Genomic DNA, 225857 nt, shown 5'->3' with positions numbered 1-225857 from the left:
ATCGCCTGGGTGGGCCGCACCGAGCAGCAGCTCAAGCAGGACGGCGTGAAGTACAAGGCCGGCACCTTCCCGTTCCTGGCCAATGGCCGCGCGCGCGCGTTGGGCGACACCACGGGCATGGTGAAGATGCTGGCCGACGCGGCCACGGACGAGATCCTGGGCGTGCACATCGTCGGCCCGATGGCCAGCGAGCTGATCGCCGAGGCCGTCGTGGCTATGGAGTTCAAGGCGTCGAGCGAGGACATCGCCCGCATCTGCCACGCACACCCGTCGCTGTCGGAAGCCACCAAGGAAGCGGCCCTGGCCGTGGACAAGCGCACGCTGAACTTCTAAATTTCAGCAGCCAAAATGGCTGCCAGCGCTTGAGGGGCAAGCGCTGGCAGCTATTGTTTTTGAAGCACAAGGAGTAAGCCGGTGGACGTCAGGCAGGCATACGAGGCCGAACTGGCCGCCAAGGGATTCAAGAGCGATCCGGCGCAGCTGCGCGCCGTCGATGCCCTAGAGCGCTGCGCGCAGGAGTGGGGCGAGTACAAGCAGCGCCGCTCCAACGCCTTGAAAAAGCTCATCAACCGTCCGCAGGTGCCGCGCGGCGTCTACATGTACGGCGGCGTGGGGCGCGGCAAGAGCTTCCTGATGGACTGCTTCTTCAACGCCGTGCCGCTCAAGCGCAAGGTGCGCCTGCATTTCCACGAATTCATGCGCGAGGTGCACCGGGAACTGGCGGCCCTGCAGGGCACGCAGAACCCGCTGGACGTGCTGGGCGCGCGCATTGCCAAGCGCTACAAGCTGATCTGCTTCGACGAATTCCACGTCGCGGACATCACAGACGCGATGATCCTGCACCGGCTGCTGGCGGCGCTGTTCGACAACGGCGTGGGCTTCGTCACCACTTCCAACTTCAAGCCAGACGAACTCTACCCCGGCGGCCTGCACCGCGACCGCATCCTGCCTGCGATCGATCTGCTCAACGCGCGCATGGACGTGGTGAATGTGGACAACGGCACAGACTACCGCCGCCGCGCGCTGGAGAACGCCAAGCTCTACCACTCGCCGCTCAGCCCGCAGGCCGAGGAGGCCATGCGGGAGACCTTCGAGCAGCTGGCGGAAGTCAGGGACGAAGACCCCGTGCTGCACATCGAGGCGCGCGAGATCCGCGCCCTGCGCCGCGCGGGCGGGGTGGTGTGGTTCGATTTCCGCGAGCTGTGCATGGGGCCGCGCTCGCAGAACGACTACCTGGAGATCGCCTCGCAGTTCCACACCGTGCTGCTGTCGAACGTGCCCTACATGCCCGTGAACATGGCCTCTCCCGCCCGCCGCTTCACTTGGCTGGTGGACGTGCTCTACGATAGGCGCGTGAAGCTCATCATCTCCGCCGCCGTGCCGCCCGAACAGCTCTACACGGAAGGCCCGCTCGCGCACGAATTCCCGCGCACGGTGTCCCGCCTCAACGAGATGCAGTCCAAGGAATTCCTGGCATTGGAACGCCGTGTCGTCGACACGGGTCTGACCTGAGAAGGTGTGAACGAAACCGCCATGACCGCCTTGCCGCTCCGCTCTCTCTCCGCCGCGCTGCTCGGCTGCGCCGTGGCGGCCCTCGCCCATGCGCAGCCCGCCCCGGGGACCGAGGCCCAAGCCCAGGCCCGGCGGGACGCCCTGCGCGCCCAGATCCAGAGCGAGCGCCGCGCCATCGATGCGCGGCGCCTGCAGGAGGAGGGCGCCTGCTACCGCCAGTTCGCCGTGGAGGACTGCCTGCGCGGCGCCCGCGCCCGCGCCCGCACGGCCGACGACGCGCTGCGCCAGCGCGAACTGCAGATCAATGACGAGGAGCGCCGCGAGAAGGCCGGGCAGCGCCTGAAGGACATCGAGGACAAGCAGCGGGAGCAGCAGGAACGGCTGCAGGCCGGCGAGCGACCGGCGCCCATGCAGGGCGCGCCCCGCACGGACGCACAGGCCCGCGAGCGCGCGCAGCGCGAGCAGGACGCGCGCGAACGCGCACGGCAGCAGCAGCAGCGCGAAGCCGGGCATGCGGCGCAGCAGGAGCGGCGCGACGCGGCGCAGCAGCAGCGCATCGACGAATCGCGCAGCCGCTACGAAACCAAACAGCAGAAGGCCCTGGAGCGGCGCGAGAAGCACGAGCGCCAGCGCGCCGAAGCCGCTGCTGCGGGCAAGGCGCCTGCGGCGCCCCTGCCGCCTGCGTCCGCGCCCTAGGCGGGCTGCGCGAGGCGCGGCTTCTTTTCTTCCACCAGCGTCTCGATCTTCACGATCACCAGCGACAGGTTGTCGCCGCCGCCGCGCGCGCGCGAGCGCGCCTTGTCGATGAGGAACTCGGTGGCTTCGCGTGGCGTGAGGGTGTCCAGGACGGACGCCAGCTCGGAAGGGGAGAAGTAGTGCCACACCCCGTCGCTGCAGGCCAGCAGCACGTCGCCGGGCTGCAGTTGGGGGATCAGGTGGGCGGTCGCGGGCGGGTCGCTTTCCGTGCCCAGACAGCCCACGAGGATGTTGGAGTGCGGGTGGGTATTGGCCTCGGCTTCGGTGATCTCGCCGCGCTCCACCAGCGCCTGCACGTAGGAATGGTCGCTGGTGCGGGTCATCAGCCGGGCGCCCTGGAAGTGATAGATGCGCGAATCGCCGGCATGCACCCAGTGGCAGTCGCCCCGTGGGTTGATCACGAAGGCGGCGATGGTGCTGTGCGGCTCCTGCTCGGCCGAGATCGCGGTGAGCCGGATCACGATGTGGGCCTCTTCCACGATGTGCTTGAGCAGCGCCGCCGCGTCGTCGGTCTCGGGTGAGTAGCGCTCGAACAGCTGCCGCGCCGTCAACATGACCTGGTCGGAGGCCTTGCGCCCGCCGCTGCGCCCGCCCATGCCGTCGGCCACGACGCCCAGCACGCAGCCGTTGAAGCGCGGGTGGGACAGCAGGGCCACTTGATCTTGCTGGTACTCGCGGTCACCCTTGTGGATGCCGGTGGAGGCAATGAGGCGGAACGCTTTGGTCATGGGCTGGGATTGTGCCGGTCGGCCGCCGCCGCGGGGCGCGGAAGAAGGCGAGGCAAGGGAGCTTATTATCGAGCGAGCCGCGCCGTTCTCCCGTTTTCGCCTCCCATCGTTCCTATCGCACCACGCCGTGCCGCCGACCCCGCCCGTTTCCCACGCCGGCGCCTTCCCGTCTGTCGACCACGCCTTCGCGGCAGAAGGCCCGCTGGCGCGCGCCTTGCCCCGCTTCCGCCCGCGCGAGGGGCAGGAGGCGATGGCGCGCGCCGTGGCCCAGGCCATCGCCCGGCGCGAACGGCTGGTGGTCGAGGCCGGCACCGGCGTGGGCAAGACCTTCGCCTACCTGGTGCCGGCGTTGCTGAGCGGGGAGAAGGTGCTGGTGTCGACGGCCACCAAGGCCCTGCAGGACCAGCTCTATACCCACGACCTGCCGCTGCTGCTGCAGGCGCTGGCACTGCCGCTGCGGGCCGCGCTGCTCAAGGGACGGTCGAGCTACCTGTGCCGCCACCGCCTGGAGCATGCGCGGCAGGACGGCGGCGTGCTGGCGCCCGCCGCGCTGCGCGAGCTGGCACGCATCGAAGCATGGGCGCAGGCCACGCGCACCGGCGACCTGGCGGAGCTGCCGGAACTGGACGAGCACTCCCGCGTGGTGACGCTCGTGACATCCACGCGGGACAACTGCCTGGGCCAGGGTTGCCCCCGCTTCCCGCAGTGCCATGTCGTCAAGGCGCGCCAGGAGGCCCTGGCGGCCGATGTCGTGGTGCTCAACCACCATCTTTTCTTCGCCGACCTGGCCGTGCGCGAATCGGGCATGGCCGAACTGCTGCCCGATGCCGGCGTGGTCGTCTTCGACGAGGCGCACCGGCTGGCGGATACGGCCCTGCAGTTCCTTGGCATGCAACTGAGGACCTGCCAGTTGCTGGACTTCAGCCATGACCTGGCCGCGGCGGGGCAGCGCTGGGCGGGTGGAATGGCGCCTTGGCCCTGGCTGGGCGAAACGCTGCGCCTGGCCGTGCGCCGGTGGTGCCACACGGCTGCAGGGCAGGCCGGTGCATGGGGAGGCGCGGACGTGCCGCCCCGCCGCGTGGGGTGGGCCCGCCTGGCCCCCGAAGGCGTGTCCCCGCAGGCCTGGAGCGCGGCGCTGCAGGACATGGTGGCTGTCCTGCGGCAGGCATTGGCGGCGCTGGATGCGGCGGCCTCCCTGTCTCCCGACCTGGCCCGCCTGCACGGGCGGGCCGTGCTGCTGCTGGAGGCGCTCGCGGTGTTCGACGGCGAAGGCACGCGCGATGCCGTGCGCTGGATGGAGGCGGGCACTCAATTGCTGCTGGGCGCGTTCCCGCTCGGCGTGGCGCCCGCGCTACAGGCGCTGTGGCAGGGGCCTGCGGCCGACGCGGGCGCCTGGGACGAGGACGAGCCGGAGCGCGCGCAGGGCGGGCGTGCCTGGATATTCACCTCGGCCACGCTCGGGGACGACCCCGAGCTGCGCTGGTTCACCCAGGCCTGCGGGCTGGAGGGCGCGCGCACGCTGCGCATCGACGGGCCATTCGACTATGCGCGCCAGGCGGCGCTGTATGTGCCCATGCATCTGCCGCTGCCCGCCGATCCCGCGCACAGCGAACGCCTTGCGCAGTGGGTGGCGCAGGCGGTGCGGCGCCTGGGCGGCCGCACCCTGGTGCTCACGACCAGCCTGCGCGCGCTGGAGGCGGTGGCGGGCGTCCTGCGCGAGGAGTTTCCGCCGGAAAGCGGCGTGGAAGTGCTGGCCCAGGGGCAGGCGCCGAAGCGCCAGCTCCTGGCACGCTTTCGCCGCGCGCAACAGGGCGCGGGGCCCGGCTGCGTGCTGGTCGGGGCCGCCTCGTTCTGGGAAGGGGTCGATATTCCGGGCGAGGCGCTGCAGCTCGTGGTGATCGACAAGCTGCCGTTTCCCGCACCGGGCGACCCTTGGGTGGAGGCGCGCATAGAGCAACTGGAGCAGGGCGGGCGCAACGCCTTCCGCGACCATGCCTTGCCCGCTGCGGCCGTGGCGCTCAAGCAGGGCGCGGGCCGCCTGGTGCGGCACGAGACGGATGCGGGCGTGCTGGTGGTGGCCGACCGGCGGCTGATGACCCAGGGCTACGGCAAGCGGCTGATGCGGGCGCTGCCCCCCATGGCCGTGCTGGCGGAGGAGGAGGCCTTCGAGACGACCCTGGATGCGTTACGGGAGGATAAAGGCTTTCCAAGCCTTTTAGGCCCCTAGCGCTTGCCAGTCAAGCGCAGGCAGCTATCATTTTTGCAATTACCAGAACTTCCACCACGGGTCGCTCTTGGAGCGGAAGCCGCTTTGCAGCATGGTGCCTTGCGGGTAGGACGCTTCCAGCACGCGGCGTGCATCGTCGCGCAGCTGCGGCAGGCCCAGCGCATCGTAGGAGCGCACGAGGATGTACAGCGCCTCTTCGGTGGCCGGCACGTCCTTGTAGTCGGCGATGGCGCTCTGCGCGCGGCTGACGGCGGCCACGTAGGCGCCGCGCTCGTAGTAGTAGCGGGCCACGTGCACCTCGTACTGCGCGAGCGAGTTCACGATGTAGGTCATGCGCTGGCGCGCGTCCTGCGCGTAGCGCGAATCGGGGAAGCGCGTCACCAACTCGCGGAAGGATTCGAACGAATCCTTGGCGGCCTTCTGGTCGCGCTCGGACAGGTCCTGGCGCGACAGCCATGAGAACAGGCCCAGGTTGTCGTTGAAGTTCACTAGCCCCTTGAGGTACAGCGCGTAGTCGTAGGCCGGGCTGGACGGGTGCAGCTTCATGAAGCGGTCCAGCGTGGCGACGGCCTGGGCCTTTTCCCCGCCCTTGTATTGGGCATAGGCTTTCTCGAGCTGCGCCTGCTGGGCCAGCGGGGTGCCGGCGGCGCGTCCCTCGAGCTTTTCCAGCAGCGGCACGGCCTTGTCGTAGGCGCCGCCGCTCAGCTCGTCGCGCGCCTCGGAATAGATCTTCGCGGGGCTCCAGCCCGCGGTCTTGTCCTCGGGCGTGCTGGAGCAGGCGGCCAAGAGGCTGGCGGCCAGCAGGGCGGAGATCAACGGCAGGGGTGTACGCGGCATGGCAGCGGGTCTCGGTCAAAAAAGGGCTGAACGCCGCATTGTATGTAAGCCATCCGCCCCGCCGCCGGTTCCTACAATGCCGGCATGTTTGTCCATTTGCGCCTGCACACCGAATTCTCCGTGGTCGACGGAACCACCCGCATCGACGAAGTCGTCAAGGCAGCGGCCCGCGACGGCCAGCCCGCCCTGGCCATCACCGACCTGAACAACCTGTTCGGCGCCATCAAGTTCTACAAGGAAGGCCGGGGCAAGGGCGTCAAGCCCATCCTGGGGGCGGAGGTGTACGTGGATGCGGAGGCGGGCGCACCGCCCGCGCGCATGCTGCTGCTGGTGCAGAGCCGCCAGGGCTACCTCCACCTGTGCGAGCTGCTGGCGCGCGCCTGGACGCGCAACGTGGTCAAGAACCTGCCCGTGTGCACCGCCGAATGGCTGCGCGAGCTGGGCGAAGGGTTGATCGCCCTTTCCGGCGCGCAGGCCGGGCCCGTGGGCCAGGCGCTTGTCAAGGGGAACGACGCAGCGGCCGCCGAACAGGCGCTGGCGTTCGCCGGCATGTTTCCGCACCGCTTTTACATCGAGATTCAACGCGCGGGCCGGGCCGACGACGAGGCGCACGTCGCCGCGGCGGTGCAGCTCGCGGCGCGGCTACAGCTGCCCGTGGTGGCCACGCACCCCGTGCAATTCGCCACGGAGGACGACTACGAAGCCCACGAGGCGCGCGTCTGCATCGCCGAAGGCGAGATCCTGGGCAACGCGCGCCGCGTTCGCCGCTTCACGCGCGAGCAGTATTTCAAGAGCAGCGCCGAGATGGAGGCGCTGTTCGCCGACGTGCCCTCGGCCGTCGCCAATACCCTGGAGATCGCCAAGCGCTGCAACCTGACGCTGGTGCTGGGCAAGCCGCGCCTGCCGGATTTCCCCACGCCCAACGGCATGCCCATCGAGGAGTATTTCCGCTTCGCCTCCCAGGAAGGCCTGGAGGAGCGGCTGGTGCACCTGTTCCCCAACGAGGCGGAGCGTGAAAAGCAGCGCCCGCGCTACCAGGAGCGGCTGGAGTTCGAGCTGGGCACCATCCTCAAGATGGGCTTTCCGGGCTACTTCCTCATCGTGGGCGACTTCATCCAGTGGGCCAAGAACAACGGCTGCCCCGTGGGGCCGGGCCGGGGGTCGGGCGCGGGCTCGCTCGTGGCCTATGCGCTCAAGATCACCGACCTGGATCCGCTGCAGTACAACCTGCTGTTCGAGCGCTTCCTGAACCCGGAGCGGGTGTCGATGCCCGACTTCGACATCGACTTCTGCCAGGGCAACCGCGACCGGGTGATCGACTACGTGAAGGACAAGTACGGCAAGGACGCCGTGAGCCAGATCGCCACCTTCGGCACCATGGCCGCCAAGGCCGCCATCCGCGACGTGGGCCGCGTGATGGACATGAGCTACACCTTCTGCGACGGCATCTCCAAGCTCGTGCCCGGCAAGCCCGGCCAGACCTACACGCTGGCCTACCCGCCCGAGCCCAAGAAGGAGGGCGACAAGAACAACTACGCGCTGGAGCTGGAGCCCATGCTCTACGAGCGCGTGCGCAAGGAAGAGGACGTCAAGACCATCATCGAGATGGCGCAGAAGCTCGAAGGCATGACGCGCAACATCGGCATGCACGCCGGCGGCGTGCTGATCGCGCCGGGCAAGCTCACCGACTTCTGCCCGCTCTACCAGCAGCCCGGCAGCGAATCGGCCGTGAGCCAGTACGACAAGGACGACGTGGAGGCCATCGGCCTCGTGAAGTTCGACTTTCTGGGCCTGGCCACGCTCACCATCCTGGAGATCGCGCGCGACTTCATCCGCGCCCGGCACAAGGGGCAGGAGAATTTCGCGTTCGAGAACGTGCCGCTGGACGACGCGCCCACCTACCGCCTGTTCTCCGACGGCAAGACCGAGGCCGTGTTCCAGTTCGAATCGCGCGGCATGCAGGGCATGCTCAAGGAAGCGCGGCCGAGCCGGCTGGAAGACCTGATCGCCCTGAACGCGCTCTACCGCCCGGGGCCGATGGACCTGATCCCCACCTTCGTGAACCGCAAGCACGGCAAGGAGCCGGTGGAATACCCGCACCCGCTGGTGGAGCCCGTGCTGGCCGAGACCTACGGCATCATGGTCTACCAGGAGCAGGTGATGCAGACGGCCCAGGTGCTGGGCGGCTACTCGCTCGGCGGCGCCGACATGCTGCGCCGTGCGATGGGCAAGAAAAAGGCCGAGGAGATGGCCGAGCACCGTGCCATCTTCCGCAAGGGCGCGGCGGAGAAGGGCATCGACCAGGACAAGGCCGACGAGGTCTTCGACCTGATGGAGAAGTTCGCGGGCTACGGCTTCAACAAGTCGCACGCCGCCGCTTATTCGCTGCTGGCCTACCACACGGGCTGGCTCAAGGTGCACTACACGGCCGAGTTCTACTGCGCGAACATGACCGTGGAAATGGACGACACCGACAAGCTCAAGGTGCTCTACGAGGATGCGGTCAAGCACTTCGGCATCACCTTCGAGCCGCCGGACGTCAACCGCGGCAACTACCGCTTCGAGCCGGTGACCGACAAGGTCATCCGCTACGGCCTGGGCGCCGTCAAGGGCACGGGCCAGCAGGCCATCGAGGCCATCATCGCCGCGCGCGAAGGCAGGGGCGTGGGCCCGCGCGGCGACACGAAGGGGCCGTTCACCAGCCTGTTCGACTTCTGCGTGCGCGTGGACCGCGCGCGCATCAACAAGCGCACGGTGGAAGCGCTGATCAAGGCAGGCGCGTTCGACGCGCTGCACCTGAACCGCGCAGCGCTCGTCGCCTCGATCGACCTGGCGTTCGACTTTGCGGCAGCGCAGCTCGCCAACGCCAACCAGGGCGGCCTGTTCGACATGATGGGCGACGACGCCGTGGGCTCCAGCACCCAGGAGCCCCCGCTGGCCGATGCCACGCCCTGGGGCATCAAGGAGCGGCTGACGCAGGAAAAGACCGCCGTGGGCTTCTACCTTTCGGGCCACCTGTTCGACGAGGTGGCGCAGGAGGTGCGCCGCTTCGTGCGCACGCCCATCGATGAGCTGGCGGACAGCCGCGAGACGCAGGTGATTGCCGGCATCGTGAGCGACTGCCGCGTCATCAGCGGCCAGCGCGGCAAGCTGGCGCTGTTCAAGCTGGACGACAAGTCGGCCGTGATCGAGGCGTCGGCGGAGGAGGGCGTCTTGCAGGCCAGCGGCGGCGCGCTCAAGGACGACGAATTCGTGGTCGTCAGCGGGCGGCTGCAGCTCGACCACTTCAGCGGCGGCCTGCGCGTGAAGGTGCAGCAGGTATGGGACCTGGCCGCCGCGCGGGCGCGCTTCGGGCGCTACCTGCTGGTGGGCATGGGCGGGGCCGCCAAGCCCGACGCGACCCGGCCCGATGTGGAAGGCATCGTGCGGGAGTTTCCCCCCGCCGGGAGGAAACCGAGCACGGCGAGGTGCTGGCCCACGGGCTGCGCGTGCGCATGGGCGTGCTGTGCAAGGCGCCCGCAGGGCAGGACGGCGCGGCGACGGTGGAACTGCAGCTGGGCGAGGCGAGCCGCTTCTTCCCCAGCGACGCGGCCCTGGCCGCCTGGGGTGCCCAGGTGGGCAGCGGCAACGTGAGCGTGGTGTACGAGACTGCTTGAAACGCTGGATGGCCCAGCGCTTGAAAAGAGCCGCCTCGGCACCAACTGCGCAAGGATCGCACCGAGGCGCGGCTCGCTAGAATGAAATTCATGGCAACCAAACCCCCTTCGCTCCCGCCCGCGCCCCGCACTCCCTCCAGGGACGAGGGCGGCTCGGTCGTACTCGAGCGGCGTACGCAGAAGACGCAGCCGCCTCAGATGTACCAGGTGGTCATGCTCAACGACGACTACACGCCCATGGAGTTCGTGGTCGTCGTGCTGCAGGAGTTCTTCAACAAGGACCGCGAGGCCGCCACGCAGATCATGCTGAGGATCCACCTGGACGGCAAAGGCGTCTGCGGCGTCTATACGCGCGACGTGGCGGCCACCAAGGTGGAACAGGTGCTGGACGCTGCGCACAAGGCGGGCCACCCGCTGCAATGCATCAGTGAGCCTGTTGAATAAAAGGCTTTTGCACCCGATCTACAGTCATCCCTTATACGCAAGCAACAAAGGAGTTCTCACATGATTGCCCAGGAACTGGAAGTCAGCTTGCACATGGCCTTCGTCGAGGCCCGTCAGCAGCGCCACGAATTCATCACCGTGGAACACCTGCTGCTTGCATTGCTCGATAACCCCAGCGCAGCCGAGGTGCTGCGCGCATGCGCGGCCAACATCGATGATCTGCGCGCATCGCTGACCAATTTCATCAAGGACAACACGCCGCAGGTTGCGGGTTCGGACGAAGTGGACACCCAGCCCACGCTGGGTTTCCAGCGCGTGATCCAGCGCGCCATCATGCACGTGCAGTCCACCGGCAACGGCAAGAAGGAAGTCACGGGCGCCAACGTGCTCGTGGCCATCTTCGGCGAGAAGGATTCGCACGCCGTCTACTACCTGCACCAGCAGGGCGTGACGCGCCTGGACGTGGTGAACTACATCGCCCACGGCATCAAGAAGGGCGAGCCGCCCGAGCCCGCCAAGGCCGAGGGCCAGGCAGAGACTGAGGAAGGCGCGCAGGGCGAGCGCAGCGAGAAGGCTTCGCCGCTGGAGCAGTACACGCTGAACCTCAACCAGGCAGCCAAGGACGGCAAGATCGACCCGCTGATCGGCCGCAACTACGAGGTCGAGCGCACCATCCAGATCCTGTGCCGCCGCCGCAAGAACAATCCGCTGCTCGTGGGCGAGGCCGGCGTGGGCAAGACCGCCATCGCCGAGGGCCTGGCCTGGCGCATCACGCAGGGCGACGTGCCCGAGATCCTTTCCGAGGCCACCGTGTACTCGCTGGACATGGGCGCGCTGCTCGCGGGCACCAAGTACCGGGGCGACTTCGAGCAGCGCCTCAAGGGCGTGCTCAAGAACCTCAAGGACAAGCCCAACGCCATCCTGTTCATCGACGAGATCCACACGCTGATCGGAGCGGGCGCTGCTTCGGGCGGCACGCTGGACGCATCCAACCTGCTCAAGCCGGCGCTCTCCAGCGGCCAGCTCAAGTGCATCGGCGCGACCACGTTCACCGAGTACCGCGGCATCTTCGAGAAGGACGCGGCGCTGTCGCGGCGCTTCCAGAAGGTGGATGTGGTCGAGCCCACGGTGCAGGAGACCGTGGACATCCTCAAGGGCCTCAAGAGCCGCTTCGAGGAGCACCACAGCGTCAAGTACGCGGCTGCCGCGCTGCAGGCCGCCGCCGAGCTGTCGGCCAAGTACATCAACGACCGCCACCTGCCCGACAAGGCCATCGACGTGATCGACGAGGCCGGCGCGGCGCAGCGCATCCTCACGCCCAGCAAGCGCAAGAAGACCATCGGCAAGACCGAGATCGAGGAAATCGTGGCCAAGATCGCGCGCATCCCGCCGGCGAACGTGAGCAACGACGACCGCGGCAAGCTGCAGACGCTGGAGCGCGACCTCAAGAGCGTGGTGTTCGGCCAGGACAAGGCGCTGGAGGTGCTCGCCTCCGCCGTGAAGATGGCTCGCTCGGGCCTGGGCAAGGCGGACAAGCCGATCGGCTCGTTCCTCTTCTCCGGCCCCACCGGCGTCGGCAAGACCGAGGCCGCCAAGCAGCTCGCCTACATCATGGGCGTGGACCTGATCCGCTTCGACATGTCGGAGTACATGGAGCGCCATGCCGTGAGCCGCCTGATCGGCGCGCCCCCGGGCTACGTGGGCTTCGACCAAGGCGGCCTCCTGACCGAGGCCATCACGAAGAAGCCGCACGCCGTGCTGCTGCTCGACGAGATCGAGAAGGCGCACCCGGATATCTTCAACGTGCTGCTGCAAGTCATGGACCACGGCACGCTGACGGACAATAACGGGCGCAAGGCCGACTTCCGCAACGTCATCCTCATCATGACGACGAACGCGGGCGCCGAGACCATGAACAAGGCGGCCATCGGGTTCACGAACCCGCGGCAGGCGGGCGACGAGATGGGCGACATCAAGCGCCTGTTCACGCCGGAGTTCCGCAACCGCCTGGACGCCATCGTGAGCTTCAAGCCGCTGGACGAGCAGATCATCCTGCGCGTGGTGGACAAGTTCCTGCTGCAGCTGGAGACCCAGCTCGCCGAGAAGAAGGTCGAGGTCACGTTCACCGACCAGCTGCGCAAGCACCTGGCCAAGAAGGGCTTCGATCCGCTCATGGGCGCACGCCCGATGCAGCGCCTGATCCAGGACATGATCCGCAAGGCGCTGGCCGACGAGCTGCTGTTCGGCCGCCTGACCGAAGGCGGGCGCCTGTCGGTGGACATCGAGCACAAGGCGGACGACAAGGGCGCCGAGACTTCCGAGGTGCTGCTGGACATCCAGCCGCTGCCCAAGAAGGAGCGCGGCGCCAAGTCGGAGCCGGCCGAGCCCGAGGAAGCCACGGCGGACTGACGCACGGCGGCCTTCCCTACCAGAAAACCCGCAGCAGGCGCTGCGGGTTTTTTGCTTTCAGGTGCTTTGGCGCACGATCAGCTCGTAGTCCAGCTCCACGCACGCCGGGCCGGGCAGGGTGCCGCGCATCAGGCCCAGGAGCATGTCGGCGCCGGCGCGGCCGACCTCGCTGCGCGGGGTGCGGATGGTGGTCAGCGGCGGCACCATCTGGTCGCTGCCGGCCAGGTCGTTGAATCCGGCGATGGCGATGCGCCCCGGCACCGCCAGGCCCAGGCGGTTGGCCGCTAGCAGGCCGCCCTGGGCAATGTCGTCGTTGCAGAAGAAGACGGCATCCATGTCCGGCATGCGCTGCAGCATCTCCTCGAACAGGCGCGCGCCCAGCGCGATGGACGAACGCTCGGGGCTCAGCATTTCCAGGCGCGGGTCGTACAGGCCCGCCGCGCGCAGCGCCTGGCGGTAGCCCTCGGCGCGTTGCATCACGCGCGGGTCGAGCTGCGCGGCGCAGAAGGCGACGCGCCGGCGGCCGCGCTCCAGCAGATGGCGCGTGATGGTGGCACCTGCCTCCACCTGCGAAAAGCCCACGCAGGCCACGCCGGGCGCGTGGCTGGTTTCCATCAGGTGCACGCAAGGCACGCCGCTGCGCACGATGAGCTGGCGCGCGGCCTCGCTGCGGTCGAAACCCGTCACCAGCAGGCCAGCAGGGCGGTGGGGCAGGTAGGTGCGCAGCAGCAGTTCTTCCTCCGCGCCGTCGTAGTGCGTCACGCCGATCAGCGGCTGGTAACCCTCGGGGAACAGCGTGCGGTGCACGGCCTCCAGCAGGTCCACGAACAGCGCATTGGACAGCAGCGGCACCAGCACCAGCACCTGGGTGCTGCGCTGCGAGGCCAGCGCCCGGGCGGCCGGATCGGGCACGTAGCCCAGGCGCTCGGCGGCTTCGTGCACGCGCCGGGCCAGCTCGGGATCGACGCTGCGCTCGCCGCGCAGCGCGCGCGAGGCGGTGATGGGGCTGACGCCCGCGGCGCCGGCCACGTCGTTCAGGGTGGTGCGGCCGCTGGAGCGGCGGGAGCGGCGGGTCACGGTCACAGGGTAAATCCGGAGTGTATGCCTGTGATTGTCACTTAAGATAGCGCTACCTTTCACCGGGTTTTTGCGGATCACAGTCTTTTCATCAGCTGTGGACCTTCAGAACACTGCTCTGCGAGGCCTTTCGAGGGGTGCAAGTACATGGCTGCGGCGTTGCCCCCTGGGGAGACGCCGCTTTTTTGAACCTTTATGGATAGCGCTATCTTGAAAACACCGCTTTCCGCCATCGTGGTCATGGGCGTCTCCGGCTGCGGTAAATCCAGCGTCGGTGCAGCGTGCGCCGACGCCCTGGGCTGGACGCTGCACGAGGGCGATGCCTACCACGCGCCCGAGAGCATCGGCAAGATGCGCGCCGGCACGCCGCTCACCGACGCCGACCGCGCCGGCTGGCTGGACCGCCTGGCCGCGCTGCTGGCGCCCGCGCATGCGGGGCAGGGCGTGGTGCTGACCTGCTCGGCCCTGCGCCGCAGCTACCGCGACCGCCTGCGCGCGGCCCAGCCGGGCCTGGGCTTTGTCTTCCTGGAGCTGGACTACGCACAGGCGCTGGCGCGCGTGCAGGCCCGCGCCGGGCATTTCTTTTCCCCGGCCCTGGTGGCCGACCAGTTCGCCACGCTGGAATCCCCGGCGGGCGAGCCCCAGGTGCTGGCGCTGGACGCCACGCGCCCCGTGCAGCAACTGGTGCAGGAGACGGTCCGCTGGCTGCGGGCCCCGCACGACACCCTTTCCCCGACAGGAGCCAGCGCATGAGCGATCCTTCCCACGCACCGGCCGGCACGCGGCGCAAGCCGCTCGTGCAGCGGCTGGCCGAGCATTTCATGGTGCTGGCGCTCACCGGCATGGTGGCGGCGGTGTTCGTCAACGTGGTGCTGCGCTACGTGTTCAACACCAGCATCGTTTCCTACGAGGAAATCTCGCGCCTGCTCTTCGTGTGGCTGGTGGCCGTAGGCTCCATCGTCGCGGCCTGGGAGGGCAGCCACCTGGGCTTCGACATGCTGACCTCGCGCGTCGGCTCCAAGGCGCGCGCGGTGCTGTTCTGGGCCACGCAGGCGCTGGTGCTGCTATGCATGGGCCTGCTGCTCTGGGGCTCGTGGGACCAGGTGGTCGCCGGGCTGGACAGCCGCAGCACGGTGCTGGGCTACCCGCTGGCCCTGGGCGCGGCCGCGACGCTGGTGCTGGCCGTGGGGCTGCTGGCGGTGCTGGTGCGCGACGCGCGGCGCGGCCCGCAGGCACCGGTGCATGGCGATGCGCTCGACATCGAATAAGGAGCGCATCCCATGCTCGTGACCTTCATCTTCCTCTTCGTGCTGATCGGCGGCATGGTGATCGGCATGCCGATCGCCCACGCCCTGGTGCTCACCGGCGTGGCGCTGATGTGGCACCTGGATTTCTTCGATGCGCAACTGCTCGCGCAGAACCTGCAGGCGGGCTTCGACAACTTCCCGCTGCTGGCCGTGCCGTTCTTCATCCTGGCCGGCGAGCTGATGAACGCAGGCGGCCTCTCGCGCCGCATCATCGACCTGGCGGGCGCCTTCGTGGGCCACATCCGCGGCGGCCTGGGCTACGTGGCCATCGGCGCGGCCGTGCTGCTGGCGTCGATGAGCGGCTCGGCCATCGCCGACACCGCCGCGCTCGCCACCATCCTGCTGCCGATGATGCGCGACCAGAAGTACCCCGACAGCTACGGCGCGGGCCTGCTGGCCTCGGGCGGCATCATCGCGCCCATCATCCCGCCGTCGATGCCGTTCGTGATCTACGGCGTGACGACCAACACCTCGATCAGCAAGCTGTTCCTCTCGGGCGTGGTGCCGGGGCTGATCATGGGCGTGTTCCTGATCTTCGCGTGGTGGTGGATCGCGCGCAAATACCAGCTCGCCAGCGGCAAGCGCGTGGGCTGGGGCGAGCGCATGAAGGCGCTGGTCTACAGCTTCTGGGCCATGATGATGCCGGTCATCATCCTGGGGGGCCTCAAGGGCGGCATCTTCACGCCGACCGAGGCGGCCGTGGTGGCGGCGGTCTATGCGCTGTTCGTCTCGATGGTGGTGTACCGCGAGATGAGCTGGGCCCGGCTCTACGCGGTGTTCCTGAACGCCGCCAAGACCACCGCGGTGGTCATGTTCCTTTGCGGCGCCGCAACGGTGACGGCCTACATGATCACGCTGGCCGACCTGCCCAACATGCTGGCCGAGAGCTTTGCCGGCGTGCTCGGCAACCCCATGCTGTTCATGGCGCTGATGATGCTGTTCCTGCTCGTCGTGGGCACGGCCATGGACCTGACGCCCACCATCCTGATCTTCGGCCCGGTGTGCGCGCCGCTGGCGGTCAAGGCGGGGATCGATCCGGTGTACTTCGGCTTCATGTTCATCTACGTGGGCTGCATCGGCCTCATCACGCCGCCCGTGGGCACGGTGCAGAACGTGGTGGCCGGCGTGGGCCGGCTGCGCATGGAAACCGTCATCAAGGGCACTACGCCGTTCCTCATCGCCTACGTGCTGCTCGCGGTGCTGCTGGTCATCTTCCCGCAGATCGTGACCGCGCCGCTGAAGTGGATGCACTAGCAAAAAGATAGCTTCCAGCGCTTGCCAGTCAAGCTCTGGAGGCCAAAAACACTCTCTATTTCTTTCCCCTCACCACACAACCCAAGGAGATACCCATGCGATTCCAATTCGTTCTGGCCGGTGCGCTGGCCGCACTGGTGGCCGCAGGCGCCGTGCAAGCCCAGGACTTCAAGCCGCGCATCGTGCGCTTCGGCCACGGCCTGGTCGACGACTCCAACCAGGGCCGCGCCGTGCGCTTCTTCGCCAAGGAGGTCGAGAAGGCCACGGGCGGCAAGATGAAGGTGCGCGCCATCGGCAACGCCTCGCTGGGCTCCGACATGCAGATGCAGCAGGCGCTGATCGGCGGCGCGCAGGAGATGATGGTCGGCTCCACCGCCACGCTGGTCGGCATCGCGCCGCAGATGGCGCTGTGGGACACGCCCTTCCTCATCAACAACACCAAGGAGGCCGACGCGCTGCTCGACGGCCCCGTGGGCGAGAAGGTCAAGGCTACGCTGGACGCCAAGGGCATCGTGGGCCTGGTGTATTGGGAGAACGGCTTTCGCAACCTCACCAACAACAAGCACCCGGTCGCCAAGCTGGAAGACATGAACGGCATCAAGCTGCGCGTTATGCAGAACAACGTCTTCCTCGACAGCTTCAAGGCCTTGGGCGCCAACGCCGTGCCGCTGCCGTATTCCGAACTGTTCACCGCCATGGAAACCCGCGCCGTGGACGGGCAGGAGAACCCGTACAACACGGTGCTCTCCGGCAAGTTCTACGAGGTGCAGAAGTACCTCACGGTGACCAACCACGTCTACAGCCCCTGGATGGTCTCGGTCAGCAAGAAGTGGTGGGACACGCTCACCCCCGCCGAGAAGAAGGTGCTGCAGGACGCCGCCATCAAGAGCCGCGACTTCGAGCGCAAGGACACGCGCGACGAGGCCGCCAAGGCGCTGGCAGAGCTCAAGCAGAAGGGCATGCAGGTCAACGAGCTCTCGCCCGCCGAGGCCAACCGCATGCGCGAGAAGCTCACCAGCGTGCACGCCTCCGTGGCCAACGCCGTGGGTCAGGACCTGTGGAAGCAGACCCAGGACGAGCTGGCCAAGATCCGCGCCGCCAAATGAGCGCCGCCCGCATCGCCTGGGTGACCGGCGCGGGCACCGGCATCGGCCTGGCCGGCGCCGAGGCGCTGGCTGCCGACGGCTGGACGGTGGTGCTCTCCGGCCGGCGCGAGGACGTGCTGCAAGAGGCCTGCGCCGCCATCACCGCGCGCGGTGGCCGGGCCGAGCCCCAGGCGCTCGACGTGGCCAGCAGCACGGCGGCCGAGGAGGGCGCGCGCGCCATCCTCGCGCGCCACGGCCGCATCGACCTGCTGGTCAACGCCGCCGGCATCAACGTGCAGGCCCGCAGCTGGGCCGACTGCAGCGCCGCCGACTGGGACCGCGTGCTGGACATCAACCTCAAGGGCACCGTGCACACCATGCGCGCCGTGCTGCCCGCCATGCGCGCGGCGGGCGCGGGCACGGTGATCAACGTGGCCTCCTGGGCGGGGCGCTTCGTCTCGGCCATGCCCGGCGCGGCCTACACCACCAGCAAGACGGCCGTGGCCGCGCTCACGCACGAATTCAACGTGGAGCAGTTCCGCCACGGCCTGCGCGCGTGCTGCCTGCTGCCCGCCGAGGTGGCCACGCCCATCCTGCTGCAGCGGCCCGTGCCGCCGTCGCCCGAGGACATGGCCCGCATGCTGCGGCCCGAGGATCTGGGGCGTACCATCGCCTTCGTGGCCGGCATGCCGGCGCACGTGTGCGTCAACGAGGTGCTGATCAGCCCCACCTGGAACCGCATGTTTCTCTGACAAAAAGCAGGAAGGAACGCCCCACGCATGACCCTCCACCCCACCGTCGAAACCGTCACGCGCCGCATCCGCGAGCGCAGCGCCGCCACGCGCGGCGCCTACCTGGAGCGCCTGGACGCCATGGCCCGCCGCCCGCGCGCCAGCCAGAGCATGGGCTGTGCCAACGTGGCCCACGCCTTCGCGGGCCTGCCCGCCAACGACAAGCTGCGCGTGGTGGCCGAGCGCGCGCCCAACGTCGGCATCGTCACCGCCTACAACGACGTGCTCTCGGCCCACGCGCCGTTGGCGCGCTACCCCGACGTGCTCAAGGACGAGGCCCGCCGCCACGGCGCCACCGCGCAGGTGGCCGGCGGCGTGCCCGCGATGTGCGACGGCGTGACGCAGGGCGCGCCGGGCATGGAGCTGTCGCTCTTCAGCCGCGACGTGATCGCGCAGTCCACGGCCATCGCGCTGACGCACGACGTGTTCGACGCGGCCCTGATGCTCGGCGTGTGCGACAAGATCGTGCCTGGCCTGCTCATCGGCGCGCTGCATTTCGGCCACCTGCCCACGGTGTTCGTGCCCGCGGGGCCGATGACCTCGGGCCTGTCCAACAGCGCCAAGGCCAAGGTGCGCGAGCAGGCCGCGCAGGGCCTCGTCGGCCGCGCCGAGCTCCTCGACGCCGAGATGGCCGCCTACCACGGCCAGGGCACCTGCACCTTCTACGGCACGGCCAACAGCAACCAGATGCTGCTGGAGGCCATGGGCCTGCACGTGCCCGGCACGGCCTTCGTCAACCCCGGCGAGGCCGAGCGCGAGCTGCTCACGCGCGAGGCGCTGCGCACCGTGCTCGGCAGCGCGCAAGGCCAGCGCTTCGCACCCATCGGCCGTGTGGTGGACGAGCGCTGCATCGTCAACGCCATGGCCGCGCTGCTGGCGACGGGCGGCTCCACCAACCACCTGATCCACTGGGTGGCCGTGGCGCGCGCGGCGGGCATCGTGATCGACTGGGACGACTTCTCCGCGCTCTCGGCCGTCGTGCCGCTGCTGGCGCGCGTCTACCCCAACGGCAATGCCGACGTGAACCAGTTCCAGGCCGCGGGCGGCCCCGGCTACGTGATCCGCGAGCTGCTGGACGCGGGCCTGATGCACGCGGACGTACTCACCGTGCGCCCCGGCGGCCTGCGCGAATACACGCGCATCCCGCGCGTGGAGCAGGGTACCCTGGCCTGGCATGACGCCGGCGCCAGCGGCGACGATGCCGTGCTGCGCCCCGCCGCCGCGCCGTTCAGCGCCACGGGCGGACTCAAGCTGCTCGCGGGCAACCTGGGCCGTGCCGTCATCAAGGTGAGCGCCGTGCCCGAAGACCGCCACGTGGTCGAGGCGCCCGCGCGCGTGTTCGCTTCGCAGGCCGAATTGCAGACCGCTTTCCACGCCGGTGAACTCGACCGCGACGTGGTCTGCGTGGTGCGCTGGCAGGGCCCGCAGGCCAACGGCATGCCCGAGCTGCACAAGCTCACCCCGCCGCTGGCCGTGCTGCAGGGCAAGGGATTCAAGGTGGCGCTGGTGACCGACGGGCGCATGAGCGGCGCATCGGGCAAGGTGCCCGCCGCCATCCACGTCTCGCCCGAGGCGCACACGGGCGGGCCTCTGGCGCGCGTGCGCGACGGCGACGTGATCCGCCTCGACGCCGTGGCCGGCACGCTGGAAGTGCTGGTGGATGCCGCCGAATGGCAGGCGCGCGTGCCCGACACGATGTCCGCTGCTCAAGACCAGGACAACGCCCACGGCCTGGGCCGTGAACTGTTTGCCGGATTCCGGCGCAACGCGCTCAGCGCGGAAGAGGGGGCCTGCACATGGCTGTGACTGCATTGACCGCGCTCCAGGTGATGCGCGACGCGCCGGTGATCCCGGTCATCGTCCTCCACGACGTGCGCCACGCCGTGCCCATGGCCCGCGCGCTCGTCGCGGGCGGCATCCGCATGCTGGAAGTCACGCTGCGCACCCCGCAGGCGCTGGACTGCATGCGCGCCATCGCATCGGAAGTGCCCGAGGCCGTGGTCGGCGCAGGCACCGTGCGCAGCCCCGCCGACGCCGAAGCCGCCGCCCGCGCGGGCGCGCGCTTCGCCGTCAGCCCCGGCTTCACGTCCGCCGTGGGCCGCGCCTGCCGCGACCAGGGCCTGCCGCTGCTGCCGGGCGTGGCCACGGGCAGCGAGATCATGGCGGCGCAGGAGGAAGGCTACGCCGCGCTCAAATTCTTCCCCGCGCTGCAGGCGGGCGGCGCGGCCATGCTCAAGGCATGGAACGGCCCGTTCGGCGACGTGGTGTTCTGCCCCACGGGCGGCATCGCGCCGGGCAATGCGGCCGACTTCCTCGCGCTGCCCAACGTGGCCTGCGTGGGCGGCTCGTGGCTGGTGCCGGGCGACGCGCTGGCGCAGGGCGACTGGGCGCGCATCACGCAACTGGCGCGCGAGGCGGCCGCGCTGCGGGTTTAGGTGAAATAGGGCTCTAGCGCTTGTCTGGCAAGCGCCGGGAGCTATGAAAAGAGAAGCAATCCACTCAGCCTTCCGGCGACCCCAGATGTGAGATGAAGGGCGGGTTCTGCGCATACATCTCGGCGATCAACTGCTTGACGGCCGCGATGTACCAGGAATCGTCGTTGAGCCGGTGGCTCAGGATGATGGGCGACGTGGCCCGCTCGTCGTCGATGAGCCGGTAGACCAGATCCGTGCGCAGCCGCGCGGCTGCGGGCACGATGCACACGCCCATCTCGGCGGCGACCAGGCCGAGCGCGGCCTGCAGCTCGCGCACCTCGTGGATGTCGGTGGGCTGGATGCCCTGGTCGTGCAGCAGGCCGAGGACGTGATCCGCATAGCTCGGGCGCGGCTCCTTGGGGTAGACGATCAGGCGCTGATCCGCCACCGCCCGCAGGTCGATGCGGCGGTGCTCGGCCGCCAGCGGCGAGGTGGGCGCCATCGCCAGCACCAGCCGCTCCTCGCTCAGCACCGTGCGCGACACGGAGCTGTCGTTGGTGCGCAGGCGCCCGAAGCCCAGGTCGATGCGGCCGGACTTGAGCTCCTGGATCTGCTGGATCGAACCGAGCTCGACCAGGTGGACGTCGGTGTGCGGGTAGCGCTGGCGCAGCATGCGCACCATCACCGGCAGCCCCCCGTAGAGCGTGGAGGCGACGTATCCGACCGAGATCGACTGCCGCTGGTTGCTCCCCACCTGCCGCGCGGCGTTCTTCATCTGCTCCACCCGGTGCAGCACCTGCAGCGCCTGCTCGTACACCACCCGCCCCGCCTCCGTCAGGCGCACTGGGCGGCTGTTGCGCTGGATGAGCTGCACGCCCAGTTCATCCTCCAGTTGCTGGATCTGGCGGCTCAGCGGTGGCTGCGCGATGTGCATCTGCTCGGCGGCGCGGGTGAAGTTGCGGGTCGTGGCGACGGCCACGAAGTAACGCATCTGGCGCAGATCCATCAGGGAAAACCATATGACTTGGGAATCTATGGATTCTAAGTCTTTGTTTTTACATGCCTAATCCTTGCTCGATACCTATTAGGTATAGATGTAGATCAATTTGGTGTTGGCCCGCACCGGGGGCTGCGTCGTCCAATGCGGGCCATGCAAAACCCCCATCGCCCACAGCACCCTACCGGCTCCGTCGTCGTCGACCAGGTGGAGACCCTGCTGCTCGACCTGCCGACGATCCGCCCGCACAAGCTGTCCATGGCGACCATGAACGGCCAGACGCTGATGCTGGTGCGCGTGCGCTGCTCGGACGGCACGGTGGGCATCGGCGAGGGCACGACCATCGGCGGCCTGGCCTACGGCGCCGAGTCGCCCGAGGGCATGAAGCTGGCCATCGACACCTACTTCGCGCCGCAGATGGTGGGCGCGGACGCCAACCGCGTGCCCGCGCTGATGGCGCGCCTGAACCAGACCATCCGCGACAACCGTTTCGCCAAGTGCGCCGTCGAGACCGCGCTGTACGACGCGCTCGGCCACCGCACGGGCCTGCCTGTCTCCGAACTGCTGGGCGGCCGGCTGCGCGACCGCCTGCCCGTGGCGTGGACGCTGGCCTCCGGCGACACGGGGCGCGACATCGAGGAGGCGCAGCGCATGCTGGAGACGCGCCGCCACCAGATCTTCAAGCTCAAGATCGGCCGCAAGCCGGTGCGCGACGACGTGGCGCACGTGGCCGCCATCAAGAAGGCGCTGGGCGACCTGGCCTCGGTGCGCGTGGACGTGAACATGGCCTGGAGCGAGCTGCAGGCGCACCACGGCCTGGCCGGGCTGGTGGATGCGGGCTGCGAGCTGGCCGAGCAGCCGGTGGCGAGCAGCGACGCGCTGGCGCGCCTCAAGGGCCGCTATCCGATCGCGGTCATGGCCGACGAATCGCTGACTGGCCCTGCCAGCGCCTTCGGGCTGGCGCAGGTGGCGGGCGCGGACGTGTTCGCCATCAAGACCGAGCAGTCCGGCGGCCTGCGCGCGGCGCAGCAGGTGGCTGCCATTGCCGATGCGGCGCACATCGAGCTGTATGGCGGCACCATGCTGGAGGGCGCGGTCGGCACCATCGCCTCGGCGCACGTGTTCTCCACCTTCCGCGAGCTGCAGTGGGGCACCGAGCTGTTCGGCCCGCTGCTGCTGACCGAGGAGATCCTGGCCACGCCGCTCGAATACAAGGATTTCCACCTGACGGTGCCGGCGGCGCCGGGGCTCGGGATCGCGCTGGACGAAGACCGCGTGCGGCATTTCCGCCGCGACGGCCGGCGCGTCACCGTCGGGCCTGCGGCCTGATGCCGATTGCCAAGACTTTCCACGAACCACACCACGACAAGGAGACCGCGATGAGCGTCCATATCTTCAACACCCAGGAAGTCCAGGACTTCCTGCGCCTGGCCAGCGGCCTGAACCAGGAAGGCGGCAACCCGCGCGCCAAGCAGATCATCCACCGCATCCTGTCGGATCTGTACAAGGCCATCGAGGATCTGGACATCACGTCCGACGAATACTGGGCCGGCGTCGCCTACCTGAACCAGCTCGGCGCGCGCGGCGAGGCAGGGCTGCTGTCGCCCGGGCTGGGCCTGGATCGGTATTTCGACATGCGCATGGATGCCGCGGACACCGAACTGGGCGTCGCCAATGGCACGCCGCGCACCATCGAAGGGCCGCTGTACGTATCCGGCGCGCCCGTGGCGCAGAGCTTTGCGCGGCTGGACGACGGCAGCGACACGGCGGGCCACACGCTCATCATGCACGGCACCATCTATGGCGCGGATGGCCAGCCCTTGCCCGGCGCACAAGTGGAAGTCTGGCACGCCAACACCAAGGGCTTCTATTCCCACTTCGACCCGACCGGCGAGCAGAAGCCATTCAACATGCGCCGCACCATCATCACGGATGCGCAGGGCCGCTACCGCTTCCAGAGCATCGTGCCCATGGGCTACGGCTGCCCGCCGGACGGCCCCACACAACTGCTGCTGAACCAGCTCGGCCGCCACGGCAACCGCCCGGCGCACATCCACTTCTTCGTCACGGCCGACGGCCACCGCAAGCTGACCACGCAGATCAACATCGACGGCGATCCGCTGGTGTACGACGACTTCGCCTACGCCACCCGCGAGGGCCTGGTCCCGCCGCTGGCCGAGCGCACCGATGCGGCCAGCATCCAGGCCAACGGCCTCGAAGGCCCGTTCGCGGAGATCGTGTTCGACATGAAGCTCAGCGCGCTGGTGAACGGCGTCGACAACCAGATCGTCGACCGCCCGCGCCTGGCGGCCTGATCCCTTGCCCGTAGAGGAAACCCGCATGAACCAGCGATTCGAAGGCAAGACGATGGTCGTCACCGGCGCCGCCCAGGGCATCGGCCGAGGCGTCGCGCTGCGCGCCGTGGCCGAAGGAGGCAGGGTGCTGTTCGTCGACCGTGCCGACTTCGTCGCCGAAGTGGCCGCCGAGGCAGACTGCGAGCGCGCGGTCGGCTTCATCGCCGACCTCGAGACCTACGAAGGCGCCCGCTCGGCGATGGCGTTCGCCGCCGAGGCTTTCGGCGGCATCGACATCCTGATCAACGGCGTGGGCGGCGCCATCCGCATGCGCCCGTTCGCCGAATTCGAGCCGCAGCAGATCGATGCGGAAATCCGCCGCTCGCTGATGCCCACCCTGTACGCCTGCCACGCGGTGCTGCCGCATCTGCTGCGGCGCGGCGGCGGAACCATCGTCAACGTCTCGTCGAACGCCACGCGCGGCATCCGCCGCGGGCCGTATTCGGCGGCCAAGGGCGGCGTCAACGCGCTCACGCAGTCGCTGGCGATGGAGTACGCCGAGCACAACATCCGCGTCGTCGCGACCGCGCCGGGTGGCACCAACGCGCCGCCGCGCCGGATCCCGCGCAATGCCGCCGGCGACAGCGCGCAGGAACAGGCGTGGATGGGCGAAGCGGTGCGGCAGGTGACCGAATCGACCTTCTTCAAGCGCTACGGCAGCATCGACGAGCAGGTCGGGCCGATCCTGTTCCTGGCCTCGGATGAGGCGGCCTACATCACCGGCTCCGTGCTGCCGGTCGCGGGCGGGGACCTGGGGTGACCGGGGGACACATGGAACAGAACACCATCCGATTGAAAACCCGGCGCGGCGAATTCAGGGTCGCGGTGGACGGCGACGCCGCCGCGCCGGCGCTGGTCCTGGGCAACTCGCTGGGTACCACGCTGGAGATGTGGGAGCCGCAGGTGGCCGCGTTCGCCGGGCGTTTCCGGCTGATCCGCTACGACACGCGTGGCCATGGCGGCAGCCCGGCCACGCCGGGGCCCTACAGCTTCGATGACCTGGGCCAGGACGTGTTGGCGGTGCTGGATGCGCTGGAGGTCGAGCGCGCCGCGTTCTGCGGCATCTCGATGGGCGGCCACACCGGCCTGTGGCTGGGCATCCATGCAGGGCCGCGCTTCAACGCCATCGCGGTCTGCAACAGCGCCGCCAAGATCGGCACGGAACAGGCGTGGAACGAGCGCGCCGCCATGGTGCGCGCGGACGGCGCCGCCGCCATGCGGGCGCTGGCCGATTCCGCCCCCGGCCGCTGGTTTACCGAGGGCTTCGCGCAGACGCATCCGACCGTGGTGCAGCGCGCGCAGGGCTGGATCGCCGGCATCGCCCCAGAAGGCTATGCCGCGTGCTGCGATGCGCTGGCCGCCTCGGATCTGCGCGGCTGCCTCGGCCGGATCGCCACGCCCACGCTGCTGCTGGCCGGCGCGTCCGACCCGGTCACCACGGTGGCCGATGCCCAGGCCATGCAGGCGGGCATCAAGGGAGCACAACTGGCCGTGGTGCCCGCATCCCATCTCTCGAACCTCGAAGCTCCGCAGGCCTTCGATGAGGCCGTGCTGGATTTCCTGGCCGGCGCCTGAACACCTGAAAGGACAACCGAATGCTGTATCTGGTCCACATGATCGTCGACATCCCCTCCACCGTGCCACCCGAAGAGGCCGCACGCATCAAGGCCGAGGAAAAGGCCTATTCGCAGGCGCTGCAGCGCGCGGGCAAGTGGCCTCACTTGTGGCGCGTGGTGGGCGAATACGCCAACTACAGCGTGTTCGACGTGGAGAGCAACGACGAGTTGCACGACACCCTGAGCAAGCTGCCGCTGTTCCCGTTCATGAAGATCACGGTGACGCCGCTGGCCAAGCACCCGTCTTCCATCGTGTAAGCCAAGGAGAGACAAGACATGCCCATCCACCGCAGGGCCTGCGCCATCCTGGCCGCCGCTCTCGTATTGCCCATCGCATCCATCGCGCAGACGGACACCGCCTGGCCCAACAAACCCATCAAATGGGTCGTTCCCTTCCCGCCGGGCGGCGCCATGGACGTGATCGCGCGCACCCTGGGCGACCAGGCCGCGCGCGAGCTGGGCCAGCCTTTCGTGATCGAGAACCGCCCCGGCGCGGGCGGCAACATCGGTGCGGACTTCGTGGCCAAGCAGCCCGCCGACGGCTACACGATCATGATCACGTCCATCGGCATGGCCACCAACAAGGCGCTCTATGCCAAGCTGAGCTACGACCCGGTGAAGGACTTCACCCCCATCAGCCTGCTGGCCGTGGTGCCCAACGTGCTGGTGGTGAACGCCGCGAAAAGCCCCGATCGCTCGGTCAAGGACGTCGTGGAGCGCGCCAGGCGCGAGCCGGGCAAGCTCACCTACGCGTCGGCGGGCAACGGCACGTCGATCCATCTGGCGGGCGAAGTGTTCGCGTCCATGGCCGGCGTGAACCTCATGCACGTGCCCTACAAGGGCAGCAGCCCGGCGGTGACCGACATGCTCGGCGGCCAGGTCGACCTGATGTTCGACAGCATCACCTCGGCGCGGCCCCACATCCAGTCAGGCAAGCTGCGCGCGCTGGGCGTGACCACGGCGAAACGCTCGTCCGCGCTGCCCGACGTGCCCACCATCGCCGAAGCCGGCGTGCCCGGCTACGAGGTCTCGCCCTGGTTCGCCGTGTTTGCGCCCGCCGGCACGCCCGCCGGTGTGGTGGACAAGCTCAACCGGGTGCTCAACGCGGCCATGCAGCAGCCCGACATCCGCCGCAAGCTCGAAAGCGTGGGCGCGGAGCCGATCGGCACCACGCCGAAGGAACTGGCGGCGCACCTGAACAAGGAACTGGATCGCTGGGGCGCCCTCATCAAGGCGCGCAGCATCCGCATGGATTGACGGCAACGAAAAAATACCTGGAGACGATTCGATGAATTCCGCTTCCCAACTGGCCATTCCGGCGCTGATCGACAACGAGCGGCTGGGTGCCTTCCAATGGCGCGTGCTGGCGCTGTGCTTCGTCATCGCGCTGTTCGACGGCTTCGACACGCAGGCCATCGCATTCACGGGGCCGGCCATCCTGGCCGCGTTCAATCTGCCCGCGGGTTCGCTGGCGCCCATCCTGACCGCCGGCATCGTCGGCATGACCATCGGCGCCATGACGCTGGGCATGGTCGGGGACCGGATAGGGCGCCGCCCGACGATCATGCTGAGCCTGGCGATCTTCGGCGCTGCCACGCTGGCCACGGCATGGTCCACCGACACGAACCACATCCTGGTGCTGCGCTTCATCGCGGGGATCGGGATGGGCGGCTGCACGCCGGTGCTGCTGGCCCTGGCCGCCGAGTACGGCCCGGCCCGCTACCGCGGAGCCATCATGACGGGCGTGCTGCTGGGCTTGCCTGCGGGTGCCATGCTGGGCGGCCTGCTGGCCGCGCGCATGCTGCCGGTGATCGGATGGGAAGGCATCTTCGTGGTCGGCGGCGTGGCGCCCCTGGTGATGCTGGCGGTCCTTGCGCTGCTGCTGCCTGAGTCGCTGTACTACCGCGCCACCCGCGGCGATGCCGATGGGCAGCGCTACATCGCCGGCGTGCTCTCGAAGATCGTCAACCGCCCGCTGCCGGCCGACGCGCGCTTCACGGTGCCGGAATCCGCGGCCGCACGCGCCAGCGTCCGTGCACTTTTCGCCGACGGCAACGCGGGCAAGACGGTAGCCATCTGGGCCATCTATCTGCTGAACTGGGTGGCGTGGTTCATGCTGCTGTCCTGGCTGCCGACGGTGCTCAAGGCGGGAGGGCTGCCCGCGGCCCAGGCGCCGATGGGCACGGTGATCGTCAACGCGGTGTTCATCGTCTGCGCCATACCGCTGTCGTTCGTGCTGCCGCGCATCAACACGCGCCGCCTGCTGCTCGTGATGTTCGCGGTGGGCATCGCGGTCGCGCTGGGGCTGAGCCTTGCCGGGCAGAACTGGACGCTGGTATTCGCGCTGGCGGGCCTGGCGGGCTTTGGCGTCGGCGGCCAGCAGATCGCATTGAACTACCTGATCGCCGGCGCCTACCCGACCGCGCTGCGCGCGACGGCGACCGGCTGGTCCATCGGCATGGGCCGCACGGGCGCCATCCTGGGCTCCGCGATCGGCGGCAGCTTCCTCGCATGGGGCGGGCCGCAGGGCTTCTTCCTGGCGCTGGCCGTTCCGCTGGCCGGCGCAGCGATCGCCGTCCTGAGCCTGCGGCTCAGCCCATCGCCGGCCAATGGGGCATTGGCGGCTGCCCACTGAACATGGGCATGGACGAAGTGCGCAGCCGCAGCGAGGGCGCGATCCTGTCCGTGCTGCCCGAGCGGGCGCATGACCTGGCGCGCCTGCGCGTGCTGGCGGGGCAGGGGGACTGGCCCGTCGTCACCGTCGTCGGCAAATACAACCACGGCAAAAGCCGCCTGCTCAACGAACTGATCGGCGCGAACGCCTTCGCCGTGGCCGACCGGCGCGAGACCGTGGCGCTTTGCGCCCGCGTGCACGAGCAGGTGCGTTGGCTGGATGCGCCCGGCCTGGACGCCGACGTGGCCAGCGGAGACGACGAGCATGCGCACCGGGCCGTGTGGCTGGAGTCCGACATCCGTCTGTTCGTGCATGCCGCCAAGGAGGGAGAACTGGACGCGCGCGAACGCGCGCTGCTGCAGGCTCTGCGTGCCGACGGCGAGCGCACTCGGCGGCAGACGCTGTTCGTGCTGTCGCAGGTGGACCAACTGGCGGACGAGGCAGAGCAACGCAAGGTGACCGCTGCCATCGAGGCCCAGGCGCCGGGCCTCGCATGGCTGGCCGTTTCGTCCACACGCCACCGCCAGGGCGTGAACGGAGCGAAGAAGCTGCTGCTGGAGAAAAGCGGCATCCCCGCGCTCAAGGCCGCGCTGGTCCAGGCGCTGGCCCGCGTGCCCGCGGCCCGCGCCCATGAGGCCGCCTTGCTGCTGGGCGAAATGCGCGGGCAACTGCAGCGGCTTTGCGCTGAACGCCAGGACGCGCTGGCGGGCCTGCGCCGGCAGCAGGCGCAGCAGCGTACACGCTTCGACCAGGATCTGGCTGCCGTGCTCGGCCAGGTCGGCGGTGACATCCAGACGGTGCTGGACGTGCCGGGGCCGGACCATTCGCTGACGCCCGACTCCTTTGCGGACCAGTTCAAGATGACCCCCGGCAAGCTGGAGCGCAACCGCCTGCAGGTGGCCTATTCCAAGGCCTGCATCAAGATCGGCGCCATCCTGACCAGGCATGGCGCGATGGACCTGCCGCCCGCGCAGCAGACCCAGGTCAGGAGCCTGGACAGCGCCATGGTGGCCGTCCTGGGCGTGTCGGTGAAATACCGCAAGGATTTGCAGCGCCTGTTCTGCGAGGCCGCCGGCCGCGACGGGCTGGCGCAGGACTTCACCCGTTACTTCGAGCTGTCCGCCGATCGCAAAGCACTGGCCGCGTGCATGGAGCACGCCCATGCCGATATGCAGGCGGCCGACAAGGCGCTTGCCGCGCTGGCCGGACTGGAGACGGGCACGTGAACCCCACCGCCGATCGTATCGATGGCGTCGATGAGCTGCGCCTGCTGGAATGCACCGATGCGGCCGAATGGGGCGCAGCGGATCTGTCGGACGTTTTGCGCCAGCTCGATGAATGGCTGGCTCGGCTTGAGCAGAACATGGAGGCAGGGATGCCGCCGCCCCAGGGCCTGCATGCCGACGGCGCGCTGGCGCGGCAGGCCGATGCCATCGACCGCCTGCTGCAGGACTGCTGCGCGCGCTGGGCGCGGCAATGGGCCGCACTGCAGCCCGCGCAGGCGCTGGCGGGCAATTTCGACAGCCGGCTGATGCTGCTGGTGTTCGGCAAGTTCAATGCGGGCAAAAGCGCGCTGTGCAACTTCCTGGCCGACCGCTTTGCCGCGCACGGCCGGCCGGTGCGCTATTTCCACCTCGAAGCGGGCCGCATCGTGGAGTCGGGTGAGCGGCTGCGCGAAGGCGCGACCGAGACCACCGTCCGCCTGCAGGGCGTGTGCCTGGGCGAGCGGCTGGTGCTGCTGGACACGCCCGGCCTGCATTCCGCGACGCCGGAGAACGCGGCGCTCACGCAGCGCTTCACCGACAGCGCCGACGGCGTGCTGTGGCTGACCAGCTCCAGCTCGCCCGGGCAGGTGCAGGAGCTTCATGAACTGGCGCGCGAGCTGCGCCGCAGCAAGCCGCTGCTGCCGGTGATCACGCGCAGCGACGTCATCGAAGAGGACGAAATCGACGGCGAGATCCGCAAATGCCTGCGCAACAAGACACCGGCCGACCGCGCGCTGCAGGAGGCCGACGTGCGGCAGCGCGCGCTGGACAAGCTGCGGCAGATGGGCGTCGATCCGCGGCTGCTCAAGGCGCCTGTCTCGGTCTCGGCGCATGCCGCGCGCGCGCAAGGCCAGACGGCAGCCGCGCTGGAGGCGGCGGGCTTGCCGCGCCTGTACGCGGCGCTCCTGGACATGCTGGCGCCGGCACTGGACTACAAGCGGCGCAAGCCGGCCGAGGTGCTGCTGCACCATGTGCAGGAAAACGTGCTGGCTGCGGTCGGGTCGGAGATCCTGCCCTCCATCGCCAGCTTCCAGGCGGCTCTGGGGCGGGAGCGGGAGCGCTTGCAGCAACACAAGACAGGCATGCTGCGCACCGCATGGCGCACGATCATTCCGGAGCTGCCCGCGCTGATGGAGCAGCACGACGGCAACCTGCCCACGCTGTGCGCTGCCGTGTCGCGCCTGGTGCAGCAGACCATCCATGACCTGTGGGCGATCCTGGCGGACTACCCGATATCGGGGGGCATCACCGTGGCGATCCAACTGCCGCCGATGGTTCCAGACCATGAGCGCCTTCATGCGGCCTTGCAGGACGCAATACGCCAGCAACTGGACGGCGCCTTCGGCGAGAGGCTGGAGCATTGCAATGCCGTCCTTTCACGGCTTGCCGATGGTGTCGAGGGCCTGAAAGGACGGCTGCAGCAATGCGGACAGCCCCTGCAGGAAATCGCGCGGGAGCTGCGCACGCAAGCTGGATAGAGCATGAAAACAGCCTCTAGCGCTTATCCATCAAGCGCAGGAAGCTATTAAAACAGGAGCGACTCAGCGCAACCCGGTGCCCGCCACCAGATCGTGCTTGCGCTCGATCAGCTCGATCTTGTAGCCGTCCGGATCCGTCACGAACGCGATCACCGTCGTGCCGCCCTTGACCGGCCCGGCCTCGCGCGTCACGTTGCCGCCGGCGGCCTTGATCTTCTCGCAGGCCGCGTAGGCGTCGGGAACGCCCAGGGCGATGTGGCCGTAGGCCGTGCCCATGTCGTAGCTCTCGGTGCCCCAGTTGTAGGTCAGCTCGATCTCGGCCTGGCCGGGGTTGCCGCCCTCGAAGCCGAGGAAGGCCAGCGAGTATCGGTATTCGGGGTTCTCGGACGTGCGCAGCAGTTGCATGCCGAGCACCTGGGTGTAGAAGTCAATCGAGCGCTGGAGGTTGCCAACGCGCAGCATCGTGTGGAGGAATCTCATGCCCGCGATTGTGCCGGCAAGTCGAAGACCAGGCAGGTCGTCGTGGCGTGCGCGTACAGCGTGCCGTCGGGGCCGGTGAGGCGCGCCTCGGCCGTGGCGAGCTGGCGGCCGCAGTGGACCACGCGGCCCTCGGCGCGCACGCGCTGCACCTGGGGCGTGAGCGCCTTGACCAGGTTCACGCCCAGTTCCGCCGTGGTGTAGCCGCGCCCCGGCGGCATGCGCGTGTGCACGGCGCAGCCCAGGGCCGAGTCGAGCAGCGTGGCGAACCAGCCGCCGTGCACCGTGCCCATGGGGTTCAGGTGGGCCGCGCCGGGCGTCCCCTGGAACACCGCGCGTCCCTCGTCCACCTCGACGAGCAGGAAGTCCAGCGTGCGCGCGATGGTCGCGTAGGGCAGCTCGCCGCGCAGCATGGCCTGCATCATCTGCAGGCCCGTGAGGTGGGCGATCTGCTCGCGCCGGGCGACTCCGGGGCCTGCGCCGGCATTGAGCCGCGCGGTGGTTTCGCGCTCCTGCGCGAGCCATTGTTCGAGGGGGTGGTTGTGGGTCATGCAGCGCCTTTCCGCTGGTTGATTTGCATATGCAATCATTGCAGATACAATGAAACCATGCAAGTCGCCGACCCTGCACCCACGCAGCCCCAGGGCTGCACCAACTTCAAGCTGCGCCAGCTCATGCGCCGCGTGTCGCAACACTACGACGCGGAGATGGCACGCTGCGGGCTCAAGACCACGCAGTACTCGCTGCTCTCGCACGTGCTCAAGCTCGGACCGATCCGCCCCGGCGACCTCGCGGCGGCGATGACCATGGACGCCTCCACGCTCACGCGCAACCTGCGCCCGCTGGTGGACGCGGGCTGGGTCGCGCTGGAGGCAGGGCCCGACGCGCGCAGCCGCCTCGTGCACATCACCGATGCGGGCCGCGCCAAGCGCGCCGAGGCCCAGCGCCGCTGGAAGGTGGCGCAGCTGGCCCTGAACGACACGCTGGGCGTGGAGCGCGTGGCGGCGCTGCACGCGCTGCTGGACGATGCGCTGGCGCTGCTCGACCCCGCACCGGAGCCCGGCGATGACGGCGCGCAGTGACTCCCGCACCCTCGCGTGGGTGCTGCTGGCGGCGGCGGGCGCCTTCGCGCTCACGATGGGCACGCGGCAGACCATGGGCCTGTTCCTCTCGCCGCTCAACACCTCCACCGGCCTGGGGCTGGCCAGCATCAGCCTGGCCTTCGCGTTCGGCCAGCTCTGGTGGGGCCTCACGCAGCCCTTCGCGGGCGCGGTGGCCGACCGCATCGGCACGGGGCGCGTGCTGGCCGCCGGGGTGGTGCTGGTGGTCGTCGGCACCTGCATCACGCCGCTGATGCAAAGCACGGCGGGGCTGGTCTTCGCCATCGGCGTGCTGGCGGCGGGCGGCGCGGGCATGGCGGGGCCGTCGGTGCTGATGGCCGCCACCACGCGCCTCGTGCCGCCGCAGCGGCGCGGGCTGGCCAGCGGCATCGTCAACGCGGGTGGCTCGTTCGGCCAGTTCGCCATGGCGCCCATCGCCGTGGGCCTCACCGCCAGCGTGGGCTGGGCGGGCGCGATGCAGTGGCTGGGCGTGCTGGTGCTGCTGGCGCTGCCCGCGGCCTGGGTGCTGCGCGGCAACTCCAACGCGCTGGCCGCGCAGGCGGCGGCCGCGTCGGGCATGCGGGCCTTGAGCGCGCGCGAGGCCATCGCGCAGGCCCTGGTCACGCCCGGCTACCGCTATCTGGCGGCCGGCTTCCTGGTCTGCGGCTTCCACGTGGCGTTTCTCGCCACGCACCTGCCGGGCGTGATTGCCGCGTGCGGGCTGCCGCCCGAGGTGGGCGGCTGGGCGCTGGCGGTGATCGGCCTCTTCAACATCGCGGGCAGCCTGCTCATGGGCTGGGCCGTGGGGCGCTGGCGCATGAAGTCGCTGCTGGTGCTGCTCTACGCCACGCGCGGCGTGGCGGTGCTGGTGTTCCTGCTGGCGCCCAAGACGCCCGCCGTGGTGCTGGTCTTCTCGGCGGTGATGGGCGTGACGTTCCTCTCCACCGTGCCGCCCACGGCAGGGCTGGTGGCCAAGATGTTCGGCACGGCCAACATGGCGATGCTGTTCGGGCTGGTGATGCTGGCGCACCAGATCGGCGGCTTCCTGGGCGCCTACCTCGGCGGCACGGTGTTCCAGGCCACGGGCAGCTACGACTGGGTCTGGTACATGGACATCGCCCTGGCTGCGGGCGCCGCGCTGGCGAGCCTGCCGATCCGGGAATCGCCCGCGCTGGCACCTGCCAGGGCATGAGCCAAATCAGCCTCCAGCGCTTGTGCAGCAAGCGCTGGCAGCTATATTTCTGGTAGCTGGTCTACCGAGAGCCGCGCCTTTTTCCTCGGGCGCCAATCTCCGGCGTCCTACGCGGGCGGGCAGGGCGGGGCAGCTACCGTCGGGACACCTTCCACTCCCGCCGCGCCGCCATGATCGCCATCGTCGTTCCCGCGCATGATGAAGAACGCCACCTCGGCGCCTGCCTGCGCTCATTGCGCCGTGCGGCGCGCTGCCCCCGCCTGGAGGGCGAGGACGTGCTCGTCGTCGTCGCGCTCGACTGCTGCACCGACGGCTCGCACGCCGTCGCCGTGCGCTGGGGCGCGCTCACGGTGCACGTGCAGGCGCGCAACGTGGGCCTGGCGCGCGCGGCCGGGGCGCAGGCGGCGCTGGCGGCCGGCGCGCGCTGGCTGGCCTTCACCGATGCAGACAGCCGCGTCGCGCCCGACTGGCTGTCGCAGCAGCTCGCGCAGCGCAGCGACGCGGTGTGCGGCACGGTGCAGGTGCAGGACTGGCGCGAGCACACGCCCGCCGTGCGCGCGGCGTTCGAGGCCGGCTACCGCGACGCGGACGGCCACGGCCACATCCACGGCGCCAACCTGGGCGTGAGCGCCCATGCCTACAGCGGCGCGGGCGGCTTCGCGCCGCTGGTCTGCCATGAAGACGTGGCGCTGGTGCGCGCGCTGCAGGCCTGGGGCGCGCGCATCGCCTGGAGCGCGGCGCCGCGCGTCACCACCAGCGCACGCCGCAGCTATCGCGCGTGCGAGGGCTTCGGCGCCACGCTGGAGCGGCTGGCGCTGCCGTCCTTGCACCCCATGGGGGCCGCGGCATGAGCGCGTCGGCCATCGCATCCCTGCCCCAGCCGCCCGCACAGCGCGTGCGCGCCTGCCTGGCGGGCGAGGGCGGCAGCGGCGGCGCGGCGCAGCAGTTGCGGCGCCTGGTGGACGCAGGCTGCGACCGCCTGCCGCTGCCCGGCCAGGGCGCCACGCTCGCGCGCTGGCAGGCGCTGGCTGCCGTGGCGGCGCACGACCTGTCGCTGGCCAAGCTCTACGAAGGCCACACCGATGCGCTGGCCATCATGGCCGAACTGGGCGGCGCACCCGGCCCGGCGGGCGCTCTCTGGGGCACCTGGGCGGCCGAGGCGCCCACGGCCCGCGCCACGCTCACGCCCGACGGGCGGCTGCGCGGCGCGAAGGCGTGGTGCTCCGGCGCCGCATCGCTCACGCATGCGCTGCTGACCGCGTGGCGGCCGGGCCGCGAACACCCCCAGCTCGTGGCCGTGGCGCTGCGCCAGCCCGGCGTGCGCGTGGACGGCCGGGGCTGGCAGGCCGTCGGCATGGCGGGCAGCGCCACGGCGGTCGTGCATTTCGACGACGCGCCCGCCATCGCCGTGGGCGCGGAAGGCGCCTACCTCGACCGCCTCGGCTTCTGGCAGGGCGGCGCGGGCATCGCCGCGTGCTGGTGGGGCAGCGCCTGCGCCATCGGCCAGGCGCTGCACCGCGCGGCGCGCCAGCCCTCCGCACCGCCGTGGCGGCAGGCCGCGCTGGGCCGCACGGACGTGGCATTGCAGTCCACGGCGGCGCTGCTGCGCGCCGCCGCGGCATGGATCGACGCGCACCCGCGCGCCCTGGCGCAGGCCGTGGCGCTGCGCACGCGCCAGTCGGCCGAGCGCACCGCGCGCACCGTGCTCGACGAAGCCGGCCAGGCGCTGGGCGCCGCCCCTTTCTGCCAGGACGCGGCCTTCGCCCGCCACGCCGCCGACCTGCCCGTGTTCATCCGCCAGAGCCATGGCCCCAAGGACGACGCCGCCCTGGGCCAGCTCGCCGCACAAGAGGAGGCCCCATGGACTTTGTGACCATCGCCGAGCGCGCCGCCCCCGTGGCCGCGCCCCCCACAACACCCCCGCCACGCGCCACATCGCCGGCGCGGGCACGTCCGCCGACGTCTGGCAGTCCTGGCTGGCGCGCATGGGCGTGACCCGCCACACCAGCCCGCCCTGGCTCACGCCCGCGCAGCGCTTGGTGGTGGTGGCGCCGCACCCCGACGACGAAGTGCTGGCCTGCGGCGGCCTGCTGCACGGCCACCTCGCGCGCGGCGGCGAGGCGCTGGTCGTGGCCGTGACCGACGGCGAGGCCAGCCACCCGGGCGACCCCGAATGGCCCGCGCCGCGCCTGGCCGAGCAGCGCCGCGCGGAAAGCGCGGCCGGCCTGCTGCGCCTCTCGGCCGGGCGGGCGTTGCCCGTGCTGCGCCTGGGCGTGCCCGACGGGCGCGTGATGCGCTACGCGCCGCGCCTGCAGGCCATGCTGGAAGCGCTGCTGCAGCCGGGCGACGTGGCGCTCACCACCTGGCGGTGGGACGGCCACCCCGACCACGAAGCCTGCGGCGCCGCCACCGTGGCCGCCGCGGCGCGCCAGGGCTGCACCGTGGCCGAGGCGCCGGTGTGGATGTGGCACTGGGCCGACACCCGTGACCCGCTGATCCCCTGGGCGCGCCTGTGCGCCGTGCCGGTGGCGCCCGACTCCGCCGCCTGCAAGCGCCACGCGCTGGCCCTGCACGCCACGCAGAGAACGCCGCGCGCGGGCGGGCTGCCGCCCATCCTCGAAGAGGCCATCCTGCAGCGCGCCGAGTGGGGCGCGGAATATTTCTTCGTCGAGCCATGAGCGCTGGCGCCGCGATGGATGCGCCGTACTTCGAGCGCCTCTACGCGCACAGCCCCGATCCCTGGCGCTTCGAGGGCAGCTGGTACGAGGCCCGCAAGCGCGCCCTGGTGCTCGCCAGCCTGCCGCGCCAGCGCTACGGCGCCGCTTTCGAGCCTGCCTGCGCCAACGGCGGCCTGACTGCGCCGCTGGCCGCGCGCTGCGACCGCCTGCTGGCCTGCGACACCGCCGCCCCGGCCGTGCACACCACGCGCGAGCGCCTTGCGGGGCAGGCGCACGTGGAATGCATGCAGGCCTGGCTTCCAGAGCAGTGGCCGCACGGCCGCCGGTTCGACCTGGTCGTGCTCAGCGAATTCCTCTACTACCTGGCGCCGCCCGCGCTGGACGGCCTGCTGCATGCCCTGCGCGCGAGCCTGCTGCCGCATGGCACCGTGCTCGCCTGCCACTGGCGGCACCCGATACCGGACTGCGCGCTGGACGGAGACGCCGTGCACACCCGCCTGCACGCGGGCCTGGCGCTGCCGCGCGTGCTGGAGGTGCGGGATGTGGATTTCCGCCTGGACGTGTGGTGCGCGGAGCCCAGCGCGGCCGGGCTGGAGCACCGGCTGGAATAAGAGAAAAAACGACCTCCAGCGCTTGTCTGGCAACCGCCGGCAGCTATCGTTTCGATAGTTTCAGACAGGCACCGTGTAGTTCAGCGTCATGCGCCCGCCGTCCACGGTGACGATCTCGCCGGTCACGTAGCTGGCGGCATCGCTGGCGAGCCAGGCCACCACGTCGGCCACCTCGGCGGGCTCACCCAGGCGCTTCATGGGCGTGCGGCCCAGGATCTTGCGCTGGGCGTCCTCGCTGGTCAGCACAGCCTTGGCGGCCAGCTCGGTGGCGATGGTGCCGGGGGCCACGGCGTTCACGCGGATGTTCCTGTCGGCCAGCGCCAGCGCCATCACGCGCGTGAGCTGGTTGATGCCGCCCTTGCTGACGTTGTAGCTGGCGATGTTGGGAATCGCCAGCACGCCGTTGACCGAACTCATGTTGACGATGCTGCCGCCGCCCGCATCCGCCATGGCGCGCGCCGCCGCCTGGCCCATGAGGAAGGCGCCCTTGAGGTTGACGCGCAGCACGGCGTCGAAGTCCTCCTCGGTCACCTCCAGGAAATCGGCCGCGCGGAAGATGCCGGCGTTGTTCACCAGCACGTCGATGCGCCCGTGCAGCGCCAGCGTCTCGCGCACCAGTGCGTCCACCTGGGCCTTGTCGCCCACGTCGCAGCGCACGAAGGTGGCGCCGATTTCCTGGGCCAGCGCACGGCCGCGCGCTTCATCCACGTCGGCGACGACGGGCAGGGCGCCCTCGCGCGCGAAGCGGCGCACGCAGGCCTCGCCGATGCCCTGGGCGCCGCCCGTGACAATGCACACGCGGCCCCGCAGGCCGAACTGGATGGGGTCTTGGGTCATGGTTAGCGTTTCTGGTACATGGCCTCGATGGCCTGCGCGTAGTGGGCGGAGAGGTTGTTGCGCTTGAGCTTGAGCGTGGGCGTCATGAAGGTGTTCTCGATGGTCCACGGCTCGCGCACCAGGTGCACGGCGCGCGGCACAGCATAGCGCGGAAAGCTGGCCGCCTGCCGCTCGATGCGTGCCAGCGCCGCGCGCTGGACGCTGGGGTGCGCCAGGCTGGCGTCGTCGCCGGGGTTCAGGCCGAGCTGGCGCGCGAGCTGGCGCCATTCCTCGGGCTGCACCACGGCCACGCAGGCGATGAAGGGGCGCTGCTCGCCCACCACGAAGGCCTGGCCGAACAGCGCGTCGCCCGTGATGGCCAGCTCCAGGTCGCCGGGCGGCACCTTCTCGCCGGTGGAGGTGACGATGATCTCCTTGATGCGGCCCAGGATGCGGATGCGGCCATCAACGATCTCGGCCTGGTCGCCCGTGCCCAGCCAGCCGTCCCCGGAGAGGATGCGGGCGGTGTCCTCGGGGCGCTTCCAGTAGCCCTTCATGACGATGGGGCCGCGCACCTGCAGCTCGCGGTTCTCGCCGATGCGCACCTCCACGCCGGGCAGCGCGCGGCCCACGGTGGCGGGGTCGTTGTCCTCCAGCGTGTTGACGCTGACCACGGGCGTGGTCTCGGTCATGCCGTAGCCCTGGACCAGCGGCAGGCCCAGGCCCAGGAAACACTGGGCGATGGTGGGCGACAGCGGCGCGCCGCCGCTCACCGCCACGCGCACGCGCCCGCCGAACTGCGCCAGCAGCGGCCGGGCCACCAGCGCGCGCAGCAGCGGCCAGGGCAGGGCGCGCAGCCAGCCGCCCGCGCCGTCCTGCGGCGCGGCGGGCAGGCGCTGCGCGGCGCGGAAGCGCTGCCAGCCCACGGACTGCGCGGCCTGGAACAGGCGCATCTTGAAGGGCGAGGGCGAGAGCTTCTCGATGAGCTTGGCGTGCACGCGCTCGTAGATGCGCGGCACCGACACCAGCACGGTGGGACGCACGGTGCGCAGGTCCTCGGCCAGCTGCGCCACCGAGCGCGCATAGGCCACGCAGCTGCCCGCGGCCATGGGCAGGTAGTAGCCGCCGGTGCGCTCGAAGGTGTGCGACAGCGGCAGGAAGGAGAGGAACACGTCGTCCGGCGTGGGCACGATGCGCGCCAGCACGGCCTTCACGTCGGCGATCACGTTGGCGTGCGTGAGCATCACCCCCTTGGGCTTGCCGGTGGTGCCGCTGGTGTAGACGATGGCCGCCAGGTCGCCGGGGCCGGGCGGGGGAGGCAGCGGCGTGTCCGGCGTGGCATGGGCCAGCCAGGCGGACAGCGGGGCCACGGGAACATCGCCGGGGGTTGCCTCCGCCACCGGACCGGCGACCACCACGCCCAGCAGGTGCGGCAGGGGCGTGCCCACGGCTCGGATGCGCTCCCACTGCGCCGTGTCGGCCACGACGAGCAGGGACACCTCGGCGTCCGCCAGGATGTAGGCGATGCTGCCCGGGTTGTCGATGGCGTGCAGCGGCACGGGCACGCAGCCGGTGGCGAGCACGGCCTGGTCGATGCTCATCGCATCCAGCCCGTTGGGCAGCAGGATGGCCACGCGCGCGCCGGCGGGCAGGCCGCTGGCGGCCATGGCGCGGCTCCACTGCTGCACGCGCTCGTTCGTCTGGGCCCAGGTGAGGCCAGCCCACTGGCCGGTGGCGGAATCGCACTGGCGGTAGGCCTCGGCGGCGGGCGTGAGGCGCGCGCGCAGGGCCAGCAGCTCGGGCAGCGTCTGCACGGCGTGCAGGTCGGGAAGGGTGGAGGTCATGCGCACCATCGGCCGGCTGTCCCGGCCTTGAAAATTTCAAAAACAGGAGCTGCAAGCGCTTGTCTGGCAAGGCTTGGAAGCGGATTTCGTGCATATTTCCGCACGACCGTGCCACGGATTATCGCAGCCAGCGCGTCAGCCGGCGGCTTCCAGCCCGTGGGCGAAATGCGCGCGCATGGTCTGCGCGGCGCCTTGCGCGTCGCGCGCGCAGCAGCGCAGACATGACGGCCTCGTGCTCGGCCAGTGAATCCTCGATGCGCCCCTGCTTGAACAGGGAGTGGTGGCGGCTGAGCTTCATCACCTTGCGCAGATCGGCCACCATCTGGCCGCGCCAGCGGTTGTCGGCCAGCTCCAGCAGGCGCAGGTGGAAGCGCTCGTTGAGGGTGAAGAAGCGCTCGCGGTCGCCTGCGGCGGCGGCCAGCTCGGCGTGCAGCGCCTCCAGTTCGCCCAACTGCTGGGGCGTGGCGGTGGCCGCCACCACGCCGGCTGCGTCGCTCTCCAGCAGCGCGAGCAGGTGGTAGACGTCGCGCAGGTCTTTCTCCGACATCTCCGTCACGTAGGCGCCGCGGCGCACCTTCATCGTGACCAGGCCTTCGGCCGCGAGCACCTTCAGCGCCTCGCGCAGCGGCGTGCGGCTGATGCCGATTTCCTCGGCGATCTTCATCTCGTCGATCCAGCTGCCGGGCTCCAGCTCCTGGCGGAAGATGCGCTGGCGCAGCAGTTCAGCCACTTCTTCGTACAGGGCTTGGCGGGGCAGCGGGACGGTCTTCATGCGCCCGAGAATATCAGTGCATGGAAGCGCTGGCGGGCTGGTAGGTGGGTGGGACGCCCGCCACGGGAACGCCGCCGCGCAGCGCCCCCGCGGGCAGGTGCGGCGCGATGGCGGCGCGGGCCGCCAGGAGCGCGGGGAGGTCGACGTGCGTGGCGTAGCCCATGCTCTCCAGCATGAAGACCAGGTCCTCGGTGACGATGTTGCCCGACGCACCGGGCGCGAAGGGGCAGCCGCCCAGCCCGCCCATGCATGCGTCGAATTCGCGGATGCCTTCCTGCAGGCCCGCCAGCGCGTTGGCGAGCCCCAGGCCCATGGTGTCGTGCAGGTGGAGCTTGTGCAGCAGCGGGCCCACCGCGTCCTGGACGGCGCGCACGGTGCCCTGCACCAGGGCCGGATGGGCATAGCCCACCGTGTCGGCCAGGGTGATGCGGTCGGCGCCGGCCAGGGCCAGCGCCTTGGCGGCGGCCACCACGTCTTTCAGCGGCACGGTGCCGGCCACCGAGCAGCCGAAGGCCGAGGCGGTCACGCAATCGACGCGCACGGGCCGCGGCTGCGCACGCAGCCATTCGATGATGTCGCCGATGGCGGCGATGTGCTCCAGCGTGCCCTTGTTCACGTTGGCGCGGCTGTGCCGGTCGCTGGCCGAGAGCGGGATCACGATGACGTGCGCGCCCGCCGCGTAGGCGGCCATGGCGCCCTTGAGGTTGGCGGCGAGGGCGTAGACCTTCAGCCCGTCGATCCGCAGCGCCTGCACCACCACCGCCGCGGAGTCGGCCATCTGCGGCACGAGGCGCGGCGAAACGAAGCTGCCGACCTCGATGTCCCGCAGGCCGGCCGCGTACAGCGCCTGGATCCAGGCGATCTTCGCCTCGGTGGAGACGGGCTGGGCGATCAATTGCAGCCCGTCGCGGGGGCCGACTTCGGTGACGGTGACGCGCTCGGACATAGCGGGCCTATGGCTGCACCTGGATGTGCGCCGCCTGGATCGTCGCCTTCGCCTTGGCGATGTCGTTCTCGATGAGGCGGGAGAAGTCCTGCGGCGTGGTGGAGCTGGCTTCCAGCCCCTGCTTGGCGTAGGCGGCGCGCACGTCGGGGCGCGCCATGACCTGCACCACGGCGTCATTCAAGGTCTTGACCACGTCGGCCGGCGTGCCGGCGGGCGCGAAGACGCCGTAGTAGGTGACGAAGCTGTAGTCCTTGTAGCCCGCCTCGGCCACGGTCGGCACGTCGGGCAGCGAGGCGTTGCGCGCGGCGGAGGTGACGGCCAGCGCGCGCACCTTGCCGCTCTGGATGAGGTTGGTGGCCGACGAGATCGAGGCGCCGGCGACCTGCAGGTGGCCGCCCATCAGGTCCGCCAATGCCGGGCTCGACCCCTTGTAGGGCACGTGCTGCATCTTGAAGCCGGCCGCCGCCTGCAGCATTTCCACCGAAATGTGCACCGAGCCGCCCGTGCCGGAGGTGCCGTAGCTGATCTTGCCGGGCTCCTTGCGCGCGGCGTCGATGAGCTGCGCCAGGGTCTTGTAGGGCGAATCGGCGGTGACCAGCAGCACCATCGGCGTGGTGGCGAGCAGCGAGATCGGCTGCAGGTCCTTGATGGGGTCGTAGGACGTCTTCATCAAGAGCGGGATCAGCGACACGTTGTCCGACTGGCCGATCACGATGTCGTACCCCGTGGGCGCCGCGCGCGCCAGCTCGGCCAGGCCCAGCGCCGTGCCGGCGCCGGGGCGGTTGTCGGGCACCATCACCCAGCCCTTGGCCTCGGCCAGGTGGGTGGCCAGGTTGCGGCCGATGAAGTCGGTGCCGCCGCCGGGCGTGGAGGGGATGATCACGCGGATCGGCTTGGCGGGGTAGTGCGCGGGAGTCTGGGCGTGTGCCAGCGCTGCGGTGGCCATCAGCGCCGCGATGAGGATTCGTCGTTGCATGGTGAGTGTGTCTCCGGGGAATGGGGGGTGGACGTCAGCCGCCGATCTTTCCGTGCTGACGCAGCAGCGCGATGGCCTCGTCGTCCAGGCCGAGGTCTTTCAGGATCGCCACGGTGTGCTCGCCCACCTGGGGCGGGTCGGCGCGCTTGCCCACCTTGCGGCCATCGAATTCGAGGGGCAGGGCTGGCGTGGAAACATGCTCCCCGGTCGGGAGCACCATCGGCATCAAGGCGCCGCCCTGCGTGAGGTGCGGGTCTTTCAGCAGATCATGGGGCTGGTTCACGGGCGCGTACGACAGCCTGGCCTTTTCGAGGGCTTCGCAGAGGTCGGCGCTGTTCCAGTTCTTGAGCACTTCGGCCACGGCGGGCACGACCCACGGGCGCGCGGCCTCGCGGTCGATGGCGGAGAACAGGCGCGCATCCTCGGCCCAGCCCGCGGGCATGAAGGTGGCGGCGAAGGTGCGCCACTGGGCGTCGCTGACCACGGCGACGAAGACGCGCGCGCCGTCCTTGGTGGTGAACAGGTCGTAGACGCCCCAGGGCGGCTCGCGCTTGCTGCCGAAGGGCAGGGCGGGGGTGCCGGTCAGCTCGAACTGCGTGATGAACTGCGCCACCAGCAGCAGGTTGGTCTCGAACAGGCCCGCGCGGATGTACTTGCCCTTGCCCGTGCGTGTGCGCTCATGCAGCGCGCTGAGGGCGCCGATCACGCCGAACTGGCCGCCCAGGATGTCGTTGACCGAAGGCGCGGCGCGCTGCGGGCGGTCGTCGCTGCCATTGATGTAGGCCATGCCGCCCATCATCTGGACGACCTCGTCCAGGGCCGTGCGCTCCTGGTAGGGGCCGCTCAGGAAGCCCTTGAGCGATACGTAGATGGCGCGCGGGTTGCGCGCGCGCACGGATTCGTGGTCCAGGCCGTATTGCAACAGGCTGTCGTCGCGGAAGTTCTCCAGCACGATGTCGGCCTTGTCGGCCAGGTCCTGGACGAGCTGGCGGCCCTCGGCCGACTTCAGATCAACCGCGAAGCTCTGCTTGTTGCGGTTGAACACGGGGAAGTAGCCGATGCCGGCGCTCTTGAGGCGGCGCGTGCGGTCGCCCTCCACGGGCTCCACCTTGATCACCTCGGCGCCCAGGTCGGCCAGCGTCATGCCGGTGGCGGGACCCATGATCATGTGCGAGATCTCCAGCACGCGCACGCCCTTGAGCGGCAGGTCGTCAGGGGCGAGGTAGGGGGAAGGCGCGGAGGGAGATGGACTGTTCATACTGGATGGAATTAATTATTCAGAATTAATAATTACAAACACCTTGGGCGCGATCTTGGCGCGGTTCACGGGTGCTCCGCATCCGATGAAACCCTAGGGGCCTCAGGATGCGGGCGCGTAGGGCGCGAACCGCCGTGCGTTGGGGTCGATGCTCAGCGGCCGGCCCAGCGCGGGGAAGGCGCGCTGCACGCAGTTCTCCCGGTCGCAGACCTTGCAGCCCGAGCCGATCGGCACGGCGCGCTCAGGCGCGTCCAGCCCCAGCCCGTCGCCGTAGACCAGCCGATGGGCGTGGCGCGCATCGCAGCCCAGCGCCACCGAGAAGATCCGCCCGGGCGTGCCGTAGCCGCCGCGCCGGTGCTCCACCGTGCGGGCGATCCACAGGTATGTGCGCTCGTCGGGCATGCGGGCCAGTTGCGTGAGGATCTTGCCGGGCTGCGAGAACGCGTCGTACACGTTCCACAGCGGGCAGGTGCCGCCGGTGCGCGAGAAGTGGAAATCGACCGACGACTGGCGCTTGGACATGTTGCCCGCCCTGTCCACCCGCACGAAGAAGAAAGGGATGCTGTGCGGCGATGCGTGGCGCATCGTCGAGAGGCGGTGCCCCACCGTCTCGAAACCCACGCCGAAGCGCTCGCCGAGCAGGTCGATGTCGTAGCGCAGTTCGTCGGCGGTCTTCTGGAAGAGCCGGTTGGGCAGCAGCAGCGCCGCCGCGAAGTGGTTGGCGAAGCCGATGCGGGCCAGCGCGCGCGCCTCGTCGCTGACGAAATTGGCCGCATTGGTGAATCCGTCGATCGTCGGCCCCGACTCCAGCAGCGCGAGCTGGATGCCCAGCTGGAACGCCTGCTGGCCGGCGCTCAGGCCGGCCCCCAGCCGCAACTGGTGGCTGGCGCGCTCCAGCATGCGCACCGGCTGCTCGATAGCGGGCGAGCCCGCCGCGCGCAGCACGGTGATGCCGTGGAGGCTGCGCAGCCGCAGCTCCAGCGCCGCCACCAATTGGGCCGCGTGCGGCGCGTGCGGGTCCATGTCTTCGGGGTGCAGTTGCAGGTAGAGCTGCTCGGCCTGCTCGTCCAGCAGGGCCAGGTGCTGGTGGCCCGCATAGAAGAATTCGCGCACTTCCTCATAGGGTTGCACGGGCACGGCGGCGGCATGCGCGGCGTGATCGCTGTCGGTGTTCTCCGCGATCACCGACAGGCGCTCTTCCGCCGCGCGGATGCGCTTGTGCATGCCCAGCAGGACGCGCGTGGCCGCCGGCAGCTGCTCGGCCAGGATGCGGGTTTCCGCCAGCGGCACCTGGTCGCCGCCCGGCATGTCGGCCAGGGCGCTGCGCAGCTGGCCCAGCTGCCGCGCCTGCGAGTCCTCCGAGAACTGCTGCAGGTCGATGCCGAAAGCCGCCTGCAGCCGCAGCAGCACGTTCACGGTGAGCGGCCGCTGGTTGTTCTCGATCTGGTTCAGATAGCTGGGCGATACCTTGAGCGCCTGCGCCAGCGCCGCCTGGGTCAGGCCGCGCTGCTCGCGCAGCGTCTTCAGGTGCGCTCCCATGAAAGCCTTGCTCATGTTTGCAAACATCGCAAATTTACATTCGCAATTCGCATAAATTGTTCTCCTAATTGTTGCGAATGCTCGCTGTTTTTGCGAAGATTGTAAATATAGATATGACAGGGACACCCACCATGGCTTTCGATTTCGGAGATCTGCAGCGCTGGAACCAGGCGGCCAGCAAGTCGGCCCCGCAGGGCGACGCGGAGAACTTGAACTGGATCACGCCCGACGGCATCGCCGTCAAGCCGCTGTACACCGCGGCCGATCTGGAGGGCTTGCCCTACACCGACACGCTGCCCGGCTTCGAGCCCTACGTGCGCGGCCCGCAGGCCACCATGTACGCGGTGCGGCCCTGGACGATCCGCCAGTACGCGGGCTTTTCCACCGCCGAGGAGTCGAATGCCTTCTACCGCAAGGCGCTGGCGGCGGGCGGGCAGGGCGTCTCCGTGGCGTTCGACCTCGCCACGCACCGGGGCTACGACAGCGACCACCCGCGCGTGACCGGCGACGTGGGCAAGGCCGGGGTGGCGATCGACTCGGTGGAGGACATGAAGATCCTCTTCGACCAGATCCCGCTGGACAAGGTGAGCGTCTCCATGACCATGAACGGCGCGGTGCTGCCGGTGCTGGCGGGCTACGTGGTGGCGGCGGAGGAGCAGGGCGTGTCGCAGGACAAGCTCTCAGGGACTATCCAGAACGACATCCTCAAGGAGTTCATGGTCCGCAACACCTACATTTACCCGCCCAAGCCGTCGATGAAGATCATCGGCGACATCATCGAGTACACGGCCAGGAACATGCCGAAGTTCAACTCGATCTCGATCAGCGGCTACCACATGCAGGAAGCCGGTGCCAATCAGGCGCTGGAGCTGGCCTTCACGCTGGCCGACGGCAAGGAATACGTGAAGACCGCCATCGCCAAGGGCATGGACGTGGACGAGTTCGCCGGCCGCCTGTCGTTCTTCTGGGCGATCGGCATGAACTTCTACCTGGAGATCGCCAAGATGCGCGCCGCCCGCCTGCTGTGGTGCCGCATCATGAAGGGCTTCGATGCCAAGAAGCCCAAGAGCCTGATGCTGCGCACGCACTGCCAGACCTCGGGCTGGTCGCTGACCGAGCAGGATCCGTACAACAACGTGGTGCGCACCACCATCGAGGCCATGGCGGCCGTATTCGGCGGCACGCAGAGCCTGCATACCAACGCGCTGGACGAAGCCATCGCGCTGCCCACCGAGTTCAGCGCCCGCATCGCGCGCAACACGCAGCTCATCATTCAGGAAGAGACGCACATCACCAACGTGATCGACCCCTGGGCCGGCTCCTACATGATGGAGAAGCTCACCCAGGACATGGCCGACGCCGCCTGGAAGATCATCGAGGAAGTCGAGGCCATGGGCGGCATGACCGCCGCCGTGGACTCGGGCTGGGCCAAGCTCAAGATCGAGGCCGCCGCCGCCGAGAAGCAGGCGCGCATCGACTCGGGCAAGGAGGTCATCGTCGGCGTGAACAAGTACAAGCTCGCCAAGGAAGATCCGGTGGACATCCTGGAGGTGGACAACGTGAAGGTGCGCGACAGCCAGATCGCGCGCCTGAACGCCATCAAGGAAAAACGCGACCAAACGCAGGTGCAGCAAGCGCTGGATGCTCTCACTTCCGCAGCAGAAAGTGGCGAGGGCAACCTGCTGGACCTCTCCATCAAGGCCATCCGCCTGCGCGCCACGGTGGGCGAGGTGTCGGATGCATTGGAGAAAGTCTTCGGGCGCCACCGCGCCGATACGCAAAAGGTGACCGGCGTGTACGCAGCAGCTTATGACTCGGCCGAGGGCTGGGAAAAACTCAAGGGCGAGATCGCGGCCTTCGCCGAGGATCAAGGCCGCCGCCCCCGCGTGATGATCGCCAAGCTGGGCCAGGACGGCCACGACCGCGGCGCCAAGGTGGTGGCCACGGCTTTTGCCGACCTGGGCTTCGACGTGGACATGGGCCCGCTGTTCCAGACCCCCGAGGAATGCGCCCGCCAGGCCATCGAGAACGACGTGCACGCCGTGGGTGTCTCCACGCTGGCGGCCGGCCACAAGACGCTGGTGCCCGCGATCATCCAGTCGCTCAAGGAGCAGGGCGCCGACGACATCATCGTCTTCGTCGGCGGCGTGATTCCCGCGCAGGACTACGACTTCCTGTACCAAGCGGGCGTGAAGGGGGTCTACGGCCCCGGCACGCCGATCCCGGCCAGCGCCAAGGACGTGCTGGAGCAGATCCGCAAGGCCACGGCGTGACGCCTGAGGTGCTGCTCCAGGGCATCGTGGCGGGCAGCGGCGCCGTGCAGCGCCGCGCCATCGCCAAGGCCATCACGCTGCTCGAATCCACCCGCGCCGACCACCGCGCGCAGGGCGACGAGCTACTCACCGCGCTGCTGCCGCACACGGGGCGCTCGTTCCGCCTGGGGATCAGCGGCGTGCCCGGCGTGGGCAAATCCACCTTCATCGAGGCGCTGGGCCTGTACCTGATCGCGCAAGGCTTGAAGGTGGCGGTGCTCGCCATCGACCCGTCGTCCACCGTCTCGGGCGGCGCCATCCTGGGCGACAAGACGCGCATGGAGCACCTCTCGATGAACGAGCAGGCCTACATCCGCCCCAGCCCGAGCAGCGGTACGCTGGGCGGCGTGGCCGAGAAGACCCGCGAATCCATGCTGGTCTGCGAGGCGGCGGGCTACGACGTGGTCATCGTCGAGACCGTGGGCGTGGGCCAGAGCGAGATCGCGGTACAGGGCATGACCGACATGTTCTGCGTGCTGCAACTGCCCAACGCGGGCGACGACCTGCAGGCCATCAAGAAGGGCGTGATGGAGCTGGCCGACCTCGTGGTCATCAACAAGGCCGACATCGACCCCCACGCCGCCACGCGCGCGCAGGCGCAGATCACGTCCAGCCTGCGGCTGCTGTCCATGCACGGCAACCCGGAGCATGCGCACCACGACGGGGCGACATGGGCGCCGAAGGTCATCACGTTGAGCGCATTGAAAGGCGAGGGCGTGGACGGCTTCTGGGCCGCCGTGGAGGAATTCCGCCGCCTGCAGACCGCCAACGGCCGCATTGCGTCCCGGCGCGAGCGGCAGTCCCTCGCCTGGATGTGGGAGCGCATCGACGCGGGCCTGAAGCAGGCCTTCCGCGCCCACCCACAGGTCAGACAGCTTTTGCCGCAGATGCAGGCCGACGTGGCCGCAGGCCGCATTGCGGCCAGCACCGCAGCACGAAATCTGCTTGCAGCCCAATCAGGGTAAGCGCAAGCAGCTACTAATTGAATAGCATCAAACCCAAGAGAGCAACCATGCAAGACATCCTCGACCAACTGGAGAAAAAGCGCGAGCTGGCCCGCCTGGGTGGCGGCCAGAAGCGCATCGACGCGCAGCACAAGAAGGGCAAGCTCACCGCGCGCGAGCGCATCGAGCTGCTGCTGGACGACGGCACCTTCGAGGAATGGGACATGTTCGTGGAGCACCGCTGCACGGACTTCGGCATGGAAGACACCAAGATCCCCGGTGACGGCGTGGTCACGGGCTACGGCATGATCAACGGCCGCCTGGTGTTCGTCTTCAGCCAGGACTTCACCGTGTTCGGTGGCGCGCTCTCCGAGACGCATGCCGAGAAGATCTGCAAGGTGATGGATCAGGCCATGAAGGTGGGAGCGCCCGTCATCGGCCTCAACGACTCGGCGGCGCGCGCATCCAGGAAGGCGTGGCGTCGCTCGGCGGCTATGCCGACGTGTTCCAGAAGAACGTGATGGCCAGCGGCGTGATCCCGCAGATCAGCATGATCATGGGTCCCTGCGCGGGCGGCGCGGTGTACTCGCCCGCCATGACGGACTTCATCTTCATGGTCAAGGATTCGAGCTACATGTTCGTGACCGGCCCCGAGGTGGTGAAGACCGTCACGCACGAGGAAGTGACCGCCGAGGAACTCGGCGGCGCCGTGACCCACACCACGCGCAGCGGCGTGGCCGACATGGCGTTCGAGAACGACGTGGAGGCGCTGATGATGCTGCGCCGCCTCTACAACTACCTGCCGCTGAACAACAAGGAAAAGGCCCCCGTTCGCCCCAGCAACGACCCGGCCGACCGCGCCGACCTGTCGCTCGACACCCTGGTGCCCGACAACGCCAACAAGCCCTACGACATGAAGGAGCTGATCGTCAAGACGGTGGACGACGGCGACTTCTTCGAGCTGCAGCCCGACTACGCCAAGAACATCATCATCGGCTTCGCCCGCATGGAAGGGCAGACCGTGGGCATCGTCGCCAACCAGCCGCTCGTGCTGGCGGGCTGCCTGGACATCAAGTCCAGCATCAAGGCTGCGCGCTTCGTGCGCTTCTGCGATGCGTTCAACATCCCCGTGCTCACCTTCGTGGACGTGCCCGGCTTCATGCCCGGCACGTCGCAAGAGTACGGCGGCATCATCAAGCACGGCGCCAAGCTGCTCTACGCCTACGCCGAATGCACGGTGCCCAAGATCACCGTCATCACCCGCAAGGCGTATGGCGGCGCGTACGACGTGATGAGCTCCAAGCACCTGCGCGGCGACGTGAACCTGGCCTGGCCCAATGCCGAAATCGCCGTGATGGGTGCCAAGGGGGCGGTGGAAATCATCTTCCGCGAGGACAAGAACGACCCCGCCAAGCTGGCCGCCCGCGAGGCCGAGTACAAGGCCCGTTTCGCCAACCCGTTCGTCGCCGGCGCGCGTGGCTTCATCGACGACGTGATCCTGCCGCACGAGACGCGCAAGCGCATCTGCCGGAGCCTGGCGATGCTCAAGAACAAGCAGCTCGACAACCCGTGGCGCAAGCACGGGAACATCCCCCTGTAAGCCAAACGGGAGCACAAGAACATGTTTACCAAGATCCTGATCGCCAACCGCGGCGAAATCGCGTGCCGAGTGATTGCTACGGCCAAGAAAATGGGCATCGCCACCGTCGCCGTCTATTCCGACGCTGACAAGGACGCGCGCCACGTCAAGCTGGCCGACGAGGCCGTGCACATCGGCGCCGCACCCAGCCGAGAGTCCTACCTACTGGCCGACAAGATCATCGCCGCCTGCAAGCAGACCGGCGCGCAGGCCGTGCACCCCGGCTACGGCTTCCTGTCGGAGAACGAAGCCTTCGCCAAGCGCTGCGAGGACGAGGGCATCGCCTTCATCGGCCCCAAGGCGCATTCCATCGCCGCGATGGGCGACAAGATCGCGTCCAAGAAGCTGGCGAACGAGGCCAAGGTCAACACCATCCCCGGCTACAACGACGCTATCGAAGGCGCCGAACGGGCAGTGGAAATCGCCAAGGGCATCGGCTACCCCGTGATGATCAAGGCATCGGCTGGCGGTGGCGGCAAGGGCCTGCGCGTGGCCTACAACGACAAGGAAGCGCTCGAAGGCTTCACCGCCTGCCAGAACGAGGCGCGCAACAGTTTCGGCGACGACCGCATCTTCATCGAGAAGTTCGTTCAGGAGCCGCGCCACATCGAGATCCAGATCCTGGGCGACAGCCACGGCAACGTGATCTACCTGAACGAGCGCGAGTGCTCCATCCAGCGCCGCCACCAGAAGGTGATCGAGGAAGCGCCTTCGCCCTTCATCTCCGAAGCCACGCGCAAGGCGATGGGCGAGCAGGCCGTGGCGCTGGCCAAGGCGGTGAAGTACCAGTCGGCGGGCACGGTGGAGTTCGTGGTCGGCAAGGACCAGGACTTCTACTTCCTGGAGATGAACACCCGCCTGCAGGTGGAGCACCCGGTGACGGAGTGCATCACCGGTCTCGACCTGGTGGAGCTGATGATCCGCGTCGCGGCGGGCGAGAAGCTGCCCCTGACGCAAGCCGACGTGAAGCGCGACGGCTGGGCCATCGAGTGCCGCATCAATGCCGAGGATCCGTTCCGCAACTTCCTGCCGTCCACCGGCCGCCTCGTGCGCTTCCAGGCGCCGGAGCAGTCCATGTTCCAGGCCGACACCAGCAAGAAGTACGGCGTGCGCGTGGATACCGGCGTGTACGAGGGCGGCGAGATCCCGATGTACTACGACTCGATGATCGCCAAGCTCATCGTCCACGGCACCGACCGCAACGACGCCATCGCCAAGATGCGCGCCGCGCTCAACGGCTTCGTGATCCGCGGCATCAGCAGCAACATCCCGTTCCAGGCGGCGCTGCTCGCGCACCCGAAGTTCGTCAGCGGCCAGTTCAACACCGGCTTCATCGCCGAGCACTACGCCCACGGCTTCCATGCCGAGGACGTGCCGCACGACGACCCGGACTTCCTCGTCGCACTCGCCGCGTACATGAACCGCCGCTACCGCGCGCGCGCCTCCGGCATCAGCGGCCAGCTCACGGGCCACGAGGTGCAGGTAGGCGCCAAGTTCGCCGTGGTGGTGCTGGGCGCGGACGGCCAGAACGTGCACCACGACGCGGAGGTGACCGATTACGACCAGGCCAACCGCTCCAGCGCCATCACGGTGAACGGCAAGACCTACCGCATCAGCAGCACTGCCGGGCTGGGCGACATCCGCGTGCAAGGCCAGTGCAACGGCATGGGCTTCACCGCCCAGGTGGAGCGCGGCACGGCCAAGAACCCGCTGGCGCTGCGCATCGCGCACAACGGCACGCAGATCGACGCGCTGGTGCTCTCGCCGCTGGGCGCGCGGCTGCACCAGCTCATGCCCTACAAGGCACCGCCGGACCTGTCCAAGTTCCTGCTCTCGCCCATGCCGGGCCTGCTGGTCGACGTGGCCGTGCAGCCGGGCCAGAAGGTGCAGGCGGGCGAGAAGCTCGCCGTGATCGAGGCCATGAAGATGGAGAACATCCTCTTCGCCGCGCAGGACGGCGTGGTGGGCAAGGTCGTCGCGGGCAAGGGCGAGTCGCTGGCCGTGGACCAGGTGATCATCGAGTTCGCCTGAAGCGCTCGCCGCCACGCACGGAGCCCGCACGGTGATGAAGATGGACACCACCACCGTGCGGCTGGTGCTCGCGGTGGCGGAGGAGGGCAGCATCTCCCGCGCGGCGGACCGGATGCAGCTCGCCGTGGCCGCGGCCTCCAAGCGGCTGACCGACCTGGAGCAGCAGCTCGGCACGCGGCTCTTCAAGCGCCAGCCGCACGGCGTGCGCATCACCGAGCCGGGCCTGCGCCTGCTGGGCCACATCCGGCAGGTGGACAACCTGATGCAGCGCCTGGAAGGCGATGCGCTCGCGCTCGGCCACGGCCGGGACGGGCGCATCCTCATCGGCGCGCCCAAGGCGGCCATCATCGAGTTCCTGGCGCGCGACCTCGCCGCGCTGCAGGCCAAGTACCCCGAGATCACCCTGCAGGTGCAGGAGGAGAACAGCAAGATCGTGCAGCAGCTGCTGCGCGACAAGGTGATCGACATCGGCATCTTCGAGAAGACCAGCGGCTTCATCGACCTGCCCCAGGCCGACTACCGGCGCGACCGCCTGGTGCTGGTCTACAGCCGCGCGCATTTCCAGTTCGGCCCGTCCGCGCTGCCGCTCGACGCGGTGCTGGGCGTTCCGCTGGTGACCCTGGGCCGGGGCTCGGCCATCCTCGCGGCCGTGCAGCGGGCCTACCAGAGCCGCGGGCGCGTGTTCCACGCCAACTACACCGTCAACGGCTTCGACACCATGCTGGCCCTGGTGCGCCAGGGCCTGGGCGTGGGGTTGATGCCACCGGCCATCTTCGAGAGCTTCCACCCCGAGGCCGCGCTGGCCGCCGTGGCGCTGGAGGGCGACTGGCACGAGCGCCGCTACGTGCTCTCCTTCGTGGAAGGCCAGGCGCAGGAGCAGACCCTGCGCAACGTGGTGGCCGAGCTGCTGCACCGGGCCTGACAACGTCCAACTGATTTCGTCAATGGCGAAATCAGGTATGCCTGATGCGTTCTTGCCGCAAAACCTCCAGGCGGAGACAGTGGTTGCCAACAACCACCCGTCAGGAGACAAGCACATGCAACGCCGTTCCTTCCTCGCCGCCAGCGCCGCGACGCTGGCCGCCCCGTGGGCCCATGCGTCCGCCGCGGACCTGCCCAAGGGGCAGGTCAAGATCCTCGTGGGCTGGGCGCCCGGCGGCGGCACCGACGTGTTCGCCCGCATCGTGGGCCAGAAGCTGTCCGAGCTGTGGGGCCGCCCCGTTGTCGTGGAGAACAAGCCGGGTGCCACGGGCGCGCTGGCGGCCGACTATTTCGCCAAGACCAAATTCACCGACGGCATCAACCTGCTCATGGCACACGTGAACACGCACGCCATTTCGCCGCAGATCTTCAAGAGCATCACCTACGACCCGCTCAAGGACTACGCGCCCATCGTGCTGATCGGCGCCACGCCGCACATCCTGGTGACGGGCAGCCAGAACGGCTACGCCAGCGTGCAGGAGGTGGTGGAGGTGTGCCGCAAGAACCCCGGCAAGATCAGTTTCGGCTCCTCGGGCACCGGCTCGGTGCAGCACCTGGCGGCCGAGATGTTCAACATGGCCGCCGGCGTCAAGAGCATCCACGTACCCTACAAGGGCTCGGGCCCCATGCAGACCGACCTGATCGGCGGGCAGATCGACTTCAGCTTCGACACCATGACGGCCGCCACCGCGCAGGTGAAGTCCGGAAAGATGAAGGGCATCGTGCAGACGCGCCTGAGCCGCGCCAAGGGATTCCCCGCCATGCCCACCATGGACGAGCAGGGCTTCAAGGGCTTCGACGCGTCGAGCTGGTACGGCGTGGTGGGCCCCAAAGGCATGTCCCGCGAGCTGGCCCAGCGCATCAATGCCGACATCAACACCGTGCTGGCCATGCCTGACGTGGCCAGCCGCTTCGACGGCTACGGCGCGGAAGACGGCGGCGGCTCGGTCGACAAGTTCGCCGCCTTCATGGTGGACGAGTACCGGAAATGGGGCGACGTGGTGCGCGCCGCCAAGGTCACCGAGGAAAGCTGAGAACGACATGAGCCACACCCCACACACCCAACCCCTGCCGCTGCAAGGCATCCGCGTGCTCGATGTGAGCCAGGTCATGGCCGGCCCCTTCGCCTGCATGCTGCTGGCCGACCTGGGCGCCGATGTCATCAAGGTGGAGCCGCCCGGCACGGGCGACCAGACGCGCGGCGCCATGGGCTTCAAGATGAAGGGCCCGGACAGCATGGGTTTCCTGAACATGAACCGCAACAAGCGCTCGCTCGCGCTCGACTTGAAAAGCGACGAGGGCCGCGAATTCTTCTACGAGCTGGCCCGCACGGCCGACGTGATCGTCGAGAACTACCGCCCCGGCGTGGTGCAGCGGCTGAGGATCGACTACGAGACCATCCGCCAGATCAACCCGAAGATCGTCTACGTGAGCATTTCCGGTTTCGGCCAGAGCGGCCCCTGGGCCAGCCGGCCGGGGTTCGACCTCATGGCCCAGGCCATGTCCGGCGTGATGAGCGTGACCGGCTATCCGGGCGAAAAGCCCGTCAAGGCCGGCGTGCCCGTGGCCGACATCGGCTGCGCGCTGTTCGCCACCTACGGGCTGCTCGCGGCCTACATCGGCGCGCAGAAGACGGGGCAGGGCCAGCACATCGACGCCTCGCTGTTCGACTCGGCCATGGCGTTCTCGATCTGGGACATGTCCGAGTACTGGGGCACAGGCAAGCCGCCGGTGCCGCTGGGCACCAGCAACAAGATGAGCGCGCCCTACCAGGCCGTGAAGGCGCGCGACGGCTACTTCGTCATGGGCGCCACCAACCAGAAGCTCTGGGCCAAGCTGTGCGCGCTGATCGAGCAGCCCGACCTGCAGGAGCACCCCGACTTCGCCACCGTGGCACTGCGCCTCAAACACCGCGAGGCGCTGATCGAGGCACTGGAGGCCGAATTCGCCAAGCGAGACAGCGCCGAGTGGGTGGACACGCTGCTGGCCGCCGGCATTCCGGCCGGTCCCATCCTGACCTACCCCGAGGCCTTCGAGGGCGAGCACGGCGCGCACCGGCGCATGTGCATGGAGATCGACCACCCCATCGAGGGCAAGGTCAAGAACATCGGCTTCCCGGTCAAGATGCTGGGCACGCCCCAACAGGTGCGCCGTCACCCGCCGTTGCTGGGCGAGCACACCGAGGAGATCGTGGCCGAGATCCGCGCAAAGGCAACCGCATGAGCGCCGCCGTGCAGGAACGGGTGACGTGCGTGGTGCACGCCTCGGGCGCGGCCGAGATCGTCATCGACCGGCCCGAGCGCCACAACGCCATGACCGCGCCCATGTACGAGGCGCTGCTCGCGCACATCGCCGCCTGCCGCGCCGACCCGGCCGTGCGCAGCGTGCTGCTGCGCGGCGCGGGCGGCAAGTCCTTCGTCTCGGGCACGGACATCGCGCACTTCCGGGACTTCCGCGATGGCAGCGACGGCATCGCCTACGAAGCCTTCGTGGAGCGCGTGATCGACGCGGTGGAGCGCATCCCCGTGCCCACCGTCGCCGTCGTCGACGGCTGGTGCGTGGGCGGCGGCCTGGCGCTGGCCACGGCCTGCGACTTCCGCCTGTGCAGCGCGGGCTCGCGCTTCGGCGCGCCGATCGCCAAGACGCTGTCCAACACCCTCTCGTCACGCAACATCGCGCGGCTGGTGGCCGCGCTGGGCGTGCCGCGCGTCAAGCGCATGCTGCTGCTGGCCGACTACCTGTCGGCCGACGAGGCGCTGGCCTGCGGCTTCGTGCACGCAGCCGTGCCGGCAGGGCAATTGCCGGACGAGGCGCATGCGCTCGTGCAGCGGCTCATGGCGCTGTCGGGCGCCACCCAGGCCGCCGTCAAGGAAAGCCTGCGCCGCATCGTGGCCGAGCACAGCCTGGCCGACGACGACCTGGTGGATTCCGTTTACGGCAGCGCCGCGTTCCGCGCCGGGGTGGCGGCCTTCATCAAGGGGTAAGACGGCTCCATGCGCATGGCGCTCCATGGCAAAATACAAGCCAAATAGCCCTGCAGCGCTTGACAGTCAAGCGCGACCAGCTATCAATCAAGGAGCAACCATGAGCATTGAACGACGTCCCTTCCGCGTGCTGGGCATCCAGCAGGTCGCCATCGGCGGCACCGACAAGGCCCGCATGAAGCGCCTGTGGGTGGACATGCTGGGCCTGGAGCAGACCGGCACCTTCCAGAGCGAACGCGAGAACGTGGACGAAGACATCCTGGCCATGGGGCAGGGCGCCTTCAAGGTGGAGGTGGACATCATGCAGCCGATGGACATCGAGAAGAAACCCGCCGTGCACGCCACCCCGCTCAACCATATCGGCCTGTGGATCGACGACCTGCCCCAGGCCGTCGAATGGCTCGCCAGCCGGGGCGTGCGTTTCGCGCCGGGCGGCATCCGCAAGGGCGCGGCGGGGTACGACATCACCTTCCTGCACCCCAAGAGCAACGACGAGTTCCCCATCGCGGGCGAGGGCGTGCTGATCGAGCTGGTGCAGGCGCCGCCCGAAGTGATCGCCGCGCTGGGGTGAGGGCATGGCCGAGGAACGCAAGACCGTCGAGGCCCTGAACCGTGCCAGCCAGGGCACGCTGCCCGGGCACCTGGGCATCCACGTGGTCTCCTTGCAGCAGGGCGAGATCCGCACCGAGATGGCCGTCCAGCCGCACCTGATGGCGCCCAACGGCTTCCTGCATGCGGGCAGCCTCGTCACGCTGGCCGACACCACCTGCGGCTATGGCTGCCGCGCCCACCTGCCCGAAGGCGCGCAGGGGTTCACCACCATCGAACTCAAGTCCAACCACATGTCCACCGCGCGCGAAGGCACGGTGGAATGCGTGGCGCGGCCCGTGCACCTGGGCGGCAGCACCCAGGTGTGGGACGCCACCGTCACGCACCGCGAAACGGGCAAGACCCTGGTGCTGTTCCGCTGCACGCAGATGGTGCTCTATCCGCGCAAGGGCGGCTGATCGGCTGCGCTTCGCGCACGAAGGCCCTGGTCGTCGACCAGGGCCTTTTTTGTTCTCCGCACAACTTTCCGCGCGCAATCCTGCGGGTTCGATGGTTTTGAGCGCTGTTGGCCGACAGAAGCACACTGTTGCCGCACGGCTTTTCCAGCGCCGGCAACATTCCTTCTTTTGCTGCCTTCCTTCATCATCTTCTGTCAAAAAATACGGAATTTGGCGGCATTTGAGTGCATGTTTTCAAGGGAGCTTTTTTGCGGCTCGGGCCCTTCCAGGCGCCGCGCAAGGCCACCACAATCGCCCCGTCGGAACCCAGCCCAGCCGCAGGCTTGCCAGTCCAGGAGCGAACAGATGACCGTCCTTGCCCCCACCCCGCCTTCCACCCCGCAGCCGCTGCAGTTCCATCCGCGCGCTCCGCAGCAGAGCGCTGCGTCGCAGCGCTGGAGCCTCGACGCCGTGCAGGCGCTGCTCGACATGCCGTTCATGGACCTGCTGTGGCGCGCCCAGTCGGTGCACCGCGCGCACTGGCCTGCGGGCGACATCGAGCTGGCCACTCTGCTGTCGGTGAAGACGGGCGGCTGCCCCGAGAACTGCGGCTACTGCCCCCAGTCCGCCGAGTTCGACACGGGCGTGCAGGCGCAAAAGCTCATGAGCGTGGAAGAGGTCACACGCGCCGCCCAGGCCGCCAAGGACGCGGGCGCCACGCGCTTTTGCATGGGCGCGGCCTGGCGTGCGCCCAAGGACCGCGACATCGAGAAGGTGAGCGCGCTGATCGGCGCCGTGAAGGGCCTGGGCCTGCAGACCTGCGCCACGCTGGGCATGCTGCAATCGCACCAGGCCCAGGCGCTCAGGGACGCGGGCCTGGACTACTACAACCACAACCTGGACACCGCGCCCGAGTACTACCAGGACGTGGTCAGCACCCGCCAGTACAAGGACCGGCTGGACACCCTGGCCCACGTGCGCGCGGCCGGCATCAGCGTCTGCTGCGGCGGCATCGTCGGCATGGGCGAGGCGCCCGTGCACCGCGCGGGCCTGATCGCGCAGCTCGCCAACCTCGATCCATACCCCGAATCCGTGCCCATCAACAGCCTGGTGCGCGTGCCCGGCACGCCGCTGGCCGACAGCGACCCCGTAGACCCGCTGGACTTCGTGCGCGTGATCGCCGTGGCCCGCATCACCATGCCCAAAGCGCGCGTGCGGCTGTCCGCCGGGCGCCAGCAACTGGGCGACGCCGTGCAGGCGCTGTGCTTCATGGCGGGGGCCAACTCGATCTTCTATGGCGACAAGCTGCTAGTCACCGGCAACCCTGACGTGGAGGCCGACACGCAGCTGCTGGCGAAGCTGGGCCTGCGCGGCCACCGCACACAGGAGGCGCCGGACGGTACAGGGCACTCCTGTAATGAGAGCTGCTAGCGCTTGCTGGACAAGCGCTGAAGCCTGAAAAGACTGCCAACTCTCAGCCAAAGACCGGCGCCACGGGCACGGCCACGGCCTTGCCTGCCGCCTTCCATGCATCGAAGCCGCCCGCGACGGAGCGCACGTCCAGGTAGCCCATGTCCTGCAGGGCGCAGGCCGCCAGGGCCGCGCGGCCGCTGGTCTTGCAGTACAGCACGACGCGCAGGCCGCGCGGCTCCATGGCGCTCTGGCTGCTCATCTGGAATTCCAGCACGCCGCGCGGCAGGTTGATGGCGCCGGGCAGGTGGCCCTGGCGGTATTCGTCGGGCTCGCGCACGTCGATCAGCACGTCGGCCTGGGCGATGGCGGCCTCCGCGGCATCGACGGGGATTTCCTGGATGCGGGCCTTGGCGGCGGCCACGAGGTCGAGGGCGGTTTTCATCGGTCCGTCCTTTCGCTTCAGCAGCCCTGGCGTGCGCCGAGCTTGCGCAGGAGGGTTTCCATCAGGCACCACCGGGTGAAGCCGCTTTGCAGCAGGTTGATGCCCACGAAGGCAGTGAAGGCCAGCCACCACTGGTGCATGAACAGCGGGCTGCCGGGAATGCCCAGGGCCAGGCTGAGCAGGATGAAGAGTCCGGCGACGATGCGCACGATTTGCCATGAGGTCATGGAGGTTCTCCTTGGGAATAACAAAGTGGTGCAGAGGCTGAGAGTTTTTTGGCCGTGCCCGCAAGGCGGGTCAAAACGCACCAGATCTAGGCGCGAAGCGCAGCCATAGCTCGGGCTATGGCGAGCATTTGCAACGACGAGCTGGGGTGTTTTGGCGTGCAAGGCGGGTATGGACAAAAGACTCTCAGCCTCTCTAGGCCGCGCGGCGGCAGCGCGGGCAGGCCAGGGCGGCCAGCGGCCAGGCGAACACGGCCGCCAAGGCGCCCAGGCCCAGGGCGATGGCGAGCAGGTTGGCCCAGTCCACCCAGTAGCCCATGTTGGCCAGCGATGACTGGGTGAGAGACGGCACGGCCAGCACCAGCGCGGCGGCGACGAGGGCGCCCAGCGCCAGCGCCGGGCGCAGCGCGTGTGCGCTGAGCCGGCCGCGCGCGGCCACCAGCAGGGCGATCCAGACGAGCAGCAGCAGGAGCAGCGCGGGCCAGACGCCCAGCGCGATTTCGTAGACGATGTTCAGGGCGAGCCAGATTTCGTACATGGCGTAGTTTCCTTTCGAGGCGGTCAGACCCGGCCCTTGAGCACGGACAGGTAGGCGGGCTTGAGCATGCGCACCTTCATGAGCCAGGCGAAGTAGCTCTCCTGCAGCGGCTCGATCATGGGCAGCGAAGGGGTCAGGCGCCCCTCGTAGTCGAACTCGATCAGCAGGGCCGAGCCCTCGCGCACGATCAGCGGGCAGGAGGTGTAGCCGTCGAACTTCTGGCCGGGAGCGCGCCCGGCGATCACGTCGGCCAGGTGCTGCGCGACGATGGGGGCGCTTTTCTTCACGGTGGCGGCGGTTTTGCCGCGCGGCGTGCCGTTGATGTCGCCCAGGCCGAAGACGTTGGGGTAGCGGCGGTGCTGCAGCGTGTCCTTGTCCACCTCCAGCCAGCCGCCGGCAGCCATGGGGCCGTCTTTCCAGGCCAGGTCGGAGTTCTTCACCGCATCGGGCGCGCGCATGGGCGGCACGACGTGGATGAAGTCGTAGGGCACTTCGGTCTTCTCGCCCTCGGGGCTGACGAAGGTGGCGCGGCGCGCGCCGATGTCGATGGCCTGGAGCTTCTGCGTGAACTGCACGCCGACACCCAGCGCCTGCCAGCGTTCCAGCACGTTGTCGTTCACGGGCTTGACGCCGAAGACGTTGTGCAGCGCCGAGTAGAACGTGACCTGCGAACGCGCCAGCGTGCCCGCCTGGGCCAGGCGGTCGCGCACCATGAAGGTCATCTTCAGCGGCGCGCCCGCGCACTTGAGCGGCGTGGCTGGCAGCGTCATCACGGCCTGGCCGCCCTTGGCGCGGAACTGGTCCATGGCGGCCCAGGTGGCCACGGCGGCGGCGGAGCTGGGGTAGACGCTGGCCAGGCCGTTGCTGCCGATGGCCTGCACGTCCATACCTTCGATCTGGGACCAGTCCTGGTGCGTGCCGGTGGCGACCACGAGGTAGTCGTAGGCGATGCGCTTGCCGCTGGCGGTGACCACGGCGTTGGCGGCGGGGTCGAACTCGGCCACCATCTCCTTGACCCATTCGACGCCCGCGGGCTGCAGGTCGGCATTGCGGTCGATGACCTTGTCCACGGGCCACACGCCGGAGGCCACCAGCGTGAAGCCGGGCTGGTAGTTGTGCACTTCCTTGGCGTCGACGATGGTGATGCGCGCACCCTCCAGCAGGGCCTGCAGCCGGTGCGCCACGGCGATGCCTGCCAGGCCGCTGCCCGCGATGACGATGTGCGCGCGGGTGGCCTGGGCGGCTTGGCCTGCGGCATGCGCCGGTGCGGCGTGCAGGCCCAGCCCCCATGCAGCGCTGGTGCCTGCCATGCCGCCCAGCCAGGCGCGGCGCGAGGCCATCGGCGGTTTTCCGGGGGATGCTCGGTGGTTCATGGTTGTCTCCTCTTTGTGGTCAAAAACGGTTTCAGGGCATATGGGGCAAGCGCAAGCAGCTATTGATTCGATAGTTCATGGCAGCGCCAGCATCTGGTCGGCCTGGCGCAGGGCGTCTTCGCCCTGCTGCCCGGCCAGCAGCGCCAGGCGCAGGCCGTCCAGCAGCAGGGCGCTGCGCGCCTGCGCCAGCGCCAGCCGGGCGGCGGCGGTGTCGCTCTGGGCGTTCAGCCAGTCGAGCAGGGTGCGGTCGCCCGCCTCGCGGCCAGTGTGCGTGGCATCCAGCCGGGCCTCGCTGGCCTGCAGGGCCTGCTGCAGGGCCTGCACGCGCTCGGCGCCCAGGCTCAGGCCCAGCCAGGCGGCGTGCACCTGGGCGGCCACCTGCTCGCGCAGGCTGTCCTCCTGCGCCTGGGCCTTGTCCTGCAGGCGCAGGCTTTCTTCTTCCTTGGCGCTGCGCCAGCCGCCGGTGTAGAGCGGCACGGTGAGCTGCACGCCCACCAGGGCCTGCGTGCTGCCGTTGCGGGCGCTGCCATAGTCGCCGCTGCCGCGCAGGCGGTCCTGCCCGGCCTGGGCGACCAGGTCGATGCTGGGCGAGGCGGCGCGGCCGTGCCGCTCGGCCTCGGCGCGGGCGGCCTGGACGGCCAGGGCCTGCAGGCGGATGGCAGGGTTGGCGCCGTCCGCTTCGCGCTGCCACGCCTCCAGCGGCTGGGCCAGCGCCTGCGGCGGCGCGCCCATGCCGGGCCGCGGCAGGCGCGCGTCCAGGGAGGAAGAGGGCAGGCCGGTCGTGTCGGCCAGGGCCTGGCGCTGGAGGTCGCGCTCGGTCTGCGCGGCCAGGCGCTGGGCCTGCAGCGCGGCCAGCCGCGCGCGGGCCTCGTGCACGTCGGTGACGGGTGCGTCGCCGATGTCGAAGCGCTCCTGCGCCTCGCCGAACGCCTGGCGCACGGCGGCGAGCTGCTGGTCCTGCACGCGCAGGGCTTCCTGCGCCACGGCCAGGGCCAGGTAGCGCTGCGCCGTGCGCAGCATGGCCTGCTGCCGCTGTGCCTGCCACTGCAGCTCGGCCATCTCGGCCTGCAGGCCCAGCTGCCGCTGCTGCGCGCGCCGCTGGGGGTTGTACAGCGGCTGGCTGGCCTGCAGCGCCCAGCGCGTGGCCGTGCCCCCGGTGACCGAGGTGCCGAAGTCCACGCCGGTGGACCGCCCGAAGCCCGGCGCGGAGAACTGCGCGCCGCGCATGTCGGTCTCGCCCGTGGCCACGCCGGCGGCCGCCGTCAGCGCCACGCCGGGCCGCCACAGCGCGGCGGCCTGGTCGCGCAGCGGCTGCGCGCGCGCATGGTCGGCACGGGCCACGGCCAGCTCGCGGTCGTGCTGCCAGGCGGCCTGCCAGGCCTGCAGCAGGCCGGTGGCGCAGGCCAGACCGGGCAAGGCAGCCAGCACGGCGGCCAGGGCCAGGGGGCGAAGGGGCAGGCGCATAGTCAGTTATCCGTTCCGCTGCGCGCCATCAAGCCGTGGTTTTCTGAGCGGCCTGCGCGAATTCGTCGAACGCGGCGCTGGTGCGCGCCGCATACATCAGCGAGGGGCCGCCGCCCATGTAGACGGCCATGGCCAGCGTTTCGGCCAGCTCCTCGCGCGTGCAGCCGAGCTTGACCAGCGCCTGGGTGTGGTAGCCCACGCAGGGGTCGCAGCGGGCGGCGACGGACAGGGCGGTGGCGATCAGTTCCTTGGTCTTGGCGTCGAGCACGCCGGGCTTGCTGGCGCCCTGGGCCATGGCGCTGAAGCCGCGCATCGTGTCGGGGATCTCGCCGCGCAGCTTGGCGATGGCGGCGCTGGTGTCCTTGATGAGGTCCTGGTAGCTGGGGAACATGGCGGTGGCTCCTTGGGTTTGCTATGGAATGGGTAGCTGCTCGCGCTTGCTGCACAAGCACTAGGGGCTTGTTTTGCTGTGTTTCCTGTACGCCGCGTAGTACAGCGTGGGGATGACGACGAGCGTGAGCAGCGTGGAGACGAAGATGCCGAAGACCAGCGAGATGGCCAGGCCGTTGAAGATGGGGTCGTCCAGGATGAAGAAGGCGCCGGTCATGGCCGCCACGCCCGTGAGCACGATGGGCTGTGTGCGCGTGGCCACGGCATGCACCACGGCCCGGTCCAGCGGCACGCCCGCTGCCTGCTGCAGCCGCACGAAGTCCACCAGCAGGATGGAGTTGCGCACGATGATGCCGGCCAGCGCGATCATGCCGATCATGCTGGTGGCGGTGAACTGCGCGCCCAGCAGCGCGTGGCCGGGCATGACGCCGATGACGGTGAGCGGGATGGGCGCCATGATGATGAGCGGCGCCAGGTAGGAGCCGAACTGCGCCACCACCAGCAGGTAGATCAGCACCAGGCCCACGGCGTAGGCGGCGCCCATGTCGCGGAAGGTCTCGTAGGTGATGCGCCATTCGCCGTCCCAGCGCAGGGTGTAGTCGCGCATGGCGTCCTCGGGCATGGCGACGAAGGTTTCCTTCAAGGCCGTGCCGCCCGGTGCCTGGATCTTCGCGATTTCGCTGCGCATGGCGAACATGCCGTAGAGCGGGCTGTCCACGCGCCCGGCCATGTCGCCCTGGACGTAGTCGACCGGGAGCAGATCCTTGTGGTAGACGGGCTGCTCGCGCTGCGTGTCGCTCACCGTGACCAGCTCGCGTATCGGCACCTGGATCCGCTCGCCCTGGCCCGAGACGCCGCGCACGGTGAGCTGCAGCAGCGCGTCCAGGCTGCCGTGGCTCTCGTCCGGCAGTTGCAGCCATACGGGCACGGGCACCTTGCTGCCGTCGCGCAGCCAGGTGGCAGTCTCGCCCGCCAGGCCCGCGCGCAGCGTGGCGACAATGGCCTGCTGCGGCACGCCGGCCAGCGCGGCCTTGCGGTGATCGACCAGCAGCAGCTTGCGGGGCGCGGCGGCGATGGTCGTGGAATCCACGTCCACCACGCCATCGGTCCGCTCGAACACGGCGCGCACGGCCTCGGTCACCTGGCTGCGGCCTTCAGATTCGGGGCCGTAGATCTCGGCCACGATGGGGGCCATCACGGGCGGGCCGGGCGGCACTTCCACCACCTTCACGTTGGCGTTCCAGCGCCGGCCGATCTCCTGCAGGGCAGGGCGCACGCGCATGGCGATGGCGTGGCTCTGGTCCTTGCGGTGGGCCTTGTCCACCAGGTTGACCTGGATGTCGCCCAGCTCGCTCGCTGCGCGCAGGTCGTACTGGCGCACCAGGCCGTTGAAGTTGATGGGCGAGGCGGTGCCCGCGTAGGCCTGCCAGTCGCGCACCTCGGGCACCGTGGCCAGGTGGGTGCCCAGTTCGCGCAGCACGGCGGCCGTCTCTTCGAGCGGCGTGCCCGCGGGCATGTCCACCACCACCTGGAATTCGGACTTGTTGTCGAACGGCAGCATCTTGAGCTGCACCCGGCCGACGGCGGGCAGCAGCACCGACAGGGCGATGAGCGCGGCCACGGCCAGGCCCAGCAGCGCCCGGTTGCGCGCGCCGCGCCGCTCGTCGAGGAGCGGCGCGAAAAGGCGCTGCAGGCGCGGCTCCAGCTTCGCCGCGAGGCCTGCATGGGCATCGCCCGCGTGCGGCTTCATCCACCGCCGCGCGAGCCACGGCGTGACCACGAAGGCGATGGCCAGCGACAGCAGCATGCCCATGCTGGCATTGATGGGGATGGGCGCCATGTAGGGCCCCATGAGTCCCGAGACGAAAGCCATGGGCAGCAGCGCGGCGATCACCGTGAGGGTGGCGAGGATGGTCGGACCGCCCACCTCGTCCACGGCGCGCGGGATGCTCTGCAGCAGCGGCATACCGGGTTCGAGCTGCTGGTGGCGGTGGATGTTCTCGACCACCACGATGGCGTCGTCCACCAGGATGCCGATGGAGAAGATCAGCGCGAACAGCGACACGCGGTTGAGCGTGAACCCCCAGGCCCACGAGGCGAACAGCGTGGCCGCGAGCGTGAGCACCACGGCCAGGCCGACGATGGCGGCCTCGCGCCGCCCCAGCGCGATGAACACCAGCGCCACCACGGAAGCGGTGGCGAACAGCAGTTTCTGGATGAGCTTTTGCGCCTTGTCGTTGGCGGTCTCGCCGTAGTTGCGCGTCTCCACCACCTGGACCGCGTCGGGAATGACGGTATTGCGCAACTGGTCCATGCGTGCGGCCAGTGCGTTCGCCACGTCGATGGCGTTCTCGCCCGGCTTCTTGGTGATCTGCAGCGTGACGGCGGGGAATTCCCGCGGCCCGCCGGCACCGTTCTTGCCGGGCCGGCCCAGCCACACCATGCGCTGGGCGGGCGGCGGGCCGTCGCGCACCTCGGCCACGTCCTTCAGGAAGACGGGCCTGCCGCCGCGCGCGCCCACGACCAGCTCAGCCACCTCGTCGGCGGAGGAGAGAAACGGTCCCGCCTCCAGGGCCACGGTCTTCTCGCCCGCGAGCAGGTCGCCCACGGGCAGGCCCAGGTTGGCCGACTGCAGCGCGCCGCGCAGCTCGGGCACGGTCACGCCGGAGCCCGCCATGCGTTCGGGGTCCAGGCGCACCAGCACCGCACGGCCGGGGCCGCCGATGGTGCGCACCTCGCGCGCGCCAGGCACGCGCTGCAGCTCGGATTCGACGCTGTGCGCCACGCGCTCCAGGTCGAATGCGCCGGTATCCTGGTCCTTGCCGTGCAGCGTGAAGCTGACGATGGGCACGTCGTCGATTCCCTTGGGCTTGACGAGCGGCTGCAGCACGCCCAGCCCGTCGGGCAGGAAATCGCTGTGGCTGCGCAGTTGGTCGTGCAGGCGCACCAGCGCTTCGGTGCGCGGCACACCCACCTTGAATTGCACCGTGAGCACGGCCAGGCCCGGGCGCGAGACGGACAGCACGTGTTCCGTGCCCTCCATGCCCGAGAGCAACTGCTCGGCGGGCGTGGCCACCATCTGCTCCACGTCGCGCACCGAGGCGCCGGGGAAGGGAATCAGCACATTGGCCATGGTCACGTCGATCTGCGGCTCTTCCTCGCGCGGCGTGACCAGCACGGCGAACGTGCCCAGCAGGAACGCCAGCAGTGCGAGCAGCGGCGTGATCTGCGCCTGCAGGAAGAGGGCGGCAATGCGGCCCGAAATGCCCATGGCGCTGCTACTGCGGCTCATGTCAACGCACCTGCGCGGCGGCCTGGGGGTCGAGGGCCACGCGCTCGCCGCTGCGCAGGCCGCTGAGCACCTGCACGGTGCCTGCAGCGCCGGGCGCGGCGCGGCCCAGGCGCACCTGGCGCAGGCGCGGGCGGCCCTGGGCGTCCACCACGTACACGCCGGTCATCTCCGCACGCCGTACCACGGCGCTGGCAGGAACGGCAGGCAGGGCGGCTGCCGTGTTGCCTGCGGGCAGCCACAAGCGCGCGAAGGTGCCTGGCACCACGCCCTCCAGGCCCGCAGGCAGGTCGGCGCGTACTTGCACGGTGTGCGTGGCACTGTCCACCAGGGGCAGGCGCTGCAGCTGCCGTGCCTCGATGGCGATGCGCTCCCGTCCGGGCAGTTCGATGGCAGCCTGGGCAGACCGGGCCGAGGAGGGCAGCTCCAGCGTTTGCGGCGCCGTCGCGGTGATGCGCAGCGCGCGCGGGTCGTACAGGCGCACCAGAGTCCTGCCCGGCGCGGCCATGTCGCCCAGGGACACGGGCACCTCGCCCACCACGCCGGCGTAGGGTGCGCGCACCACGTAGTGGCTCGACTGCGCCTGGGCCGCATGGGCTTGGGCCTGCTGGGCGCGCACCTGGGCCTGGGCGGCATCGAACTGGGCCTGGCTGCGGTCCAGGGCTGCCTGGCTGATGTACCGCTTCTCGAACAGGCGCCGCTGGCGTTCCAGCTCCTTGCCGGCGATCAGCGCATTCGTGCGCGCGGCTTCCGCCTGGGCTGCGCTGGCCGCCGCGGCCTGGCTGGCGGCTCGGGCGTCGATGCGCGCCAGCTCCTGGCCGGCCTGTACGCGATCGCCAGCACGCACCGCGAGGAAAACCACGGCGCCCGCGACCTGGGACGACACCGTGGTGTCGCGCACGGCTTCCACCACGGCGTCGGCGCTGGTCCAGCCGCCGTCCACGGCCGCTTGGACGGTCACCGTCGCCAATTCGGCTGCGGAGCTGGCCGCCGTCACCAGAGCAGCGGCCAGTGCGATCGCGGCGCGGGCGGACAGTGGAAGGAAGCGGCAGGCAATATTCATAGCTTGATTATTTAATCAATTAGTTAAATAGTCAATCAAAGAATACAATCTGCTCCAGACCTTCTATCCAAGGATTGCCCATGAAAGACTTGCCGCCCGAAGCCCTGGAGCAGGTCGCCGCCTACTTCCAGGCTCTGGCCGAGCCCACGCGCCTGCGCATCCTGAACCTGCTGCGCGATGGCGAGCGCAATGTGGGCGAGCTGGCGCAACTGTGCGGCTACACGGCCGCGAACGTGTCTAAGCACCTGTCGGTACTGACCAAGCACGGACTCGTGGCAAGGGAAGGGCGGGGTACGAGCGTGTACTACCGCATCGAGGATGCGTCGGTGTACGCGCTGTGCGATCTGGTATGCGGCAGCCTGGCACGGCAGTTCGGCCGCCAGGCACACCACCGGGCGCTGTTCAGCCCGTCGGATCCGGCCGCCTGAGCGCGGGGCGGCCGGCCGGCTGGGGAATCAGCCCAGGCCTTCGGGCCTGATCTGTGCGCGTTCGATCACGGGCTTCCAGCGCGCCTGCTCGGACTTGATGAAAGCATCGAACTCGGCCGCGGTATTGCCCACGGCCAGGGCCGTTTCCTGCGCCAGCTTGTCACGCACAAGCGTGCTGCGCGCGGCCTTGATGGCCTCGGCTTCCAGCTTGGCCAGATGCGCCTTCGGCCATTTGGAGGGAGCGATCAGGCCATACCACTGCGTCATCTCGAAGCCCTTGAAGCCCTGCTCGGCCACCGTGGGCACGTCGGGCAACTGAGGCAGGCGCTGCGTCGTGCCGGTCGCGATGCAGCGCAGCTTGCCCGACTTGATGAACTGCAGCAGGGCAGGGGCACCCACGGAGGCGGCCTGCAGCCGCCCTGCCATCAAGTCCGTCAACATCGGACCCGTGCCGCGATAAGGCACGTGCAGCATGAAGGTGCCCGAGACCATCTTGAGGTATTCGAACGCCAGGTGGCCCGCGCTGCCATTGCCGGCCGAACCGTAATTGAGCTGGCCCGGCTTGGCCTTCACATAGGCAATGAACTCGGTCAGGTTCTTCACGGGCAGATCGGGGTGCACCACGTACAGGCTGGGCACCTTGGACAGCAGCGTGATCGGCGCGAAATCGCGGTTGGCATCGTAGGGCAGCTTGGGAAAGATGAACGGGTTCACTGCCAAGGTGCCGATGTGCCCCAGGATCAACGTGTGCTCGTCCGTGCTGGCCGCCACTTCCTGCATGGCGATGTTGCCGGCAGCGCCGGGCTTGTTGTCGACGAACACGTTCTGTCCGATGGTCTTGGCCATCTCGGCAGCCGCTGCCCGCGCCACGATTTCCGAACTGCCGCCCGGCGCGAACGGGACCACGAGGCGCAGCGGCTTGGTAGGCCAATTGGCTTGCGCCCGAGCGGTCGGCACACCGAGCGCCGTGGCCGCACAGCCCACGAGGACCTGCCGGCGCGTCGCCGTAAAAGTGGTGGTGACCTGCTCCCCATAGGGCGTACCAGTTGAAGGTTAGTAGAGTCCGTTTTCAGAGGAAGAACGGACATGAAGAAGAGCAGATTCACCGACGAGCAGATCATCGGATTTCTCAAGCAGGCCGAGGGCGGCATGCCGGTCAAGGAACTGTGCCGCCTGGGCGGCTTCAGCGATGCGACCTTCTATAAGTGGCGTGCCAAGTTCGGTGGCATGCAGGCCAGCGAGGCCACGCGGCTGCGCGAGATCGAGGGCGAGAACGCCAAACTCAAGAAACTGCTGGCCGAGGCCCATCTACACATCGAAGCGCTGAAGGTGGGCTTCGGGGTAAAGCGCTGACCCCGCAGGCCAGGCGCGAGGCCGCTGCCAGGATGGTTCAAGAACTGTCCATCAGCGAGCGCCGCGCCTGTCGCTATGCGGGGTTGTCCAGAACCAGCTACCGGGAGCCGCCCAGCATGAACGAGTCCACAGCCAGCCTGAGCACGCGCATCGTCGAGTTGGCGCATGAGCGCCGGCGCTTCGGCTACCGGCGCATCCATGACCTGTTGGCCCTGGAAGGCCATCAGGTGAACCACAAGCGCGTGTGGCGCCTGTACAAGCTGGCCAACCTGTCGGTGCGCAAGCGCCGCAAGGTCAAGCGTCCCACGGGCGAGCGTCAGCCCTTGGTGAGCAGCCGCCATGTCAATGACACCTGGAGCACGGACTTCGTGATGGACGCACTGACCAATGGCCGGCGCATCAAGTGCCTGACGGTGGTCGATGACTTCAGCCGCGAGTGCGTGGACATCGCGGTGGATCACGGCATGGGCGGCGAGTACGTCGTGCGCTTGCTGGACCAGGCCGCGCAGTTCCGAGGCTATCCACTGGCCATCCGCACCGATCAGGGGCCGGAGTTCACCAGCCGGGCTTTCATTGCGTGGGCAGCGGCACGAGGCGTGCGGCACCTGCTCAACGATGCAGGCTGTCCGACCCAGAACGCCTACATCGAGAGCTTCAACGGCAAATTCAGGGATGAGTGCTTGAACGAGCAATGGTTCGAGACGCTGGTGCAGGCTCGCCAGGAGGTGGCCCGATGGCGGCGTGACTACAACGAGGTGCGGCCCCACAGTTCACTGGGGCGCATCTCGCCGGCCAGCTTTGCTGCCTTGCATCGCCAGCGCGCTGGCGATGCAAGGCAATCACCGGAGATCAAGTAGTCTCCACAACCTTGGACTCGCTAACTCGGGACTGGCACGTCTAACGGGGGCAGGTCACGCCAACGCCCAAGGCTGCCGGAGTATTACTGCCGAATACCTCCGACGCACGGTCTTGGACAACGAGGCAACGAATGCTGGCTGGACGCGCCTCGCTGAGCATTGGAGACTCTACAGCGAGCGACTCTCTTTAGCTTCGAAGCAGGGGCCAGCCAGTTCGGGTAGGTTGATGTTGACGCGAAGCAGCGCGTCAACAAATTCCTAGCGGAACAGAATTGCCCATTGCTAGGAGGATCTTGTCGCGGAGCAGCCCATTGAAGGGGGTGTTTGTTGTCGGACAGCTCCTGTCAGCTGCAGTTTGCCTGGTTGCTTTTGATATTTAACATAATATAAATCGTATAAAGTCAAAGAGGCATAAAAAAGGCTCTGTTCTGCAACAGAGCCTTTCCGGATTTGTTTGGTAGGACGTACAAGATTCGAACTTGTGACCAACGGATTAAAAGTCCGCTGCTCTACCAACTGAGCTAACGTCCCGTACCAGCAAAGCACAAGATTATAGCCGGCTTTTACAGCCTGCTACGCGGCAGCGAGCCTGTCGAGTACCCATCCGCTGGCACATTGCCCGAAGGTAGCCGTGACGGCGACTGACGAACCGTAGCCGTGGCAGTTCAACGATCCGTCGCCTCCGGGCATTTCACACGACGCATGCGGTGGTGCGACAGACTCGCGGCTGAAAACGCAGGCCAGGCCGATGCGCTTGCCATCGCGCGCCGCGCCGTGCTGCTTGCGCAGACGGTAGCGCAGTTGCGCGAGCAACGGGTCATGGGTGGTTTGCGAAAGATCCTCGATGTCCACCTTGTGCGCCAGCCGCTTGCCGCCGGCTGCGCCGACGCTGATGAACGGTAGCCGCCGCATCTGCAGGGCCCATGCCGCCATGGCAGTCTTGGCTTGGACTTGGTCGCAAGCGTCGATCACCGCATCGACCGGCCCGGGCAGGATCGCGGGCCAGTTAGCGGCTTCCACGAAGTCCTCGACGCATTCGACTCGGCAATCGGGATTGATCAGGCGTATGCGCTCGGCCATGGCCCGTACCTTGGCCTGGCCCATCGTCGTGGAGAGCGCATGGATCTGGCGGTTGATATTGGACTCCGCCACATGGTCCAGGTCGATCAGCGTCAAGTGACCAACGCCACTGCGTGCCAATGCCTCGGCAGCCCAAGAACCTACGCCGCCGATGCCGACCACGGCCACATGTGCGGCGCGGATGCGCCCTGCCCCCTCGGTGCCATACAAGCGCGCCAGCCCGCCGAAGCGGCGGCCATGGTCACTGTCCTGCAAAGGAGACGTGTCTGCCGCGCTCACTTCAAGCGCGCCAGGCGCTCCTTGGCCGCAGCAGCAGCTTCGGACTGGGGATAGACACGCAGCAAGTCTTCCAGCGTCTTGCGGGCCCCGCGCGTATCCTTCAGCTCGACTTGGCAATTGGCGATCGACAGTGCCGCCTCGGGGGCGCGCGCATGGTCGGGCGCTGCGGACAGCAACGCCTTGAAGTTGTCGATGGCGGACTTGTAGTCGCGCGTGGCGTACTGCGCGTTGCCCAGCCAGAAGCGCGCCGAAGGGGCGTAGCCCGACTGGGGATACTGGCGCAGGAAGCCGCCGAATGCCGGGACGGCGTCTGCGAACTTGCCAGAGCGGAACACGGCCAGTGCAGCCTCGAAGTCGCGCTTCTCGGCCGGGTCGGCCCGGAATTCGCGGCCGTCCACCTGCACGGCGGTGGGCTCGAACTGGCGCAGACGCTCGTCCATGCCCTGCGCCATATCCTTCTGGCGGCGCTGCAGTTCCGCCACGTCCCGCTGCAGCTGTTCGTTCTGGCCCCGCATCGTGGCCAGTTCCGTGCGCAGGGTTTCGATCTGGGTCTGCAGGTCGAGCAGGCTGCGGCGCAGTTGAGAGACGTCCTCGCCGGAGCGCTCGCCGGTGCGCTGGTTGGCCTGCTGCATCACATCGACGCGCTGGCGCAGTTCCAGGATGGCCCGGCGCGCCTCGTCATCCTCGAACAGGGCATAGCTCGGCGTGGCCCACAGGGCGGCCAGTGCGCAGGCGGCGGCTGCGGCCAGGGCGCGCGGCTGGATCGTACGACGCATGCGCCTCCCTATCAGCGGTACGACAGCTCGGCGCGGCGGTTCTGCGCGTGCGCCTCTTCGCCGTGGCCTTGGGCAGCAGGCTTTTCCTTGCCGAAGCTGACGGCTTCCATCTGGCTGTCGGGTACGCCCAGCAGGCCCATGGCGCGGCGCACGGCCTCGGCGCGCTTCTGGCCCAGGGCCAGGTTGTATTCACGGCCGCCGCGCTCGTCTGTGTGGCCTTCGATCATCACCTTGCGGCCGGGCGCAGCCTTGACATAGCGCGCGTGTGCGTCGATCACCGACTGGAACTCGGGCTTGATGCTGTAGCTGTCGAAGTCGAAGTACACGATGCGCGCCACACCCACGGGACCGCCCTGGTTGCCGGCCGACTGGCTCAGGTCCACGGGTGCCACGCCGCTCTGACTCGTGCCGCCGGCATTGGCGCCGCCAGGAGGAACCGTGGAGGTGGCGCCCTTGTCCTCGACGGGCACGTCGTCCAGCTTCACGCCGGAGCTGCAGCCGGCGATGAGGGCGGCGATGGTGAGCGCGATCGATACGCGCTTGAAATGGATGCGGTTCATGGTGACTCTCCTGAAGAGCGGGTTGTTTGTATTGGGATAGGGATCACTGCTTCTGAAACGGGCCCCAATCGGGTTCGCGGATGTCTCCGCCCTGCCCGGCCAAGCGTGCCTTGATCTTGCCGTCCAGCGTGGTGGTCATGAGCGCCTCGCGGCCCTGCTGCTGCGTGGCGTACACGATGAGCCGGCTGTTGGGCGCGAAGCTGGGGTTCTCGTCGGCGGTGGTGTCCGTGAGGGCGGTCACGGTGCCCGATTTCAGGTCCATCACATGGAGCTTATAGGCGTTGCCGGAGCGGGAGATGTAGGCCAACCACTGACCGTCGGGGCTGATACTGGGCGAGATGTTGTAGGAACCGCTGAAGGTGACGCGCTCCGCACCGCCGCCGGAGGCCGCCACGCGGTAGATCTGCGGCGAGCCGCCGCGGTCGCTCACGAAATAGATGCTGCGGCCGTCGCCGGAGAACACCGGCTCGGTGTCAATGCCGCCGCTTTGCATGAGGCGGCGCGGCTCTCCGCCGTTCGCGTCGATGGTGTAGAGCTGCGAGCCGCCGTCGCGGCTGAGCGTGACGGCCAGAGTGCGGCCGTCGGGCGACCAGGCCGGCGCACTGTTGGAGCCGCGGAAATTGGCGATCAGGCGCCGGCGCCCGGTGGAGACGTCGTGCACATAGACCACGGGCTTGCGCGACTCGAACGACACGTAGGCCAGTTGCCCGCCCGAGGGTGACCAGGCCGGCGAGATGATGGGCTCGGGGCTGGAGAGCGCCGACTGCGCGTTCTCGCCGTCCGCGTCGGCCACCCACAGGCTGTAGCGCGCGCCGACCTTGGTGACGTAGGCGATGCGCGTGGAGAAGATGCCGCGCTCGCCGGTGAGCTTTTCGTAGATGAAGTCGGCGATGCGGTGGGCCACCAGGCGCAGGTCGGCCTGCGTTACCACGAAGCTCTGGCCGCCCAGATCCTGGGCCTTGACCACATCCCACAGGCGGAAGCGCACATCAAAGCGGCCGTCGGCCAGGCGAGTGACGCTGCCGGAGGCCAGCGCGTCGGCCTTGCGCTGGCGCCACAGGGCGACATCGGGGCGCGAGGATTCGTCCAGCGCCACGCCCGATGCGTCCACGCCGACGAAGCGCCCGCTGCGCTCCAGGTCGGCCTGCACGATGGCCGAGATTTTCTGCGGCGACTGCGCCTCGCCGCGGAACGGCGCCAGGGCGATGGGCAACTGCGTCAGGCCCACGCCGGTGATCTCGACGCGGAACTGCGCGAGGGCGGGCAATGCGGGAGTGGATGCGAGCGCGGCGACCAGAGTGCGCCGGGAAGGCTGCGGCAGGGCCGCGGAGAAGGAAGGGGGAAAGGGGAGCGGTCAATAGACATTGGCAACCATCGAATAACCGTGAAATGCCGGCAAACAGAGCCTCGCATGTTACACATAGCGTAGCGTGCGCTGTGACAAACTGTGCACGCCAGCCACCACCGAAACGTAGAATCCGCCCCTCATGCAAGACCCGAATCATAGCGCGCCGGCGGCTGCCGCACGGCCTCTTCCGCTGCTGACACGACTGCGACGCCTGCATGTGTATTTCGGTCACCAGCGGCTGGCATGGAGCCTGGCGGTGCTCGCCACGCTGGTCGCGGCGGTCACCGAACCGTTGATTCCCGCGCTGCTCAAGCCCTTGCTGGACCAGGGGTTCACCGAGGGATCGCTGGACCTGTGGATGGTTCCCCTGGCCATCGTCGGCGTGTTCTTCGTGCGCGGGCTGGCGCAGTTCACCGGGCAGTACGCGCTGGCGCGCATCGCCAACGAGGGCATGCTGCGCCTGCGCACCGCCCTCTTCGACCGGCTGCTGGTGGCCGACATGGCCCTGTTCGGCCGGCAGTCGGCCAGCACGCTGTCCAACACCGTGGTCTACGAGGTGCAGAACGGCTTCAACGCGCTGGTGCAGGCGCTGCTTGGCCTGTCGCGCGACGGCTTCACGCTGGTGGCGCTGCTGGGCTACCTGCTCTACCTGAACTGGCAGCTCACGCTGATCGTCGCGGTGATGGTGCCGGGCGTGGCCTGGATCATGAAGACGCTCTCGCGCCGGCTCTACAAGATCACCAAGAGCAGCCAGCAGGCCACCGATGACCTGGCCTATGTGGTGGAGGAAAACGTGCTCGCCCACCGCATGGTGCGCCTGCACGGCGCGCAGCAGGACCAGGCCGGGCGCTTCGGCGCACTGAGCCAGAGCCTGCGCCGCCTGGCGATCAAGTCCACCATCGCCTCGGCCGCGATGACGCCCACCACGCAGCTGCTGGCCGCCGTGTCGCTGTCGGCCGTGATCTGCATCGCGCTGTGGCAAAGCCGCGGCGCCGGCGCGCAGGACGTGACGGTGGGCGGCTTCGCCGCGTTCATCGCCGCCATGCTGATGCTGATCGCGCCCATCCGCCGGCTGGCCGACGTGGCCAACCCCATCACGCGCGGCGTTGCGGCGCTGGAGCGCGGCCTGCTGCTGCTGGGCGAGACCGAGCCCGAATCCAGCGGCAGCCACCGCGCCGCGCGCGCCGAAGGAGCGATCACGCTGCAGAACGTGTCCGTGGCGTTCAACGCCGAGCAGGCGCCCGCCTTGAACGGCGTGAGCCTGGCCATCCGCCCCGGCGAGGTGGTGGCGCTGGTTGGCCCCTCGGGCGCGGGCAAGACCACGCTGGTGAACCTGCTGCCGCGCTTCATCGCGCCCAGCGCCGGCGCGGTGCTGCTGGACGGCGTGCCGGTGCAGGACTGGGACCTGCGCGCGCTGCGCACGCAGTTCGCGCTGGTGAGCCAGGACGTGGTGATGTTCAACGCCAGCATCGCCGCCAACGTGGCTCTCGGCACGGCGCCCGGCGCGGCCATCGACGAGCAGCGCGTGCGCGAGTGCCTGGCCGCCGCGAACCTGGCCGATCACGTGGCCGCCCTGCCCCAGGGCATCCACACCGTCGTGGGACACAACGCCACGCAGCTCTCGGGCGGGCAGCGCCAGCGGCTGGCGATCGCGCGGGCGCTCTACAAGGACGCGCCCATCCTGATCCTCGACGAAGCCACGTCGGCGCTCGACACCGAATCCGAGCGGCTGGTGCAGGAGGCCCTGCAGCGCCTGATGCGCGGGCGCACCACGCTGGTCATCGCGCATCGGCTGTCCACCATCGAGCACGCGGACCGCGTGGTGGTGATGGAGCGCGGGCAGATCGCCGAGCAAGGCACGCACGCCGAGCTGGTGGCCGCCGGCGGGCTGTATGCGCGGCTGCAGGCGCGCTCCGGCGGCGCCTGAGCCAATGCAAAAATCATAGCTGGCCGCGCGGGTCCAGCAAGGCATTCAGCAATAAATCGCCCTGAACCCCTTGGCTGGGAAGCGCAAGCAGCTATCGAATCGGAAGCATCACCATTTGCCGCGGTTGGGCTGGCGCTTGCGCATGGCCTCGGCGATCAGCTCCACCATGTCGGCGCGGTCGGCCTGCCGCGCGAAGTCGGTGGCCGTCAGGCCGAGCTGGTTCCTGAGTGTGGGGTCGGCCCCCTCCTCCACCAGCCGCCGCGCGGTATCCGCCGTGCCGTAGCGCACGGCCATCATCAGCGGCGTGGTGCCGTTGGGCGAGGCGGCATCGATGTAGGCATGGTGCTCCAGCAGCAGCGCCACCATGTCCGGCGCCTGCGCCGCGGTGGACGAGGCGGCGTAGTGCAGCGGCGTCCAGCCGGTCTTGTTCACGTCGGCGTCGCGCGCGATGAGCGCGCGGGCCGCCTCCAGGTGGCCGCGCAGCGCCGCCATCATCAGCGCGCTCTCGTCCTTGGCGTTGCGCTCCTCCGGCTTCAGGCCCTTGGCCGCGATCAGCGCCATGGCGGCCTTGTACGACTCGCCGCGCAGCGCCACGATGAGCGCGGGCTCCCCCTTGGGGTCGCGTGCGTTGGGGTCGAAGCCGCGGCGCAGCAGCCCGGTGATGGCCGCGCCGTTGTCGAGCTCGACCGCGCGGAAGAAGTCTTCATAGGCGCCGGCGCGGGCCGCTCCGGCCACAGCCGCCAGGGCCAGCCATGCGAGCGTGGTGCGGCGGCGGGTCATGCGGGCTCCTTCAGGAAGAGTTGCTCGAAGTTGCGGCTGGTGGCGGCGGCCACTTCCTCGACGGACAGCCCCCGGACCTCGGCGATCTGCCGCGCCACGTAAGGCACGTACGACGGATTGTTGGTCTTGCCCCGGTACGGCACGGGGGCGAGGTAAGGGCTGTCGGTCTCGATGAGCAGGCGGTCCAGGGGTACGAAGGCGGCCACGTCGCGCAGGTCCTGCGCGTTCTTGAAGGTGACGATGCCGGAGAACGAGATGTAGTAGCCCAGCTCCAGCGCCGCGCGCGCCACCTGGGCGGTTTCGGTGAAGCAGTGGAACACGCCCCCGGCGCGGTTGCCCGGGCCGTCCTCGCCCTCCTCGCGCAGGATGGCGAGCGTGTCGGCCGACGCGCTGCGCGTGTGGATCACCAGCGGCTTGGCGGTGGCGCGGGCCGCGCGGATGTGGGTGCGGAAGCGCTCGCGCTGCCACTCCAGGTCGGCCACGCTGCGCCCGCCCTTGCGGTCTTCCATGCCGTAGTAGTCCAGCCCTGTCTCGCCGATGGCCACCACGCGCGGCAGCGCGGCGCGCTCCACCAGGTCCTGCACGCCGGGCTCGGTCACGCCCTCGTTGTCCGGGTGCACGCCCACGGTGGCCCAGAAGTTGTCATAAGCCCTGGCCAGGCCGTGCACGGCGGGGAATTCCTCCATCGTGGTGCAGATGCACAGGGCCCGGTCCACCTGCGCCTCCTGCATGGCCTGGCGGATCTGGGGCAGCTGGCTGACCAGCTCGGGAAAGTTCAGGTGGCAGTGGGAATCGACGAACATGGCGGTGAAAAAACAAATGCCGACCGGCGCGCGGTCGGCATGGTGCGGGGGAGTGCTGTCAGATGGTCTGCGTGGGCCGGTCCGAGGCCAGGCTGGTGCCCAGGATTTCCTCGATCTTGAGCTTGAGCTGGCGCGACTTGTCGTCCTTGGGAAACTGGATGCCCACGCCCTGTGTGCGGTTGCCCGCCGCGCGCGCCGGCGTCACCCAGGCCACACGGCCGGCCACAGGGTAGCGCTGCGGGTCGTCGGGCAGCGTGAGCAGCACGTAAACGTCGTCGCCCAGCTTGTACTCGCGGGGGTGGGGATGAAGATGCCGCCGTCCTCGAAGAAGGGGATGTAGGCTGCATAGAGCGCCGCCTTCTCCTTGATGTTGAGCTGCATGACGCTCGGGCGCGGCGCTGTGGAGGGACTGCTCATGGGGCGTGGATGGAGGTCAATGGCGCGAGTGTAGTGTCTGGCGCGCCTGCGCCACAAGCGACTCCAGCATCAGGCCGGCGTTGAACGGGTGCTCGGCGGTGCGCGCCTCCTTGGTGAGCAGCCGCGCCCAGCGCGTGAGCGGCCCCACGCCCGGCGGGGCGGGCAGGTCGGCCTGCGCGAAGTAGCGCGGCGCGGCGCCCACGCGCAGCGCCAGCAGGTCGTGGCAGAGCTTTTGCAGCGCATCGACGGCCTGCGGCGGATCGAGGTCGGCCAAGGCGGACACGTCGCCGCGCGCCACGGCCTTGGGAATCAGCGCCCAGGCCTGCGGGCTGCGGCCGGAGCGGGCCAGGGCCAGCGCGTCGTCGGGCCGCCCGCCTGCCGCGCGCAGGAAGGCGTCGGCCGCGTCCTGCGCCACGCCCTGCCCCGCCAGCCACGCCTGCATGTCCTGCGCTTGGGGCCAGAGCATGGTGTGGCCCAGGCAGCGGCTGCGGATGGTGGGCAGCAGTTCGTGTGCAGCCTCGGTGGCGAGCACGAAGCGCACGTCGCCGGGCGGCTCCTCCAATGTCTTGAGCAGCGCGTTGGCCGTCACGTGGTTCATCTGCTCGGCCGGGTAGACCAGCACCACCTTGCCGCGCCCGCGCGCACTGGTGCGCTGGGCGAACTCCACCGCATCGCGCATGGCCTCCACGCGGATCTCGCGGCTGGGCTTGCGCTTCTTGTCGTCGATCTCGCCCTGCGCCTTCTCGGGCAGGGGCCAGCCCAGGGTCAGCATCTGCGTCTCGGGCATCAGCACGCACAGGTCGGCATGGGTGCGCACGTCCACGCCGTGGCAGCTCGCGCACTGGCCGCAAGCGCCGTGCCCGGTGGGCGCGTCGCACAGCCAGGCGCGTACCAGCTCCAGCGCCAGCGCGTACTGGCCCAGGCCCGAAGGGCCGTGCAGCAGCCACGCATGGCCGCGCTGGGCCAGCAGCGCCTGGCGCTGCGCTGCGATCCAGGGAGCCACCGCCTCACCCATGCGCCACTCCCGGCAGCCAGCCGCGCGCGGCGACGGCCGCGAGCATCTGCGCGGCCACCTGGTCGCGCGGCCGGGCGGCGTCGATGCGCGCGAAGCGGCCGGGCGCACCGGCGGCGCGGTCGGCGTAGCCCTGCGCCACGCGCGCAAAGAACTCCACGGGCTGGGCCTCGAAACGGTCGGGCGCGCGCGCGGCAGCCAAGCGCTCGGCCGCCACTTCGGGCGCTACGTCGAACCACAGCGTCAGGTCGGGGTTGCGCATCGCATCGGCCCGCGGGCCAAGCCCTGTCTGCGCAAGCCGCTCCATCTCCGATAGCACCCGCAGGTCGAAGCCGCGCCCCGCGCCCTGGTAGGCGAAGGTGGCGTCGGTGAAGCGGTCGCACAGTACCGCCTCGCCGCGCGCCAGCGCCGGTTCGATCACGCAGCGCAGGTGGTCGCGCCGCGCGGCGAAGACCAGCAGCGTCTCGGTCAGCGGGTCCATGGCGTCGTGCAGCAGCAGTTCGCGCAGCTTTTCGGCCAGCGGCGTGCCGCCGGGCTCGCGCGTCACGGTGACGGTGCGGCCCGCATCGCGCAGAACCTGGGCGAGTTCTCCGATGTGGGAGGACTTGCCCGCGCCGTCGATGCCCTCGAAGGTGATGAACAGGCCCGACGTCATTTCTGCCCTCGCTGATAACGGTTGACGGCACGGTTGTGCTCATCCAGCGTGCTGCTGAAGTGGCTGGTGCCGTCGCCGCGCGCCACGAAATACAGCGCCTTGGTGGGCGCGGGCTGCACGGCCGCCAGCAATGCCGCCTTGCCCGGCATGGCGATGGGCGTGGGCGGCAGGCCCGCGCGGGTGTAGGTGTTCCAGGGCGTGTCTGCGGTCAGGTCGCGGCGGCGCAGGTTGCCGTCGAACTTCTCGCCCAGGCCGTAGATCACCGTGGGATCGGTCTGCAGCAGCATGCCCACGCGCAGGCGGTTGGTGAACACGCCCGCGATCTCGGCGCGGTCTTCGGCGCGGCCGGTTTCCTTCTCGACGATGCTGGCGAGGATCAACGCCTCGTCGGCGGACTTGAGCGGCGTGTCGCCCGCGCGCTGCGACCACGCGGCCTCCAGGCGCCGGTCCATGGCGTGCAGCGCGCGGCGCAGCACGGCCAGGTCGCTGCTGCCCTTGGCGTAGGTGTAGGTGTCGGGGAAGAAGCGGCCCTCGGCCGGCACGCCCGCACGGCCCAGCGCGGCCATGACGGCCTCGTCGCTCTGGCCCTGGGTGTCGGGCTTCAGGTTCTCGGCGCGCGCGAGCGCGGCGCGCACCTGGCGGAAGGTCCAGCCCTCGACCAGGGTCACGGCGCGCAGCAGTTCCTCGCCGCGCACGAGTTTCTGCAGCAGCCCATAGGGCGAGGTGCCTGGCGGGATCTCGTAGTTGCCGGCCTTGATCTCCCGGTCCTTGCCCGATAGGCGGAACCAGAGGAACAGCAGGCGCGCATCGGTCTGCACGCCCGCCTGCACCACCGCGCGGGCCACGCCGCGCGGCGTGGTGCCGGGCTCGATCTCCAGCTCCAGCGCCGGTCCCGCGCGCACGGGCAGCGGCGCCTGCAGCCACCAGGCCGCTGCAGCGCCCGCGGCGATCACGATCAACAACACCAGAACGAAGAAACGGCGCACAACCCTGCTGTCTTTATGAATGGAGCCGGGCATGATAATTCAGCAATGACCTACCCTTTGAATGGCATCGCCCCCTTGACCCACCTGGGCGTGATCCGCGTGGCCGGCGACGATGCGGCGGCCTTCCTGCACGGCCAGCTCACCCAGGATTTCGCGCTGCTGGGCATGCAGCATGCCCGCCTGTCCGCCTACCTCAGTCCCAAGGGCCGCATGCAGGCCAGCTTCATCGGCTTCAAGCGCGGCCCGGCCGAACGTGGCCCGGCCGAGGTGCTGCTCATCTGCGCGCGCGACCTGCTGGCGCCCACGCTCAAGCGGCTGTCCATGTTCGTGCTGCGCTCCAAGGCCAAGCTGACGGACGCCACGGCCGACTTCCGGCTCTGCGGCCTGGCGGGCGACGCGGCGCGCGCCGTGCTGCCGCCGGGCGGCGAGCCCTGGAGCCGTGCGGATGTGGGCGACGCCACCGTGGTGCAGCTCTACCCCGCCGACGGTCAGCCGCGCGCGCTGTGGGTGGCGCCTGCGGGCAGCCCGGCGCCGCAGGGCGCGCCGCTGGACGAGGACCTGTGGTTGTGGAGCGAGGTGCGCAGCGGCGTCGCCACGCTCACCGCCCCGGTCGTGGAGGCCTTCGTGCCGCAGATGCTGAACTACGAATCCGTCGGCGGCGTGAACTTCAAGAAGGGCTGCTACCCCGGCCAGGAGGTCGTGGCGCGCAGCCAGTTCCGCGGCACGCTCAAGCGCCGGACCTATGTGGCCCACCTGGGCGGCGACGTGGCGGCGGGCGCCGAGGTGTTCGCGCAGGGCGATGCCGAGCAGCCCGTGGGCACCGTGGTGCAGGCCGCCGGCGCGCCGGGCGGCGGCACGGACGCGCTGGTGTCGCTGCAGATCGCGGCAGCGGGCGGCGCGCTGCAGGCCGGCGGACACGCACTCGCGCTGCTGCCGCTGCCCTATGCGCTGCTCGAAGATATTTGAATGAAAATGGGCTCCAGCGCTTTTCAGGCAAGCGCTGGAAGCTATCAAAATAGAAGCTACGGCAAGGCCTTGCGCATGGTGACGTGGGCAATGCCCGCTTCCTCGTACGGCGCGCCCTCCGTTTCGAACCCCGCGCGGCGGTAGAAGCCTTCGGCGCTGCTTTGCGCGTGCAGCGTGACCAGCGCGTCGCCGCGCGCCCGGGCTGCCTGTACCAGCGCGTCGAGCACCATGCGGCCCCAGCGCTGGCCGCGCACCACGCGGTCCACCGCCATGCGGCCGATGCGCCCTTCGCCGGGCGCGGGCTGCAGCAGCCGGCCGGTGGACACGGGCAGGCCCAGGCGGTTGTAGGCCACGGCGTGGACGGCCGTGGCGTCCAGCGCGTCGAGCTCCAGCTCCGGGGCGATGCCCTGCTCCTGCACGAACACCGCCGTGCGCAGCCGGGCGGCGTCGCGGCCCAGCGTGGTCCAGTCGCCTACGCGCAGCTCCACCACTTCGCCGCCGGCCTCGTAGTGCTCGGTCACGGCGCGGAGCTGAGGCGGCACGGCGCGTTTGGTATGCGTGGCCGGGTCGGCGAAGACGTAGACGAGTTCGACGGACACCAGCAGCCGGTCGCCTGCGAACACGCCGCACTCGAACAACAGGGAGGTGGTGCCCACGCGCGCGCAGCGCATGCCGATGTCGAGCAGGTCGTCCAGGCGGGCGGAGGCGTGGTATTCGACGCTGGCCTTCTTCAGGTAGATCTCGCCGCCCAGCGCGTGCATGCTGGCCTCGTAGGGCAAGGCCAGCGCGCGCCAGTATTCGGTCATGGCGCAGTCGGCGTAGGTGAGGTAGTGGGCGTTGAAGACGATTTTCTGGATGTCCACCTCGGCCCAGCGCACGCGCAGGCGGTGGAAGCAGCGGAAGTCTTGGCGTTGCATGAGAGAGTGTTCAGTCCTGTCGGAAAGCGGCACGCAGGGCCTGCGCGGCGTGCTGGTGGGCTTGCCGCGCCTCGGGGATGGCGCGGCCCATCTTGATGAATTCGTGGGTCACGCCGCGGTAGATTTCCAGCTCCACCGGCACGCCGGCGGCGCGCAGCTTGTCGGCGTAGTCGATGCCCTCGTCCACCAGCGGATCGCATTCGGCCAGGCCGATCCAGGCGGGGGCCACGCCGTCCACGTCGGGCGCCAGCAGCGGGGCGAAGCGCCAGTCCTCGCGCTCTGCGCGGCTGGCCACGTAGTTCTCGAAGAACCAGGTGATGGCGGGCTCGTCCAGCACCGGCCCCTGGGCGAAGCGCGCATGCGAGGGCGTGTCCTGGTGGGCCGTGGTGCCGGGATAGATCAGGAGCTGCAACGCCAGCGGCAGGCCCGCGTCGCGCGCGAGGATGGCGTTCACGGCGGCCAGGGTGCCGCCCGCGCTGTCGCCGCCCACGGCCAGGCGCGCCGCGTCGGCGCCCAGCGCGCCGGCATGGGCGGCCAGCCAGGCGAGCGCGTCCCAGGCGTCGTTGCTCGCGGTGGGAAAGCGGTGCTCCGGCGCGAGCCGGTAGTCCAGCGACACCACCATGCAGCCCGCCAGGCGCGCCAGCTCGCGGCACAGCACGTCGTGCGTGGCCACGCTGCCGATGGTGAAGCCGCCGCCGTGCAGGTACAGCAGCAGCGGCAGGCCGGCGTCCGGCACGGGCGCGTACAGGCGCGCGGGCAGCGGCGCGCCGTCGCGCGCGGGAATGCGCAGGTCTTCCACGCGCGGCAGCTCGGCCTTGGGGATTTCGAGCACGCCCGCGCCCGCCTCGTAGGCCGCGCGGGCCTGGGCGGGAGCGAGGGAGTGCAGCGGGGGACGGCCGGCGCGCGCCATGCGGTCGATGACGCTGCGCATCTGCGGCGTGAGCCGCGCATGGTGGAGAGGGTCGGTCGTCTTCAATGCGGGGTTCCCGGGTTCACTTGAAACGCACCTGCACGGGCTGCGCACCCGGCAGGCCCTGGTAGGTGGCGGTGACGTTCAGGCCGGGGCGCGGCGGCAGCAGCGGGGAGAACGAGCCCAGGCTGACCAGGTCGCCCGGCTGCAGCGTGATGTTTTCCTTCTGCAGCGCCTGGGCGATCCACACCACGGCGTTGAGCGGGTGGCCGAGGATGTCGCTGCCCTTGCCGCTGGCCAGCAGCTCGCCGTTGTTGTTGGTGAGCTGCACTTCCATGCGCTCCAGCGCGTCGAGCAGGCGGTAGCGCTCGCCGCGCGTGAGCGGCACCGCGACGGGCTGGCCGGCCACGCCCAGCCGCGCGCCCACGTTGATGGCGGCCACGCCCGCGCCGTTGAGCTGCGGCGGCGCCTGCACGATGAGGTCGGGCAGCTCGATGAAGGGGATGACCTGGTCGATGTGCTCCAGCACCTCGGCCGGCGTGCGCGCGTGGTTGACGGCGGCGCTTTTGACGCGCACCAGCATGTCGGCCTCGTACAGGGGGCGCGCGCCGAAGGCGGCCTCCACCGTGAAGCCGCCGGGCTGCACCATGCCCTCGTAGAGCTTGCCCCACACGGGCTTGTCGGTGTTGAAGCGCTTCTGCACGGCCGGGTTCGTGAGGCCAGCCTTGTAGCCCACCACCTTGCCCAGGCGCGTGGCCAGCAGCGCGTTGAACTTGGCGCGCGTGCAGGCGCCGTCCTCGTCGGACAGCGCGGGGAAGTTGGGCGCAGGTGTCTTGGCCGCGTAGTGCTGCGCGAGCGCGCCGGCCTGCGCGTCGTCCAGGCACGCGGCCTGCGCGCCTGTCGCCGCGGCGACGCCCATGCCCCATACGGTGAGCACTGCGAGGGTTTGTTTCATGGTCATGCGTGTCTCCATCCTGTTAGTGTTGCGGGCTGATCGTAATGGCACTTTTCCTCCCCGCGCACCATGGCTTTCATTTACTACGTCACCCAGATCCAATTTGAATTCGGCGCCGTCCGGCTGCTGCGCCAGGAATGCGAGCGCATCGGCATCACGCGCCCGCTGGTCGTCACCGACCCGGGCGTCAAGGCCGCCGGCGTGCTGCAGCAGGCGCTGGACGCCCTGGCCGAGCTGCCCGTGGCCGTGTTCGACCAGACGCCACCCAACCCCACCGAAGCCGCTGTGCGCGCGGCCGCGGACGTCTACCGTGCCCAGGGTTGCGACGGCCTGATCGCCGTGGGCGGCGGCAGCGCCATCGACTGCGCCAAGGGCATCGCCATCGCCGCCACGCACGAGGGGCCGCTCAAGACCTACGCCACCATCGAAGGCGGCTCGCCGAAGATCACCGAACGCGCGGCGCCGCTCATCGCCGTGCCCACCACGAGCGGCACGGGCAGCGAGGTGGCGCGCGGCGCCATCATCATCGTGGACGACCACCGCAAGCTGGGCTTCCACTCCTGGCACCTGGTGCCCAAGGCCGCGATCTGCGACCCCGGCCTGACGCTGGGCCTGCCGCCGCAGCTCACGGCCGCCACGGGCATGGACGCCATCGCGCACTGCATGGAGACCTTCATGTCGGCCGCCTTCAACCCGCCCGCCGACGGCATCGCGCTGGACGGCCTGGAGCGCGGCTGGCGCCACATCGAGGCCGCCACGCGAGACGGCAGCGACCGCGAGGCGCGCCAGGCCATGATGAGCGCCAGCATGCAGGGCGCCATGGCCTTCCAGAAGGGGCTGGGCTGCGTGCACTCCCTGAGCCACAGCCTGGGCGGGCTGAACCCGCGCCTGCACCACGGCACGCTCAACGCCGTGTTCCTGCCGGCCGTGGTGCGCTTCAACGCGCAGGCCGAATCGGTGCGAAAGGAACGCCGCCTGGAGCGCATGGCCCACGCCATGGGCCTGGACCAGGCGAGCGATATTCCCGATGCCATCCACGACATGAGCGCGCGCCTGGGCCTGCCCACCGGACTGGCCGCGATGGGCGTGCAGCGCGATTGGTTCCCCAAGATCATCGAGGGCGCACTGGCCGACCATTGCCACAAGACCAACCCGCGCGAGGCCAGCGTCCAGGACTACGAGGCCATGCTCGAAGCGTCGATGTAAGCTGCGCTGCCATCCATCTCGAGGACACGCGCCATGCAACTCATCGGCATGCTCGACTCTCCCTATGTGCGCCGCGTGGCGATCGCGCTGCAGCTGCTGGGGCTCCGGTTCGAGCACAACCCCCTGTCGGTCTTTCGCACCTTCGACCAGTTCCAGTCCATCAACCCTGTCGTGAAGGCCCCCACGCTGGTGTGCGACGACGGCGGTGTGCTCATGGACTCCACGCTGATCCTGGAATACGCCCAGGCCCTCGCAGGCCGGCGCCTGCTGCCCGAAGCCCTGCCGGAGCTGCAGCAGGCACTGCGCATCGACGGGCTGGCGCTCGCGGCCTGCGAAAAGAGCGTGCAGATGGTGTACGAGCAGCAGCTGCGCCCCGCCGGGAAACAGCACGCCCCCTGGCTGGACCGCGTGGCGGTGCAGCTGCGTGCCGCGTACGCAGCCCTGGAGCAGGAGGCGGCGCGCCGCCCTCCTCCCATGGAGCGCGGCACCGTGGGCCGCGCGGGCGTGAGCTCCGCCGTGGCCTGGCACTTCACCCAGGCCCTGCTGCCCGGCATGGTGGACGCACAGCGCCACCCGGCGCTGGCGGCGCTTTCCGCACGTGCCGAGGCCTTGCCCGAGTTCCAGGCCGCGCCGCATGGCGAGGGCACGTACCGCGCGCCCGCCTGAGGCCGGCTAGATCGGCAAGACCTGACCCTGGTCGGGCCGCTCCAGCCAGGTCTGCCATTCGTCGGCCAAACAGGAAGCGGTCCAGCGGGCCGAGCACCAGCCCCTTGGGGCCGCCCGCCGCGGCCGGCACCACGGACACGTCGGCCGGAGACAGGCCCTGGCGCTCGATGTGACGGCGCGCCACCGGCCCGGCGTAGATGCGCAGCGCGTTCAACGTCGGCTTCCGGATCAGGACGCGTTCTCAGACGTAGTCGCCCGCATCGGGGCGCACGGTCCAGTCGATCGGGTCCTGCTGCAGCACCATGTCGATGTCCAGCCCCAGGGCCACGCCCACCTCGCCGGGAAAGGAAACGGCCAGTTCGCGCTGGCCCAGCCCCGCCTCGCGGGCGCGCGCGCGCCAGGCGGCCAGGTGCAGCACGCCGGCCAGGGGCTCGTACACCTCGTTGTCGAACGGCGCGCCGTGGTGGCGCAGCGCGTCCACCACCACCTCCGGCAGCTGCCAGCGCCAGGCCAGGCCCGCGCTGACCTGCGCGTAGCTGTAGCCGAACAGGTGCTGCTCCAGCTTGGCGCGGCGCGGGTCTAAAGGCGCCACCAGGGTGTTGACGGATTGCATGCGCGCCGGGTCGGCCAGGTGCAGCGCCAGCTCGCCCACGCCGTGCAGCAGCCCGGCTGTGTAGGCGGCGATCTGGTTGTGGTGCACCAGTCCGGCGAACGAGCGCGCGAGCTTGGCCGTGTTGAGGCTGTAGCGCCAGAAGTGCTGCAGGTTCACGCCGGGCACCGAGCGCGAGGTGGTGCCCAGCGGCGCGCTGGACACCAGCGAGCGCAGCTGCGCCACGCCCAGCAGGGCCAGCGCCTCGGGAATGCCCACGATCTGGCGCTGGGCGGCGAACGCGGGCGAGTTGGCCTCCTCCAGCAGGCGTGCGGCCAAGGCCGGGTCGGAGCCGAAGAGCTGGTTGAGGCGCCGCAAATTGGGTTCTGCGGCGCCCAGTTCATTCATCAGCAGCGCTACCGCGCGGGGCAGGCTGGGCAGCACGAAAGGCTGCGCCAGCAATGCGTTCAACTCCATGGAGGGGATGGCCAGAACAGAAGGTCCGACCATTATCCATGCAACTTTTACGGTTGTTTACCCAAGGCGACGCTGAATTAAGTCGCCCTAACGCTTGGCTTGTTGCAACTTGGCGAACGCGGACGCCATGGCCGACTGCGGCGCCGGGTCGTTGCTGCGGCGCTGCGGCTGGGCATACCCGCGCCCTGCCCCTTCGAAGCGGTTCTCGCGCGGGCCGTCGCGGCGGGCAGGCGCGGCGTCCAGCTTCATGGTCAGGCTGATGCGCCCGCGTGCCACGTCCACCTCCAGCACCTTCACCTTCACGATGTCGCCGGTCTTAACCACCTCGCGCGCATCGTTCACGAACTTGTGCGCGAGCTGGCTCACGTGCACCAGCCCGTCCTGGTGCACGCCCAGGTCCACGAAGGCGCCGAACTGGGCCACGTTGCTCACCGTGCCCTCCAGCACCATGCCTTCCTTGAGATCCTTGATGTCCTCCACGCCCTCGTTGAAGCGCGCCACCTTGAAGTCCGGTCGCGGGTCGCGGCCGGGTTTTTCCAGCTCGGCCAGGATGTCCTTCACGGTGATGGCGCCGAACTGTTCGCTCGCGAACAGCTCGGGCCTGAGGGTCTTGAGCATGTCGGCGCGGCCCATCAGCTCGGCCACGGGCTTGCCGGTCTTCTCGATGATCTGCTCCACCACCGGATAGGTCTCGGGGTGCACGCCCGTCATGTCCAGGGGGTTGTCGCCGCCGCGGATGCGCAAGAAGCCCGCCGACTGCTCGAAGGTCTTGGCGCCCAGGCCGCTCACCTCCATGAGCTGCCTGCGGCTCTTGAACGCGCCGTGGGCCTCGCGCCAGCGCACCACTGCCTTGGCCACGCTGCCCGACAGGCCCGACACGCGCGAGAGCAGCGGCGCGCTGGCGGTGTTCAGGTCCACGCCCACGGAGTTCACGCAGTCCTCGACCACCGCATCCAGCGTGCGCGCCAGCTCGCTCTGGTTCACGTCGTGCTGGTACTGGCCCACGCCGATGCTCTTGGGCTCGATCTTCACCAACTCGGCCAGCGGATCCTGCAGGCGCCGCGCGATGCTGGCGGCGCCGCGCAGGCTCACGTCCACGTCGGGCATCTCCTGCGATGCGTATTCGCTGGCGCTGTAGACCGAGGCGCCGGCCTCGCTCACCACTACCTTTTCGATAGCTGGTTGCGCTTGTCCAGCAAGCGCTGGAGCCTGTTTTTGCATCAACTTGATGAGTTCGGCGGCGAGCTTGTCCGTCTCGCGGCTGGCCGTGCCGTTGCCGATGGCGATGAGCTGCACGCCGTGTTTCATGCACAACCGCCCCAGCGTGGCCAGGCTGCCGTCCCAATCGCGGCGCGGCTCGTGCGGATAGACGGTGGCCGTCTCCACCAGCTTGCCCGTGGCGTCGCACACCGCCACCTTCACGCCGGTGCGGATGCCGGGGTCCAGCCCCATCACCGCGCGCGGGCCGGCGGGCGCAGCCAGCAGCAGGTCGCGCAGGTTGTCGGCGAAGACCTTGATGGCCACCTTCTCGGCCTCCTCGCGCAGGCGCGAGAACAGGTCGCGCTCGGTGGAGAGGGACAGCTTCACGCGCCACGTCCACGCCACGCATTTGCGGATCAGGTCGTCGCTCTTGCGGCCCGCGTGGCTCCAGCCCAGGTGCAGGGCGATCTTGCCCTCCGCCAGGCTGGGCTTGCCGGGCTCGGGCTCTTGCGGCTGCACCAGCTTGGCCTCCAGGATTTCCAGCGCGCGGCCGCGGAACACCGCCAGCGCACGGTGCGAGGGCACGCGGCCAATGGGCTCGTCGTAGTCGAAATAGTCGCGGAACTTGGCGACCTCGGGATCGTTCTCGTTCTTGCCCTCCACCTTCTTGGAGCGCAGCAGCCCCTCGGCCCAGAGCCATTCGCGCAGCGCCTGCACGAGAGGCGCGTCCTCGGCCCAGCGCTCGGAGAGGATGTCGCGCACGCCGTCGAGCACGGCGAAAGTGGTCGAGAAATCAGGGCCGGGCTTGCCGTCGTCGAGCGTGGTCGCGGGCTGGCAGAACGCCTGGGCCTCCGCGTGCGGATCGAGCGTCGGGTCGGCGAACAGCTTGTCGGCCAGCGGCTCGATGCCGAATTCGCGGGCGATCTGGCCCTTGGTGCGGCGCTTCTGCTTGAAGGGCAGGTAGATGTCCTCCAGCTCCTGCTTGGTCGGCGCGGCGGCTATTTGCGCGCGCAGCACATCGGTCAGCTTGCCCTGCTCGTCGATGGCCTTGAGCACGGCGGCGCGGCGGTCTTCCAGCTCGCGCAGGTAGGCCAGGCGCGCCTCCAGCTCGCGCAACTGCACGTCGTCCAGGCCGCCCGTGGCCTCCTTGCGGTAGCGCGCGATGAAGGGCACGGTGGCGCCGCCGTCGAGCAGTTCCACGGCCGCGCGGACCTGGGTTTCGGTGATCTTGATTTCTGCGGCCAACTGCCGAACGATCTGCTGCATGTGCCTGTCGGGAATGAGGAAAAACGCGAAGCGCGGGAGTTTGCCACAGGGCCTCGTCCCTAAAATCCGGCTTCGCCCATGTCCGCCCTGCCCTTCCCCATCCGCACCGAATGCCCGCCCGGCAGTTGCGTGTGCGAGCGCGATGCGCTCATGCAGGCGCCCGGCGGCGACGTGCGCATCCTGCGCCTCACGCGCGAGGAGGAGAAACGCCTCGTGCAGCGGCTGGAGAACCTCGCCAGCCTGCAGGACCTGCGCCACATGGAGCAGCGCCTGTTCGAGCAGCTCGGCGTGCGGCTCACCATCGGCACCAGCCCCAACGAAGTGCGCAGCCTGCGCGGCATCACCATCCTCGTGCACGAGCAGCCGGGCCTGTGCCGCAAGACGCGCCAGGCCATCCCCGCCGCCATCAAGAAGAGCATGGAACAGTGCCCGCAGATCGCCTGGGATCTGCTCAACGAAGGCGGCCTGTTCGAGGGTTCCTGAATGCAGGACGACCTGTTCGGCGGCCCGCCGCCGCCCCCTCCACCGCCCGAGAAGGCGCCCGCGCGCCGCACCGGCGTGCACCCCGCCGCCTGGGGCGACGACCTGCGCGAACTCGCCGCGCGGCTGCCGCCCACGCTGCGCCTGGGCACCTCGTCGTGGAGCTACCCCGGCTGGCAGGGCCTGGTGTGGGAAGGCGAACATTCCGAGCAGACGCTCGCCAAGAAGGGCCTGCCCGTCTACGCCCAGCACCCGCTGCTGCGCACGGTGAGCATCGACCGCAGCTTCTACCGACCCCTCACAGCAAGCGACTACGCGCGCTATGCGGCACAGGTGCCGGGCGATTTCCGCTTCGTCGTCAAGGCCCCGAGCCTCGTGACCGACGCGCTCGTGCGCAGCGAGGACGGGCGCGGACGTGAACCCAACCCCGCCTTCCTGAACCCGCTGCTGGCTGCGCAGGAATTCGTGGCGCCCGCGCTCGAAGGACTGGGCGCGCTCACCGGCGCGCTGGTGTTCCAGTTGAGCCCGCTGCCCTGGACGATGCTGGACCGCATGCCCGAGGTGCTGGAGCGCCTGCGCACCATGCTCCAGGCCCAGCCGCCCCTGAACCAGCCCGACGCGGTGCTGGCCGTGGAAGTGCGCGACCCCGAATGGCTCGCGCCCGAGCACCTGTCCCACTTCGCCGACGTGCTCAAGAGCACGGGCGCCACCTATTGCCTGGGTATGCACGCGCGCATGCCGCCGCTGGCGGACCAGTTGCCGCTGCTGCGCATGCTCTGGCCCGGCCCGCTGGTCTGCCGCTGGAACCTGAACCCCGTGCACGGCCCGCACGGCTACGAAGACGCGGAAAAGCTCTACGCGCCCTACGACCGCATCCACCACCCCGCGCCCGAAGAACACGCGCTGCTCGCGCGCACGCTGGCGGGTGTGTGCGGGCGGGGGCAGAACGCGTTCGTGACCATCAGCAACCATGCCGAAGGCTGCGCGCCGCTGACGATACGCACGCTGGCGGAGCATGTGGCGCAGCTATCGAATCCATAGCTGGCCACGCTTGATGGCTGGGCATTTCACATTGAAATCTCCCGCAATCCCTTTGCTGTAAAGCGCGGGCAGCTCTCTTTTTCGACCATCAGCGCCGCGCGGGCGGCGCGGCGCCGCACGACGCGCCCAGGATCAGATCCGACTGGATGACCACCGTCTGCGGTTGCGCGGGCGCCAGCTTCTCGATGCGCTGCAGGATCAGCCGCACCGTGGCGCTGGCGCTCTGGTGGAAGTTGTAGCGCAGCGCGGTGACGGGCGGGTACATCAGCTCCAGCGTCTCCAGCGTGCCGATGCCGACCACGGACATGTCGCGCGGGATGTCCATGCCCGATTCGCGCACCACGTGCACGGCGCCCGACAGCAACTGGGTGCCGACCGCGATGATGGCCGTGGGAGGCGCGTCGAGCCGCAGCATGCGCTGCATGGGCTCGCGCGACGAATCCAGCCACGATTCGGACAGGTGCACCAGGCGCTCGTCGAACGCCAGCCCCGCCGCCTCCAGCGCGGCCCGGTAGCCGCGCACCTTCTCGCGGCCCGGGCGCAACCGCGGCCCCGAGGCGAACAGCGCCACGCGGCGGTGCCCCAGGGCCAGCAGGTACTCCATCACCTTGAGCATGCCCTGGCAGTGGTCCACCAGCACGCTGTCGAAGCCGGGCCCCAGGTCGCGGTCGACGATCACCGTGGGCAGGCGCGTGGTGCCGAAGGGCGATGCCTTCGGGTCCTCGTATTCGTTCGAGGGCGAGGCGATGATGCCCTCCAGCCGCCGGTTCTCGAAGAAGGCGACCAGTTCCTTGTCGCGCGCCGGCCGCTCCGAGCTGCCGATGAACAGCGAATAGCCCGCGCCCTGCGCCAGCTTCTCCACCTCCGAGAGGTGGATCGCCAGGAACGGGTTGGCGATGTTGGGCAGCAGGTAGCCGATGGTGCGGCTGTGCCCCGTGCGCAGGTGGCGGGCGGTGAAGTCCGGCTCGTAGCCCAGCCGGGCGATGGCCTGCTGCACGCGCTGGCGCACCGCCTGGCTCGCATAGCCGCTGCCGTTGAGCACGCGCGACACGGTGCCGATGGACACCTCCGCCGCCGCTGCGACATCTCTGATCGATACCCGTTCAGTCATGGTTTACGCGAATGAAAACGTTCCACAGTATTGCTGCATGGCCACAGCATTCATACGATGGATTGTATGAAAACGCTTTCACAAAATGCCATGACACGAGACAACCCATCTCCTTCCCGGCGGCGCGCCGTCCTGAAGGCTCTGGCCGCCCTGGCCCTGCCGGCCGGCCTGCCCGCGCACGCCGCGCAGTGGCCCGAGCGCAGCATCACCTTCGTGCAGCCCTACGCGCCCGGAACGGCGACCGATGCGTCCTCGCGGTACATCGCCCAGCAGTTCTCCGAGCGCTGGAAGGTGCCCACGGTGATGGAGCACAAGGTGGGCGCCAACAGCATCATCGGCACCGAATACGTGGCCCGCGCCGCGCCCGACGGCTACACCTTCCTCATCACTTCCACGGGCTTCTTCACCAACGAAGCCATGGTGTCCCGGCTGCCCTACCACCCGCTCGACAGCTTCGTGCCCGTGGCCAAGGTGGGGGGCGTGCAACTGCTGCTGTGCATGCCCGCCCAGTCGCGCTTGCGCGACGTGAAGGAGCTGGTGGAATTCGCCAGGGCCAACCCCGGCAAGCTGGCCTATGCGTCCGGTGGCAACGGCAGCTCGCAGCACCTGTCCGGCGCGCAGTTGGGCACCCTGTCGAACACGCAGTTGATGCACGTGCCCTACAAGGCGCAGGTGCCTGCAGCGGTGGCCACGGCGGCCGGAGAGGTGGACTTCTCCTTCATCGCCATCGCCACGGCCAAGACCCTGCTGGCGGCCGGCAAGATCCGCGTGCTGGCGGTCAGCGGCTCCAGCCGGTCCGCGTCGTTCCCGGACGTGCCCACCGTGGCCGAGGCCGGCGTGCCGGGCTTCGAGTGGGTGGCCAGCACCTTCTTCCTCGCGCCCGCGCACACCCCGCGCGACATCGTGCGCAAGCTCTCCGACGCACTGGGCGAGGTGGCACGCGGCGACGGCTACCGCGAGTTCGCCAAGGGCATCGGCATGGATGCCGACTTCATGGGCGAGGCCGAATGGGGCCGCACCATCGCGGCGGAGCGGCAGCGCTACCTGCAGGTGGTGCGCGCCAGCGGCGCCAAGGCGGAGTGACGGGCATGCAACTGATCGACCTGTTCGACCGCGGCGCCACCTACGGCGCCCACCATCCCTGCCTGATCGAGCCCGGCGGCCGCACCTTGAGCTACGCGCAGGTGCAGGACATGTCGCACCGCATCGCCAACGGCCTGCAGGCCAGCGGGGTGGCGCAGGGCGGCAAGGTCGGCCTGCTGAGCGCCAACCACGTGCTGACCTTCGCCGCGATCCTGGGCATCGTGCGCTCCAGCGGCATCTGGCTGCCCGTGAACGCGCGCAATGCGCCGCAGGAGAACGCCAACATCCTGGTGCGCGGCGGCTGCGAATTCCTCTTCGTGCACAGCCAGTTCGCGGCGCAGTTGCCGCTGCTGCGCGAAGCCATGCCGGGGCTCAAGGGCATCGTCTGCATCGACGCCGACCTGCCGGACGCGCCCGGCCTGCAGTCCTGGGCGGACGCGCAGTCCGCCGAGCCCTGCCGCAGCGGCGACCAGACCGACGACGTCGTCGCCATCCGCGGCACCGGCGGCACCACGGGCCTGCCCAAGGGCGTGCTGATCAGCCACCGCAACTACCTGGCGATGTATGCCAACTGGTACGCCGCCATGCCGGTGCAGGAGCGGCCCGTGCACCTGGTGGTGGCACCGCTCACGCACGCGGCGGGCTCGCTGTGCTTCGCCACCTGCGGCTACGGGGGGCGAACGTCATCCTGCCGAGCGCCGAGCCCGCAGCCATCATCGAGGCGATCGAGCGCTACCGGGTCACCCAGGTCTTCCTGCCGCCCACGGTGATCTACAAGCTGCTCGCACACCCGGACGTGCGCCGGGGCGACTACCGCTCGCTGCGCTATTTCGTCTATTCAGCCGCTCCGATGTCGGTGGACAAGCTGCGCGAGGCGCTGGAGGTGTTCGGCCCGGTCATGGTGCAGGCCTACGGCCAGGCGGAGGCGCCCTTCGTCTGCACCGTCATGACCGCGGACGACCATGCGCGCACCCTCGCCGACCCGGCCCTGGCGCACCGCCTGTCCAGCTGCGGGCGCGCCTCGCCCTTCGTGCGCGTGGGCGTCATGGATGCCGAAGGCCGGCTGCTGCCGCCCGGCGAGCGGGGAGAGCTCGTCGTGCAGGGCGACCTCGTCATGAAGGGCTATTACCAGGATCCGGAAAAGACCGCCGAGACCCTGCGCTACGGCTGGCTGCACACCGGCGACGTGGGCTACCGCGACGAAGACGGCTACTTCTACATCGTCGACCGCATGAAGGACCTGATCGTCTCCGGCGGCTTCAACATCTCGCCGAGCGAGGTCGAACAGGTGCTGTGGGCACACCCGGCCGTCAACGACTGCGCGGTGGTCGGCGTGCCCGACAGCCACTGGGGCGAGGCCGTGAAGGCCGTGGTCGAGCTCAAGCCCGGCGTGCCGTGGGACGAGAGCGCCGCCCTCGCCTACTGCCGCGACCGCCTGGGTGGCATGAAGGCGCCGAAGTCCATCGAAGTATGGCCGCAGCTGCCGCGCAGCACCGTAGGCAAGGTGCTGAAGCGGGAGATCCGCGAGCGCTACTGGGCAGGACACAGCCGGCGCGTCTGAGCGCAGGCCCCAAAAAGGAGACATCCATGGCAGACCGACTCCAAGGCAAGACGGCACTGGTGCTGGGCGCAGGCTGCGTCGGCGAAGGCTGGGGCAACGGCAATGCGGCCGCCGTCACCTTCGCGCGCGAAGGCGCCCGCGTGGTGTGCGCCGACATCGAGGAGGAATCCGCCGCGCACACCGCGGAGCTGGTGCGCCGCGAAGGAGGCCAGGCGGTGCACGTGCGCGCCGACGTCGCCAGCTTCGGGCAGCTGGAGCAGGCGGTGGCGCTGGCGCTCGAGACCTACGGGCGCATCGACGTACTGCACAACAACGCCGGCATCAGCGTGCGCGGAGGCGCGCCGGACTCCAGCGAGGAGAGCTGGGACCGCGTCTATGCCGTCAACGCCCGGGGCGCCTTCCTCGCCTGCAAGGCGGTGATCCCGCACATGCAGCGCCAGGGCAGCGGCGCCATCGTCCATGTCTCCTCCATCGCCGCCGTCGGCTGGACGGGGCATGCCATGCTGTCCTACCAATCGTCGAAGGCCGCGCTGAACCAGCTCACGCGCATGGTGGCGGTGCAGCACGCGGCCGAGGGCATCCGCTGCAACTGCATCATGCCGGGCCTGATCGATTCCCCGCGCATCTACCAGACCATCCTGCCGGTGTTCGGCGGCGACGTGGAGAAGATGCGCACCTCGCGCTCGCAGGCGGTGCCGATGAAGCGCATGGGCGACGTCTGGGACATCGCCAACGCGGCGCTGTTCTTCGCCTCGGACGAATCCAAATACGTCACCGGCGTGGTGATGCCCGTCGACGGCGGCATCACCTGCACCCTGCCGCACTGAGGCGGCCCACACCTGAAGGAGACCTCCCATGCAATGGACGACGCTCGTCGCTGCCATCGGCCTGTGCGTTGCGCAGGGCGCCGGCGCACAGACCTGGCCCGACAAACCGATCAAGATGATCATCCCCCTGGCCGCCGGCGGCGCCACCGACAAGGCCGCGCGCCTGGTGGCCCAGCGGCTGGGAACCGCGCTGGGCCAGCAGGTCGTCGCGGAAAACGTCACCGGCGCCTCGGGCGCCATCGCGCTGCAGCGGCTGGCGCAGGCCGAGCCCGACGGCTACACGCTGGGTGCCACGGCCAACAGCCTGCACACCATCGCGCCGCACATGGGCAAGCTGCCGTACGACGCCCTGAACGCCTTCAGCTTCATCGGCACCTACGCCGCCTTCGACTACGTGCTGATCACCGCGCCCGACGCGCCGTACAAAAGCGCCGCGGAACTGGTCGAGCGCGCCCGCAGGAACCCCGGCACGGTGTCCTACGGGTCTTCCGGCGTAGGCACGGGCAACCACCTGGCGGCCGCGCTGTTCGGCCAGCTCGCCCAGGCCGACCTCAACGGCATTCCCTACCGCGGGGGCAGCCCGGCGATTCTGGACGTGATGGCGGGCCGCACGGACTTCATGTTCGACGTGGTGGGAGGCGCCATCGCGCAGGTCGAAGGGGGCAAGGTCAAGGCCCTCGGTGTCAGCGGCACCAGGCGCCACGCGCTACTGCCCGGCGTTCCGCCCATCGCGGACACCGTGCCGGGCTACGAATCGGGAGGCTGGTTCGCGCTGATCGGGCCGGCCCACCTGCCGCCAGCGATCATGCAGCGCCTGAACACGGAGCTCAACCGCATCCAGGCATCGCCCGACTTCCGCGAGCAGCTCGCCGCGCTTGGCTACGAACCCCTGCCAGGCACGCCCGCCGATCTGCAAGCGCGCCTGAAAGCCGAAACGGCCAAGTGGGGCGAAGTGATCGGCAAACTGCCCTGCGCCGCGGTGCCCGAGCGCTGCGCCGCGTCCCGGTGAACGCCATGGGTTTCCATCACCCCGCCTTCATCGCCGGTGCCTTCGAGCACCCCACGCGCCATGCGCCGGACAAGTCGGTGGCCCAGCTGCATGCCGAATGCGCCCACGGCGCGCTGGCCGACGCGGGCCTGTCCCTGGACGACGTGGACGGCTACTTCTGCGCCGCCGATGCGCCGGGCGGCATCCCCGCGCTGATGGCCGACTACATGAACCTGCGCCTGCGGCACATCGACGGCACCGAGTCCGGCGGCTGCTCGTACATCGCCCACGTGGGCCACGCCGCCACCGCGATCGCGCAGGGCCGGTGCTCCGTCGCGCTCGTCACCCTGGCCGGCAAGCCGCGCAGCAGCGGCCAGGCCACGGGCACCGAAATCCGCCAGATTCCCCCGGAGCGCCCCGCCGCCCCCTTCGAGCAACCCTACGCGTGGACGGTCGCCGGCATGTACGGCATGCTGGCCCGCCGGCACATGCACGAATACGGCACGACGATGGAGCAGCTGGCGTGGGTCAAGGTCGCCGCATCGCACCATGCCCAGCACAACCCCCATGCGCTGCTGCGAACGGTGTACACCACGGACGACGTGCTCGCCTCTCCCCTGGTGGCCGATCCGCTGCGTCGGCTGGACTGCTGCGTGATCACCGATGGTGGGGGCGCGCTGGTGCTGGTCCACCCGTCCATCGCGCGGTCGCTGAAGCGGCCGCTGGTCGGTGTGCGCGGGTTCGCGGAAACCATCCGCACCAACGAGGCCGGGCGCCTGGACCTGCTGCAGACCGGCGCCGCGGTCACCGGGCCGCGTGCGTTCGCAGAGGCCGGCCTCGCGCCCGCCGACGTGAAGTACGCCTCGGTCTACGACAACTTCACGATCATGGTGGCGCTGCAGCTCGAAGACCTGGGCTTTTGCGCCAAGGGCGAAGGCGGGCGCTTCGTGGCCGACGGCAACCTCATCTCGGGCGTGGGCAAGCTGCCCTGGAACACCGACGGCGGGGGCATGTGCAACAACCACCCGCAGAACCGTGGCGGCATCACCAAGGTCATCGAGGCCGTGCGCCAGCTGCGCGGGGAAGCCCATCCCGCCGTGCAGGTCCCAGGCTGCGACATCGCCCTGGCGAGCGGCCCGGGCCTCGTCATGGGCGCGGGCCACGCCCACGCCACCGTCCTGCTGGAGCGCCTGCCATGAACGATGCCCACGCCCTGGCCGGCGACCCCTACGTCGCCGCCTTCCCCGAAAACCGGCCCTTCTGGGAGGCTGCCGAACAGGGCAGGCTCCTGCTGCCGCACTGTGCAAGCTGCGGCCAGTTCCATTGGCACCCGCGCCCACGCTGCCCCTATTGCCGCTCGGATGCCGTCCGCTGGAAGCAGGCCGGCGGCGAGGGGGTGCTCCACACCTACACCGTCATCCGGCGCCCCGGTGCCTGCTACGTGCTGGCCTACGTGCAGGTGACAGAGGGCCCCTTGCTGATGACCAACATCGTCGATGCGGACCCGGAGCATCTACACATCGGAATGGTGCTGCGCTGCGGTTTCCGCGCGACCGCCGAGGGCCGGCACGCGCCGGTATTCCGGCCCGCATGAATCACAACGAAGGAGACGACCGATGACACCCTTTACACGCCGCCGCCTGCTGCAGGCCCTTGCCGCAGCTGCCGGCACCGGGCCTTTTCACGCCCGCGCGCAAGCCGCCTACCCCTCCAAGCCCGTGCGGCTGATCGTGCCCGCCGCGGCGGGCGGCGCCACCGACATCGTCGGCCGCCTGGTCGCCCACCAGGCCAGCCTCGCCTGGCCGCAGCCCATGGTGGTCGAGAACGTCGCGGGCGGCGGCGGCGTCATCGGCACGCAGGTGGTCGCCCGGGCGGGCGGCGACGGGCACACCCTGCTCATGGGCGCCATCAACCACACCATCAACGCCAGCCTGGTCGGCAAGCTGCCCTACGACAGCGTGAAGGACTTCACCTTCATCGCGCACCTGGTGTCCATTCCCAACGTGCTCGTCGTGCATCCATCGCTCCCGGTGAAGACCCTGGCGGAGTTCATCCAGTACGCGCGCAGCAACGACACGCTGGTGTTCGCGTCCTCCGGCAACGGCACGTCGCAGCACCTCTCCGCCGAGATGTTCCGCATGGAGACCGGCGTCAAATACCAGCACGTCCCCTACAAAGGCGCCGCGCCCGCCACCAACGACCTGCTGGGCGGCCATGTGCACCTGATGTTCGACAACCTGCCCGCCGCGGCCCCCAATATCCGGGCAGGCAAGCTCCGTGCGCTGGCCGTCACCAGCGCCCGGCGCAACCCGGCCTTTCCGGACCTGCCCGCCATCTCGGAAACCGTGCCCGGCTTCGATGTGCGCTCCTGGTTCGGCCTCATGGGCCCCGCGGGCCTGCCCAGGCCGGTCGTCGACAAGCTGCATGCCGAGATGGCGAGGATCTTCGCGCAGCCGGACGTGCTGCGGCGCATCGCCGATATGGGTGCCGAGGCCCAGGTGACCGACCCTGCCGCCTTCACCGCCTATGTGCACCAGGAGATCGAGCGCTGGGCGAAGGTGGTCAAGGCGTCGGGCGCGACAGTGCAGTAGGCGGCATTGCCAGGCGCGCAGGAAGATCAGTCCTGCCGCTTCACCCGCAGCGAACTGCACACCCCCGCCAGCACCGCGCACCCCGCAGCCACCAGCAGCGCCAGCGCCTCCGCGCTGCCGTCGTGCCCCGGCCGCAGAGCGAAGATCGCGGCGAGCACCACCGCGCCCAGTGTCTGCCCCGTGAGCCGCGCCGTGCCCAGCATGCCGCTGGCCGCGCCGCTCCTGTGCAGCGGGGCCGAGGTGACGATGGTGTGGTTGTTGGGCGACTGGAACAGCGCGAAGCCCGCGCCGCACAGGGCCATGCGCCACAGGACGTCCGCGTCCGCCGGCTGCGCTGGCAGCAGGCCCAGGGCCAGCAGGCCGGCCGCGAACACGGCCATGCCGATGCCGCCCAGCAGGCCGTCCGGGTAGCGGCCGATCAGCCGGCCCGCCAGCGGCGCCACCACCGCCGTGGCCAGGGGCCAGGCGGTGATGAGCAGGCCTGCCTGCAGGTGGCTGCGGCCGTAGGACTCCAGCAGCAGGAAGGGCAGCGAGAGAAAGCCCAGCATCTGCGCGCAGAACGCGCCCACGGACGAGGCCATGGACAGCGCGAACACGGGGATGCGCAGCAGGTCAACGGGAAAGAGCGGCGCCGCGCGCCCCCACTGCCGCCACAGGTGCACCGCCCCCACCGCCAGGCCGGCGCACAGCAGCAGCCAGCCCGATGCCCCGCCGCCCTGCCCTGCGGCGCGCACGCCCAGCTGGGCGCCGCCGAGGAACAGCAGGGCGAACATGGCGCCGTTGAGCAGCACGTCCAGCGCGGAAAAGCGCGGCGCCGGGCGCTGCGCCGCCGGGTTGTCGGGCAGCGCCCGGCGGGCGAGCCACCAGGCCAGCAGGCCCAGCGGCAGGTTCATGGCGAACAGCCAGGGCCACGACGCCACCGACAGGATGGCCGCCGCCACCGACGGTCCCGCCATGGATGCGGTGGCCACCACCAGCGAATTGACGGCCATGCCCTGCCCGAGCTGGGCGCGGGGGTAGATGAGCCGCACCAGGGCCGCGTTCACCGCCATCACGCCAGAGGCGCCCAGCCCCTGCAGCGCGCGCGCCGCGACCAGCGCAGGCATGCTGGCCGCCAGCATCGCTCCCACGGAGGCCAGCGCGAAGAGCAGCATGCCCGCCAGGTAGACGCGCCGGTAGCCCAGGCGCTCGCCCAGCGCGGCCAGCGGCAGCAGCGCCACCAGGGTGGCGATCTGGTAGGCGTTGACCACCCACACGCTCTGGGCGGCGCCGGAGCGCAGCTGGCGCGCGATGTCGGGCAGCGCCAGGTTGACGATGCTGCTGTCGAGCACCGCCAGCGTGAGCCCCAGGATGATGACCAGCATCGCCTGCCGGCGCGCGGGCTGCGGCAGGCCGTCGGCCAGGGGCGGCGCACTCACGGTTGACGCCCCTGGGCCGTGTCCTTCGCGGTGCCTCGCGCGATGCGCTGCGTGCCCACCGGGCCCAGCGTGATCCAGGTGAGCGCCACGCCCGCCAGCGCCCCCGTGGCCATGCCCACCACCATGGGCAGGGGCGCGTCGGTGGCGAACAGGCCCACCGCCGCCATGGCGAGGGTGCCGATCAGCATCTGCAGCGTGCCCATGAGGGCGGACGCCGTGCCCGCGATGGCGCCGTGCTCCTCCAGCGCCAGCACGGAGGTTGTGGGAATCACCAGCCCCATCAGCGCGCTGGCGATGAAGTAGAGCACCAGCAGCACGGCCAGCCGGTCGCCGCCCAGCAGGTAGTGCGCCAGCAGGACCAGCATGACCATGCCCGCGCCGCTGGCGGCCGTCTTCACCACCGCCACCATGCCGTAGCGCCGCCCCAGCCGCGCCGTGAACTGCGCGCTGGCGAAGAAGGCCGCCGCGTTGACCGAGAACGCCGCGCTGTACTGCACGGGCGACAGCCCGTAGTGGTTGATCAGCACGAAGGGCGAGCCCGCCAGGTAGACGAAGAAGCCGGCCATGGAGCAGCCGCCGATGCCCACCAGCCCCAGGTAGTGCCAGTCGCGCAGCAGCGTGCCGTAGGAGGATGCCGCGCTGCCCAGGGAGCTTTCCACGCGCTGGGCGGCCGGCCGCGTCTCGTGCAGCGCCCGCTGCACCAGCACCAGCCCGGCCAGCGCCGCCACGGCCACCACCCAGAACACGCCGCGCCAGCCGGTCAGCGCGATCACGCCGCTGCCGGCCAGCGGCGCCAGCAGGGGCGACACGCTGAACACCAGCATCAGCAGCGACATGAGCCGCGCCGCCTCGGTGCCCGTGTGCAGGTCCCGCACCACGGCGCGCGGGATCACCATGCCCGCCGCCGCGCCCAGCCCCTGCACGAAGCGCAGCAGCACCAGCGTGTGCACGTCGGTCGCCAGCGCGCAGCCCACGCTGGCCAGGGTGAACAGGCCCAGCCCGAAGAACAGCGGCGGCCTGCGCCCCACCATGTCCGACACCGGCCCGTAGACCAGCTGGCCCACGCCCAGCGCGAGGAAGAAGGCCGTCAGGCTCCATTGCACCGCCCCCACGTCGGCCCGCAGCGACGCGCCGATGGCCGGCAGCGCCGGCAGGTACATGTCGATGGCGAAGGGGCCGATGGCCGAGAGCAGCCCCAGGATCAGGGCCATGCGGAAGAAGGGGGAAAAAGGCATTCGGCAGATTGTCGCCACATCGGCCGCCCTTCGGCGCCGTGCGGGACAATGCCGCCAGACCCTTGCAAGGACATTCGCCATGCCATTGCCCGCCCTCTCCATGCCATGCCGCCGCTGGGCGGTTGTGCTGACAGCCGCCTTCGCCCTGCCCGCGGGCGCCGCAGGCGATGCCGCCGCGCCCGCGCAGCCCGCGCTGGGCCTGTCGGCCGACGGCACGCTGGTGGTCGACCACCGCGCACGCCTGGCCTGGCCGCGCTGCGTGGAGGGCATGCGCTGGAACGGCAGCACCTGCACGGGCATGGCCCAGCTCTTCACCTATGGCGAGGCGCAGGCGCGGGCCAAGGCGCTCGGCAAGGCCGACGGGGTGCGCTGGCGCCTGCCGCGCGTCAACGAGCTGCGCCGCCTGGTGGACCGCAGCGCCAGGCCGCCCACCATGGACGCCCAGCTCTTCCCCGCCGCGCCGCGCGACTGGCACTGGACGGGCACGGCCAGCGTGAACGCCGCCGCGGTCAACCCCTATGCCTACGGCAACGTGGTGCGCGGCGGCGAGGGGGAAAGCCAGCTGTCCGTGCAGCAGGGCTGGGCGGTGGACATGTCCACCGGCGAGGCACGCGGCGACGTGGGGCGGGCGACGCGCATGGCCGTGCGGCTGGTGCGGCCCGCGCCTTGAACGGGCATGAAAATGGGCTCCAGCGCTTGATGCACAAGCGCTGGCAGCTCTCTTTTTGAATCACTGCGCCCGTAGCGCAGCCTTGAGCTGCAGGCCCACCTCGGGCCGCTCCAGGAACGGATCGGCCGGGTTCTCGATGCGCAGGATGCTCTCCATGCGGCTTTGCACGTTGCCCAGCGCGTGCGGGTGGCTGAACACGTAGAACTGGTCCGCCTGCGCGGCGTCGAACACCTTGCGCGCCACGTCGGCCGCCGTGACCTTGCCGCTGGTGACGGCCTTCTCGATCATCGCCTGGCCGATGAGCTGGCTCTTGGTGGGCTTCTCGCCCTCCATCGCCGCGGGCCGGTTGCGCTCGCTGCGGCCGATGCCGGTGGGCACGAAGTACGGGCACAGCACGCTGGCGCCCACCTGGTCGGTGACCAGGCGCAGGTCCTGGTAGAGCGTCTCGGTCAGGCTCACCACGGCGTGCTTGCTCACGTTGTAGATGCCCATGTTGGGCGGCGTGAGCAGGCCGGCCATGCTGGCGGTGTTGACGATGTGGCCGCGCCAGGCCGGGTCGCGGCGCGCGGCCTCCAGCATCATGGGCGTGAACAGGCGCACGCCGTGGATCACGCCCCAGAGGTTGACCCCCAGCACCCATTCCCAGTCGCGCACGGTGTTCTCCCACACCAGACCGCCCGCGCCCACGCCTGCGTTGTTGAACACGAAGTGCGGCGCGCCGAAGCGGCTCCAGACGGCCTGCGCGAGCTGCTCCATCTGCTGCGCGTCGGACACGTCCACGCGCCGCGCCAGCACCTGGCAGCCGGTGGCCTGCAGTTCGGCGGCGGCCTGGTCCAGCGCGTCCTGCTGCACGTCCACCAGCACCAGGTTCATGCCCTTGCTGGCGCCCAGCCGCGCGCATTCCAGGCCGAAGCCCGAGCCGGCTCCGGTGAGCACGGCGGTTTTTCCCGCGAAGTCGTCGATCATGCTGTCTCTGCCTTTCTCAATACGTATCCGATGCGGGGAAAGTGCACGTGCACCGCGCCCGCGCGCGGATCGGTGCGCGCCAGGGTGTAGCGCGTGCGCGTGGCGGCGACGAGGGTGCCCTCGGTGGGCTCGGTGCCGAAGCTCTCGGCCGCGATGGCCACGCGGCTGCCCAGGGCGATGCCGTGCTCGTCCTGGAAGGCCTCGGGCGGCAGGGGCAGCGGCTCGGCGTTGGCGGCGACGGTGATGGCGTCCGCGGCGCTGAACTTCTCCATGCGGCCCTGGCCCAGCGCGGCGATGCGGTCCATCCATTCGAGCACGGCGGGCGTGGCCGAGAGGATGCCAGCCATCGCCGGCACGCAGGTGCGCGTGAACCACAGCGGGTGGTAGGCGGCGAAGTCGGCCACGCAGGGCTCGGTGCCGAAAAGGAAGTCGTGCTCCTCCACCATGCTGGCGATGCGCCGCAGGTAGGAGCGGTAGGCGGCCGTGGCGTCCTGCGGGCGCAGGCGCGGCATGCCCATGGCGCGCCGGTCGTCGCTGAAGGCCTGGGCCGCCCCCGGCGGCTGGCCGGCGAACAGCGCCTCGGCCGCGCGCGGCTGCAGGTTGTACGCCATGGCCGTCCAGAACAGCGTGGTGTCGGCCCACTGCGCGAACACGCGCGAGACGCCCTTGAGGTGCGGCGGGTACAGCGCGGGCTCGGGCCGCAGGTGTTCGAGCACGTCGCTGATGAGCGCCGTATCGCAGTAGACGTCGGCCCCGATCTGCAGAAAGGGCGTGCGCCGGTAGCCGCCCGTGAGCGCCAGCACGTCGGGCTTGGGCGCCACGCTGGGCACGATGACGGATTTCCACGCGAGCTGCTTGAATCCGAGCATGCAGCGCGCCTTGTGCGCGAAGGGGGACGCGGGGTAGTGGTGCAGGATCGGGGTGGTCATCGGTACGCTCCAGAGCACAGCATTTCCACGTGGGGAATGCCGTCTTCGAGGTATTCGGGCGAGACGGGCGCGAAGCCCAGGGAACCATAGAAGCGCTGCAGGCGCGCCTGCGCGCTGATGCGCACCGCCCTGCCCGGCCAGGCGGCGCGGCAGCGCGCCAGCCCCTCGGCCACCAGCGCGCGGCCCAGGCCGGTGCCGCGCGCCTCGGGCGCGCAGACCACGCGGCCGATGGAAGGCTCCGTGTATTTCACGCCGGGGTCCACCACGCGCAGCGTGGCCAGCAGCGGACCGCCGGCCTCGGCGCGGCCCAGCAGGTGCCAGGCGTGCCTGTCGGCGTCGTCGGGGTCCTGGTAAGGGCCCTGCTCCAGGATGAACACCCGGCAGCGCAGGGCCAGCGCGTCGTGCAGCGCGTGCACGCCCAGGTCGTCGAAGCGCGCCCAGGTCCAGTGCACGGTCACACCAGCTTCACCAACTGCTTGCCGAAGTTCTTTCCCTTGAGCAGGCCCAGGAAGGCCTCGGGCGCGGACGCCAGCCCCAACGCCACGCTCTCGCGCGGGCGCAGCTTGCCGGTGGCGACGAGGCCGCCCAGCTCCTTGAGCGCGTCGGGCCACACCTCCATGTGCTCACTGACGATGAATCCCTGCACCTTCATGCGGTTGATGAGGATGAGCGCGGGGTTCTGCAGCGGCAGCGGCTGGCCGTCGTAGCCGGCGATCATGCCGCACACGGCCACGCGCGCGAAGGCGTTGGCGCGCAGCAGCACGGCGTCGAGGATGGTGCCACCCACGTTCTCGAAGTAGCCGTCGATGCCGTCGGGGCAGGCATCCTTGAGCGCCCTGGACATGGCTTTCAGGTCGCCGTGTTCGCGGTGGTCGATGCAGGCGTCGAAGCCCAGTTCCTCGGTCACGTAGCGGCACTTGTCCGGCCCGCCCGCGATGCCGACCACCCGGCAGCCGCGCGCCTTGGCCAGCGCGCCGAAGGCGCTGCCCACGGCGCCCGAGGCGGCACTCACCACCATGGTCTCGCCGGCCCGGGGCTCGATGATCTTGACCAGGCCGTACCACGCCGTCACGCCGGGCATGCCCACGGCGCCCAGGTAGTGCGACAGCGGCACGTGGGTGGTGTCCACCTTGCGCAGCATGCCGGGCGCATTGCCGTCGACCACGCTCCATTCCTGCCAGCCGCCCATGCCCACGACCTTGTCGCCCACGGCGAACCTGGGGTGGCGGCTCTCGGCCACCTCGCCCACGGTGCCGCCGATCATCACCTCGCCCAGCGGCTGGCTGGCGGCATAGCTCTTGCTGTCGTTCATGCGCCCGCGCATGTACGGATCCAGGCTCAGGTAGTGGTGGCGCACGAGCACCTGGCCGTCCTGCAGCGGCGGCGTGTCGGTGGCGGCGAGCCGGAAGTTGCCGGCCGTGGCTTCGCCCTGCGGGCGGTTGTCGAGCAGGATCTGCTGGTTGCGTGGCATGGCGGTGTCTCCGGTTGATTCACTATGGTTTCAATAGCTGCCTGCGCTTTCCTGTCAAGCGCTAGAGGCCGATTTGGCTTGTATTTCAGTCCGTGGGCACGGAGGCGCCTTCGCGCGCGGCCTTGGGCACGTACTTGAAGGTGCCCGTGGCGTGGCTGCACATGCGGCCTTCGGCGTCGTAGATGGCGCCTTCGGCAAAGGCCAGCGAGCGCGTGCGGTGCAGCCGCCGCCCCTTGGCGACCAGCGGGCCGCGCGCGGGGTGCATGAAGCTGGCCTTCATCTCGACGGTGACCACGCCCTGGTCCGGCGTGTCGCTGCGCGCGGCCGTGGCCAGGGCCACGTCCAGCAGCGTCATCGTGGCGCCGCCGTGGGTGACGCCGTAGGAGTTCAGGTGCTCGGGCCGGGCCTCGTAGTGCAGCTCGGACGTGCCGCCCTGCATGTGGCGCAGGGAGAAGCCCAGCTCGTGGACGAAGGGGATGTTGGCACCGAAATCCAGCACGGGCGGCTCCTCAAAAGCAGGTGATGCGCAAGGATAGCCTCAGCCGCCGATGATCGCGCTCACCCCGCCGTCCACCGCCAGCCACTGGCCGGTGATGTGCTTGCCCGCCTCGCTGGCGTACAGCAGGGTGATGCCCTTCAGGTCTTCGTCGTCGCCCAGGCGGCGCAGCGGCGCGTGCGCGGCCATCTTCTCCTCGCCCATGGTCTCGATGAGCACCGTGGCCATCTTGGTCTTGAAGAAGCCGGGGCAGATCGCGTTCACGCCGATACCGTACACGCCCCACTCGCCCGCCAGCGCGCGCGTGAAGTTGATGACCGCGCCCTTGGAGGTGTTGTAGGCGATGGTCTTCATCTCCAGCGGGTTGCCCGCCAGCCCAGCGATGGAGGCCACGTTGATGATGCGGCCCGCGCGGCGCGGGATCATGCTGCGCTTGGCGATGGCCTGCGACAGCAGGAAATAGCCGCGCACGTTGAGGTTCATCACCTTGTCCCAGGCCGCGGCGGGGTAGTCCTCGGCCGCGGCGCCCCAGCTGGCGCCGGCGTTGTTGACGAGGATGTCCACGTCGCCCACGCGCTGCAGCGTCTCGGCGGCCAGACGCTGGATGTCGTCCTCCCTGGCGCAGTCGGCGGCGATCCAGCGCGCGTCGATGCCGGCGGCCTGCAACTCGGCCACGGCCTGCTCCAGGTCCTCTGCCTTGCGCGAACTCACCACCACCCGCGCGCCCGCCTCGCCCAGCGCATGCGCCATCTGCAGGCCCAGGCCGCGCGAGCCGCCGGTGACGAGGGCGGTCTTGCCGGAGAGGTCGAAAAGTTGCTGCACGGTACGGGCCATGGATGCGTCTCCCAGAATGAAAAAGCGGTAAAGGGCGATTGTGGCCACACAGCTCCAAGGCCCGCTGTCGCCTGTGCGATTCGCGCGCCCGCGCCCCGGGCGCGCCGGGGCCGGTGGGATAATCGCGCCCCATGAGCATCACCCCTAAGAGTGCCGAGGACATCGCAGGCATGCGCGAGGCCTGCCGCATGGCGTCGGAGGTACTGGACTACATCACGCCCCACATCCGCCCCGGCATGACCACCAACGACGTGGACCGCCTCGCCGCGGAATGCATGGCCCGCCAGGGCAGCCGCTCGGCCACGCTGGGCTACCAGCCGCCGGGCTACCCGCCCTACCCCAAGTCGCTGTGCACCTCGATCAACAACGTGGTCTGCCACGGCATCCCGAACGACAAGCCCCTGAAGAAGGGCGACATCATGAACGTGGACGTCACCGTCATCTCCCAGGACGGGTGGTACGGCGACACCAGCCGCATGTTCCTGATCGGCGAGTGCTCGATCGCGGCCAAGCGGCTGTGCCAGCTCACCTATGAGTCGATGTGGCTGGGCATCCAGCAGGTCAAGCCCGGCGCGCGCCTGGGCGACGTGGGCCACGCCATCCAGAAGTTCGCCGAAGGCCACGGCCTGTCGGTGGTGCGCGAGTTCTGCGGCCACGGCATCGGCAAGAAGTTCCACGAGGAACCGCAGGTGCTGCATTACGGCCGCCCCGGCACGGGCGAGGAGCTGGTGCCCGGCATGACCTTCACCATCGAGCCCATGCTCAACATCGGCCGCCGCGAGGTCAAGGAGCACGGCAACGACGGCTGGACCATCGTCACCAAGGACCACAGCCTCTCGGCCCAGTGGGAGCACACGGTGCTGGTCACCGAGACCGGCTTCGACGTGCTGACGCTGTCGGCCGGCTACCCCGCCCTGCCCTCCTTCGTGACCGCCACTGCCACCTGAGGGGAGGCGCGCACGGTTCTTGCTGGTTTTTCGTCGATGAACCCTGCCACCCCTTCTTCTGCCTGCGCACGTCCCGACCTGGCACCGCTGCACGCCCTGCGTGACTGCTACCGCCAGGACAAGGCGGCGCTGCTGGCCACGCTGCAGGGCAGCGGCGCCTCCACACGCGGCATCCGCAGCCTGCTGCGCGCGCTCTCCACCCTGGCCGACCGCCTGCTGTGCCAGCTCTGGCGCCGCGCCGGGCTGCCCGAGGCCATGGCCCTGGTGGCGGTGGGCGGCTATGGCCGCGCGCAGCTCTTTCCCTATTCCGACGTGGACGTGCTGGTGCTGCTGCCGGACGATGCCGAGGTGCCGCGCGCGGCCATCGAGGCGTTCATCGGCAGCTGCTGGGACGCGGGCCTGGAGATCGGCTCCAGCGTGCGCACCGTGGCCGAATGCCTGAGCGAGGCCGCCGCCGACGTGACGGTGCAGACCTCGCTGCTCGAATCGCGCCTGCTGTGCGGCAGCGCCACGCTGTTCGCGGGCTTCCGCCAGCGCTACGACGCGCAGATGGACCCGCGCGCCTTCCTCACCGCCAAGACGCTGGAGATGCGCCAGCGCCACACCAAGTACGAGAACACGCCCTACGCGCTGGAGCCCAACTGCAAGGAATCGCCCGGCGGGCTGCGCGACCTGCAGCTCATCCTGTGGGTGGCGCGCGCCGCCGGCCTGGGCGGCACCTGGCGCGCGCTGGCGGAAAGCGGGCTGGCCACGCCTTTCGAGGTGCGCCAGATCGAGCGCAACGAGGCGCTGCTGTTCCTCATCCGCGCGCGCCTGCACGCGCTGGCGGGACGGGGCGAGGACCGGCTGGTATTCGATTTGCAGACCGCCGTGGCCGAGTCCTTCGGCTACCGCTCCACCGCGCCCGACGGCAAGCGCCTGGCCATGCGCGCCAGCGAGACGCTGATGCGCCGCTACTACTGGGCCGCCAAGGCCGTCTCGCAGCTCACGCAGATCCTGCTGCTGGGCATCGAGGAGCGGCTCAACCCGCAGGCGCACGAGCTGCGCCCGATCAACGCGCGCTTCTTCGAGAAGGCCGGGCTGATCGAGGTGGCCAGCGACGACCTTTACGAGAGAGACCCGCACGCCGTCCTCGAGACCTTCCTGCTCTACGAGACCACCATGGGCCTGAAGGACCTGTCCGCCCGCACGCTGCGCGCGCTCTACAACGCGCGCGGCGTGATGGACAGCGCCTTCCGCCGCGACCCCGCCAACCGCGCCACGTTCATGCAGATCCTGCAGCAGCCCGCCGGCATCACGCACGCCATGCGGCTCATGAACCAGACCTCGGTGCTCGGGCGCTACCTCTGGCCGTTCCGACGCATCGTGGGGCAGATGCAGCACGACCTGTTCCACGTCTACACCGTGGACCAGCACATCCTCATGGTGCTGCGCAACGTGCGGCGCTTCTTCATGGCCGAGCATGCGCACGAATACCCCTCGTGTTCGCAGCTCGCCGCGGGCTGGGACAAGCCCTGGATCCTCTACGTCGCCGCGCTGTTCCATGACATCGGCAAGGGCCGCGGCGGCGACCATTCGGTGATCGGCGCCATGGAGGCGCGGCGCTTCTGCCGCCAGCACGCGCCCTACGGCATCGGGCGCGAGGACGCCAGGCTCATCGAATTCCTCGTCGCCGAGCACCTCACCATGAGCCAAGTGGCGCAGAAGCAGGACCTGTCCGACCCCGACGTGATCGCCGCCTTCGCGCGGCGCGTGCGCAACGAGCGCTACCTGACGGCGCTGTACCTGCTCACCGTGGCCGACATCCGCGGCACCTCGCCCAAGGTGTGGAACGCCTGGAAGGGCAAGTTGCTGGAGGACCTCTACCACGCCACGCTGCGCGTGCTGGGCGGGCGCGCGCCCGATGCCGCCGCCGAGATCGAGGCGCGCAAGCGCGAGGCCAAGGTGGCCCTGGCCCTGAGCGCCCTGCCGCACGAGGTGCACAAGAAACTCTGGGACACGCTGCACGTGAGCTACTTCATGCGCCACGACGCGGCCGACATCGCCTGGCACACGCGCCACCTCTCGCGCTACGTGGGCGCGGACAAGACCGTGGTGCGCGCGCGCCAGTCGCTGGCCGGCGAAGGGCTGCAGGTGCTGGTGTACGCGCCCGACCAGCCGGACCTGTTCGCGCGCATCTGCGGCTACTTCGACCGCGCGGGCTTCTCCATCCTGGACGCGCGCGTGCACACCGCCACCAACGGCTATGCGCTGGACACCTTCCAGGTCGTCGCGTCCGAGCAGCCCGGCGCCTACCGCGAACTGATCCACCTGGTGGAAAACGACCTGTTGCGCGCCATCGAGGACCGCGGCGCCCTGCCCGAGCCCGCGCGCCGGCGCGTCTCGCGCCGGGTCAAGAGCTTTCCCATCGCCCCGCGCGTCACGCTGCGGCCCGACGAGAAGGCTCAGCGCTGGCTCATCAGCATCTCGGCCAGCGACCGCGCTGGCCTGCTGTACGTGGTGGCGCGCGTGCTCTCGCGCCATGGCCTCAGCGTGCAGCTGGCCAAGGTCAGCACGCTGGGCGAGCGGGTGGAAGATACCTTCCTCGTCCAGGGCGCCGAGTTGCAGAGCAACGCCGCGCAGATCCGCCTGGAGACCGAGCTGCTGCAGGCGCTGGCGGACCAGTAGCTATTCTTTCAATAGCTGCTCGCGCTTATCGGACAAGCGCTGGAGGCCATTTTTACTGGTACCTCAGCAGGGCTGCAGCTCCGCCAGTCCGTGGCTGAGCACCGGCACCGCGCGCTCGCGCGCCCACAGCTCGAACTGCACCTGCTGCGGTCCGTGCCACAGGCGAGCCTGCAACGTCTCGCCCGGGAACACGGGCGCGGAGAACCGCGCCGCGATGGCGGACAGCCGGGTGCCGTCCCCCAGCCCGCCGGCCCTCAGGATCGCCCGTGCCGCCATGCCGTAGGTACACAGGCCGTGCAGGATGGGCCGGTCGAAGCCGGCTTCGCGCGCAGCCTGCGGCAGCACGTGGATGGGGTTGCGGTCGCCGCCCAGCCGGTAGAGCAGCGCCGCGTTGGGCAAGGTGGGCATGTCCAGGGTCTGGTCCGGGACACGCCGGGGTGCGCAGCGCAAGGGCTCCAGCGGTACGTCGCCGGGCTGCGCAGTGGTGGCGAATCCGCCGTCCGCCCGGCAGAACAGCACCTGCTGCGCCGTGGCCAGCGGCGCACCGCCCGGGGCATGCGCCCAGTCCTGCTGCACCACGACCAGGGCGCCGCGGCCCGCCCCCTTGTCCACCACGCGGCTGATGCGCGCCCGGCAGGTCAGCTCGGCGCCCGGCGGCACCGCGCCATGGAAGCGCATGCGCTGCTCGCCGTGCAGCATCTGCAGCCACTGGATGCCCGAGCGCGGGTCGCGGAACCACGCGCCCGAGCCTCCCATGGTGGACAGAAAGGTGGGCACGACGCGCAGGCCCTCCTCGTAGGCGTACTGCAGGTCCTGCGCATCCAGCGGGTCCTGGGCCATGCCCAGGCTGAGCGCGTAGCGGATGCAGTCGTTGGCGCCATAGCGCACGGCCGCTTCCTGGAAGGGCCACTGGCGCAGGTTCTGGTAGTCGATGGGCATGGAGGTGCCCCGCTACTTCGCTGCCGCGCGGCGCTGGGCCACGCGCTCTTCCAGCTTGGCGCGCACGGACGGCGGAACGCCCGTCGGATCGATGAGGAAGCCGTGCGCCAGCTCGTTGTGCGCGTGGACCAGCTGGTGGATGCTGAACGCGGCCGCCATGCCGTCGCGCCGCCCGGCGATGTCCTGGATCTGGTTGACGGTTTCCTTGGCGGCCTTGAGAACCATGCTGGACTTGGCAGCGATGGTGTTCGCCATCGCCATCACGGTGGCGTCCAGCTCGTCCGGCGGCGCCACGCGGTTGACCATGCCGCGCTGCTGCGCCTCCTGCGCGCTGATCCAGTCCGACATGAACAGCCATTCCTTGGCCTTGCGCGTGCCCAGCTCCCAGGGATGCATGAAGAACTCGCAGCCCGGCGCGCCGAACTCCAGCGTCGGGTCGCGGAAGCGCGCGTTGTCGGCGGCCACGATCAGGTCGCAGGCCCAGGCCAGCATCAGCCCGCCGGCGATGCAACTGCCCTGCACGGCGGCGATGGTGGGCTTGGGGATGTTGCGCCAGCGCTCGCACATGCCCAGGTAGATCTCGTGCTCGCGCCCCCAGCGGCCCTCCATGCCCGGCGCGTCGAAGGCAGCCCAGGTGCTGGTGGTGGGAAAGTCGCGCCAGGTCTTGCCGTGGTCGCCCGAAAGGTCGTGCCCCGCCGAGAAATGCGCGCCCGCGCCGCTGAGCACGATCACCTTGATCTCGTCGTCGTGGGCGGCCTGCATGAACGCAGCGTTGAGCCCGTAGGTCATGGCCATGTCCTGCGCGTTGCGCGCCTGCGGCCGGTCCATGACGATCTGCGCGATCGCGGGGCCGCGCCGGACATAGCGGACGCCGCCGTCGGCCATCTGCGCGGTGGTTTCCTCGCGCTCGGCGAAGTCGGTGGGAGTGTGCTTCATGGGGGTCTCCTGGTGCTTATGCATGGTGGACGGCGATGAACCGGTCCAGGTGGCGGCCCTCGGCCACCCACGCGCGGCGCTCGTCGCGCACGGCCACGCGGCGGGCCTTGCCGGCGTCGTCCTTGAGTCCGGTTTCCACGATTTCCAGCGTGGCCGGCAGCTTGTAGGGCGCGAGGTGCGAGCGCAGGTGCGCCACCATCGCGGGCGCGGCGAACGACCGCGCGTCCGCCACTTCGACGATGGCGTGCGGCACTTCGCCCAGGTCTTCGTGGCGCAGCCCCACGACCAGCGAGGCCCGCACGCCCGGAAAGGCGTCGATGGCGGCCTCGATCTCCGCGGGGTAGATGTTGGCGCCGCCGCGCAGGATCAGATCGACCCGCCGGTCCGCCAGGAAAAGGTAGCCGTCGCCATCGACGTAGCCCATGTCCCCGACGGACTCCCAGCCACCCTCCGCCGTGCGGGACTGCGCGCCCACGTAGTGGTAGGGGCGCTGCGCCGGATCGGGGGGCAGGAAATACAGTTCGCCCACCTCGCCCGGCGGGCACTCGCCGCCGTCGGGCCGCAGCACCTTCATCGCGCCGCCGCCGACCAGTCGCCCCACCGAGCCCTTGCGGGCCAGCCATTCGTCGCCCCGGATGGCGGTGGCGCCCAGGTATTCGGTGCTGCCGTAGAACTCCCAGATCTTCTCGGCGCCCAGCCAGTCGATCCAGCGCTCCTTGAGCCACGGCGCGATGGGCGCGCCGTAGTGCCAGACCTTGCGGACGGAATCCAGCCGGTAGCGGCGCTTCACCTCGTCCGGCAGGGTCCAGATCCTGTGCATCATGGTGGGCACCAGGCTCACGTGCTCGATCGCGTATTGGTCGATCATCCGCAGGGTCTGCTCCGCATCGAAGCGGCGCATGCCCGCCACCAGGCAGCCCCTGGCCAGTGCGACGTGCGAGCCCATGAAGGGCGCATTGTGGTAGAGCGGGCCGGGCGCGATGAACGAGCTGCCGGGATCCGGCGCGGTCATGGAGGCCGGGTTGAACGGCCTGCGGTCCACGATGATCTTGGGCACGCCCGTCGAGCCGCCGGACGTGGCCGCCTTCCAGTAGCGCGGCGTGACCGCCGCGATGCGCGCACCAAAGGCCGTGTCGCACAGCAGGTCGGGCGACAGCACCTGCATGCCGGGGCCCGCCATGGCGATGTCGCCGATCACCACGCGCGGCGAGGCCAGCGCGCAGATGGAGGCGATTTCATTCGGCGGCAGCTTGTGCGACACGAAATTCGGCGTCGCCCCCAGCTTCCAGACCGCGAAGGAATAGGTGTAGTAGTCGCACGAATTGGGCAGTGCGATGGTGACCATGTCGCCGGGCCGCACGCCCATCGAGCGCAGGACTGCCGCCCTGGCGTTCGAGCGCGCGGCCAGGACGCTCCAGGTGATGGACTCGCCATCCGGATAAACCACGGCCATCCGCTGGGGATGCAGCGCCGCATAGTGGTCCGGGACATCTCCCAGCTCGATACCGAAACGATCCGACATGGTGCGGCTCATTGCGGCTCGATGTTGAATTTGCGCATCGCCACTTCGAGGTTCTCGTAGTTTTTCGCCAGGAATTTCTGCAAGGGCTCTCCCGCCAGCAGCGCGGGTGTGATGCCCATTTTTTCCACTTTGGAAACGATGTCCTTCTGGCCCATGCCTTCGACGATGTGGTTGGCCACCAGGCTCGCGATGTCTGCCGGCACGCCCTTGCCATAGAACACGCCGTGCCATGTGCTGCTGTCGAATCCCTTGAAGCCGCTTTCCGCGAAGGTGGGAACATCGGGCGCCAGCGGATGCCGCTGCGCCCCGGTCACCGCGAGCAGCGTGAGCTTTCCGGTGGCCGCCTGCGCCATCGCGGCGCTGACCGAGAAGAACCCGCCATCCACGAGGCCCGCCATCACGTCCAGGAGGATCGGGCCTTCGCCCTTGTAGACGGCATGCACGAACTTCAGCTGGGCCTGGGACGCCAGTTCCGCCGTCTGCAAGTGCCCTCCGGAACCCACGCCCCAGCTGCCGGCCGAGAAATCGCCCTTGCGCTTGGCATAGTCGATGAACTCCGGCAGCGTCTTGGCCGGAATGGCGCTGGAGATGGCAAAGACCAGGGGGACTTCGACGATGCGGGCGATGAGCTGGAAGTTCTTGAAGGGGTCGAACGTCTTCTTGAGCGTGAACATCTTTTCGTACATGGAACTGCCCGCATACAGCAGGTGGTACCCGTCCATGGGAGAGCCCATGATCGCGTCGGCGGCCACCAGCCCATTGGCGCCGGGCTTGTTCTCGCAAAAGACCGTCCCGCCCAGCCGCTTGGCCAGAACGTCCGCGACCATGCGCGCCATGGGGTCCACGGTGCCGCCGGGCGCGAACGGGATCACCATCCGGATGGGGCGGGAAGGAAACTGCGGTGCGCTGTGGCCGGCGAGCGGCAGCGCCGCGCTGCCGGCGGCTGCGAGGAAGGTACGGCGGTTCAGTGAATACATGGTGTGTCTCCGTGGTTCAGGAATGGAGGGAGGCCCCCGGGAAACGGGGTGCGCGTTTTTCGAGAAATGCGGATATGCCTTCCGCCGCGTCGGCCGTCTGGGTACAGGCCAGCAGCTCGCTTTGTTCGCATGCCAGATGGGCGGGCAGGTGCTGGTGCGCCGCTGCGGCGCAGAGCCGCTTGGCGGCGCGCAGAGCCTGGCCGGGCCCCTGCGCCAGGCGGCGGGCAAGGTTCTGGGCCGCGGGCAGGAGCGCGTCGGCCGGGTGCAACTCGTCGATGAGCCCCAGCCGCAGGCATTCATCCGCGGGCACGGAGCGGTTCGTCATCAGGATTTGCCGTGCGCGCAGCGGCCCTGCGCGCTGCACTAGGTAATAGGACGCGCCCATGTCCGGGCTGAGGCCGATGCCCGCGTAGCCTCCACGCAGCTTCATGTCGTCCGATGCCAGCACGAAATCCGCGCACAGCGCCAGCCCGATGCCCGCGCCCGCCACCGGCCCCTGCAAGGCGCTGACGACCGGGACGGGCAAGGCCGCCAGGCGCTCCATCGCAGGATGCAGCTCCAGCAGCAGTTGCTGGATCAGCGAGGGCAGCGCGTGCCGCTGCAGGGCGAAGGCCTGGATGTCTCCCCCGGCGCAGAAAAACGCGCCCTCGGCAGAGAGCAGCACCGCACCGACGTCGGCCCGGGCCGCGGCGCGGACGGCCGCTCCCAGCGCCTGGGACATTTCCAGGTCCAGCGCATTGGCATGCGCAGGACGGTTCAAGACGATGTGGCCCACACGGTCGGCCACGCTCCACAGCACCGGCATTTGGTCTCCTGATCCAGCCTCCCGCGATGGAGGCGACAGGGATAATGTCGGGCGATTGCGAAGCGAAAAATAGACGTGCATCTACCCTAGGGTTAACCCAATATGGAGCAGATTTCCGGCGCGCAGGCACCCCAGGCATCGGTGCTTTGCGACATGGCGCCCATCGGCCTGTGCGCCACCAGTTCCTCCCGTGTCATCCTGCGGTGCAATGAAGAATTCGCACGCATGTTCGGCTACCGCATGGATGAGCTCGAAAGCCGTTCGCTGGTCATGCTGTACCCCTCGGAGCGCGAATACCAGTTGACGGGAATGCACGGCGGGCCGGTACTGCGGGAAACCGGCCGGTACAGCGACGAGCGGCTGATGAAACACCGCTCGGGGCATCTGTTGTGGTGCCACGTCGTGGGGCGCTACCACACGCCTCAGGACCAGGTGCCTTTTTCCACCTGGATGTTCGAGGATCTGTCGGAGCGCAAGGGCCGCTCCGTCACCCTGACCGCGCGCGAGCGCGAAATCGTGGCGTTGCTGGCCAAGGGCTGGACCAGCAAGGAAATCGCCAAGTTTCTGGGCATCAGCTACCGCACGGTGGAAGCGCACCGAGGCCGTATCGGCCGCAAGCTGGATGCGAGTACGACGGTGGAAATCGTCGCCAAGCTCGCAGGGCTGTACTGACGCTCAGTCGTCCTCGGCCGCGTCGATCTCGGGAAACAGCACCTCGGTGTAGCCGAACTGCGTGAAGTCGCGCACCCGCATCGGGTAGAGCTTGCCGATCAGGTGGTCGCACTCGTGCTGCACCACGCGTGCATGGAAGCCCTCGGCCACCCGGTCGATGGGGGTGCCCCGCTCGTCGAAGCCCCGGTAGCGGATGCGCGCCCAGCGCGGCACCTTGCCGCGCAGGCCGGGTACGGACAGGCACCCTTCCCAGTCCTCTTCTTCCTCGGCGCCGAGTGCCGTGATCTGCGGATTGACCAGCACCGTGGGGGGCACCAGGGGCCTGTCGGGATAGCGCGGGTTGGTCCGGTCCGAGCCGAAGATCACCACCTGCTGGTCCACACCGATCTGCGGCGCCGCCAGGCCGGCTCCGTTCACAGCCTGCATGGTTTCACGCATGTCGCGCACCAGTTGGTGGAGCGCGGCGCTGTCGAACACGGTGACGGGCCGGGCGATGCGCAGCAGGCGCGGATCGCCCATCTTCAGGATGGCGTGGATGGTCATGTCGCAGGATGGTCCGGGAACGCATGGCAATGGCGCCATTGCGGCCATGCAGCATACCGGCACAATGCGCTCCATGCCGCAGCAACCGCCTCCTCCCCTGCCTCCCGTGCCCGAGCAGCCAGCGCTGCCCGCGGCGGCGCGCTGGCTGCTGATGCTGTTCGCGGTGCTGTGCCTGGTGATGGGAGTGATCGGCGTCATCGTGCCGGGCCTGCCGAGCACCGTCTTCATTCTCATGGCCGGCTGGGCTGCGGCGCGCAGTTCGCCGCGCCTGCACGCCTGGCTCTGGCGCCACCCGCTGTTCGGCTCGATGCTGCGCAACTGGGCCGATGGCGGGCGCGTGAGCAGGCATGCGAAATGGAGCGCCACGTTCCTGATGGCGCTGTGCGCTGCCATTCTGCTGGTGGCCAGCATTCCGCGCTGGGCGTCCATCACTGCGGCTGCCTGCATGGCCTGCGTGCTCACCTGGCTCTGGCTGCGGCCCGAGCCCGGCCGCTGAGCTTCGAAGCCCCTCTTTTTGTGTATATAATCTAAGTCTTGTTCCTCGATAGCTCAGTCGGTAGAGCGACGGACTGTTAATCCGCAGGTCCCTGGTTCGAGCCCAGGTCGAGGAGCCACAAATTCACAGCCTTGCAATCGCACAAGGCTGCCAGAAAAACACCGATTATTCCTCAATAGCTCAGTCGGTAGAGCGCCGGACTGTTAATCCGTAGGTCCCTGGTTCGAGCCCAGGTTGAGGAGCCAACTCATGGAGCTGTGCACGACAAGTGCACAGCTCTTTTGCTTTATGGCCGCTCTGCCCAGCCGTCCGCTCGCTTACCTGTACCTGGCTTCCAGCATGTCGCTCGTGGGCGGCTACGTGGCGCTGTCCAAGCCGCTGGCAGCGGCATTTCCGGTGCTGCTGCTTGCCTGGATGCGCTTCGGCATCGGTGCGATCGCCATGCTCGGCTGGCTGCGCAAGCCCGTGCAGGAGCCGCCCCTGACTCCGCAGACGAAGGGCCTGCTCTTCGTGCAGTCGCTGCTGGGAAACTTCCTTTTCACCATCTGCATGATCTACGGTGTGAGCCTCACCAGCGCCACCTCGGCCGGCGTGATCATGGCGTCCATTCCCGCATGCGTGGCCGTGATGAGCTGGCTTTTCCTGCGTGAACGCGTGGCGCCGCGCACCTGGGTGGCGGTGGGCTTCGCTGTCTTCGGCATCGCCCTGTTCGCGCTTTCCAAGCCGGGCCACGGGGTGCATGTCGGCCCGGCGCAGGCAGGCATCTCCCATGCCCCGTGGCTGGGCTACGCACTGCTCGTGGGGGCCTCGTTGTGCGAAGCCGCCTATTCCGTCATCGGCAAGAAACTCACCGCTGCGCTGGGCCCCAAGCGCATCACCGCGCTCATCAATCTCTGGGGTTTCATGCTGGCAACGCCCTTCGGGCTGTACCTGGCGCTGGATTTCGACTTCGGCGCCGTTCCCTGGACCACGTGGTCTCTGCTCGTGTTCTATGCACTGGCCGCCTGCATGTGGACCGTGTGGCTGTGGATGAGCGGCCTCAAGGTCGTGCCGGCGGCGCAGGGCGGGGTCTTCACGGTGCTGCTGCCCGTGAGCGCCGCGCTGGTCGGCGTGGTCGTGCTCGGCGAGCACCTCAGCGCCATGCAATGGGCGGCCTTCGGCATCGCCCTGGCCAGCGTGGTGCTGGCTACCCTGCCTTCGCGGCTGGCATGGCGGGTAGGCCCCCGCTGATAAGCGTCACAGAGAACGGTCGCTGACCACTACGCCGTCCGCATCCGCATACAGCCAGTCGCCGGGGCGCACCCATACGCCCTGCACCTGCACGGCCACGTCGGCCTGCCCCTCGCCGCGCTTGTCGGTCGGCAAGGGCATGAGCCCCAGCGCGCGAATGCCCACCGGCTCCGCCTGAAGCTCCGCCACATCGCGCACGCAGCCATTGACGACGATGCCTGCCCAGCCATTACGCGCGGCACTGGCAGCCAGGTTGCCGCCGACCAGCGCACGCCGCAGGGAGGCGCCGCCATCCACCACCAGCACCCGCCCCTGGCCCTGGGAGTCCACCGCCGCCTTGACCAGGGAGTTGTCCTCGAAGCACTTGACCGTGCTGACAGGCCCGCCAAATGCGGCCACGCCGCCATAGCTCTGGAATACCGGCGGCAGCACGCGGAATGCGCCGCTGGTGTCGCCTTTGTGCGCATCGCACAGGTCACAGGTGCTGGGTACGGAAGTCGTCATGTGCCATGGGCCTTTCTGGTCGGTGGAATGCGCAAGCTGCATTGCGCCATCCTGCCGGCGGCGCATGCACATTGTCGCTCCAGCGCCAGGGGAGCCGCCACGGCAACAAATCGAGGCAAAAAAAGCACCGCTTCCCTTGGAAACGTGTTTTTTCCCAGTAGCATCGGCCTGCCAGTGGAGCAGCAGGTTCTCGCTGGTGACTTTTCACTTCCAACAAGGACAATCCAACATGGCAACTGCAAAGAAAGAAGCGTCTGCCGCTCCCGCCAAGAAGCGCACTCCCAACGCTGCCTTCATGAAGCCCCTGACCCCCAGCCCCGCGCTGGCGGCCGTCGTCGGCTCTGCCCCGCTGCCTCGCACCGAGGTCATCAGCAAGCTGTGGGCCTACATCAAGGCGAACAACCTGCAGGACGCCTCCAACAAGCGCATGATCAATGCCGACGCCAAGCTCAAGGAAGTGTTCGGCAAGCCCCAGGTCTCGATGTTCGAAATGGCCGGCCTGATCGGCAAGCACGTCAAATAAGACCGTCACACGGCCATGCAAGAAAAAACCGGTACGCAGATACCGGTTTTTTTCGTCCCTGCGCGGTTTCTTACATGTCAGCAGGGTCAATAGAGTGCAAATGCGAAAAATTCGCATTTATAATGGCGCCACATTCCCAATAGCCAGCCAAGGCCGTCTGTTCCCATGATCGTCTGTGTTTGCCGCCGGATTTCTGACCGCGAGATCGCACGCCATGCGCGCGCGGGCATGAGCTTTGACGAGATCCAGTTCGAACTGGGCGTTGCGACCCAGTGCGGAAGCTGCGAGGACTGCGCGCGCGATGTCGTAGCGCAGTGCTGCAACTCCCACCCCGTCGCCGCCCTGCACAACGAAGCCATGCCCCAGACGGCCCCGCTTGCCACCTCCTCCATCCAGGAAGGCAAGACATGGCGCTCCTTTCCACTCTCGCAGGCAGTCTGATCATCGTCGTGTGCTCGGTCTGGTGGATTCTGCGCAAGTGACGTGATCCACCCCTAAAGAATTCCGAGGGCCGCCACCCCCACGAATGCTGGTTCCGTTCCAGCGGCCATCCCATCTATGTCCCAGTTTGATCGATATGGCTCCTCCGGGGGCTTGAGCCGCAATGCCGTGATCGCGGGTTCGGTGGTAGTGCTGCACGTCGCAGGCCTGTGGGCGCTGCAATCCGGGCTGCTGCGCCAGGCGGTCGAAATCATCGTCCCCGCCCAGGTGCTGAGCGAGTTCATCGCACCTCCCCCGCCTCCCCCTGCCCCACCCGCACCGCCGGCGCCGCCGCCACCCAAGCCGGCACCCCAGCCCCGCACGCCCAAGCCGCGCCCTGCGCCCATGCCCGTGGCTATCCCGGACCCTACGCCTGCACCTGCCGCGCCCGTGGGCATCGTCGAGCCGCAGCCGCCCGCCCCGCCCATCCAGGCGCCGGCCGCGCCGCCCGCCCCTCCGGCCCCGCCTGCGCCACCTGCACCGCCGGCCATCGTGCAGCCTTCGAGCAACGCAAGCCACCTGAACAACCCCACCCCCAACTACCCTGCCGTGAGCCGGCGCCTAGGCGAGCAAGGCGTGGTGGTGCTCAGCGTGCTCATCGGCACCGACGGCCTGCCCCAGAAGGTGGAGGTCAAGAAGTCCAGCGGCTTCGAGCGGTTGGACCGCCAGGCCGTCGACACCGTATTGCGCTGGCGCTTCGTGCCCGGCACCCGCAACGGCGTGCCCGAAGCCATGTGGTACCAGCAACCGATCCACTTCGTTCTCAAACAATAGTCACCCGCAGGAGTTTTCATGGAATCGCATTTCGGCATCACCAACGTCTGGATACAAGGCGACTTCGTTACCCGGGCCGTCGCCGTGCTGCTGCTGGGCATGTCGCTGGCGTCCTGGATCGTCATCATCATCAAGGCGCTGGACATCGTGAAGTTCAAGAAGGACGCGCGTGCCGCGCGCGACTTCTGGCACAGCGAGGACTTCGCGGCAGGCCTGACCAAGCTCGGCCGCGACCCGGCCAACCCCTTCCGCCACCTGGCCCTCGAAGGCCGCGAAGCCACGGCCCACCATCGCAACACGCAGGCCCATCTGCACGACAGCCTGGACGTAAGCGACTGGGTCACGCGCTGCCTGCGCAACTGCATCGACGAATTCACCGCGCGTCTGCAGTCGGGCCTGGCGATCCTCGCATCGGTGGGTTCCACGGCGCCCTTCATCGGGTTGTTCGGCACCGTCTGGGGCATCTACCACGCCCTGGTGGCCATCGGCTCCTCGGGCCAGTCCACGATCGACAAGGTGGCCGGCCCCATCGGCGAGGCGCTGATCATGACGGCCCTGGGCCTGGCAGTGGCTATCCCCGCCGTGCTGGGCTACAACGCCCTGGTGCGCGGCAACAAGTCCATCCTGAACAACCTGAACAGCTTCGCGCACGACCTGCACGCCTATTTCGTGACCGGCGCCCGCGTGAACGTGTCCAGCGAGAGCAGCAAGGTGCTGCCGATCAAGAAGGGCTGACGCGCCATGGCTTTCGGAACCCAGGATGACGCCGACGAGGTGATGAACGAGATCAACATGACACCGCTGGTGGACGTCATGCTGGTGCTGCTCATCATCTTCATCATCACCGTGCCCGTGATGAAGCATGCCGTGCCCGTGGACCTGCCCCGCGCGTCCAACGAGCGCGAGGTGATCAAGCCCGAGACCATCCGGCTGTCGGTGACCGCCGATGGCAAGTACCACTGGAACGAATCGGACATCACCGACGACGAACTGGAGCCGCGCCTGCGCACCGAAGCGCAGAAGTACCCGCAGCCCGACCTGCACATCCGCGGCGACAAGGAAGTGCGCTACGAGCGCGTGGCCCAAGCCATGTCGGCAGCGCAGCGCGCCGGCGTGCGAAAGATCGGCTTCGTGACCGACCCGACGCAGTAAATTGCGCACTTTCTTACAAAAAGCACAGCGCCATGCTTTGACTTTTATTTGAGAATGGTTATCATTAACTCCATTGCCAAGCACGGAGATCCAACCATGTCAGCCAGCCTTGCCCTGTCCTCCCAGCCTTCTTCCCGCTTCTTCGCTGCCGCCGTGCCCATGGATGCACCTCCCCAGCGCCGCGAAGGCCTGGCTGTCGATAGCAGCGCACTGCTCCAGGGACAGAAAGCCGTGACCATCCTGCACAACGGCGCGATCTACCGCCTGCAGGCCACCAAGCTCGGCAAGCTGATCCTGACCAAATAGAGTTTCATCGTGGGGCGACTCCAGGATCTAAGGATCCGAAGGGTCGTATTTGCCAGCCAACGGGTATCCCCGCGTAGCCAGGCTTTTTTCTCCCCCGATACGCATAAAAAAAACCGGCTCCCAGGAGCCGGTTTTTCTTTGGACGACTGGCCCTGCTTTTACAGGCCGATGGCCGCAATGCCCGCACGGGCGATCTGCGCGTCCTCAGTGGACTTCACGCCGCTCACGCCCACGGCGCCCAGGCACTGGCCGTCCTTGACGATCGGCACGCCGCCTTCCAGCAGGCCCTCGATGGCCGGGGCCGACAGGAACGAACTGCGGCCGCCGTTGATCATGTCTTCATACACCTTGCTCTCGCGGCGGCCCAAGGCGGCCGTGCGGGCTTTCGCGGGGGCGATGTGCGCGGACACGGGCGCGGCGCCGTCCAGGCGCTGCAGCGACAGCAGGTGGCCACCATCGTCCACGATAGCGATCGTCACGGCCCACTGGTGCTTCAGCGCTTCGGCCTCGGCGGCGGCGGCGATCAGTTTCACGTCGGAGAGTTCGAGTTCGGGTTTGGTTTTCATGGCAAACAAGAAAAGGGGTGGAACAAACGCGCCACAGCATACCGGCCGTGTGCCAGCCCACTGCATGGCCGCAGGGCAAAAGATTGCAACCCATAAAGTACGGGATGGCGCGCGGGTATTGCAATGGAGCCCAAAAGTCCCCACCTAGAATCCATCGCATCGGCCCGCACCCTGCGGGCTCCACAGGAGAGGAACAGATGAATACTGAAATCACCAGTGTCGGCTCCGCGGGCTATGGCGTTTCGCAGGAACAGCGCCACCGCGTGCTGCGCAACACCTACTGGCTGCTAGCGCTGAGCCTCGTGCCCACCGTGCTGGGCGCATGGATCGGCGTGGCCACCGGTATCACGCAGTCGCTGCGCGGCGGCCTCGGACTGATCGTGTTCCTGGGCGGCGCGTTCGGCTTCATGTTCGCCATCGAGAAGACCAAGCGCTCGGCTGCCGGCGTGCCCGTGCTGCTGGCCTTCACCTTCTTCATGGGCCTCATGCTCTCGCGCCTGATCGGCATGGTGCTGGGCTTCAACAATGGCTCCGAGTTGATCATGACCGCCTTCGCCGGCACGGCGGGCGTGTTCTTCGTCATGGCCAGCCTGGCCACGGTGATCAAGCGCGACCTATCGGGCATGGGCAAGTGGCTCTTCGTGGGCGCGCTGGTGCTCATGGTGGGCGCCATCGTCAACGTGTTCGTGGGCTCGACGGCCGGCATGATGGCCATCTCGGTGGCCGCCATCGGCATCTTCAGCGCCTACATGCTCTACGACCTCAAGCAGATCCTGGACGGCGGCGAGACCAACTACATCAGCGCCACGCTGGCCCTGTACCTGGACCTGTTCAACGTGTTCCAGAGCCTGCTGGCGCTGCTGGGCATCATGGGCGGCGAGCGCGACTGAGCGGCACGCCCTTTTTCTCCGTTCCCAGGCCCCGGTTCTCCGGGGCTTTTTTTCGCGGAGCCTCAATTGCGCCGCGCCCGTGCCGATAAAGCATGAACATGCTGCCGCTCCGCTCCCCCTACCGCGCCGCCCTGCTGGCCGCCCTGCTGCTGCCGCTGGCGGGCTGCGATGTCCCCATCCCCGGCCTGGGTCCCGACCCGCGCGCACTGCAGCGCGAGGCCGAGGCCAAGGCCATCGGCGGCGCCTGCCGCCACGCGCTGCGCGGGCTGGAGGACTGCTTCACGCTCAACCCCAAGGCCGCGAAGGCCCAGGTGTTCGCGGGCTGGAAGGAGATGGACCAGTACATGCGCGAGAACAAGCTGGAAGGCACGCCCTCGGTGCTGACCCAGGCCAAGCCGCCCGCCCCGGCGCGGCGCGCGCGCGACGATGCGGACGACGAACGCGGCTAGCCGCTACAGAAGCGATAGCTGCCAGCGCTTTCTGGGCAAGCGCTAGAGGCCAAAAACCTTCTCAATCCACGCGCTCGAACACCGCCATGCTCTCCACGTGCGCGGTGTGCGGGAACATGTTGACCACGCCCCCCGCCACGCAGCGGTAGCCCGCCTGGTGCACCAGCAGGCCCGCGTCGCGCGCCAGCGTGGCGGGGTTGCAGCTCACGTAGACGATGCGGCGCGGGAAGGCCCAGCCCTCGCTGCCTTCGGGCAGCGGCGGCGCGTCCTCGGCGCCGATGCGGGCCTGGTGGATGTCGGCCAGCGCCTTGGACAGGGCGAATGCGCCCTCGCGCGGCGGGTCGACCAGCCATTTGTCGGCCACGCCGTCGGCGATGAGCATCCCGGGCGTCATCTCGAACAGGTTGCGCGCTACGAAACTGGTAGCTGCCAGCGCTTGCCCCGCCTGCGCCAGGGCCTGGTTTTTCTTGTAGTTCTCGCGCGAACGGGCGACCAGCGCCTCGCTGCCCTCGATGCCCAGCACCTCGCGCGCCTGCGTGGCGATAGGCAGCGTGAAGTTGCCCAGGCCGCAGAACCAGTCGATCACGCGTTCATGGTTGCGCGCGTCCAGCAAGCGCAGGGCGCGCGTGACCAGTACGCGGTTGATGTGCGGGTTGACCTGGGTGAAGTCCGTGGGCCTGAACGGCATGGTGATGCCGAAGTCCGGCAGGCCGTAGGCGAGCTGCTCGCCCCCTTCATCCAGCAGGTGCACCGTGTCCGGCCCCTTGGGCTGCAGCCACCACTGCACGCCGTGCGCGGCTGCGAAGGCGCGCAGCTGGTCCTTGTCGGCATCGGAGAGCGGCTCCAGGTGGCGCAGCACCAGCGCCGTCACCGTATCGCCGCAGGCCAGCTCGATCTGCGGGCAGGTGCCGCGCGCCTGCATGCCGCCGATCAGCGCACGCAGCGGCATGAGCATGGCGTCGACGTGCGGGGGCAGGATCTTGCAGGTCTGCATGTCGGCGATATAGCGGCTCTTGCGCTCGTGGAAGCCCACCAGCACCACGCCCTTCTTGGCGACATAGCGCACCGACAGGCGCGCACGGTAGCGGTAGCCCCAGGCGGGGCCCTGGATGGGGCGCAGGATGGTTTCGGGCTTGACCTTGCCCAGGTGCCAGAGGTTGTCCTCCAGCACGCGCTGTTTCACCGCGACCTGGGCGTCCGCGTGCAGGTGCTGCATCTTGCAGCCGCCGCAGGCGCCCGCATGCAGGCCGAAGTGCGGGCAGCCGGGGCGCACGCGCTGGCTGGATTCGCGGTGGATGGCGGTGAGGCTGGCCTGCTCCCAGTTGTTCTTCTTGCGGTGGGTGTTGGCGCTGACCAGTTCGGTGGGCAGCGCGCCGTCGATGAAGACGACCTTGCCGTCGTCCTTGCGCGCCACGCCCTGGGCGTCCATGTCCATGGACGTGACTTCAAGCCAGCCGGGCGGGAGATCGTGAGAGGCGGCTTGCGGGAGGGTGGGGATGGTTGCTGTATCGGGGGCGCTCATAGGCCCCGGATTGTCTCAGAGCCTCAGCGGCGCTCGGCGGGCCGCTGCTGCGCCGCCGGGCGAGCCTGCTGGGCACGGGCCGCTTCGGGCAGGCGGTGGACTTCCAGCTCGCAGCCCTCGCTCGACAGCGAGAACACCAGCGTGCCGCCGGGCGCCACCTGCGGCAGGGTCTCGTGCAGGTCGCGCGACATGTCCACCGGCGGCGTCTGCGCACGGTAGACGACCTGCTTGTCCGCGCCGTAGACCACGTAGCACGCGGCCCAGGCGCCCTGGGTGGCGAAGCCGGCGCACAGCACGGCCAGGGTCAGGCGGATGGATGGCATGGATTTCCCTTCTCTTGCGTCTTGCCGTAGCTTAGCCCAGATGCAGGTGCGTGGAGTGCTTGACCTCCTCCATCACCGCGTAGGTGCGCGTCTCGCGCACGCCGGGCAGTTGCCACAGCACGGCGCCGGCGAAGCGGCGGTAGGCGTCCATGTCGGCGCAGCGTGTCTTGAGCAGGTAGTCGAAGCCGCCGGCCACCATGTGGCATTCCATGACCTCGGGATGCACCTGCACGGCGGCCTTGAACTGGTCGAACACGTTGGGCGTGGTGCGGTCGAGCAGCACCTCCACGAACACCAGCATGCCCGCGCCGAGCTTCAGGGGGTTCAGCCGCGCCTCGTAGCCCAGGATGTAGCCCTCGCGCGTGAGGCGCTGCACGCGCGCGAGCACGGCTGTGGGCGACAGGGCCACGCTTTCCGCGAGCTTGAGGTTGGAGATGCGGCCGTCGTCCTGGAGGATCTTCAATATCCGCCGATCGATGCGATCCAGACTGTCTTCTTCATGCACCTTCATTGGTGAATTATTCATCATGAGCCTTATTTTTTGGTGATTCATTCTGCATTCAACTGCGGATCATCGCCTCCATGACACACCCCGCTCCTTTCGCACCCCGTCCCGCCGACACCTCCCCGCTGCGCCAGGCCATCACCGCCGCCTGCCGCCGCCCCGAGCCCGAGGCCCTGGCCCCGCTGCTCGCACAGGCCCGCCTGCCCGCGCCGCTGGCCGACGCCGTGCAGGCCCGCGCCCTGCGCCTTGCCGAAGGGCTGCGCCAGCGCGAGAGCGCGGGCGGGCGCGCCGGACTAGTGCAGGGGCTGCTGCAGCAGTTCGCGCTGTCGTCGCAGGAAGGCGTGGCGCTGATGTGCCTGGCGGAAGCCCTGCTGCGCATTCCCGATGCCGCCACGCGCGACGCGCTGATCCGCGACAAGATCGGCGGCGGCGAGTGGGCCGGGCACCTGGGCAAGAGCCCTTCGCTGTTCGTCAACGCGGCCACCTGGGGCCTGCTCATCACCGGCAAGCTGGTCGCCACGCACAGCGAGGGCGGCCTGAAGGATGCGCTGCGCCGCCTCACCGCGCGCGGCGGCGAGCCGCTGATCCGCAAGGGCGTGGACGTGGCGATGCGCATGATGGGCGAGCAGTTCGTCACGGGCGAGACCATCGCGCAGGCCCTGGACAACGCGCGCAAGCTGGAGGCCAAGGGCTTCCGCTATTCCTACGACATGCTGGGCGAGGCCGCCCTCACCCACGAGGACGCCGAGCGCTACATGCAGTCCTACGTGGACGCCGTGCACGCCATCGGCAAGGCCAGCGCCGGGCGCGGCGTCTATGAAGGGCCGGGCATCTCCATCAAGCTCAGCGCCCTGCACCCGCGCTACCAACGCGCGCAGTGGCAGCGCGTGATGGACGAGCTGTACCCGCGCGTGCTGCAGCTCGCCGAGCTGGCGCGCGGCTACGACATCGGCCTGAACATCGACGCCGAGGAGGCCGACCGGCTCGAACTCTCGCTGGATCTGCTGGAGCGCCTGTGCCACGCGCCCTCGCTGGCGGGCTGGAACGGCATCGGCTTCGTCATCCAGGCCTACCAGAAGCGCTGCCCGTTCGTCATCGACTTCTGTGTAGATCTGGCGCGCCGCAGCGGCCACCGCCTGATGGTGCGCCTGGTCAAGGGCGCCTACTGGGACAGCGAGATCAAGCGCGCCCAGGTGGACGGCCTGCAGGACTACCCCGTCTACACGCGCAAGGCGCACACCGACATCTCCTACATCGCCTGCGCGCGCAAGCTGCTGGCCGCGCCCGACGCGGTCTACCCCCAATTCGCCACGCACAACGCACAGACGCTGGCCACCATCTACGAACTGGCCGGCCCCGCCAGCTACCAGAGCGGCCAGTACGAATTCCAGTGCCTGCACGGCATGGGCGAGCCGCTGTACGAGCAGGTGGTGGGCGAGCGCCCCTGCCGCATCTACGCCCCCGTGGGCACGCACGAGACGCTGCTGGCCTACCTGGTGCGCCGCCTGCTGGAGAACGGCGCCAACACCTCGTTCGTGAACCGCGTGGCCGACGCCACGCTGCCGCTGGCCGACCTAGCGGCCAACCCCGTCGCCACCGTGGACGCGGACACCGCCCTGGAAGGCGCGGCAGGCTTGAAGCACCCGCGCATCCCGCTGCCCGCGCAGCTCTACGGAGCGCAGCGCACCAACTCGCAGGGCCTGGACCTGGCGGCCGAGCCGGTGCTCGCCCAGGTCGGCCAGGCCGTGGCGGACAGCCCCACCGTGGACGCCGCCCCGCTCATCGCCGCCCCCGTGCAGCCCGGCACGCGCGCCGTGGTGCGTAACCCCGCCGACCTGGGCGACGTGGCCGGCCACGTGCAGGAGGCCACGGCCGACGACGTGGACGCCGCCCTGAACGCCGCCGCGGCCGCCCAATCCGCGTGGGCCGCCACCCCGCCCGCCGAGCGCGCCCGCCTGCTGCGCGCCACCGGCGACGCGCTGGAGCAGCACATGCCCCGCCTGCTGGCCCTGCTGATGCGCGAGGCCGGCAAGACCTGCGGCAACGCCGTGGCCGAGGTGCGCGAGGCCGTGGACTTCCTGCGCTACTACGCCGCGCAGGTGGAGGGCCACTTCGACAACGCCTCCCACCAGCCCCTGGGCCCCGTGGCCTGCATCAGCCCGTGGAACTTCCCGCTGGCCATCTTCATGGGCCAGGTCGCCGCCGCGCTGGCCGCCGGCAACGTGGTGCTCGCCAAGCCCGCCGAGCAGACCCCGCTCGTCGCCCACGAGGCCGTGCGCCTGCTGCACCAGGCCGGCGTGCCCGCGGCCGCCGTGCAACTGCTGCCCGGCCGGGGCGAAACCGTGGGCGCGCGCCTGGTGGGCGATGCGCGCGTCATGGGCGTGATGTTCACCGGCTCCACCGACGTCGCGCGCATCCTGCAGCGCAGCCTGGCCGGCCGCCTGGACGCGCGCGGCCAGCCCGTGCCGCTGATCGCCGAGACCGGCGGGCAGAACGCCATGATCGTGGACTCCTCCGCCCTGCTGGAGCAGGTGGTGGCCGACGTGGTCACCTCCGCCTTCGACAGCGCGGGCCAGCGCTGCTCCGCGCTGCGCGTGCTGTGCGTGCAGAGCGACTGCGCCGACCGCCTGCTGGCCATGCTGCGCGGCGCCATGCAGGAACTGCGCCTGGGCAACCCCGCCCAGCTCGCGGTGGACGTGGGCCCGGTGATCGACGAGGAAGCGCGCGCCGGCATCACCCAGCACATCGAGCGCCTGCGCGGCCAGGGCCGGCGCGTGTTCCAGGGCACCACCGGTTTGAGCGACTGCGCGCAGGGCACCTTCGTGCCGCCCACGCTGATCGAGCTGGAAGGCATCGCCGAACTCACCCGCGAAGTCTTCGGCCCCGTGCTGCACGTGGTGCGCTACGGGCGCGACCAGCTCGACACCCTGCTCGGCCAGATCAACGCCACGGGCTACGGCCTCACACAGGGCCTGCACACGCGCATCGACGAAACCGTGGCGCACGTGCTGCGCCGCGCCCACGCCGGCAACATCTACGTGAACCGCAACATGGTCGGCGCCGTGGTGGGCGTGCAGCCCTTCGGCGGCGAAGGGCTGTCGGGCACCGGCCCCAAGGCTGGCGGGCCGCTGTACCTGCTGCGCCTGCTCTCGCGCCACCCGGCCGGCGCGGCGCGCGCGGCCATCGCCGCCACCGCCGCGAAAGCGCCGGATGCCACCGCCCAGGCCCCGCTGCAGGAACCCCTGCGCGCCCTCGCCGCCTGGGCCCAGGCCCAAGGCAAGCCCGCGCTGGCGCAGGCCTGCGCCGCCCACGCCCAGGCCGCCTGCGCCGGGCTGGTGGCCACCCTGCCCGGCCCCACCGGCGAGCGCAACGAATATCGCGTGCTGCCGCGCGACCGCGTGCTGTGCCTGGCCGACGACGACGCCACGCGCCTGCTGCAACTGAGCGCCGCCCTCGCCGTGGGCGCCCAGGCCCTGTGGCCGCAGGAGTCCCAGCCCCTGGCCGCCACGCTGCCGCGCGAAGTGCAGGCCCGCGTGGGCCTGCTGCCCGACTGGACCCGCGAGGGCGCCGCCTTCGACGCCGTGCTGCACACCGGCACCACGCAAGCGCTGCACGCGGTCAGCCACCAGGTGGCGCGCCGCCATGGCCCCATCGTCGGCGTCACGGCCCTGGACGTGCAGGACCCGGCCCAGGCGCTTACCCGCCTGGTGCTGGAGCGCGCCGTGAGCGTGAACACCGCCGCCGCCGGCGGCAATGCGAGCCTGATGACGATGGCCTGAGCGGATTCAGGCCAAACAGGCCTCCAGCGCTTTTCCGGCAAGCGCTGGCAGCTCCTATTTCGATAGCTCATGCGGCCCTGCCAGGGCCCAGGTGCCCAAGCACTCGTAGGGGCCGGGCGAGCCGCGCAGGTTGTGCAGCAGCGCGAAGCTGCACACCGTCCATGCGATGGGCGGCACCGGCGCCTCGGGCACAGGCTGGTGGCTGTAGCACAGCGTCATGTGCGGCGTGGTGTCGGGCACGGGCGCTGCGGGCCACAGTGCGGTGTGCAGCGCCTCATGCAACGCCATGAAGCCGCCCTGCGCGCCGGGCGGCCCGCACAGCACGCAGGGGCGCTTGCGATGCGGCGCCCCACGAAAACTCAGCACGCGGTCGAACCGCAGCGTGAATGCCGGCGCCACCACGCGCTGCGCCGCCGCCCGCGCCCAAGCCACCCGCTCGCTGGACAACGTCCCCTCCCAGCCCAGGGACAGCAGCGTGGCGTGCAGCCGCTGCGCCCGCACCCGTGCCTGCAGGCCATGTCGCGCGATCAGCACCTGCACAAGGCAGACGGCCGCATCCGCCGCCCGGGGCCCGGGCAGCACCGCGAAGAACAGATGGTGGAGCCGCGAAGCCTCGGGCTCCATGCCGGCGAGCGGCTGCTGGCGTGCGTCCATGCCCCACTGTATCGCCCTTGATGGCGAGGCAGCCCGATGGCCCTGCCCGAATATGTCTGTGCAGCGGGATATATCCCCGCTACGCCTTCCATCCGAATATTCGCCGGCCCTCGCGGCGGCGTCGGGCGCGGCCCTGTAAACCATTGCCCCGCAATGCCGAGCGGCATGCTCGGATTTATTTAATACTTCATTAATAAAGCATCATTAATATAGGAAAGTTTATTCTAATTAATGCCGCAGAAAATCCATCATTTGATTTGATTGGCGTCAAATTGAATATGCCTGATAAAAGAATAATAAAACCCACATAAATCAGAAACCCCATATTCATGCCTGACTGCATCACACCCCCACGCCCCGCCCCGGCGCGAACCGGCAAGCGCGCCTTCCTCCAGGAACTCGTGGGCCTGGCCACGGCCTTCGGCCTCGCAGGCACCGCCGGTCCGGCCGCGGCGGCGCCGGCCGGCTTCCAGCCTCCGCGCCGCCCCGGCATGGAGGGCAAGCGCTTCGGCATGCTGGTGGACCTGCGCAAATGCATCGGCTGCCAGGCCTGCACGGTGAGCTGCTCGGTGGAGAACCAGCCGCCCATCGGCCAGTTCCGCACCACGGTGCTGCAGTACGAGGTCGATCTGCCCGGCGAAGCCGCGCCCGCCATGGTCAGCCTGCCGCGCCTGTGCAACCACTGCGACGAGCCGCCTTGCGTGCCCGTGTGCCCGGTGCAGGCCACGTTCCAGCGCACCGACGGCATCGTGCTGGTGGACAACGAGCGCTGCGTGGGCTGCGGCTACTGCGTGCAGGCCTGCCCGTACGACGCGCGCTTCATCAACCACGAGACGCAGACCGCCGACAAGTGCACCTTCTGCGAGCACCGGCTGGAGGCCGGGCTGCTGCCCGCCTGCGTGGAGAGCTGCGTGGGCGGTGCGCGCGTGATCGGCGACCTTCAAGATCCGGACAGCGAGATCAACCGCCGCCTGGCAGAACACCAGGACGCGATCAAGGTGCTCAAGCCCGGCATGAAGACCGCGCCGCGCGTGTTCTACATCGGCCTGCCCGATGCATTCGTCAACGGCGTGGACGGCCAGGCCAGCGTGCGCCTGGTGGCCGAGCACTGAAGGGGAAATGCACCATGCAGATCATCGAACTCCTCACCCCGCACTACGAGGCCGCCTGGCTGCCCTGGGCCGTGCAGTACTTCTTCCTGGCCGGCGTGGCCACGGGCGCGGCGCTGCTGGCCGCGCTGTGCGCCTGGGCGCCGGCGGGCGGCCCCCTGCGCCGCCTGCTGCCCGTGGCCGTGCTCACCCTGGCGGTGAGCGTGGTCGCCGCCCCCGTGTCGCTGCTGGCCGACCTGCACCAGCCCGCGCGCTTCTGGCATTTCTATGCGCACTTCACGCCATGGTCGTGGATGTCGGTGGGTGCGCTGCTGCTGCCGGTGTTCGTCACCCTCGGCATCGCACTGTGCGCGAGCTGGTGGCTGGGCCGCGTGGGCTGGATGCGCGCGCTGGCGCCGCTGCTGGCGCTGTCGGCCCTGTCCATCACCTTCTACACCGGCGCCGAGATGATGGTGATCCGCGCGCGCCCGCTGTGGCACACGCTGTGGGTGCCGGTGAACCTGGCGCTGACCGGCTGGCTGGCCACCGTGGGCGCGGCCTTCGTGCTGGAACGCTTTCTGCCCGCCAGCCTGCGCCCCGGCACCGCCGCGCTGCAGCGGCTGCGCGTCCTGGGGCTGCTGCTGGCCGCGGCGCTGGCGGCCGTGGCGCTGGCCTGGGTGCTCGCGGGGCTGCGGGGCGACAGCCCGTCGTTCAACGCCGCACTGCGCCTGTGGCGCGACTTCCCCGTGTGGCGCCTGACGATGCTGGGCTCGGCCGTGTTCGGCGCCGCCGTGCTCGGCGCGCTGCTGCGCGGGCGCCGCCGGCTGGACGCGCCGGGCTACACGCTGGTGCTGGGCGTGGGCCTCGCAGCCAGTGCCTGGGCCTTCCGCTGGGCGCTGTTCATGGGCGTGCAGGGCGTGCCCAAGTTCGGCGCGGGCCTGTACCTGTACCACATGCCGCTGGGCGGCGACGGCCTGCTGGGCATGCTGGGCGTGGCCGGCCTGTGCGTGGCGCTGGTGGCCATGGCGGGCTGGGCGCTGGAGCTGTTCCCCGCCCGCCAGGGCCACGCTGCCTGAATCACAGCCAAATCAGCCTCCAACCCAAAAGGGGCAAGCGCAAGCAGCTATCTGAACCATAGCAACGCGCTGTCCCGCGAAAGGCGCATATGACCGACAAGAACACCCCCACCGAATCCCCTGAACGCGAACGCCGGCGCCTGCTGCTGCGCGGCGGCGCCGTGGCCGGCGGCCTGGCCGCCTTCGCCGCGGGCTATGGCGAGACCCTGGCGCGCGGCGCCAAGGGCCTGGTCGCCGGCACCTCCGGCACGGCCACGCAAAGCGCTACGCGCGGCAATGCGCTCACGCCCGAATTCCGCATCGACCCCACGACCGGCCAGCTCACGACCCAGCCGGGCCAGGTGGTCAGCCCATCGAGCTGCCTGGGCTGCTGGACGCAGTGCGGCATCCGCGTGCGCGTGGACACCGCGCACAACCGCATCCTGCGCGTGGCCGGCAACCCCTACCACCCCCTGGCGACCACGCACCACGCGCCCATGGAGACGCCGGTGCGCGAGGTCTACGCCCAGCTCGGCGGCGACAACGGCCTGGAAGGCCGCGCCACGAGCTGCGCGCGCGGCTCGGCCATGTTCGAGCACCAGACGGCCGCGCACCGCGTGCTCGCGCCGCTCAAGCGCGTGGGGCCGCGCGGATCGGGCCAGTGGAAGACGATCCCGTTCGAGCAGCTGGTCAAGGAAATCTGCGAGGGCGGCGACCTGTTCGGCGAGGGCCACGTGGAAGGTCTCGCCGCCATCCGCGACGTGAAGACGCCGATCGACCCCGAGAACCCCGAATACGGCCCCAGGGCCAACCAACTGCTGGTGACCGACGCCTCCAACGAAGGCCGCACGCCGCTCATCAACCGCTTCGCGCGCCAGTCCTTCGGCACGGTGAACGTGGCCAACCACGGCGCCTACTGCGGCCAGACCTACCGCGTGGGCACGGCGGCGGCGCTGGGCAACATTCCCGGCATGCCGCACGGCAAGCCGGACTGGAAGAACTCGCGCTTCGGCCTGTTCATCGGCACCGCGCCCGCACAGGCGGGCAACCCGTTCCAGCGCATGGGGCGCGAGCTGTCCGAGGCCCGCGCGCGCGCGGAGAACACCTACCGCTACGTGGTGGTGTCGCCCGTGCTGCCCATGTCGTCCAGCCACGCGGCGGGCGACAACAACCGCTGGCTGCCCATCAAGCCCGCCACCGACCTGGCGCTGGTGATGGGCATGATCCGCTGGATCATCGACCACGCGCGCTACGACGCCGCGTTCCTCACCCAGCCCGGCCCGGCGGCCATGGCGGCGGCCGGCGAAGCCAGCTGGAGCAACGCCACGCACCTGCTGGTCAACGACCCCCGTCACCCGCGCTACGGCCAGTTCCTGCGCGGCGCCGACATCGGCCTGCCGATGCCTGCGCCCATTGACGAGAAAACGCCCGCCGAGGACGTGTACGTGGTGCAGCTCGCCGACGGCACGCTGGTGTCCCACACCACCGCGCAGAGCGCCGCGCTGGCGGTGGAGCGCGACTTTACGCCGCCGGGCGGCGGCGCGCCCATCCCCGTCTGCAGCGCGTTCGTGAAGCTGCGCGAGGAGGCGCGGCGCAAGACGCTGCAGGAGTATTCCGACCTGTGCGGCGTGCCCGTGCAGGACATCGAGGACCTGGCGCGCGAATTCACCAGCCACGGCAAGCAGGCCGTGGCCAACTCGCACGGCGGCACCATGAGCGGCGCGGGCTTCTACACGGCCTACGCCATCGCCATGCTGAACAACCTGATCGGCAACCTCAACGTCCAGGGCGGCTGGGTGCTGGACGCGGGGCCGTTCGGCCCCTTCGGCCCCGGGCCGCGCTACAACTTCGCGCAGTTCGAGGGCGCGGTGAAGGCCACGGGCGTGGCGCTGTCGCGCACGCGCTTTCCCTACGAGAAGACCAGCGAGTTCAAGCGCAGGAAGGACGCGGGCCAGAACCCCTACCCCGCCCAGGCGCCGTGGTACCCGGCGCCCGGCGGCCTCTCCAGCGAGATGCTGGCCGCCGGCCTGCTGGGCTACCCCTACCCGGTGAAAGCGTGGATCAACCACATGAGCAACCCGGTGTACGCCATCTGCGGCTTCGAGAACACGCTGGCGGCGGCGCTCAAGGACCCGAAGAAGCTGCCGCTGTTCGTCTCGGTGGACCCGTTCATCAACGAGACCTCGGCCCTGGCCGACTACATCGTGCCCGACACCGTGACCTACGAGAGCTGGGGCATCGGCGCGCCCTGGGCCGACGTGGTGGCCAAGAGCAGCACCGTGCGCTGGCCCGTGGTCGATGCCGCCACGGCAAAAACCGCCGAGGGCCGGCCCGTGGGCTTCGAGACCTTCGTCTTCGCCGTCGCCAAACAGCTCGGCCTGCCCGGCTTCGGCAAGAACGCCATGAGCACAAAGGACGGCACGCCGCTCGACCTGGAAACCCCCGAGGACTTCTACCTGCGCGGCATGTGCAACATCGCCTACCAGGCCGGCAAGCCCGTGCCCGAGGCCAGCGACGACGACATCGCCCTCACCGGCCTGGCGCGCTGGATGCCCGCGCTGCAGCAGCGCCTGCTGCCCGAGGAAGTGCGCCGCGTGGCCATGGTGATGAGCCGTGGCGGGCGCTTCGACCGGATCGAGGACGCCTGGCAGGGCGAGCACGTCAAGGCCGCGCACAAGTTCCCCGTGCAGCTCTGGCACGAAGGCCTGGCCAGGATGCGCCACTCCATGACCGGCGAGCGCTACGCGGGCTGCCCCACGTGGTACCCCACGCGCTTCGCCGACGGCAGCAGCATGCGCGCGCACTACCCCGAGGAGGACTGGCCGCTCACCATGAGCAGCTACAAGTCCAACCTGATGAGCAGCATGTCGATCGGCGCCTCGCGCCTGCGCCAGGTGCATCCGCACAACCCCATCAGCCTGAACCAGGAAGACGCGGCGCGGCTGGGCATCGCCAACGGCGACCGCATCGAGGTGCGCACCCCCGGCAGCAGCGTGCAAGGCGTGGCCCTGGTGCGCGGCGGCATCGCCCGGGGCGCCATCGCCATCGAATACGGCTACGGCCACACGCAGTTGGGCGCCGCGGCCCACACCGTGGACGGCCAGCCCATGGCCCGCAACCCGCAGCACGGCAACGGCGTGAACCTCAACGCCCTGGGCTTCGCCGACCCCACGCGGCCCGCCAGGGACAACGTGTGGATCGACTGGGTGTCGGGCGCCGTGGTGCGCCAGGGACTGCCGGTGCAGGTGCGCAAGGTGTGATCTCAGCCGCCGTGCGGCGGCACCCGGAAGTTCTCGGTGATGTGCCGCTCGGCGCGCGCCAGGGCCGCCTGCAGGCGTGCGAGCCAGGTGCGCAGGCGGCCGGGCAGCGTGGGGCGCGGGGTGTCGTCGTGGGCCATGGGCTGCGAATGTCGCGGCGCGGGTACCATCTGTAAAGTTGAATTCCATGAAGATTGAATTCAGGAATACTGATGCGTAACCTCAACCTCGACCAATTGCAGACGCTGGTGGCCATCGCCGACCTGGGCACCTTCGCCGCCGCCGCGCAGGCGCTGCACCTGGCGCCGCCCACGGTGAGCCTGCACATCAAGGAGCTGGAATCGCGCATGCAGGCGGCGCTGCTGGTGCGCGGGCGCCGGCAGGCCGAGCTGACCGCCGCCGGCCAGGTGCTGGTGGAGGAAGGGCGCAAGCTGCTCGCCGCCAGCGACGACCTCATCGACCTGGTGCAGCGCCGCGCCAGCGGCCGCGCGGGCGTGGTGCGGGTGGGCGTCTCCGCCGGGGTGAGCACGCGGCTGCTGCCGCTGATGCTGGAGGCGCTGGGCCGGCGCAGCCCCGGCGTGGAAGTGCGGCTGGAGGCCGTGGGCTCGGCCGACGCCATGCAGCGCCTGAAGGCGGGCACGCTGGACGTGGCCATCGTCGCCAGCCCCCAGCCCGCGAGCGCCGAGGTGCAGATCACCCCCTGGCGCAGCGACGCCATGGTGGCGGTCGTGCCCAGCGCCTGGAACCCGCCCGCGCGCATCACGCCGGCCTGGCTGGCCGAACGGCGCTGGGCCTCGTTCGCGCCGGCCACGCAGATGCACGGGCTGATCGCGGGCTGGTTCGGGCAGGCGGGCTTCCACCCGCGCCCCTTCCTCACCCTGAGCTACCCCGGCGCGCTGAAAAGCCTGGCCGCCGCCAGCCAGAGCGCGGCGCTGCTGCCGCTGGAGGAGGTACAAGACCCGCAGGAGGCTCTCGGCGTGGAAGCGCCCGGCGTGGATACGCCCGGCGTGCAGGTGCGCCCGCTGGCCCCCGCGCTGCTGCGGCCCATGGCGGTGGCGCACCGTACATCGCCGACGCTGAACCCGGCCGTCGCCAGCGTGCTGGCGGTGCTGGCCGAGTTCGGCAACTAGTTCCTTTCGACCCGCCACCAGCGCGGCAGCAGCGCGCGCACCTCGGCGCGCTGGAAGCGGTCGTCCATCAGCACCACCACGCCCCGGTCGTGCTCGGTGCGGATCACGCGCCCCGCCGCCTGCACCACCTTGCGCAGGCCGGGGTAGAGGTAGGTGCAGGCATGGCCCTGGCCGGGGCCCAGGGCCGCGTCGATGGCGCGCTGCATGGCGTCGTTCACCGGGTTGACCTGCGGCAGGCCCAGCGTGGCGATGAAGGCGCCGATCAGGCGGGTGCCGGGCAGGTCCACGCCCTCGCCGAACGCGCCGCCGAGCACGGCCAGACCCACGCCCCGGCCGCCTTCGGTGAAGCGGGCGAGGAAGGCGGCGCGGCCTGCGTCGTCCATGCCCTGCGTCTGCGGCCACAGCGGCACCTGCGGGTGGCGCTGCGCCAGCGCGGCGGCCACGCGCTGCAGGTAGTCGAAGCTGCTCACGAAGCACAGGTAGTTGCCAGGCTGGCGCGCGTACTGCGCGGCCACGAGGTCGGCGATAGGGGCGAGCGACGCCTCGCGGTCGCGCCAGCGCGTGGAGATGCGCGGCGCGACGCGCACCTGCAGCTGGTGGTCGGCGAAGGGCGCCTCCACGTCCAGCCAGGCGGTGCCGGCGGGCAGGCCCAGCAGGTCGCGGTAGAACGCGGGCGGGCTGAGCGTGCCGGAAAACAGCACCGTGGCCCACGCCGCCGCGTGGCGCGCGGCCAGGTGCGGCGCGGGGATCACGTTGCGGATGCACAGCGTGGTGGCCGGCGTGCGCCGCGCCGCCGGGCCGGCCCGCTGCACGTCGAACAGCGCATGGGGACCGAACTGCTCGGCCAGGGCCTGGAAGTGCAGCAGCTCCCAGTGGAAGGCCAGCACCGGGTCGCCCGGCGGCAGCGGCTGGTCGGCCTGCACCTCGGCCACCGCGCCCACGGCGCGCTGCACGGCGGCGAGCAGCGCGGGGGGCACCTCGGCGCAGGTGCGGTAGTCCACCTCGCCCTGCACCTTGTTCAGCGCCTGCCACCGGCGCTGCAGCGCGTCCAGCGCCTTGCGCACCGGGCCGTGCGCCGCCTGCCGCGCGGCGGCCAGGTCGAACTGCGACAGCGGCGCGGTGTACATGCGCCGCGCGCGCTCCAGCAGGTTGTGGGCCTCGTCCACCAGCACGGCCGCGCGCCAGTCCTGCTGCCGCGTGAGGGCGTAGAGCATGGCGGCGCTGTCGTAGTAGTAGTGGTAGTCGGCCACCACCACGTCGGCCCAGCGCACCAGCTCCTGCGACAGGTAGTAGGGGCAGATGCCGTGCCGCAGCGCCACCTGGCGCACGGCGGGCGCGTCCCACGGCGCGGGCTGCCGCAGCGCGGCGGCGCGGGCGGTGGGCAGCCGGTCGAAGAAGCCGCGCGCCAGCGGGCAGGCGTCGCCGTGGCAGGCGCTGCCAGGGTGCTCGCAGGTCTTGTCGCGCGCCTGCATGTCGAGCACGCGCACTGGAATGGCCTGGAGCTGCGCCAGCGCGTGCAGCGCCAGCCCGTGGCCCGTGCCCTTGGCGGTGAGGAAGAACAGCTTGTCCAGCCCCGCCCCCTCGGGCATGGCCTTGAGCAGCGGGAACAGCGTGCCCAGCGTCTTGCCGATGCCGGTGGGCGCCTGGGCCAGCAGGCAGCGGCCGCCCTCGCCTTGCTTGCCGGCCTGGGCCGTGCGGTACGCGGCCACCGCGAGCTGGCGCTGCCCGGCGCGCAGCGCGGGCAGCGGAAAGCGCAGCGCGGCCAGCGCGGCGTCGCGCTGCCGGCGGTGCGCGGCCTCGGCGCGCGCCCAGTCCCGGTAGCGCTGGCATTGCTCGGCGAAGAAGGCCTGCAGGCCGTCCGCCGTGTGCTCCTCCACCAGCACGGTTTCGGCGTGCGTGGCGGCGTTCACGTAGACCAGCGCCACCTTCAGCCCCGCCAGCCCGCGCGCCTGGCACAGCAGATGGCCGTAGACGCGGGCCTGCGCCCAGTGCAGCGCGCGGTGGTGCGGGCGCACGCCGTCGAGCGTGCCGCGGTAGGTCTTGATTTCCTCCAGTTGCCGCAGCGCGGCGTTCCAGCCGTCGGCGCGGCCGCGCACGTGCAGGTCCTCGAATTGGCCTTCGAGGGGCACTTCGGCCTCGTACCCGGCGCCCCGGCGCTGCTGTACGGAGCGATGGCCCTCCATGCCCTCGAGCGCGCTGGGCGCGGGGGTGAAGCGCAGGTCCAGGTCGCCCGTGCGCGCGGTGAATTCGCACAGGGCGCGCACCGCCACCTTCATGGCGCGCGCCATTGCACGTGGCACACGCGCACCGGGATGCCCTGGGCCACGCAGTAGTCCAGCCAGCGTATCTGGTTGTCCTGCAGCTTGTCGCCCGGCGCCTTGACCTCCACCAGTTCGTAGCGCCGCTCGGCGGGCCAGAAGCGCACCAGGTCGGGCAGGCCGGTGCGGTTGCCCTTCAGGTCGCGCAGCAGCCGCTCGAAGAAGAGGCGCAGGTGCGCGGGCGGCATGCAGTCCAGCGCCAGCGCGAGCAGGCCCTCGTCCAGCGCGCCCCAGGCCACGAAGGGCGACTGCGTGCCGTGCCGGTCCGCGAAGCGCTGCAGGATGGTGGCGCGGTGGCGGCCGTCCTCCAGCTCGGCCAGGCACGCGTCGAACAGGGGCCGGCGGCGCGCCACGAAATCCGGCGCGCCCAGGTCGGCCGGGCCGCTCTGGAACGGGTGGAAGAACGCGCCCGGCAGCGGCGCGAAGACGGCCGGCCAGCACAGCAGGCCGAACAGTGCGTTGACGAGCGTGTTCTCCACGTAGAACACGGGCGCGTCTGCGCGGTGCCAGTGGTCGCGCAGCGCGTATTCGACGGCGCCGGGCGGCTCGGGCAGCGCCACGTCCTCGCGCAGCGCGGCCACGGCCGGGGCCAGCGCGGCCCGGCGCGCGCCCGCGCCCTGCCCCAGGCTGCGGCGCAGGCGCGGCAGCATGCGTGCCACGCGCTGGCGTTCTTCTTCGCTCTCGGGCGCATCCAGCGCCTGGCCGGCCAGGGCCAGCGCCTGGTGCAGGCAGGCCATGCGCTCCAGCACGCGGATGTGCCGGTGGCGCGCGCCGGGGAAGCGGCTGGCGGTGTAGGCCTGGGCGGCCAGCGGCCAGTCCTGCGCGCGCTCGCAGGCCTGGCCGATGCGCAGCAGCACCTTGGCGCGGCGCTGCTCCAGCCAGGGGTGGGCGCTGGCGCAGGCCAGCGCGTCCTGCAGCAGCGCGGCGCGGTCGGCGCCCTCGTCCAGCGCGCGGCGGCAGGCGTGCAGGGCGAGGTAGCGGTCCACGTCGGCGCGGCTCTGGAAGGCGCGCGAGGCGGCGTCGAGCGGCACGGCCTCGTAGCGGAACACGCCCAGGTCGGCGAGCACGAATTCCGACCAGCCCTGGTGCAGGTTGCCGAAGAACATCAGCCGCAGGCGCTCGCAGCGCTCGCCCACCATCACGCGCCAGACGGGCTCGGCGGCCTGCGGGTTCCATGCGGCGTAGGGCTGGCGCAGATCGGCGCGGTCGGCCAGCGCCTGCAGCATGTCGGCCTTGCGCATGGCGGCGTGCAGCGGTGCGCCCTGCAAAATCTGTAGCAGCTCGCGCTTGGTGTGCAAGGCGAAAAGCTCGGAAAGGCTTAAATCCTGTTCAGCGCAGAGCCAGCCCAGCGCCAGCAGCGGCGCGGCGGCCTCCCCGGTGTGGGGGATCTCCTCGTACGCCAGCTTGCCGGCGCGGAACCACGGCCCGCGCCGCATCACCATGCGCACCAGCAGCGCCCGTGCGTCCTGCGGCAGTGCGCGGAATTGGGTCAGGAATCGCTGCTCGCCCTCGTCCAGCAGGTCGCCATGGCGCGCCTGCACCCAGTCCAGCGCGTGCTGGAAGTTGTGCAGGTAATAGAAGCGGTGGGGCGGGAGCGGCGGGCCGGGCGGCATACCAAGAACTGTGCGTTTATACAGTGAATGATAGCAACGCCGCCGTAATGCTGCGGTAACGCGCCCTTCCTAGAATGCGGGCTTTTTGCCCGCCATGCACATCCTGATCGTCGAAGACAACGCGCTGGTGGCCAGCGGCGTGCGCGCCGGGCTGGAACTGCACGGCTTCACCTGCGACGTGGCGCCCGATGCGGCCAGCGCGCGAGAGCGCATGGACGGCGCCCGCCACGCCACGCCGTACGCCGCCTGCGTGCTCGACCTGGGCCTGCCCGACGGCGACGGCATCGCCCTGCTGCGGCGCTGGCGCGCGGCGGCGGTCGATGTGCCGGTGCTCATCCTCACCGCGCGCGGCGCGCTGGAGGACAAGGTGGCCGGCTTCGAGGGCGGCGGCGACGACTACCTGACCAAGCCCTTCGACCTGCAGGAGCTGGTGCTGCGCCTGCGCGCCCTGCTGCGCCGCGCCGCGGGCCGCGCGAGCGACCGGCTGGCGCTGGGCGACTGCGAGGTGCGCATGGACACGGCCGAGGTCTGGCGCGATGGCGCGCGCGTCGACGTCTCGCGCCGCGAATGGGCGCTGCTCGCCGCGCTGCTGCAGGCCCACGGGCGCACGCTCACACCCGCGCAACTCCACGACAGCCTGTACGGCTTCGACCTCGACGTCGGCAGCAACACCGTCAACGTGCACGTGCACCACCTGCGCCGCAAGCTCGGCGCGGACATCATCGAGACGGTGCGCGGCGTAGGTTTTCGTTTAGGACGCAGCAGCGCATGAAAAGCCTGCGCCTGCGCCTCGTGCTGGGCCTGAGCCTGACGCTGTGCGTGCTCTGGGGCAGCGTGGCCGCGTGGCAGTTCACGCACCTGCAGCGCGAGCTGCGCACCATGCTCGACGAGCGGCTGATCGCCTCCGCCAAGATGGTGGCGAGCATCGTGCACCAGTTCCAGCCCGTGCACGGCGCGGTGCCTACGCCGGCCGAGCAGGAGGCGCTGCAGTCGGTGATCGCGCGCGACGGCGTGGCCTGCGAAGTGAGCCTGGTGCGCAGCGAGGTGGAGGTGCTGCCAGCCCCCCGCACGATTGCGCGCACCGGCAACGGGCCCGACTTCTCCGCCCTCGGCGGCCCCGGCTTCGGCCAGATCACCAAGGGCGGCAAGGCCTGGCGCACCTACGTGCTGGAGGACAACGGCCTGCGCGTGGCCACGGCCGACCGGCTGGACGTGCGCGAGCACCTCGTGCAGACGGTGGTGCGCACGCTGGTGCTGCCCTTCGCGCTGGCACTGGCGGGCGTGCTGTTGCTCACCTGGTGGATCAGCACGCGCAGCCTGCGGCCGCTGCGCCACCTGCGCGAGGAGTTGGCCCAGCGCCCGCCGCACGACCCCACGCCCGTAAGCGCGGGCCGCGACACGGTGGAGCTGGCACCGCTGGTGGACAGCCTGAACCAGCTGCTCGCGCGCATCCAGGCCTCCATCGCCCACGAGCGCCGCTGGACGGCCGATGCCGCGCACGAGTTGCGCACCCCGCTCACCGCCATCAAGACCCACGTGCAGGTGGCCCAACTGGTGCTGCAGCAGGCGGCCCCGCCCGCCAGGGCGCAGGACGCGCTGGGCCAGGCGCAGGAGGGCATCGCCCACATGCACGCCACCCTGGAGCAGCTGCTGCAGCTCGCACGGCTGGAGACGGGCGACGGGGACGCAGCGCGCGCCACGCAGGGCGAGGCCATCGCCGAGGCGTTCCAGCGGGCCGTGCAGCAGTCCCTGCAGCGTGCGGGAGACGAAGGCCGCGCAACGGCCGCGCTCGATGCGCAGGTGCTGCCCGGGCCGTGGAGCGGCGCCGCCTTGCCCCTGGCCCCCTGCCTGCTGACCTGCGCCACCACCAACCTGCTCGACAACGCGCTGCGCCACTGCGGCGCCGTGCCTCCGAGCGCCACGCTGCAGTTGCAGCGCGGCAGCGGCGGCACGGACTGGGTGGAAATCTGCGTGCGCGACCAGGGTCCCGGCCTCACGGCCGAGGAATGCGCCCAGGCGCCGGAGCGCTTCTGGCGCAAGGCCGCCAACGGTCCCGGCAGCGGCCTGGGCCTGACGATCGTGCGCCGCATCGCCGAGAGCGTGGGCGGCGCGCTGGAGCTTGCGCCGGGCCACCCCGGCCTGGTTGCGCGGCTGCGGCTGCCCGTGCAGCTACCGAATCCGTAGCTGGCAGCGCTTGCCCCTGCTGGGTTTCAACGTCTTGGCAAACTCAAACCCTTTGGGGAAAAGCGCAAGCAGCTTCTGTTTTGGTAGCGGACAGCGCGCAGCTACTTGCTGTCGCCGCCGAGCGCCTCGAACAGCCCGCCCTTGCGCTGGGCATTGGCGCCCGTACCGCCCGAAGCCTCCACCGCCGCGAGGAAATAGCTCAGCGACTCCACCGCCTTGCCGCGCTGGTCGCCGCTGTTGATGGTCTCGTCCACGGTGCGCCCGCCCGCCAGGTGCACGCGCACCCAGCTGCGCTGGGTGTAGGCGATCTGGCTCACCACGCGCAACGGCACGTCGAACGCCATGGCCGGATAGCCCAGCGCGGGCGCCTCGCCGCGCGAAGGCAGGCGCAGGCGCACCGTGTCCACGCCGCTGAAGTGGAAGTCCGCGCCCGTTACCTGCACCTGCTGGCCGGGCAGGCCCACGGTGAGCACCGCCTGCCCTGCCTTGGCGCCGGTCCACGACGCTGCCAGCACGGGGCATGCCGCGGTCGTGCCGCAGACCACCTTCTCGGGCGCCACCGTCACGGTCTTGGCGCCGTCCGCGGCCACGCCCTGCGTCACCTGGGGCACCAGCGTCTGCTTGCTGGCGCACCCGGCCAGAACCAGCACGCCCAGCGCGCTTGCCAGCCAGAATTTCATGGAATCGCTCCTGTCAAAAGCCGCATGGTGCCATGGCTGCGCCGGCCCCATGCCTTCCGGCCTTCAGAAGAACGATGCGGCCGCCCCTGCGGTGCGGTAGACGCTGCCCACGTCTTCCAGCAGCGCCGCGTCGGGCGCGATGCCCTCCTCGCGCATCACCTTGCGCACGATGGCGAAGCAGGCCGCGCCCGTGGGGATGCCGCAGTAGTGGCCGATGTGCAGCAGCACCTCCCGCAGCTGGAGCTGGGGCACGCCCGTGCGCAGCAGCGCGTTGCGCACGTGGCGCTCGAATTCCTCCATCTGCCCCGCCCCCGCCAGCATGCCCAGCGTGACCAGGCTCAGCGTCGGGCGGTCGATGACCTGGCGGGCCCAGGTGCCGGCCCAGCTCACGTTGGTGACGTACATGTTCCATGCACGGTCCATGGAACTGCCCTGCCCCTGCAGCTTGTCCACGTGCGCGTCGCCCAGGACGGCGCGGCGGCTCGCCGCGCCGGCGGGATCGAAATCTTGGGTCATCTTGAACTTCCTTTGTCGTCGAACCACGGCCGCATGCTGTCCCGGGCCCTGCGCGCGACGGCTTCGGCAGGCTGCGCCAGGCAGGCGGCGTTGAATATCTCGACCACCACGTCGCCCGCGTAGCCCGCGCACCGCAGGTCGGCGAAGAACGCCTCCAGCGGCATCGCGCCCTCGCCGGGCAGCAGGCGGTAGCTGCGGCTGACCTCGATGGCCGGCATGCGCAGCGGAACCAGGTCGCACACCTCCACGAGGAACAGGCGCTGCGGCGCGATCTCGCCGACTGCAACGCGGGTGTCGCCGCGCACGAAGGCGTGGAACACGTCCAGCTGCAGCCCGAGCGCGGGGCTGTCCACCGCCTCCACCAGCTCCAGCGCGCGCCGCCAGTGGTTCACATGGGGCGCCCAGGCGATGGGCTCGTAGGCGATACGCAGACCGCGCGCTGCGGCCTCCCGGGCCAGCTCACCCAGGTCGTCGATGAGGCAGGACTCATCGCCCCGCGCCGAGTCCTGCGAGTTCGCGGCCAGCGTGACCAGCGGAGCGCCGGCGAGGTTCGCCAGATCCATCATGCGGCGCGCGATATCGAGCTTGCGCGCCCTTTCGCCGGGCGGGCAGCCCTCGAAATGGCGGATGGCCTGCAGCGCGGTGACCGCCATGCCTTCGTCCTGCAGCATGCGCAGGGCGGTCTCGGGGCCTTCGAAGTGCTCGAACAGATCGCGCGCCCATAGCTCCGTGGCCTGGAAGCCCGCCCGGCGCATGGCCTGCACCTTGGCGCCGAAGGTCCCGCCCAGCGCGGCGGTGGAAAAAGCGATGCGGTTCATGGGGCGGGAAGGATACGCAGGCGCCGGTAGGCCTGGATGATCTCCAGGATCATGGCCGGCGTGTCCACCGTCTCGCCGAAGCCGTGCCGCCGCAGTTTTTCGAGCGACATGGTCTGCTCCCACGCCAGCGCCAGCGTGGCATCCATGAAGTTCCAGTCCACCAGCGCCGGCAAGGCATTGGGCACCAGCGCATCGCGCTGGACGACCCGGCTCCAGAGGCCGGCCAGGGGCGGCATGGTGTCGCGCAGCGCCTGCGGCCGGGGCGGAGCGGCCTCCATGCCGAAGGCCGCGGCAACCGCCGGCCATACCTGGCTCCACGAGAACACGTCGCCGTTGGCGACGTTGAAGTCCTCGTCGCGCGCCGCCGGATCGGTGGCGGCCCACAGCATGGCGCGGGCGAGCAGGTCGGCCGAGGTGTAGGTCAAGCGCGCGTCGAAGGCCGCCTGCGAGCCGGGAAAGGCCAGCGGCAGGCCCTGCTCCTTCATGAGCTGGGCATAGACCGCCATGCCCAGCATGACGTTGCTGGGGCTGTGCGTGGCCACCCCGCTCACGCAGTGCGGCCGCAGCGTCGACCAATGCCAGGGCCGCCCCCGGGCGCGCTCGCGCACGAGCGCATGCTGGTCGTAGTAGAAATGCGCGGCGCCGGGCACCGGGTCGCTCTCGCGCGCCGGCACTGGAAAGGGCCCGGCCGTCGATCCGTACCACTTCAGGCCGTGCACGAGCTGCACGTGCCGCAGCGAGGGCAGCTCCTGCAATACGTCGAGCACCGCCTCCAGCACGCGGACGTTCGACTCCCGCTCGATCCGGTAGCCCTTCTGCAAGGTCCTGGCCAGGAAGAACACATGCGACACGCCCGCCACCTGGCCCGGCAGGGCCTGCACGGATGCCGGGTCGAGCAGGTCCAGCGCGATGGCGCGGTGGGTCGCGGGCGGGTCATGGGGCGGCGTGCGCTGGGTCGCGGCGGTCTCCCACCCCGCGGCCGCGAGCGCCCGGACCAGGTGCCCGCCCACCAGCCCGGAGCCGCCGATCACGAGGGCTTTCATCCTTCCGCGCGCGCGCCGGCCTTCTTGACCACGGCCGCCCAGCGCTCGGTCTCGTCGCGCACGAACTGGCGGAACTGCTCCATGGGCATGCCGGAGGCGCGGGTGCCCAGCTCCTGGAACCGCCGCACCGTGTCGGGCTCCTGCAGGATGCGCTGGACCTGCGCGGACAGCTGCCGGAGCACGTCGGCCGGCGTGCCCTTGGGCGCGAAGAGGCCCTGCCACGAGGTGGCGACGAAGCCCGGCAGGGTTTCGGCGATGGTCGGGATGTCCGGCGTGTCCGGCCAGCGCTCCGCGGAGCTGATGCCCAGCGCGCGCACCTTCCCGGCACGGGCCTGCGCCAGCGCCGTGGGCATGTTGTCGAACGCGAGCTGCACCTGCCCGGCGATCAGGTCGGCCATCATCTGGCTGCTGCCCTTGTAGGGCACGTGGAGCATGGACGTGCCCGTGGTCATTTTGAACAGTTCCGCCAGCACGTGCGTCGACGTGCCCACGCCCGTGGAGCCGTAGCTCAGCTTGTCGGGATGGCTCTTGAGGTATTGCACCAGCTCCGCCACGGTCTTGACCGGAACGCTGGGGTGCACCACCAGCATGTTCGGCCCCGAGGCCACCAGCGAGATGGGCTCGAAGTCGCGCAGGTTGTCGTAGCGCAGGTTCGGGTAGACCGAGGCGTTGATGGCGTGCGAGCTCACCGTTCCCATGATCAGGGTATACCCGTCGGGCGCCGCCTTGGCCACGTATTCCGCACCGACGCCGCCGCCCGCGCCCAGCTTGTTCTCCACCACCACGGGCGCCTTCCACGCCTCCGAGAGCTTCTGGGCCACGTAGCGCGCCACCACGTCGGTCACGCCGCCCGCGCTCAGCGGCACGACGATGGTGACGGCGCGCGAAGGGTAGCTGCCCTGGGCGAGCGACAGGGCGGGCACGCCGCCCGCCATCGCGATGCCGCAACCGATGAACTGTCTTCTGTTGAATGTGCTCATGCTTGTCTCCATGGTTGTTGTGTAGCGAAGAAATGTCGATTCACTGAGGCAGCGGATCGGGGTCGAAGCTCGGGCGCGGCCCTGCGATGGGCGGCATATCCCAGGCGCCCGCCGTGAGCCGCGGCGCGTCGGCGGCGACGCGCACGTCCAGCACCGTGGGCCGGTTCGACCGGATGGCGCGCTCCAGCTGTCCGCCGAGGTCGGCGGCACGCTCCACGCGCAGGCCTTGCGCGCCCATGGCCTGGGCCAGCAGCGCGTAGTCGGTGCTGTGCAGCGCGCCGTCCACGCCGTTGTCGCGAAAGCGCGTGGCGAATTCGCGGTCCTGCCCGTAGAAGCCCTTCTGCAGGTCGCGGATGGAGACGTAGCCGCTGTTGTTCCACACCACCCAGACGATGGGCAGGCGGTATTCGACGGCGGTGGCCACGGCGCTGGCGTGCATGAGCATGCCCCCATCCCCCACCACCGCCACGACGGGCCTGTCCTGCGCGGCCAGCTGGGCCCCGATGGCGCCGCCGACCCCGAAGCCCATCGTGGCCGAGCCGCCCGACTGCAGGAACAGCCCGCCTTCGCGCACGGGCCACTGCTGCACCATCCAGCTGTGGTGCTGGCCGATGTCGGACAGCACGACCGCCTGGCGCGGCGTCACCGCGGCGATGTCCGCCACCACGCGGCCCGGGTGCAGCGGCGCCTCGTCGCTGCGCTGGCCGGGGGCCAGGGCGTCCCGCCACAGCGCGCGCCAGTGCGCGGTCGCGGCGACCCATCCGGCGCGCCGCTGCGGGCGCAGGTCCGCGTGGCGCTGGGCTTCCCGGGCCAGCTGGTCCAGGAAGGTGCCGGCATCGGCCAGCACGCCCAGTTCGGTGGCGTAGTTGCGCGCCAGCGCGGACGGGTCGACGTCCACGTGGATGATGCGGGTGCCCGCGCTGTGCGTGACGCCGTCGGCCCAGCTGCTCGTGCCCCGGTCCCCGAACCGAGTGCCCAGGGCCAGCAGCACGTCGCAGCCGCGGGTGGCGCGGTTGCCGGGATAGCCGCCGTCGCGCCCCGTGGGCCCGAGGTACAGCGGGTCCTGGTCGTCCAGCACGCCCTTGCCCTGCGGCGTGGTGGCCACGGGAATGCCGAGCACCCGGCTGGCGCGTGCCAGCGCCTGGGCGGCGTCTCCCACCAGGCAGCCGTGGCCGGCCAGGATCAGCGGGCGCTCGGCCTCCAGCAGCATCGCCAGCGCCCGCTCCACGGCCTGCGCCGGCGCCGCGCTGCGCCAGTCCACGCCCTTACGCCACACCTCGGGGGACTCGATGCCTGCCTCCACGCGCTCCTCGAACACGTTGAAGGGAACGTCCAGGTGCACCGGCCCCGGCCGGCCCGCCACCATGGCGGTGCAGGCCTGGCGCATGAGGCCGGGCAGCATGTCCGCGCGCGGCGCCTGGAAGCTGCGCTTCACATAGGGGCGCATGGCGGTGACGAAGTCCGCCTGGTGGTGGTGCCCCAGTTCCTGGAACGGCCCCTTGTTGAACTGCTGGGTGGGCACGTTGCCCGTGATGGCGAGCAGCGCGGAGGAATCGAACATCGCGTTGGCGATGGCCATCTGGATGTTGATCGAGCCCGGGCCGCAGGACGTGAACGTGGCGGCGGGCTGGCGTGCCACCCGGTAGTAGGCGTCCGCCGCGAACCCGGCGATCTGCTCGTTGTGCACCGACACCGTCCGAATGCGGTCGCGCCGGTCCAGCGCCGCGTCCATCAGGCCCACGATGCCGTGGCCGCACAGGCCGAAGAGGTAAGGGACTTTCTCGGCGATCAGGTGGTCGACGATGATTTCCGCGCCTCGCAGGGAATGGGTCATGGGAGTCCTTCTTGTGATTCAGTGGTGAGAATCGGGGCCTGGCGCGGCCGGTAGGGCCTCCACCAGCGCCTCGATGGTGTCGAAGACCTGGGCGCCCGCGGCGCGCAGGGCCCGTTGCTTGGAGGCCAGCGTTCCCCGCTCGCCCAGCACCAGCGCGCCCGCATGGCCCATCGTCACGCCTTCCTTGGCCTGCGCGCCGGCGACCAGGGCGAACACGGGCTTGGGGCAGCGCAGCGCGGCCCAGGCCTCGGCGAATTCCTCTTCCTCGTCCCCGCCGATCTCGCCCACCAGCAGCAGGGCCTGCGTCGGCGCATGGCGCGCGAAGCCTTCCGCGAGGTCCGCGAACCGCAGGCCCTTGACCGGGTCGCCGCCCACGCCGATCCAGACGCTCTGGCCCAGCCCGCGCTGCACCATGCGCCGGCCGACTTCGTACGACAGCGTCCCGCTCTTGGACATCACGCCCACCGCACCGGGCGCCAGCGAGATGTCGGGCAAAAAGCCCAGCTTCGCCTGCCCTGGGATGCACAGCCCCGGCGTGGAGGCGCCGACCCATTCCACGCCGGCCTCGCGGGTGAGCGCGCGGATGCGCAGCGCGTCATGCACCTCGATGCCTTCCGCCACCGTCACCACCACCTTCATGCCGGCATGGACGGCTTCCGCCACGGCCTGCAAGGTGGACTGCGGCGGCACCAGGGCGATGCTGACACGCGCGCCGGTGGCGCGCGCGGCCTCGGCGCAGTCCCCGAAGACGGGAAACGCCTGGGGCTCACCGGCGCGCACGCGCCCGGTGCCCCCGGCGATGCGGGTGCCGTAGCGCTGCATCAGCGCCGCGTGCTTCTGCCCCATGCGCCCGGTGATGCCCTGCACCAGCACGGGCGTGGCGCGGTCCAGTTCAAACAGCATGGAGTGCTCCCTGTTCCTGGGTGCAAGAGGCCTTGCCCAGCAGGCGGCCCACCCGTGCGATGGCTTGCTGCAGGTCGGGCTCGAAGACGATGGGCAGCTCCGGGTGGCGCGCGATGATCGCCCTGGCCTGCTCCTCCCCGTTGCCCACCAGGCGCGCCACGATCGGCCAGCGGCATTCCGGCCGGGCCTGCAGCGCATCCACCAGCAGCTGCGTGAACTCCGACAGGTCCGTGATGCCGGCGAAGATGTTGACCAGCACCACCTGCACGTCCGGCGCCGCGGCCAGCCAGTCGAAGATCCGCAGCAGGCGTTCGGGGCTGCCGCGCATCTGGCCGGTGCGCATGTCGCAGAAGTTGAACGGCGCGATGCCCTGGCCCACCAGCTCGTCGATGAGCATCATGGACAGGCCCGCGCCCGTGGTGACCAGTCCCACGCGGCCGGCCGGGTCGATTTCGACGAAGTCGAAATCCTCGGAGAGCTTGCGCCAGGCATCGGGGTACAGGTCCCGCTGCTCGGCCAGGATCGCCCGCACCGGAGAAGCCGCATCCACGGCATTCATGTCGACCACCACCTTCGCGTCGCCCGCGACGAAGCGGCCGTCCTCCTGCGCGAACAGCGGGTTGATCTCGGCCAGCATGAGGCGGTGGGCGAGGAACATCGCCACCAGGCGCTCCCCCACCTCCTGCAGTCCGGCGCGCAGCGCGGGAGCGGCCTGCGCGCTCATGCGCCGCACGGCGCCGCGCAGGGCCGCCTCGTCCAGCGGCAGGAGTTCGTTGAAGCCCTGGCCCGTCGCCGCGTGGGCCTCGATGTCCACGCCGCCCTGCGGGCTGTGGATCAGGCGGATGCCGCCCGCGCTCGCATCCACCATGAGCGCCAGGTAGTGCTCCGCGCCGGCGCACGCCTCCTCGACCAATACATCCCTGGCGCGGCACCCCTTGATGCGCAGGCCGAACAACGCGTCCAGTACGGCGGGCAGACCGGCGCCATCCGCCACGCGCCGGACGCCGCCGGCCTTGCCGCGCCCGCCGACGGGCACCTGGGCCTTGGCGATCCAGGGCCCCTGGCCGGGCAGCGCGGGCACCGCCTGCGATTCACGGACGCGCACCCCGCGCGGCACGGCGATGCCGGCCTCGCTCAGCAGCCGCTTTCCATCCGCTTCGAGCAACAACATGTCGTTCCCTTGCCTCTCAAACGTTGAAGACGACGAACCGTTCTTCGGTCATGTCCTGGATGGCGAAGCGCGGCCCTTCCCTGCCGATCCCGCTGGCCTTGACGCCGCCGTAGGGCGCCTGGTCCGACCGCCAGGTGGAAGTTCCGTTGACGATCACCGCGCCCATGCGCAGCGTGCGCACCGCCTGCATGGCCAGCGGCAGCGACTGGGTGTAGATGCCCGCCTGCAGTCCGAACGGCCCGGCGTTGACGAGGTCGAACACCTGCCCCACGTCGTCGAAGGGCGCCAGCAGCACGACCGGGCCGAACACCTCGCCCTGCATGGCTTCGCAGTGCCAGGGCACGTCGGCCAGCACGGTGGGCTGCACCAGGGCGCCCTCGTGGCTGCCTCCGCACACCAGCCTGGCGCCGGCGGCCACGGCATCGTCGACCAGCCCCTGTATCCGCCGCGCGGAATGCGCCGAGATCACCGGGCCCACCTCGGTGCCCTCGTCCAGCGGATCGCCCACGCGCAGCGCCTGCACCATCTGGGCGACGCGGGCCGTGAACGCCTCGTAGAGCGAACGGTGGACCAGCACGTTCTGCACGGAGATGCAGCTCTGGCCCGCCAGCCGCATGCTGTTGCGCGCGCAGGCCTGCGCGGCCTCCTCCAGCGGCGCATCGGCGGCGACCACCGTGAAGCCGTTGCCGCCCAGCTCCAGCGCCACGCGCTTGAGGCCGCTCGTGGCCTTCACCCGTTCCCCGATGCGGCTCGATCCCGTGAACGAGACGAAGTCCACCTGCGGCGCAGCCACCAGCCGGGCCGCGGCCCGGTCGCCCTGCACCACCTGCAGCCAGCCGGCGGGAATGCCGGCCTCCAGCAGCACCTCGGCCAGCCGGCAAATGGTCAGCGCGGACTGCGGTGAGGGCTTGAGCACGACCGCGTTGCCCGCGGCCCATGCCGGTCCCAGCTTGTGGGCGGTCAGGTTGACCGGCGCGTTGAAGGGCGTGATGGCTGCCACCACGCCCACGGGAAAGCGCAGGCTCACGCCCAGCTTACCCGCCCCGATGGCGCTGGAATCCATGGGAATCTGCGCACCCTCGATGCGCACCGCCTCCTGTGCGGACAGCTCGAAGGTCTCGGCGCTGCGCAGGACTTCGGTCAGTCCGTCGGCCACGGGCTTGCCGGTTTCGATCGCCATGGTCCGCGCGATCGACGCGCTGTGCCGCCGGATGCCTTGCGCCGCCTGGCGCAGCAGCGCGGCCCTGTCGCGCGCGGGCATGGCGGCGATGGCGGCCTTGGCCGCAGCCGCGGCGGCGAGCGCACGGTCCAGCAGTTCGTCGCTGCATTCGCAGACCGAGAAATCGCTGCGCCCGGTGAAGGGGTTGCAGGCGGGCACCCGTTCGGGCGTCTCGATCCACTGGCCGTCGATCAGCAGCGGGACATGCTGCGGCAGGGTGTCTGTGTGCATGGAGTCCTCGAACATGGCGCGGCTCAGGCCGCCAGCGCCAGGATGCCGTCGGGCGAGTCGCCGTCCTTGACCAGGCGGCGCCCGATCAGGTCCTTGAGCGTTTCGGTGGCCCCGCCGCCCAGGGTGCCGTAGCGCGCACCCCGGAACAGGCGCGAGACCAGGTATTCGTCCGTGAAGCCGTACCCGCCGTGCACCTGGATGGCTTCGCTGGTGACGCGGATCGCCACCTCGTTGCATGTGATCTTGGCCACAGCGCTCTGGAACGGGTCGGGGAAGGGGTTGGCCGAGGCGCAGGCCTTGTACAGCAGGCCGCGCGCACCTTCGATGTCGCGGTACATGTCCGCGAGCTTCCAGCGGATGCCCTGCGAATCGGAGATGGGGCCGCCGAAGATGGAGCGCTCCTTCACGTACTTGATGGATTCATCGAACGCCCCCTCGGCCAGTCCCAGGGAGATGCTCGGGTTCAGGCAGCGCTGCGTGTTGAACGCGGTCAGCAGCTTCTTGAAGCCGTCCTCGCGGATGACGAGGTTCTCCAACGGCAGCTCGCAATCGTTGAACTGCACCTCGTGGAGGTTCTCGCCGCCCAGCGTGTGGTAGGTGCCGGTGACGGCCAGCCCCGGCGTTCCTGCCTCGACCAGCACGCAGCCGATGCCCTCGCGCCCCGGCTGGCCGTTGATGCGCGTGAAAACCACGAACACGCCGGCCTCGGGTGCGCGGCTGATCAGCGTCTTGGTGCCGTTGAGCACCAGGCGGTCGCCCTTCACCACCGTGTTGGTCCGGTAGTTGGCGACATCGGTGCCCGCATGCGGCTCCGTCATGCACACGGCCAGGATGCATTCGCCGGTGCACACCTTGGGCAGGATGCGCTCGCGCATCTCCTTGGGCGCATAGGTGGAGATCACGCGGGTCTGCACGCCCGCCTCGCCCAGCACCGCCATCGCGGTGACGTAGCAGGTCTTGGCGATCTCCTCCAGGATCAGGGCCGTGTCGAACACCGGCAGGCCCAGCCCCCCGTACTCCTCCGGAACCGCCATGCCCAGCACACCGATGTGCGCCAGTTCGCGGATGTTGTCCCAGGGAAAGCTGCCGTCCAGGTACTGCAGGCCCCGGGTCTTGAATTTGCCCTGGGCCAAGTCTCGCACCGAGGCGATCATGAGCTTGCGTTGTTCGTTCAGGTGAAAGTCCACGGAGGTTCCTTTGCTTCTTGTGGAGCGCATCCGCCGCAGGGATGGCGATGCCGTTGGAACCGCAGTCTGCGCCGCGCGGCGTGGACTTTCAAACGAGAATATGTACCGTCCAGGCTTACTTTTGGTAAGCCTGCTCCGGGTCTGGAACGACCATCTCCAGCCATGCGAAGAAGGCATCCACCTTCGACTTTTCCGCGCCCTCGTCGCGTGCCAGGGCGTAGTAGCCGAGCTCCCGGCCGAGCACCACGTCCGACACGGCGACAAGGCTGCCCGAGGCCAGTTCTTCCTCGACGTAGCGGCGCTGCACCAGCGCGACGCCCAGTCCCCGGCGCGCGAACTCCAGCACCACGGCCATGTCCTCGAACGACTGCAGGCGCTGCTGCGGCATGGGAACGCCGGCCTGCGCGAACCAGTCGTGCCAGTCCTGCCGGCGCGCCTCCAGCGACAGCAGGGGCCATCCGGCGATGGCCGCGGGGTCGGCGGCCGCGGTGCCCGCGGACTGGCGCGCGCGCAGGTCCGGGCTGCAGACCGGCACCAGTTCGTCGCGGAACAGCAGCAGCGCCCGGTGGCCAGGCCAGTGCGGGCCGCCGTAGCGGATCACGATGTCGGCCTGCCCGCCGCTACCCGCGGCAGGCGCGGAGGAACCGCCGGAGAGCCGCACCTTGATGTGGGGGTGCGCCGCCTGGAAGTCCGGCAGCCGGGGCACGAGCCACTTCACCAGGAACGTGGTGTAGCCGCGGATGGTCAGGATGCTGGAGGTGTGCCGCGTGCGGAATTCATCGGTCAGCGAAGCGATTTGCCGGAACGCCTTGCCCAGGCCCTTCGCGTAGTCCATGGCCTCTGGCGTGAGGCTGATGCCGCTGGGCTCGCGCCGGAAGAACTCCACCCCGAAATAGTCCTCGAGCAGCTTGACCTGCCGGCTGATGGCTGCGGGCGTGACCGACAGCTCCTGCGCGGCGCGCGCGAAACTGTTGTGGCGCGCCGCTGCCTCGAAGGAGCGCAAGGGATTGAGGGGTGGGATGGGTCTGGCCATGGAGGCCACTGTGCCATGGGGCCGCGCCTCCCGCACCCGGCGCCCGGAACAACGCCGCGCGCAACCCGCCTATAGCGCCCAGCCTGCCGCGCGCAGCAGCCCCGCCGTTTCGTACAGGGGCAGGCCCATGATGCCGGAATAGCTGCCCGCCATGTGCTCCACGTGGGCCGCCGCGCGGCCCTGGATGCCGTAGGCGCCGGCCTTGCCCATGGGCTCGCCGCTGGCGACGTAGGCGTCGATCTGCGCGGGCGTCATCGCTGCGAAGCGCACGCGCGAGACCGACAGCGCCGCGCTGCGGCGCGGCCCGTCCTGCAGCGCCACGGCGGTCAGCACCTCGTGCTCGCGCCCGGACAGCTCGGCCAGCATGCGCGCCGCATCCTGCGCGCCCTCGGGCTTGCCAAGGATCGTGCGGCCCAGCGCCACCGTGGTGTCGGAGCACAGGATGGGCGCGGGCGCCAGGCCGCGCCGCGCGTGGCGGGCGACGGCGGCGTCGAGCTTCAGCCCGGTGACGCGCTGCACGTAGTCGGCCGGCGCCTCGCCGGGCAGCACGGCCTCCAGGCCCTCGGCGTCCTCGTCGGGGCCGGGCAGCAGCAGTTCGTGGCGCACGCCGATCTGCTCAAGCAACTGCCGGCGGCGCGGGCTTTGCGAGGCGAGGTAGATGAAGTTGTGGGTCAAATCGGCCTCCAGCGCTTATCCAGCAAGCGCGAGCAGCTATCAAAAGCGTAGTATCACTCGCGGTGATAGGGGTGCCCTGCATTCACCGACCACGCGCGGTAGAGCTGCTCGATGAGCAGCACGCGCACCATGGCGTGCGGCAGCGTCAGGTCGGAAAGGCGGATACGTTCATGCGCCGCCTGGCGGAAGCCCGGGTCGAGCCCGTCGGGCCCGCCGATGACCAGCGCCACGTCGTCGCCGCCGAGCTGCCAGTCCTTGAGGCGCTGGGCCAGGGCCTTGGTGGTGAGGGAGGTGCCGCGCTCGTCCAGCGCGACGATGCGGGTGCCGCGCGCTGCGCCTGACGCAATCGCAGCCTCGATGCGCTCACGCTCCGCCGCGTACAGGGTTTCGAGCGTCTTGGAGCCGCGCGGCTCGGTCTTGACGGCCTTGAGTTCGACCTTCAGTTCGGGCGGGAAGCGCTTGGCATAGTCGTCGTAGGCCGTTTGCGCCCAGTCGGGCACGCGCTGGCCCACGGCGACGATGAGCAGCTTCATCAGAAGGTGTGAATGAATCCGGCGTGCCCGAGCGGGCCGCACAAACGTGCGCCATCAAGGCGCAAAGCGCAGCCATAGCCCGTGCTATGGCGAGCATTTGCAACGCCGAGGGCGTGCGTTTTTGCGGGACGAGCGGGCATGGCGGGTTCGTTCACACCTTCTTAGCCCCTGCGCGCCGGGGCCTTCTTGGCGGGGGCCTTGCGGGCCTGGGCCTTGGCGGCCGCCTTCTTCGCCACGGGCTTGTTGACCACGATGGTCTTCACCGGGGCCTTCCTGGCGGGCGCCTTCTTCGCGGCGGCTTGCTTCGCCGGGGCCTTGGCGGCGGTCTTGGCCGGCGCCTTTTTCGCTGCGGGAGCCTTGGAAGCCGTTTTCGCCGGGGCCTTCTTCGCGGTGGCCTTCGGCTTGGCCTTGGACTCAGGCGCAGCCTTGGCCGGCTTAGCGGCCGGCTTGGGTGCGCCGAGCTTCAGGCGCACGGGCTTGTCGCCCCAGATCTCCTCCAGGCGGTAGTACTGGCGGATGGCGGGCTGCATCACGTGCACCACGGCCTGGCCGCAGTCCACGATGATCCATTCGCCGTTGTCCTCGCCCTCGGTGCGCGGCTTGGGGAATCCGGCCTCGCGCACGGCGTCGCGCACGCTGGAGGCCAGCGCCTTGGTCTGGCGGTTGGAGGTGCCGGTGGCGACGATCACGCGCTCGAACAATGGCGAGAGGTGCTCGGTGTTGAAGACCTGGATGTCTTGCGCCTTGACGTCTTCCAGGCCATCGACGATGGCGCGCTGGAGCTTGGTGACGTCTTTCTTGGCGGCGGTTTCCGATTTGCTGGAAGTGGTCATCGGGCGGGTCTTCGGTAGGTATATGAAAGAAATAGGACTCTAGCGCTTACAGGATAAGCGCTGGCAGCTATCGAAACAAGAGTATCAGACCCAATCACGGCGCTGCAGGAAGCGCGCGGAAAGGTCAAACTCGGGCGAGCCGGGTTCCGGCTCGCGCTGGTAGCTCCACGCGGCCAGCGGCGGCATGGACAGCAGGATGGATTCCGTGCGCCCGCCGGACTGCAGCCCGAAGTGCGTTCCCCGGTCCCAGACGAGGTTGAACTCCACGTAGCGCCCGCGCCGGTAGAGCTGGAAATCGCGCTCGCGCTCGCCCCAGGGCATGTCCTGGCGGCGCTGCACGATGGGCAGGTAGGCGCCGAGGAAGGCATCGCCCACGCTCTGCGTCATCGCCAGGCTGCGCTCGATGCCGAGTTCGGAGAAGTCGTCGAAGAAGATGCCGCCCACGCCGCGCTGCTCGCCGCGGTGCTTGAGGAAGAAGTATTCATCGCACCAGGTCTTGAAGCGCGGGTACAGCCCTTCGCCGAAGTTGCCAAGCGCATCGCGGCAGGCGCGGTGGAAGTGCGCCGCGTCTTCCTCGAAGCCGTAGAAGGGCGTCAGGTCCATGCCGCCGCCGAACCAGCAGGCACCGCCCGCCGCGATCATGCGCACGTTCATGTGCACGGTGGGCACGTAGGGGTTGAGCGGGTGGAAGACGAGCGACACGCCCATGGCCTCGAACGGCGCGCCGGCCAGCTCGGGCCGGTGCTGCGTGGCCGATGGCGGCAGGCGCGGGCCGCTCACGTGGCTGAAGCCGCAGCCGGCGCGCTCGAACACGCGCCCGCCTTCGAGGATGCGCGTGATGCCGTCGCCCTGCAGGGGCGAGCCGGCCTCGCGCCGCCAGGCGTCGGAGCGGAAGCGCGCCCCGCTCTCGCCTTCGACCTCTTCCAGCGCGCCGGTGATGCGCGCCTGCAGGCCGGTGAGGTAGGCGCGCACGGCGACGGGATCGGGCGTCATTCCACCTCCTTCATTTCACGGCCCTGTGGCCGATGTCGTGCCGGTACTGCGCGCCGTCGAAGTGGATGCCGCGCGCCACGTCGTACGCGCGCTGCTGCGCCTGCTTGACGCTGTCGGCCAGCGCCGTGACGCACAGCACGCGGCCGCCGCTGGTGCGCACCACGCCCTCGACGAGCTCGGTGCCGGCGTGGAAGACCATGGCGTCGTCGGCGTCGGGCGGCAGGCCGTTGATGGCGTCGCCCTTGCGCGGCGCCTCGGGGTAGCCGTGCGCGGCCATCACCACGCCGAGCGCGGTGCGGCGGTCCCACTGCAGCTCGACCTGGTCGAGCTTGCCGTCCACGGCCGCGCCCAGCACGTCCACCAGGTCGCTCTTGAGGCGCATCAGGATCGGCTGCGTCTCCGGGTCGCCCATGCGGCAGTTGAATTCGAGCGTCTTGGGGTGGCCCTTGGCGTCGATCATCAGGCCTGCGTAGAGGAAGCCGGTGTAGGGGATGCCGTCCTTTTCCATGCCGCGGATGGTGGGCAGGATGACCTCGCGCATGGCGCGCGCGTGCACGTCGGCCGTGACCACCGGCGCGGGCGAATACGCGCCCATGCCGCCCGTGTTGGGGCCCTGGTCGCCATCCTTCAGGCGCTTGTGGTCCTGGCTGGTGGCCAGGGCGGCGACGTTCTTGCCGTCGCACAGCACGATGAAGCTCGCCTCCTCGCCTTCGAGGAACTGCTCGATCACCACGCGCGCCCCGCCGTCGTTGTGGGCCACGCCGTACTTGTTGTCCACCAGCATGAAATCCACCGCGTCGTGGGCTTCCTCGGCGGTCATGGCCACCACCACGCCCTTGCCGGCGGCCAGGCCGTCGGCCTTGACCACGATGGGCGCGCCCAGGCGGTCCACGAAGGCATGGGCCGCGGCCGGGTCGGTGAAGGTGTCGTAGTCGGCCGTGGGGATGCCGTGGCGGCGCATGAAGGCCTTGCTGAACGCCTTGGAGCTTTCGAGCTGCGCAGCGGCCTTCGTGGGGCCGAAGATGCGCAGGCCGTGGGCGCGGAACTCGTCGACCACGCCGGCGGCCAGCGGCGCCTCGGGGCCGACGACGGTCAGGCCGATCTTGTTCGCCTGCGCCCATTCGCGCAGCTCGCGCACGCCGGTGATGGGCACGTTCTCGAACTTCGCGTCGAGCGCCGTGCCGCCGTTGCCGGGCGCCACGTAGACCTTGCTGGCCTTGGGGGACTGGCCGAGCTTCCAGGCCAGCGCGTGTTCACGGCCGCCGCCGCCGATGACGAGGATCTTCATAACGCGGCGTTGTGGTAGACCTCTTGCACGTCGTCGAGGTCTTCGATCATGTCCAGGAGCTTCTGCATGCGCGCGGCGTCGTCGCCTTCGAGCTCGATGGTGTTCTCGGGGCGCATGGTCACCTCGGCCGCATCGGGCGTGAGGCCCGCGGCTTCCAGCGCGTTCTTCACGGCCTCGAAGTCGCCGGGAGCGGTAAGCACCTCGATGGCGCCGTCCTCGTCGGTCACGACGTCCTCGGCACCGGCCTCCAGCGCCACTTCCATGACCTGGTCCTCGCTGGTGCCGGGGGCGAAGATGAGCTGGCCCACGTGCTTGAACTGGAAGGCCACCGAGCCCTCGGTGCCCATGTTGCCGCCGTATTTGCTGAAGGCGTGGCGCACCTCGGCCACGGTGCGCACGCGGTTGTCGGTCATGGTGTCCACGATGATCGCGGCGCCGCCGATGCCATAGCCCTCGTAGCGGATTTCCTCGTAGTTCACGCCCTCGGCATTGCCGGTGGCCTTGTCGATGTTGTACTTGATGCGGTCGGCGGGCATGTTGGCCGCCTTGGCCTTGTCGATAGCCAGCCGCAGGCGGGGGTTGGCCGATACGTCGCCCCCACCGGCGCGCGCCGCCACGGTGATTTCACGAATGATGCGCGTCCAGATCTTTCCGCGCTTCTCATCCTGGCGACCCTTGCGGTGCTGGATGTTGGCCCATTTGCTGTGTCCTGCCACTGCAGCGTCCTTTGATTGATTTAATCTACCGTCCGCGATTCTACTTTTGACTCCCCCTCCTCCCGCACCGCCATGGCCGAACCCCTACTCATTGCACAGCGCGACTCCACCCAATGCCACCTGCTGCCCGGCCTGGCGAACCGCCACGGGCTGATCACCGGCGCCACCGGCACCGGCAAGACGGTGACGCTGCAGACCCTGGCCGAGCAGTTCTCGCGCATCGGCGTGCCGGTCTTCATGGCCGACGTGAAGGGCGACCTGACCGGCATCAGCCAGAAAGGCAGCATCCCCGAGAAGATGGCCGCCACATTGGCCGACCGGGGCCTGCCGCTGCCCGAGCCTGCCGCCTGCCCCACCACGCTGTGGGACGTGTTCGGAAGCCAGGGCCACCCCGTGCGCGCCACCATCTCCGACATGGGCCCGCTGCTGCTGGGCCGCATGCTGAACCTCAACGAGACCCAGCTCGGCGTGCTCAACCTGGTCTTCAAGATCGCCGACGACAACGGCCTGCTGCTGCTGGACCTGAAGGACCTGCGCGCCATGCTCACCCACGTGGGCGACAACGCCAAGGAGTTCACCACCGAGTACGGCAACATCAGCGCCGCCAGCGTGGGCGCCATCCAGCGCGGGCTGCTGGCCATCGAGAGCCAGGGCGGCGACAAATTCTTCGGCGAGCCCATGCTGAACATCAGCGACTTCATGCAGACCGTGGATGGCAAGGGCGTGGTCAACATCCTCGCGGCCGACAAGCTCATGAATTCGCCGCGCCTGTATGCCACGTTCCTCCTGTGGATGCTCTCGGAGCTGTTCGAGCAGTTGCCCGAGATCGGCGACCCCGACAAGCCCAAGCTGGTGTTCTTCTTCGACGAGGCCCACCTGCTGTTCAACGAAGCGCCCAAGGTGCTCGTGGAGCGCATCGAACTCGTGGTGCGCCTGGTGCGATCCAAGGGCGTGGGCGTGTACTTCGTCACCCAGAACCCGCTGGACATTCCCGACAGCGTGCTCGCGCAGCTGGGCAACCGCGTGCAGCACGCGCTGCGCGCCTTCACCCCGCGCGACCAGAAGGCCGTGAAGGCCACGGCCACCACCATGCGGCCCAAGGCGGGACTGAACATCGAGGCCGCCATCACCGAGCTGGCCGTGGGCGAGGCGCTGGTGAGCTTCCTCGACGCCAAGGGCCGCCCCTGCGAGACCGAGCGCGTCTACGTGCTGCCGCCCGGCAGCCAGATCGGCCCCATCACCGACGCGCAGCGCCGCGCGCTCATAGCCGGCTCGCTCGTCGCCGGCATCTACGACACGCCCGTGGACCGCGAATCGGCCTATGAGAAGCTGCGCGGCCGCGCTGACGAGGCCGCTGCCGGCGCCGCATCCAGGGCGCCCAACGGCAAGGCCGCGCCGCAGGACGACGGCGGCCTGATGGGCAACCTGAACGACGTGCTGTTCGGCAGCACCGGCCCGCGCGGCGGCAAGAAGGACGGGCTGGTGCAGACCATGGCCAAGTCCGCCGTGCGCACCATGGGCACCAACCTGGGCAAGGAAATCCTGCGCGGCGTGCTCGGCGGGCTGCTGGGCGGCAGGAAGCGCTGACCCTTCAAGGCCAAATCAGCCTCCAACGCTTATCCATAAAGCGCAAGCAGCTACTTTTTCAGGAGCAACCCCGATGATCGACCTGTACTACTGGACCACCCCGAACGGCCACAAGATCACGCTGTTCCTCGAAGAAAGCGGCCTGCCCTACCGTATCCACCCAGTGAACATCGGCAAGGGCGAGCAGTTCGCGCCCGAGTTCCTGCGCATCGCGCCCAACAACCGCATCCCTGCCATCGTGGACCAGGCGCCCGCGGGCGGCGGCGCGCCGCTGTCCGTCTTCGAGTCCGGCGCCATCCTGCTGTACCTGGCCGAGAAGACCGGGCGCTTCCTCCCGCAGGACCTGCGCGGGCGCACCGAGGCGCTGCAGTGGCTGTTCTGGCAGATGGGCGGCCTGGGGCCCATGGCCGGGCAGAACCACCACTTCACGCAGTACGCGCCCGAGCAGATCCCCTATGCCATCGACCGCTACGTGAAAGAGACCGCGCGCCTGTACGGCGTGCTCGACAAGCACTTGGCCGATGGCCGCGACTACATCGCGGGCGGCTATTCCATCGCCGACATGGCCTGCTACCCCTGGATCGTGCCGCACGAAAAGCAGCGCCAGGACCTGGCCGCCTTCCCGCACCTGCAGCGATGGTTCGCGCGCATCGCCGCGCGGCCCGCCACGCAGCGCGCCTACGCACTGGCCCAGAGCATCAACACCGCGCCTACGGTGGACGAGGCCGCCAGGAAGGTGCTGTTCGGCCAGGACGCTTCCACCGTGCGGCGCTGAGGTCCCGCAGGCGACAGCGCCGCGCGCTGCACGCCCTACATTGGCGGCCCATGAACGATCTGCGCTGCTTCACCCTCTCCACCCAGGACCACGTCGCCCACCTGGTGCTCGACCGCCCCGAGGCGATGAACACCATGCACCCCGCCTTCTGGCGCGAGCTGGACCAGGTGCTGGACCACCTGCACCGCGCCGGCGACGCGCGGGCACTGGTCGTCAGCAGCACCGGCAAGCACTTCAGCGCGGGCATGGCGCTGGAGACCTTCGGCGGTGCCATCACGCTGGACGACCGCAGCCCCGAGGGGCGCGCCGCCATCTTCGACCTGCTCACCGACATGCAGGCCACGTTCACGCGCATCGAGAGCCTGCGCATGCCGGTGATCGCCGCCATCCACGGCGGCTGCATCGGCGGCGCGGTGGACATGGTGGCGGCCGCCTGCATCCGCTACGCCACGCGCGACGCGTTCTTCTGCATCCAGGAAATCAACATCGGCATGGTGGCCGACGTGGGCACGCTGCAGCGCCTGCCCAAGCTCATGCCGCTGGGCCTGCTCAAGGAGCTGGCCTACACCGGCCGCCGCCTGCCGGCCGAGCGCGCGCTGGCCTGCGGGCTGGTGACCGAGCTGTTCGGCTCGCACGAGGAACTGGTCGCCGGCGCCCTGGCCTGCGCGCGCGAGATCGCCGCCAAGCCGCCCGTCGCCATCTGGGGCACCAAGCAGGCCGTGCACTACGCGCGCGACCACGGCGTGGAAGACAGCCTGCGCCAGATGGGCTGGCTGCAGGGCGCCATCTGGAGCAACCGCCACGTGGGCGAGGCCGTGGCCGCCATGCAGCAGCGGCGCGCGGGCGACTTCCCGGCCCTGGCGCCGCTCAAGCGCTTCAGCGAACTCTAAATTCATAGCTGCCAGCGCTTTCTGGACAAGCGCTGGAGGCGGTTTCGGCATGAAAGATTGCCGCACTCCCGGCTATGATGGCGCGCCCCCTCATCCCCCCGGAAAGCGCCCGCCATGCATCTGCCCACCTACGACGACGTCGCCGAAGCCGCCCACCGCCTCAAGGGCATGGCGCACCGCACGCCGGTGCTGCGCTCCAGCACGGCCGACGCGCTGCTGGGCGCCGAGCTGTTCTTCAAGTGCGAGAACCTGCAGCGCATGGGCGCATTCAAGTTCCGCGGCGCCTTCAACGCCCTGGCGCAGTTCACCGAGGCGCAGCGCCAGCGCGGCGTGCTGGCTTTCTCGTCGGGCAACCATGCGCAGGCCATCGCGCTGTCGGCGCGCCTGCTGGAGATGCCCGCCGTCATCGTCATGCCCCAGGACGCGCCCGCCGCCAAGATAGCCGCCACGCGCGGCTACGGCGCCGAGGTCGTCACCTACGACCGCTTCACCGAGGACCGCGAGGCCATCAGCCGCCGCCTGGCTCATGAGCGCGGCATGACGCTGATCCCGCCGTTCGACCACCCCCACGTCATCGCCGGCCAGGGCACCGTGGCCCTGGAACTCATCGAGGACGTGCCGCACCTGGACTACCTGTTCACCCCGCTGGGCGGCGGCGGCCTGCTGTCGGGCTGCGTGCTGGCCGCGCGCCAGCACGCGCCGCAGTGCCGTGTGGTCGGCGTGGAGCCCGCGGCCGGCAACGACGGCCAGCAATCCCTGCGCGCAGGCCGCATCGTGCGCATCGACACGCCGCGCACCATTGCCGATGGCGCGCAGACCCAGGCGCTGGGCGAAATCACCTTTCCCATCATCCAGGCGGGCGTCGCCGACATCGCCACCGCCACCGACGCGCAGCTGGCCGAGGCCCTGCGCTTCTTCGCCGAGCGCATGAAGATCGTCGTGGAGCCCACGGGCGCATTGGCCTTCGCGGGCGCACGCCATGGCGGCATCGACCTGGCCGGCAAGCGCGTGGGCATCGTCCTGAGCGGCGGCAACGTGGACCTGGCGCGCTACGCCGAGATCCTGGCTGGCTGAACCGGCGTGCAAAAATCGGGCATCCCTTTTCACGAAAAACACCCCTCCATGAGCAACGTCCACGTCATCGACCATCCCCTGGTGCAGCACAAGCTCACCCTGATGCGCAAGAAGGACGCGAGCACCAACAGCTTCCGCCGCCTGCTGGGCGAGTTGTCCACCCTCATGGCCTACGAGGTCACGCGCGACATGCCGCTGCAGGACGTGCAGATCGAGACCCCGCTGGAGACCATGACCGGCAAGGTGATCGACGGCAAGAAGCTGGTGCTGGTCTCCATCCTGCGTGCGGGCAACGGCTTCCTGGACGGCATGCTCAACGTGGTGCCCGGCGCGCGCATCGGCCACATCGGCCTGTACCGCGACCCGGCCACGCTGCAGCCCGTGGAGTACTACTTCAAGATGCCCTCGGAGATGGCCGAGCGCGACATCATCGTCGTGGACCCCATGCTCGCCACCGGCAACTCCGCCGCCGCCGCGGTGCAGCGCCTCAAGCAGCTGCAGCCGCGCTCCCTCAAGTTCGTCTGCCTGCTGGCCGCGCCCGAGGGTGTGGCCACGCTGCAAAAGGCCCACCCCGACGTGCCCATCTACACGGCGGCGATCGACCGCGAGCTGAACGACCACGGCTACATCCTGCCCGGCCTGGGCGACGCGGGCGACCGGATCTTCGGAACGAAGTAAGAAGCTGCTGCCTTACTGCGGCACGATCTGCCCCACTGTGGCGGAGCCCGCGGCGGCCGGAGCCGGTACCGGCGCGTCGGCCCAGCCTGCCATGAGATCGCCCGCCATGGCCTTGAGCAGGCGGGTTTCGCGCGCATCGAACACGTGCGCCTGCGTGTCCAGCAGGCACAGCGCGCCCAGCACGTGGCCCGCCGCGTCGCGCAGGGGCACGCCGGCATAGAAGCGCAGCCGGCGCTCGCGCAGCGCGGGGTTGCCGGCGAAGCGCGCATCCCGGGCGATGTCGGGCACCACCAGCGGCTGTCCCGACGCCACCACGTGGCCGCATAGCGACAGCTCGCGCGGCAGCGTGTCGCACGCAGGGGCCTCGGGCTCGCCCTCCTCCGCGGCGGGCAGGCGCCCGTGGCTGCACAGGGCCGTCTGGCGGTCCTGGTCCACCAGCGACACCATGGCGAACGGCACGTCGAAGATGTCCGCCGCGCGCTGGGCCGCGTGCTGGCACAGCCGGCGCAGGGTGTCGCTGTCCAGCGCGCCGCTGGCCAGCAGGGCCTGCACGCGCTCGGCGTCGCCCGCGGGAACGGGCGCGACCTCGAACGCCTCGCCGGCCGGACCGCCCTGCAGCTGGGCCACCTGCGCCAGCGCCTCTTCCAGCGAAGTGGCCACGGCGTCGGCCCCCAGCAGCGCGCCGTCGCCTTCGGCCGGCAGGTCTTCCAGCGGCTCGCCCAAGAGCGCGAGCACGATGCGCAGGTGCGGCCATTGGCGCCGCAGCCGCCGGCAGGCATGGCGTGCGGCGGCGGCGGGCTGGGGCGACAGCCAGACCACGCAGGCCACGCGCACGGCCTCCAGCCCCTGCGGCGGCTCGGCCGTGGCGGGGCCGGCGGCCCATGTCTGCGCCGGACAGCCGCGCAGCGACAGCGCATGCGCCGCCATGCGTGCGGCGAGGTGGTCCATCTCCCACTTGCCGCCCAGGCAGGCAACGCGTGGCGCGGCCGAAGGCACGATCGGCTCGGGGTACTGCTCCTGCAGGTCGTCCAGCAGCTCGTCCATGCCCTCCACCAGCCGCAGCCGGTGCTCGGGCGTGGCCACGCGCGCGTGGTCGCCCACCGCCATGCGCAGCACGGGCAGGCCGATCTGGGCATAGAACGCGGGCACGGAGCCCTGCAGCGCCTCGATCTGCGCGACGCTGAGCTCGATGGCCTCTTCGGCGTCGTCGGCCAGCAGCCGCTGGTAGATGCGCGTGGGCTCGTCCAGCACGGCCCGGCTGCCCAGCAGCACGTCCAGGAAGGCGAGCTGCGGCAGGTAGCGGCCGACGACCAGCAGGCAAACGGTGAGCGGCGTGGACATGATCAGGCCCACCGGCCCCCACAGCGCCGTCCAGAAGGTGGCCGCCACGATGAGCGACAGGGCCGACAGCCCGGTGCTGGAGCCGTAGAGCCAGGGCTCGATCACGTTGTTGCTGATCAGCTCCAGCACCACGATGAGGCCGATGGTCCACAGCACCAGGGTCCAGCCCGGGTCCACGGCGAAAGCCAGCGTGACGGGGAAGGCCGCCGCGATCAGCGGCCCCACGTAGGGCACGAAGCGCATGACCGCCGCCAGCGCGCCCCAGAGCAGCGCGCCGGGCACGCCGATGAGCCACAGGCCCAGCCCCATCGGGATGCCGTAGGTCACGTTGACCAGCAACTGCATGGTGAGGTAGCGCGAGATGCGCCCGCCCGCCTCGTCCATGGCGTCGGTGGCGCGGTGCAGGTCGGCGCCCCACAGGCGCAGCAGGCGGTCGCGCAGGTCCACCCGGTCCAGCAGGATGAAGACCACGAACACCAGCACCAGGCCCGCCTGCGTGAGCGGGCCGCTCAGCGCCCCCAGCGCGGCCATGGCCTGCTGCGCGGGCGTGAGCTGCGGCGGCTGCACCTGCACCTGCTGCACGGCGCGCTGCGTGCCGCCGCCGCCCGGCAGCACGGGCCCGGCTGCCTCGACCTCGCGCTGCACGATGTCCAGCGTGCGCTTGGCGCCGTCGAACATGCCCGGCGCGCGCAGCTCCTGGCGCAGGGCGCGCAGCTTCTTGCGGATGGTGGTCTGGTAGGACGGCAGCTGCGCGCTGAGTTCGCGCGCCTCCTTGGCCACGAACAGCCCCGCGACGCCCAGCGCCATCAGCGTGGCCAGCACCACGGCGATGACTGCCGGCAGGCGCGGCAGGCCGATGCGCTTGAGCCGCGCCACCAGCGGTTCGAGCACGAAGCTGAGCAGGAAGGCCAGCGCCAGCGGCACCAGGATGGAGCTGCCCGCATACAGCCCGGCGATGAGCAGGGCCGCGATGACCAGCCCGGTCATGAACCGCAGGCTGGGCACCAGCGCATCGAGCGCGGTGCCGCGCGCCGCGGCCCCCATCCGGGGCACATGCGGCGGCCGATGCCGCGGGGGTGGGGTTTCGGTGCTGCCCATGGTGCTCGCAGGGGTGGGGATGGCGCATTCTCCGGCCCCGGCGCGCGGGCAACTGTAGGTCAAACGGCCATCAGCGCGGCGGCGCAACCAGATCCCACTCGGCGATCTGCTCGTTGGCGGCCACCAGCCGGCCCACGAGCAGCTGGATGAAGGCCTTGTCGAAGCGCGACTGCAGTTCGTCCGAGGCGCCGCGCAGCGCCGGGTTGCGCACCTTGAGCAGCAGCGCCTCGGTGCGCGCCGTGGCGGTGGCGGAGCGCACGCGCGCATCGGGGCGCAGGTAGCTCATCTCGCCGATGGTCACGCCCGGCCCGAGCACGCTGAGCTGCCAGCCCTGGCGCGTGACCAGCACCTCGCCCTCCAGGATCAGGCTGAACGAATCGCCCGCCGCGCCCTCCTGCATGAGCACCGTGCCGGCAGGCACGCGCAGCCAGCGGCCCAGGCGCATCAGCTCCCAGAGCGCCACGTCGTGGAAATCGGCCAGGAAGCCCAGCGCGCGCAGGCGCGCGAAGCGCTCGGCCTCGGTGTCCTGCGAGCGCAGGCGCGGCAGGGCCTGCTGCACTGCCAGCAGCGCATCGCCGAATTCGGCCCAGGTGGGGTAGCGCTCCCGCGGGTTCTTGGCCAGCGCACGCAGCAGCACCGCGTCCACGCTGGCGGGCAGCGCCGCGCGCAGCAGGCTGGGCGCGGCGGGCGTGTCGTTGCCGATGCGGTAGAGCGTGGCGTAGTCGCTCTCGCCCGCGAACGGATGGCGGCCGGTGAGCAGCTCGTAGAGCGTGACGGCCAGCGAGAACATGTCGCTGGCATGCGTCAGCGGCTGCTCGCGCACCTGCTCGGGCGACATGTAGGCGGGCGAGCCCACCAGGCCCGCGAGCTGCGTGGCCTCGCTGCGCAGCGACAGCGCCGCGCCGAAGTCGGTCAGCTTGACCTCGCCGCCCGCCGTCAGGAGCAGGTTGGCGGGCTTGATGTCGCGGTGCACCAGCCCCTCGCGCTGGGCGTATTCGAGGGCGTTGGCGCATTTGAAGGCGATGTCCAGCACCTGCGGCACGGGCAGCAGCGCGTCGGCGCGGGCATGGCGCGAAAGCGCGCCGCCTTCCACGTATTCCAGCACCAGGTAGGGCTGGCGGGCGTCGTCGTCGGCGTCGAGCAGGCGCACGATGTGCGGGTGGCGCAGGCGCCCGGCCAGCCGCGCCTCGTTGCGCAGCAGGCGCCGGTGGCGCTCGGCCTGCGCGGGATCGGCCAGCAGGTGCGCATGCGTCTGCTTGATGGCCACCTGCCGGCCGCGAAAACCGTCCACGCCCAGGTAGACGACGCCGCTGGCGCCGCGCCCCAGCTCGCGCTCCACGCGGTACTTGCCGATGCTGGCGGGCGGCGGGGGCGGTGCGGCGGGCATGGCGGGCGCTTTCATGGACGGGGTGCGGGCGCAAGAATACCAATAAAATCCGGCTCCAGCGCTTTCATGGCAAGCGCAGCCAGCTATCAAAAAGAAAGCATTGACCTCCGCCACTCCCCTCGTCTCCGCCGGCACGCTGCTGGGCGGCATCGGCCTGTTCCTGCTGGGCATGACCATGCTCACCGGCGGGCTCAAGCTGGCGGCGGGCAAGGCGCTGGAGCGCATGCTCGCGGCCTGGACGCGCACGCCCCTGCACGGCCTGGCCACGGGCGTGGCGCTCACCGCGCTGGTGCAGTCGTCCACGGCGATGACGGTGGCAGCCATCGGCTTCGTCAACGCGGGGCTGCTGGGCTTCACGCCGGCGCTGTGGGTGGTGTTCGGCTCCAACCTGGGCTCGTCGGTCACGGGCTGGCTAGTGGCGTGGCTGGGCTTCGCGGTGAAGGTGGACGCCTTCGCCCTGCCCTTCATCGGCCTGGGCATGGCCCTGCACCTCACGGGCGGCGCCACGCGGCGCGGCGCGCTGGGGCAGGCGGTGGCGGGCTTCGGCGTGCTGTTCCTGGGCATCGAGCTGCTGCGCGAGGGCTTCACGGGCCTGGGCCCGCAGACGCTGCCGCCGCTGGCGGCCGACCTGCCCGGGCGGCTGCTGGGCGTGCTCATCGGCGTGCTGATGACGGTGGTGCTGCAGGCCTCGTCGGCCACGCTGGCCATCGTGCTCACGGCCGTCGCGGGCGGCTCGCTGCCCGTGGAGGCGGGCGCGGCCATCGTCATCGGCGCCAACGTAGGCACCACGCTCACCGGCATCCTCGCGGCCCTGCGCGCCACGCCCAACGCGCGGCGCCTGGCGGCGGCGCACGTGCTGTTCAACGTGGTGGCGGCCGTGGCGGCCTTCGCGCTGCTGGCGCCGCTGCTCGCGGCCATCCACGCCGTGGGCGTGTGGCTCACGGGCCGGGGCGACGCGGTGACGCAGCTCGTGATCTTCCACACCACCTTCAATGCGCTGGGCGTGCTGCTCATGTGGCCGCTGTCGGGGCCGCTGGTGCGCTTCCTGCAGGCGCGCTTCCGCTCCGCCGAGGAGGACGAGGCCCGCCCCCGCTACCTCGACCGCAACGTGGCTGCCGTGCCCGCCCTGGCGCTTCAGGCCCTGCGCCGCGAGATGGAGCGCGTGGGCCACCTGGCCATGCGCCTGGGCATGGACGCGATGCGCCTCGCCCCTTGCGCCCTGCCCTGGCCGCCCGCCCCGCCGCAGGCCCAGGAGCGGCTGGCGCGCCAATTGCAAACACTGGAGCAGTTGCAGCAGCAGGTGGGCGCCTTCGTGGGCGAAGCAGGCCGCCAGCCATTGCCATCGGACGTGGCCGCGCAGATGCCGGAGCTGCTGCGCATCGCCGCCTACTACGACACGCTGGCGCGCGTGATGCACCAGGTCGGCCTGCAAGCCCTGCGCGCGCCGCGCCCCACGGGAGAGCCGCCGCTGCTGGATGCGCTGGTGCCGGCCTGCGCAGCGGCGCTGGCCTTCTTCGAGACGGCCGACCCGCAGGCCGGCGCCGCGCCCGCGGCCATCGACGCCGCGCGCGCCGTGTTCGACACGGCCTACGAAAATGCCAAGCTCGCCCTGCTGCGCGCGGGAGCACAGGGCGCGCTCGACGTGGCCGCCGTGCATGGGTGGGTGGGCCAGCTCGGCGACCTGCGCCGCGCCGTGGAGCAAGGGCACAAGGCCGCCGCGCGCCTGGCGGCGCTGCCGCCGCTGGTGGAATCGCTCTCCAGGAATTTGAATGAAAAAGGCCCCTAGCGCTTATCCAGCAAGCGCTAGCAGCTCTCAAAAGCAGAGCAATCGAGCGCCAGCGCTTCCAGCGCCAGGCCCACGTCCGCCTCCAGCTTGAACGCCAGCAGCCCGTCGGCACGCGTGCGCCCGCGGTTGACGGCCGCCACCGGCAGGCCGCGTTCGGCCGCCGCCTGCACGAAGCGGAAGCCCGAATACACCATGAGCGACGAGCCCGCGATCAGCACCGCATCGGCGCGCGCCAGGGCGGCGTGGGCCGCCTCCACGCGCTCGCGCGGCACGGCCTCGCCGAAGAACACCACGTCGGGCTTGAGCAGGCCGGTGCCGCAGCGCGGGCATGGCGGCACGTCGAAGCGGGAGAAGTCACGCCCCTCCAGGTCGGCATCGCCGTCGGGTGCGGCGCTGGCCTGCAATGCCGCCCAGGCGGGGTTGCGGCGCAGCAGCTCGGCTTGCAGTTCGGCGCGGGGCATGCGCGCCTCGCAGGCCATGCAGCGCACGGTGTCGATGCGCCCGTGCAGGTCGATCACACGCTGGCTGCCCGCCGCGTGGTGCAGGCCGTCCACGTTCTGCGTGAGCAGCAGCGCGATGCGGCCCGCGCGCTCCAGTTGCACCAGCGCGCGGTGCGCGGCGCCGGGGCGGGCGTTGCCCATGACGGGCCAGCCCACGAGGCTGCGCGCCCAGTAGCGGCGGCGCGTGGCCTCCTCGCCCATGAACGCCTGGTAGGTGACGGGCTGCGGACGCTTCCAGTCGCCGTTCTCGTCGCGGTAGTCGGGAATGCCCGCCTCGGTGCTGCAGCCCGCGCCGGTGATGACGAACAGGCGCGGGTGGCGCCGCGCCCAGTCGATCAGCGCGCCCGCGTCACATGCCGGGGGCGATGCTTTCGGCGTAGTCATAGATGGCGCCCAGGATGGCCTGGTCCCGCTCGTTCGCGCGTTCGTCGGCCTGCTCGCCCAGCGTGTCCAGGCGCTCGAACAGCGCGTCGAACGTGAGGCCGCCGCCCTCGCCTTCCATGAGCACGGCGGCACGGTGCTCCTCCCAGCGCTCGTGCTCCTCGGGCGTGAGGGTCTCAGGAAAGTTGCGCGCACGATAGCGCCACAGCAGCTCGCCCAGGCGCTCGTCGTCGAAGCCGGGGCGCTCGCGCGCCAGCTCCTCGGGCGGCAGCGCGCGCAGGCGCGCGAGGCGGCGGCGGTCCTCGTTGCCGACGAAGCCGCCGTACAGGTCCTGGTCCACGTCCACCGGGCCTGCGGCCTCGCGCTGGAACACCTCGGCCCAGATAGCGCTCATGTCGGACAGCGCGCGGGCGGCCTCGGCATGGCGCGCGGCGGTGGCCAGGTCGATCTGCCAGCGCTCGGCCATCGCGGGCGCGAGCGTGTTCACGTTGCCCACGACCATGGGCGACTTGTTCAGGTGCACGGTCTTGAGCGGCAGGCGCTGCACGCCCTCGGGCAGGTCGCCCGTGCGCGTGAACAGGCGCTGGCGGATGGCGGCGGCATCCAGGCGCGCGAGTTCGGAGGGGTCGTGCGCCAGATCCCAGGCGATCAGTTCGTTCTTGTTGACCGGGTGGCTCGCGAGCGGCCACATCACGGCGAGGCATCCGCGCTCGGGGCTGAACATGCCCGAGATGTGCAGGAAGGGCCGCGCCGTCTGCTGCGATGCGGGCAGGCGCAGCTCGGCGGCCACGCGGTCCTTCTTGTGCAGCGAGAGCGCGAAGTCGAACAGGCGCGGCTGCTTGTCGCGGATCAGCCGCGCCAGGGCGATGGTGGCGCGCACGTCCGAGAGCGCGTCGTGCGCCGCCTCGTGCGCGATGCCGTTGGCTTGGGTGAGGTGTTCGAGCTTGAAACTGGGCTTGCCGCTCATCTCGCCGCTCTGGTGCCGCGGCCATTCGATGCCGTCCGGGCGCAGCGCGTAGGTCATGCGCACCACGTCGAGCAGGTCCCAGCGGCCGCACTGGTTCTGCCACTCGCGCGCGTAGGGATCGATGAGGTTGCGCCAGAACATGAAGCGCGTGATCTCGTCGTCGAAGCGGATGGTGTTGTAGCCCACGCCGATGGTGCCGGGCCAGGCCAGCTCGGCCTCGATGCGGGCGGCGAACTGGTGCTCGGGCACGCCCTTTTCCAGGCAGAGCTGCGGCGTGATGCCGGTGATCAGGCAGGCCTCGGGGCTGGGCAGGTAGTCGGGTGCGGGCTGGCAGTAGAACATCAGCGGCTGGCCGATCTCGTTCAGGTCGGCATCGGTGCGGATGGCGGCGAACTGCGCGGGACGGTCGCGGCGCGTGTCGGCGCCGAAGGTTTCGTAGTCGTGCCAGAGGAAGGTGTGCATGAGGGAACGGTTGCAGCCGGAAACAAAGCCAAGCCCGAGTATGCATGGCCCGCGCCGTCACAATGGGCGCCATGCGTTCTCTGCTTTTGCCCACCGCCGTGAGCCTGGCGGTCCTCACGGGCTGTGCCACGCCGCCGGCCCCGCCCCCTGCTCCCGTCCCCCTGCCTTCCACACTGCCGCCGGTGGCGGCTGCGCCCGTACCGGCGCCCGTGCCCGCTCCGCCGCCAGCGCCGCAGGCGCCCGCCGCCAGCGGCCTGGCCGCGACGCTTGCCGGCTTCCACGCCTGGGTCCAGGCCTTCGCGCAGGAGGCGCTGGCGGCCGGCATCCGCCCGCAGACGCTGGAGGCCACGCTGGGCCACGCCCAGTGGCAGCCGCGCGTGGTGGAACTGGACCGCGCCCAGCCCGAATTCACCCGCCCGCCCTGGGCGTATCTGGACAGCGCCGTCTCGCCCCAGCGCGTGGCCCAGGGCCGCGAGCAGCTGCGCGCCCACGCCGCCGCGCTCGACGCCGCCGCAAAGCAGCACGGCGTGCCCGCCAGCGTCATCACGGCCATCTGGGGCATGGAGAGCAACTATGGCCGCAACTTCGGGAGTTTCCGCACCGTGGATGCGCTCGCCACGCTGGCCTACGACGGCCGCCGCCGCGACTGGGCGCGCGGCGAGCTGCTGGCCGCGCTGCGCATCGTCGACCAGGGCGACATCGCGGCGGACGCCATGATCGGCTCCTGGGCCGGCGCCATGGGCCACACGCAGTTCCTGCCCTCGGTGTTCCTGGCCCACGCCGTGGATGCCGACGGCGACGGCCGCCGCGACATCTGGGGCAGCGTGCCCGACGTGGCCGCGTCCACGGCCAATTTCCTCCGGCATTCGGGCTGGCGCAAGGGGGAAGATGGGGGCGAGCCCTGGGGCGTGGAGGTGCTGCTGCCGCCCGGCTTCGACTACGCACGCGCCGAACTCACGGTGCGCCAGGACGGCGCGGCCTGGGCTGCCGAGGGCGTGCGCGGCGTGGACGGCGGCCCGCTGCCCGCGTTGCAGGGCGCCAGCGTCCTCACACCCGCGGGCGCGCACGGCCCGGCGGTGCTCGTCGGCCCCAACTTCCGCGCGCTGCTGCGCTACAACAACTCGGTGAACTACGCGCTGGCCGTGGGCCTGCTCGCGCGCCAGATCGACGGCGGCGCCGGCCTGCAAACGCCCTGGCCGCGCGACCTGCAGCCGCTGTCGCGCGGCGAGGTGCAGGCGCTGCAGGAGCTGCTCAATGCGCGCGGCATGGACACCGGCACGCCCGACGGCGTGGCCGGCCCCGCCACGCGCGCGGGCGTGCGGCGCTACCAGCAGAGCCTGGGCCTGCCGGCCGACGGCTACGCCACGCGGGAGCTGCTGCAGCGGCTGCAGACGCCATGACTCCTGATTTGATAGCTGCCTGCGCTTTTCCAGCAAGCGCCAGCGGCCATTTTCTTCCATGAAAAAAGCCCGGCGATGCCGGGCTTTTCTTGCAGCGGAAAGTGCGCCTCAGGGCACCAGGATCACTTCCACGCGGCGGGCCTCGGCGTTGCTGCCGCTGGCCTGGGTCACTTCGGGCTTCTTCAGCTCGACCTTGTCCTCGGCCACGCCCAGGGCCTTGAGCGCTTCGCGCACGTTCAGGGCGCGCTGCTTGGCCAGCTCCTGGTTCAGCGCCAGGTCGCCCGTGGCGTCGTGAAAGCCCGAGATCTGGGCCGTCTTGCCTTCGGCCACGCCCTTGACCACATCGGCCAGCGCTTCGTTGGCGCCAGGGGCCAGCTCGGCCTTGGCCGTGGCGAAGAAGAACTTGACCACGCCGCCTTCCACCACCACGGTCGCCACGTCCTCGGTCACCACCACGCCGGGCGCGGCAGCGGGGGCTGCAACTGCGGCGGCGGGCGCCTGCACGGGCGCGTGCGCGATGCCGCGCTTGTAGACGACCACGCCCACGACGGTGGAGACCACCAGCGCGATCAGGGCGAAGAGGAACCCGAGTGCGAAGCGTTGCTGGCTATCGTCGTCGGAGCTGTTGAAGGACATGATGGAGACTCCCGTGAATAATGGGTGCGTTGGACAAAACCCGTCGATTGTAGAGTCTCGCCATGCCCGTGCCCGCCGCCCTTCCCGGCCCCCTGCGTGATCCGGCCCCGATGCTCCAGCACACGCTGGCGCAATGGGAGCGCCAGGGGGGCGACCTGTGGATCTTCGGCTACGGCTCGCTGATCTGGCGGCCCGACTTCGACCATGCCGAGCGGCGCGACGCCAGGGTGCACGGCTGGCACCGCGCGCTCAAGATGTGGAGCCGCGTGAACCGCGGCACGCCTGAGTGCCCGGGCCTGGTCTTCGGCATGCTGCCCGGCGGCAGCTGCCGGGGCACGGCCTTCCGCGTGGAGCGCGCGCACGCCCCGCAGGTCATGACCAACCTCTGGCAGCGCGAGATGGTGCTGGGCGTGTACGACCCGCGCTGGCTGCCCTGCCGCACGCCGCAGGGCACGGTGACGGCGCTGGCCTTCACGCTCTCGCCCAAGAGCCCCAGCCACACGGGCGTGCTGGCCGACGAGGACTACCGTCGCATCTTCGCCCAGGCGAGCGGCCTGTACGGCACCACGCGCGACTATGCCGAGGCCACCCATGCCGAGCTGCTGCGCATGGGCATCCGCGACAGGGCGCTCGCCCGTCTGATTGCGCTGGCGCGCGAACCAGGGTAGCTTGGCGGCTTTCAACCAGCAGGAGAGCCGCATGTTCCTTCGCCCCTTCCCCACTGCCGCCGCGGCGGCCGCCGTCCTCGCGCTCGCGGGCTGCGCATCGACCGCTTCCGCGCCCTCGGCCACCGCGCGGCTCGAACCCACGCGGGGTAATACCGCGCAGGGCACGGTGCGCTTCGTGCAAAGCGGCGCGGCCGTGCGCGTGAGCGGCGAGGTCAGCGGCCTCAAGCCGGGCTCCGAGCACGGCTTCCACATCCATGAGAAGGGCGACTGCTCCAGCGGCGACGGCAACAGCGCGGGCGGCCACTTCAACCCCACGGGCGCGCCGCACGGCCGCCACGGCCAGGGCACGCACCACACGGGCGACCTGCCCAGCCTGCGCGCGGACGCGAGCGGCGTGGCCACGTTCAACTTCGAGTCGCGCAGCATCAGCGTGGGCTCCGGCGCCACCAACATCGTCGGGCGCGGGCTGATCGTGCACGCCGCGCCGGACGACTACGTCACCCAACCCACGGGCAACGCCGGCGCGCGCCTGGCGTGCGCCGTGATCACGGCGCGCTGAGAACGTGTGAACGAATCCGCCATGCCCGCTCATCACGCCAAAACACGCCTGCCCGTCGTTGCAAATGCTCGCCATAGCCCGCGCTATGGCTGCGCTTTGCGCCTAGTGCAGCCGCGTTTTGACGCGCTGCTCGGCCACGCCGGATTCATTCACACGTTCTAACCGCCCTCGCTGCCCATGCGGGCACAATCGCCCGCATGAGCAGCCCCCTCTCCTCCTCCATCGCCGATCTGCGCAAGAGCTACGAGCGTGCCGAGCTCGGCGAAGACGCCTCCCACGCCGACCCGCTGCGCCAGTTCGACCAGTGGCTGCAGGAAGCCCTGGCCGCCCAGGTGCCCGAGCCCAACGCCATGACCCTGGCCACCGTGGGCAGCGACCTGCGGCCGAGCACGCGCATCGTGCTCGTCAAGGGCTACGACGAGCGCGGCATCGTCTGGTTCACCAACTACGACAGCCGCAAGGGCCGCCAGCTCGCAGGCAACCCCTATGCGGCGCTGCAGTTCCATTGGGTGGAGCTAGAGCGCGTGGTGCGCATCGAAGGCGTGGTGGAAAAGGTGAGCGACGCGGAGAGCGACGCCTATTTCGACAGCCGCCCGCTCGACTCGCGCATCGGCGCCTGGGCCAGCCCGCAGAGCCAGGTGATCAGCGGCCGCGGCGTGCTGGTAGCCAACGCGGCCAAGTACGGCGCGCAGTTCCTGCTCAAGCCCCCCGCCCGCCGCACTGGGGCGGCTTTCGCCTCCAGCCCGGCCAGTGGGAGTTCTGGCAGGGCCGCAAGAGCCGCCTGCACGACCGGCTGCGCTACCGGCAGGAAGGCGGCGCCTGGGTGCGCGAACGCCTGGCGCCCTGATCAGCGCATGAACCCCTGCGCGAGCAGCAGCGCCGCCGGCAGCGTGACGAGCGCCAGCGCGGCGGAGATGGCGATGGAGGAAGACACCTCGTCCTGCATCACGCGGTAGCGCTGGGTGAACAGCAGCACGTTGGCGCCCACGGGCATGGCGGCGGCGGTGAACATCACCGCGATGGCGGGCCCCGACAGGCCTAGCGCCCAGGCCATCAGGCCCAGCACCACCGGCAGCGCGAGGTTCTTCACGGCGGCGATGCGCACCGCGTCGCGCCAGTGCGCGCCGATGCGCGTGTGCGCCAGGGCGATGCCCACCAGCAGCAGCGCCATGGGCCCCAGCGCGGAGCCGACCACCTGCAGGGGCTTGTCCAGCGCCTGCGGCAGCGTCCAGCCCGTCTGCGCATACAGCAGGCCGGCCAGGATGGGCAGCGGCACCGGGTGGATGATGCTGTTGCGCACGGCCTGCCACACGGTGTGGGCCATGGGCCGGGGCTCCGCCTGGCCCGAGCGCTGCAGCTCGCGCGCCTCGGCCAGCTCGAACACCAGCGTGGCGGCCGTGAGCAGCACCAGCGAGTGCAGCGACACCAGCGTGAACAGCGTCACCAGGCCCTGCGGCCCGTAGACCAGGCCCACCAGCGGCACGCCGATCATTACCAGGTTGCCGAAGGTGTGCGCCAGCGCGCGCGCCGCCGCCCGCGTGGAAAAGCGGGTGAAGGCCAGCGTGAGCGCGAACAGCAATGCCACCGCCCCGAAGTACAGCGCCACGGGCTGGAAGTCCAGCTCCTGCAGGCGCACCTGGCCCATGGTGCGGAACAGCAGCGCCGGCGTGAGCACCAGGAACACGAGGTTCGACAGATCGGGGATGGCCGAGGCCCGCACCCACCCCACGCGGGCGGTGACGAAGCCCAGGCCGATGCACAGGATGACGGGAACCAGGGGCAGCAGAACGGAAGACAGCACGGCGGGCGCGGAAAGGGAAGCGGGCGCCAGTGTAGGCGCCCGCGCAGACACGCCCGCTGCGAAAACTACTTATTTGATAGCTGGCAGCGCTTGCCACATAAGCGCTGGAGGCCTATTTCATGCATATAGATAGAACGCAGGGCCGCAGCCGGCTTCACACCGCGCACGCCCCCATCCACACGCCGCTGCGCAGGCCGGCGGGCAGGTCCCGCGCCCAGACCTGGGCGCTGGTGTCCCAGGCGTCCTCCTGCACGCTCAGTCCGGCGAAGATGCCGTAGCCCTCGCCCGCCCGGATCGCATCGCCCGCACTCAGGCTCTCGCCCGCCTTGATGGCGCCGTGGGCCTCGATGGACTCCCCGGCCTTGATGCCCCAGCCCGCCTCCACGTGCGTCACGCCGGTGATGGCGCCGCCCACCATGATGCCCTGCGCCGCGCGCAGGCTGTCCGCCCCGTTCAGGTGCCCGCCCACGCGCAGGCTCTTGCCGCAGTCGATGGGCCCCTGCACGAGCAGGTCCTGCCCGACCGAGGCGCCCGCGCCCACCCGCAGCGCGCCCTGGCAGACCACGTCCCACGCGGCGCGCAGCTCGCCGCCGCAGGTCACCGCGTCCTGCGCCTCGACGCCCCAGCCGGCGCGCAGGTCGCCCCCGCAGTGCACGGCGCCCTGGCTGCGGATGTGCGCGCCCGCGCGGATGTCCTCGCCGGCGGCGAGCGCGCCGCCGCAGCGAATGCCGCCACCGGCCTGGATGGAGCGGCCCGCATGGAGCACGCCTTCCACGTCGATGACCGAGCGCACCAGCACCGTGCCCGCGAACACGAGGTCCTGCGCCTCCAGGCTGTCCACGCTGAGCACCGTGTTCGTGGGGCCGAACTGCCGCAGCAGCCACAGCGCATCCTCGACCCGCCCGGCCTGCACCAGCGTGTCCAGCGCGTGCTGGTAGCCCACGCCGTCCTCGATGTGGCGCACGAACCAGCGGAAGCCGTTGGCGCACGGGTTCTTGGCCCGAAGAAACTGTTTGGTGAATTCCATGCGGCAGCCCGGTCCTTTCCAGGGAGGCCGCGCCTGCGCCCGCGCGGCCCCCGCCATCGCGCATCGGAGAGATGCCCGGCGATGGTGTGGTGTTGCGCGTGTGGAAGAAGGGGGTGTTATCGCCGGGCGTGGGAATGTGCGACCGGCTTGTATGGCCAGATCTCGCGCACCGCGGCCCCCGCGCGGGTGCGCGAGGACGTGCGGAAGGAAGATGCGGCGAGCGGCATGGCCGCGCATGGTAGCCGCGCTCCGCCGCAACGGCAACCTTGCCGCACGGCGGCGCGCGGTCTTTCGGCGGCCGGCGTCAGAACGCCACGCGCACCCCCAGGGTCACGTTGCGCCCGGCCAGCGGTGCCGCATCCTTGATGAAGGAGACGTGCGAGTAGGCCAGCCGGTCGGTCAGGTTGCGTCCCTTCAGGTACACCTGCCACGGCGTGCCGCCGCTGGTGCGGCCGTTGTAGGCCACGCCCAGGCTGAGCATGCCGTAGCCGGGCGTAGGGGTCTCGAACGCGGCCACGCGCTTCTGGCGAGCGACCTGCAGCCACTCGATCTCACCCTCCCAGGATTGCCAGTTCGCATCCAGCCGCAGGCCCACGCGCGCGGACGGGATGCGCGGCAGGCGCCCGCCCTCGTCCAGCCGCGCGCGCACGCTGTCGCCGAACAGCGTCACGCCCCAGTTGCGGGTGACGGCGTGGCGCACGCGGCCTTCCACGCCGGTAAACGTGGCGTCGGCCTGGCTGTACTGCAGCAGCTGGAGGCCATCATGCTCGTCCAGCGTGCGGCCGTAGATGTAGTTGCTGATGCTGTTGCGGAACACGGTCACGTCGAAGGTGGTGGGGCCGCTGGTCTTGCGCAGGCTCAGGTCGATGTTGCGCGAGGTTTCGGCACGCAGGTCCGCATCGCCGCGCTCGTAGGTGGCGGTGGCCATATGCAGGCCGCGCGCGTACAGCTCCTCGGCCGTGGGCGCGCGGCTGGCGCGCGTGAGGCTCGCGCCCAGCGCATAGCCGGGCGTGAAGCGCCACACCGTGCCCAGCGATGCCGAGGTGCCGTTGTGGCTGCGCTCCACGCCGCTGTCCTGCGCCTCGGCAGTCTGGCGGTCGTGGCGCAGCGCGCCCTCGATGCGCCAGTCGCCGATGCGGTATTCCTCCAGCACGAAGAGACCCCAGCGGCGCGTGCGCGTGGGCTGCACGTAGGCCTCCTCGCCTTGCGCGCTGAACTTGCGCTCGGAGCCCTGCACGCCCACCAGGCCGCGCAGCCCGGCCACGGGCGCATGCTGCAGCTCCAGGCGCAGGTCGTTGGCCTTGTTCTTGAAGGTGGTGGCGACGGCGCCGCCCTCCACCTCGTCGTGCACGTAGTCGGTCGTGCCCGCGCGCAGGCGCAGCGTCTCGAAGCCGGCGAACGGGTTGCGCAGCTCGCCGCGCAGGTCCACGCGCTCGCTGCGCAGGTCCACCACGGGCACGCCGCCTTCCTCATGGTCGTGATCGTGGTCATGGCCGTGCCCGTCCTCGTCGCCATGCCCGTGGCCGCCGCAGTGCAGGTGGTCGCCATGGGTGTGGCAGCCCTCGAAGTCGTGGTTGTGGCCGGGCAGGCCGTACTTGGCGGTCTGGCGCGTGAAGGCCAGGCCCAGGTAGCCGCGGCTGCCGACCCACGACAGGCCCACGCTGCCGGTGTCGGTGCGATTGAAGCTGCCGGGCACACGCGTGCCCCCGCTCCAGCCGCTGCCGACGCGGTAGTCGCCCGCGTCGCGCGCAGCGCCTTCCACGTGCACGGCAAAGTTGCCCGCGCCGCCCGTGAGGGCGAAGGCCCCGGCCTTCTCGCGCGCGCCGGTGCCGGCGCGCAGCTCGGCCTGGCCGTCGATGCCCTTCTCGGGCACGGCGGTGGGCACCTTGCCGTCGAGCACGTTGACCACGCCGCCCACGGCGCCCGCGCCGTACACCAGCGCCGAAGGGCCGCGCAGCACCTCCACCTGGGTGGCCAGCAGCGGCTCGGAGACCACGGCGTGGTCGGGGCTGACGGTGGAGGCGTCGTGCAGCTCCGCACCGTCGGAGAGGATCTTGACGCGCGGGCCGTCCATGCCGCGGATCACGGGGCGGCTGGCCCCGGCGCCGAAGTGGCTGCCGGTGATGCCGGGCTCGCCCTCCAGGCTTTCGCCCAGCGTGGCTTCGCGGCGGCGCACCAGTGTGTCGCCCTCGAGCACGGACACGGGCTGCGTCAGCTCGGACACGCCGAGCTGCAGGCCGCTGGCGGAGACGGTGACCTCCGGCAGCGCGGCGGGCGCCTGGCCGGCCGTTTGCGCCAGCACCGCCGGCGCGGCCGGGACCAGGGCCAGCAGCACCGCGCAGGCCAGGGGCCGGCGCACGCCGGGAGCGGAAGGGGAGAAAACAAAGCTTGTCATGGGTAATGCCATCCATGCGTGCCGCGGCACGGGGCGGCGCACGCGTGCGCTCCCGCGCCTTGCGGCACACGAGAAAATCTAATGAAAACCGGCGCTAGCGCTTGTCCATCAAGCGCTGGCAGCTATCGAAATGGGAGTATTGAGGGAGCACCGGCTTCGGGTGCGGGGCTCCGCGAGGCGCAATGGCCTCAGGCGCGCAGGGGCGGCGCGCGGGCGTGGAAGGCCGCCAGGCGCCGCAGTGCGGGCGCCTGGGCTGGCGGGGCGGCCGGCGGCTCCTGGGGCGAAGCCTGCACGGGCGGCAGCGCCTGGGCGAGCAAGGCGCCGCCCAGCGTCTGCTGGTCCAGCACCTGGCAGTCGGCGCTGCTGTGGCCCGCGAAGAGCGCATGCAGCGTGTCCAGCGCCTGGTGCGCCGTGCCCTCCCCTGCCGCATGCGCATGCCCCGCCGCGAAGGCGGGGACGCCGTGCACGATCTGGTGCATGCGGCCGAGCGTCGGCGCGAGCACCAGCGCCAGCAGCAGCCACGCCAGGGCCAGATGGCGGCGCAGTTGCGGCGGCAGTGCGGGGGTGCGGGAGGGAGTCACGGAAAGGAGGACGGGCTCAGTGGACGTGCTTCATGCCGCAGTACTTGCCGATCGCCAGGTTCTTGCAGGCGGCCTGCAGCTCCTTGCGGCAGGCCTCGTGGCCCTTGCCGGCTTCCAGGCACTTGGCTGCGGCCTCGTGCGCGGCGGCCATGGCGCGGTGGCGCTCGATGTCGGCCCGCGTCTGCTTCTCGCTGTGCTCCTCGGCCTGCACGGCCGCGGCGCACGCCAGCAGTGCGAGGGCGATCCATGGTTTCATGGTGTTTTCTCCGGGTTGAACCCCTTGCATCGCCCTCGGAGGGAGAGCCGGGCAAAGGGCCTGGGAGGATAGCGCAGTATTCAGGCCCCGGGCTTCAGATGGCGCGCGAAAGTCTGGCGGAATTTCTCCACCTTCGGCAGCACCACGAAGGCGCAGTAGCCCTGGTGGGGATGGTGCGCGTAGTAGTCCTGGTGGTAGTCCTCGGCAGGCCAGTAGCTCGCCAGCGGCTGCACTTCGGTGACGATGGGGGCGCCGAAGATCTTGTCCTGCCCCATCTCGCGCAGCATGTCCTCGGCCACGGCGCGGTGCGCGGGGTCGGTGTAGTAGATGCCGCTGCGGTACTGCGTGCCCACGTCGTTGCCCTGGCGGTCGAGGGTGGTCGGGTCGTGCGTGGCGAAAAAGATCTCCAGCAGTTCGCGCACGCCGATCTGGTCCGGGTCGAAGGTCACGCGCACCACTTCGGCATGGCCCGTGCGGCCCGTGCATATCTGCTCGTAGGTAGGCTCGGCCACGTCGCCGTTGGCGTAGCCGCTTTGCACGTCGGTCACGCCGCGCACGCGGTCGAACACCGCCTCGGTGCACCAAAAGCACCCTCCGCCCAGGGTGATGCTCTGCAGGGTGGACATGGTTGGCCTCGCTGGCTTTGTTGGGGCCCCCATCATAGGCAAGGCAGCGCAGGTACGTTTGACGCTGCCATGGGTGGTTGGTATATTACTAACCAGTCAGTCATTAATTTCATGCCCACCACCCTCCCCGACTCCGTCTCGCCCGCGCCGCCACGCCGTGGCCGCCGCAAGGAAGCCCGCCCCGGCGAATTGCTCGAGGCGGCGCTGGACCTGTTCGTGGAGAAAGGCTTCGCCGCAACCAAGGTGGACGAGGTCGCCGTCCGCGCCGGAGTCTCCAAAGGCACGCTGTTCCTCTATTTCCCGAGCAAAGAAGACCTGTTCAAGGCCGTGGTGCGTCAGAACATCGCCGGCCGCTTCGCGGAATGGGACCTGGAGCTGGAGACCTTCGAGGGAACGAGCTGCGAGCTGGTGGAATACTGCTTCCAGAGCTGGTGGGAGCGCGTGGGCTCCACCAAGGCCTCGGGCCTGGGCAAGCTCATCCTGAGCGAGGCCAACAATTTTCCCGAGATCGCCCGCTTCTACCGCCAGGAGGTGGTGGAGCCGGGCCACCGGCTGGTGCGGCGCATCCTGCAGCGCGGCATCGACCGGGGCGAATTCCGCGCGCTGGACCTGGACCACGCCATCTACCTGGTGCTCGCGCCCCTGATGTTCCTGATGTTCTCGCAGCCGTCGATGTCGCTGTGCATCCCGGACCCCGACAAGTTCTCGCCCCAGGAGTACATCCGCCTGCAGGCGGAAAACGTGCTGCAGGGCCTGCTGGTGCGGCCGGCTCAGGTGCGGCCGGCCTAGAATCATGGGTTTGTCTGACCCACAGTGACCCGCGTCCGGAGTACTCCATGAACTTGCCCCTGAACACGTCCTTCGACACCAGCAATTGCGCCCTGCAGGCTCGCTACAACATGATCGAGCAGCAGATCCGCCCGTGGAACGTGCTCGACGAGGGCGTGCTGGAGCTGCTGTCCGCCGTGCGCCGCGAGGAGTTCGTGCCGCCCAGCTACGAGGGGATGGCCTTCACGGACATGGAAATCCCCTTGAACAGCGCCACCGAGGAAGCCATGCGCCTGGGCCAGCACATGCTGGCGCCGCGCGTGGAAGCGCGCATGCTGCAGGACCTGCAGGTCAAGCCGACCGACCGTGTGCTCGAGATCGGCGCGGGTTCCGGCTACATGGCCGCCCTGCTGGCGCGCAGCGCCGAACGCGTGGTGACGCTGGAGATCGTGCCCGAGCTGGTGGAGTTCGCCCGCGAGAACCTGCGCAGCGCCGGCATCCAGAACGCCGAGGTGCGCCAGGCCGACGGCGCACTCGACCCCATTCCCGACGGCCCGTTCGACGTCATCGTGCTGAGCGGCTCCGTGGCCGAGGTGCCGCAGAAGCTGCTGTCGCTGCTGCGCGAAGGCGGCCGCCTGGGCGCCATCGTCGGCCAGCAGCCCATGATGCGCGCCACCTTCGTGCGCCGCACGGGCGACCGCTTCGAAACCACCCGGCCCTGGGACGTGGTCACCTCGCGCCTGCGCAACTTCCCGGAGCCCTCCTCCTTCCGGTTCTGACGCCGGCTTCCTTCAGGTACAACGCATGATCGACCACGTCCGCCCTGCCCAGCTTGCCGAATGGATCGCTGCCAACGGGGCATCGCTCCCCCTGGTGCTGGACGTGCGCGAACCGTGGGAGCGCCAGACGGCCAGCGTCGCGCCGCAGGGATTCGAGCTCGTGGCCATCCCGATGGGCGAGATCCCGGGGCGGCTGGACGAGCTGGACCCTGCCCGCCCCATCGCCTGCCTGTGCCACCACGGCATGCGCAGCCTGCGGGTGGCCGGTTTCCTGGCGCAGCAGGGCTTCGAGCAAGTGGCCAACATCACGGGCGGCATCGACGCGTGGTCGCATGAATGCGACCCGTCCGTTCCGCGCTATTGAACGCCTGGCCCGCGGCCAGTGCATGGCCGCAGCCCCTCGCCACGATCACGTCAACTCCCTGAAGGACGCCATGACTTCACTGCTGCGGCTTCTCTCCGTCTCCCTGGCCATGGGCGCCGCCTGGGCCGCCGCCACCGGTGCACAGGCCCAGAGCCTGGCCGAGCTGGCGCAGCTCGCGCGTGGCTACGATGCGCCCTGGCAGGCGGCCAAGGCCCAGTACGAAGCCGCCGCGAGCCGGGCCGAACAGGCCCGCGCGGGCCTGCTGCCCAGTGCCGCCCTGACCGGCAGCGCCAGCTACGGCCGCACCGACGTGAGCCGCCCGCCGATCGACCTGCACGCCCCCACGCAAACGCTGGGCGTTGCAGCCTCCCAGCCCCTGTACCGCCCCGCCAACCGCATCACGTTCGAGCAGGGACAGCGCGGCGTCGATCTGGCACGCGCCCAGCTCGACGGCGCGGAGCAGGACCTGCTGGTGCGCGTGAGCCAGGCCTATTTCGACGTGCTGGCCGCCCAGGACACGCTGGCTTTCGTGCAGGCGCAAAAGGCCGCCGTCGGCGAGCAGTTGGCGGCCGCCCGGCGCAACTTCGAGGTCGGCAATGCCACGGTGACCGATTCGCGTGAAGCGCAGGCACGGCACGACCTGGTGGTAGCCCAGGAGATCGCCGCAGAGAACGACCTGCGTGTCAAGCGCCTGGCGCTGGACCAGCTCGTGGGCCGGGCCGGAACCGCTCCCCTGCCTCTCGCGCAGCCCGTCGCGCTGCCCGCGGTGCAGCCCGCCGACGTGGGCACCTGGGTGCGCACCGCCGAAGACACGCAGCCCCTGGTCCGCCAGGCGGCCCTGGCCCTGGACGTGGCGCGCCTCGAAACCCGCAAGGCCGAGACAGGCCACCTGCCCACCGTGGACCTGCAGGCGGGCTACACGGTGCAGCGCACACCCAACGGCACGGTCACCCTGCCCGGCATCCACTCCCGTGCCAACGTCGCCAGCGTGGGAGTGGCCTTGAACCTCCCCCTGTTCGCAGGCTTCGCGGTGCAGAACCGGGTGAAGGAAACGCTTTCCCTCGAAGAGAAAGCCCAGGCGGACCTGGACAACGCGCGCCGCAGCGCTGCGCAGGCCGCGCGCGCGGCCTTCTTCGGAGTGCAGTCCGGCGTGGGACAGGTGAACGCGCTACAGGCGGCCGAGGCATCCACTCAAAGTGCGCTGGACGCCAATCTTCTGGGCTACCAGGTCGGCGTACGCATCAACATTGACGTGCTCAACGCCCAAAGCCAGCTCTACCAGACCAAACGCGACCTCGCACAGGCACGCTACAACGTGCTCACAGGCTCATTGCGCCTGAAGCAGGCCGCTGGCACGCTCACTGCCGATGACCTGTTGGCAATCGACGCGCTGCTGGCGCGCTAGCTAGCACCGCTAGCGCCACCGCTGATTGCTGGAGCCCGCGCAGGGCCACATGACGACCGGCTGCCCGGGCCTCGCCCGACCGCCCTCAATGTCCAGGCACATGCCCGTGTAGAGGCTGCGGATCTGCCCTCCGCTCCACTCCCATTGCTGGTTGGGCTGGTTCCGGCACTGCCATGCGATCACCCGCGCTCCCTGGCGCGTGCTGCCCTGCGCCACATCGAGGCACAGGTCGCCCACACGCATCTCGCCTTGCCGGGTCCAGGCGAAGCGCTGGTTCTCGGCGCCCGTGCACTGGTAGACATTCAAGGCATTGCCCGCACGCAAACCGCCGGCGACATCGAGGCACAGTCCGTTCTGGCCCCGGATCTCCTGCCCCCGCCAAGGGGCCGGCCCCTGCTGCGGAGGGTAGTCGGGGTAGCGCCCGTCGTCGCGGTCCTTGTCGCGGTCATGCCTGTTGGCCAGGATCACCGCCCCCGCGATGGCCGCGACGGCAGCCCCCGCGATCCAGGCGCCGGTGTTGTCCCCACCGGAGGTCTGGCTGCCTGCGCGCGTGACCAAGCGGAAGCGCCCGCCACAGCCGTTCGTCACCCACAGGTCCTTGCGGCCGATGTCGTAGCCCCAGTTGCGGTTGAAGCTGCAGTCGCCGGACAGTTGCTGCGCCAGTTCGACCTGCTCCACATCGTCCGGAAGCCGGTAGGTCTGGTACCAGCCGTTGGACACCAGTTCCACCATTTGCTCATTGGCATGCGCGGGGCCGGCCGGCAACACGAGGGTGCAGGCCAGCAGGATTGCAAGGGGTTTCTTGAATGGCATAGGACGGCTTGTGATAGTTCTGCGTTCACTGTAGCGCAACCATTGCATCGGTTCACCCTCCACTCTGCGGCACCAGCGAGAAGCGCATCAACGTCCGCTGGCGAGCCTTGGCGTGGTCGACCACGGGTATCGGATAGTCCACTCCCAACTGCAAGCCGCAGGCCTGCAGCTCCGCCGGCTTCATGGCCGCGGGAAAATGGATGTGCTTGTCCGGCACACGGTCCAGCTCCGGCAGGTAACGGCGAATGAAGCGGCCTTGCGGGTCGAACTTCTGCGACTGCATCACCGGATTGAAGATGCGGAACCACGGCTGCGCATCGCACCCCGTGGAGGCGGCCCACTGCCAGCCACCGTTGTTGGCGGCCAGGTCGTAGTCGTTCAGGTGCTCGGCAAAGTAGCGCTCTCCCCGCCGCCAGTCGATGCCCAGGTCCTTGGTCAGGAAGCTCGCCACCACCATGCGCAAGCGGTTGTGCATGTAACCCGTCTCGTGCAACTGGCGCATGGCCGCATCGACCAATGGGTAGCCGGTGCGGGCATCACACCAGGCCTGCCAGAGCTCCGGCGCTTCGTCCCACTGGATGCCGTCGTACGCAGGCCTGAAGGACTGCGCGACCACGTGGGGGTGATGCCACAGCACCATGGAATAGAAGTCGCGCCATGCCAGCTCGGACAGCCAGACCTGCGCGCCCTCGCAGCCCTGGGCAGCCTGCTGAACGGCCAGCGCGGCCACCTGGCGGATGGATAGGGTTCCGAACCGCAAATGCACCGAAAGATAGGACACCCCGCGGCGCCCCGGATAATCGCGCGCTTCCTTGTACGCCGCCATGCGCGGCAGAAAGTCCTGCAGCAGTTGCCGAGCGCCATGCATGCCGGCAGGCAGAGGCAGCGCTCCCAGGTTGGTGGGAACAAAGCCCAGCTCTGCCAACGGCGGTAGCCGCTCGCCCGCGGGAAGAGCTGCCAGATGACGGGCATAGCGTTCCACCGGATAGGGCCTGAGTTGGAAGGCATCGAGCTTTTGCAGCCAGGCGCGCTTATAAGGCGTGAACACGCTGTAAGGCCGGCCCTGCCCGGTCAGCACCTCGTCGCACTCGAGCAGCACCTGGTCCTTGTAATCGCTGAAAGCGATCCCCGCCGTACGCAAGGCCTCGGCGATGCGCCGGTCGCGGGCGATGGCCTCGGGCTCGTAGTCGCGGTTCGCCAATACCTCTTGCACGCCCAGGCTGCATGCCAATTGAACAATGCATTCCTGCGACGGGCCATGGCGCACGATCAGCCCGCCGCCGGGTGCACCGCTGCACGCGGCGAGCTGGCGCAAGCCGTCGTCCAACGCCAGGACGCTGGCATGGATGAACTCCACACGCCGGTCTTCACGGCTTGGAAGCGCCTCCAGGATGCCGGTATCGAATACAAAAGCGCAATACACGCGCTCAAAGCGGCGCAGCGCGTGGTACAGGGCAGCGTGGTCGTCACAGCGCAGATCGCGCCGCATCCACACCAGGGCACTGGCAGAGGCCACGGATTAGTGTTCCTTGTTTGCTGATGTGGCGCATACGATGCCGCCAGGAAAATGACCTTGATTTCCTAAGGAGCTCAAAATTAGAGGTTGGCAATCAGAAGCTTATTTTTAATCTTTTATTTGACAAACAACTCCGCAGCCAATAAAGCAAATATTTTTTCAATTAGCAAACATTCCCAAAGAGTGAAAACAAAATCGCAATCGAAGAAATGAGTTAATTTCGTTTCAAGAGTCAGAGCGAGCAAGCTGTTTCACCATTCCGCAGAGCCTATGCTCCGCTAGAATCAGAACTGCAACAATCTTCTACCCATGCCCGCAGTGTGCACGAGCGGACCTTCCAACAACACCACATCACTACAAATGAAACGCATGCCCACCCTTGTCGACGGCCTGGACGAGATACTCAACGGCGGGTTGTTCGAGGGAGGAGTCTACATTTTCGAAGGCCCCCCGGGGGTCGGCAAGACGACATTGGCCAACCAGATTGCGTATACCCTTGCCAGGCGCGAGATCCGCACGCTGTACGTCACCATGCTGGCCGAGTCCCATGCTCGCATGCTGCAACACATGGAGCAGCAGATCTTTTTCGATCAGCAGGAGGTGAGTGCGAGGGTTTTCTACGTCAGCGGCTACCGCGAGTTCGAGCAAGGCGGGCTGAAGGCCGTCGTGAGCCTGCTGCGCGGGGAACTGATGCGTTACCGCGCATCGCTGCTGGTGATCGATGGCTTGGTAGTCGACAGGCTGGAGTCGATGGCCAACGATTCCGTTCGCCAGTTCGTCCATGAACTGCAGAGCCTGGTGAGTGCCATGTCCTGCACATGCCTCGTGCTCACCAGCGGCCATGGAAACGCGCTGAGTGCAGAGCAGACGATGGTGGATGGCATCTTCGCATTCGAGGACCACGGTTTTCACTGGCGCGCAGAACGCAGGATGCATGTGCGCAAATTTCGGGGCAGCCAGATCATCCGTGGCCAACATACCTTTTGTATTTCGACACAGGGCCTCCAATTTTTCCCACGCCTGGAAAGCCTGCCTTTGGTCGACGCAAATGCCAGACTGGGCAAGGCCAAGATTTCCACAGGTCTGCATGCGCTCGACGATGTCCTACGTGGCAATGGCTTGCTCTCCGGCAGCGCATCGGCCGTTATCGGGCAAACTGGCACTGGCAAGACCACCTTGGCACTCGCTTTTGCGGCCGCTTCCGACACTGACAGCCGAGGGCTGGTGCTTTCTTGTACGGAATTAGCAGCCGACCTTCGGAGACTGGGCTCCGACGTGGGCCTTGGGATCGAGGCAGCCATTACATCTGGCGCATTGGTGATCAAAAACCTGGGCCACGAGGACGAATCGATGGATGAAATGGGTCACAAACTGCTGCGGCTGGTTGATGAACTAAAGATTCGCCGGCTTGTAGTAGATGGTATCGCTGGTTTGGCTGACACGTTGGCATTTCCGGAGCGCGGCTACCGTTTCCTCGGGCGCTTGCTACTGGAACTGCGCCGCAGGGAAGTGACCTCCCTGTTTACCGTGGATCCTGATGCGCTGGCCGTCGCGGCCGGAACACCGCTGGCGGACGGAGTAACTGGCTGGTTCGATAACGTATTTATTTTTGATCCGGTCTCCGCAAAAGACAGGCGAGTCAATCAGCGGGTACTTGCGATTTCGAAAGTTCGCGGCGGCGGAACCGATCAGACTTCTGTAGATGTCTTCGTTTCGCCTCCTCTGGGTTGAGAGGCCCTTTACTGTCTAAGAGAAAGATCGTCTCGATGGAAATGATTCTTATCGTCGAGGACGAATACGGGAATGCCGAGATATTGCAGCTCCTGCTTGAAGCTGAAGGCTATAGAGTTGCAATAGCATCCAATGGCAAGCAGGCGCTCGAAATCATCAGAAGCGGCGAAAAACCGTCATTGATCCTTACCGACTTCATGATGCCCATCATGAATGGCGGCGAGTTCGGGCAGATCATTAGCCAAGACGAAGCGCTGAAGCACATTCCATTTGTATTCATGAGCGCTACGAGCGAGGACATCGTGAGACGGGTTTTCCAGGGATACGATGAATTCCTGGTTAAACCCTTTGATCTCGACACCCTGCTTGTCGCCGTGAAACGGTTGATGGCGAACGGAAAGCCGCCAGAGCCTCCCGATGGGCAAGTGGAAGACTCGATGCGCCACCTACTCAAGGGAATTCGTGTATCTACACGCGATTGAAGATTGAAATCACTCCGCCAAGGCTACGGCTGCGCTGCCCCTTGCACCTGTACTGCAGGCGCTGCGCAGAACAGCGCTCTTATGAAGATAGGGTTAGGTTAAAAACAAAAAGCTGCAACCCGTCAAGGTAGCAGCTTTTGCTTTTTTGCGGTCTTATACGAGACAAAGCTCATATACCGCTAATTGTCGGCTATCAAAGCCAACTGGCGGAAACGGAGTCCGCTAAATTAAGGTCCAGAGTCGTCCAGGGAAAATCAACAACTTACTGATTTTAAAGGATTTTTCCCACTAACCTCGTCCAACGAGGTTCAACCAGATTCAGCCACAGCCAATGTTTTTTGTGGGCACAATGTGGGACAGGAATTTATGGCGGAGAGTCCCATGCCCAAGGTGGCCAAGCAGTTGTCGGAGCGCGCTGTCGCAGCGATCAAGATGGAAGGAAGGCACGCCGTCGGCGGCGTGCCCGGCCTGCACTTGCGGGTGAGCGCAGGCCACCGGGGCTGGGTGCTAAGGATCCAGGTGGGAGACAAGCGCCGGGACATCGGCATCGGCGCCTACCCTGCGGTGGGACTGTCCGAGGCCCGCGACAAGGCGCGGGACATCCATGACGGGCTGCGCGAGGGCAAGGATCCGATCGCTCCGCGCAAGCAGCAGCGCATGGCCGTCCAGCGCTTGATTTCTTCGTCGTTCTTCATGCTCAGGTCTCTTTCTTCTCAGTTTAAGACCTGTGCAGGTTTTTACTGGGTCAATACAGACCGCCTTTGGCGGAGGGGGTGAAAGGCGGGAATCAGAGGCTCAAGCTGCTCTACCACCTCCTTCGGGGCTGCGCTGGCCATGATAGCGTTTAGGATCCATACAATCGTCGGGGATGCGACAATTAACTTGCTCAGCAATTAGAAAGAACTCGACACGAGCTTTTAAAAATCATCCGAAAGATATTCGTAAAGTTGTCGGATGGGGACGATATCTGTGTAGTTGACATTATCCGCACGGAACTCAGGAGCATTAGGTAGAAACTTTTCTTGGAATATCTCTATGCTCGCGAAAAAAATGTCGCACGATGCTATGAAAGCCGGCGGTCCACCTTCAGGTACAGAAAACAAACCTCGGCTGAATGAAAGCCTGATGCAACTCTCGCCTAGCCGATTCCGGATAAGTTCAAGATGTCGGGTCTGGTAGTAGTCGAAATCGAACCGGCTACCAGGCACTGAAGGATATTGAACCGTGAGCTTGATCATGGATAAACCTAACTTTACTGAAAGCTTATTCAAGCTTGATGTTTGCATCTTGGATAAGGCGATCCCAACGAGCCTGATCGGCCATCATGCGCTGTTGGATCTCTGCCGACGAGCCTACGGCCGAAATCTTCACGCCGCCCAGCGATTTCACACGTGCATAGAAAGCTTCGCTTTTTACAATGCTGTTAGCCGCTCCATTAAGCTGACTCACGATGCCCGGAGGGGTCGCCTTCGGAGCCAAGAGGTAGAAACCGACCGACACCTTGAAGTTCTTCAACCCTCCTTCGTCCAAGGTCGGCAGATTCGGATAGTCAGGATCGCGACGATCCGACGCAAAGCCGAAGGTCTTGAGCTTTCCCGCCTTGACTGCATCCATCGCACCCGTCGGAAGAAACGCAAAGCTGATTCGGCTACTCATTAGATCAAGCTGAACCTGATTTCCCCCTTTGTACGGGACATGCAGCGAAGTAACGCCCGCCTCCTTGTTAAACATCTCACCCATGAGATGCAGCGCCGTAGAAATACCGGATGAGCCATAGGAATAGCGAGTCGGATCGTTTTTCAGCAACGCGATGAATTCGCGCAGATTGGTGGCCGGGATATCGGGCGCGGCGGCAAGCATGTACCCGATGCTGAGAATGTCGCTCACCGGCGCGAAGTCCGTTAGGTCCTTGTAGGGTAGCGACCTTGAAATGGGTGTCATGGTTCAACAACCATCGGCTGATGGCCCCGCTGGGCTACGTTCCGCACGCCGAGTTCGAGACCACCTACTATCGCAATCTTGAGCAGCGGGCCAGTACGGCTGACTCAAGCTAATCGGCCTCCGCGAAAGCCGGGGGGTTCACGCCGTGTTCCTGCAGCGGACAGCTATAGTTCTTCCATGACAAAGCCCAGAGCGCTTCCCCCAAAGAAGCGAGCGTTTTTTAATCCCTTTCCCAAGTACCTCCAACTACGCGAGATCTTGCGCAAACGTCTACAAAACGACTACCAGATTGGCGACCGGCTGCCTACTGAAGGCGAACTGTGCGAGGAGTTCGAGGTTTCGCGAGAGACGGTGCGTCAGGCGCTCCGTTGGTTCGACGATGAGGGGCTAATCGATCGCAGACGGTCCCAGGGCACCTTCTTGCTCAAGCACCCTGCCCCCCGCCTCGAAAAGCGTCTCACCGGGCTCAGCGAGGATTACACGACGCTCAAGCTCGACACCAAGTCAAAGATCCTGAGTTCCGGCATGGTGTCGGATGCAGGGGTCACCAACTGCTGCGCCTGACGGACGAACGGGTCTACTTAGTCACGCGCGTGCGATTTTTTGAGGCAAGACCGCTGGCACTGCATCACGCCTATTTCACGCCCAATGTGGGTCAAGCGGTGAAGGACGCAGACTTTCAAGAAATGTCTATTCTTGAATTTTTGAAAAAGCAACTGAAATTAGAAATTCTAGAAGAGCGTCAAGAGATAGACGCAATGGTGGCAACACTAGAACTAGCTCAGATACTGGATGTTGAAGTCGGCGCACCAATCCTTTTCCTCTCCCGCTTCTTCAGGCATGCGGACGGGACGCCATTGGTGGTATTCCACTCCTATTATCGCGCAGACCGATATTACTACACAATCAGCATTGCAGCTGAAATCTAATAAACAAAACAACCACGCCCTTCAAAAAAAGTCAATCATCCTTCGTCATCAGATCCTCGTCGCCAACACGATTAAGACCTGAAAATATGATTCACACATGGATCTCAAAAAATATATTTTGACTGTTTTTTATTTCTGCTGCCGCCTCAAAAATAACTCCTGAAACACAGATGCCGAAACCGGCCTCCCAAGTAAATAACCCTGAATTTCAGGACAATTGTGACGCTTGAGAAAATCCAATTGCTCATCCGTCTCTACGCCCTCGGCAATCACCTCCATGCCAAAGCTGCGTCCAAGATAAAGCACCGCCCTTACTACGGCCTCATCTTCAGGATTAGCGTGAACATCACTTATAAAAGACTTGTCAATTTTTAATCGTGACACCGGATAACGTTTGAGCAAGCTAAGGGATGCAAACCCTGTCCCATAATCATCAAATGCGAGACCAATACCTATTCTGCGCAGATCGTGGAGAAGGTTCAATGTACCAGCATCATTTTTCAGTACTATATTTTCAACAATCTCAAGCTCAAGCGATTGAGGAGGAAGCAAGAATTCATCTAATATTTGGCTCACAGTGTGTAGCAAATGCCCGGAACGGAACTGTGCCTCAAATAGGTTGACACTCATGCGAAATTCCGGATATTGAAGCCTCCATTGAGATGCTTGATAGCACGCAGTGCGCAAAATCCATGTGCCGATCTCCGCAGCAGACGGCTTTTGACTTAAAACCTCAATGAACGACGCCGGAGAAAGAAGTCCACGTTTTGGATGGTGCCAGCGGATAAGCGCCTCTGCTCCAGTCAATGTCTGATCCGCCGTAGAAAACTGCGGTTGATAAAACAATTCGAATTCATTTCTTTCAAAAGCCAACTTAAGTTCCTGCTCGAAAGCACGGCGTGCGATTGCTACCTCTCGCAATTCTGGAACAAAAATCTCATACCGTCCCTTACCTGACGCTTTGGCTCTATAAAGTGCAAGGTCCGCAGCTCGCAGCAGATCTTCAGAGCGCGCGCTGTGCTGTGGCGCCAGAGCAACTCCAATGCTCGCACCTATCTCGATGTGTTGTCCGGCAAATTCGTAGGGGCGCGAGATCAGCGAGACGAGACGTGACGCCATGGCGTTGGCATAGCGTTCGTCGTTGCCACGTAACAGCACGACAAACTCATCACCGCCCAGGCGTGCAGCCATAATCGTGTCTTCACTAAAAGACATTAGGCGTCCAGCCACTTCACGCAGGACGGCATCTCCCGCAGGATGGCCGAGCGAGTCATTGACCTCCTTGAATCCATCGAGATCCAAAAGCAGCACAGTTGCAGGCTGCGCAGCTTCCACGACTTCTTTAAGACAGTCCTGCCAAGCACCTCGGTTTGGAATTCCTGTTAATGCATCAAGAGAAGCGAGCCGGAATAATCGCTCTTCATTTCTCCGCCTCTCAGTAACATCACGCACGATGGCACCAACACTTGTCGCCTCTCCCTCCTGCCAAGTCGACAGAGAAAATTCTGCAGGAAACTCACTCCCATTCTTTCGAAGTCCCGACAGCTCAATTGTACGATCAGCAAGCTCCAATTTCTCACCATTGCGCAGCCTTTCTATCTCGGCAATATATATGTTTATCCAACTATCAGGAACAATCACCCGACTGGTGCAACCGACCATTTCCTCACTGGTATATCCAAAAAGCCTTTCCGCCGATCTGTTCCAAAAAGTCACATCCCCTTTTGAATCGGAGCAAACAATAGCATCAGGCGATGTTTCAGCAATACGTTCGAAGCGGCTTTGACTCACAGTGCGAAGATGTTCAATTCGCCTCAACTCCATCCTGTCCATGACAAGCGCTGCTATGTCAGTCAGATTCCTTTTATCCTCGGCAGAAAATTCCGTATGCACTTTCGCATCAATTAGGCAAACGGTTCCAATTTTTTCACCTGATGACGTAACGAGAGGCTTTCCCGCATAAAAGCGAATAAAAGGCGCCCCTAACACCAATGGATTTGCAGAAAACCTGGGATCCTTTGCTGCGTCCAAAACGACGAGAATTTCATCTTGCATAATTGCATGAGCACAGAAAGCGATCTCTCGGCTTGTTTCGCAAAGATCAAATCCGATATGAGATTTAAAGAATTGTCGATCGCGTTCCATCAATGAGACCAAAACGATCGGAACATCAAATATTCTGGAGGCGAGTCCTGCCAGCCGGTCAATATCCTGCTCTGGAGGTGTGTCAATGAGGTGGTATTCCTCAACAGCTGCCAGCCGCGCATTCTCATTTTCAGGAATAGGATAAGGATTAATCATTAAAATAAATACCCACAGATTAACAAGGACTCGAATCCAAAGATACTTTCACATTTCCCTCTAGAGGTCCTGCCAAGAAAGAGCGAACAAACATGCAATCCCTCGCCCTATCTGGACACCAGCCATGCGCGAACGCTCAAAAGAGTGGACTACGTCTGTTAATCTCTGTCAATCAGAAAAAAACGCGATCCTTTGAGAACTAACATGCATGGTGCGCGAAGTGAAGCCAGTCGCCCACCTCGCCAGCGAGTCAGCATGCCACACCAAGTATCTTTATCATCCTCAAAATCCACGATCGCGGTGGTCGCCCAAGACGAAGCCATTCGTTCCAATGTTTCCCGCTTCCTGCTTGATGCGGGCATGCAGGCTTGGGATGTCGAGTCGGCCGAGAGGTTCTACGGACATCTGCTGCGTAAGCGTGCTGACTTGGTGGTTGTAGAACTGGAGAGGCCCGGAAGCAACTTGGATCTGGTCAAAAGACTGGCGGTACATAACATTCCTGTGGTTGCGCTGACCCTTTGCGATGCAAAAAGCCGCACCATTGCACTCAACGCAGGTGCCCTGCAGTGCGTGGGCAAGACCACCGATCTACGGGTGTTGGCGGCAGGGATTCGCTCCCAGTTGCGTCGGCTATCACCATCAAGCATGAGAGCCCAACAGTTCAGGTCGTGGAAACTAGATACGTTTGCGCATCGATTAATTGCGCCAAACCTGAAAGCCGTACCTCTAACGAGCCGCGAGTCAGAGCTTCTGACCTGCTTGATGGCAACGCAAGACGTTCTGGTCACCAAGGAGACGCTCATCGGGGTCACGGAAGCAGTTCATTCCCAGGATAACTTTCATCGCATTGAAGCCCAGTTGTCTCGATTGCGGCGCAAGACGCTAAAGTCCACGGGACTGGCGCTGCCTGTGCGAGCGGTATTCGGCCGCGGCTTGGTGTTTATGAGTGACGCCTTTTTCCAGAAAGAGTTAGTGCTTAAAGCCATTGACGGACAACGCAATACGGGATAGCTATCTGCTCATTATGCAGAAATTCACATCTTTATAATGGTATGGACTGGCCTCTCTGATCAGACCAGTTTATCCATTTCTTCAGTCCAAAGAGTGACCCGATTTCGCCCTGTCCGCTTTGAATGGTAGAGTGCCTCATCAGCTCGAGCGAGGCACTGGTCCGGCCCACGCGTCTGCATATTCAGCACACAGGCGCCAAAGCTTACTGTGTAGGCAATCTCACCAGCCGAGGACTGTGTAGGATGAGTCTCAATCGACTGTCGTAAACGCTCAGCCAGTGCCAAGCACTGCTTCACTTCAGTGCCTGGCAGCAAAATAGCAAACTCTTCTCCCCCCAGCCTGCCAGGCATATCGGTGATGCGCAAACTATTGCGCATCAACGCCGCCAAATCCTTGAGTACCTCATCCCCCACAGCATGCCCATATGTATCGTTGATACGTTTGAAATAATCAATATCCAACATTACTATGGCGCCTGCGGGATGGCGACCATCTCTCACCGCTCGAAATTCTTCCGTAAGGCGGGCCATGAATGTCCGGCGGTTGGGCAATTCTGTCAAAGTGTCTGTCGCAGCCAATTGCTCCAGTACTGACTGTCGGCGACGGCTTTCAGTGATATCCCGCAGGATGGATATGCGTCCCAGACTGCGCTGCTGTGCCTGCAACAGCACTTGATCCATTTCCAGAATTCGGCCATCGGGAAACTGCAATTCTGTGCCCAGTTGAACAGCTGCTTGTGGATCCACTGGCAGCAGCATTTCTCGGATGGCAAGAGGCAGTAACAATGCTAAAGCAGCGCGGGAGCCCTTCCCCTTCTCTGCCGAAAAGCCATCGACGCCCAGTAGTTGGAACAGTGTCGCATTAGCCGCCACGATTTGCCGTGCCTTCGGATCATCGAGCAGCACTCCGCCGGGGAAATGGTCAATGAGTGCGAGAAGCCGTTGTTGAGCCGTTACCAGTGCAGTTTGCGCACGATGGCGATCATCCACATCATGCGCAGTCCAGATCACGTTGCCCTCTGGGTCTTCGGGATCAAGCAGCGTGCCGTACATGTCAAACCAGCGCAGCGATCCATCCTGAAGCTGCAGTTGGGCTTCTGAGCGAGACCATCCCTGAATGCGCAGTTCGGGGTAATGGCCAGCGACCCTCTCAAAGCTCTCTTGGTTGGGATGAATGATCCGTACGCTTTGGCCTTGCAATGGCCCAAAAAGTTGTATCGCGCGGTCATTGGCATGCACGATGTACCGACTCGGCGAGGTCAAAAAAATGACCGCACTGCTTTGATCAAGCAAGGCCCTTACCAAACGCTCGGACTCCACTCGGCGGTTAATGTCACTGTGCATGCCAAGCATACGCAAGGGCTTCCCGTGATCGTCACGGTTGATGACTTGCCCTCGAGTCTCGACCCATAGCCATCCACCATTGGCGGTGCGCAGTCTTATTTCCTGCCGATACTCACTATCACGCTCCAGATTGCTACTCAAAGCTGTCTGGACACGCTCCAGATCACGAGGGTGGACCATTGCATAGAAGTCCTGAAGATTGCCCTGGCGTTTTTCATGGCCATTGCCCAGCATCGATTGGCAACGCGCGTCCCATACGAGCCTATCCTCCACAACATCCCATTGCCACATGCCGTCTTTCACTGCGTCGACAGTTAGACGGACCCGCTCCTCGCTCTCACGCAGAGCTTCCTGGGTGGCACGTTCCTCTGATATGTCGTGTATATAGCCATGCCAAAGCACGCCGCCATCGGGCGTGCGTTCAGGGTTGGCATGGCCGTGCATCCACCGGACAGTACCGTTGGCAAGTTTCAGGCGGTAGATTTGTTCCCAAGGACTCAGATAGCGAGCCGAGGCCTGCACTGAGTGCAGCACCCGATGCGCATCATCAGGGTGCAACATTGGAACAAGGTCAGTGGTGTCACCGGGACTGCCTGCAAAACGGACTCCATGCAATTGGTAGAGGGCAGCCCCAGCGAAAGGAAAGCTGTGCGCCCCACTGGCACTACGCTTGAGCTGAAACAAAGCACCAGGCACCTGCTCCACCAGTTTACGCAGCAGAGCGTCGCGCTCGGCCAATTGGGCTTGACCTCTAGCTCGCTGAACAGCGAGCCAGGCAATCAGCGAAGCACCGAGCAATAGCACCGCCGTGGCCACGCCGTTGCGAATCAGGCTAGTTTTCAATGAAGGGAGCAAGGGAGCAAGGGCGGCTTGTTTGTCTAGGCCTGCACTCACGACCATCGGAAATCCTGGTGTACGACTCCATGCGTAGTAGCGCCTTACGCCGTCAACCTGGGCCACCACCTCGTAGGCGCCATACTGATGCGACACATCGGTGAGAAATTGCCGCTCCGGCGGCACCGACGTGCCCAAGACACTCTGCTCTCCATGAGAACGCGCCAGGTACATGCCGTCGTTTCTCAGCAGCAGCACGACGTCATTGGGCTGCCCGAACACATCCCGGAAAAAGCTCGAGAGATAGGAGGGCGACAGCGCAACGACCAGAACCCCATCAAAGCGACCGTTGCGCATCAGCGCTCGGGACAGTGGTATGGACCACTGTTGAGAGACCCGTCCCAGTATGGGCCGCCCTACATGCAATCCTTGAACGGCGCCTTGTTTGTGCACCTGAAAATGCTCTCGGTCGCCGATGCCGACTGCCAGCGCATTAGTACCTTGCAGACTGGAGTACACCACTTTGCCGTTGCTGTCTGCAACTGCGACTTGAAGGATGGCTCCCGAAGGGGTAGTGCGCCGCAAGGTTTCTTGCGCCAACAGAAACGCACTCATGTCACGGGCCTCGTATGCCGATGCCAAGTTGCGCGTAGCGTAGTCCAACCCCGAAAAAAGTGCCGATACTTGCGCTGCCAGAGCCCGTGCCACTTGCGAGGCTCGCAGCTGGGTCTGCTGCTCCAAGTGGGAGCGCTGCACCTTGTGCCCCTCCAACAGCATTGCCCAGTAAAGCGCGCATGCACCCACAATCCCAGCGAGGCCCAGGGCAATGACATGGGACAACCGCACGTTGCCCATGTGTCTACTTCTATTGAGACGAAAAGTGATTGAGGGAGATGACAAGAACATGCGGGCGGCAGTGTGCCATGAAGCCAGAAATCGGACAGCAGCGCCTCCTCGCTCGTCTAGGGTCGTGATGTGTATGCCGTGCCCCGCCAGGCACTCTGTCCGGGGGTACCTTCTCTGTTTTATGGGCTTTTCGATACGCCACAAAGCCCTTCAGCGAGCTGGAAAAACCCGATTCGCTTTTTTGCGAATTACGCCGCGCTACCGGCATGGAGCGCCCACCCATCAGCTCGCCACGGTCTGATCGCGTCCGTTACGCTTGGCTTGATACAGTCGCTTGTCAGCTGCTTTGAGCAGGCTGTCGAGCGTGTTGTCGGCTGAGATAACCGAGACCTGTATTACACCGATGCTTGCCGTTATGTACACCAAAATTCCATCTGGCAAGGTGTTGGCTGTGTTGCGCACTGCGTTGACAAGCCGGGCCGCAATAGCGAGCGCACTCTCCTGCCCGGTTCGGGGCAGAAGCACCGCAAACTCCTCTCCACCCAGCCTGCCAAACAGGTCGCCCGGCCGCAGCAATTGAGAAATGGTCAACGCGAAACCGGCGAGCACGACATCTCCGGCGCCATGACCGTGTGCATCGTTGATATTTTTAAAGTGATCAATATCGATCATCATCACTGCTACGCAATCCTTCTCCCTTGCTAGCCGTGCAAGCAGTCTTTCACCACCACTCATGAAAGCACGCCGAGTCATAGCGCCAGTAAGAAAATCCAGATTCACGGCTTTGTCAAGTTTTTGCAGTGCATCATTGCGTGCAGCGCTCGCGCATGCGACAGCGAGAGGCCCCAGCGAAAGTAAAGTGACTCCCATCCGAAACGAGAATACGGAGGGCAAATGGTCGGGGGTAAAAACAAAGGCGTAAGAAGCCACTTCCAGCGTCTTCCAGAAGCAAACCGTCATGCTCAGGAGAGTTACAAGGAACACTTTGTAGGTCAACGCGCACCAGAGCAACGCGGGAACTACAAAGGCGATAGCACCAGGACCTCCCAGAAGAAAGGCGCTGATTTCACTAAGCACCACCGAGATTAATGGGCCCCAACGCAGCCAAGGAGGCATCTGTTGTGCTGTGCCTGTCCGTATCTCTTGCCAAGAGACGGGCATGGTCAGCAATACCGGTAATACGAGAACGTAGTTCATCAATTCCGTGCTGAACCAGAGCATGGCAGCCACATGCAGCGAAGTATTAAAAACTATGGATCCGGCACCGCAGCCAGTAATCGTTGCAACAGCAGATGCCGCACTGCATGCAAGTAATAAATACAGCGCCGAGAGCTGGCGCTGCATGCGCCATGTGGCTTCGTCGGTTCGCAATAACAGCGCTGCAGCAACTGCAGCACCTGCAATGTTGGAAAAAGTGAGCCACAAAGTAGCAAATAGGGAATTACCAGTAATCAGATCGGCAGTGATATAACCAAGCCCTGCAGCGACCCAGCCTTGCGCCTTTGTCAATTCTGGGCGTCGCACCATTACACCCGCTAGAAGCGCGTTGGCCGGCCAGAAGACCGCGAAGAAGCCGTCAGGCCGGGTGGCAATGCCCAGCAAGCTCGCGCCGAAGATCAAACAGCTGAGACTGATCAGGTCGGACACGTGAGAGCGTCTCGTCGCGGTGCTTGGAAACAAGGAAGGCGAAAAGCGCATGAGTGACCTTTTGGTGCAAGCACGCATCTTTTCTCGGGCCGGGAGCTAAGTCAACCGAATCACTGCTAAACCGTGGCATCTGCTGGCTCCAGCCGCACCTGTTTTTGTGGCCTTCAAGGCACAGAAGAGGCGTACTGCGGATATCTTTGTGAGGCTAGCTGCGCTCGCAGATGTGTAGCGGCCTAGGCGACCGGAGGGTGGATACCCCTCCCGCGATGCCAAGTAAAGAAAGCGCCTTTCCCGACTTGAGGAGCGAAGTCATTTGCTCTAAATTCTTGACTTTACTTGTCGTGGGAGGATGTCCATGCAATGCCCGCCAGTTCTCGAAAGCGAACCACTCCGCTTGGCAGCATTGGCGGAGTATGAATTCGACGAGGGCAAGGAACTGCCCAGCTTAGAACCCATCGTGACCATGGCCACCAGGATTTTCAGTGTACCTGTTGCAGCTGTAAATCTTGTCGGAAATGACCATGTATTCTTCGCCGCCAGCAAAGGCATCGGTGATACCGACATGCGCAGGGATCTGTCGTTTTGCGCCCATGCCATTGCTCAGGACGATGTCATGGTGGTGCCGGACGCATTGCTTGATGAGCGTTTTCATGACAACCCGTTGGTGCAAGGGGCGTTTGGGATCCGGTTCTATGCAGGCGTGCCCCTTGTTTCGCCCAAGGGATGGCCTCTCGGTGCGCTTTGCGTCATTGATCACCAACCCCGAGAAGGCCTTTCCGACTCCGACAAGACGGCTTTGCGTGAACTGGCCCGAATCGTCTGCGACAAGTTGGAGTTGCGTCGCATAGGAATGGCTGGACACAAGGGAACGTCCAGGTTCGATGCCTTGGCAGAGCACTCTCCTTCAGCGATCGTTTCGTTCGGCGCAGATTGTCGAATCATCGCCTGGAACGAGGCGGCAACAAAGATGTTTGGCTATCAGCCTGCCGAACTGATGGGGCGGAGCATCGAAATGTTGATGCCCGCTCACCAGCGCGCAGCATTTCGATTGCGCATTGCCGCGGCAGTCGCTCTACTGGGAGAGCAATCCGATGCGCCCATAGAAGTCACAGGTATGCGCAAGAATGGCTCAGAGTTCCCTGTGGAGTTGGCCGCATCCTTGTGGGTAGACAATGATCAGATCCGATTTGGGGCCATTGTCCAAGATATCAGTGAGCGGCTCAAACAACAGGAGGAACTCACTCGTTTGGCGAATTTCGACATGCTCACCGGGCTGGCCAACCGCGGACTCTATCAGCGATCGATTGAAGACAGCATCTCGACAGGGCGACCTAGCGCGGCTCTGATGCTGGACCTCGATGGCTTCAAAGACATCAACGATACCTTAGGACACGCTGTCGGAGACCGCATACTCTGCGAGGTTGGACACCGGTTGCGCAGTCTCGCCAAGACTGAAGACGTTGTCGCCCGTATTGGTGGCGATGAATTTGCTATACATCTATGCAATATTAATGCAGTGGAGAAAGCCCAAAGAATCGCTGATGAGGCGATCGCAGTGATCAAACGTCCGATTGAGGTGGACGGGCATAACCTTCACATTGCAGTGAGCTGTGGCATCGCGTTGATACCTCAACATGCGAGCGAAGCGACTGAACTCATTGCAAATGCTGATCTTGCGCTTTTCCATGCTAAGGCGAACAAGAAAGGACATGCTTTGGTCTTCGAACCGGAGCTACGGTCCGCAGCCAGTTCACGCAGACTGTATGACAGCGAATTACATCATGCAGTTGAGAACGGGGAATTGGTGCTGTATTACCAACCTCAGGTTTGCATCGAAGACGGTGCTCTTGTCGGCGCCGAGGCGTTGATTCGCTGGCAGCATCCCAGCCGCGGCTTGCTTCCGCCCAGGGAATTTATTCCAGTGCTAGAAAATGGCCCCTTGGCCGCAATCGTCGGAGATTGGATTCTGGATAAGGCTTGCGCTCAAGCAGCACTCTGGCGGAGTGCAGGTTTACAGAAATTTCGCGTGGGAGTTAATTTGTTTGGCGCACAATTTCGCGCTGGAGATTTATACAATAAAGTACTGGAGGCTCTAACTCGGCATGCCCTGCCCGCTCACGCTCTGGAACTGGAGATCACAGAGAATATCGCCCTCGATAACGAAACCATTGTTCTACCTCCCCTTCGAGCACTTCATGAAATTGGCGTAGGCATCGCTTTTGATGATTTCGGCACAGGGTATGCGTCACTCAGCCTTCTCAAGCATTATCCGCTGACGCGCATCAAGATCGACCGCGCTTTCGTTCAGCAGATTGTAGAGTCAAAGCAGGACGATGCAGTTGTGCGCGCCATTTTGGACATTGCACGAAACTTCAATCTAGAGGTTATTGCCGAGGGCGTAGAAACGCAGGCACAGCGGGATAGACTATATCACCATGGCTGCAAAGAGGCGCAGGGGTATCTTTTTGGGCACCCCAAGCCTGCAGAGTTGTTTACTGCGCAGCTTGCTCTGGGCAGTTGAACGGCCTACTCATCTTCAGCAGGCTATCTGAAGTTGAAGTTGCCCCGCTTCCACGTTATCGGCTTGATTCTCAAGCCGGGATTCGGTCTTCCTCGTTGGTCTCCGTTGTCGGACGCGCCTCGACGACTATGCGGCGCTCGAACTCCACAGGGAGCGGTAGTCCAGCGCGGAATGGCGCTGGTGCGGGTTGCACCAACCCTCGATGTAGCTGAACAACGCGACCTTCGCCTCTGCCTTTGATCGGAAGCTGCGGCGCTCAATCAGCTCGCACTCGAGCGTGGCGAAGAAGCTCTCGCCCATGGCGTTGTCGTACGCGTCACCCACGCTGCCCATCTCGGCGCACCGTTGTCCGAACGCCAGGCTGGTGTACTGGCTTCCCTGGTCCGAGTGGTGGATGATGTCTCGGGGTTTGCGCTGGGCCAACGCCATGTTCAGCGCCGCCAGCACGAGCCCCCGCGGTCATCCTCTCGCCCATCGACCAACCGACCATGCGCCTGCTGAAGACGTCCATCACCACAGCCATGTAGATGAAGCGTGCCCAAGTCGGCACATAGGTCATGTCGGCCACCCACAGCTGGGTGAACCGCCCCGGAACCGGGGCGGTTCACCCGAGGAACGCGCTCGTGCTCTGCGACAACAATACGCGACCATACTGCATCGCCCATTTTCAGATCGGCATAGCGAAGCAACCGCGGCGAGTTGTCGGCGAGGTCGAAAAGCTGATCCAGCTGCGCGCCATAAGAGAGCAGGGTTTGAACGAGGGTGGAAGGCACGGTGGCGTTTGGTGGTATTCAGTGTGAATTGTCGCGAATGGTAGACCGGCGTGCCGAAGAGGTCGAACCAGGGCGAGCCCAGGCGCAACTGATAGCCCAGGGCGGCGGCGGTCCACTGCGTGGCACCCCACACGCCGGCGATGACGATGCAGAGCACCGCTATCACCTCACCAAACAGCACACTCGTTCCCTGCATCCTTGCCTCCTGACATTCCGTTCCGGAGCGGCACGAGCAGGTGCCGCCGACGCAAGGGTCAGGGCTGGTTTAGGGGGCGGCCAAAGACAGATTCGGAAACGATTGAGCGGAGGAAAAGGAGAATTCGTGGCCGGGACGGCAAGAGCAAATCACCGCCCCCCGGGGAGAACTCTGGAGAGGCCTCCTTCTCTTCCAAATTAATCGTCTGCGCCGGCTAACGATTGGCAAGAACGCAACGTTCAAATCGCGCAGGCACTGCCTCAGCCCCGGCAGCAACCCAATTCATGCAAAGGAGATGCTACGCAGACCTCCGGGACCGACGCAGCACCGTGCTCTGCGGAGGAGATGGATACAATGAGAATTGTTCTCATTTTCTACTGTTTGCCCTCTCTTGCCCACCTGAGCAGCTTTTGCATGTCCTCCGGCGAAACCTCCTTCAAGATCCACACGCTGTACAGCGACCACCACGGCTGGCTGCAGAGTTGGTTGCGCCGGCGCGTGGGCCATGCGGGTGACGCGGCCGATCTGGCGCACGATACATTCCTTCGCATCATCCTGACGGGGCGTACACCGGAGGCCGATCAGTCACGCGCCCACCTGACACAGGTCGCCAAAGGCTTGGTGATCGACCTTCACCGCCGCCGTCTGGTGGAGGCCGCCTATATGGATGCCCTGGCGCACCTGCCACAGGCGCAAGCACCCTCGGCCGAGCAGCGTGCGCTGGTCATCGAGGAACTGCTGCTGGTGGACCGCGTACTCGGTGCCCTGCCGGCCAAAGTGCGAGAAGTGTTCCTGCTATCGCAACTCGATGGGCTGACGTACTCCCAAATTGCCCAAACCATGGGCATTTCATTCGCCGCGGTGCGCAAATACATGCTGCGCGCGACCCATTTGCTTCATGCAGAAATGCAGGCGTCGGACGGTGTGAACGGGCTGTGAGCGCCAAGCACGCATCGTCCTCCATGGAATCAGCCCGCGTTCCCGAGTCTCTGATACAGCGGGCGCTGGAATGGCAGGTGACATTCTGGTCGGGCGAGGTCACGGCAGACGAGCGCGCTGCATTCGACCGCTGGCTGGCGCAGGACGCTGAACATGTGCGGGCATGGAGTCAGGTGCAGCGAACTAGCCATCGCGTCCGGTCGCTGACTGGACCGGTGGAAGGCGATGCCCTGCGTGCGGCGGGGGCAGCCCGCCAAGCCGCCACCCGTCGCACGCTGTTGCGGGCCGTGGGGTTGTTCACAGGAGCGGGCGTGGCTGCCTACGCAGCGCGGAGCACGCCACCGATTCAATCGATGCTGGCCGATCACCGTACGAGCCGGGGCGAGCGCAGGGATCTGCTGCTGCCCGACGGCACGCGCCTAGTGCTCAACACGTACAGTGCGATCGACCTGCGGTTCACGGCGCAAGCGCGCGACGTACTCCTGCGAGCGGGCGAGGTCTTCATCGCGACGGCGCCAGACCCGCGGGCCGCCGAGGGACTTGCGCATCGGCCGTTCACTGTACATACGCCACATGGTACCGTGCAAGCCATCGGCACGCGTTTCGCGGTTCGGCTGTCCGATGGGCGGTCCATGGCGTCCGTGGAAGATGGTGCGGTGCTGGTTCAGCCACACCTTGCTGGTTCGGTTCCGGTGCGGCTTGGAACGGGCCAGCGTCTGTGGTTTTCAGAGACGGTGGTGGAGTCGCCCGTCGCATCCATAGCGGGCGATTCGGCCTGGACACGTGGCCTGATGGTGGCAGAACGTATGCGGCTGCAGGATTTTCTGGCCGAATTGGCCCGCTATCGCAGCGGCCTGCTGCGGTGCGACTCTGCCGTTCAGGACCTCGTCGTCTCCGGCGTGTACCCGCTCGACGATACCGATCTGGCTCTGTCGACCTTGGCCCAGGCACTGCCAGTGCGTATCGATCGCCTGACCCGCTACTGGGTGACGGTGCGCGCGAGGCCAGGCTAGAACCAGCGCCATGGGCAGATTTCTCAGGTCGAGCTAAATTTTCTTTCGCTTGCCGTAGCACTTTTTCCTTTTCGTCCGGGATACCAGGTAAGGCCCTCACGCAGGTATGAGGTGGCCGCGAAACCCTCGGAAAGGAAGAACATGTATCAGCGCAACTGCAGCCAACCCAACACGCCGCTCGCTTTTCCCGCCCCTCTCTCTCCCTCGCCGCTGGCGCGCGCAGCGCTGATGATCTGCCTGGCAGTAAGCACCATGGCGCTGCCCCCAGCGGTCCAAGCCCAAACTGCAGCCAGAGCCTCGCCGGTGATGCGGCATGAGATTCCTGCAGGCACGCTGGACCAGGTCCTCAATCGCTTCGCCTCCACGGCGGGCATCATGCTGTCGATCGACGGGGCGCTCACGGCGGGTAAGACGAGCCGAGGCTTGTCAGGCAATTTCAGTGTGCGTGACGGCCTGGCTCAATTGCTGGCGGGCTCGGGGCTGGAGGCTGCAGCCACATCCGGCGGTGGCTATGTTCTGCGATCCGCTCCGTTGCAGCCATCGATCAGCAATGCAACTCTGGAGACCGTCACCGTAACAGCCCGCAATGAATCCCATGCCGAGCTTCCCCCGCCATTCGCAGGCGGCCAGGTCGCGCGGGGTAGCCGGCTGGGTCTGCTGGGCAATCAGGACGTGATGGACACGCCCTTCAATGTGGCCAGCTACACCAGCGAGCTGATGCAGAACCAGCAGTCGGCTACGCTCTCAGACGTGCTGGACAACGACCCGGCTGTGCGCATGAGCTCGCGCGGGCGCAACACCAGTGTGGGCGGAGGTGACAACTTCTTCCTGCGCGGATTCGGGCTGGGCAACCGGGATATTTCGCTCAACGGCTTGTATGGCGTGCTGCCCTATGGCACGCTGTCGCTGGAAACGGTGGAACGCGTGGAAGTGCTTAAAGGCCCGAGCGCGCTGTTGACTGGCATGGCGCCCAGCGGGGGCGTGGGCGGCGCTATCAATGTGGTGCCCAAGCGCGCTACCGACGCACCCATCACACGCCTGACGGCCACCTACGCCTCCGATTCGCTCTGGGGTACACACGTGGACGTGGGCCGGCGCTTTGGCGAGCAGAACCAGCTTGGCGTTCGTGCCAATGGCGTATATCGCAGTGGAGATACCGCAACGGCGGGGCAGTCAGTGAAGTTGGGGGCTGCCTCCGTGGGGCTGGACTATCGAGGCGAGCGGCTTCGCGCTTCGCTGGATCTGGGCTACCAGTCCGACGACGCACGTTCCGCCGCCGTAGGGTATCGCTTGGCGCCAGCACTCACGGCGATTCCCGCCGCGCCAAAGACGGGTGCGCGCTTCGCGCAGGACTGGGAGCGCCGCAAGTACGTGGACGACTACCAGGTTGTGCAGGCGGAGTTTGACGTGTCGTCCTCGCTGATGATTTACGGCGCAGCGGGCGCGCGCGACCACCGGCACAGCAACTACCGCACCGAGTCCCGCATCCTCAATCCGGCGGGTGATCTTTCCACTTCGCCCGTCAACTATCCGGAAACCTCGAAGTCCAGATCGGCCCTGACCGGAGCCCGGGTGAAGTTCGACGCGCTGAGGGCGCGGCATGAAGTCAACTTGGTGGCATCCTCTTTGGACACCAGGGCCGGCTATGGCTTCGCGCAATGGGCCGGTTTCGCTTCCAATCTTTACAACCCCGCCGTCGTTGCTGACCCGCTGTATGCCGGCGCGCCATTCGCGGGCTTCCTCGATACCCGCGAGGCGTCTGAAACGAGGCTGTCGTCGGTGGGTATCTCCGACAGCATTTCCTGGAACGACGATGCGGTGCGCCTTATTCTGGGTGTGCGCCGCCAGAAGGTCACCACAGACAACTACGCAGCGACTGCTCCCGTGAATCCGCGCACCTCCGGCTATGAGCGCGCGGTCAATTCGCCCGCGGTCGGCCTGGTGGTCAAGCCCTGGGACAATGTGTCGCTCTATGCCAACTACATTGAGGGCCTGAGCTCGGGTACCACGGCCCCCGCTGATGCCGAGAACAGCGGCGAGGTCTTCCCGCCGGTGAAGACCAAGCAGAAGGAGCTGGGCATCAAGGTTGATTTCGGACGCATGATCGGCGCCCTGTCGCTGTTCGAGCTCAAGCAGCCCAACGCGATCACCGTGCCCGGCAGCATGCCACTGGCCTACCGCTACGTGATGGATGGCGAGCAGCGCAACCGGGGGATGGAATTCAGCGCATTCGGCGAACTGGCACGCGGCGTGCGGCTGCTGGGCGGCATGACATACCTGCAAGCCAAGCAGGCGCGCACTCAGGGCGGTATCAACGATGGCAAGGACGCCATCGTGGCACCTCGCTGGATCGCCAACGCCGGGCTGGAGTGGGATGCTCCGTTCCTAAGCGGCCTGACACTGACCACGCGCGTGCTGTCCACCGGCAAGCAATATGTGAATGCCGCCAACACCCTCAGGCTGTCCAGCTGGACACGTTGGGACGTCGGCGCGCGATATGAGACACGGGCGCTGGGGCGGCCCCTCACGCTGCGTGCGAACGTTCTGAACGTCGCTGACAGCAACTACTGGGAGGGCAGCGCGGGTTCTGGCGGCATCGTGTTGTCGGCACCGCGCACTGTCAATCTCTCGGCAACGATCGATTTCTGAGCTAGGCGTGCGTCTACGGTCGGTGATCGCGCGGCTGCACAGCTGGATCGGGCTGGTAACCGCGGGCTTTCTGCTGGTCGCAGGCCTCACCGGCGCGCTGTTGGCCTGGTATGACGAGTTGGATGCCTTGCTCGCGCCACAGTTGCTGACGGCATATCCGTTCCCCGGTGCCGAGAAAGCGCTGGATCCCCTGGCACTGCGTGCTCGGTTGGCGCAGATGTATCCGCAGCGGCAGGTCAACCATATCCCGCTGAGCCAGCCTCCGGGGAGGTCGGCCGTCTTCTTTGTCGCGCCAAGTCTAGTCGACGCGAGCAAGCCTGCCTCGCCGATAGTTCAAGTGCTGGTGCAGCCCTATACCGGCGAAGTTCTCGGCGACCGCGTATTGGGCCAGGTCGCGCGCGGTGGCCAGTACGTCATGCCCTTAATCTATCGCCTGCACCATTCGTTGGCACTGGATCTGGCGGGCACGCTGGCCTTGGGCGCCGCGGCGCTGCTGTGGACAGTGGACTGCTTCTTCGGTCTGTGGCTGACCTTGCCGGCCGCCCCGAGCACGCGGCGGCGGACCGGCGGCACAGCCGGCAAGTCCTGGTTGCGGCGGTGGGTGCCGTCGTGGTGGGTACGCTGGCACGGCGGTCGCTACAAACTCACGTTCGATCTTCATCGGGCGGGTGGCCTCTGGGTATGGGCCATGCTTTTCGTCTTCGCGTGGAGCAGCGTGGCGTTCAACCTGACACCGGCTTACGACGCGGTCATGAAAGGCGGCGGCCTGTCGTTCCAGGCCACCGCACGCTCATTGCCGGTACTGGCCGCGCCGCAGGAGCAGCCCGGTCTGAGCTGGCAAGAGGCACTGGAGGTCGGCCGGCAGTTGATGGGACAACAGGCCTTGTCACGGGGGTTCTCCGTGGAACGCGAAGACCTGCTGTACTACGACACGCGGCGCGCGCTGTTCAGCTACTACGTGCTTAGCAGTCTGGACGTGCGGGAACGAGTAGGTCGTACCGTCATCGCCTTCGACGCCAATACCGGCGAACTGCGCCTAGTCTGGTTTCCGACAGGAGCCGCCAGCGGCGACACGATCACCGGCTGGCTGGCCGGACTGCACATGGCCGCTATGTGGGGCTGCCCGTTGCAAGCCGCCGTCACAGTGGTTGGGTTGATGGTAGCCATGCTGAGCGCGACAGGCCTCATGATCTGGCGGCGCAAGAGGGTGTCTCGCAAGAGAGCCAAGACAGATCTTGCACCCACAGCCCGCGCATAGATGTCGCTGCATCACACATGCTCATGGCTCAATCCTCACAGAGTGATGAGCGTATGTAAGCGTACTTCGACAGGGTTCGCCAACGTGCGCTCGACCTCGATTGGGCAGGTATCACGGCAGGCCTTGTGCATACGCGAGGAACAAGGATCTGACCCGCTCAAGCTGTTCGATCCCGTTGTCGCCGAAAACAGGTTGCCCCTAGCCTGCGCGGCATCTTGGGTAGCCGCCAGGTAAAATAGTCGCGGGTGTTGGCTGCATGTCGCAGCAAACAGGTTCATGCGTTGGTCGGGCCGCCGCGCGGAGCTTTTGCGACCATGACTCGATACCCGTCACGGCAGAATTTGCCGCGCGCCCAACTTCTGGCTGAACGCGCTTTCGCGACTTTCGACCGCTTTCTGCATATTGAGGCTGTCAGCGGCATCGTGCTGTTGATCGCAGCGGCCTTCGCCCTGATCTGGGCCAACTCTCCGCTGGCGCCCACTTACCACGCGCTCTGGCACACGCCACTGTCGATTGGGCTGGGAAATCTGGTCTTCGCTCAATCCCTGCATTTCTGGATCAACGATGCGTTGATGACCATATTTTTCTTGGTTGTCGGCATGGAGATCCGCCGCGAGATCCACGAGGGCGCATTGAGCAGTCCCAGGCAAGCCGCTTTGCCATTGGCTGCTGCCGTGGGAGGCGTGGCAGTGCCCACCCTGATCTACCTGTTGTTGAACATGGGGCCCGACAGCCGACATGGCTGGGCCGTTCCCACCGCAACCGACATCGCATTCGCCGTGGGTGTACTGGCGCTGCTTGGCCGCTCCATTCCCGGCAACGTCCGTGTCTTTCTGCTCGCGTTGGCCATCATCGACGACATCGTTGCAGTATTGATCATCGCCTTCTTCTATTCGGGCGGGCTGGACTACAGTGGGTTCGCCGTGGCTGCCGGAGGTATTCTGATAGTGCTGAGCCTGCAACAGATCGGTGTTGGGTCAGCCTATGCGTATGTTGTGCCAGGAGCCATCATCTGGGGCGGCTTGTTGATGACCGGGGCACATCCGACGCTCGCAGGAGTGGTGCTGGGGCTGGTGACTCCCGTGCTGCCGGTGCGAATGCGTGAACGCCCACTCGACATGGTGTCGCGCATTGCCCAGGACTTGCTCGGGCGCGAGGGCAATGAAGCAACAAAGGACACAGCCCGACTCGCAGAACCGCTGCGGCAGCTTCGCCTGGCTCAACGCGAAATGCTGCCGCCAGTGGTTCGGGTGCAAACAGCGCTGCATCCCTGGGTAGCCTTCGGCATCATGCCGCTGTTCGCTCTGGCGAACGCTGGTGTCAGTCTGTCTGGAATCGATCTTTCAGCGGACAACCCGAGGTGGATCATGGTGGGCGTCGCGCTGGCACTGGTTCTCGGAAAACCGCTTGGCGTGGTCGGCCTAAGCTGGATCATGGTGCGACTTGGCTTTTGCAGGCTGCCTCCAGGTGTGTCATGGGAAGGCATCGTCCTGATCGGCCTTCTTGCAGGCATTGGATTCACCATGTCGATCTTCATCGCGATGCTTGCCTTCGATGATGAGAGCCTCTTGGGCGCTGCAAAGCTCGGTGTGTTGTTGGGGTCGCTGATGGCAGCTCTTCTGGGCCTTGTGTGGGGGGCGGTGTACGCGAAGCAACTTCGTGCGAAGTGTCCCCCAGCCGGAGCGGTCAGGCCGCTTTCCACTCGCACAGATTCTTGAGCGAGGACCTGTCCAGTTGCCGGCTGCGCGGCGCTTCGTACGGCGCCGTCCTAACGCGATTGAATGCACCGAAGGCGCAGCATTGTTCTTTGCACCAGCCACGCAAGCAGAACCGTCCCGAAAAGGTAGGTCCAGCCAGCAACATTGGGCGTGAAGCCAAACAGCTCGTACATGGCTGACTTGATCTTGAGGTACATCCAGCCAGTCAATGGATATTCGTCGCAAACAAGTGCCACCACCATGACGGCCATTGCCAGCCAGTCGTCCTTGCGCTGACCCAACGCCATCTTGAGGCGCTCAGGTGTTCGCTTGCGCGCGGCGCCGATCTGGATGGGAACGGAAAGTAAGACCTTGGTCGCCGCAACGACCCAGAAAAACGATGCCGCTGCGCTCATGACAAGTGATGTCGGGAAGGCAGATAAACAGCCATGCGCCCAACAGCGGCACCAGGAAGGCAGAGACGGCCAGCAGGAAGTGCAGAAGCTCACGCATGGTTCGCGGTGCTGTCGGCCTTCAAGGCCGAACGGCGCACATGCCAGTCCAGAAGCGAGCGCAATATGCGAAACCATGCTGCGAAGCAACCGATGGCGCAGAGAACAAAAAAATGTCTTGCAGGTACTGCGGCATTGAATCAAGGATCGAAATTCCAAACCCTCGAAACCATATCTCCGCGCGTCAGAACGCGTCGTAAATTCGACGTAAATTCTCCGCGCGGAATGAATGCCCCAGCCCGCTCCTGAACGAGGATATTGCAATGCGAGCCCGCGCTTCCAAGCGCGCTCGTCACGAGCCTGTCCGCGAGAATTTACGAAGAATTTATGCCCAGGCGGCCATTGTGAATGGATTCTTTACGCGGCCTCATTGAACACTGCAGGCTGGCAATTTCGCCATTCGCTTGCAAGAACAATATGCGCCTCGGGCAATTCAAATTCAGGGCAGGTTTCGCCGCAGCGGGCGTCGCGGCAATGGCCGCGCTGCCCTCGACAGCGGCCGCGCAATTCACCGGCAATGTGGGCCTCACCTCGGACTACGTGTGGAGAGGCACTTCGCAGACGCGCGAGAAGCCGGCCATCCAGGGCGGCCTCAAGTACACCCACGAGTCGGGCCTATACGCTTCCGTGTGGGGATCCAACGTCAAGTTCAAGCCGGACAACGGCGCCACCAGCGAATTCGACATCGCGCTGGGCTGGAGCGGCAAGCTCGCGGAGGACTGGGCCCTGGACGTCTACTACCTGCGCTACCAGTACCCCGGTTCGGACGTCGGCCTGAACTGGAACGAGGTCAACGCCGCCGTCACCTGGCGCGACAACTACTGGCTCGCCGTGGGGCACTCCACGAACGCGATGGCCAGCAAAACCAGCGGCACCTACGCGCTGGTCGGTGCGCGCTACCCGATCAACGACCAGTGGCGGATGGAGGGAACGCTGGCCCGCTACATCCTCGACAGCGCCTACGCGGACAGCTACACGCATGGCTCGGTCGGCGTCGTGTGGGCCTTCAAGGCGCCGTTCGAGGCACGCCTGACGCTGCACGGCACCGACTCGGTGGCCAAGCGGCTGTTCCCCGGCATGGCGGGCACGCGCGCGGAGCTGGCGCTGCAGGCCTCTTTCTGATGGGGCCGACGATGGTCCTGACCCCTTGTCTTAACGGCATCCACGGAGTTCTACACCATGGCTGAGTCTCTTCTGCTTCTCATTCTGCTTATCGCGCTTGGCTGGCCGTTAGGGCGCTATCTGGCCGCGGTCATGCGCGGCGCGCCGATGCGCGGCGACACGCTGTTCGGCTGGATCGAAAGCCCGATCTACGCTGCGCTGGGCACGCGCCCCCATGCGGGCATGAGCTGGCGCGGCTACGCCGGTGCCTTCCTGCTGTCCAACCTGCTGCTGGCCATCGTGGTCTGGATCATCTTCATGACCCAGGCCTGGCTCCCGCTCAACCCCGATGGCGTACCCAACATGAGCTGGGACCTCGCGCTGCACACCATGGTGTCGTTCCTGACGAACACCAACCAGCAGCATTACTCCGGCCAGGCACAGCTGTCCTACCTGTCGCAGATGACGGGCATCGTTGGACTGCAGGTCATTACGCCCGTGATGGGGCTGGCAATAGTGGCGGCCACCCTGCGCGGCCTCTTAGGCGGCCGCCAGGCCATGGAACGCGGTGAAGGCGTGACGGCTACACCGGTGGAAGCGGTCGATGTCGGCAACTACTGGGCCGACGTGGTCCGCGCAACGCTGCGCATCGTGCTGCCGCTGTGCCTGGTGTGGTCGGTGCTTCTGACCTGGCAAGGCGTTCCGGCAACGCTGGCTGCCAGTCATGTGGCAACACCCGTTGAGGCCACAGCCGAATTCAAGGAACAGAAGATTCCGCTGGGCCCGGTCGCGCCCATGGTCGCCATCAAGCAGCTCGGCAGCAATGGCGGCGGCTGGTATGGCCCCAACAGCGCCGTACCGCTGGAGAATCCCACGCCCCTGTCGAACTTCCTGGAAACCCTGGCGATCTGCCTGATTCCGGTGAGCATCATCTTCATGATCGCGCCGTTCACGGGACGCCGCAAGTTCGGCGCAATGGTGTTCGGCACGATGCTGGCCATGTCCGTGGTGTCCGTAGGTCTGTCCCTGTGGTCGGAGGGCCATTCCGCCACGGCCACCGACATCGCCCTGATGGAGGGCAAGGAAGTCCGGCTCGGTGCCGACGCCTCCGCCCTGTGGGCATCCGTGACCACCCAGGTGAACAACGGTTCAGTCAACTCGATGCTGGACTCCACCGCGCCGCTGACCGGCATGGTGTCGATGGTCAATATGCTGATCAATTCCATCTGGGGCGGCGTAGGCTGCGGGCTGCAGCAGTTCATCGTCTATCTGCTGCTGTCTGTCTTCCTGGCCGGACTGATGACCGGCCGCACGCCGGAGCTGTTCGGCCGCAAGATCGAAGGGCCTGAGGTAAAGCTGCTGGCCATCCTGGTGCTGCTGCAGCCGCTGGTCATCCTCGGCTTCACTGCAGTGACGCTGGCGGTGCCCAGCCTCACGGGTAATTCGAACCCGGGCTTCCATGGCATCAGCCAGGTGTTCTACGAGTACGTCTCAGCGTTTGCCAACAACGGCTCCGGCTTCGAGGGGCTGGGTGACGCCACGATGTGGTGGAACGTCAGTTGCGCCATCGTGCTGGCCGCCGGTCGCTTTCCCGCCCTGGTGATTCCGCTGGCCATCGCCACGATGCTGGCAGCCAAACGCCGCGCCCCCGAGGGCTCGGGCACGCTCCATGTCGAAACGCCGACCTTCGCGCTGACGCTGATCGGCATCGTCATCATCCTCACGCTGCTGCAGTTCATGCCGGTGCTGGTCCTGGGGCCCATCGCCGACCACCTCGCGCTGACGCAACTGCTCGCCCGCTGAAAGGGAGTCTCACATGACCACCACACACACTCAAACACCGGTGGACGCGGACCGGGGCCTGCTGCCCGCGCTCATCGAATCCTTCAAGAAGCTGGCGCCCCAACACGCTATCAAGAATCCGGTGATGGCGGTGGTGTGGCTCGGCACGCTGGTCACCGCCGCGGCGACCTTCGCGGGCTGGACCCGCACGGGCTTCGGCTGGGCGGTAACCATCATCCTGCTCATCACCGTCGTGTTCGCGAACTTCGCTGAATCCGTGGCCGAGGCGCGCGGGCGAGGTCAGGCGGCATCCCTGCGCCGCGCGCGCAAAGACCTCGTGGCGCGCCGCCTGGACAAGTCGGGGCGCGAGACCAGCGTCCCCGCCGCGGAACTGCGCCCGGACGACCGCGTCGTGGTGGAAGAAGGCCAGCTGATTCCCGCCGACGGCGAGATCGTCGAGGGTCTGGCGACCATCAACGAGGCCGCAGTCACAGGTGAATCGGCTCCCGTGCTGCGCGAAGCCGGTACCGACCGTTCCGGCGTGATCGGCGGCACCAAGGTGCTTTCCGACCGCATCGTCGTACGTGTCACGGCCGAACCGGGCAACAGCTTCCTGGACCGCATGATCGCGCTGGTTGAAGGATCCAACCGCCAGAAGACGCCCAACGAAATCGCCCTGGGCATCGTGCTCGCGGTGATGACGCTGACCTTCCTCATCGTGGTCGTCACGTTGCCCTTCATCGGCGGCTTCGTGGACGTGCAGGTCAACGTCGTGTTGCTGGTGGCGCTGCTGGTGTGCCTGATCCCGACCACCATCGGCGGCCTGCTGCCGGCCATCGGCATTGCCGGCATGAACCGCGCACTGCAGGCCAACGTGCTGGCCAAGTCGGGCAAGGCCGTGGAGGTGGCCGGCGACGTGGACGTGCTGCTGCTGGACAAGACGGGCACCATCACCTACGGCGACCGCCAGGCAACCGCCTTCCATGCACTGGCCAGCGTGGATGCCTCGCAGTTGCGCCAGGCTGCCCTGCTGGCCTCGCTGGCCGACCCGACGCCCGAAGGCAAATCCATCGTGAAGCTTGCCCGCGAAAAAGGCGAGAAACTCGTCGATCCAGAGCACGCGCACTTCGTCCCCTTCACTGCGCAAACACGCATGTCCGGCGTGGACCTGCCGGGCGGACGCGTGATCCGCAAGGGCGCCATCGATGCCATCAGCAGCCATGTCAAGGCGCTCGACGGGCGGGTGCCTGCAGAGCTGCAGGCGCGCGTGGACGCCGTGGCGCGCAAGGGCGCGACGCCGCTGGTGGTGAGCGACGGCCGCCACATCCTCGGCGTGATCGAGCTTTCCGACGTCATCAAGCGGGGCATCAAGGAGCGTTTTGCACGCTTGCGCGAGATGGGCGTGAAGACAGTGATGATCACCGGCGACAACAAGCTCACGGCAGCCAGCATCGCCGCCGATGCCGGCGTGGACGACTACATCGCCGAAGCCAAGCCCGAAGACAAGCTTGCGCGCATCCGCGCCGAGCAGGCTGGCGGGCGCCTGGTGGCCATGGTCGGCGACGGTACCAACGACGCACCGGCGCTGGCCCAGGCCGACGTGGGCCTGGCGATGAACTCCGGCACGCAGGCGGCTAAGGAGGCCGGCAACATGGTCGATCTTGACTCCGACCCGGCCAAGCTGCTGGCGATCGTTGAGATCGGCAAGCAGCAACTGATCACGCGCGGTGCGCTGACCACCTTCTCGCTGGCCAACGACGTCTCCAAGTACTTCGCCATCCTGCCGGCGCTGTTTGCCGCTGCGATCCCGTCGATGGCGGCGCTGAACGTCATGAACCTGTCGAGCCCGTCGAGCGCGGTGCTGTCGGCGCTGATTTTCAACGCGATCGTCATCCCGGCGCTGATCCCGCTGGCGCTGCGCGGCGTGCGCTTCAAGCCCGCCAGCGCGACCCACCTGCTGCGCAACAACATGCTGATCTACGGCGTGGGTGGCATCCTGCTGCCTTTCCTCGCGATCAAGCTGATCGACGTCGTGTTGGCGGCCCTGTTCAACCTGTGAGGAGTTCTTCCATGACCATGATTGCATCCCTGGCCGCCAACGCGCGCAATTCCGGCGCAGCCACTCCCCCGTTGGTGGACCGGGGCGCCTGGCGCGGCGCCATCGGGCTGACGATCCTGTCGCTGGCCGGCTTCGGATTTCTCTACTCGCTCGCCGGTGTCGGTCTCGGGCAGGCGCTGTTCCCGCGCACGGCCAACGGCAGTGTGATCGAGCAGGCTGGCAAGGTGATCGGCTCCGAACTGGTGTCCCAGCCTTTTGCGAGCGACAGGTACTTCCAACCGCGTCCCTCGGCGGCCGGCTACAACCCTATGGCGCTGGCCGGCAGCAACCAGGCGCGGACCAACCCGGATCTGCGCAAGCGCCTGGAGGAAGCGCGTGCGGCCGTGGCTCAGCGCGAAGGCGTCGATCCCTCGACCGTGCCCGGAGATCTCTTCACCCAGTCCGGCGGGGGCATCGACCCGCACGTCAGTCCGGAGGGGGCGGCGATCCAGATCGCACGCGTGGCGCGCGTACGGGGCCTCGGCTCCGAAGTCGTGCAAAAAGTCGTTGCGGAGCACACGCAGGACCGGCAGTTCGGCGTGCTGGGCAGCCCACGCGTCAACGTCCTGACCCTGAACCTGGCCCTAGACGCACTGGCGGCCGCGCCGCAACCCGCCACTGCAGCCAAACCGGCTGCAAGCCAATGAGAGACAACCCGGATGAGCGTACTGAGCCAGTACTTGGCGGTCAGGGACATCCTTCTGGATGTCCACGCGACAAGCAAACTGCAGTTGTTCGAGATGATCGGCAAGCATATGGAGACGGCGCATGGGGTGCCAGCCGACTCCGTGGCGTCATCCCTGCAGCGTCGCGAACTCGCGGGCTCGACCGCGCTCGGCCACGGTGTGGCCATTCCGCATGCGCAGATCAGAGAGCTGGATCGCATCCGCCTCGTCTATGTACGCCCTGCGCCCGCGCTGGCATTCGACACTCCGGACAACCAACCCGTGTCGAACGTCGTGGCTCTGATGGTGCCGTCGCCGGCGACCCAAGACCACCTGGACGTCCTGGCCCATCTGGCGTCCCTGTTCTCGGATCAGCAATTCAGAAAGGCGTTGCAAGGGTGCCAGGGCGAAATCCAGGTCAAAGAAACTTTCGAACGTTGGCCGCTTTGAAGCGTGCAGCGTCCTGCGGTAGCGCTGTACCCGCCGCTCCGGATGTCCGGGGAGTAGCCTTGTTCATGAGTGCGATCTGTAGCAGCACGAGCATCGAGTTGGTGCTGTACTGCTGCCCTGCCTGCCAGCAAGCGTCCTCCTCGTTTCCGGCCAACGACGTTGGGCGAGCAGCCATACGTCTGTTTTGCTCCAGCCTACGCACGCCCCTTCGCATCGCGGTCTAGGGCACGCGCGCCGTGGACTTGGCGCTCTACTTGGGCAAGGGTGCCAATCGCAGGGTCGCTATCCTTTTCCAGTTGACGCCTTCGGCCGAGCAGTTGGCCCTGTATGCGGCGCGCTACCTTTGAGACGGTCCTGCTGATGCATAGGGCCTTTCTGCCGATCACCATCATCACCAACAACGGGGACAGAAAGCCATGGGAGCAGATAACACGGAGCAAGCCGACGCGCTGATCGGTGAATTGCGGCGCCAGGCTGCGGGCCGGCTTACCGTCTTCTTGGGCGCCGCTCCCGGCGTCGGCAAGACCTACGCCATGCTGGCACGTGCCCGCGAGCTCCATCGCCAGGGCATGGATGTGGTGATCGGCATCATTGAGACGCATGGTCGCAGTGAGACCCAGGCCATGCTGGAGGGGCTGCCGCAGCTACCACGCAAGCAGGTCGACTATCAGGGACGGACTCTGGAGGAGATGGACCTTGATGGCCTGCTGGCCCGCAAGCCAGCCATTGCCCTGGTGGATGAACTGGCACACCGGAACGCGCCCGGAAGCCGCCATGAGCGCCGCTGGCAGGACGTCGAGGAATTGCTGAACGCGGGCATAGACGTCTACACCACGGTGAACATCCAGCACCTGGAGAGCCTGAACGACGTCGTGCACCAGATCACCGGCATCCGGGTCAGCGAGACGGTGCCGGACGCGGTGTTCGAGCGCCTGCGGGATATCCGCCTAGTGGATCTGCCGGCGCGCGAGCTGATCGAGCGCCTGAACCAGGGCAAGGTCTACCTGCCCGAGCAGGCAGCGCAGGCCCTGCAGGCCTTCTTCTCGCCGTCCAATCTCACGGCGCTGCGTGAGCTGGCGATGCAGACCGTGGCCGAACACGTGGACACGGACCTGCGCGAAAAGCGCACCGCCCGTGGACTGGCGGACATCGCGATCCAGCGCCACGTTCTCATCGCCATTGACGGCAAGGGTCAGTCGGAATACCTGGTGCGCGCCGGCGCGCGCATCGCGGAGCGCCGAGGCGCGCCGTGGTCAGTCGTGACCGTGGACACAGGACACTCCGCCGATGCTGCGCTGCACGCTGAAGACCTGGATCGATCTGCGGCGCAGCGCCACTCGCTGGCACACGTCGAGCAGCAGCGCCAGATGGAACTCGACAAGGCTTTTGCTCTGGCGCGCAACCTGGGCGGCGAAACCGAGGTATTGCACAACACCGATGTCACTCAAGCCCTGCTGGATGCCGCGGCCGCGCGCGGCGCGCGCTCCATAGTGATCGGCCGCACGCGCGAGCGACCGATCGCCCGCATTTTCAACCGCACGCTGACGCAGCAGTTGCTGCAACGGGGCGCACGGTACGAACTGACGATCGTCAGCACGCCGCAAGCACGGCAGCGCGGCCGTCGCTTTCAGGACCTGGCAGGCGAGCGATTGGCCAAAGGGGAACCTGCGCTGATCGTGCTGGCAACCCTAGGCGCGATCGCGGCGGCCGCCATCGCCGAGCGGCTCGTTGACCTCGAGGATCTTTCCACGGTATTCCTGATCGCCGTGCTGCTCGTCGCCTCGCGTACGCGAATGGTGGCTGCGGTAGTTACTGCGGTGCTGTGCTTCATCGCGTACGACTTCCTGTTCATCGAGCCACGGTTCACCTTCCTCATCAGCGCGCAACGGGGCGTCGCCACCGTCCTGCTGTTCATGGCCGCGGCGCTGATCGCGGGTCGCCTGGCTTCAAGATTGCGCATGCAGGTCGTGTCGTTGCGGGCCGCGAACACGCATGCGACGGCCATGCAGAACCTGGCGCGGCAGCTCTCCAAGGCTGCCGACCTTGGACAGGTCATCACGGCCAGCGCATCCGTTCTGCAATCGACCCTGAGCGCGCAGACCTGGCTGCGCATCAACGGAGAATCCGGACCTGCTGCCGCAACCAATGATTTGACGGAGAAAGACATGGTGGCCGCCGACTGGAGCCAGCAGCATGGTCAACCCAGCGGCCGCTACACCGACACGCTCACGAATTCCAGTTGGTGGTTCCTGCCGATCCGCTCGGATCAGGACACGATCGGGGTCGTTGGACTGCGATTCCCATCGGCGATGGGGCGCCTTTCATTCGAACAGCGGCGCCTGGCAGAGAGCATGACGGAGGACATCGGTCAGGCGGCACTGCGAGCACGGTTGGTCTCGGAATTGGAGGTCGCCCGCGTCTCGGGGGAGACCGAGCGCCTGCGTTCAGCGCTTCTGTCCTCGGTGTCGCACGACCTGCGGTCCCCGCTGGCCTCGATGATCGGGGCCGCCGATAGCCTGGCCCAGTACGGCAAGGACATGGGCCCTGAAGACCGCAGCAGCCTGCTGGACACCATCCGTGTGGAGGGCGAACGACTGGACCGGTACATCCAGAATCTGCTCGACATGACCCGCCTGGGGCAGCAGGGACTGACCCTGGAGCGGGACTGGATCGGAGTGGACGAGCTCGTGGGCTCGGCAGCACGCCGCCTGCAGCGTTACGAGCCAAATGTAAGAATGGAGAGCGAGATCGATCCCCAGATCGGCCTGATCCACGTGCATCCCGCATTGATCGAACAGGCGATCTTCAACGTCCTGGAGAATGCTGCCAAGTTCTCGCCCACTGGCGAACCTGTCAAAGTGCAGGCCAAGCTGACAGAGGGCGACACGGTGCGCATCGACGTCACCGACCAGGGACCAGGCATCCCTGCCGACGAGCGGCGCCGGATCTTCGACATGTTCTACAGTGTGGAGCGCGGCGATCGTGGCAAGCAGGGAACCGGTCTGGGCCTAACAATCGTGCAGGGCATCGTGGGCGCCCACATGGGCAAGGTCGAAGCCCTGCCGGGCCACAACGACCGCGGAACCACAGTACGCATCATCCTGCCCACGGGCGAACGGCCGCCCTCCGGGAGTTGAAGACATGAGGCAAGAGCGCGACTCGACACTGGCCCCGCGCGTTCTCGTCATCGACGACGAGCCGCAGATCCGCAAGTTCATCGACATCAGCCTGCGATCGCAGGGCTATGCCACCCTGCTGGCGGAGACCGGCCAGCAAGGCCTCGCCCAGCTCGCCAGCAAGGGCGCGGACATCGTGGTGCTGGACTTGGGCCTGCCTGACATCGACGGCCGGGACGTCTTGCGGGAGTTGCGGCAGTGGTCACGGGTGCCGGTCATTGTGGTCACCGTGCGCTCCGGTGAAGAAGAGAAGGTTGCCCTACTGGACGCAGGCGCCAACGACTACGTCACCAAACCCTTCGGGATCGGAGAGCTGATGGCGCGCGTGCGTGCGCTGCTGCGCAACGCCGCCGTCCCTGCCGACACCGCGCAAGCCTACGATGACGGCGTCCTGCGAGTCGACGTCACCAACAGGGAAGTCAAGCTGCATGGACAGCCGGTCGGGCTCACGCGCAAGGAGTTCGCGCTGCTGTCGCTGCTTGTGCAGCAACCAGGCCGACTCATCACCCAGTCTCAATTGCTGCGCGAGATGTGGGGCCCCACCCACGAGGAAGATGCACACTACCTGCGCATTCTGGTTGGAAAGCTGCGTCAGAAGCTGGGCGACGATGCTTCCTCGCCGCGCTACATCATCACCGAACCTGGCGTGGGATTGAGGTTCGCGCCCGATCACACACCCCCTTGAGCGCGACGCCTGGTCAAGCGCGGCAATCGCCGACATGGACCTTTGCCTTTCACAGTTTCTGCAACCATGAAGCCTCATGGCAAGAGCGATAGCCCTGAACCAGCCGCCTGATTTGTGGTCCGCTTGATGGATATCGGACATCACAAGCGAAGGCATATGACCAATTGCGCCAGATCAGGACAAAACGTCCCACGGCACTCCGCCAAGCACCAGCCGTTAAGCATTCTGTAGATAATGTGACGATATGCATGTGCTGCGTTCATCCTCAACACTGACTCGCCTTGTCCTGGCGTTGTTTGTGTTGATGCTGGGCTCCGCCATTGCATCTCCGATCGTCCATCCGACGAAGACGGAGATGGTCTGTACGACAGGTGGCGTCATGAAAATGATCGTCACCAGCGAAGACGGCCAGACTCTGGAGTTGGGACAGCACACGCTCGACTGTTCCCTGTGCCTTCCGGCCGGGCTACCTGCAGTTCCGCCGGTCATCTCCTTCGCATTGCCACAACCGCTGGCACATGCACTGCGCCCTGAAGTCGCCGCGCATATCGCAGCACTCGTTGGCGCCCCGCTGCCACCACGCGGCCCGCCGACTCTCATCTGAGCTCCTGACGTAGCCCATGGCTGGCTCGGCCGGTCCTTCCATCCCTGGATGGCCGGCCTGCTCCGCTGCCTGAGGAAGTCATTCTCGGCCCATGCCGCGCATGCCTACGTCCGTCTTGGCCGGCCTGCGCGACCTTCTGGCGCGTCGGCACACGCCGATCCACGTTCGCTTTTCTCACCGTAGAGGGTTGCAATGCATCCAATCTTGTCGTGGTCGAGCAGGACGCCGCCTCTGGCAGAGGCGCGCGTTTCTCTGACGTTTTCTCCTACCCCACCGTCGAAATCACAGGGGTGCCTGTGACCACAGCACAACCATTCGAAGGCAGAGGGCGTCGCACTGCGATGCTTGGCGCTGCAGGCCTGATAGGCTTGTCTTTGGCTGGCTGCAAAAGGGCTCCTTCGCAGCAATTCCATGGTGTCGACATCACCGGCGCTACCTATGCCAAGGATTTCAGCCTGACGGATCCGAATGGGAAGACCCGCACGCTGGCCGACTTCAAGGGCAAGGCCATCATGATGTTCTTCGGCTTCACTCAGTGCCCAGATGTCTGTCCAACAGCCCTTGTTCGCGCCGCCACGGTCAAGCAGTTGCTCGGTGCGGACGGCGACCGACTGCAGGTGATCTTCGTTACGGTCGATCCTGAGCGCGACACGCCGGAAATCCTGAAGGCCTACACCGCGGCTTTCGACCCCAGTTTCCTGGGCCTCTATGGTGATCTCAAGCATACCGAAGAGACCGCCAAGGACTTCAAGGTGTTCTACAAGAAAGTGCCGACAGGGTCCTCCTACACCATGGACCACAGCGCGCTCAGCTATGTCTACGACCCGGACGGCAAGCTTCGCCTCGTGCTGCGCCATACGCAAAGCGCCGAGGAATACGCAGCCGACCTGCGCCAGCTCCTGCACCCCGCCTAAACCCATCCATAGGACCACCCATGAATATCACTCGCCTCTCGCTCTCCGTCGCTGCCGCGTTGCTCGTGCACACGGCACACGCCCAAGTCACCGTCAGCAACGCGTGGGTCCGTGCCACGGTTCCGCAGCAACAGGCCACTGGAGCCTTCATGCAGATCCAGGCACCTACCGACACCCGCCTCGTGTCGGCCAGTTCGCCTGTCACCCCGAACGTCGAAGTGCACGAGATGGCGATGCAAGACAACGTCATGCGCATGCGCCAAGTGCGGGCCATCGAACTGCCGGCAGGAAAGACGGTGGAACTCAAGCCTGGTGGCTACCACGTCATGCTGATGAATCTCAAGCAGCAGGTGAAGGAAGGCGGCACCGTACCTCTCACGCTGGTGTTCGAAGGCCGCGACGGCAAGCGTGAATCCGTCAACGTTTCAGCACCGGTGCGCGCGCTCAACACCGGCATGCAGCCTACGGGCGGCGAGCACAGCAAGCACTGACGACCAGAGCAA

At 68.2% G+C, this 225857-nt stretch carries 204 protein-coding genes, 3 tRNA genes and 9 pseudogenes (1 of these 216 cut by a window edge); 116 read left to right on the top strand and 100 right to left on the bottom strand.

Going from position 1 to position 225857, the window contains the following annotated elements; translation table 11 throughout:
- The 3 genes from lpdA to AAG689_RS09955 all read left to right on the top strand — a co-directional run.
- Nucleotides 1-333, top strand: partial view of a dihydrolipoyl dehydrogenase gene (lpdA, locus tag AAG689_RS09965; protein ID WP_406625799.1) — the final stretch only. The gene continues 1095 nt to the left of window position 1, outside the view; only the last 333 of its 1428 coding nucleotides appear in the window; its start codon lies off the left edge, out of view; its stop codon occupies nt 331-333.
- An 81-nt stretch (nt 334-414) separates the two neighbouring features.
- Nucleotides 415-1512 carry a cell division protein ZapE gene (gene zapE, locus AAG689_RS09960; protein ID WP_406625798.1) on the top strand — a complete coding sequence of 366 codons (1098 nt, stop codon included), beginning with the start codon at nt 415-417 and terminating at the stop codon, nt 1510-1512.
- 21 nt (nt 1513-1533) lie between these two features.
- Nucleotides 1534-2208 carry a hypothetical protein gene (locus AAG689_RS09955; RefSeq protein WP_406625797.1) on the top strand — a complete coding sequence of 225 codons (675 nt, stop codon included), beginning with the start codon at nt 1534-1536 and terminating at the stop codon, nt 2206-2208.
- On the opposite strand, the gene AAG689_RS09950 is transcribed toward AAG689_RS09955, so the two are convergent.
- Nucleotides 2205-2996: a PP2C family protein-serine/threonine phosphatase gene (locus AAG689_RS09950; RefSeq protein WP_406625796.1), complete on the bottom strand. Its 792-nt coding sequence runs from the start codon at nt 2994-2996 to the stop codon at nt 2205-2207. The two genes, AAG689_RS09955 and AAG689_RS09950, sit on opposite strands and share 4 nt — an antisense overlap.
- 250 nt (nt 2997-3246) lie before the next feature.
- Between AAG689_RS09950 and AAG689_RS09945 the strand changes: the two genes are divergently transcribed.
- Entirely contained in the window at nt 3247-5223 is a 1977-nt protein-coding gene (locus tag AAG689_RS09945; RefSeq protein WP_406626321.1) for an ATP-dependent DNA helicase, read from the top strand.
- A 39-nt stretch (nt 5224-5262) separates the two neighbouring features.
- Here AAG689_RS09945 and AAG689_RS09940 read toward each other — a convergent pair whose 3' ends face one another.
- The gene (locus AAG689_RS09940) at nt 5263-6060 is read right to left on the bottom strand and encodes an outer membrane protein assembly factor BamD (RefSeq protein ID WP_406625795.1); all 798 of its coding nucleotides are present in this window, start codon (nt 6058-6060) and stop codon (nt 5263-5265) included.
- A gap of 84 nt (nt 6061-6144) precedes the next feature.
- On the opposite strand from AAG689_RS09940, the pseudogene dnaE reads away from it, so the two are divergent.
- From dnaE to clpA, 3 genes and pseudogenes are all read left to right on the top strand, one after another.
- A pseudogene (dnaE, locus tag AAG689_RS09935) lies at nt 6145-9716 on the top strand (DNA polymerase III subunit alpha).
- Nucleotides 9717-9797: 81 nt separating this feature from the next.
- The gene (gene clpS / locus AAG689_RS09930; RefSeq protein ID WP_406625794.1) at nt 9798-10160 is read left to right on the top strand and encodes an ATP-dependent Clp protease adapter ClpS; all 363 of its coding nucleotides are present in this window, start codon (nt 9798-9800) and stop codon (nt 10158-10160) included.
- 60 nt (nt 10161-10220) lie between these two features.
- Nucleotides 10221-12569, top strand: a complete 2349-nt coding sequence (gene clpA, locus AAG689_RS09925; RefSeq protein ID WP_406625793.1) for an ATP-dependent Clp protease ATP-binding subunit ClpA — start codon at nt 10221-10223, stop codon at nt 12567-12569.
- Nucleotides 12570-12626: 57 nt separating this feature from the next.
- On the opposite strand, the gene AAG689_RS09920 is transcribed toward clpA, so the two are convergent.
- Nucleotides 12627-13652 carry a LacI family DNA-binding transcriptional regulator gene (locus AAG689_RS09920; RefSeq protein ID WP_406625792.1) on the bottom strand — a complete coding sequence of 342 codons (1026 nt, stop codon included), beginning with the start codon at nt 13650-13652 and terminating at the stop codon, nt 12627-12629.
- A 189-nt stretch (nt 13653-13841) separates the two neighbouring features.
- On the opposite strand from AAG689_RS09920, the gene AAG689_RS09915 reads away from it, so the two are divergent.
- The 7 genes from AAG689_RS09915 to eda all read left to right on the top strand — a co-directional run bounded on the left by AAG689_RS09915 (nt 13842) and on the right by eda (nt 20518).
- Nucleotides 13842-14399, top strand: coding sequence for a gluconokinase (locus tag AAG689_RS09915; protein ID WP_406625791.1), 558 nt, complete (start codon nt 13842-13844; stop codon nt 14397-14399).
- On the top strand, nt 14396-14914 hold the full coding sequence (locus tag AAG689_RS09910; RefSeq protein WP_406625790.1) for a TRAP transporter small permease: 519 nt from the start codon (nt 14396-14398) through the stop codon (nt 14912-14914). Before AAG689_RS09915 ends, AAG689_RS09910 begins: the two co-directional genes overlap by 4 nt.
- 12 nt (nt 14915-14926) lie before the next feature.
- Nucleotides 14927-16207, top strand: coding sequence for a TRAP transporter large permease (locus AAG689_RS09905; protein ID WP_406625789.1), 1281 nt, complete (start codon nt 14927-14929; stop codon nt 16205-16207).
- A gap of 95 nt (nt 16208-16302) precedes the next feature.
- Complete coding sequence (locus AAG689_RS09900) at nt 16303-17313, top strand: TRAP transporter substrate-binding protein (protein ID WP_406625788.1); 1011 nt, start codon at nt 16303-16305, stop codon at nt 17311-17313.
- Nucleotides 17310-18044, top strand: coding sequence for an SDR family oxidoreductase (locus AAG689_RS09895; RefSeq protein ID WP_406625787.1), 735 nt, complete (start codon nt 17310-17312; stop codon nt 18042-18044). Before AAG689_RS09900 ends, AAG689_RS09895 begins: the two co-directional genes overlap by 4 nt.
- Before the next feature lie 27 nt (nt 18045-18071).
- The gene (gene edd / locus AAG689_RS09890; protein WP_406625786.1) at nt 18072-19889 is read left to right on the top strand and encodes a phosphogluconate dehydratase; all 1818 of its coding nucleotides are present in this window, start codon (nt 18072-18074) and stop codon (nt 19887-19889) included.
- Nucleotides 19880-20518: a bifunctional 4-hydroxy-2-oxoglutarate aldolase/2-dehydro-3-deoxy-phosphogluconate aldolase gene (gene eda, locus AAG689_RS09885; protein ID WP_406625785.1), complete on the top strand. Its 639-nt coding sequence runs from the start codon at nt 19880-19882 to the stop codon at nt 20516-20518. Before edd ends, eda begins: the two co-directional genes overlap by 10 nt.
- 64 nt (nt 20519-20582) lie before the next feature.
- On the opposite strand, the gene AAG689_RS09880 is transcribed toward eda, so the two are convergent.
- A complete protein-coding gene (locus AAG689_RS09880) occupies nt 20583-21503 on the bottom strand; it encodes a LysR family transcriptional regulator (protein WP_406625784.1) in 921 nt (306 codons plus the stop codon).
- 144 nt (nt 21504-21647) lie between these two features.
- Between AAG689_RS09880 and AAG689_RS09875 the strand changes: the two genes are divergently transcribed.
- The 9 genes from AAG689_RS09875 to AAG689_RS09835 are packed head-to-tail and all read left to right on the top strand — an operon-like array spanning nt 21648 to nt 30881.
- Nucleotides 21648-22823 (top strand): muconate/chloromuconate family cycloisomerase, encoded by a 1176-nt coding sequence (locus tag AAG689_RS09875; RefSeq protein WP_406625783.1) that lies wholly within the window; start codon nt 21648-21650, stop codon nt 22821-22823.
- Between the two features lie 50 nt (nt 22824-22873).
- On the top strand, nt 22874-23809 hold the full coding sequence (gene catA / locus AAG689_RS09870) for a catechol 1,2-dioxygenase (protein WP_406625782.1): 936 nt from the start codon (nt 22874-22876) through the stop codon (nt 23807-23809).
- 25 nt (nt 23810-23834) lie between these two features.
- Nucleotides 23835-24608, top strand: a complete 774-nt coding sequence (benD, locus tag AAG689_RS09865) for a benzoate diol dehydrogenase BenD (protein WP_406625781.1) — start codon at nt 23835-23837, stop codon at nt 24606-24608.
- An 11-nt stretch (nt 24609-24619) separates the two neighbouring features.
- Nucleotides 24620-25423: a 3-oxoadipate enol-lactonase gene (gene pcaD, locus AAG689_RS09860; protein ID WP_406625780.1), complete on the top strand. Its 804-nt coding sequence runs from the start codon at nt 24620-24622 to the stop codon at nt 25421-25423.
- A 20-nt stretch (nt 25424-25443) separates the two neighbouring features.
- Nucleotides 25444-25722: a muconolactone Delta-isomerase gene (gene catC / locus AAG689_RS09855; RefSeq protein WP_406625779.1), complete on the top strand. Its 279-nt coding sequence runs from the start codon at nt 25444-25446 to the stop codon at nt 25720-25722.
- Nucleotides 25723-25740: 18 nt separating this feature from the next.
- On the top strand, nt 25741-26721 hold the full coding sequence (locus AAG689_RS09850) for a Bug family tripartite tricarboxylate transporter substrate binding protein (RefSeq protein WP_406625778.1): 981 nt from the start codon (nt 25741-25743) through the stop codon (nt 26719-26721).
- 31 nt (nt 26722-26752) lie between these two features.
- A complete protein-coding gene (locus AAG689_RS09845; RefSeq protein ID WP_406625777.1) occupies nt 26753-28099 on the top strand; it encodes an MFS transporter in 1347 nt (448 codons plus the stop codon).
- A gap of 2 nt (nt 28100-28101) precedes the next feature.
- Nucleotides 28102-29364 carry a GTPase gene (locus tag AAG689_RS09840; protein WP_406625776.1) on the top strand — a complete coding sequence of 421 codons (1263 nt, stop codon included), beginning with the start codon at nt 28102-28104 and terminating at the stop codon, nt 29362-29364.
- Nucleotides 29361-30881, top strand: coding sequence for a dynamin family protein (locus AAG689_RS09835; protein ID WP_406625775.1), 1521 nt, complete (start codon nt 29361-29363; stop codon nt 30879-30881). Before AAG689_RS09840 ends, AAG689_RS09835 begins: the two co-directional genes overlap by 4 nt.
- A gap of 63 nt (nt 30882-30944) precedes the next feature.
- Here AAG689_RS09835 and gloA read toward each other — a convergent pair whose 3' ends face one another.
- Nucleotides 30945-31361 (bottom strand): lactoylglutathione lyase, encoded by a 417-nt coding sequence (gene gloA / locus AAG689_RS09830; protein ID WP_406625774.1) that lies wholly within the window; start codon nt 31359-31361, stop codon nt 30945-30947.
- The gene (locus tag AAG689_RS09825; protein WP_406625773.1) at nt 31358-31909 is read right to left on the bottom strand and encodes a PaaI family thioesterase; all 552 of its coding nucleotides are present in this window, start codon (nt 31907-31909) and stop codon (nt 31358-31360) included. The genes gloA and AAG689_RS09825 overlap by 4 nt, the downstream gene beginning before the upstream one ends.
- Before the next feature lie 57 nt (nt 31910-31966).
- Between AAG689_RS09825 and AAG689_RS09820 the strand changes: the two genes are divergently transcribed.
- From AAG689_RS09820 to AAG689_RS09795, 6 genes are all read left to right on the top strand, one after another.
- Entirely contained in the window at nt 31967-32440 is a 474-nt protein-coding gene (locus AAG689_RS09820; protein WP_406625772.1) for a MarR family winged helix-turn-helix transcriptional regulator, read from the top strand.
- A complete protein-coding gene (locus tag AAG689_RS09815) occupies nt 32424-33650 on the top strand; it encodes an MFS transporter (RefSeq protein ID WP_406625771.1) in 1227 nt (408 codons plus the stop codon). The genes AAG689_RS09820 and AAG689_RS09815 overlap by 17 nt, the downstream gene beginning before the upstream one ends.
- A 170-nt stretch (nt 33651-33820) precedes the next feature.
- Nucleotides 33821-34501, top strand: coding sequence for a glycosyltransferase (locus tag AAG689_RS09810; protein ID WP_406625770.1), 681 nt, complete (start codon nt 33821-33823; stop codon nt 34499-34501).
- Nucleotides 34498-35523 (top strand): acyl-CoA dehydrogenase, encoded by a 1026-nt coding sequence (locus AAG689_RS09805; RefSeq protein ID WP_406625769.1) that lies wholly within the window; start codon nt 34498-34500, stop codon nt 35521-35523. Before AAG689_RS09810 ends, AAG689_RS09805 begins: the two co-directional genes overlap by 4 nt.
- Before the next feature lie 112 nt (nt 35524-35635).
- Nucleotides 35636-36328 carry a PIG-L deacetylase family protein gene (locus AAG689_RS09800; protein ID WP_406625768.1) on the top strand — a complete coding sequence of 231 codons (693 nt, stop codon included), beginning with the start codon at nt 35636-35638 and terminating at the stop codon, nt 36326-36328.
- Nucleotides 36325-36939 (top strand): SAM-dependent methyltransferase, encoded by a 615-nt coding sequence (locus tag AAG689_RS09795; RefSeq protein WP_406625767.1) that lies wholly within the window; start codon nt 36325-36327, stop codon nt 36937-36939. The genes AAG689_RS09800 and AAG689_RS09795 overlap by 4 nt, the downstream gene beginning before the upstream one ends.
- Before the next feature lie 60 nt (nt 36940-36999).
- On the opposite strand, the gene AAG689_RS09790 is transcribed toward AAG689_RS09795, so the two are convergent.
- From AAG689_RS09790 to AAG689_RS09760, 7 genes and pseudogenes are all read right to left on the bottom strand, one after another.
- Nucleotides 37000-37776, bottom strand: coding sequence for an SDR family NAD(P)-dependent oxidoreductase (locus tag AAG689_RS09790; RefSeq protein ID WP_406625766.1), 777 nt, complete (start codon nt 37774-37776; stop codon nt 37000-37002).
- A gap of 2 nt (nt 37777-37778) precedes the next feature.
- The gene (locus AAG689_RS09785; protein ID WP_406625765.1) at nt 37779-39599 is read right to left on the bottom strand and encodes an AMP-dependent synthetase/ligase; all 1821 of its coding nucleotides are present in this window, start codon (nt 39597-39599) and stop codon (nt 37779-37781) included.
- Between the two features lie 135 nt (nt 39600-39734).
- Nucleotides 39735-40371, bottom strand: a pseudogene (locus AAG689_RS09780) (GntR family transcriptional regulator).
- A gap of 13 nt (nt 40372-40384) precedes the next feature.
- Entirely contained in the window at nt 40385-41317 is a 933-nt protein-coding gene (locus AAG689_RS09775) for a hydroxymethylglutaryl-CoA lyase (RefSeq protein ID WP_406625764.1), read from the bottom strand.
- A 7-nt stretch (nt 41318-41324) separates the two neighbouring features.
- Nucleotides 41325-42293, bottom strand: a complete 969-nt coding sequence (locus AAG689_RS09770) for a tripartite tricarboxylate transporter substrate binding protein (RefSeq protein WP_406625763.1) — start codon at nt 42291-42293, stop codon at nt 41325-41327.
- A gap of 34 nt (nt 42294-42327) precedes the next feature.
- The gene (locus AAG689_RS09765; protein WP_406625762.1) at nt 42328-43551 is read right to left on the bottom strand and encodes a CaiB/BaiF CoA transferase family protein; all 1224 of its coding nucleotides are present in this window, start codon (nt 43549-43551) and stop codon (nt 42328-42330) included.
- A gap of 102 nt (nt 43552-43653) precedes the next feature.
- Nucleotides 43654-45105 carry a short-chain fatty acyl-CoA regulator family protein gene (locus AAG689_RS09760; protein ID WP_406625761.1) on the bottom strand — a complete coding sequence of 484 codons (1452 nt, stop codon included), beginning with the start codon at nt 45103-45105 and terminating at the stop codon, nt 43654-43656.
- A gap of 116 nt (nt 45106-45221) precedes the next feature.
- Here AAG689_RS09760 and scpA point away from each other — a divergent pair, with 116 nt between their 5' ends.
- The 11 genes and pseudogenes from scpA (at nt 45222) to bioB (ending at nt 58398) form a co-directional block, all read left to right on the top strand.
- Complete coding sequence (gene scpA / locus AAG689_RS09755; RefSeq protein ID WP_406625760.1) at nt 45222-47363, top strand: methylmalonyl-CoA mutase; 2142 nt, start codon at nt 45222-45224, stop codon at nt 47361-47363.
- Nucleotides 47360-48367: a methylmalonyl Co-A mutase-associated GTPase MeaB gene (gene meaB, locus AAG689_RS09750; RefSeq protein ID WP_406625759.1), complete on the top strand. Its 1008-nt coding sequence runs from the start codon at nt 47360-47362 to the stop codon at nt 48365-48367. Before scpA ends, meaB begins: the two co-directional genes overlap by 4 nt.
- 47 nt (nt 48368-48414) lie before the next feature.
- Nucleotides 48415-49946: pseudogene (locus AAG689_RS09745) on the top strand (acyl-CoA carboxylase subunit beta).
- 21 nt (nt 49947-49967) lie between these two features.
- Entirely contained in the window at nt 49968-52016 is a 2049-nt protein-coding gene (locus AAG689_RS09740) for an acetyl-CoA carboxylase biotin carboxylase subunit (RefSeq protein ID WP_406625758.1), read from the top strand.
- Nucleotides 52017-52050: 34 nt separating this feature from the next.
- Nucleotides 52051-52938 (top strand): LysR family transcriptional regulator, encoded by an 888-nt coding sequence (locus AAG689_RS09735; protein WP_020228129.1) that lies wholly within the window; start codon nt 52051-52053, stop codon nt 52936-52938.
- Nucleotides 52939-53053: 115 nt separating this feature from the next.
- Nucleotides 53054-54031: a Bug family tripartite tricarboxylate transporter substrate binding protein gene (locus AAG689_RS09730; protein ID WP_406625757.1), complete on the top strand. Its 978-nt coding sequence runs from the start codon at nt 53054-53056 to the stop codon at nt 54029-54031.
- A 7-nt stretch (nt 54032-54038) separates the two neighbouring features.
- Complete coding sequence (locus tag AAG689_RS09725) at nt 54039-55220, top strand: CaiB/BaiF CoA transferase family protein (protein WP_406625756.1); 1182 nt, start codon at nt 54039-54041, stop codon at nt 55218-55220.
- Nucleotides 55217-55981 carry an enoyl-CoA hydratase gene (locus AAG689_RS09720; RefSeq protein WP_406625755.1) on the top strand — a complete coding sequence of 255 codons (765 nt, stop codon included), beginning with the start codon at nt 55217-55219 and terminating at the stop codon, nt 55979-55981. The genes AAG689_RS09725 and AAG689_RS09720 overlap by 4 nt, the downstream gene beginning before the upstream one ends.
- 100 nt (nt 55982-56081) lie before the next feature.
- Nucleotides 56082-56552, top strand: a complete 471-nt coding sequence (locus AAG689_RS09715; RefSeq protein ID WP_024001225.1) for a VOC family protein — start codon at nt 56082-56084, stop codon at nt 56550-56552.
- Between the two features lie 4 nt (nt 56553-56556).
- Entirely contained in the window at nt 56557-56988 is a 432-nt protein-coding gene (locus AAG689_RS09710) for a PaaI family thioesterase (RefSeq protein ID WP_020228134.1), read from the top strand.
- A gap of 345 nt (nt 56989-57333) precedes the next feature.
- Nucleotides 57334-58398: a biotin synthase BioB gene (bioB, locus tag AAG689_RS09705; RefSeq protein ID WP_406625754.1), complete on the top strand. Its 1065-nt coding sequence runs from the start codon at nt 57334-57336 to the stop codon at nt 58396-58398.
- A gap of 43 nt (nt 58399-58441) precedes the next feature.
- Here bioB and AAG689_RS09700 read toward each other — a convergent pair whose 3' ends face one another.
- From AAG689_RS09700 to AAG689_RS09665, 8 genes are all read right to left on the bottom strand, one after another.
- Nucleotides 58442-58822, bottom strand: coding sequence for a rhodanese-like domain-containing protein (locus AAG689_RS09700; protein WP_406625753.1), 381 nt, complete (start codon nt 58820-58822; stop codon nt 58442-58444).
- 17 nt (nt 58823-58839) lie between these two features.
- The gene (locus AAG689_RS09695) at nt 58840-59049 is read right to left on the bottom strand and encodes a DUF2892 domain-containing protein (RefSeq protein WP_406625752.1); all 210 of its coding nucleotides are present in this window, start codon (nt 59047-59049) and stop codon (nt 58840-58842) included.
- 193 nt (nt 59050-59242) lie between these two features.
- On the bottom strand, nt 59243-59584 hold the full coding sequence (locus AAG689_RS09690) for a hypothetical protein (RefSeq protein ID WP_406625751.1): 342 nt from the start codon (nt 59582-59584) through the stop codon (nt 59243-59245).
- A gap of 23 nt (nt 59585-59607) precedes the next feature.
- The gene (locus AAG689_RS09685; RefSeq protein ID WP_406625750.1) at nt 59608-60957 is read right to left on the bottom strand and encodes an NAD(P)/FAD-dependent oxidoreductase; all 1350 of its coding nucleotides are present in this window, start codon (nt 60955-60957) and stop codon (nt 59608-59610) included.
- 75 nt (nt 60958-61032) lie between these two features.
- On the bottom strand, nt 61033-62421 hold the full coding sequence (locus AAG689_RS09680) for a TolC family protein (RefSeq protein WP_406625749.1): 1389 nt from the start codon (nt 62419-62421) through the stop codon (nt 61033-61035).
- 28 nt (nt 62422-62449) lie between these two features.
- Nucleotides 62450-62812 carry a carboxymuconolactone decarboxylase family protein gene (locus AAG689_RS09675; RefSeq protein ID WP_406625748.1) on the bottom strand — a complete coding sequence of 121 codons (363 nt, stop codon included), beginning with the start codon at nt 62810-62812 and terminating at the stop codon, nt 62450-62452.
- 60 nt (nt 62813-62872) lie between these two features.
- Nucleotides 62873-66103: an efflux RND transporter permease subunit gene (locus AAG689_RS09670; protein WP_406625747.1), complete on the bottom strand. Its 3231-nt coding sequence runs from the start codon at nt 66101-66103 to the stop codon at nt 62873-62875.
- Between the two features lies 1 nt (nt 66104).
- On the bottom strand, nt 66105-67163 hold the full coding sequence (locus AAG689_RS09665; protein ID WP_406625746.1) for an efflux RND transporter periplasmic adaptor subunit: 1059 nt from the start codon (nt 67161-67163) through the stop codon (nt 66105-66107).
- Nucleotides 67164-67243: 80 nt separating this feature from the next.
- On the opposite strand from AAG689_RS09665, the gene AAG689_RS09660 reads away from it, so the two are divergent.
- Nucleotides 67244-67591: a helix-turn-helix transcriptional regulator gene (locus tag AAG689_RS09660; protein ID WP_020228144.1), complete on the top strand. Its 348-nt coding sequence runs from the start codon at nt 67244-67246 to the stop codon at nt 67589-67591.
- A gap of 27 nt (nt 67592-67618) precedes the next feature.
- On the opposite strand, the gene AAG689_RS09655 is transcribed toward AAG689_RS09660, so the two are convergent.
- Nucleotides 67619-68497: a Bug family tripartite tricarboxylate transporter substrate binding protein gene (locus AAG689_RS09655; RefSeq protein WP_406625745.1), complete on the bottom strand. Its 879-nt coding sequence runs from the start codon at nt 68495-68497 to the stop codon at nt 67619-67621.
- A 180-nt stretch (nt 68498-68677) separates the two neighbouring features.
- Between AAG689_RS09655 and AAG689_RS09650 the strand changes: the two genes are divergently transcribed.
- A protein-coding gene (locus AAG689_RS09650) for an IS3 family transposase (RefSeq protein ID WP_406622737.1) occupies nt 68678-69801 on the top strand; the annotation gives its coding sequence in 2 pieces (ribosomal slippage) (nt 68678-68933 and nt 68933-69801; 1125 coding nt in all).
- Between the two features lie 455 nt (nt 69802-70256).
- Here the strand turns inward: AAG689_RS09650 and AAG689_RS09645 are convergent.
- From AAG689_RS09645 to tolB, 5 genes are all read right to left on the bottom strand, one after another.
- Nucleotides 70257-70332 (bottom strand) — tRNA-Lys (locus AAG689_RS09645).
- A 42-nt stretch (nt 70333-70374) separates the two neighbouring features.
- Nucleotides 70375-71160, bottom strand: coding sequence for a ThiF family adenylyltransferase (locus AAG689_RS09640; RefSeq protein ID WP_406625744.1), 786 nt, complete (start codon nt 71158-71160; stop codon nt 70375-70377).
- Nucleotides 71157-71936, bottom strand: coding sequence for a tol-pal system protein YbgF (ybgF, locus tag AAG689_RS09635; RefSeq protein WP_406625743.1), 780 nt, complete (start codon nt 71934-71936; stop codon nt 71157-71159). The genes AAG689_RS09640 and ybgF overlap by 4 nt, the downstream gene beginning before the upstream one ends.
- A gap of 11 nt (nt 71937-71947) precedes the next feature.
- The gene (gene pal / locus AAG689_RS09630; protein WP_020228150.1) at nt 71948-72496 is read right to left on the bottom strand and encodes a peptidoglycan-associated lipoprotein Pal; all 549 of its coding nucleotides are present in this window, start codon (nt 72494-72496) and stop codon (nt 71948-71950) included.
- Nucleotides 72497-72539: 43 nt separating this feature from the next.
- Nucleotides 72540-73793, bottom strand: a complete 1254-nt coding sequence (tolB, locus tag AAG689_RS09625; RefSeq protein WP_406626320.1) for a Tol-Pal system beta propeller repeat protein TolB — start codon at nt 73791-73793, stop codon at nt 72540-72542.
- 190 nt (nt 73794-73983) lie between these two features.
- Between tolB and msbA the strand changes: the two genes are divergently transcribed.
- Nucleotides 73984-75771, top strand: coding sequence for a lipid A export permease/ATP-binding protein MsbA (msbA, locus tag AAG689_RS09620; protein ID WP_024001233.1), 1788 nt, complete (start codon nt 73984-73986; stop codon nt 75769-75771).
- Nucleotides 75772-75879: 108 nt separating this feature from the next.
- On the opposite strand, the gene AAG689_RS09615 is transcribed toward msbA, so the two are convergent.
- From AAG689_RS09615 to mltG, 6 genes and pseudogenes are all read right to left on the bottom strand, one after another.
- A complete protein-coding gene (locus AAG689_RS09615) occupies nt 75880-76551 on the bottom strand; it encodes an ankyrin repeat domain-containing protein (protein WP_406625742.1) in 672 nt (223 codons plus the stop codon).
- Nucleotides 76548-77354: a TatD family hydrolase gene (locus AAG689_RS09610; protein ID WP_406625741.1), complete on the bottom strand. Its 807-nt coding sequence runs from the start codon at nt 77352-77354 to the stop codon at nt 76548-76550. Before AAG689_RS09610 ends, AAG689_RS09615 begins: the two co-directional genes overlap by 4 nt.
- A gap of 58 nt (nt 77355-77412) precedes the next feature.
- A pseudogene (locus AAG689_RS09605) lies at nt 77413-77771 on the bottom strand (PilZ domain-containing protein).
- Nucleotides 77772-77787: 16 nt separating this feature from the next.
- Nucleotides 77788-78786, bottom strand: a complete 999-nt coding sequence (locus tag AAG689_RS09600) for a DNA polymerase III subunit delta' (RefSeq protein ID WP_406625740.1) — start codon at nt 78784-78786, stop codon at nt 77788-77790.
- Nucleotides 78779-79438, bottom strand: a complete 660-nt coding sequence (tmk, locus tag AAG689_RS09595; protein ID WP_020228157.1) for a dTMP kinase — start codon at nt 79436-79438, stop codon at nt 78779-78781. Before tmk ends, AAG689_RS09600 begins: the two co-directional genes overlap by 8 nt.
- Nucleotides 79435-80457, bottom strand: coding sequence for an endolytic transglycosylase MltG (gene mltG, locus AAG689_RS09590; RefSeq protein WP_406625739.1), 1023 nt, complete (start codon nt 80455-80457; stop codon nt 79435-79437). The genes tmk and mltG overlap by 4 nt, the downstream gene beginning before the upstream one ends.
- Before the next feature lie 12 nt (nt 80458-80469).
- Here mltG and AAG689_RS09585 point away from each other — a divergent pair, with 12 nt between their 5' ends.
- Nucleotides 80470-81390, top strand: coding sequence for a YgfZ/GcvT domain-containing protein (locus tag AAG689_RS09585; RefSeq protein WP_406625738.1), 921 nt, complete (start codon nt 80470-80472; stop codon nt 81388-81390).
- Between the two features lie 56 nt (nt 81391-81446).
- Here the strand turns inward: AAG689_RS09585 and AAG689_RS09580 are convergent, their stop codons facing one another.
- The 3 genes from AAG689_RS09580 to AAG689_RS09570 all read right to left on the bottom strand — a co-directional run bounded on the left by AAG689_RS09580 (nt 81447) and on the right by AAG689_RS09570 (nt 84178).
- On the bottom strand, nt 81447-82307 hold the full coding sequence (locus tag AAG689_RS09580; RefSeq protein ID WP_406625737.1) for a YbgC/FadM family acyl-CoA thioesterase: 861 nt from the start codon (nt 82305-82307) through the stop codon (nt 81447-81449).
- 10 nt (nt 82308-82317) lie between these two features.
- Entirely contained in the window at nt 82318-83238 is a 921-nt protein-coding gene (locus AAG689_RS09575) for an alpha/beta hydrolase (RefSeq protein WP_406626319.1), read from the bottom strand.
- Between the two features lie 61 nt (nt 83239-83299).
- Nucleotides 83300-84178 (bottom strand): 2-keto-4-pentenoate hydratase, encoded by an 879-nt coding sequence (locus tag AAG689_RS09570; protein ID WP_406625736.1) that lies wholly within the window; start codon nt 84176-84178, stop codon nt 83300-83302.
- A gap of 63 nt (nt 84179-84241) precedes the next feature.
- Between AAG689_RS09570 and AAG689_RS09565 the strand changes: the two genes are divergently transcribed.
- Together AAG689_RS09565 and AAG689_RS09560 are read left to right on the top strand one after the other, a co-directional pair.
- Nucleotides 84242-85378, top strand: a complete 1137-nt coding sequence (locus AAG689_RS09565; RefSeq protein WP_406625735.1) for an iron-containing alcohol dehydrogenase — start codon at nt 84242-84244, stop codon at nt 85376-85378.
- A 33-nt stretch (nt 85379-85411) separates the two neighbouring features.
- Nucleotides 85412-86044: a glutathione S-transferase gene (locus tag AAG689_RS09560; protein WP_406625734.1), complete on the top strand. Its 633-nt coding sequence runs from the start codon at nt 85412-85414 to the stop codon at nt 86042-86044.
- A 60-nt stretch (nt 86045-86104) separates the two neighbouring features.
- On the opposite strand, the pseudogene AAG689_RS09555 reads toward AAG689_RS09560, so the two are convergent.
- The 3 genes and pseudogenes from AAG689_RS09555 to AAG689_RS09545 all read right to left on the bottom strand — a co-directional run.
- Nucleotides 86105-86258: pseudogene (locus AAG689_RS09555) on the bottom strand (phospholipase); the annotation flags it as partial.
- Nucleotides 86259-86285: 27 nt separating this feature from the next.
- Entirely contained in the window at nt 86286-87110 is an 825-nt protein-coding gene (locus AAG689_RS09550) for an HDOD domain-containing protein (RefSeq protein ID WP_406625733.1), read from the bottom strand.
- Between the two features lie 87 nt (nt 87111-87197).
- Nucleotides 87198-89576 (bottom strand): Tex family protein, encoded by a 2379-nt coding sequence (locus AAG689_RS09545; protein ID WP_406625732.1) that lies wholly within the window; start codon nt 89574-89576, stop codon nt 87198-87200.
- A gap of 78 nt (nt 89577-89654) precedes the next feature.
- On the opposite strand from AAG689_RS09545, the gene AAG689_RS09540 reads away from it, so the two are divergent.
- Both AAG689_RS09540 and AAG689_RS09535 read left to right on the top strand, forming a co-directional pair.
- A complete protein-coding gene (locus AAG689_RS09540; protein ID WP_406625731.1) occupies nt 89655-90059 on the top strand; it encodes a hypothetical protein in 405 nt (134 codons plus the stop codon).
- The gene (locus tag AAG689_RS09535; RefSeq protein WP_406625730.1) at nt 90060-91097 is read left to right on the top strand and encodes a DUF72 domain-containing protein; all 1038 of its coding nucleotides are present in this window, start codon (nt 90060-90062) and stop codon (nt 91095-91097) included. It begins immediately after the preceding gene.
- Nucleotides 91098-91185: 88 nt separating this feature from the next.
- On the opposite strand, the gene AAG689_RS09530 is transcribed toward AAG689_RS09535, so the two are convergent.
- Nucleotides 91186-92208, bottom strand: coding sequence for a LacI family DNA-binding transcriptional regulator (locus AAG689_RS09530; protein ID WP_406625729.1), 1023 nt, complete (start codon nt 92206-92208; stop codon nt 91186-91188).
- 90 nt (nt 92209-92298) lie between these two features.
- Between AAG689_RS09530 and AAG689_RS09525 the strand changes: the two genes are divergently transcribed.
- The 8 genes and pseudogenes from AAG689_RS09525 to AAG689_RS09490 all read left to right on the top strand — a co-directional run bounded on the left by AAG689_RS09525 (nt 92299) and on the right by AAG689_RS09490 (nt 99258).
- Complete coding sequence (locus tag AAG689_RS09525; RefSeq protein ID WP_406625728.1) at nt 92299-93291, top strand: Bug family tripartite tricarboxylate transporter substrate binding protein; 993 nt, start codon at nt 92299-92301, stop codon at nt 93289-93291.
- Nucleotides 93216-94360: pseudogene (locus AAG689_RS09520) on the top strand (AMP-binding protein); the annotation flags it as partial. The gene AAG689_RS09525 and the pseudogene AAG689_RS09520, both read left to right, overlap by 76 nt.
- On the top strand, nt 94337-94852 hold the full coding sequence (locus tag AAG689_RS09515) for a class I adenylate-forming enzyme family protein (protein WP_406626318.1): 516 nt from the start codon (nt 94337-94339) through the stop codon (nt 94850-94852). The pseudogene AAG689_RS09520 and the gene AAG689_RS09515, both read left to right, overlap by 24 nt.
- 26 nt (nt 94853-94878) lie before the next feature.
- Entirely contained in the window at nt 94879-95679 is an 801-nt protein-coding gene (locus AAG689_RS09510; protein ID WP_406625727.1) for an SDR family NAD(P)-dependent oxidoreductase, read from the top strand.
- A gap of 28 nt (nt 95680-95707) precedes the next feature.
- Entirely contained in the window at nt 95708-96688 is a 981-nt protein-coding gene (locus AAG689_RS09505) for a Bug family tripartite tricarboxylate transporter substrate binding protein (RefSeq protein WP_406625726.1), read from the top strand.
- A 5-nt stretch (nt 96689-96693) separates the two neighbouring features.
- Nucleotides 96694-97866 carry a thiolase domain-containing protein gene (locus tag AAG689_RS09500; protein ID WP_406625725.1) on the top strand — a complete coding sequence of 391 codons (1173 nt, stop codon included), beginning with the start codon at nt 96694-96696 and terminating at the stop codon, nt 97864-97866.
- Nucleotides 97863-98261, top strand: coding sequence for a Zn-ribbon domain-containing OB-fold protein (locus tag AAG689_RS09495; protein ID WP_020228175.1), 399 nt, complete (start codon nt 97863-97865; stop codon nt 98259-98261). Before AAG689_RS09500 ends, AAG689_RS09495 begins: the two co-directional genes overlap by 4 nt.
- 22 nt (nt 98262-98283) lie before the next feature.
- Nucleotides 98284-99258, top strand: coding sequence for a Bug family tripartite tricarboxylate transporter substrate binding protein (locus tag AAG689_RS09490; protein WP_406625724.1), 975 nt, complete (start codon nt 98284-98286; stop codon nt 99256-99258).
- 26 nt (nt 99259-99284) lie between these two features.
- Here the strand turns inward: AAG689_RS09490 and AAG689_RS09485 are convergent, their stop codons facing one another.
- Nucleotides 99285-100622: an MFS transporter gene (locus AAG689_RS09485; protein ID WP_144425069.1), complete on the bottom strand. Its 1338-nt coding sequence runs from the start codon at nt 100620-100622 to the stop codon at nt 99285-99287.
- A 50-nt stretch (nt 100623-100672) separates the two neighbouring features.
- Nucleotides 100673-101911 (bottom strand): multidrug effflux MFS transporter, encoded by a 1239-nt coding sequence (locus AAG689_RS09480; RefSeq protein ID WP_406625723.1) that lies wholly within the window; start codon nt 101909-101911, stop codon nt 100673-100675.
- 79 nt (nt 101912-101990) lie between these two features.
- On the opposite strand from AAG689_RS09480, the gene AAG689_RS09475 reads away from it, so the two are divergent.
- Nucleotides 101991-102581, top strand: a complete 591-nt coding sequence (locus AAG689_RS09475) for a DUF1566 domain-containing protein (protein WP_406625722.1) — start codon at nt 101991-101993, stop codon at nt 102579-102581.
- 60 nt (nt 102582-102641) lie between these two features.
- Here the strand turns inward: AAG689_RS09475 and AAG689_RS09470 are convergent, their stop codons facing one another.
- The 6 genes from AAG689_RS09470 to AAG689_RS09445 form a co-directional block, all read right to left on the bottom strand.
- Nucleotides 102642-103547, bottom strand: coding sequence for an SDR family oxidoreductase (locus tag AAG689_RS09470; RefSeq protein ID WP_406625721.1), 906 nt, complete (start codon nt 103545-103547; stop codon nt 102642-102644).
- Nucleotides 103544-104476: a glutathione S-transferase family protein gene (locus AAG689_RS09465; RefSeq protein ID WP_406625720.1), complete on the bottom strand. Its 933-nt coding sequence runs from the start codon at nt 104474-104476 to the stop codon at nt 103544-103546. Before AAG689_RS09465 ends, AAG689_RS09470 begins: the two co-directional genes overlap by 4 nt.
- The gene (locus tag AAG689_RS09460; protein WP_406625719.1) at nt 104473-104934 is read right to left on the bottom strand and encodes a GNAT family N-acetyltransferase; all 462 of its coding nucleotides are present in this window, start codon (nt 104932-104934) and stop codon (nt 104473-104475) included. The genes AAG689_RS09465 and AAG689_RS09460 overlap by 4 nt, the downstream gene beginning before the upstream one ends.
- Nucleotides 104931-105947 carry an NADP-dependent oxidoreductase gene (locus AAG689_RS09455; RefSeq protein ID WP_406625718.1) on the bottom strand — a complete coding sequence of 339 codons (1017 nt, stop codon included), beginning with the start codon at nt 105945-105947 and terminating at the stop codon, nt 104931-104933. The genes AAG689_RS09460 and AAG689_RS09455 overlap by 4 nt, the downstream gene beginning before the upstream one ends.
- Before the next feature lie 85 nt (nt 105948-106032).
- Entirely contained in the window at nt 106033-106446 is a 414-nt protein-coding gene (locus AAG689_RS09450; RefSeq protein ID WP_406625717.1) for a PaaI family thioesterase, read from the bottom strand.
- A gap of 39 nt (nt 106447-106485) precedes the next feature.
- Nucleotides 106486-107277 carry an SDR family oxidoreductase gene (locus AAG689_RS09445; protein ID WP_406625716.1) on the bottom strand — a complete coding sequence of 264 codons (792 nt, stop codon included), beginning with the start codon at nt 107275-107277 and terminating at the stop codon, nt 106486-106488.
- 131 nt (nt 107278-107408) lie between these two features.
- Between AAG689_RS09445 and map the strand changes: the two genes are divergently transcribed.
- Nucleotides 107409-108224, top strand: coding sequence for a type I methionyl aminopeptidase (map, locus tag AAG689_RS09440; RefSeq protein WP_406625715.1), 816 nt, complete (start codon nt 107409-107411; stop codon nt 108222-108224).
- A 36-nt stretch (nt 108225-108260) separates the two neighbouring features.
- Nucleotides 108261-110891, top strand: coding sequence for a [protein-PII] uridylyltransferase (locus AAG689_RS09435; RefSeq protein WP_406625714.1), 2631 nt, complete (start codon nt 108261-108263; stop codon nt 110889-110891).
- Between the two features lie 63 nt (nt 110892-110954).
- Here AAG689_RS09435 and AAG689_RS09430 read toward each other — a convergent pair whose 3' ends face one another.
- Genes AAG689_RS09430 through AAG689_RS09410 form a run of 5 tightly spaced genes read right to left on the bottom strand, consistent with a single transcriptional unit; the run spans nt 110955 to nt 116070 of the window.
- Complete coding sequence (locus AAG689_RS09430) at nt 110955-111830, bottom strand: MaoC/PaaZ C-terminal domain-containing protein (RefSeq protein WP_406625713.1); 876 nt, start codon at nt 111828-111830, stop codon at nt 110955-110957.
- Nucleotides 111831-111842: 12 nt separating this feature from the next.
- Nucleotides 111843-112766, bottom strand: coding sequence for an enoyl-CoA hydratase (locus AAG689_RS09425; protein WP_406625712.1), 924 nt, complete (start codon nt 112764-112766; stop codon nt 111843-111845).
- A gap of 16 nt (nt 112767-112782) precedes the next feature.
- Nucleotides 112783-114300, bottom strand: a complete 1518-nt coding sequence (locus AAG689_RS09420; protein ID WP_406625711.1) for an AMP-binding protein — start codon at nt 114298-114300, stop codon at nt 112783-112785.
- Nucleotides 114297-115265, bottom strand: a complete 969-nt coding sequence (locus AAG689_RS09415) for a Bug family tripartite tricarboxylate transporter substrate binding protein (protein WP_406625710.1) — start codon at nt 115263-115265, stop codon at nt 114297-114299. Before AAG689_RS09415 ends, AAG689_RS09420 begins: the two co-directional genes overlap by 4 nt.
- A 16-nt stretch (nt 115266-115281) precedes the next feature.
- The gene (locus AAG689_RS09410; protein ID WP_406625709.1) at nt 115282-116070 is read right to left on the bottom strand and encodes an enoyl-CoA hydratase/isomerase family protein; all 789 of its coding nucleotides are present in this window, start codon (nt 116068-116070) and stop codon (nt 115282-115284) included.
- Nucleotides 116071-116172: 102 nt separating this feature from the next.
- Between AAG689_RS09410 and AAG689_RS09405 the strand changes: the two genes are divergently transcribed.
- Nucleotides 116173-116742, top strand: a complete 570-nt coding sequence (locus AAG689_RS09405) for a LuxR C-terminal-related transcriptional regulator (RefSeq protein WP_020228193.1) — start codon at nt 116173-116175, stop codon at nt 116740-116742.
- Between the two features lie 3 nt (nt 116743-116745).
- On the opposite strand, the gene def is transcribed toward AAG689_RS09405, so the two are convergent.
- Nucleotides 116746-117285 carry a peptide deformylase gene (gene def, locus AAG689_RS09400; RefSeq protein ID WP_406625708.1) on the bottom strand — a complete coding sequence of 180 codons (540 nt, stop codon included), beginning with the start codon at nt 117283-117285 and terminating at the stop codon, nt 116746-116748.
- A 73-nt stretch (nt 117286-117358) separates the two neighbouring features.
- Between def and AAG689_RS09395 the strand changes: the two genes are divergently transcribed.
- The 4 genes from AAG689_RS09395 to AAG689_RS09380 all read left to right on the top strand — a co-directional run bounded on the left by AAG689_RS09395 (nt 117359) and on the right by AAG689_RS09380 (nt 119011).
- Nucleotides 117359-117781, top strand: a complete 423-nt coding sequence (locus AAG689_RS09395; protein ID WP_406625707.1) for a YbaN family protein — start codon at nt 117359-117361, stop codon at nt 117779-117781.
- Nucleotides 117782-117823: 42 nt separating this feature from the next.
- Nucleotides 117824-117899: transfer RNA gene (locus AAG689_RS09390), tRNA-Asn, on the top strand.
- A gap of 51 nt (nt 117900-117950) precedes the next feature.
- A tRNA-Asn gene (locus tag AAG689_RS09385) sits at nt 117951-118026 on the top strand.
- 43 nt (nt 118027-118069) lie between these two features.
- Nucleotides 118070-119011: a DMT family transporter gene (locus AAG689_RS09380; protein ID WP_406625706.1), complete on the top strand. Its 942-nt coding sequence runs from the start codon at nt 118070-118072 to the stop codon at nt 119009-119011.
- A 6-nt stretch (nt 119012-119017) separates the two neighbouring features.
- On the opposite strand, the gene rraA is transcribed toward AAG689_RS09380, so the two are convergent.
- Nucleotides 119018-119515, bottom strand: coding sequence for a ribonuclease E activity regulator RraA (rraA, locus tag AAG689_RS09375; protein WP_406625705.1), 498 nt, complete (start codon nt 119513-119515; stop codon nt 119018-119020).
- Between the two features lie 229 nt (nt 119516-119744).
- Between rraA and AAG689_RS09370 the strand changes: the two genes are divergently transcribed.
- The 6 genes from AAG689_RS09370 to hemP all read left to right on the top strand — a co-directional run bounded on the left by AAG689_RS09370 (nt 119745) and on the right by hemP (nt 122750).
- Entirely contained in the window at nt 119745-120038 is a 294-nt protein-coding gene (locus tag AAG689_RS09370; RefSeq protein ID WP_024001244.1) for an SWIB/MDM2 domain-containing protein, read from the top strand.
- A 165-nt stretch (nt 120039-120203) separates the two neighbouring features.
- Nucleotides 120204-120479: a bacterioferritin-associated ferredoxin gene (locus AAG689_RS09365; RefSeq protein ID WP_024001245.1), complete on the top strand. Its 276-nt coding sequence runs from the start codon at nt 120204-120206 to the stop codon at nt 120477-120479.
- Between the two features lie 117 nt (nt 120480-120596).
- Nucleotides 120597-121292 (top strand): energy transducer TonB, encoded by a 696-nt coding sequence (locus AAG689_RS09360; protein WP_406625704.1) that lies wholly within the window; start codon nt 120597-120599, stop codon nt 121290-121292.
- Between the two features lie 18 nt (nt 121293-121310).
- Complete coding sequence (locus AAG689_RS09355) at nt 121311-122027, top strand: MotA/TolQ/ExbB proton channel family protein (protein ID WP_020228201.1); 717 nt, start codon at nt 121311-121313, stop codon at nt 122025-122027.
- A 6-nt stretch (nt 122028-122033) separates the two neighbouring features.
- The gene (locus tag AAG689_RS09350) at nt 122034-122444 is read left to right on the top strand and encodes an ExbD/TolR family protein (RefSeq protein ID WP_406625703.1); all 411 of its coding nucleotides are present in this window, start codon (nt 122034-122036) and stop codon (nt 122442-122444) included.
- 96 nt (nt 122445-122540) lie between these two features.
- Nucleotides 122541-122750: a hemin uptake protein HemP gene (gene hemP, locus AAG689_RS09345; protein ID WP_406625702.1), complete on the top strand. Its 210-nt coding sequence runs from the start codon at nt 122541-122543 to the stop codon at nt 122748-122750.
- A gap of 158 nt (nt 122751-122908) precedes the next feature.
- Here hemP and AAG689_RS09340 read toward each other — a convergent pair whose 3' ends face one another.
- The gene (locus AAG689_RS09340; protein ID WP_024001247.1) at nt 122909-123316 is read right to left on the bottom strand and encodes a heme-binding protein; all 408 of its coding nucleotides are present in this window, start codon (nt 123314-123316) and stop codon (nt 122909-122911) included.
- A gap of 197 nt (nt 123317-123513) precedes the next feature.
- Between AAG689_RS09340 and AAG689_RS09335 the strand changes: the two genes are divergently transcribed.
- Together AAG689_RS09335 and AAG689_RS09330 are read left to right on the top strand one after the other, a co-directional pair.
- Entirely contained in the window at nt 123514-124206 is a 693-nt protein-coding gene (locus tag AAG689_RS09335; protein ID WP_406625701.1) for a Bax inhibitor-1/YccA family protein, read from the top strand.
- Nucleotides 124207-124304: 98 nt separating this feature from the next.
- Entirely contained in the window at nt 124305-124655 is a 351-nt protein-coding gene (locus AAG689_RS09330) for a hypothetical protein (RefSeq protein ID WP_034690480.1), read from the top strand.
- Nucleotides 124656-124716: 61 nt separating this feature from the next.
- On the opposite strand, the gene rlmD is transcribed toward AAG689_RS09330, so the two are convergent.
- From rlmD to AAG689_RS09315, 3 genes are read right to left on the bottom strand one after another with little or no spacing between them, the layout of a single operon-like run.
- A complete protein-coding gene (rlmD, locus tag AAG689_RS09325) occupies nt 124717-126177 on the bottom strand; it encodes a 23S rRNA (uracil(1939)-C(5))-methyltransferase RlmD (protein WP_406625700.1) in 1461 nt (486 codons plus the stop codon).
- Nucleotides 126178-126200: 23 nt separating this feature from the next.
- The gene (locus tag AAG689_RS09320) at nt 126201-126500 is read right to left on the bottom strand and encodes a hypothetical protein (protein ID WP_406625699.1); all 300 of its coding nucleotides are present in this window, start codon (nt 126498-126500) and stop codon (nt 126201-126203) included.
- Nucleotides 126501-126531: 31 nt separating this feature from the next.
- Nucleotides 126532-127011, bottom strand: a complete 480-nt coding sequence (locus AAG689_RS09315; protein WP_406625698.1) for an Lrp/AsnC ligand binding domain-containing protein — start codon at nt 127009-127011, stop codon at nt 126532-126534.
- A 71-nt stretch (nt 127012-127082) separates the two neighbouring features.
- On the opposite strand from AAG689_RS09315, the gene putA reads away from it, so the two are divergent.
- Entirely contained in the window at nt 127083-130784 is a 3702-nt protein-coding gene (putA, locus tag AAG689_RS09310) for a trifunctional transcriptional regulator/proline dehydrogenase/L-glutamate gamma-semialdehyde dehydrogenase (protein ID WP_406625697.1), read from the top strand.
- Between the two features lie 54 nt (nt 130785-130838).
- On the opposite strand, the gene AAG689_RS09305 is transcribed toward putA, so the two are convergent.
- Nucleotides 130839-131438, bottom strand: a complete 600-nt coding sequence (locus AAG689_RS09305; RefSeq protein WP_406625696.1) for a 2'-5' RNA ligase family protein — start codon at nt 131436-131438, stop codon at nt 130839-130841.
- Nucleotides 131439-131767: 329 nt separating this feature from the next.
- On the opposite strand from AAG689_RS09305, the gene dsrO reads away from it, so the two are divergent.
- The 3 genes from dsrO to AAG689_RS09290 all read left to right on the top strand — a co-directional run bounded on the left by dsrO (nt 131768) and on the right by AAG689_RS09290 (nt 136841).
- On the top strand, nt 131768-132550 hold the full coding sequence (gene dsrO / locus AAG689_RS09300) for a sulfate reduction electron transfer complex DsrMKJOP subunit DsrO (RefSeq protein WP_406625695.1): 783 nt from the start codon (nt 131768-131770) through the stop codon (nt 132548-132550).
- A gap of 14 nt (nt 132551-132564) precedes the next feature.
- Complete coding sequence (gene nrfD, locus AAG689_RS09295; RefSeq protein WP_406625694.1) at nt 132565-133602, top strand: NrfD/PsrC family molybdoenzyme membrane anchor subunit; 1038 nt, start codon at nt 132565-132567, stop codon at nt 133600-133602.
- 89 nt (nt 133603-133691) lie between these two features.
- Nucleotides 133692-136841, top strand: coding sequence for a tetrathionate reductase subunit A (locus AAG689_RS09290; RefSeq protein ID WP_406625693.1), 3150 nt, complete (start codon nt 133692-133694; stop codon nt 136839-136841).
- Nucleotides 136842-136843: 2 nt separating this feature from the next.
- On the opposite strand, the gene AAG689_RS09285 is transcribed toward AAG689_RS09290, so the two are convergent.
- A complete protein-coding gene (locus AAG689_RS09285; RefSeq protein ID WP_406625692.1) occupies nt 136844-136978 on the bottom strand; it encodes a hypothetical protein in 135 nt (44 codons plus the stop codon).
- A 72-nt stretch (nt 136979-137050) separates the two neighbouring features.
- On the opposite strand from AAG689_RS09285, the gene AAG689_RS09280 reads away from it, so the two are divergent.
- The gene (locus AAG689_RS09280) at nt 137051-137968 is read left to right on the top strand and encodes a LysR substrate-binding domain-containing protein (RefSeq protein ID WP_406625691.1); all 918 of its coding nucleotides are present in this window, start codon (nt 137051-137053) and stop codon (nt 137966-137968) included.
- On the opposite strand, the gene AAG689_RS09275 is transcribed toward AAG689_RS09280, so the two are convergent.
- Nucleotides 137965-140256 carry an ATP-dependent DNA helicase gene (locus tag AAG689_RS09275; protein ID WP_406625690.1) on the bottom strand — a complete coding sequence of 764 codons (2292 nt, stop codon included), beginning with the start codon at nt 140254-140256 and terminating at the stop codon, nt 137965-137967. The two genes, AAG689_RS09280 and AAG689_RS09275, sit on opposite strands and share 4 nt — an antisense overlap.
- On the bottom strand, nt 140241-141899 hold the full coding sequence (locus AAG689_RS09270) for a VRR-NUC domain-containing protein (RefSeq protein ID WP_406625689.1): 1659 nt from the start codon (nt 141897-141899) through the stop codon (nt 140241-140243). The genes AAG689_RS09275 and AAG689_RS09270 overlap by 16 nt, the downstream gene beginning before the upstream one ends.
- A 94-nt stretch (nt 141900-141993) precedes the next feature.
- Here AAG689_RS09270 and AAG689_RS09265 point away from each other — a divergent pair, with 94 nt between their 5' ends.
- Both AAG689_RS09265 and AAG689_RS09260 read left to right on the top strand, forming a co-directional pair.
- Nucleotides 141994-142671, top strand: coding sequence for a response regulator (locus AAG689_RS09265; protein WP_406625688.1), 678 nt, complete (start codon nt 141994-141996; stop codon nt 142669-142671).
- Nucleotides 142668-144083, top strand: a complete 1416-nt coding sequence (locus AAG689_RS09260; protein WP_406625687.1) for an ATP-binding protein — start codon at nt 142668-142670, stop codon at nt 144081-144083. The genes AAG689_RS09265 and AAG689_RS09260 overlap by 4 nt, the downstream gene beginning before the upstream one ends.
- Before the next feature lie 101 nt (nt 144084-144184).
- Here AAG689_RS09260 and AAG689_RS09255 read toward each other — a convergent pair whose 3' ends face one another.
- The 17 genes from AAG689_RS09255 to AAG689_RS09175 all read right to left on the bottom strand — a co-directional run bounded on the left by AAG689_RS09255 (nt 144185) and on the right by AAG689_RS09175 (nt 160736).
- Nucleotides 144185-144763 (bottom strand): hypothetical protein, encoded by a 579-nt coding sequence (locus AAG689_RS09255; RefSeq protein ID WP_406625686.1) that lies wholly within the window; start codon nt 144761-144763, stop codon nt 144185-144187.
- Nucleotides 144764-144826: 63 nt separating this feature from the next.
- Nucleotides 144827-145279 (bottom strand): carboxymuconolactone decarboxylase family protein, encoded by a 453-nt coding sequence (locus AAG689_RS09250; protein ID WP_406625685.1) that lies wholly within the window; start codon nt 145277-145279, stop codon nt 144827-144829.
- Nucleotides 145276-146097: a sugar phosphate isomerase/epimerase family protein gene (locus AAG689_RS09245; protein ID WP_406625684.1), complete on the bottom strand. Its 822-nt coding sequence runs from the start codon at nt 146095-146097 to the stop codon at nt 145276-145278. Before AAG689_RS09245 ends, AAG689_RS09250 begins: the two co-directional genes overlap by 4 nt.
- Nucleotides 146094-147140, bottom strand: coding sequence for an SDR family oxidoreductase (locus AAG689_RS09240; RefSeq protein ID WP_406625683.1), 1047 nt, complete (start codon nt 147138-147140; stop codon nt 146094-146096). Before AAG689_RS09240 ends, AAG689_RS09245 begins: the two co-directional genes overlap by 4 nt.
- Nucleotides 147137-148120, bottom strand: a complete 984-nt coding sequence (locus tag AAG689_RS09235; protein WP_406625682.1) for a Bug family tripartite tricarboxylate transporter substrate binding protein — start codon at nt 148118-148120, stop codon at nt 147137-147139. Before AAG689_RS09235 ends, AAG689_RS09240 begins: the two co-directional genes overlap by 4 nt.
- Nucleotides 148121-148160: 40 nt before the next feature.
- The gene (locus AAG689_RS09230; RefSeq protein WP_020228967.1) at nt 148161-149954 is read right to left on the bottom strand and encodes a thiamine pyrophosphate-binding protein; all 1794 of its coding nucleotides are present in this window, start codon (nt 149952-149954) and stop codon (nt 148161-148163) included.
- Nucleotides 149955-149972: 18 nt separating this feature from the next.
- Nucleotides 149973-150857 carry a hypothetical protein gene (locus tag AAG689_RS09225; protein ID WP_020228966.1) on the bottom strand — a complete coding sequence of 295 codons (885 nt, stop codon included), beginning with the start codon at nt 150855-150857 and terminating at the stop codon, nt 149973-149975.
- On the bottom strand, nt 150847-152028 hold the full coding sequence (locus tag AAG689_RS09220; RefSeq protein ID WP_406625681.1) for an ATP-grasp domain-containing protein: 1182 nt from the start codon (nt 152026-152028) through the stop codon (nt 150847-150849). The genes AAG689_RS09225 and AAG689_RS09220 overlap by 11 nt, the downstream gene beginning before the upstream one ends.
- A gap of 16 nt (nt 152029-152044) precedes the next feature.
- Nucleotides 152045-153478, bottom strand: a complete 1434-nt coding sequence (locus AAG689_RS09215) for an aldehyde dehydrogenase family protein (RefSeq protein WP_406625680.1) — start codon at nt 153476-153478, stop codon at nt 152045-152047.
- A gap of 23 nt (nt 153479-153501) precedes the next feature.
- On the bottom strand, nt 153502-154665 hold the full coding sequence (locus tag AAG689_RS09210) for an acyl-CoA dehydrogenase family protein (protein WP_020228963.1): 1164 nt from the start codon (nt 154663-154665) through the stop codon (nt 153502-153504).
- A 115-nt stretch (nt 154666-154780) separates the two neighbouring features.
- On the bottom strand, nt 154781-155698 hold the full coding sequence (locus AAG689_RS09205; protein ID WP_406625679.1) for a LysR substrate-binding domain-containing protein: 918 nt from the start codon (nt 155696-155698) through the stop codon (nt 154781-154783).
- A gap of 69 nt (nt 155699-155767) precedes the next feature.
- Nucleotides 155768-156373, bottom strand: a complete 606-nt coding sequence (locus tag AAG689_RS09200; RefSeq protein WP_406625678.1) for a Maf family protein — start codon at nt 156371-156373, stop codon at nt 155768-155770.
- Nucleotides 156374-156426: 53 nt separating this feature from the next.
- Nucleotides 156427-156906, bottom strand: a complete 480-nt coding sequence (gene rlmH, locus AAG689_RS09195; RefSeq protein WP_406625677.1) for a 23S rRNA (pseudouridine(1915)-N(3))-methyltransferase RlmH — start codon at nt 156904-156906, stop codon at nt 156427-156429.
- 161 nt (nt 156907-157067) lie between these two features.
- Nucleotides 157068-157739, bottom strand: a complete 672-nt coding sequence (rsfS, locus tag AAG689_RS09190; protein ID WP_406625676.1) for a ribosome silencing factor — start codon at nt 157737-157739, stop codon at nt 157068-157070.
- Nucleotides 157740-157823: 84 nt separating this feature from the next.
- On the bottom strand, nt 157824-158732 hold the full coding sequence (gene hemF, locus AAG689_RS09185; protein WP_406625675.1) for an oxygen-dependent coproporphyrinogen oxidase: 909 nt from the start codon (nt 158730-158732) through the stop codon (nt 157824-157826).
- Nucleotides 158733-158742: 10 nt separating this feature from the next.
- The gene (gene purD, locus AAG689_RS09180) at nt 158743-160020 is read right to left on the bottom strand and encodes a phosphoribosylamine--glycine ligase (RefSeq protein WP_406625674.1); all 1278 of its coding nucleotides are present in this window, start codon (nt 160018-160020) and stop codon (nt 158743-158745) included.
- Nucleotides 160017-160736, bottom strand: coding sequence for a YebC/PmpR family DNA-binding transcriptional regulator (locus tag AAG689_RS09175; RefSeq protein ID WP_406625673.1), 720 nt, complete (start codon nt 160734-160736; stop codon nt 160017-160019). Before AAG689_RS09175 ends, purD begins: the two co-directional genes overlap by 4 nt.
- A 72-nt stretch (nt 160737-160808) precedes the next feature.
- On the opposite strand from AAG689_RS09175, the gene AAG689_RS09170 reads away from it, so the two are divergent.
- The 5 genes from AAG689_RS09170 to upp all read left to right on the top strand — a co-directional run bounded on the left by AAG689_RS09170 (nt 160809) and on the right by upp (nt 165740).
- A complete protein-coding gene (locus AAG689_RS09170) occupies nt 160809-162323 on the top strand; it encodes a helicase HerA-like domain-containing protein (protein WP_406625672.1) in 1515 nt (504 codons plus the stop codon).
- A gap of 73 nt (nt 162324-162396) precedes the next feature.
- Nucleotides 162397-163098 carry a glutathione binding-like protein gene (locus AAG689_RS09165; RefSeq protein WP_406625671.1) on the top strand — a complete coding sequence of 234 codons (702 nt, stop codon included), beginning with the start codon at nt 162397-162399 and terminating at the stop codon, nt 163096-163098.
- A gap of 50 nt (nt 163099-163148) precedes the next feature.
- Nucleotides 163149-163988 carry an enoyl-CoA hydratase-related protein gene (locus tag AAG689_RS09160; RefSeq protein WP_406625670.1) on the top strand — a complete coding sequence of 280 codons (840 nt, stop codon included), beginning with the start codon at nt 163149-163151 and terminating at the stop codon, nt 163986-163988.
- 114 nt (nt 163989-164102) lie between these two features.
- A complete protein-coding gene (locus AAG689_RS09155) occupies nt 164103-165062 on the top strand; it encodes a threo-3-hydroxy-L-aspartate ammonia-lyase (protein WP_406625669.1) in 960 nt (319 codons plus the stop codon).
- 48 nt (nt 165063-165110) lie between these two features.
- Nucleotides 165111-165740 carry a uracil phosphoribosyltransferase gene (gene upp / locus AAG689_RS09150; protein ID WP_020228951.1) on the top strand — a complete coding sequence of 210 codons (630 nt, stop codon included), beginning with the start codon at nt 165111-165113 and terminating at the stop codon, nt 165738-165740.
- Nucleotides 165741-165752: 12 nt separating this feature from the next.
- Here upp and AAG689_RS09145 read toward each other — a convergent pair whose 3' ends face one another.
- A complete protein-coding gene (locus tag AAG689_RS09145) occupies nt 165753-168179 on the bottom strand; it encodes an AI-2E family transporter (RefSeq protein WP_406625668.1) in 2427 nt (808 codons plus the stop codon).
- A 70-nt stretch (nt 168180-168249) separates the two neighbouring features.
- On the bottom strand, nt 168250-169566 hold the full coding sequence (locus AAG689_RS09140) for a protein kinase domain-containing protein (RefSeq protein ID WP_406626317.1): 1317 nt from the start codon (nt 169564-169566) through the stop codon (nt 168250-168252).
- A gap of 100 nt (nt 169567-169666) precedes the next feature.
- Between AAG689_RS09140 and AAG689_RS09135 the strand changes: the two genes are divergently transcribed.
- Nucleotides 169667-171352 (top strand): Na/Pi cotransporter family protein, encoded by a 1686-nt coding sequence (locus AAG689_RS09135; protein ID WP_406625667.1) that lies wholly within the window; start codon nt 169667-169669, stop codon nt 171350-171352.
- A 17-nt stretch (nt 171353-171369) separates the two neighbouring features.
- On the opposite strand, the gene AAG689_RS09130 is transcribed toward AAG689_RS09135, so the two are convergent.
- Nucleotides 171370-172236: an NAD-dependent protein deacetylase gene (locus AAG689_RS09130; protein ID WP_406625666.1), complete on the bottom strand. Its 867-nt coding sequence runs from the start codon at nt 172234-172236 to the stop codon at nt 171370-171372.
- Nucleotides 172202-173662 (bottom strand): exodeoxyribonuclease I, encoded by a 1461-nt coding sequence (sbcB, locus tag AAG689_RS09125; protein ID WP_406625665.1) that lies wholly within the window; start codon nt 173660-173662, stop codon nt 172202-172204. Before sbcB ends, AAG689_RS09130 begins: the two co-directional genes overlap by 35 nt.
- Nucleotides 173663-173733: 71 nt before the next feature.
- On the opposite strand from sbcB, the gene AAG689_RS09120 reads away from it, so the two are divergent.
- The gene (locus AAG689_RS09120; protein ID WP_406625664.1) at nt 173734-175062 is read left to right on the top strand and encodes a lytic murein transglycosylase; all 1329 of its coding nucleotides are present in this window, start codon (nt 173734-173736) and stop codon (nt 175060-175062) included.
- 108 nt (nt 175063-175170) lie between these two features.
- Here the strand turns inward: AAG689_RS09120 and AAG689_RS09115 are convergent, their stop codons facing one another.
- Nucleotides 175171-175698, bottom strand: coding sequence for an OmpA family protein (locus tag AAG689_RS09115; RefSeq protein ID WP_406625663.1), 528 nt, complete (start codon nt 175696-175698; stop codon nt 175171-175173).
- Nucleotides 175699-175760: 62 nt separating this feature from the next.
- Between AAG689_RS09115 and AAG689_RS09110 the strand changes: the two genes are divergently transcribed.
- The 3 genes and pseudogenes from AAG689_RS09110 (at nt 175761) to pdxH (ending at nt 177772) form a co-directional block, all read left to right on the top strand.
- Nucleotides 175761-176366 (top strand): gamma-glutamylcyclotransferase, encoded by a 606-nt coding sequence (locus AAG689_RS09110; protein ID WP_406625662.1) that lies wholly within the window; start codon nt 175761-175763, stop codon nt 176364-176366.
- A gap of 31 nt (nt 176367-176397) precedes the next feature.
- On the top strand, nt 176398-176925 hold the full coding sequence (locus AAG689_RS09105; RefSeq protein ID WP_406625661.1) for a superoxide dismutase family protein: 528 nt from the start codon (nt 176398-176400) through the stop codon (nt 176923-176925).
- A 197-nt stretch (nt 176926-177122) separates the two neighbouring features.
- A pseudogene (gene pdxH, locus AAG689_RS09100) lies at nt 177123-177772 on the top strand (pyridoxamine 5'-phosphate oxidase).
- Here pdxH and AAG689_RS09095 read toward each other — a convergent pair.
- The 6 genes from AAG689_RS09095 to msrA all read right to left on the bottom strand — a co-directional run bounded on the left by AAG689_RS09095 (nt 177773) and on the right by msrA (nt 183611).
- The gene (locus AAG689_RS09095; RefSeq protein ID WP_020228465.1) at nt 177773-178726 is read right to left on the bottom strand and encodes an AEC family transporter; all 954 of its coding nucleotides are present in this window, start codon (nt 178724-178726) and stop codon (nt 177773-177775) included. It abuts the pseudogene before it with no gap.
- Between the two features lie 154 nt (nt 178727-178880).
- The gene (locus tag AAG689_RS09090) at nt 178881-179753 is read right to left on the bottom strand and encodes a hypothetical protein (RefSeq protein ID WP_406625660.1); all 873 of its coding nucleotides are present in this window, start codon (nt 179751-179753) and stop codon (nt 178881-178883) included.
- A gap of 304 nt (nt 179754-180057) precedes the next feature.
- Nucleotides 180058-182148, bottom strand: coding sequence for a TonB-dependent receptor domain-containing protein (locus AAG689_RS09085; RefSeq protein ID WP_406625659.1), 2091 nt, complete (start codon nt 182146-182148; stop codon nt 180058-180060).
- Nucleotides 182149-182336: 188 nt separating this feature from the next.
- Nucleotides 182337-182729, bottom strand: a complete 393-nt coding sequence (locus AAG689_RS09080) for a hypothetical protein (protein WP_406625658.1) — start codon at nt 182727-182729, stop codon at nt 182337-182339.
- Nucleotides 182730-182745: 16 nt separating this feature from the next.
- Entirely contained in the window at nt 182746-182985 is a 240-nt protein-coding gene (locus AAG689_RS09075; protein WP_406625657.1) for a hypothetical protein, read from the bottom strand.
- 80 nt (nt 182986-183065) lie between these two features.
- Nucleotides 183066-183611, bottom strand: coding sequence for a peptide-methionine (S)-S-oxide reductase MsrA (gene msrA, locus AAG689_RS09070; protein WP_406625656.1), 546 nt, complete (start codon nt 183609-183611; stop codon nt 183066-183068).
- 111 nt (nt 183612-183722) lie between these two features.
- On the opposite strand from msrA, the gene AAG689_RS09065 reads away from it, so the two are divergent.
- The 4 genes from AAG689_RS09065 (at nt 183723) to AAG689_RS09050 (ending at nt 186927) form a co-directional block, all read left to right on the top strand.
- Nucleotides 183723-184400: a TetR/AcrR family transcriptional regulator gene (locus AAG689_RS09065; RefSeq protein ID WP_406625655.1), complete on the top strand. Its 678-nt coding sequence runs from the start codon at nt 183723-183725 to the stop codon at nt 184398-184400.
- 47 nt (nt 184401-184447) lie between these two features.
- Nucleotides 184448-185158 carry a protein-L-isoaspartate O-methyltransferase gene (locus tag AAG689_RS09060; RefSeq protein ID WP_020228472.1) on the top strand — a complete coding sequence of 237 codons (711 nt, stop codon included), beginning with the start codon at nt 184448-184450 and terminating at the stop codon, nt 185156-185158.
- Between the two features lie 25 nt (nt 185159-185183).
- Nucleotides 185184-185522, top strand: a complete 339-nt coding sequence (locus tag AAG689_RS09055) for a rhodanese-like domain-containing protein (protein WP_406625654.1) — start codon at nt 185184-185186, stop codon at nt 185520-185522.
- A 70-nt stretch (nt 185523-185592) separates the two neighbouring features.
- On the top strand, nt 185593-186927 hold the full coding sequence (locus AAG689_RS09050; RefSeq protein WP_406625653.1) for a TolC family outer membrane protein: 1335 nt from the start codon (nt 185593-185595) through the stop codon (nt 186925-186927).
- A 9-nt stretch (nt 186928-186936) separates the two neighbouring features.
- Here AAG689_RS09050 and AAG689_RS09045 read toward each other — a convergent pair whose 3' ends face one another.
- Both AAG689_RS09045 and AAG689_RS09040 read right to left on the bottom strand, forming a co-directional pair.
- The gene (locus AAG689_RS09045) at nt 186937-187740 is read right to left on the bottom strand and encodes a lectin (RefSeq protein ID WP_406625652.1); all 804 of its coding nucleotides are present in this window, start codon (nt 187738-187740) and stop codon (nt 186937-186939) included.
- A gap of 52 nt (nt 187741-187792) precedes the next feature.
- Nucleotides 187793-189229: a cryptochrome/photolyase family protein gene (locus AAG689_RS09040; protein ID WP_406626316.1), complete on the bottom strand. Its 1437-nt coding sequence runs from the start codon at nt 189227-189229 to the stop codon at nt 187793-187795.
- A 387-nt stretch (nt 189230-189616) separates the two neighbouring features.
- Between AAG689_RS09040 and AAG689_RS09035 the strand changes: the two genes are divergently transcribed.
- From AAG689_RS09035 to AAG689_RS09025, 3 genes are all read left to right on the top strand, one after another.
- Nucleotides 189617-190987 carry an RAD55 family ATPase gene (locus AAG689_RS09035; protein ID WP_406625651.1) on the top strand — a complete coding sequence of 457 codons (1371 nt, stop codon included), beginning with the start codon at nt 189617-189619 and terminating at the stop codon, nt 190985-190987.
- Nucleotides 190988-191022: 35 nt separating this feature from the next.
- Entirely contained in the window at nt 191023-191469 is a 447-nt protein-coding gene (locus AAG689_RS09030; protein WP_406625650.1) for a response regulator, read from the top strand.
- Nucleotides 191470-191850: 381 nt separating this feature from the next.
- The gene (locus tag AAG689_RS09025) at nt 191851-192246 is read left to right on the top strand and encodes an Arm DNA-binding domain-containing protein (protein ID WP_406625649.1); all 396 of its coding nucleotides are present in this window, start codon (nt 191851-191853) and stop codon (nt 192244-192246) included.
- A gap of 140 nt (nt 192247-192386) precedes the next feature.
- Here the strand turns inward: AAG689_RS09025 and AAG689_RS09020 are convergent, their stop codons facing one another.
- Together AAG689_RS09020 and AAG689_RS09015 are read right to left on the bottom strand one after the other, a co-directional pair.
- Nucleotides 192387-192707, bottom strand: coding sequence for an EthD family reductase (locus tag AAG689_RS09020; RefSeq protein ID WP_406625648.1), 321 nt, complete (start codon nt 192705-192707; stop codon nt 192387-192389).
- A 25-nt stretch (nt 192708-192732) separates the two neighbouring features.
- Nucleotides 192733-193356 carry a Bug family tripartite tricarboxylate transporter substrate binding protein gene (locus tag AAG689_RS09015; protein WP_406625647.1) on the bottom strand — a complete coding sequence of 208 codons (624 nt, stop codon included), beginning with the start codon at nt 193354-193356 and terminating at the stop codon, nt 192733-192735.
- A gap of 29 nt (nt 193357-193385) precedes the next feature.
- On the opposite strand from AAG689_RS09015, the pseudogene AAG689_RS09010 reads away from it, so the two are divergent.
- The 3 genes and pseudogenes from AAG689_RS09010 to AAG689_RS09000 all read left to right on the top strand — a co-directional run.
- A pseudogene (locus AAG689_RS09010) lies at nt 193386-193523 on the top strand (IS3 family transposase); the annotation flags it as partial.
- A 64-nt stretch (nt 193524-193587) separates the two neighbouring features.
- Complete coding sequence (locus tag AAG689_RS09005) at nt 193588-193974, top strand: GntR family transcriptional regulator (RefSeq protein ID WP_406625646.1); 387 nt, start codon at nt 193588-193590, stop codon at nt 193972-193974.
- A gap of 29 nt (nt 193975-194003) precedes the next feature.
- Entirely contained in the window at nt 194004-194339 is a 336-nt protein-coding gene (locus AAG689_RS09000) for a UTRA domain-containing protein (RefSeq protein ID WP_406625645.1), read from the top strand.
- Nucleotides 194340-194468: 129 nt separating this feature from the next.
- Here AAG689_RS09000 and AAG689_RS08995 read toward each other — a convergent pair whose 3' ends face one another.
- Nucleotides 194469-196640: a putative bifunctional diguanylate cyclase/phosphodiesterase gene (locus AAG689_RS08995; protein ID WP_406625644.1), complete on the bottom strand. Its 2172-nt coding sequence runs from the start codon at nt 196638-196640 to the stop codon at nt 194469-194471.
- A 255-nt stretch (nt 196641-196895) separates the two neighbouring features.
- Here AAG689_RS08995 and AAG689_RS08990 point away from each other — a divergent pair, with 255 nt between their 5' ends.
- Nucleotides 196896-197651: a response regulator transcription factor gene (locus AAG689_RS08990; protein ID WP_406625643.1), complete on the top strand. Its 756-nt coding sequence runs from the start codon at nt 196896-196898 to the stop codon at nt 197649-197651.
- A gap of 59 nt (nt 197652-197710) precedes the next feature.
- Here AAG689_RS08990 and AAG689_RS08985 read toward each other — a convergent pair whose 3' ends face one another.
- Together AAG689_RS08985 and AAG689_RS08980 are read right to left on the bottom strand one after the other, a co-directional pair.
- On the bottom strand, nt 197711-200605 hold the full coding sequence (locus tag AAG689_RS08985; RefSeq protein ID WP_406626315.1) for a diguanylate cyclase: 2895 nt from the start codon (nt 200603-200605) through the stop codon (nt 197711-197713).
- Nucleotides 200606-200956: 351 nt separating this feature from the next.
- Nucleotides 200957-202321 carry a diguanylate cyclase gene (locus AAG689_RS08980; RefSeq protein WP_406625642.1) on the bottom strand — a complete coding sequence of 455 codons (1365 nt, stop codon included), beginning with the start codon at nt 202319-202321 and terminating at the stop codon, nt 200957-200959.
- A gap of 355 nt (nt 202322-202676) precedes the next feature.
- On the opposite strand from AAG689_RS08980, the gene AAG689_RS08975 reads away from it, so the two are divergent.
- Nucleotides 202677-204842, top strand: a complete 2166-nt coding sequence (locus tag AAG689_RS08975; RefSeq protein WP_406625641.1) for a putative bifunctional diguanylate cyclase/phosphodiesterase — start codon at nt 202677-202679, stop codon at nt 204840-204842.
- A 70-nt stretch (nt 204843-204912) separates the two neighbouring features.
- Here AAG689_RS08975 and AAG689_RS08970 read toward each other — a convergent pair.
- Nucleotides 204913-205428: pseudogene (locus AAG689_RS08970) on the bottom strand (IS3 family transposase); the annotation flags it as partial.
- Nucleotides 205429-206225: 797 nt separating this feature from the next.
- Between AAG689_RS08970 and AAG689_RS08965 the strand changes: the two are divergent.
- The 5 genes from AAG689_RS08965 to nhaA all read left to right on the top strand — a co-directional run bounded on the left by AAG689_RS08965 (nt 206226) and on the right by nhaA (nt 213388).
- The gene (locus AAG689_RS08965; protein ID WP_406625640.1) at nt 206226-206750 is read left to right on the top strand and encodes a sigma-70 family RNA polymerase sigma factor; all 525 of its coding nucleotides are present in this window, start codon (nt 206226-206228) and stop codon (nt 206748-206750) included.
- Between the two features lie 23 nt (nt 206751-206773).
- Nucleotides 206774-207763, top strand: a complete 990-nt coding sequence (locus AAG689_RS08960; RefSeq protein ID WP_406625639.1) for a FecR domain-containing protein — start codon at nt 206774-206776, stop codon at nt 207761-207763.
- 141 nt (nt 207764-207904) lie between these two features.
- On the top strand, nt 207905-210412 hold the full coding sequence (locus AAG689_RS08955) for a TonB-dependent siderophore receptor (protein WP_406625638.1): 2508 nt from the start codon (nt 207905-207907) through the stop codon (nt 210410-210412).
- A 22-nt stretch (nt 210413-210434) separates the two neighbouring features.
- Nucleotides 210435-211670: a PepSY-associated TM helix domain-containing protein gene (locus AAG689_RS08950; protein ID WP_406625637.1), complete on the top strand. Its 1236-nt coding sequence runs from the start codon at nt 210435-210437 to the stop codon at nt 211668-211670.
- Between the two features lie 314 nt (nt 211671-211984).
- Nucleotides 211985-213388: a Na+/H+ antiporter NhaA gene (nhaA, locus tag AAG689_RS08945; protein ID WP_406625636.1), complete on the top strand. Its 1404-nt coding sequence runs from the start codon at nt 211985-211987 to the stop codon at nt 213386-213388.
- Nucleotides 213389-213438: 50 nt separating this feature from the next.
- On the opposite strand, the gene AAG689_RS08940 is transcribed toward nhaA, so the two are convergent.
- The gene (locus AAG689_RS08940) at nt 213439-213783 is read right to left on the bottom strand and encodes a hypothetical protein (RefSeq protein ID WP_406625635.1); all 345 of its coding nucleotides are present in this window, start codon (nt 213781-213783) and stop codon (nt 213439-213441) included.
- A gap of 513 nt (nt 213784-214296) precedes the next feature.
- Here AAG689_RS08940 and AAG689_RS08935 point away from each other — a divergent pair.
- From AAG689_RS08935 to AAG689_RS08890, 10 genes are all read left to right on the top strand, one after another.
- A complete protein-coding gene (locus AAG689_RS08935) occupies nt 214297-215001 on the top strand; it encodes a TorF family putative porin (RefSeq protein WP_406625634.1) in 705 nt (234 codons plus the stop codon).
- A gap of 57 nt (nt 215002-215058) precedes the next feature.
- The gene (gene kdpA / locus AAG689_RS08930; protein WP_406625633.1) at nt 215059-216783 is read left to right on the top strand and encodes a potassium-transporting ATPase subunit KdpA; all 1725 of its coding nucleotides are present in this window, start codon (nt 215059-215061) and stop codon (nt 216781-216783) included.
- A gap of 13 nt (nt 216784-216796) precedes the next feature.
- Nucleotides 216797-218821 (top strand): potassium-transporting ATPase subunit KdpB, encoded by a 2025-nt coding sequence (gene kdpB, locus AAG689_RS08925; RefSeq protein ID WP_406625632.1) that lies wholly within the window; start codon nt 216797-216799, stop codon nt 218819-218821.
- Between the two features lie 11 nt (nt 218822-218832).
- Nucleotides 218833-219507, top strand: coding sequence for a potassium-transporting ATPase subunit KdpC (kdpC, locus tag AAG689_RS08920; protein WP_406625631.1), 675 nt, complete (start codon nt 218833-218835; stop codon nt 219505-219507).
- A gap of 12 nt (nt 219508-219519) precedes the next feature.
- Nucleotides 219520-219975, top strand: coding sequence for a PTS sugar transporter subunit IIA (locus AAG689_RS08915; RefSeq protein WP_406625630.1), 456 nt, complete (start codon nt 219520-219522; stop codon nt 219973-219975).
- Between the two features lie 416 nt (nt 219976-220391).
- Entirely contained in the window at nt 220392-223112 is a 2721-nt protein-coding gene (locus AAG689_RS08910; protein ID WP_406625629.1) for an ATP-binding protein, read from the top strand.
- Nucleotides 223113-223116: 4 nt separating this feature from the next.
- A complete protein-coding gene (locus AAG689_RS08905) occupies nt 223117-223836 on the top strand; it encodes a response regulator (RefSeq protein WP_406625628.1) in 720 nt (239 codons plus the stop codon).
- A gap of 244 nt (nt 223837-224080) precedes the next feature.
- Nucleotides 224081-224440, top strand: coding sequence for a hypothetical protein (locus AAG689_RS08900; protein WP_406625627.1), 360 nt, complete (start codon nt 224081-224083; stop codon nt 224438-224440).
- Between the two features lie 341 nt (nt 224441-224781).
- Complete coding sequence (locus AAG689_RS08895; protein ID WP_406626314.1) at nt 224782-225354, top strand: SCO family protein; 573 nt, start codon at nt 224782-224784, stop codon at nt 225352-225354.
- A 20-nt stretch (nt 225355-225374) separates the two neighbouring features.
- A complete protein-coding gene (locus AAG689_RS08890; protein WP_406625626.1) occupies nt 225375-225845 on the top strand; it encodes a copper chaperone PCu(A)C in 471 nt (156 codons plus the stop codon).
- The last annotated feature ends 12 nt before the right edge of the window (nt 225846-225857 follow it).

It is taken from the genome of Acidovorax sp. SDU_ACID1, assembly GCF_045291395.1.
Taxonomy (GTDB): Bacteria; Pseudomonadota; Gammaproteobacteria; order Burkholderiales; family Burkholderiaceae_C; genus MR-S7.
Note: the sequence above shows the minus strand (reverse complement) of the source record. Positions and strands in the feature narration are given on the sequence as shown.

Bases quoted from the DNA above. Each gene is read 5' to 3' on its own strand.
- AAG689_RS09955 (WP_406625797.1), top strand. From the start codon at position 1,534: ATGACCGCCTTGCCGCTCCGCTCTCTCTCCGCCGCGCTGCTCGGCTGC.
- AAG689_RS09950 (WP_406625796.1), bottom strand. From the start codon at position 2,996: ATGACCAAAGCGTTCCGCCTCATTGCCTCCACCGGCATCCACAAGGGT.
- AAG689_RS09945 (WP_406626321.1), top strand. From the start codon at position 3,247: ATGGCGCGCGCCGTGGCCCAGGCCATCGCCCGGCGCGAACGGCTGGTG.
- AAG689_RS09940 (WP_406625795.1), bottom strand. From the start codon at position 6,060: ATGCCGCGTACACCCCTGCCGTTGATCTCCGCCCTGCTGGCCGCCAGC.
- clpS (WP_406625794.1), top strand. From the start codon at position 9,798: ATGAAATTCATGGCAACCAAACCCCCTTCGCTCCCGCCCGCGCCCCGC.
- clpA (WP_406625793.1), top strand. From the start codon at position 10,221: ATGATTGCCCAGGAACTGGAAGTCAGCTTGCACATGGCCTTCGTCGAG.
- AAG689_RS09915 (WP_406625791.1), top strand. From the start codon at position 13,842: ATGGATAGCGCTATCTTGAAAACACCGCTTTCCGCCATCGTGGTCATG.
- AAG689_RS09910 (WP_406625790.1), top strand. From the start codon at position 14,396: ATGAGCGATCCTTCCCACGCACCGGCCGGCACGCGGCGCAAGCCGCTC.
- AAG689_RS09905 (WP_406625789.1), top strand. From the start codon at position 14,927: ATGCTCGTGACCTTCATCTTCCTCTTCGTGCTGATCGGCGGCATGGTG.
- AAG689_RS09900 (WP_406625788.1), top strand. From the start codon at position 16,303: ATGCGATTCCAATTCGTTCTGGCCGGTGCGCTGGCCGCACTGGTGGCC.
- AAG689_RS09895 (WP_406625787.1), top strand. From the start codon at position 17,310: ATGAGCGCCGCCCGCATCGCCTGGGTGACCGGCGCGGGCACCGGCATC.
- edd (WP_406625786.1), top strand. From the start codon at position 18,072: ATGACCCTCCACCCCACCGTCGAAACCGTCACGCGCCGCATCCGCGAG.
- eda (WP_406625785.1), top strand. From the start codon at position 19,880: ATGGCTGTGACTGCATTGACCGCGCTCCAGGTGATGCGCGACGCGCCG.
- AAG689_RS09880 (WP_406625784.1), bottom strand. From the start codon at position 21,503: ATGGATCTGCGCCAGATGCGTTACTTCGTGGCCGTCGCCACGACCCGC.
- AAG689_RS09875 (WP_406625783.1), top strand. From the start codon at position 21,648: ATGCAAAACCCCCATCGCCCACAGCACCCTACCGGCTCCGTCGTCGTC.
- catA (WP_406625782.1), top strand. From the start codon at position 22,874: ATGAGCGTCCATATCTTCAACACCCAGGAAGTCCAGGACTTCCTGCGC.
- benD (WP_406625781.1), top strand. From the start codon at position 23,835: ATGAACCAGCGATTCGAAGGCAAGACGATGGTCGTCACCGGCGCCGCC.
- pcaD (WP_406625780.1), top strand. From the start codon at position 24,620: ATGGAACAGAACACCATCCGATTGAAAACCCGGCGCGGCGAATTCAGG.
- catC (WP_406625779.1), top strand. From the start codon at position 25,444: ATGCTGTATCTGGTCCACATGATCGTCGACATCCCCTCCACCGTGCCA.
- AAG689_RS09850 (WP_406625778.1), top strand. From the start codon at position 25,741: ATGCCCATCCACCGCAGGGCCTGCGCCATCCTGGCCGCCGCTCTCGTA.
- AAG689_RS09845 (WP_406625777.1), top strand. From the start codon at position 26,753: ATGAATTCCGCTTCCCAACTGGCCATTCCGGCGCTGATCGACAACGAG.
- AAG689_RS09840 (WP_406625776.1), top strand. From the start codon at position 28,102: ATGGGCATGGACGAAGTGCGCAGCCGCAGCGAGGGCGCGATCCTGTCC.
- gloA (WP_406625774.1), bottom strand. From the start codon at position 31,361: ATGAGATTCCTCCACACGATGCTGCGCGTTGGCAACCTCCAGCGCTCG.
- AAG689_RS09825 (WP_406625773.1), bottom strand. From the start codon at position 31,909: ATGACCCACAACCACCCCCTCGAACAATGGCTCGCGCAGGAGCGCGAA.
- AAG689_RS09820 (WP_406625772.1), top strand. From the start codon at position 31,967: ATGCAAGTCGCCGACCCTGCACCCACGCAGCCCCAGGGCTGCACCAAC.
- AAG689_RS09815 (WP_406625771.1), top strand. From the start codon at position 32,424: ATGACGGCGCGCAGTGACTCCCGCACCCTCGCGTGGGTGCTGCTGGCG.
- AAG689_RS09810 (WP_406625770.1), top strand. From the start codon at position 33,821: ATGATCGCCATCGTCGTTCCCGCGCATGATGAAGAACGCCACCTCGGC.
- AAG689_RS09805 (WP_406625769.1), top strand. From the start codon at position 34,498: ATGAGCGCGTCGGCCATCGCATCCCTGCCCCAGCCGCCCGCACAGCGC.
- AAG689_RS09800 (WP_406625768.1), top strand. From the start codon at position 35,636: ATGGGCGTGACCCGCCACACCAGCCCGCCCTGGCTCACGCCCGCGCAG.
- AAG689_RS09795 (WP_406625767.1), top strand. From the start codon at position 36,325: ATGAGCGCTGGCGCCGCGATGGATGCGCCGTACTTCGAGCGCCTCTAC.
- AAG689_RS09790 (WP_406625766.1), bottom strand. From the start codon at position 37,776: ATGACCCAAGACCCCATCCAGTTCGGCCTGCGGGGCCGCGTGTGCATT.
- AAG689_RS09785 (WP_406625765.1), bottom strand. From the start codon at position 39,599: ATGACCTCCACCCTTCCCGACCTGCACGCCGTGCAGACGCTGCCCGAG.
- AAG689_RS09775 (WP_406625764.1), bottom strand. From the start codon at position 41,317: ATGTCCGAGCGCGTCACCGTCACCGAAGTCGGCCCCCGCGACGGGCTG.
- AAG689_RS09770 (WP_406625763.1), bottom strand. From the start codon at position 42,293: ATGCAACGACGAATCCTCATCGCGGCGCTGATGGCCACCGCAGCGCTG.
- AAG689_RS09765 (WP_406625762.1), bottom strand. From the start codon at position 43,551: ATGAACAGTCCATCTCCCTCCGCGCCTTCCCCCTACCTCGCCCCTGAC.
- AAG689_RS09760 (WP_406625761.1), bottom strand. From the start codon at position 45,105: ATGAGCAAGGCTTTCATGGGAGCGCACCTGAAGACGCTGCGCGAGCAG.
- scpA (WP_406625760.1), top strand. From the start codon at position 45,222: ATGGCTTTCGATTTCGGAGATCTGCAGCGCTGGAACCAGGCGGCCAGC.
- AAG689_RS09740 (WP_406625758.1), top strand. From the start codon at position 49,968: ATGTTTACCAAGATCCTGATCGCCAACCGCGGCGAAATCGCGTGCCGA.
- AAG689_RS09735 (WP_020228129.1), top strand. From the start codon at position 52,051: ATGAAGATGGACACCACCACCGTGCGGCTGGTGCTCGCGGTGGCGGAG.
- AAG689_RS09730 (WP_406625757.1), top strand. From the start codon at position 53,054: ATGCAACGCCGTTCCTTCCTCGCCGCCAGCGCCGCGACGCTGGCCGCC.
- AAG689_RS09725 (WP_406625756.1), top strand. From the start codon at position 54,039: ATGAGCCACACCCCACACACCCAACCCCTGCCGCTGCAAGGCATCCGC.
- AAG689_RS09720 (WP_406625755.1), top strand. From the start codon at position 55,217: ATGAGCGCCGCCGTGCAGGAACGGGTGACGTGCGTGGTGCACGCCTCG.
- AAG689_RS09715 (WP_024001225.1), top strand. From the start codon at position 56,082: ATGAGCATTGAACGACGTCCCTTCCGCGTGCTGGGCATCCAGCAGGTC.
- AAG689_RS09710 (WP_020228134.1), top strand. From the start codon at position 56,557: ATGGCCGAGGAACGCAAGACCGTCGAGGCCCTGAACCGTGCCAGCCAG.
- bioB (WP_406625754.1), top strand. From the start codon at position 57,334: ATGACCGTCCTTGCCCCCACCCCGCCTTCCACCCCGCAGCCGCTGCAG.
- AAG689_RS09700 (WP_406625753.1), bottom strand. From the start codon at position 58,822: ATGAAAACCGCCCTCGACCTCGTGGCCGCCGCCAAGGCCCGCATCCAG.
- AAG689_RS09695 (WP_406625752.1), bottom strand. From the start codon at position 59,049: ATGACCTCATGGCAAATCGTGCGCATCGTCGCCGGACTCTTCATCCTG.
- AAG689_RS09690 (WP_406625751.1), bottom strand. From the start codon at position 59,584: ATGTACGAAATCTGGCTCGCCCTGAACATCGTCTACGAAATCGCGCTG.
- AAG689_RS09685 (WP_406625750.1), bottom strand. From the start codon at position 60,957: ATGAACCACCGAGCATCCCCCGGAAAACCGCCGATGGCCTCGCGCCGC.
- AAG689_RS09680 (WP_406625749.1), bottom strand. From the start codon at position 62,421: ATGCGCCTGCCCCTTCGCCCCCTGGCCCTGGCCGCCGTGCTGGCTGCC.
- AAG689_RS09675 (WP_406625748.1), bottom strand. From the start codon at position 62,812: ATGTTCCCCAGCTACCAGGACCTCATCAAGGACACCAGCGCCGCCATC.
- AAG689_RS09670 (WP_406625747.1), bottom strand. From the start codon at position 66,103: ATGAGCCGCAGTAGCAGCGCCATGGGCATTTCGGGCCGCATTGCCGCC.
- AAG689_RS09665 (WP_406625746.1), bottom strand. From the start codon at position 67,163: ATGAATATTGCCTGCCGCTTCCTTCCACTGTCCGCCCGCGCCGCGATC.
- AAG689_RS09660 (WP_020228144.1), top strand. From the start codon at position 67,244: ATGAAAGACTTGCCGCCCGAAGCCCTGGAGCAGGTCGCCGCCTACTTC.
- ybgF (WP_406625743.1), bottom strand. From the start codon at position 71,936: ATGCGTCGTACGATCCAGCCGCGCGCCCTGGCCGCAGCCGCCGCCTGC.
- pal (WP_020228150.1), bottom strand. From the start codon at position 72,496: ATGAACCGCATCCATTTCAAGCGCGTATCGATCGCGCTCACCATCGCC.
- msbA (WP_024001233.1), top strand. From the start codon at position 73,984: ATGCAAGACCCGAATCATAGCGCGCCGGCGGCTGCCGCACGGCCTCTT.
- AAG689_RS09615 (WP_406625742.1), bottom strand. From the start codon at position 76,551: ATGACCCGCCGCCGCACCACGCTCGCATGGCTGGCCCTGGCGGCTGTG.
- AAG689_RS09610 (WP_406625741.1), bottom strand. From the start codon at position 77,354: ATGTTCGTCGATTCCCACTGCCACCTGAACTTTCCCGAGCTGGTCAGC.
- AAG689_RS09600 (WP_406625740.1), bottom strand. From the start codon at position 78,786: ATGGGTGAGGCGGTGGCTCCCTGGATCGCAGCGCAGCGCCAGGCGCTG.
- tmk (WP_020228157.1), bottom strand. From the start codon at position 79,438: ATGACGTCGGGCCTGTTCATCACCTTCGAGGGCATCGACGGCGCGGGC.
- mltG (WP_406625739.1), bottom strand. From the start codon at position 80,457: ATGCCCGGCTCCATTCATAAAGACAGCAGGGTTGTGCGCCGTTTCTTC.
- AAG689_RS09585 (WP_406625738.1), top strand. From the start codon at position 80,470: ATGACCTACCCTTTGAATGGCATCGCCCCCTTGACCCACCTGGGCGTG.
- AAG689_RS09580 (WP_406625737.1), bottom strand. From the start codon at position 82,307: ATGCAACGCCAAGACTTCCGCTGCTTCCACCGCCTGCGCGTGCGCTGG.
- AAG689_RS09575 (WP_406626319.1), bottom strand. From the start codon at position 83,238: ATGCGCAGCGTCATCGACCGCATGGCGCGCGCCGGCCGTCCCCCGCTG.
- AAG689_RS09570 (WP_406625736.1), bottom strand. From the start codon at position 84,178: ATGACCATGAAACAAACCCTCGCAGTGCTCACCGTATGGGGCATGGGC.
- AAG689_RS09565 (WP_406625735.1), top strand. From the start codon at position 84,242: ATGGCTTTCATTTACTACGTCACCCAGATCCAATTTGAATTCGGCGCC.
- AAG689_RS09560 (WP_406625734.1), top strand. From the start codon at position 85,412: ATGCAACTCATCGGCATGCTCGACTCTCCCTATGTGCGCCGCGTGGCG.
- AAG689_RS09550 (WP_406625733.1), bottom strand. From the start codon at position 87,110: ATGGAGTTGAACGCATTGCTGGCGCAGCCTTTCGTGCTGCCCAGCCTG.
- AAG689_RS09545 (WP_406625732.1), bottom strand. From the start codon at position 89,576: ATGCAGCAGATCGTTCGGCAGTTGGCCGCAGAAATCAAGATCACCGAA.
- AAG689_RS09540 (WP_406625731.1), top strand. From the start codon at position 89,655: ATGTCCGCCCTGCCCTTCCCCATCCGCACCGAATGCCCGCCCGGCAGT.
- AAG689_RS09535 (WP_406625730.1), top strand. From the start codon at position 90,060: ATGCAGGACGACCTGTTCGGCGGCCCGCCGCCGCCCCCTCCACCGCCC.
- AAG689_RS09530 (WP_406625729.1), bottom strand. From the start codon at position 92,208: ATGACTGAACGGGTATCGATCAGAGATGTCGCAGCGGCGGCGGAGGTG.
- AAG689_RS09525 (WP_406625728.1), top strand. From the start codon at position 92,299: ATGACACGAGACAACCCATCTCCTTCCCGGCGGCGCGCCGTCCTGAAG.
- AAG689_RS09515 (WP_406626318.1), top strand. From the start codon at position 94,337: ATGGATGCCGAAGGCCGGCTGCTGCCGCCCGGCGAGCGGGGAGAGCTC.
- AAG689_RS09510 (WP_406625727.1), top strand. From the start codon at position 94,879: ATGGCAGACCGACTCCAAGGCAAGACGGCACTGGTGCTGGGCGCAGGC.
- AAG689_RS09505 (WP_406625726.1), top strand. From the start codon at position 95,708: ATGCAATGGACGACGCTCGTCGCTGCCATCGGCCTGTGCGTTGCGCAG.
- AAG689_RS09500 (WP_406625725.1), top strand. From the start codon at position 96,694: ATGGGTTTCCATCACCCCGCCTTCATCGCCGGTGCCTTCGAGCACCCC.
- AAG689_RS09495 (WP_020228175.1), top strand. From the start codon at position 97,863: ATGAACGATGCCCACGCCCTGGCCGGCGACCCCTACGTCGCCGCCTTC.
- AAG689_RS09490 (WP_406625724.1), top strand. From the start codon at position 98,284: ATGACACCCTTTACACGCCGCCGCCTGCTGCAGGCCCTTGCCGCAGCT.
- AAG689_RS09485 (WP_144425069.1), bottom strand. From the start codon at position 100,622: ATGCTGGTCATCATCCTGGGGCTCACGCTGGCGGTGCTCGACAGCAGC.
- AAG689_RS09480 (WP_406625723.1), bottom strand. From the start codon at position 101,911: ATGCCTTTTTCCCCCTTCTTCCGCATGGCCCTGATCCTGGGGCTGCTC.
- AAG689_RS09475 (WP_406625722.1), top strand. From the start codon at position 101,991: ATGCCATTGCCCGCCCTCTCCATGCCATGCCGCCGCTGGGCGGTTGTG.
- AAG689_RS09470 (WP_406625721.1), bottom strand. From the start codon at position 103,547: ATGATCGACGACTTCGCGGGAAAAACCGCCGTGCTCACCGGAGCCGGC.
- AAG689_RS09465 (WP_406625720.1), bottom strand. From the start codon at position 104,476: ATGACCACCCCGATCCTGCACCACTACCCCGCGTCCCCCTTCGCGCAC.
- AAG689_RS09455 (WP_406625718.1), bottom strand. From the start codon at position 105,947: ATGCCACGCAACCAGCAGATCCTGCTCGACAACCGCCCGCAGGGCGAA.
- AAG689_RS09445 (WP_406625716.1), bottom strand. From the start codon at position 107,277: ATGGCCCGTACCGTGCAGCAACTTTTCGACCTCTCCGGCAAGACCGCC.
- map (WP_406625715.1), top strand. From the start codon at position 107,409: ATGAGCATCACCCCTAAGAGTGCCGAGGACATCGCAGGCATGCGCGAG.
- AAG689_RS09435 (WP_406625714.1), top strand. From the start codon at position 108,261: ATGAACCCTGCCACCCCTTCTTCTGCCTGCGCACGTCCCGACCTGGCA.
- AAG689_RS09430 (WP_406625713.1), bottom strand. From the start codon at position 111,830: ATGCCCATCGACTACCAGAACCTGCGCCAGTGGCCCTTCCAGGAAGCG.
- AAG689_RS09425 (WP_406625712.1), bottom strand. From the start codon at position 112,766: ATGAAGCACACTCCCACCGACTTCGCCGAGCGCGAGGAAACCACCGCG.
- AAG689_RS09420 (WP_406625711.1), bottom strand. From the start codon at position 114,300: ATGAGCCGCACCATGTCGGATCGTTTCGGTATCGAGCTGGGAGATGTC.
- AAG689_RS09415 (WP_406625710.1), bottom strand. From the start codon at position 115,265: ATGTATTCACTGAACCGCCGTACCTTCCTCGCAGCCGCCGGCAGCGCG.
- AAG689_RS09410 (WP_406625709.1), bottom strand. From the start codon at position 116,070: ATGCCGGTGCTGTGGAGCGTGGCCGACCGTGTGGGCCACATCGTCTTG.
- AAG689_RS09405 (WP_020228193.1), top strand. From the start codon at position 116,173: ATGGAGCAGATTTCCGGCGCGCAGGCACCCCAGGCATCGGTGCTTTGC.
- def (WP_406625708.1), bottom strand. From the start codon at position 117,285: ATGACCATCCACGCCATCCTGAAGATGGGCGATCCGCGCCTGCTGCGC.
- AAG689_RS09395 (WP_406625707.1), top strand. From the start codon at position 117,359: ATGCCGCAGCAACCGCCTCCTCCCCTGCCTCCCGTGCCCGAGCAGCCA.
- AAG689_RS09380 (WP_406625706.1), top strand. From the start codon at position 118,070: ATGGCCGCTCTGCCCAGCCGTCCGCTCGCTTACCTGTACCTGGCTTCC.
- rraA (WP_406625705.1), bottom strand. From the start codon at position 119,515: ATGACGACTTCCGTACCCAGCACCTGTGACCTGTGCGATGCGCACAAA.
- AAG689_RS09370 (WP_024001244.1), top strand. From the start codon at position 119,745: ATGGCAACTGCAAAGAAAGAAGCGTCTGCCGCTCCCGCCAAGAAGCGC.
- AAG689_RS09365 (WP_024001245.1), top strand. From the start codon at position 120,204: ATGATCGTCTGTGTTTGCCGCCGGATTTCTGACCGCGAGATCGCACGC.
- AAG689_RS09360 (WP_406625704.1), top strand. From the start codon at position 120,597: ATGTCCCAGTTTGATCGATATGGCTCCTCCGGGGGCTTGAGCCGCAAT.
- AAG689_RS09355 (WP_020228201.1), top strand. From the start codon at position 121,311: ATGGAATCGCATTTCGGCATCACCAACGTCTGGATACAAGGCGACTTC.
- AAG689_RS09350 (WP_406625703.1), top strand. From the start codon at position 122,034: ATGGCTTTCGGAACCCAGGATGACGCCGACGAGGTGATGAACGAGATC.
- hemP (WP_406625702.1), top strand. From the start codon at position 122,541: ATGTCAGCCAGCCTTGCCCTGTCCTCCCAGCCTTCTTCCCGCTTCTTC.
- AAG689_RS09340 (WP_024001247.1), bottom strand. From the start codon at position 123,316: ATGAAAACCAAACCCGAACTCGAACTCTCCGACGTGAAACTGATCGCC.
- AAG689_RS09335 (WP_406625701.1), top strand. From the start codon at position 123,514: ATGAATACTGAAATCACCAGTGTCGGCTCCGCGGGCTATGGCGTTTCG.
- AAG689_RS09330 (WP_034690480.1), top strand. From the start codon at position 124,305: ATGCTGCCGCTCCGCTCCCCCTACCGCGCCGCCCTGCTGGCCGCCCTG.
- rlmD (WP_406625700.1), bottom strand. From the start codon at position 126,177: ATGAGCGCCCCCGATACAGCAACCATCCCCACCCTCCCGCAAGCCGCC.
- AAG689_RS09320 (WP_406625699.1), bottom strand. From the start codon at position 126,500: ATGCCATCCATCCGCCTGACCCTGGCCGTGCTGTGCGCCGGCTTCGCC.
- AAG689_RS09315 (WP_406625698.1), bottom strand. From the start codon at position 127,011: ATGAAGGTGCATGAAGAAGACAGTCTGGATCGCATCGATCGGCGGATA.
- putA (WP_406625697.1), top strand. From the start codon at position 127,083: ATGACACACCCCGCTCCTTTCGCACCCCGTCCCGCCGACACCTCCCCG.
- AAG689_RS09305 (WP_406625696.1), bottom strand. From the start codon at position 131,438: ATGGACGCACGCCAGCAGCCGCTCGCCGGCATGGAGCCCGAGGCTTCG.
- dsrO (WP_406625695.1), top strand. From the start codon at position 131,768: ATGCCTGACTGCATCACACCCCCACGCCCCGCCCCGGCGCGAACCGGC.
- nrfD (WP_406625694.1), top strand. From the start codon at position 132,565: ATGCAGATCATCGAACTCCTCACCCCGCACTACGAGGCCGCCTGGCTG.
- AAG689_RS09290 (WP_406625693.1), top strand. From the start codon at position 133,692: ATGACCGACAAGAACACCCCCACCGAATCCCCTGAACGCGAACGCCGG.
- AAG689_RS09285 (WP_406625692.1), bottom strand. From the start codon at position 136,978: ATGGCCCACGACGACACCCCGCGCCCCACGCTGCCCGGCCGCCTGCGC.
- AAG689_RS09280 (WP_406625691.1), top strand. From the start codon at position 137,051: ATGCGTAACCTCAACCTCGACCAATTGCAGACGCTGGTGGCCATCGCC.
- AAG689_RS09275 (WP_406625690.1), bottom strand. From the start codon at position 140,256: ATGGCGCGCGCCATGAAGGTGGCGGTGCGCGCCCTGTGCGAATTCACC.
- AAG689_RS09270 (WP_406625689.1), bottom strand. From the start codon at position 141,899: ATGCCGCCCGGCCCGCCGCTCCCGCCCCACCGCTTCTATTACCTGCAC.
- AAG689_RS09265 (WP_406625688.1), top strand. From the start codon at position 141,994: ATGCACATCCTGATCGTCGAAGACAACGCGCTGGTGGCCAGCGGCGTG.
- AAG689_RS09260 (WP_406625687.1), top strand. From the start codon at position 142,668: ATGAAAAGCCTGCGCCTGCGCCTCGTGCTGGGCCTGAGCCTGACGCTG.
- AAG689_RS09255 (WP_406625686.1), bottom strand. From the start codon at position 144,763: ATGAAATTCTGGCTGGCAAGCGCGCTGGGCGTGCTGGTTCTGGCCGGG.
- AAG689_RS09250 (WP_406625685.1), bottom strand. From the start codon at position 145,279: ATGACCCAAGATTTCGATCCCGCCGGCGCGGCGAGCCGCCGCGCCGTC.
- AAG689_RS09245 (WP_406625684.1), bottom strand. From the start codon at position 146,097: ATGAACCGCATCGCTTTTTCCACCGCCGCGCTGGGCGGGACCTTCGGC.
- AAG689_RS09240 (WP_406625683.1), bottom strand. From the start codon at position 147,140: ATGAAAGCCCTCGTGATCGGCGGCTCCGGGCTGGTGGGCGGGCACCTG.
- AAG689_RS09235 (WP_406625682.1), bottom strand. From the start codon at position 148,120: ATGAGCACATTCAACAGAAGACAGTTCATCGGTTGCGGCATCGCGATG.
- AAG689_RS09230 (WP_020228967.1), bottom strand. From the start codon at position 149,954: ATGACCCATTCCCTGCGAGGCGCGGAAATCATCGTCGACCACCTGATC.
- AAG689_RS09225 (WP_020228966.1), bottom strand. From the start codon at position 150,857: ATGCTGTTTGAACTGGACCGCGCCACGCCCGTGCTGGTGCAGGGCATC.
- AAG689_RS09220 (WP_406625681.1), bottom strand. From the start codon at position 152,028: ATGTTGTTGCTCGAAGCGGATGGAAAGCGGCTGCTGAGCGAGGCCGGC.
- AAG689_RS09215 (WP_406625680.1), bottom strand. From the start codon at position 153,478: ATGCACACAGACACCCTGCCGCAGCATGTCCCGCTGCTGATCGACGGC.
- AAG689_RS09205 (WP_406625679.1), bottom strand. From the start codon at position 155,698: ATGGCCAGACCCATCCCACCCCTCAATCCCTTGCGCTCCTTCGAGGCA.
- rlmH (WP_406625677.1), bottom strand. From the start codon at position 156,906: ATGAAGCTGCTCATCGTCGCCGTGGGCCAGCGCGTGCCCGACTGGGCG.
- rsfS (WP_406625676.1), bottom strand. From the start codon at position 157,739: ATGACCACTTCCAGCAAATCGGAAACCGCCGCCAAGAAAGACGTCACC.
- hemF (WP_406625675.1), bottom strand. From the start codon at position 158,732: ATGACGCCCGATCCCGTCGCCGTGCGCGCCTACCTCACCGGCCTGCAG.
- purD (WP_406625674.1), bottom strand. From the start codon at position 160,020: ATGAAGATCCTCGTCATCGGCGGCGGCGGCCGTGAACACGCGCTGGCC.
- AAG689_RS09170 (WP_406625672.1), top strand. From the start codon at position 160,809: ATGGCCGAACCCCTACTCATTGCACAGCGCGACTCCACCCAATGCCAC.
- AAG689_RS09165 (WP_406625671.1), top strand. From the start codon at position 162,397: ATGATCGACCTGTACTACTGGACCACCCCGAACGGCCACAAGATCACG.
- AAG689_RS09160 (WP_406625670.1), top strand. From the start codon at position 163,149: ATGAACGATCTGCGCTGCTTCACCCTCTCCACCCAGGACCACGTCGCC.
- AAG689_RS09155 (WP_406625669.1), top strand. From the start codon at position 164,103: ATGCATCTGCCCACCTACGACGACGTCGCCGAAGCCGCCCACCGCCTC.
- upp (WP_020228951.1), top strand. From the start codon at position 165,111: ATGAGCAACGTCCACGTCATCGACCATCCCCTGGTGCAGCACAAGCTC.
- AAG689_RS09145 (WP_406625668.1), bottom strand. From the start codon at position 168,179: ATGGGCAGCACCGAAACCCCACCCCCGCGGCATCGGCCGCCGCATGTG.
- AAG689_RS09140 (WP_406626317.1), bottom strand. From the start codon at position 169,566: ATGCCCGCCGCACCGCCCCCGCCGCCCGCCAGCATCGGCAAGTACCGC.
- AAG689_RS09130 (WP_406625666.1), bottom strand. From the start codon at position 172,236: ATGACTACGCCGAAAGCATCGCCCCCGGCATGTGACGCGGGCGCGCTG.
- sbcB (WP_406625665.1), bottom strand. From the start codon at position 173,662: ATGCACACCTTCCTCTGGCACGACTACGAAACCTTCGGCGCCGACACG.
- AAG689_RS09120 (WP_406625664.1), top strand. From the start codon at position 173,734: ATGCGTTCTCTGCTTTTGCCCACCGCCGTGAGCCTGGCGGTCCTCACG.
- AAG689_RS09115 (WP_406625663.1), bottom strand. From the start codon at position 175,698: ATGTCCTTCAACAGCTCCGACGACGATAGCCAGCAACGCTTCGCACTC.
- AAG689_RS09110 (WP_406625662.1), top strand. From the start codon at position 175,761: ATGCCCGTGCCCGCCGCCCTTCCCGGCCCCCTGCGTGATCCGGCCCCG.
- AAG689_RS09105 (WP_406625661.1), top strand. From the start codon at position 176,398: ATGTTCCTTCGCCCCTTCCCCACTGCCGCCGCGGCGGCCGCCGTCCTC.
- AAG689_RS09090 (WP_406625660.1), bottom strand. From the start codon at position 179,753: ATGGAATTCACCAAACAGTTTCTTCGGGCCAAGAACCCGTGCGCCAAC.
- AAG689_RS09085 (WP_406625659.1), bottom strand. From the start codon at position 182,148: ATGACAAGCTTTGTTTTCTCCCCTTCCGCTCCCGGCGTGCGCCGGCCC.
- AAG689_RS09075 (WP_406625657.1), bottom strand. From the start codon at position 182,985: ATGAAACCATGGATCGCCCTCGCACTGCTGGCGTGCGCCGCGGCCGTG.
- msrA (WP_406625656.1), bottom strand. From the start codon at position 183,611: ATGTCCACCCTGCAGAGCATCACCCTGGGCGGAGGGTGCTTTTGGTGC.
- AAG689_RS09065 (WP_406625655.1), top strand. From the start codon at position 183,723: ATGCCCACCACCCTCCCCGACTCCGTCTCGCCCGCGCCGCCACGCCGT.
- AAG689_RS09060 (WP_020228472.1), top strand. From the start codon at position 184,448: ATGAACTTGCCCCTGAACACGTCCTTCGACACCAGCAATTGCGCCCTG.
- AAG689_RS09055 (WP_406625654.1), top strand. From the start codon at position 185,184: ATGATCGACCACGTCCGCCCTGCCCAGCTTGCCGAATGGATCGCTGCC.
- AAG689_RS09050 (WP_406625653.1), top strand. From the start codon at position 185,593: ATGACTTCACTGCTGCGGCTTCTCTCCGTCTCCCTGGCCATGGGCGCC.
- AAG689_RS09045 (WP_406625652.1), bottom strand. From the start codon at position 187,740: ATGCCATTCAAGAAACCCCTTGCAATCCTGCTGGCCTGCACCCTCGTG.
- AAG689_RS09040 (WP_406626316.1), bottom strand. From the start codon at position 189,229: ATGCGGCGCGATCTGCGCTGTGACGACCACGCTGCCCTGTACCACGCG.
- AAG689_RS09035 (WP_406625651.1), top strand. From the start codon at position 189,617: ATGAAACGCATGCCCACCCTTGTCGACGGCCTGGACGAGATACTCAAC.
- AAG689_RS09030 (WP_406625650.1), top strand. From the start codon at position 191,023: ATGGAAATGATTCTTATCGTCGAGGACGAATACGGGAATGCCGAGATA.
- AAG689_RS09025 (WP_406625649.1), top strand. From the start codon at position 191,851: ATGCCCAAGGTGGCCAAGCAGTTGTCGGAGCGCGCTGTCGCAGCGATC.
- AAG689_RS09020 (WP_406625648.1), bottom strand. From the start codon at position 192,707: ATGATCAAGCTCACGGTTCAATATCCTTCAGTGCCTGGTAGCCGGTTC.
- AAG689_RS09005 (WP_406625646.1), top strand. From the start codon at position 193,588: ATGACAAAGCCCAGAGCGCTTCCCCCAAAGAAGCGAGCGTTTTTTAAT.
- AAG689_RS08995 (WP_406625644.1), bottom strand. From the start codon at position 196,640: ATGATTAATCCTTATCCTATTCCTGAAAATGAGAATGCGCGGCTGGCA.
- AAG689_RS08990 (WP_406625643.1), top strand. From the start codon at position 196,896: ATGCCACACCAAGTATCTTTATCATCCTCAAAATCCACGATCGCGGTG.
- AAG689_RS08985 (WP_406626315.1), bottom strand. From the start codon at position 200,605: ATGCTGTTGGAGGGGCACAAGGTGCAGCGCTCCCACTTGGAGCAGCAG.
- AAG689_RS08975 (WP_406625641.1), top strand. From the start codon at position 202,677: ATGCAATGCCCGCCAGTTCTCGAAAGCGAACCACTCCGCTTGGCAGCA.
- AAG689_RS08965 (WP_406625640.1), top strand. From the start codon at position 206,226: ATGTCCTCCGGCGAAACCTCCTTCAAGATCCACACGCTGTACAGCGAC.
- AAG689_RS08960 (WP_406625639.1), top strand. From the start codon at position 206,774: ATGGAATCAGCCCGCGTTCCCGAGTCTCTGATACAGCGGGCGCTGGAA.
- AAG689_RS08955 (WP_406625638.1), top strand. From the start codon at position 207,905: ATGTATCAGCGCAACTGCAGCCAACCCAACACGCCGCTCGCTTTTCCC.
- nhaA (WP_406625636.1), top strand. From the start codon at position 211,985: ATGACTCGATACCCGTCACGGCAGAATTTGCCGCGCGCCCAACTTCTG.
- AAG689_RS08940 (WP_406625635.1), bottom strand. From the start codon at position 213,783: ATGAGCGCAGCGGCATCGTTTTTCTGGGTCGTTGCGGCGACCAAGGTC.
- AAG689_RS08935 (WP_406625634.1), top strand. From the start codon at position 214,297: ATGCGCCTCGGGCAATTCAAATTCAGGGCAGGTTTCGCCGCAGCGGGC.
- kdpA (WP_406625633.1), top strand. From the start codon at position 215,059: ATGGCTGAGTCTCTTCTGCTTCTCATTCTGCTTATCGCGCTTGGCTGG.
- kdpB (WP_406625632.1), top strand. From the start codon at position 216,797: ATGACCACCACACACACTCAAACACCGGTGGACGCGGACCGGGGCCTG.
- kdpC (WP_406625631.1), top strand. From the start codon at position 218,833: ATGACCATGATTGCATCCCTGGCCGCCAACGCGCGCAATTCCGGCGCA.
- AAG689_RS08915 (WP_406625630.1), top strand. From the start codon at position 219,520: ATGAGCGTACTGAGCCAGTACTTGGCGGTCAGGGACATCCTTCTGGAT.
- AAG689_RS08910 (WP_406625629.1), top strand. From the start codon at position 220,392: ATGGGAGCAGATAACACGGAGCAAGCCGACGCGCTGATCGGTGAATTG.
- AAG689_RS08905 (WP_406625628.1), top strand. From the start codon at position 223,117: ATGAGGCAAGAGCGCGACTCGACACTGGCCCCGCGCGTTCTCGTCATC.
- AAG689_RS08900 (WP_406625627.1), top strand. From the start codon at position 224,081: ATGCATGTGCTGCGTTCATCCTCAACACTGACTCGCCTTGTCCTGGCG.
- AAG689_RS08895 (WP_406626314.1), top strand. From the start codon at position 224,782: ATGCTTGGCGCTGCAGGCCTGATAGGCTTGTCTTTGGCTGGCTGCAAA.
- AAG689_RS08890 (WP_406625626.1), top strand. From the start codon at position 225,375: ATGAATATCACTCGCCTCTCGCTCTCCGTCGCTGCCGCGTTGCTCGTG.